This window comes from Winogradskyella litoriviva (genome assembly GCF_013249065.1).
GTDB lineage: Bacteria > Bacteroidota > Bacteroidia > Flavobacteriales > Flavobacteriaceae > Winogradskyella > Winogradskyella litoriviva.
The window spans coordinates 288,357-519,042 of record NZ_JABRWQ010000001.1; the positions used below are offsets into that span (position 1 = coordinate 288,357).

Below are 230,686 nucleotides of genomic sequence, written 5' to 3' on the forward strand. Positions count from 1 at the left end.
TAATGTAGAAAAATTTCAATTAAAAAGCAGTAAAATAGGTGTTCTAGGGTTTTCTGCTGGCGGACATTTAGCAGCAACATTGTCAACTCAATATGACAAAAAAGTTTATAACGCTGATGATAATATTAGTGTAAAGCCAGATTTTTCAATATTGATATATCCAGTAATTTCAATGAAAGATTCTTTAACGCATAAAGGTTCAAGAAAAAACTTATTGGGAGAAACACCTTCAAAACAAAAGGTAGAAATCTTTTCCAACGAAACACAAGTAACAGCATTAACTCCAAAAACATTTTTGGTGCATGCTACAGATGATAAATCAGTTTCTGTAGAAAATAGTATTCAGTATTATTTAGCTTTAAAAAAACACAACGTTTCTGCAGAAATGCATATTTACGAAAAAGGAGGTCATGGTTTTGGATTGGGTAGAAAGCAAAGAAATCACGCTTGGACTGAAGCGTGTGAGCAATGGTTAATAGCGAATAATTAGACGTATCAGTTTTTGTTTATAAAACACCATAGCCGCCAGTTATAATTATAACTTTTCCTTTTTTATTAAAAATAATCAGTTGTGGTTTATAAGAAAATTCATAAAACAATAATTTTCTTAAAACGTTATTATTTTTGTTTAGAATATTCATCAATAATATAATTAAAACTAATAAGGCTTGGAATGTAAAAACATTCAAATATTGTTTCAATATATTAAAACAAAAAAGCTAACTCGTTAAAGTTAGCTTTTTTCTTTTGTACAGGCGGAGAGACTCGAACTCTCACACCTCGCGGCACTAGATCCTAAGTCTAGCGTGTCTACCAATTCCACCACGCCTGCAACTTTCCAATAATTATTGGGATGCAAATATAAACAATAGTTTCAATATACAAATAAGATTTTTTTAAGAATTACTAATCATTTCTTAAAGTTGTGTTCAGACTAATTTATTCCTCTATAAATTCATATTTTTGATTAAAATCAAACATAATTATGCAATCCATAAAATCTTATATCCAAGATAACAAAGACCGCTTTTTAAATGAGTTAATCGACTTATTAAAAATCCCCTCCATTAGTGCAGATTCTGCATACAAAGGTGATGTGTTAAAAACAGCAGATGCTATTAAAATTAGTCTAGAAAAAGCAGGATGTGACCATGTAGAAATTTGTGAAACCGAAGGTTATCCAATTGTATATGGCGAAAAAATAATTGACAAAAATTTACCTACGGTTTTAGTTTATGGTCATTATGATGTGCAACCACCAGATCCATTAGATTTATGGAACTCTCCTCCTTTTGAGCCTGTTATTCAAAAAACAGACTTACATCCAGAAGGTGCCATTTTTGCAAGAGGTGCTTGTGATGACAAAGGCCAAATGTATATGCATGTTAAGGCTTTAGAATACATGACGTCTAATAACGAATTGCCTTGTAACGTAAAATTTATGATTGAAGGTGAAGAGGAAGTTGGTAGTGTAAACCTAGCTAAATTTGTTGCTGCCAATAGAGAAAAACTAACTAATGATGTGATTCTTATTTCAGATACTGGCATGATTGCTAAAGATGTACCTTCAATTACTACAGGCTTAAGAGGTTTAAGTTATGTTGAGGTAGAAGTCACTGGTCCAAACAGAGATTTACATTCAGGTTTATATGGAGGCGCTGTGGCAAACCCAATAAACGTTTTAACTAAAATGATTGCTTCGCTTCATGATGAAAACAATCATATTACCATTCCTGGATTTTATGATAAGGTTGAAAACCTATCTGATGCAGAACGTGCAGAAATGGCGAAAGCACCATTTTCACTTGATGCGTATAAAAAATCATTAGACATTAATGCTGTCTATGGCGAAGAAGGTTATTCTACTAACGAGCGTAACTCTATTAGACCAACATTAGATGTTAACGGAATTTGGGGAGGTTATACTGGCGAAGGTGCAAAAACAGTAATAGCGAGTAAGGCCTATGCTAAAATTTCTATGCGCTTGGTTCCTAACCAAGATTGGGAAGAGATTACGGATTTATTTAAAAATCATTTTGAAAGCATCGCTCCAAATGGTGTAACCGTAAAAGTAATACCTCATCATGGAGGACAAGGTTATGTAACACCAATTGATAGTGTTGGGTATAGAGCAGCTTCTAAAGCATATGAGGCAACCTTTGGAAAAACGCCTATTCCGCAACGCAGTGGTGGAAGTATTCCTATTGTAGCACTTTTTGAAAAAGAATTAAAAAGCAAAACTATATTAATGGGCTTTGGTTTAGATAGTGATGCTATTCACTCACCAAACGAGCATTTTGGCGTATGGAATTACCTAAAAGGTATTGAAACTATCCCTTGGTTTTATAAGTACTTTACAGATTCTTTCAAATAGATTAACATGAGGTTAAACTGACATTAAATCTAACAGAATCAATACATAATAAGCCAATCCGTTCCTAGTGAACGGATTTTTTTTATCCTTTTTTCAACTCTACACTTGTAGAATTGAAATTTATATTCTACATTTGTAGAGTTAATTCTAAAAACGTAGAGCATGGAACTGTCAAAAACCGAAGAACAATTAATGCAACATCTTTGGAAGCTTGAAAAAGCTTTTATGAAAGATTTGCTAGAGCGTTACCCTGAACCAAAACCTGCTACAACAACAATTGCTACATTATTAAAACGAATGATTGGTAAAGGGTTTATAGATTATAAAACCTACGGAAAATCTAGAGAATACTTCCCTTTAGTGAGAAAAGAAGATTATTTCTCTAAACATGTTAACGGCCTAATTAAAACATTTTTTAACGATAGCGCTTCACAGTTTGCTTCATTTTTTACGCGTAAAACAGACTTAACTAAAGAAGAGTTAGAGGCTTTAAAGAAAATTATTGATACAGAAATTCAAAACAAATAATTATGGAAACGTATCTTTTAAAATTTTCTGCATGCTTAGCCGTATTTTGGTTAGTATATGTTCTTTTTTTAGAACGCCAAACCATGCATCAATTTAAGCGTTTTTATTTGTTAGCAGCATTAATTCTCGCATTAGCCATTCCTAACTTCACCATAACAGAATATGTAGAACCTGTAATTACAAATGATAACATCACTCCTGGTATTATTCCTACAGCGTTTCAAGAAATTATTGCCACTGAAGAACCTTCTTTCTTTACTCTAGAAAACACATTATGGCTCATTTATGGATTTGTGACTTTGCTACTTACACTGCGTTTTGTTATAAACCTTATAAAAATGCAACAACGAATTTCTAAGAATAAAACTATAAATAAGCGCTCTTTTATTTATGTTTTGTTGCACCAAAATATAATTCCACATTCCTACTTCAAATATATCTTTTTTAATAAAGCAAAGTATAAATCTAATAGTATTCCAAAGGCAGTAATGCTTCATGAAGAAACACACGCAAAACAATTACACACTTTAGATATTATATTAATAGAGCTACTTCAAATTGTATTTTGGTTTCATCCGTTAATCTACATTTTAAAACATCACATAAAACTTAATCACGAATTTTTAGCAGACCAAGCCGTTTTACAACAAGGTTCAGATGCTAAAACGTATCAGCATATTTTATTGCAATTTTCATCAAACACTCAAAATCATCAATTATCGAGTGCCATCAATTATTCATCCATCAAAAAACGATTTACAGTTATGAAAACACAAACATCAAAAACCAGAATTTGGTTAAGTACAATTTTAGTGCTGCCATTAATTGCTATTCTATTTTTTAGTTTTGCCGAACATGTTGAAATTGAAAAAGAAATTGAAAACCCAAACGTTTCTAATTCAAGGCCTTCAGCCCAAAACAATAATTATTTATCGCAAGACGTACCAATTATGGTAATTCTTATCAATAGAAATGGAGAACTATTAGTCAATGATGAAGCAGGTACTCTTAAAACTCTTGAAACAAAACTAAAAGTACTCTCGCAATCTAATTATAATTCTAATGGAATTCTGCTAAGATACGACCCAACCGATGCTTCGGAGAAAGCTTTAAAGAAAGTGAAAAATTTAATTAAAAAGTATGACTTTAATATCATACAAGAAGATGCTTCTCCTGAATTACCGGTAATCACAATCCTAATTAATAGAAAAGGAAAATTATTGATAGATGATGAAGTACATACTATAAAAACATTAGAAACAAAACTAAAAGCGCTTACTAAGTCTTATGACAACTCTAATGCAGTTTTTGTAAAATATGACCCAACTGATGCTTCAAAGAAAGCTTTAAAAGAAGTAAAAACTTTAATTAGAACATATAATTTTAAAGTGATACAAGTAGACGCTTCTACTGAATCTATAATACCACCTGCTCCTCCTGCTCCTCCAAAACCAATTAAATCGTCTGATAAAGGATGGCCAATAAAAATTAATGGTGCTACTTATTATTACACCCACGATAATGGTAAAACCATCTATTATGATAATTACGGAAGCCTTGTAGATATTAATAAAATCCCACCTCCTCCTCCAGTATCAGCTAATGCAACTGCAGAACAAAAGGCAGAAATGCTAAAAGCACAAGAAGCTTATAATAAGGCTTTAAAAGAAAAAGGAGAAACAAACAAAGACCAAATAACAGGTTTTACAGAAATCAATGGTGAAAAACTATATTACGTTTCTAAGAATGGAGAAACTACATATTTTAACCGTTATGGCAAAGTAGTAAAAATGGATAATTTACCACCTCCTCCACCAGCGCCAGAATCAACTTTAGATTTTGTTATTAGAATGGCAAAAAACAATGCCAAATTCTTTAATGAAGGCAAAGCAATTTCTTCTGACAAGGCCATTGATTTAATAAAAAAGAACCCTAAACTGAATATTAACGCCAAAAAGACCGAATCAAAACAGCAATTAATTTACATCACAAAAATGCCAATTACTATAAATGGAAAAGTTGGTGAGCATACATCAAAAGGAAAAGACATTAAAGCTTCACCAATTTTGATAACAATAACTGATTAAAATGTGGTAATTATAAAAGTCTCGAAAATATTTCGAGACTTTTTCTTACTAATCTGTAACAAAACCAAACATTTAGCGTTCTTATAAGTAATCAATCAGCCTGAATTTTCAGGTCAATCAAAAAACCGAACGCTTTATGTTAAAAAAATTCTTTATCCTCTGCTCTGGTGCAGATACGGATATTTTAAACGACTGTTCCATTGGTGAACAAAACAAATATGCTGGTATTGGCGCCACTGTTTTCTTTACTGCGGTAATGGCAACCATTGCTGCTAGCTATGCACTTTACACTGTTTTTGACAATTTATATTCTTCAATATTTTTTGGGTTAATTTGGGGTTTACTTATCTTTAATCTCGACCGTTACCTTGTATCAACAATAAAGAAAAGAGACAATATTATAGACGAAATCCTTCAAGCTACACCAAGGATTTTCTTAGCTGTGATAATTGCAATTGTCATTTCAAAACCATTAGAATTAAAGATTTTTGAAAAAGAAATTAATCAAGTTTTATTAGAGCAAAAAAACGATTTAACCTTAGCGAATCAAAATCAAATTGCGGAACAATTCAACCCTAAAATTGATGAATTAAATAAGCAAATCTTAGACTTACAGTCTCAAATAAATACAAAGGAAACCGAAGTCAATGCCTTATACGATACTTACATTTCTGAAGCTGAAGGCACAGCTGGCACTAAACTCCTAGGAAAAGGACCAGTTTATAAAGAAAAACGAGAAAAACATGATGCTGGTTTAATAGAATTACAACAATTAAAAACAGACAATAAAACTAAAATTATTGCTTTAGAAAGTGAAATTAAAAGTTTACAAAAAGATTATAATACCAACGTTGCAACAACACAACCTATTATTAATAATTTTGACGGTTTAATGGCGCGTATTACAGCTTTAGGTAAATTACCTTGGCTTCCTTCATTCTTTATATTTCTATTGTTTTTAGCCATTGAAACGTCTCCTATTATTGCCAAACTGTTATCTCCAAAAGGGGAATTTGATTTTAAGCTACAAGACCAAGAAACCACTATAAAAACTTGGACCTTGCAAAAAGTTGCAGAACGAAATCTGCTTTTAAAAACAGATAATGAAATCAATAATAAAGTGTATAATGAAATTGCAGATGAACAAGACGTCATAAACTACAAACGAAAAAAAGCGAGAGAATTAATGCAACACCAAGCCGATGCATTTTTAAAGAACCAAAAAAGTGTGCTTTAGATAATAGTTATTATTTTTAGATAGAATTAAAACTTCAATCTTATGAAATATTATATAATAATGCTATGTGCTTTAATCTGCATAAGCTGTGTTAGTATTAAAACTGATGTTACCACAACCACAGATCGAATAGAAAAGAGTGACAGCAAAGCATTAGCAGAAGCTGGTATTCGTTTGGTTATGGAAGCTCAAGAAATAGCATGGAATAACCATGACTTAGAAGGTTTTATGGAAGGGTATTGGAAAAGTGATTCTCTTAAATTTTATGGCAGCAACGGATTAACAAAAGGCTGGCAACAGACTTTAGAAAATTACAAAAAAAGCTATCCAACAAAAGCAGAAAGTGGTACACTAGAATTTGTTATTAATGATATTTCTAAAATTGAAGGTGATAATTATTGGGTAATGGGTGAGTATCATTTAAAACGCCAAATTGGAGATGCAGATGGTGTTTTTATAATTCTCTTTAAAAAAATAAATGGTAGCTGGAAAATAATAGCAGATATGTCTTGTTAATTCAACTCAAAACTGAAATTAACACAAAAAATAAAGTGTATCCGAAACATCTATCTATCACCACAAATGCCTGGGAAACACTTTAAAATATATTTACGGTAAACCTAACCTTAAGCTACTGCAATATTGCCATTTGCAATATTTTTTTCTTTTGCAACTTTTTGTTTTGGTTTTTCTGACTTAAAATGCTGATATAATTCCTTACATCCTAAACCAGTAATAGATAATACTTTAGATTTGTTTATAGATTCATTATGCAATCTAGCTAACGCCATTACACCTGCTCTATCTATACTCTTTACACCTTGTATATCAAGCGATACCTCATCTAATTTATCAAAGATATTAGCAAAATACCGATTAAAAGTCTTTAAGTTTATTTTGTTTAAAGTCCCTTTTACTAGGTAACGATTATTAAGTTTTGTTATTTCTAAATCCATAATAAATAATGTTTAAGCGTTCATACTAATTCAGGGCTATTAATCAGTAAAAAGTGTATTATAATTTAGAGGGATAATCTAAAGATCGTTCTATTATTTATGTCCTTTAGATTTAATCGATAAACCGTAATTTAGATTAGATAATTTGAATTGTATTGTATTTTTTTTCGACAAACTGCGTCCAAAAAACAACTACATTACAAAAAAAATAAGCGTAAACTATTACAAATTAAGCTTTAGAAGATGTGCTTTTAAGTCTACAGGTTTATGAACAATTTTTTTTGAAATAGGATATTTTTGAAGTAGATGCGAAGGTCTAATTGGTCGTTTTTCAAATCCACCTCCACAATTAGGACAAACCTCTTGTAATACTGAGACACAATCTGCACAAAATGTACATTCAAAAGAACAAATCATTGCTTCACTAGAATCATGAGGCAATGATTTGTTACAATTTTCGCATGTTGGTCTTATTTCTAACACTTAGTTTAAAATTTGAAGAACTAAAAATAAGTGATTAATTTTATAGCATGAAGTATAAATACAAAATAATCATCATGGTAATGCTGGCAGCACTTACCATATATGGCTTAGTAACAGAAAAATACCTTTTTATGTTTTTTCTAATACCTTTAAGCTTTGACTACTTTAACAAGAAAAAAACTGATTAAGTTTTCTTTACGTACTCTGTAATAATCACTATTTGCTGACCATCTACTCTACCCTCTATATAAGTCTCATTTTCGTGATCTAGTCTTATATTTCTAACCGCTGTTCCTTGCTTGGCTACCATACTAGAACCTTTCACTTTTAAATCTTTTATTAGTACAACGGAATCACCATGTTCTAAAATAACACCATTAACATCTCTATGAATTAACTTGCTTTCATCATCTTCTCCATCTCCAGATGCTTTTGCTAGTTCTAAGATATCATCTTCTAGATACATCATTGCCAACAAATCTTGGGTCCAATCTGCTTTAATTCTATTTAGCATTCGCCAAGCCATAATCTTAACAGCATCGTGCTCACTCCACATACTATCATTAAGACATCTCCAATGGTTAGGATCTATGAGGTCTGCATCATTCATCTGCTCAATACACGTTTTAGATGCGTATAAGGCTGTTTTTAATCCGTTTTCTTTGATATCTGGAACAATATAAACGGATAGGTTTTCTTCACTTCCGCTAAGTTCGCATTTAGAACCACTGCGCTGTTTTAATTCTCTTTCTAATGACATAATAAAAAATAATATTATGCAAATGTAGAATTAATTAAGACTTTTTATCCATTTTTAAGAAAGGCTTTTACAACTTTATCAAACTAATTTAGATGTATATTTCTAATAGTTTTGCTCCTGCAGAATTAAACTCAACTGAATCTGTATTTGCAGGCACTAAAATGGTTTCTCCCATTGCCACAGTCTCTGTTAAATTATTAACCGTTACTTCTGCAGTGCCTTCAACACACATAAAAATAACAAATGAATCTAAATGGTTATATTCTCTTTTTTGATTTGCTTGTATCTCAAAAATATTTGTTGTAAAAAAATCGCAATCAACTAAATTGCTAGTTTTATTTGCTTCTAATTGATAATTACTTTTTCCGTTTGAGACAAAAGATTTAGTGGCTTTTATTGCTGCATCGGTATGTAATTCTCTTTGCTTTCCGGCATCATCAATTCTGTCCCAATCATAAACACGATAAGTAATATCACTTGTTTGCTGAATTTCTGCAGCTAAAACACCTGCTCCAATAGCATGAATTTTTCCTGCTGGTATAAAATAACTGTCACCTTGTTTTACTTTTTCTGTATTAAAAATGTCATTAACATTTGTAGCATTTATAGCACTCAATACATTTTTATCTAAGTCATTATCTTTTAATCCTAAAACAATCTCTGCATCATCATCACTATTCATTATGTACCACATTTCGGTTTTACCAAAAGAATTGTGTTGTGTTTTTGCCATCTTATCATCTGGATGTACTTGTACTGATAAATTGGTTTTAGCATCTAAAAACTTAATTAACAATGGAAAATTTTCTCCAAAAACATCAATATTCTGTTGTCCTAAAAACTTGCTTTTATGAGTTTTTATTAAATCATTTAACGATGTTCCTTTATAAAGTCCGTTTGCAACCGTTGAAATATTATCTTGAACTCCAGAAATTTCCCAGCTTTCGCCAACATTTTTCAAATCTGTTTTTTTATTTAAGATTTGAGAGAGTTTTTCTCCTCCCCAAATTTTTTCTTTTAGTATAGGTGCGAATTTTATTGGATATGCTTGCATGCTTTTTGTTTTTAAAGATTTGTTTGGAATTGAAGTTTGATAAAATGATTGTTTTTCTTTAATTTTTTTAAATAATCTAATAATGAGAATAAGCTCTGAAATAACGTTTGTTTCTTTTTTAACGTCTCCATATCATATTTTAAAATAACATCCTGATTATCGGTAATAACCTTAATTAATTCATTTAATCCATGGTGTTTAATATTTAGCATATTGGTAGAAACATAACCTAAATGCTTTAAATTAAACTCGTTAAACATAAATCTCGCACCTGCTTTAACAGCTGACATATCTGATTTAAACTTTCTAACATTAACAACAGATACATTATTACACTCTTCTTTTACTTCTCGTAACAAATCAAAGGTGTTATCTTTACTATTATTATTTACCAGACATAATTCTAAATTTGAAGTCTGCTTAATTTGTTCAATAAAAAATGTAGTGTCCATTTCTTTTTCATTATCATGAAAGACTATAATGATACCTATTTTCATAATTTGGGGATTTGGTAAAATTTATGATTAGGCTACTTTTAAGTGACTTGAAGCTTCTACTTTTTTATTTTGTTTTTTTCCACCATATACCCAAGCAATTTGTCCTAATTGAAACACAATTTTCACCGAATCCTTCATAGATAATTTAGAACCATCTGCATGTATCCATCTTTTTAATGGTTGCTCACATAACATGGCTTTTGCTTTTTTTAACCCAAAGTGAATACTCATTCTTTTAAAGATTTCTACATCAAAAATCCACTGTGTCACAAATTTTTCGCCAAATGCAATGTTAATAACGTCTTTGTGAAAGATTTTAGCACCACACTGTGTGTCTTTAAAATCCATTTTTAAAATCTTTCTTATAATAAAGTTTATTGTTAAACTAATAATCTTTCTTGCAGATTCCTTTGTAATGTTTGCTCCCATTCTAGAGATACGTGATCCACTTACAATTTTAAAATCTGAAGTTTCAATCGTTTTTACCAAGTCATCAAAATCTGCCAAGTCTGTAGATAAATCAGCATCTAAGAAACCTATATAATCTAAGTCTTCTTTTGCTGCCATGTGTAACATTCCTAAACGTACAGCTTCTGCTTTACCTCCATTTTTTTCACAATTGTAAACTGTGATAAAATCTTCTCTTCCTTTTTGTAAGTCTTTTAAAACTTCTAAGGTTTTATCTTTACTACCATCATTAACAAAACAGAGATGGTAACCAGAATTTTTATCGATATAGCTTATAAACTCATCACTTAATAATCGCTCTTCTTCGTTATAACAAGGAATTACAACACCAACACAACGTTCTTGTATCATTACATTGCTCTTTGTAACTACATTCTTTGTTTCTGGTGTACCAATTAAGCGTTTTACACGAGCACTAATTTCGTTTAAGCTTAAAGGCTTTTTCATGTAATCATCAATCCCAAGTTCAAAAGCTTGCATAATAGTATCATCTTTAGTGTTACCAGATAAAATCATTATTGGTGTATCCGCATTTTTAGTATTTCTGATATACTTTACAACTTCTAATCCTGAAACTCCAGGCATGTTAATATCAACAATTACTAAATCTGGATTAAAAGACTCATATAAATCTAATCCCTTTGAAGCATCTGTTTCTATCTTTACTTCATATCCTAGTTCTAATAATCTTTTCTCTAAAGGAAGTAAAACTAATTGTTGATCGTCTATGGCTAATATTTTCATAATAAATGTATTTGTTCGTTATTTACATGACAAAATTACTTGATAAGACGCTTGTAAAATTTAAATTTAGCTGAAGCTAATACTTAGTGTAGACGAATGGTAGATTACTGCAGTTAATTAAAAAATGAACCACTGTTTAAATTATATATCTTTGACATATCGTTATAGCTTGGGCTTTAAATGAATTATTCTTATCAATTATTATAACTTATATAATGATAGCTAAGAATATTACAGCTCACCTATATATGACAAATGGAAATTAACAATTGAAAGAAACCTCAAACAAATATTTAATCTCTGCGCTACTTTTAGGCTTAGCGTTTCATGGTAGTTCTATATTCTTTACTTTAGAAACTACTTATGATGCCTTAATCCATTTGTTCTTTGCAGACCATTATGCCAATAGTTGGTTTGAACCATGGAATTATGAATGGTACACTGGTTTTACTGTTCAGAGTTATCCACCATTAGTACATCAATCCATTGGGTTACTCTCTATGATTGGTGGTTTAAAGTTTGGGATGTTTAGTGTAGCGCTTATTGCTATTGTCTTATTTATAACAGGAACCTATCGTTTTTCCTTATTAATGACAGGTAATAAAACAGTTGCTGGTTACGCTTGTCTGTTGGCCGTATTTTCATCTTCTTTTGTAGAAACGCTTCATATTTTTGGACAACTACCTAGTATTGTTGGAGTTTCCGTGTTAATGCATGCCTTACCAGAAATTTATTTATGGTTAAAAACAGGTAAAAAATGGTACTTGGCAACCAGTTTATCTTTAATAGCAGTAACCGTTACTTCGCACCATGTGACTCCCATTTTTGGAATGGTATTTTTTATCTTCCCATTAATAGGCATGGTAATTATGGATGTTTCGCGTGAGCAAGTAAACACCATGAAAGAAGTCACCTTCAAACTCTTTTTGAATACTTTTTTCAAGCTTTTTAAACGTATTGTAAGCTTCGGAATGCTGTCTTTGGTATTAATTATAGGCTGTATTTTTCCGTATTGGTTAAACTCTAAAGCCAACCCAATTACGCAAGTTCCAATTCCTCATGGATCGCGTGATAATTTTCTTGAAATTACATCCTCAGGCTTGGTATTCTTTTTAATTCCTTGGGGAATTTTACTAGTATTATTACCTTATATATTTTACAGATATTACAGCAAACGTTACTTGTTTTTTGGTTTATCGGTTACAATTTGTACCATTTTAGGAACTGGAGGCACTACACCAATTCCTTTAAAAATGTTAGGCGAAACAGCTTTTAACATTTTAACCTTAGATAGATTTACACTTTGGGCTTCCATACTATCTATTCCGTTAATGGGAGAATTTGCCTATCGTTTTGTTGAAGGTGATTTAAAAGAACTCATCCAGTCTAAATTTGGTGCTGTTTACCACAGAATCATAGGTGGAATACTTGCTGGATTAATGGTGTTTATGGTAGTGTTTACCATGAGTCTTAACTATTTTAGACCATCGCAACCCCAAAAAATAAAGATGCTGCCAATTGTTAATTTCTTAAATCAAGACGATCACGATAAATGGCGATTTTTAACACTTGGTTTTGGCGACCAAATGGCTTGGTTAAGTGCACAAACTAATGCCATGACAGTTGATGGAAACTACCATTCTGCAAGACGATTACCAGAATTAACCACAAGACCAATTGAGCGTTTAGAAAACTCAAAATTTAAAGGTGTTGCAGGTATTGGATCGCTACAGCAATTTTTAACCACTCCAGAAAAATACAACCTTAAATATATATTTTCTAACGATAAATTTTACGACCCAATTCTCTATTTCTGTGGTTGGCAACGACTACGACAATTAGAAAACGGAATTATGGTTTGGGAACGATTAAACATTCCGCCTGTATCCTCTATTTTACCTAAAGAAGACGTTGCTAAATGGTTGAAAATACATTGGGGAATTATGCCGTTTTTAACTGTTTTAATTGCTTTTATATTAAACATACAAATGCTTTGGGTAAACATGTTAAAAACCCGATTTAAACCTATTCCAGATTTTTTAAAGTTTCCAACTACGTATAAAAAGTTTAATAGAAACGTATTGAGAATTACACATATTTGGTCCATAATTTTGGCTGTTGTTGTTTTTTATGGCATCTATCTATTTTACCTAAAAAACGACTCGCAACGTAGTCCAGAAAACGCCATTATTGCCTATTATGATGCTTTAGATTTTAAAGAATTTGAAAAAGCACATAGTTTAATTGACCCAGAAAGCAAGCTACCCATTGCGCAATATATGTTAGAAATATCAGTAACGGATGGACTACTGAGTAGTTATGCAAAAATGGATGCAATTGAAACTGAAATTACAAAACATAACGACAGTACGGTTTCTGCAAAAGTGGTAACCCAATGGATAACTCCTTTAGAGAAAATTGAAAAAGTAGATTACAAAACATTATCTAAACACAAAGGAAAATGGTATTTACAACCAGACGATTTAAATAACGATTTGCCTCCAGATCAATTATATTCAGACAATGCAACTAAGTATTTTAACCAAGGACGACGACGCATTACAACCGAAGCAACTCATCATGAAGACATTTTAAAACAGCCTGTTTTAGAAGTGGTTTCGGCTAAATTGGTACAGTATGATGGTAGCTATGCCATAATTGGTGAAGTGCAAAATATAGATAATGTACCAGCAGATGTTATTTTAAAAGGAACACTTTATAACGACAATAATAAACAACTAGCAACCTACAATGCAAAGTATCATGTGAAGCATAAATTAATGCCAAAAGAATCGAGTAGTTTTAGGATTAATTTTGAAGGTATTGCTTGGTCTAGAACTCAAGATTCTATTCCAGACACGTTTAATCCAGATGAATTTACACCCATTGAATTTGAAGAACAACCAACCAAATTTAACTTACAAGTAGCAGGCAATGTTTCTGGTTCTGATTTGTACAAAAACGTGGTTTTAAGTGATATCAACATAAAGAAAGGAACCATGAATGGAAACCTATTTAACAGTGGCATCCAAGAAATAACCATACCTCAACTGCTCATCACTTATTACGATGCCAACAAAAACATGGTTTGGGTAGACCATTTATTTGTAAAAGAAGGTGTAAGACAACAACGAAAGCAAGATTTTGAATACGCTATATTAAAAGATGGTAAAGTGAAAATCATTAACGATAGCATGAAAAATATTTTTGTTAACGGATTACCAAATGAAGATATTGCTAACAAAATAGTACCTAACAGAATAGTAAATCATACCAATGCGCAATTACAAGCTATTGAGCATCCTGATTTTAGTTATATTAAAATAGAAATTAACACGTATATAGGAAGTCCTAATTAATGCAACTGAAACGCACATATTTGTTTATTTTAGGTTTGATGTTATTATCATCATTTGCTGTTATACAACAAAATGAAACAGGTAATAAAATTGAATTACTAACCGCACAAACTGAGTTTGAAGTTGGCACTAACATCATATTAAAATTTTCAATTTCTGAAGTAGAACAACCCTTACTGTATTGCTCTAATAGTTATGGCTCAACAGTAATTTCCTCAACTTTAAAAAATAATACATTAGAGTTTTATATTCCTGAAAACATTACTAAAAAAATAGGTGTCGTAAATTGGAAATTGTTGAATGAAACCAATCCGCTTTCAGGTCAATTTAACATCAATCCAAAAGCAGAAGTAGCGACGTTAGAAACCTATATTGGTCCACCAAGTATTGAAGCTGGAGGAACAGATTACACGATGTTAGTGGTAATACCCACAGACTCATTAGACAATCCTGTACCCACCAATACATTGGTAAAAGCAAAACATCAATTTTTAGATTCAGAAGAAACAAATGATATCTACACGAAGAATTTAATTTCGTGGAGAAATATGTATTCTAAAAAAGAAAGTGGACGCATGCTAGTCTCTTCAGAAAGTATTGGTATCAATTCTAAAGAATTTACCATTAACGTCATGCCAGCAATCCCAACAAATTTTAAAATAGCTGCAACTAGACCACATAACTATGCAGATGGAAATCAGATAACCACATTTACTACCACAATTATAAAAGACAAACAAAATAATGTCATTAGCGATGGTACTTTTGTCACATTTTTTATAACCAATTCTGAAGGCAATATTTTAAAAACCACAGGTACAACGATTGATGGTATTGCCACATCAAAAATAATTCATCCAGATTACGAAGATAGCTGGAGCATTAAAGCGTACATAGATGGAATGTCTGAAAGCAATAATATTTCGCTTAATTACAAACAAGTAATTAAAGATTTTGATGTTGAATTTTTAGACCAAAACAGAACCATAACCGTTGGACCATTACATAGTTTTATGCAACAAATGATTCCTGATGGACTGCATGTAAAATTACATATTTTTAAAAACGAAAAACACATTAACACCATAACTAAAACATCATTTAATGGTTATGTGAATTTTAAATTAAAACCAGCTATTTATAACAATGACACCTACAATTTTAGCATTGAAACAGCAGGTTTATTAAAAGAATTTAAATCAAAAGAACTATGGTAGGTCTTAATAAAAACATATTACGTACCATATTAATTGCCTCATACATTATGATTGTAGCCCTAATCATTTCTGGTGTAAGCGCATTATTTAGTTATCTAAATACAGGTGCAGACCGAAGCACCATGTTGCACACAGAAATACAGAAAGTAGAACAATATTTACCAAAAGTTAATTGGAAACCTTTAAAAAACGAAGGTCGACCAATGGACAACCAAACCTTAAACGCTTTACAAAGCAATTATTTAGATGCTTGGTACGTAAAACAAATAGCCTATAAAACTAATAAACCAGCTGGTATTAAAGATTACTACACAGATAGCGCTAGAGAAAATTTATACCATTTTATTGAATTAAACAAAGCCGAAGACATTACTATTGAAGCGACCACACTAAGACACAATCCTACTTTAGAATTTTTTAGCGAAGATGGGCAAATGGCTGTGATTACAGACCGAAATGTTATAGAATACAAACGTGTTTTTAAAGCTGAAAAATTAGTTTTAGAAACTACGGAAACCTCTAACTACAAAATGGTATTTTTATTAGAAGATGGGTTTTGGCGCATTAGGCATATGGTTAAAGAAAGTGGAGATAATTACGAAAACAATTCTAAACCTATTTCGGTTGATAGCCTTAATATTAAAGGGATTAACTATTACCCACAAACTAACCCTTGGAATATGTTTGGCGACGAATTTTCTGTAGATACCATTTCTAAAGACTTTAAAATCATAAAAGATGCTGGTTTAAACTCCGTACGCTTATTTGTCCAATATGAAGACTTTGGTAAAGAACATGTCAACCCTAAAAAACTAGAAAAACTTAAACAGACTTTAGATATCGCAGATACTTATAATTTAAAAGTAGTTTTAACTTTATTTGATTTTTATGGCGATTATTCAGTAATGAGTTGGACGTTAAACCAACGTCACGCAGAAACCATAGTTAGAACCGTAAAAGACCACAACGCATTGTTAGCTTGGGATATTAAAAACGAACCGAATTTAGATTTTGAATCTAGACAAAAAGCCGTTGTGATTGCTTGGTTAGATAATATGATAGATTTGGTAAAATCGGTAGACAATGTGCATCCTGTTACCATAGGTTGGTCTAACACACAAAGTGCTTCGATTTTAAAAGATAAAGTAGATTTTGTATCGTTTCATTATTATGAAGATTTAGACGATTTAGACAAAGCCATAAAAACCATGAAAATTGAAATACCAAATAAACCTTTAGTTCTTCAGGAGTTTGGATTGTCTTCTTACTCTGGTTTTTGGAAACCTTTTGGCTCATCTGATGAAGACCAAGCTAATTACCACAAAAAAATCCAAGAACAAATTGCAGCTAATAATTTACAATTTATGTCTTGGACCTTATATGATTTTACTGATGTACCAACTGATGTTGTAGGCAGTCGTCCTTGGCGTCGTAATACTCAAAAACATTTTGGATTTATTGATAAAAATGGAGTAAAAAAGGCGTCGTTTAAGTACATTTCTAATTAATGTATTTATAGCGTTAACATTTAATTAGCTATATAGAACGCAGTGAAGAATCTTTCTTATTTCTGCCTAACCTTATTTCCGAAAGATTCTCCAGGTCTGCACTCTTATTAATTAAAATTTCAGGTATTTTATTTCGTTGTAACTAATATCATTCTTTAGATTAGAATGGGTAATTTCTATGTTGTTTTTAAATCAATTTGTTATTTAGAACACAGCGAAGAATCTTTCTTATTTCTGCCTAACCTTATTTCCAAAAGATTCTCCTACTCTGCATTCTTATTAATTAAAATTTCAGGTATTTAATTTCGTTGTAACTAGTATCATTCTTTAGTATTAGAATGGGTAATTTTAGCTTTATATTATTTTGTTATTAAATCAATTTGTTAATTAGAACGCAGTGAAGAACCTTTCTTTAATAACCTAATCAAATCTCAAAAGATTCTTCTGTTCTGCATTCATTAAAAATTAGAAGTTAGGGGATTCTAATTTATAGTAGGTGTTGTAATTAATTTGGGGCAAAAAGGGTAATTTCGATTATATAGCTAAACAGTAGTGTAGGTTCAATCTGAGTAGGCAGATTACTACCGTTTAGCTAAGTTTTTTTTTAACTATTATGCTGTAATTACAGCAGAATGATTTGTTTTTTTCTCTAATATATTTTGAAATTCTTCTAAGTACATATCTGCAATCTGAGACATTGGGTGTGCCGTTGCAGCTTTGTAATTAGTTCTTGCAAGCTCTAATCTGTACTTCTCATTGGTAACAATCGCCTCTATGGCATTAGCTAAACTTTCTACACTAGTTGGCTCAAAAAATTCGCCTCTATAGCCTTCGTCTTGTACTAATAAAGCTAAATCTCCTAGGTCTGGCATCACTACAGCTTTACCATAACTTCCTGCTTGGTGTAAAACTCCCGAACTACCTGTTGTAGAGGTATATGGAAATACAACTGCAGCACTTTCATTAAATAAAGTTGGTACCTCATGCTCTTCAACATAACCAGTAAATCTTACGTTTGGCACATGTTTATAATCTTCTTGTACCTTAGCCAAATATCCTGGTACATTTGGGTTATCTGTACCTGCAATTACAACTTCTAATTCTAAGTTTGTTCTTTCTCTAACAAGTTCTACTGCCTCAATCATTCCTTCTACTTTTTTGTAAGTTCCAAACTTTCCGAAAGTCATAATTTGCAATGGTCCTGCTGGTAATGTATAATCTGGTTCTTCAGGGATTTCAAATGTGCCATGAGGAATTAATTTTACATTAGGTTTTAGATACTTGAATTCTAAAATGTCAACATATTTTTGCATGGTTACAGCAACAACATCTGCTTTTAAAATTAACTTTGTTAAGGATGTACCTATAAATCCGTAGATTTTCTGCATTAACTTGTTTGATGTAAAACCTGCGCTTCCTAAATCAACTTCTTCAAGAATATTATGTAATAAAACGATATTAGGAATCTTCTTTAATTTACAAACCAATGGCAACATTAATCCTAAAGCAGCTGCAATTTTCTTGTCGCCAAACTTCATAAATTGTAAGTTGAATAATACGGCATCTGGTTGCGTGTTATTGATGGCTTTAGTTACAGAAAAAATGTTTTTATAACTATTAAAAGACCAACACTCTTTTACAGTAATCTTACATCCTGCTTCTGTGAAAGAAATGTCTTTTGCACCTTCCGTTTTGTCAGTTAATAATATAAGTTCTGTTACTTCTTCTTTTTGTCTAAATTGTTTTACCAAATGATAAGCATACTCATTTAAAGTGACTTTACTTGGTGGATATGCTGTTACTATTGCAAGTTTCATAATCTTAATTTTTTTTATGTTCTAATTAATTACACTGCAAATTTGGGCTTTTATTTCGCTGATTTTTGAGACTTTCGATGGGACGACTTTTAGTGTAGACGAATGGAATTAATCCTTAGATTAAGCTTTTTGAAGTTTGGTTAATACAGCTTTATAAATGACTAACATTCTGAAATGCAGATGATTTATTAGTACAAAATGATTTGCATATTTTGATACTTCAGATTGTTTATTGGATATTACATTCAATAAAATAATACTCAATACCATTCAAACTGTTTTTAAACAAAAAATCTCAGCAATTAACAGTATTAATTGCTGAGATTTTTTGCTTGTTTCTAGTAAAACAAGATTATAATGAATTAATTTTTACTTCTTTTTAGAATCCATTACAAAGAATGCTAATTGAATAACTAACAATAAAAGCATTGCTATAATTTGCATGTGTACAACTTGCTCTAAACTATCATGAAAAAAGATAACCAACACCATTTGAAGCATACCAAAGACACCAGAAATAATAACTGGCACGTATTTATCTAAAGACAAATAGTAATAGGCGAAGATGTTAGAAATAGCAAACATCGATGTGGCAATAGCGTACTTCCATAATAGAGGTGCCATTGCAATATATTGTTCTCCGAAAAGGATATTAATAATCAATTCTGGGAAAAGTAAACATGTAATTACAATCAGTGCAGAAATAGCTCCAATATAACCAACATACTTAAAAAGTACAGAAGCGGTTTCTTTACCTTCTTTTTTTAATTCTACTACAGCTGGTAGTAGTAGCATTACAAACATCCAAGCAATGAAATATACTATTCTACCAATTAGTGCTAAAGAGGCATACAAACCTGCTTCATAAGATTCAAAATAGTGTTTTACTAATAATATATCACTGTTGTTTATAATGATTTGAGTAAGCTCATAAAACGCTGTAAGTAAAAAGAAATTTTTAATCTGTTTGCTATACTTAGCATCTAAAGCTACTGGTTTTTTAAAACTGATTTGTTTCATCTTAAAAGGAAACAAGCCAAATACAAACGATAGTAAAATCCCAATGGCAATAACTGCCGAAGACTGAATATTAAATAAAAGTATTAAACCAAGAGTAATTACCAAACGACTTAACATTTCTGCCTGATAAGTAATTGATAAAGATTTAAAAGCTTTTTTACCTTGAAAAGCTCCTCTATTTACACTCATTAAAAAGTAAAGTGGCACTCCACAACCAAAAATGATAAACATGGTTGAAGTGGATGTATTAAATATGGTCTGTAATTGCGAAGCAAATACAATAATTAAAATCCCTAAACCTATACCAACCACAACTGCCTGTTGATAAACTTTGGCTATGAAATTCTTAAACAATTCATTTTCAAATAAAACTGAAAATTTTGCGGTTACCAACTGAAACGTCATAGCAACAAAAGAGAGTACTAATAGAAACGTAATTAATACTGCTGCATCAGCAAAAGCCGTTGGCCCTAAAAGGCGACCTAAGATTAGGTTGTACAAATAGTTGCCTCCGTTTACAGCCAACACGCTGACCATAAATAATTGTTCTGGCGTTAACTTTCTAGATTTAATTGCTGTTAATAATTGCATGATGTGTTGATTTTAATTTAATGATTCCGTTTTATGCGGCAATTTTGATACTTCTAATGCTTTCTAAAATATGTTGAGACACACGTCCTATGACTAAAAAACCTCTTTCAAAATTTCTGGCATTATTATATAAGACTCTAATGGCATTGATTCCAGCTTCATCGATGTCGATTAGGTTTTCGATATCAATTGTAAGGTCGTCTGATTCTTCTAAAATGTTTTCAAAAAATGTTTGAAAGTATTGTGCTGATTCAGAATTTAGTGTTCCTGATACAGAATATAAACCGTGATTTTTTTTAATTGTAAGTGTCATAATTTTGTTATTTTTCAATGGATAAATGTTTTAATCTGACACAAATATCTCGAGTATTTCCATGTAATTGCGTTCTATTTCGATGGTTGGTAGATTGGTGTAGATGAATGAACCACAAATAGTGCTTAACTTGCAATTAGAAAATCAAACGAAGATTATGACTTTAAAATCACTTATTAATATTGCATTATTCTTTATTGTTTTTAGCGCAACCGCTCAAGACATGAAAGAAGGGTTTACTTATTTAGAAACCGGAAAGTATGCACAAGCAGAAACATTTTTTAATACAATATTAAAAGACTATCCTACTAATAAAACAGCACGCCTATGTTATGGACGTGCTATTGGACTTAACGGAAAAGCTAAAAAGGCTAATGAATTATTTACAAATCTACTAGCTGATTACCCAAATGATTTTGAAGTAAAATTAAACTACGGAGAATCTCTTTTATGGAATAACAATTTCGCAGATGCAAAAGTTTACTATAATGGTTTAGTAACAGAAGACCCAAAGAGTTTTGCCGCACTATTGGGCTATGCCAATACGCTGTCTAACTTAAAAGAATACGAAGATGCTTTAGTAATGGTAAACAAAGCATTAGATGTTTCTCCAGGAAACCCAAATGCCATGGTTTCTAAAAAGTATATCTATTTAGGTTATGCCTACCAAAATCAACAAGCGCAAAATTATGATAAAGCCGAAGCACTCTTAACCAAAAACCTAGAGTTGTTTGGAGATGACAAAGACACTTTATTAAACTTAGCTAATCTATATTTAATATGGAATAAACTAGACAGTGCAAAAATAATGTACAATAGATTAGCAGAACAACCAGAGCATAAAATCATTGCTCTTAATGGTTTGGCTTTAGTAGAACATCTTAATGGTAAAGAAAAGAAAGCCTTAAGTATAAGTACTGAAGCTTATAATAGTCTTAATGAAAATATAGACCAAAACATTACTAAACAAACCATAGAACGTTATGCACAAGCATTAATCTGGAATAAAAAATTTAAAAGCGCAAAAGCCTTAATTGATGCTTTAATTACTAAAGACCCAAACAAAAACTGGGTCTTAGCTTTACGTGCGACCTTAAATATTTATAAGAGTAATTTTAAAAAGAGTTTAACGGACTACAACCAAATATTAGTAAACGACAGTACATCTTTTGATGGTAACCTCGGAAAAGCAAATGTTCTAAAAGCTTTAGGTTATACAGATGAAGCCTATACCTCAGCAGAAAACACGTTAAAGTTTTACGATAAACAAAAAGATGCTACTAACTTTATTAACCAGTTAAATAATAGCTTTGCTCCTACACTAGAATCTAAAGCATCTCATACTTTTGATAATGGAGACAATAAAGCCTTCGCTTTTAATAACAATGTAATATTTCCCTTATCCACAAAGTTTGCTTTATTAGGAAACTACAATTACCGTACAACCAATAATACCATTACCGATAATAGTGCAACGTCTAACAACCTTTCTTTAGGTTTATCTTACAAGTTTATACCTAGTATTACCTTTAAAGGAACTGCAGGCATGACGTCTGCAAAAGCTGAAACTGAAGACTACACACAACTTTTAACCGACCTGTCTTTTAATATTAAATCTTTTAAATTACAAACTTTAGATATTGGTTATAAAAGACAAATTGAAAGTTTTAATGCTGATTTGTTAGACCGAGAATTAGTACAGAATAATTACTACGCAAATTATAATTTAGGTACCAATTTTAACTTAGGCTGGTTTACCCAATTAATGCATACATCTCAAAACGATGGTAATAAAAGGAACTTATTATTTACATCATTATATTATAATATATTACCAAAACCATCAGTTAAAGTTGGTTTTAATTACCAACATATTACGTTTAAAGATCAGTTACCAACAATTTACTTTAGTCCTGAGAAATTTAATGCTTACGAAGTATTTATAAACTTAATTAAAGACGAAGCTGTAGCAAAACCAAACGAATGGTTTTACAATGCCACTGCAGCTTTTGGTTATCAGTATATTGAAGACGACCCAAAAATAACAGCTTATAGAATACAAGGTGCTTTTGGTTATAAATTCTCTGAGCGCAGTTTATTAAATATTTATGGCACAAGAAGTAATATAGCCTCTGCAACAGCTGCTGGGTTTACCTTCACTGAAATTGGCTTACGTTTTAAATGGCAGTTTATGAAAAAGGTAGTTCTTAAAAATTAAAAAGCTCATTTATAAAAATTACAGATGCACACCAAAACTTAAACTCTTAAAGAGTTTAAATAATATGAAAAGGTAGAACAAAGTCTTTAAGAGATTATTCTACCTTCTTCTAATAATTCTTATTTACCTCTATTAAAATTATAAGCTATTTAGATATCTCTATACCTAATTCTTTCAATACTTTAATTGCATTTTCATTATCAGGATTTAATTCAAGTGATTTTTTGTAGAATTTAATTGCACGTTCTTTATCTCCTATATGCAATAAGCCCTCGCCATAACTATCATAAGGATTCCACGATTCTGGATACAATTCTATATTAAGTTTAAAAATTTTTAAAGCATCTTCTTGCTGTTTCAACGTATTTAAGTAATAATAGCCTACAGAGTTAATATAGCGTTCTGAAATGTTATATTCTGGATCTTCTCTATCTTGAGCTTTTATTACCGCAATAATTTCATCAGATGTTTTTCCTGTATTTAACAGTTTATCCAAAGTTTTGTATTTACGTGTAACTCTTTCAATATCCTTGTAAGGGTTACCTAACTCTTCATTGATCAATAGAAAAAGACTATTTGCATCTTCTTGTATGGATTTTAAACTCCTAAAAGTGTCAAGTTCTCCTAAATTTTTCGCAAAATAGGAAGACACTATAATAAGAGCAATTTCTGAATAATTATCTTCTATTTCTAAATCCCTATAAAGTTGCTCATTTACTGTATTTGTTCCATTTAATGATATAAAATTAGGGTTGTACCCTAAGGCTGTCGCTCTACCTATTTCTTTTAAAAAATAATCATAATTTTCCTTACTTGCTTTGTAAGTCCTGTCTTGATCATTTTTTAGTTCAATGAGTTTGTTTCTAATGTCTGTAGGCATCAATTTTATGTCACCTGTGGCTTGTAAGGTTGCTATAGTATTGGTGTTAAAGTTAGTATAGACAGGAGTAGTATATTCAAGTTTTTCAGAACTTATTATTATTGCTTTAGGACTTTTTTGAGTTGGTAGTTTTTTTACAAATTCGTTGTAAGTGACTAAGTAATTTGCTTCTAAATTATTTAAATCATAGTGAATACGATTATAGTCTTTAGCCAATTCTGTTACTATTTGATGGTAATAATTTTCTAAAATATTATCGCTCTTTCGTTTTTCATTCCAGTTGTTTATTTGAAGCGCAATAACAATCCCTATTACCACAAGTACAATTTCTCCAATTGCATATTTAAAATATTTTCCTGTTTTTCCTTCTGAAAGCAGGTTTTTCCTAATTTTTCTAAAGAATTTTATCATTGGTTGGTGGTTGAATGATTAAATACAACTCTTAGATATAATTGTTGGTCAAAATCTTTTCTATACTAGTTCATTTTAATCCTTATTCTTTTTTACAGAAAACATATAAATAGTTCATTTTAAAATGTTTCAGTTATAAATATACCAAATTAACTGAATCCTGAGCAAAAAAGAATAGGCAAAAGCTTTCGCTTTTGCCTATTACCATAAGGAATTAACTAAGGGTTATTAATTAATAATCAATTTTAAGGGATTAAAATTATTTTGATTATTAACGATTTTACAGAAATATAAGCCTGAGCTTAAATTCTCTCTGTTTATGGTAATGCTGTTTGTTCCTGGTACAGCATCAAATGATTTTTTATAAATTTCTTTTCCTAGCTGATCGTACATTACTAATTGTAAGGTTTCAGTTTGGTTATATTCAAACTCAATAGTTGCGTGTGTGCTCATTGGATTAGGATATACTGATAATGTTGCCTCTTTAGAATTGTAGTTATTAAGAGATAATGCAGCTGTTTGCGAGAATCTTAAATTATTTAAATTCATAACTTTAGTAGTTGATACTCCATTTTCTGCAACCATTGTAAATACTATGGTAACCACATCGTTTAACTCAGCTATATCAAGCGTATTGTTTTCTAGATCTTCTATATCTATTGTGTAGTCTTGTACTGTGTTGGTTAAAACTACTGTTGTTTTAAATTGAGCTTCCCAATTGGTAACACTTTCTTTTACAAATGTTATTTCTAGATTACCAGTACCGCTTGCGCTGAATTGAAAACTGTTATATTCAGTAACATCTACAGCTTTAAATCTTGGTGTTAATGCTCTATAGGCTGCAACATAACTGCTAGTTGTTGCCTCTAATTCTACATTACGCTCTATTGGGTAATCTGTAGATTCAAATTCTGTTGTATTAGTTGTAACGTTATAATTTATTACCTGTGTCCCGTCTTGCGAATCATCTATTCCCCAAGGACCATCTGACATAAATAAATCGTCTGGTGTGGCAACACCATCGCCAATTCTAAATCCTATATCAAAAAGATTTCCGGTTTCTACTCTAAGATTAGTTATATAATTACCGTTTAAATTAATTGTAGAATTAAGGTTTTCAAAAGCTTCTGTTTCTGTGCTTCTATAACCAGCATCTAGCACAACACTTTGTGTTGCATTTGTATTAATAATCTGCAAATCTAATCCGCCATTAGTATAACCTCCTTTTCTAACAAAAACTGTTGGTGGTGTAGAATTGTTATAACTTACTATTGATTTTTCAATATTTAATAAGTTTAAAACTTCTTGTCCTAATAAGTATAAATCGTCAATAGTATTAGACCAAATTTGGAAGTTATAAAAAGTAACATTCTCTTCGTATTGATCTAAATTCCAATGGCTCTCTATCGCAAAATTAGCTTCGTTATTAATCACTTTTGCAGAAAGACTTAATACAAATTCAAAAGTCCCATCTTCGTTTTTAATAATAGATTTTATAAACTGTTGCCCATTAATATCTATGGTAGATACTGATATTAACTCTGCTCCTAATAGACGATCACAAATATATTTTGTGTGCTCGTAAACTCCGTTTTCCGTTTTTAATGCTAATACTGAAGCGACTGGATTATTGTTTTTTAGGTAATCTAAAGCATAGATTTCCGTTGCATTGGTAATACCTATTAAATCTGAAGGCGATGCTTCAATAGCTTCATCTTCATTAATAGTTGTTAGTGGCACAAAATCTTGTAATGTAAAGGTAGAATTAGCGCTTTTACTAGCATAACTTAAGCCTTTTACTGCTCTTGGTGCTTTGTTTACATCAAATTTATAACCTGTTTTTGCTCTTTTAAAATTACGTGCATTAATTTGTTCTGACAACCTGTTATTACTTTCTAATCCGCCAGCATTAGAGCTCGATGTTGGAGGTGCAATAACATCACACATTCCAAAACCTGAACATGAAGGGTCTTCACAATCTATAAGTCCGTCGCCATCATCATCAATACCATTATCACAAATTTCTTGTAAAACTGGTGCTGTTGGGCAACGTGCGCCATCGTTACTACTACTTGAAGGTCCAAAAGCAAAAAGATTAGACTCAATATCGTCGGTTGATTGTACCGTTTGTACCGCCTGAATAACGTAAATAGTTCCTGTCTCGTTAGCAGAGACATAAAAACGACCTTCATTATCAAAATAAACGGCACCAAAAGTATAATTTAATCCAGATAAAATAGGCACTTCTCCTAAAGCTAACACTTGACCATTATCAGGATTTATTCGATATAATATATTCGAGTTTTTTGCCACGGCATAAATCTGACCATCTACAGCATTAAAAGCCCAATCATGTATACTAATATTTTGAGATAAAGTTTCTGTAGATTGATGCTGTGTATAATTAGTAGATTCTGGGTTCAAGTCTATTTTATAAAAAGTAGTACCGCCTCCTTTTAAATAATAAATACCATCTGCACTAACATCACCTACATAACGACCATTTGTTGGTAACTCATCTATATAAAATGTAGTTGTATTAAAGTCTTTACCAATTCTTACAATAGATTTTGCTGGTGTACTCAATGAACCCCAAATAAACCCATCTGCAGGATTATATGCTGCGGCATTAATACTACCTGGTGTTACGTCGGCTGCAACTTGGTAAGAATTACCAGAAGCTAAATCAATAGCATAAACATCATTATACTGAAATAAGTACGCATTGTAATCACAATTAAAAGGGACATCTTGCGCTTGTATATTAGTGCTTAATAGTGCTAAGACGATTAGTAATAATTGATTTTTTAAAGTGTAAAGTGTATTCATAACCTGTTTTCTATTAGATTCTGGAACAAATTTACTGGGTAATAAGGCGTTTAATTTGTTTTTTCGATTGACCAAACTCTAATAACGTTAGTTAACCAATTACTATAGACGAATGGTTTTTACCTTAGATTTTAGATTTATTTTATAAAAAAAGAGGCAAAAGATTTCTCCTTTGCCTCACACTATAGATATTAATTTAGGGTTATGTAATAATCAATTTTAAGGGGATAAAATCAAATTGATTACAAACGATACTTAATAACACTCTATAGTTTTACAAAAATATTTGTATAGTAGTATTTACCGTTTTCATCTTGTGCAGATGAAATGCCAATATCGGTAACGTTTGGGTTTTCTATATTTTCTCTATGACCTTCACTATTTAACCAAGCTGAGACCACTGATTCTGCATTATAAAAACCATAACCTACATTTTCTAAAACTTTTTTTGCCTCTACATTGTCTATTAAATTCTGTGATCTGATATAAAAATAATCGTGACTAATTATACCTTGATTAATCATATAATTATTATGAGCAATAGCTTCTTTTGAAGCTTCATTTAACATAGTAAGAGGATTTAAATTTAATGACGCTCTATAAATATTAATTAACTCAACAATTTGATGGTCTATTAGATTATATTCCACAATAATATTTTGTGTATTATAGACTTCGGGAATTGACATATCATCTTCAACAGAACAAGAAAAAAATGATGTACTAAATAGTAAAATGATAAATAAGAGGGATAATTTTTTCATGATAATTATTTTAATTTCATGACAAAATTATTCTGATTGTCTCCTCAAATTTTAGTTTTTCGATAAGCGAAACAAGAAGCTTCGACGAACAGTAACTACATAAAGACAAGACGTTTACACTAAAACAAAGAACTTAAAAAAGGCAAAAAGATATCTTTTTGCCTTAAGTAAAACCATTAATCTTCAACCGTTAATCCTACGATCTCAGTTCAAAGGTATAGGTAATAAGTCTTTGTTTTATTTTTTTTAGATGGATGGAATTATTGTGAAGTTAAAATACCATTAAGTTTAGACGAGTGGTATTAAAGTAAATTAAGACGCTTCATTAATTCTGGTCGATTAGAACGACTTACAGGAATTACATCCTTTTTAATTAAAACACTATTATCTTCAATATCAATAATCTTATCGACATTAATAATATAAGAACGATGTATTTTTAGAAATAAATCGTTTGGAAGTTTTTCTTCTATTTTCTTTAATGTAGAATGAACTGTGTAATTTTTATCATCCGTTTTTACTTGGATATAATCACCCTTAGCCTCTACTAAATAAATACTTGGAATATCTATTTTTATTAATCGTCTATCAATATTAACATAAAGGTCGTTGCCAGAACTGGTTTCTACTTGACCAGATGTTTTACTCTTTGGTTCAGATGCCTTAGGCTTTATAGCTGCGGCTTTATCGATGGCTTTTTGGAAGCGTTCTGGAGTTATAGGCTTTACTAAGTAATCTACAATACAATCGTAACCAAATGCCTGAATAGCAAAGTTTGGGTCTGAAGTTGTAAGGATAATATTAGGTGGATTTTTTATTGTATCTATAAAATCGAAACCTGTAAAGTCTGGCATATGTATATCTAAAAATATTAAATCAACTTCATTCTGATTTAAATATTTTATGGCCTGAAGCGCATTAGGAAAGTCTTCTAGTACTTTTAAACTAGGAACATTAGTGCACAATTGGCCAATAATAGCTCTTGCCGTAGCTTCATCATCTATAATAATACAATTCATAAAATAATCTTATAAGGTCTCTAAAAAATCTGTCATGATTTGGAGAATAGATTCAAATTCAATTCTTCCATCTGTATTGCCATCTATGAGGTTATTCTCATAATTAACAGCTACATCATAACTTTTTTCGAGGCCTAAAATACTAATTTTATGTTTAAGTTTATGAACGTTCTCTGCGGTAAGTTGATAGTTCTTTGCTTCAAAGTTTTGGAAATACACTTTTTTCTCTTCAGGAAACTCCCCTTTTATAATGTCTATTAACTTTTTCTCAAAAGCCTTGTCTCCTCCAGACATACTATTAATATATGATAAATTAGGCTGCTCCATTGGGTTGTTTTTTTAGAGTAAAATAAAACGTTGTGCCTTTGTTTAGCTGAGATGTTAACCAAATTTTTCCGCCATATAAATCTACAATTTTCTTAACTATAGATAAACCAATACCTGTTGACACTCCATTATTGTCTAGTTTCTCAAAGGTTTTAAATATTTTTTCGAAATAAGCTTCTTCAATACCTTTCCCGTTATCTTTAATAGAAAACTGCCAAAACTTCCCTTTATCTTCAGCACTTACCTCAACGGTTCCTTTTTGCTTGTCGTTATAGGCAATTGCATTTCCTATTAAATTTTGAAATAATTGTTGTAATCTATATTTATCACCTTTTATAATCGGCAAATCTGATTTAGTAATTATAATATGTTTAGGAACTTGAATAATAGTTAAAATATTATCTACTAACTTATTAATATCGACATCATAGACTTCTATTTGATTTTTTCCTATGGTTGAATACTCTAAAATACCGTTTATTAAGGTATCCATTTTTTCTACATTAGTTCTAATAAGGTCTAATGTTTTTTCACCATTAGCGTCAAAAGCATCTTTATAGTCTTCTTTTAACCAAGCCGTTAAAGTATCTATACTTCTTAGAGGTGATTTAAGATCATGAGAAACCATGTGTGCATAATCACTAAGCTCTTGATTTTGATAGGCAAGTTCGTTTAAAAGCGATTCTTTTTGTTTGTTCATTTCGATAATCTCTTTGGTTTGATTATCTATAAAATCAACTAAATCTGAACTTTTTAATGCTACAGCATTAGCCTTTTCATCTTCTTTAAGGTTATAAAACTTAAGTGTATTGATAACTTCCTTTAGTTTATCAATTAATTCTTTTTGTTCTTTTGCTTCCTCTTGTAATTTTCTGTTAGCGCTATATAATTCATCTGAACTAATGGACATGGCTCTTTGAATCATTGCTGATTGTTCATCAAAATTATTGTAAGAGCTATCTACAGCGGCAAGAAATGATTTTAATTCTTCACTAGATTTTAATTCTTCACTTAAATACTTACGCAATTGACGTTTAAGTAATGAATTCATTATTCACTGATTAATGTTATGGTCATTGTTTGGTTGTGTAACTGGCACGCCATTTCTCCGTGAAATGGTGCAATTTCACCATATGAATAAAAACCACTTACAGCAGTGCCTTCTCCTAGAATTTCTATGACTTCATCTATCTCCTCTTCTACCCTTTGATCTAGGACTAACTTTCTTCCTATGCAACTCACTAACAAAGCAACTTCTGGTTTGTTTTGTCTAAATTCTAAAGCCTGTCTTGCAGCACGCTCAGATGCGTTTGCAATGTTATCAACGTTGGTCATCATCAATTGTACTTTAGAATTTTGCTTAATATCACCAGCTAAAATAACAGCGTTTTCTTCTTCGTTAATATTAAGAATAGACCTTACTATTGATTGCTCTTCATCTTCAGATTTTACATTTAATGGGTATAATAATGCTGCGCCTGGTAAATCTTTGGCTTTTTCTCCTAAATAGGTTTTATACAAATCTAAAGCAGGTAAACCATCTAATTCATATAGTGTATTTCCTTCGGATTTTGTTACGGTTCGTTCTGGTCCAAAAGGCGTCCAACCACCATGGATAGAAAATGAGATTTCTAGTGTGTCACCATAAAAGCCAATTGCAACTAATTCGCCTTCTTTAGGATTTTCATTATAGGATGCTAATGTTTTTTCAAAACGTGTATCATCACCACATAAACCACCTGTAATTAATAGATTTCCGTTGTTGGTTGTACTCATTCCTTGTGTCAGCTGGCTGCCATTTATAAAACTACCTTCTGAGATTACAAATACATATTTTAGTCCCTTTTCTGGAAATTGTTTTATAAGATCACTACCTGTTTTATAACTATCTAAATCTGTGTTTAAAACATTACTGGTTTTTATGATGAACTTACTTTTTTCAAATTCCATAGCGGTTATCGTAATGCTATTTTCGTTTACTGTCCTCGATGAAATTTCGGCACAAGCAGATCCAAATACAATTTGACCATCTGGAAACAAACCTTTCACTTCGTCGTAAATAGAAGCATCTTCTAAAAGAAGACGATTTCCGAATACAATAACTAATGGTTCTATTAATTTTTGATTTTCACCCACGTAGGTCCAATCTTTATTATTTTGTTTTACTAATTGTACTATTTTCATGTTTATTTTTTAAGTGTAAAATAAAAGGTAGTTCCGACCGTGAGTTGACTTTCTAACCATATTTGGCCTTCGTGTAAATCGACAATTTTTTTAACTATGGACAATCCTATTCCTGTAGAATCTTTACTTTTATTTAAAGCGTGGAATATTTTAAATATTTTATCGTGAAATTGCTTCTCTATACCAATTCCGTTATCTTGTATTGAAAATTTGTAATGACTTTTTAAATCCTCTACATCTATTGTTATTAAGCCTTTTTCTTTATCTATAAATTTAACTGCATTACTAATTAAATTTTGAAAAAGCTGCTGTAACTTTATGGCGTCTCCTTTAATTATTGGTAAAGGATGTAATGTATTTATATTAATATGTTCTGGAATATATAGAATTGTAGTTAAATCTTTTAGCAATTTATCTAAATCTACATCTTCTGTTTCGGTCCTTTCTGTACCAACACTAGAATAATCTAACACATCTGTGATTAGTTGTTCCATCTTTTCTAGAGTTGCTTCTATGAGTTCAAAATTCTTTAAACTCATGTCATCTAATTTTCCTTTATTATCTTCTTTTAGCCAACTGACTAATGCATCAATACTTCGTAAAGGCGATTTTAAATCGTGAGAGACAATGTGTGCGTATTCTTGTAATTCATCATTACTCTTTTCTAATTTACCAAGTAATTTTTCTTTCTGAAGTTCTAACTCCTTTAATTCGGTAATATCTAAATGTACACCAATAGAACCAACTACGTCTCCATTTAAATTAAAATTTGGAGCTCCACTAATTAGCCAATACCTTATATCACCTTGCTTGGTTTTTACTTTAAGTTCATAAGAGTTAGACTCCCCCTTTTGTCTTTTTTTATTTTCAATTTCAATAAGTTCAGAACCGCCTTCTACCGGAAAGATTTCTCCACCACGCTTACCTAATAATTCTTCTTCTTGGTAACCAGACATTTCTGAGAAACTCTGATTAATCATTAATATTTCATCATCGTTATTAACCTCTACCAATCCTAAATGCATATTGGCAATGATGCTATAATATTTTTGCTTTTGTGCTTCTAATCTTTTGCGATATGTACGTTTTAATGTTACGTCTGTAAAAGTCCATAAAAAGCCTTTTGATTTTTCTCCAATATTAATTGGCATATAATTACGCTCTAATATTGTACCGTCTACCATTTCTAACTCATCGCCTATAACAATTTCTTTAGCTTTATCAATGGCGTGCATACGTTGTATAAACGCTTCTGGATTTTTAAATAAAACTTTGTTTTTTTCTGAAGCAGAAGCACAATCCATACCGTACAAGTCTGACGGTTGTGCATTTATTTTAAAAAGCTCACAAAATTTTGTATTGGTAAGTACTATATTTCTATTTTCATCTTCTAATATAATACCACTCTCTAAATTTAAAACTAATGTAGCTAATCTGCTTTCTGATTCTATTAGTTTTTCTTCAGAAGCTCTTTCTTCTGTAATATCTCTAACAATACCTTGAGCTGCCACTGGTTTATTGTTCTTATCAAAAACAATACTTCCATTAATGTGTACCCATTTAACTTCTTTAGATTTTGTGTAAACTCTAGTTTCAAAATCCTTAAAAAAGCCTTTAGATAATAAATTTTTAAAACACTCTTCAGCGTATTGAAAATCGTCTTTATATATAAGCTTAGCTACTCTTACATCATCTCTATCAATATCATAGCCAAAAAGTTTAGTAGCAGCTTCGTTAAATTTTAAAATCTTTCCATTAAGGTCCATTACTACATAAGCGTCTACTATGTTTTCAAAGACACCTTGTAATTCTGATGATTTTTCGTCTAATAAGTTTTCAAGTTTTTGAGATGTAAAGTAGAGTTCCCTTGATTTTTCTTCAAGGATTTTTTCTGCTGCTTTTCGAGCATTCTTTTCTCTTTTAAGAGCCCGTTTTAATATCTCAACTTGGTCTTGGTCCATTAATTTTTATTAATCACAAACCGTACCTTGGTGCCATCTTCTTTAATTTTTTCTAACTCTATAGTAGCGGTAGAATTAAAATGTTCAAATGTTTTATTCATTAATCCCAGCCCAAAGTGATGCATTGCTCTACTAGAAGTATAGTCCATAACAAGATGATCATCTGTTTTCTCTATAACTTCAAAAGTCGGTAATTCTGCATCTGGATAGATTTTTCTAACTTCTACATGAATATGATTTTCAATAGACGAAATCATTTCTATAGGGTCTTTATAAGTTGCCAAAAGTCCTGGATAACTTTTTTCTATAACGCTAAAAAAATGTTCTGCGTATACTAAAAGTAAATTATCGATAGAAATTCCTGTATTTTCACTTAAATGTTGAAGCAACTGTAACATTTCAGAAAAACTGTAGGTACCTACAGCCGTATAAACTCCATCAGATGCTAATTCTGAACTAGAAATGATTCTATCTACCATTTCTAAGCCAAATTTATCTTCTACAAGTTCTAAAAACTCTGTAAATACAATTCCTTTCATAATTTATACGGTTATTAATTCATTGATGCTCCAATATGATAATAATTTTTCAATTTTGGAAACATATTCTTCATATTTTAATGGTTTAAGTATATAACCTGCTACACCAACTTTATAACATTCTAATAAATCGCGTTGATTGTTTGAAGTTGTTAAGATAATTGTTGGGATATACTTAAGTCTATCATCGGATTTTAAAATTTTTAAAAACTCTATTCCGTTAATTTTTGGCATATTTAAATCTAACAAAATAATATCTGGAAGATTATCTTTTTGTTCTAAAATCTTTAGGGCATCTTCACCATTATTTGCCTCTGTTACTTTATGATTTAATTGAAGTGAACTTGCCGCTCTATTGAGCTTCATTACTTCTATCATGTCGTCTTCAATTAATAATATGTTAAGGGATTTCATTTAATTATGCTTTTATATATTAAGCTAAATTAGTTGAATATTGAAAGCACATCTTTCAAATTCGGTTAGGTGTAACTATGTATCGTCGGGTGGTAGATAAGTGTCGACGAATGGTAAATGATGCATAATTTCTATTAAGCTGCAATTTTTACTTGATTAGTAATCATATCAGCAGTTTTGAGGGTAGACAGTTGTGCTTCAATTTTAATTTTATTGAATTCTTGAAGAAATTCTAATGAGAAATTTTTGAGTGTTTTTTCTTCTAAATACATTTCAAATTCTGAAATAAACTCTAATTGTCTAAGACTTTTGTTAAGCAAAACAAGCTTATTATCCACAGCATTATTTTTTAAGTTTTTAGAATTAAGATTGTCTTTTGTTTCTATATGCGAGTGTTTCTTAGCTTTTCTTTGAGAAAGAATTAAACAACTTTTAAAGTTATTTCTAAAGTAAAAATAAACGCTTAAATGCCCTATTAAAAGTGTTCCATAAATTAGTAAAGTAGTCATTGTATTGAGGTTATAAGAATTAATTATACCGCAAATCTAAATGATATATTAAGTGAAAAATTCGTTTTTCGGTGAGTCAACTTTTTGAGGCGACGAATGGAGAGAAACATTCTTTAAATAAAATAGAACTATGTTGAATGTTTTGCTAAAGACTCGCTCTCAGCTTTTTAGGCAGCCCTTTTACCACCATACTATATGAGTGGTCAATTAATTTTAATATGAGTTTAGGCGAGAGTTCACCTGTGTGAATATAAACACTGTTCCATTGCTGTTTGTGCATATGGTATCCTGGTTTTATACTTTGGTAAGTTGATCTAAGCTCTTGTGCATATTCTGGGTCGCATTTTAGATTAATAAAACCTTCTCCATTTTCCCATTTCTTTAAAGATGCTAAAGCAAACATTTTATTACAGACTTTAAAAACAAGCGTATCATTATCAAAAGGAAAATGTTCTGTGACCTCCTTTTTATTTATACAATAGTTTCTATAGTCTTCTATGTTCATTCTAATAGCTTCTTATTATCTCCTTCAATTTTTAAAGCTGTGTAATCTAATTTCCAACCAATAGTTTCTACTAAGTTTTCAATAAGATTTATGGCTTCTAGAGCTTCTTGCTTAGCTACATTGTACAATCCACTTTCTGGAATTTTCTCCATAATATGGGCTTTTGCTTTTGTATGTAAATCGGTTAAATCTGATGCATCAAACTTATTAAACATACCGTCGCTTTTATCATAGTAATTAATATTACTTTCTATAGACAACACTTCTGGCTGAGGAAAATGAGTTAAAATAACCGTTTTTGACTTAAGATTTGATGACATTTGTACTTTGCTTAAATCAAAACCAACGTGTGCTTTTGCATTAATAACTACCAAGGCTTTTTTTCGACTAGAAATAAGTTTTAAGAATTTCTCCTTAACGTCTTCGTAATGATAAATTTCTGCAAAATCACCTTCAACTGTAACAAATTTACAGACACGTTTTATTTTATCTAATATTAAAATAGACTGATCATTAGTGACTTTCTTAGTCCTCCATTGCTTATAAATGGTTACTAGGCCTAAGGTGACTAATATACTGATGATTATTATAAAAAAAGTTTCCATTAATTGTTTTTATATACCTACATACTTATTGAATTCTTGTAGGAGATTCTATATTATTTTGACACTTTAACAATAAGTTTTGTCACATTTTATTATCTAAGTGTAATAGCAAATTAAGCTATTACTTTATACAAAATTGGTTTACTCGGACTTGCATCATTTTCAATCGGTGCTATTTGAAGATTAAGCAGGTAAGTACCATCTTCTATTTTATTAGACACATAGATAAACTCAGTAATAGTAGCATCTAATCTTAGCTTTCCGCTGGTATTCCAAAATGCATTGTGAGACAGTAACTCACCTCCATCTTGTTCTTTATCTACACTTGGTAAATCTATGAGTAAATGCTTTACGCCTTTAGTTTTTAAATATTCTGCAGCATCTTCTAATAAATACGTAGGGTTGGTATTAGAATATTGTCGAGACATTTTTTCTCGCGTATTTGGCATAGTTCTAATAACAACCGCTTCACGCTTTTTATTACCTAAAGCAAATTGTAACTGCTTTTTAGAAATTACGTAATCCTTACCTAATTTTTCTGGTGCAACCGTAACCACTTCTGCTATAAAGAAAAACTGAGTTAAATACTTATTTATAGAATAGACTTTTTCTGTAATATGACCAACGGTTTCTGTATGTGTACCGTGAGCATGTGGATTAAAATTTATGGTATTAAAATTTACCACTGCACCTTTTGCTACACTAATTGAATTACCATCTATAACTTCTGGTTCAATTTTAGGGTGTCCAATATACCATGCATTTACATTAGATGCTTCTCCTGTAATAGGAATTGAAATATCTAACGGTTGTGATAAATCTATTTTTAGTTTTCTTGAATTGTATTGTATGGTTGTTAACACGTTAAGTTTATTTTAAATAATTCTGAAGCAATCCCATCACTTAAAAACTGCCCTTTTTTTGTAACACGAATGTGCTTATCTTCAATATACAATAATTGTTGATTTATAAAAATTTCTGCTTGCTCAATTAAGTAATCCTTAAAAACTATGCCAAAGTCGTTTTCTACTTTTTGTATAGAAACACCCCAAATAGTTCGCAAACCTGTCATTATATACTCATTATATTGATCTGTTTGGGTTAAGGTTTCTATTTCAATAGGAAGTTTATTAGCTTCTAATGCTTTAATATATTTTGTATTATTTCTTACATTCCAACCACGTTGTTTTCCGTTGAAAGAATGTGCCGAAGGACCAATACCTAAGTAAGATTTTCCTTGCCAATATGCCGAATTGTTTTTACTAAAAAACCCTTCTTTACCAAAATTAGATAATTCATAATGTATAAACCCTGAAGCTTCTAATTTTTCTTTTAACAAATGAAATTGCTCATGTGCTTGCTCGTCATCAACATCTTCTATAACCCCTTTTTTTATAAACGAATCTAAAGCTGTTTTTGGCTCAACCGTTAAGGCGTAACTTGAAATATGTGGCACACCAAAACCCAAAGCCATATCTATATTTTGCAACCATTGCTCGTTTGAAGCTCCTGGAATACCATAAATTAAGTCTAAAGAAATATTATTAAAGTACTTTGTAGCTTCCTCTAAACAAGCTTTTGCTTCGGTTGCATTGTGTGCGCGATTCATCAGTTTTAAATCGGCTTCAAAAAAAGACTGAATACCAATGGACAAACGATTGATTTTACTTTTTGATAGTTCAATAATTCTATCTTTAGATAAATCATCTGGATTTGCTTCTAGAGTTATTTCTGGATTCTTTGAAACCTTATAGTTATTATAAACCGAATCGATTAAAAACTGCAACTCCTCATTGGTTAATAAACTTGGTGTTCCGCCTCCAAAATAAATGGTTTCAACGGTTGTGCTTTTAAATTCTGACTTTCTAAGTTCTATTTCTTTTACTAAAGCATTAACCAGTTCATCTTTTTTCTTCAATGATGTTGAAAAATGAAAATCGCAATAATGACATGCTTGTTTGCAAAATGGTATGTGAATGTAGATGCCTCCAGCCCCTTCTAACTTCCCCAAAGGGGAAGAACTATCAATCAAACCCTTTCTTGACTGTTTCTCCATTATATTTATTTTCCCCTTTGGGGATTAAGGGGCTTTTCTATTCGACTCTCATTCTGCTTTACAAAAGCTCCCCAACCACTATAACTTTTACCAACTTCTACTCTTCCTTCATTATAAAAATGACAAACGGCTGCTGCTAAACCATCCATAGAATCTAAATTTTTTGGAATCGTTTTAAGGCCTAACATACTTTGCAACATTTTAGCCACTTGCTCCTTACTCGCATTTCCGTTTCCGGTAATTGCCATTTTAATTTTTTTAGGTGCATACTCTGTAATTGGCACTTCGCGAGACAAACCTGCAGCCATAGCAACACCTTGTGCTCGACCTAACTTAAGCATACTTTGTACATTTTTCCCAAAGAAAGGTGCTTCAATTGCTATTTCATCTGGATGATATGTGTCAATGAGTTCTACAGTACGCTCAAAAATGAGTTTCAATTTTAAATAATGATTATCGTACTTTTTAAGCAATAGCTCATTGAGTTGCATAAATTCCATTTTTTTACCTACCACTTTTATGAGACCAAAACCCATAATGGTTGTTCCTGGATCAATGCCTAAAATAATTTTTTCCTTACTCATTTACACAATTAGTTATTGCAATAATGACATCCACTCAATGAAACTGCCACTCCAAAGGTAAGGTTAAAAACACTACCATTAAAAGCTCCTAAACCATCTAAGACAGGATTATAGGTATCTAAAGATGTTACGCCATATATGTAAGCAATATCTGTAAAAACAGATACTTTTTCGTTTATAGCATAGTGGAGTTCTAATCCTCCTAGAAGATTAAAAAAGGTCTGTTTATTATCTCCTAAAGTTCCTAAAGGCTTTACAAAAGAAATTCCTGGACCTGCATGTAACACTGTTCGCATGCGGCTAGGTATAAATCCGATATAATTAGAAGGATCAAATACAAACTGTCCATTAATTCTTGTATAATTAATTTTAAATTCTGGTGTATCATTATGGTTTTTAAAACGATTAAATCCAAAATCTAGTTTTACACCATACTGTGACTTAAACATATGTTGAACACCTAAATTTACGGTAGGAAAATTTATAGATTGCGCATAAGAACCAGTTACAAAACCATCTGTTGTTGGGTAATTAACACCTAAGGCAAAAAGTGCTTTCCACTTGGCTGTGTCTCTTAATTGCGCCTCACTATTATACGTTACAAAAACGATAATAAAAAAGAAAAGGTATTGCTTAAAATTATGTTGCATCTCTAAGTTTTTGGTTTTATTTGCACTATGAATGTTAACTTGCATTACAAAACTAAACAATTCTTCTTTGTACTTATTAAGTTGAGCATTGTAGTTGGTGCATTTTATTTTATTTACTCTAAAATAACAGAAAACGGAAATTTAAAATTTACCGAATTTTTGTCGTTTTTGAAGACAAACCATTCATTTTCGATTAAAACTGTTCTTTTTTTAATCTTTTTAAGTGGTTTTAACTGGTTTTTTGAAATTTTAAAATGGCAACATTTGGTTAGAACCATTAAGTCCATTTCTTTTAAATCTGCCGTTATACAAAGTTTATCTGCTCTCACAACTTCTTTAATTACACCAAACCGAATTGGTGATTATGGCGCTAAAGCAATGTATTATTTAAAACCATTGCGCACCAAAATTGTAATGCTTAATCTCCTAGGTAATTTGGCTCAAATGACTATTACCACTTTTCTGGGTTGTATTGGTTTTATAATATTTTCCATTCGCTACGCTTTAGACATCAATTATTATAAAATATCACGAATTGCAATTGTCGTCTTAATCATTACCATATTTGCATTATTCGGTATGAAGCAAAAACGTTATAAAATTAAAGGCTTTTCAATTACTACTATTCTTAATTTCATAACATCAATCTATTTAAAAACGCATATTACAATCTTATTATTGTCTTTAATTAGGTTTGCTATTTTTTCATTTCAGTTTTATTATTTATTAACCGTTTTTGGTATTAATATCAATTACATCAATGCTATGATTGTTATTACAAGTATGTATTTATTGGCTTCAATAGTGCCAACAATTTCAATTTTTGATGTGATTATAAAAGGAAGTATTGCTGTTTTTTTATTTAGTTATCTTGGTATAGATGAGCTAACCATATTAGTAATCTCTACCCTTATGTGGTGTCTTAATTTTGTAATTCCGAGTGTTATTGGTAGCTATTTTGTACTTAACTTTAGACTTCCAAAACCAATTACGCAATGCTAACTTCTATAATTATTTTCTTCATTGTAATCTATTTATTAGTTATTGGTTTACTAGTTTATGGAATTGATAACGTTGAAGATTTTAAACTTCAAGATATACCAGCAAAGACTGAGTTTTCTGTTATTATTCCCTTTAGAAATGAAGCTAAAAATCTTCCTAAACTATTAGAGTCTATTGAGAAACTAAATTATCCTAAAAACAGGTTTCAAGTTATTTTGGTAGACGATAATTCAGATGATGATTCTGTTGGTATTATAAAAAACATAATTGCTACAAATAAGAAATTCTCTCAAATTAGCGATATTAAAATCTTACAAAATAATAGAGTTTCAAATTCACCAAAAAAAGATGCAATAAGTTCAGCAATAAAACTTGCCAAATTTAATTGGATAATTACAACTGATGCAGATTGTATTCTTCCTAAATATTGGCTAGATATTTTTGACGAGTTTATACAACTCAACAATCCCAATTGTATTGTTGCTCCTGTTACTTATCACGGTAAAGCGTCATTTTTTAATCGGTTTCAAACTTTAGATTTTTTAAGCTTACAAGGTGCAACACTTGGTAGTTTTGGAATAAAAAACCCAACCCTATGTAATGGTGCAAATTTTGCTTATTTAAAATCTGAATTTATGGCTGTTAATGGTTTTGTTGGCAATGACAACATTAGTAGTGGAGATGATGTTTTTCTACTTGAAAAATTTATAAAAACCAATGCCAAAAAAGTCAGATATTTAAAATCTAAACAAGCTATTGTTAGTACAAATCCTGCGGAAAACTTAGAATTATTGATTAATCAGCGCTTACGTTGGGCTTCAAAAACGAGTAAATTAAACAATTGGCTAACAAAATTAATAGGGTTAATTGTGGTATTGGCTAATTTGGTGTGTATTGCTTTTATTCCTTTAGTACTATTAAATTTTGTTACCCTCAAAATTGCTATTTCTTTATTTATTATTAAATTTTCTATTGATTTTTTACTGCTTTTTAAATCATCTCGATTCTTTAAACAGGAATCATTTCTATTTTCATTTATCATATCTAGTGCACTTTATCCCATCTTTAATATTGGCATATTTTTCCTATCTTTCTTTAAATCATACCGTTGGAAAGGTAGAACATCGAAGAAATAATGGACAATTGAATAATTATAATAGATTTACATCAACCAAATCCTAACGTTGTATGAAAAATTTATTCTTATTAGCCCTACTGTTTTTTGCTTTTCAGATTAATTATAGTCAAGAAAATTATACCATTAATGGTGAAACACTAGAATTAAAAAAAGAAATTGATGGCGAACTAGATTTACTATGGACCATTAATGAAGGAAAATACAGATATTTTGTAAAATCTGATGGAAACCCTATTGTAGAGTTAAAGAACTCAAGAGACGAAAACAAAATTTTTAAAGAAGAGTACAAAACAACATTAAGCGAACTCACAGATGGTAATTCAACAGAATCTTTAAAATTTAGGCTGTACGACCTTATTGCTTATGTAGATGCGTTTAATGTTTTAAAAGATTCCACGTATACAACTTCCGTTAAAAAATCTAAAATTGGTTTTCGCTTAGGGCTTTTTTCAGGCCTAACAAACAATCCTTTTGTAGAAAATTCTAAAAACTCAAAAGTTCTTTTGATTGGTGGTGAAATTGAAATTTTTGAAGCAGACTCATTACCGAGACATTCAGGTTTTTTACAAGGAAGACATACCTTTGATGCTGAAGATTTTAAATACTCTACTAATGAAGCCGCTTTAGGATATCGCTATAGATTTATTAATAAATCTCGCTATTCTATATATGGACAAGTAAAACTAGCTACAGTTAATATTTCTTCTTCAAATTATGCAGATTCTGAGGGAGAAAAATATTATAAAAAAGGCACATCGTTTGATGCTCCATTTATTTTTGGAATTGGTTCTGATATAAAAATTGGAGAAAATGGCTATATTACTTTAGCTTATGGTGAATTATTTGCTTTGTTTATAGATAATCAAGGTAATTTTTCAACAGATTTTTCTGTTGGTTACAAGTTTAATTTATAGCACGTTCCTTATATTGTTGCAACACAACTTTTAAATACATTTAATGTCCTTACGAAATTTCAAAACTTCTAATCCCGTTTTTAATGGTTATTTCTGGGACGACAGAAAATCGAGTTCCAAAAAAATGTCCGTAACTGGTATTTTTTTTAAATCTCTTATTGGAATTATAATCATTGCAATCATCACTTCTTATTTATGGAAACTTAATGAAACTGGCATATCTATGCAATGGTTTACTTTAGGTGGTATGTTAGGTGCCGCAATTGTTAGTGTCTTAATTTCTATTAGGCAACATTGGTCTCCTTTTCTGGTACCACTTTATATAATTGCAAAAGGCTTCTTTTTAGGTGGCTTTTCGGCCTATGCACATCGTCATTATCCGGAGTTACCATATCAAGCTATTGGTGTAACCATCATTACTTTTTTTGTAATGTTGCTCTTATACCAATTACGCATTATTATAGTAACAAAAAAACTAAGAAGTGTTATTATAACTGCTACTGTAAGTATTATGGTAGTTTACCTCATATCTTGGATTTTAAGTTTTTTCGGTATTAAAAATTACATTTGGGGAAACTCCTGGTTTGCTATTGCTTTTAATATTTTAGCTGCAGTTGTGGCTTCTTTTGCCTTGTTACTCGACTTTGATTATATAGAACGTTATAAAAATAGAGCTCCAAAATATAAAGAATGGATTGCAACTTGGGGACTTTTAGCAACGCTTATTTGGTTATATATTGAAGTACTGCGATTAATGCAAAAATTCGCTTTTAGGTTTTAAAATTAACAGCTCTATTTACAAAGGTTACCTAATCAAATTAATTGATTTGCACAATTATAGGAAACTCAAAAGCCGTAGTAACTTGTTGTCCTCTTTTTATGGCAGGAAATATTTTTGGAACACTTTTTAAACTCTCGCGCAATAAGTTCTCAATTTGAGGGATTTCTTGAACAGTTTCTGGTTGAATTTTCATAGATTCTATTTCCAATAACCCACTTTTATCTATAATTATGTTGAGTTTAATAGTATCAAAAACATCATTTACCACAACAATATTTTGTTCGGCTAAAAACTGATTAACATTAGTTACCAATGTATTTTGAAAACAAATCTTACTCTCCTCTTTTGCTGTTAAAGAATCACAGCTAGAAAAAGTAGGATACGTATCTACATCATTCCAATTAAAAGTTTGCAGTTCTTCCTCAAGTAAATCTTCAGGAGTAACTTTCTTCTTTTCAAAATAATTGCAAGATGTTGCAAAAAGCAAGATTAAAAGACAAACAATTCGGTTCATTTATAGAATTCTGAAAGCGAAAAGTACGAATATTTATTGAAAAATAAGATAGAACGCTTCGCTTTTAGAATCAATAACTTAGATAGTAATGTTAACTATAATTAACCAATGACATATTATTTTTTTTCTAGGAATTTTTATCCGTTTAATTCTTTTAATCTCTTTTTAGCCAATTTTATAATTTAGCTATCTTTTATGTAGTATAAAAGTTTTCTATCCTTTATACATTGAGTAATTAAAATTCAATAATTATAAAGTCTTAAATTCTATTTAAATCAAAAGTTACTAGTCTTTTTTGGTTTTATTAACTTCAAAAACAATAGGAATTGAAAATGGCACTACAACCGTCTCTCCTTTTTGTTTCCCAGGAATAAATTGTGGTAAAGTTGCAACAACATGTTTTGCTTCCACCTCTAATGCCTCACTTGGACCTCTAGCAAGTATATTGGTAACATTACCCTCTTTATCAATTTTAAATTGCACAAAAATTCGCTTTTTCCCTGGAGGTAAGCTATCAGCAATACTTGTATTAAAATTTTTAGCAATGTGCTTATTGACAAATGCATTCATGCAATTTTTTCGAGCTTGGTTATCTTCTAAATCTTTACACTCAAAAGTGGTTGGTGTTTCATCTACTATTGAAAATGGAACTTCAACAGATTCTATTTCTTCTTTTATAATGTCGACGCCATCATTAGACACGTATGATTCTAAAGTTAAAGTCACTTTTCCATCAGTAACTACAAGTTTATTAAAAAAATCATCGTTTTCTAATTGTTTTAATAACCCATTATAACGTTTAGTTTCCGCTTCTGTTTTATTTCCGGCATCCTCTACAAATAATTTTAAAACGCCATCTTGCGTATTATTTTGCCAACGTTCTATTTCTTCTTTGGTGTTTTTAAATGCTTTATAATCTGAATAAGTATTAAACTTACTCGTCTTGATTCGATTATTAGACTCATAATCTTTTTCTGTTAAAGCTCTTTCTTTAGATTTTTTTTCAAGAATTCTATCTGCTAAATATTCTAAATATGCTTTCCCTTTAAGAAACTCTGTTTTAGAGAGCACATATTTTAACTTGTTCCTTTCTGTGAATCCTGAATAATCCATTATTTCCATTATTGAAGAGCCATTCTTTTCCATTACAACATACTCATCATAATATTTTTTTATTAACTCTGTTTCACTCAATTCTTGTGATAACACTTCTTGTTCTTGATTTTTTACCTGCGCTCTAACTTCAGTAGACGTATAAATTAACATTCCAAATACCAGTGGAATTAATAAAGCATATTTAATAAGGTTTAACTGTTTTGATTTTGATTTTTGTAACATGACGATTCGTTTTTTGATTAATGATTTATTGAAAAAAGTATTTGTAAATGAGACTTGATTAACATCTAATACTTGGTTGAGTAAGCTGGCGTAATATTCAGATTTTCCGGTTTGTTTTACGGCTTTAGCATCTGCGATATACTCGTGTAATTCTTTTATTCTATTTTGGTAGATATAGACTAATGGATTGAACCAAAAAATGATTCTTAACACTTCAAAAAATAATAAATCTAAGGTGTGAAACTCTTTAATATGAACCAACTCATGTTTATAAATGGTAGGTTTTTCAGTTTCAGAAATATGTTCACCTAAAAAAATAGTATTAAAAAATGAAAATGCTGCACTGCTTTTTATGAGTTTAACAATGAGAATATTGCCATTCCAGCGTTTGGGGTTTTTGTGCTTTAACCAATAAAGTTTTGCGATTTTTACTAAGAAAATTAGAGATGCAACTACAATACCTACAATGCCTATTATTTGCCAAATTGGTGTTTGCGGTTGTTCTATAATTATACCTGCTTGCTCAGCAATTTGTATATCGTAAACTGTTGGTGTTTTTGCACCAATAAAAACTTCTGGCAATCTTATAACCATATCTTTAGTTGCCATAGTTTTCAATGCTGGAAATTTAATAAATGGTAAAACTAAAGACAATATTGAGGTTATTATTAAATACGCTCTGTTGTAGTTAAAGAAGGTTTCTCGCTTAAGAAATAAATCGTAAACCAATAAAAACAAGGCTTGGAATGCTATAATTTGAAGAATTGAATACAACATACTTATTTGTTTTTATTAATTTCATCTATTAAGGTTTCTATATCTTTTAGATCAACATCATTCTTCTGTACAAAAAAGGATACCATACTTTTAAAAGAGCCTTGAAAATAATTATCTACCAATTTATTAATAGACTGATTGCTGTAAGACTCTTTAGCCACTAAAGGAAAATATACATGGCCCTTGCCTTGCTTTTCATAATCTACAAAGCCTTTACTTTCTAAAATCCGCACTATGGTAGAAACCGTGTTATAAGCTGGCTTTGGCTCTGGTAAAATATCAATTATGGTTTTTACATTCGCCATCTGCAATTTCCATAAGGCTTGCATTATTTCTTCTTCTGCTTTTGTTAGCTGTTTCATAGAACTAAGTTTTTAGTTGAATAATACAAATATAACTAAATTTTTAGTTTAAACTAATTTATTAGTTTTAAAATGTAACTTTGGTCTGCTTATTGCGTCTTATTGGTAAATAACAACGTATTAATATGGAAATTTTTTTGGTGCTCGTAGCTCTACTCTTAATGGTTTTAGGCATTGTTGGTAGCTTTCTACCTGTTTTACCAGGACCTCTTACCAGTTGGACTGGTCTTTTAGTGCTTCATTTTACCGATGGTGTAGAAATGAGTCAGACGTTTTTAATTGTCACTCTTATTTTTGCTATTTTTATTTATGTCTTAGATTATATCATTCCTGCTATTGGCACCAAACGTTTTGGAGGAAGTAAAGCTGGTATGATTGGTACTACCTTAGGCTTGCTTGTTGGACTCTTTTCTCCTATTCCATTCGGAATAATTATTGGTCCTTTTATTGGAGCACTAATTGGTGAAATGATTCATAGAAACGATATAGATAAAGCATTAAAGGCTGCATTTGGGTCGTTTTTAGGATTTATAGCTTCAACTTTTATGAAGTTTATTGTTGCTATAGTTTACTTTGGGTTTTTTATTGTAAAACTATCTGAACACAATACAAACTGGTATTAGTATTATCTTATAAATTATAGAAAAATAAAAAAACCTAGTTACAATATTGTAACTAGGTTTAATCTTCTTGCTATTAATTCAACAAATACTTAATGAGGGATTAATTAATTCTTGTTGATGGTGTAAATATATGTAAGTCAACTATTCTTTTGCTGTGGTAAAACCGTAATACTAGTGTGGTAAAACCGTACTTCCCTTATTTTACAGCACATACAAGACCAAAAACAGACGTAAAAAACAGCTTATTTCTTTAAATTATTTATAAATATCCTTTTTCACGGGCTTCTTTTAGCAAAGATTCGTCTTTTCCGTCATCTATTAAAAACAATAATTTGAGGTGTTTTTTTCGTTTTTCGATGGCACTTTTAGAAATCCCTATATACTCACTTAAGTTTTTAGTTTTAATACCTTGAGATAGTAAATGCAAAATTTTTCGGTTAATATCATCAATATAAATATCACTTGATATTGTTTTTTTGAGATAATTACTTACCGTAGAGCTATAATAAGGTGGTGATTTTAATATTTGTTGAAATCCATCTGCTAATTCCATAGAGGTTAAATCACTTTTAATTAAAAAACCATCTGGATCAATTTCTTTAATAATATTATGTATTCGAAATGTCTCATTAAACATAGTAAGAATTACAATTTTGGCTCTTGGCATCAATTCTTTTGCTAATAGTGCTAAATCTTCACCAGAGGCATACTTACCATCATCAGAACCTGGTAAGCTGATATCAAAAAAACAAACATGATAAGGATATTTCTTTGATGCACGCTCTATCATTGCAACAGCTTCATCACAATTATTTGCTGTATCAATATGAAGCGTTTGGTCGTCTCGTTTTGTAGCCATTAATACATTTTGGTAGCCCTCAATAATTATTGGGTGATCATCTACCATTAAAATGTTGATGTGGTTCATTCGATTTTATTTATATAAGGAATCTTAACATTAACTTTTGTGCCATCACCAGATTGGGATCTCCATGTTATTTCTCCGTCAAAATCTTCAACTCTAGATCTCATATTTTTTAGTCCAATGCCTTTTTTACTTTTAGTAATATCAAAACCAATTCCGTCATCAATGATGTCCAAGCAAATTAAGTCTTTTTCTAATGAAATACTAATTTTTATTTTGTTTGCATTGGCATGTTTATAGATATTTTGAAGAGACTCTTGGATAATTCTATAAATATTAATTTTTGTTTTATTTGATACAAAATCCCAATTTATATCATCTGTATAATCAAAATTATATTCTAAATTATAGGCGACTGTTTGTGTTTCAATCAGTTCTGAAACAATATCCATATATCCAGATCCTGCAACAAAATCGGTATTTAACTCATGAGAAATTTTACGGATATCTTGCTCAATTGTTTGAAGCTGGCTAATATATTTAGCACGTGTCATCATAGCTTCCTTGCCTTCATTAAAATTAATGCTATCTAAACTTAATCGCACACCAAAAAGACCTCCTAAAACGCCATCATGCAGCTCTTTTGAAACTCTTATTTTTTCTTTAGCTCTGGCTTCTTCTACTTTATCTTGTTGACCCAACATTAAGTTATAAATGTCTTCATTTGCTTTTTGCTGTACTTGTATAAGTTTCAATTTCCTATTTTTTGCTCGCTGAGAAATAAATAGGTAAGTTAAAATTGCCGTAACTAAAAGACCTATAGATAATATAAGGAGATATAAATTTTCTTTTGAAATTTGTTTGTTTTCTGCTTCTAGCTGATCTGTTTCGAGTTCTAATCTAGCGAATTTGTTTCTAACGTTGCGTTCTACACCAAGCAAACTATCACTTAAATTAATATGTTTAATAAGATAATTTTTTCCCTCGTCACCATCCCTTAATTTAGATAATATTAATAATGATTCTAGTAATAATTCATTATTAGAAGTCTCTTCAGAAAGTTTACGACTTCTATCTGCATAATAATAAGCAGAATCTTTTCTGTCTAAATCAGTATAAAATTTAGCTATATCTAATGAAATACCAGTTTTAGCCAATTGATCATCCAGAGTGTCACTAATATTCTTGGCTTCATAAAACATTTTTTCAATATCTGAAATATTTTGGTCTTTCTTTAAAGACCTTGCATAGGCTTGATTAGCCAAGGCAATTGTATAAAACGAAGGATCATCATTAAAATAAGCATCTTTTTGATCTATTACCTTTTGATATAAGCTAATCGATTTGTCTAAATCCCCTTTTCTTTTATATACTTCTGCCAAATTATTTGTAGTATATAATTTATTAAAGAAGCCTTTTTCTCCTTGTTTTACACTTATTTCTAACGCTTTATTATGATACTCTATAGCTTTATCATAAGACTTTAACTTTAATGAAATTATACCGATTAGATTATTTAAGTTCCAAAGTTTATCTAAATGAAGCTCATTTTCTGGTAATGAATTGATAATTTTTATGGCTTTAATAGCGCTCTCCTCACTTCCTACATAATCCTTTTCTGTTTCTTGAATATCAGCAATATACTGCAATACACTATATTCATCTTTATACATTTTTAATTTATTGAAAAGTTTTAAAGCTTTCGAATAATAAAAAAAAGCGCTATCGGTTTTAAAATCTTGATGATGATAAAACCCTAAATTATTAAATGTATATGCTAAAGCAACAGTATCTTTTAACTTAGATGCCAATTCTAAATTAATAAAATTTATATCTCTGTAATCGGCATAATTGTCCATAAGAAGATATAAAAAAGATAATTTTCTTTGACTTAAAAGTATAGTTGAATCCAATTTTGTTTTCAGAGATAAATCCACACTACGTTTAGCAAATTTTAAACGTTGATTTATAGGAATACTATTATCCTCAGAAAGTTGACGATACTTTCCAATACTATCAAAATACCATAAAGGCTTATTATTTTGAGTAAAACCAAATATCGGAACTATCAATAAAAAAGCTAATATAAATCGGTGCAATAGATGGTAGATTTAGTTCTAATTAATTATCGACTAAATCTAACAATTAAAATTTAAATAAACCTTAAACTATTTAAAATAAGTAAAGCCCTTATTTTGAAAAATAAGGGCTTTACTTACTAATTTATAAATATACTAACTGTTTGTCGGCTTATCAAGTTTCTTTTTACTAGTAGCTAAAAGGTCAAAATTGCTTTTAGATTGAATAGTAGACTCATCACTGTTATTTACAACAGTTTCAGGTTGAACTCCAGAAATAGTTAATAATAAAACAGCTACAATCGCTAAGGTAAATTTAAGGGTTTTCATAAAATATTTAATTTAGGGTTAAAGTTTAATCATCATCAAAACATGCAACGCAAAGCGATACATTGAGGGAAGGGAATGGACTATTAACTATTTTAGGCTAAACCTAAAACAATACTAAATTAAAAACGAGGGATGTTTTCTAGATAAGTTAATATCTAACTAGTAAAATGGACTAAAATTTTCCTATTTAAGCGATTTGAGGTCTTAAGAAGGAATGACAAATATACATGAATTTTTAAAAATTCCTAATTTTCATCGATAAAACGTATTAATTATACGATAAAACACATATGCAAATTAACACAAACCTCTGAAAATCAAATGGTTTATCATTAGCAATTCAATTATAAAAATTGAATACCTCATAAAAAAAAAAGGCCACGATTTCTCGTAACCTTAATTTTATTGATTAATAGCTCTTATAAGACACTTTTGGCTTTGATAAGTCACCCTTTTTGTTTCTAATTTTTGAATCTTAAAATTAAATTAATGATTCCTAGCGTATTACTAAAAAAATATTTTTGTTCACAATTAATTACATTATGAACAACCATAGTTCAGAAAGATAAACTTGAAAAACTCAAAGCGTTGATAAACTGTGAAATCATGAAAAATATTTAGTATTCATTTTTTCTTAAATAGTTTTTAGAATATCTGAATCATTTATATAGATTTGTGATTAATGAATGAAGTGATTAATAAATACATTCATCTATTTGAAACCTTAAATAGAGGATATAATAAGAGATTAGGTAAAGCTCCTCATAAGCCTATTTTACTATTATCCATAATTCAACTTATCCAAAGAAAAGAGATTGTTTCAAACAGAATCTTTATAACACCAGAACTTTTATTAGAATTTAAAAATGTTTGGAATGCAATGGTTGACACTCCTCATACTCCAAATTTTGCACTTCCATTTTTCCACATGAGAAGTGAATCTTTTTGGCATCTTGTTACTAAAACAGGAATGGAACTAATTGTAACAAAATCAAAAAGTATTAAAAGTTTCAAAAACTTAAAAGAATCTATTGCTTTTGCTGAAATTGATAAGCGCCTATTTGAGCTGTTATCTGATAGTGCAACAAGAACAATTTTAGAACAGGTTATTGTTCAAAAATATTTTAAAAATACAGCGTCAAATTATTCAATTATCCTCTCAAATGTAAATAATGTCGTATTGAAGATTGAGAGTCAAATGTTGAATGAACCTAAAGCTGATTATCAAAATCACTTAAAAGAGTTAAGGGCATCTTTAGATGATGATGAATATGAAGAAGAAATATTTATAAGAGGTGGGTTATTTAAAAAGACTATCCCAAAAATCTATAATCACTCTTGTTGTATATCAGGAATGAGGATTGAATCATCACAAAATGCTCAAATGATAGATGCTTGTCACATTATACCCTTTAGTATTTCAAATGATGATACAATCCCTAATGGAATATCATTATCTCCAAATTTACATAGAGCTTTTGACAGAGGATTAATTACCATTAATCAAGATTACATAGTTAGAATATCACCTACAGTTACTGAAAATGAAACTGTGTTTTCTTTATCTCAATTTAATGGTAATCAAATAATCCTACCTAAAAAAGCTTCTTGGTATCCATCTCCAGAATCACTCCAATGGCATAACAAAGAAGTTTTTGCTCTCTAATGATTTTCATTTTTTCTTTGTGGTTTTAATTTTGGGACACCTAAAAGGACACTTTATTTTGAAGAATTGAAGGTTTTTAAAGATTATAACCATCCCTAAAACAAAAAAGCATCCCAATCTTCTTATTCAGAAAAAAGGAAAGCTTCTCATTGGATTACCAAATTACTTTGGTAACAACTTCCAAGATTTCTCTTGGACAACACAACATCTTAATATTCCATTTCAGTGGAATTAATGCTAAAAAAAGCCTCAATCTCTTGAAGCTTTTTGCAATTTTAGCGGTCTGGACGGGACTCGAACCCGCGACCTTCGCCGTGACAGGGCGACATTCTAACCAACTGAACTACCAGACCGTTGCTTAATTGCGAGGGCAAATATACATTGCATTTTTAATTTGACAAACAAAAAACTAAAAAAATAAAAAATAATCTAAATAAATTTTTGTCGTTCTATTATATAGGTCGTCAAAATATTATTAAATCCGGCTTTTATATCAGCCTCTACATACTTAATTCTATATTGTCCACATTTAATTTTTAAATCTGTAAAGTAGTCTTTTACAGCTTTTTCGTAATTATACTTTACATTATCTGCATATAAATTTATGTGTTCTCCTGTTTCAACATCTATAAAACGCTTTGGTCTATTATCGAAATTAAAATTGAGTTCTCTTTCCTTATCAAACACATGAAATAAAACTACTTCGTGCTTGTTATACTTTAAATGCCTTAGGGCTTCAAACAATTTCTCGTCATCCTCTGAGGTTTGAAACATATCTGTAAATACAAAAATCAATGACCTACGGTGAATCTTTTCAGCTATCTGGTGTAAATACCTATATGTTTCTGTTGTTTTAGTTTCTGGTTTAGAGACAACAGCTTCATTTAATTTATGCAATAACATTTGGTGATGACGTTCACTACCCTTTTCTGGTGAATAAAAATCATAACTATCACTATAAATACTTAATCCAACAGCATCGCGTTGTTTTTTAAGAATATGCATTAAAGACGCGCCTGCCAAAGCAGAAAATGCAATTTTATTAAGATTATCTATGGATGTACCACCCGTTTCTGGATAGTGCATAGAACTACTATTATCTAATATTATGTGACAACGTAAATTGGTTTCATCATCATAGCGTTTTGTATATAAACGGTCTGTTTTGGCAAAGAGTTTCCAATCTATATGTTTTGTACTTTCGCCTTGATTGTAAATTTTATGCTCGGCAAATTCTGCCGAAAACCCATGAAATGGACTTTTATGCATACCTGCAATAAAACCCTCAACTACTTGTTTGGCTAGCAATTCTAGGTTTTTAAAACCTCCTGTTTTATTGAGTTCTTGTTGTAAATCCATAAGTTACCGAAACTAAAAAAGGTTCACCAAATTGGCAAACCTTTTATCATTTCTTTTAGAGTATTGACTATAAAAGAGCGTCAATAGCGTCTGAATATGCATTTTTAGGTGCAACACCTACTTGGCGACCAACAACTTCTCCGTTCTGAAAAATCAAAACAGTTGGTATGTTTCTTACACCATATTTTGCAGCAAATTCTTGGTTTGCATCAACATCGACCTTACCAACTACAGCTTTACCATCGTATTCTGTACTGATTTCGTCAATGATTGGCCCAACCATACGACATGGTCCGCACCAAGCAGCCCAAAAATCAACCATTACTGGTTTGTCACTTTTTAATACTGTTTCTTCAAAGTTTGCATCTGTTATTTCTAATGCCATAATATTTATTTTTAATATATTGTACTTCAGTTTTATTCTTCCTAATTAGTAGGAGAACTGCAAAATTAGTCAAAATATTTGGCAAACCTTACAATGGCTGTATTGGATTTGACTATAGATGTATTTTCTAGACTTATTATTAACATATTACGATACAAAAACCCCTTTAACATTCTATAAAACATATTATAAGCTTTAAAATTATCTATATATTTGTTAACTAATTCACACCCTAAAACCCTACTTATGAAAAACATAATTACACTTATACTCTTACTCTTTGCCTATGCTTTGTCTTTTTCTCAAAGTGCTAACTTAGATAGAGAATACTTTAATGTATCTTATGTAAAATTGCCTACTCATCCTATATTAGATAACTCCAAAAGAACCTTTTCTACAAACAAAAGAGCAATTTCGTTATCTGGTTTTTCTAGAGTTAAGTCTAATGGTACTTTAGATATTAATTATAGATTTAATGGAACAAATGTAGGAGAGGTTGAAATAAAAAAGACTAAACACGAAAAAAAGGACGATGATGGCAACGTAGTTTCAACAAGTTACACCTATAAAGTTCATGTTACTTACACGTCTTCAGCTAGTATAGCGGTTAGCAACTCAGAAAACATTGAAAATGATTATCAAAATGACTTTTCTGAAAAAGACAATTATGAGAGTAAGAATTTCTCAACATACTCAGCTGCACAAAATTATTATAACAACAACCGTAATAACTTAAGGAACACGCATTCTTCTGATCACCAAAAAGGAATATTATATTCTATAAATGCAAACCTAAACAACATTTACGGCTATCAAATTACCAACTCTAGAAGTGAGCATTTTTGGATTTTAGGAAAGAAAAAGCATCCAGAATATAAAAAACATATGGAAGCTTTTGAAACTATGAAAGCCGTATTTTCTAAAATGAAATCTGACGAATCTGTTGCTAACTTAAAAAACGAATTAACACCTGTAATAGATTATTTTAATAGTCTAGTACCTAAATATGCTGGCCAAAAAAAGAAAGAAACAAAAATGAGATATGCTAGTTTTTATAACATTGCCAAAATGTACTATTATCTAGACATGCCAGAGAAATCGAAAATATATGCACAAAAATTAATTGATAATGGTTACGACAAATCTGATGGAAAGTACTTTATTAGAAAAGCAGATGAATTAATAACAAAATTTAAAGCCAACAACACAAATACCAGACACTTTGAAGTACTCACAGAAGATTTAAGCAATATTGTAGAAGAACCAATAATAGTTGAAACAGAAGAATCATCATCTTTAGACTTAGAATTAATTAAGGCATATTTAGTATCTAAAGCAGGCGATACCACTTTAGTAGATGTGGACACCAAAGACATTAAAAACATTGCCTATAAAATGAATATTGTAAGGTATGCAGATAATGGTACACCAATTGGTACAGAAGTTAAAAGTGCTAAAGCGCTAAACGAAGTCCTTTTTATTGATGGCACACATTATAAAAATGTAAATTTTAAAGAAACTACTACAAACCAAGAGACACTTAATGGTTCGCAAGAAAAACTATGCAAAGTATTAGTTGAATCTAATAACATTAACCTTTATCTATTTAATGAAGAAGAACCTGTAATTGTAACGTCAAATAACGAAACAGGAATATCTACACTATCAAAATCTTATGTTTTTGGATTTAATAAAAATCTTGCTAAACTAGCTGAAGGACACCCAGTACTCATTGAAAAAGTGAATAATAATCAGTTTAAAAATACTATTGAGGACTTAGTTAAATTCTGTAATGAATTGGCTAGCTTAAATTAGACGCAATAGCTTTCTATACTTAAACACTTTTACAAAAGGAGTTTTAATTTGATGCTTGGTATGAATTCTCTAATAAAAGCTTAAAAAGCAATGTTTATATATTATTTTTAATTCAACTTATACATCACATCATGCTCCTTCAAACTATTTAAAAGTTCTTGTGAAATTTTAATCTTATTTTTTCGACTTGGCATTTGTACTTTTATTTTTTCAGCATTATCATAAACCAAAAAGTTTAAAGTTTGATTTCCTTCATGAAACTTAATTAAATCGTACAATATTGAGATTTTCTCTTTTTCTAAATCTCTAATATTAAGTTGTATAGATAGTTTTTTTGCATAAGTATCCATGACATCGTGCAACAACTGAAAACTATTAAACTGAATTCTAGGGTCACCTTTTTTACCTGTATCTCTATTTACCCAACCTTCGCGAACAAAAGCGCGTACATACACAAATGAGTTAATGACAAAAAAGTGTCTAAACTTTAAATAGTCTTCACCAAAGATTCTAAACTCAAAACTATCTCTATAATCTTCAATCGTAAATATAGCCCAGCCTTTACCTTGTTTGCTCACACGATGTTGCACATCTGTAACCACACCACCAAAAGTGACTTCTTTATTTACAATTGCTTCTAAATCATTAAATAAACCTACAGTTCCGTTGCAAAAAGTTTTCATTTCGGTTTTAAAATCATCTAAAGGATGACCAGATATGTATATACCAACCACTTCACGTTCTCTCGATAGTTTTTCCATAGTTCCCCAATCTTCACATGGTGGAACAGTTGGCTCAGCTATTTGTACATCACTAGCTTCTCCAAATAAACTTACTTGTGCAGAATTTTCATTTTCTTGGTGTTTTGCACCATATTTTACCGCTTTTTCTAAAAAGGTAATGCCATCACCATCATTTGCAAAATATTGTGCTCTATGTGTATCTGGCCAACAATCAAATCCACCAGCATTAGCTAAACCTTCAAAAGCTTTTTTATTAGCAGCCCGTAAATCAATACGTTTTGCTAAATCAAAAATAGATTTATAATTACCATCCTTCTTTCTGTTTTCTACAATGGTTTTTACAGCGCCATGGCCTACACCTTTTATGGCTCCCATTCCAAACCGAACAGCGTTGTCTTTATTTACAGAGAATTTGTAAAAACTTTCATTAACACTTGGACCTAAAACTGGTAATCGCATCCGCTTACATTCTTCCATAAAGAAGGTTACGGATTTAATATCATTCATGTTATTAGATAAAACGGCAGCCATATATTCTGCAGGATAATGTGCTTTTAAGTAGGCTGTTTGGTATGCAATCCATGCATAACAGGTGGAGTGCGATTTGTTAAAGGCGTAGCTTGCAAAGGCTTCCCAATCCTTCCATATTTTTTCTAATTTGGTTTTATCTAATCCTTTGGCTCCTGCTTGTTCAATAAATTTTGGTTTCATTTTATCCAAAACCGCAATTTGCTTTTTACCCATGGCTTTTCTCAAAACATCGGCTTCACCTTTGGTAAAATCCGCCAACTTTTGAGACAACAACATTACCTGCTCTTGGTAAACGGTAATTCCATAGGTTTCCTTGAGATATTCTTCCATTTCTGGTAAATCGTATACAATCTCCTCATCACCATGTTTACGCGCAATAAAACTTGGAATATATTCCATTGGACCAGGACGATACAAGGCATTCATGGCAATTAAATCATCAAAAACCGTAGGTTTAAGATTCTTCATGTGTTTTTGCATGCCTGGAGATTCATACTGAAACACACCAACCGTTTCTCCACGTTGAAATAACTCATATGTTTTTACATCATCTAACGGAAAATTTTCTGGATCGAGCAAAATATCGTGTTTTGCTTTTACTATCTTAACCGTATCTTTAATTAAGGTTAAGGTTTTTAGTCCCAAGAAATCCATTTTTAATAAACCTGCATCTTCAACGACAGAGTTATCAAATTGCGTAACATATAAATCGGAATCTTTTGCTAAAGACACCGGAACATAATTGGTAATATCTCCTGGTGTAATAATTACACCACAAGCATGAATACCTGTATTTCTTACCGAGCCCTCTAATATTCTGGCTTGGTTGATGGTTTCGGCTTGTAAATCGTCACCATCTGAAATATTTAATAATTCATTAATTTTTTCTAAATCCTCAGCTCTAAATTTTTTCGCTAATTCCTTTTCATCTAAACCAAAAATCTTTCCGAGTTTAGACATTAACGGAATTAATTTAGCAATATGATCCGCTTCATTTAATGGTAAGTCTAAAACTCTGGCTGTATCTCTAATGGATGATTTAGCAGCCATAGTTCCGTAAGTAATAATCTGCGCTACTTGGTTGGCTCCATATTTTTCAATAACATAATCCATAACACGACCTCGACCTTCATCATCAAAATCGATATCGATATCTGGCATACTTACACGATCCGGATTTAGGAAACGCTCAAAAAGTAAATCGTATTTAATTGGGTCTATATTGGTAATCCATAAACAATAAGCAACTACAGAACCTGCTGCAGAACCACGACCAGGACCAACCGAAACGTCCATGTTTCTGGCTTCGCGAATAAAATCTTCTACAATTAAGAAATAACCTGGATATCCTGTTTTTTCAATAACGCTTAACTCAAAATCGAGACGTTCTTCAATTTCTGGTGTAATGTCGCCATAACGGATTTTTGCACCTTTATAAGTTAAATGTCTTAAAAAGGCATTTTCTCCACGTTTACCTCCATCTTCTTCATCTTCTTTAAATTTAAACTCATCCGGAATATCAAAAGCAGGTAACAATACATCTCTTGCTAACTCGTAAGGTTCAATTTTATCAACAACCTCTTGAATATTTACAATCGCTTCAGGCACATCTCTAAACAACGCCTTCATTTCTTCTGAAGACTTAAAATAATATTCTTGATTAGGTAAACCGTAACGGTAACCACGTCCACGACCAATTGGTGTGGCTTGCTTTTCTCCATCTTTTACACACAATAAAATATCGTGCGCATTGGCATTTTCTTGGTCAACATAGTAAGTATTGTTTGTGGCTACCAACTTAACATCGTGCTTTTTTGAAAACTGAATTAACACAGGATTCACACGATTTTCATCTTCCTGATTGTGACGCATGATTTCTAAATACAAATCATCTTTAAAGGTCTCTTTCCACCACAATAAAGCTTCTTCTGCTTGGTTTTCACCAACATTAAGTACCTTGCTTGGCACTTCACCATAAAGATTTCCAGTTAAACAGATTAAATCTTCTTTGTACTGCTCAATCAGTTTTTTATCTACTCTAGGCACATAATAAAAACCATCTGTAAATGCTGCAGACGATAATTTTGCCAAATTATGATAGCCATTTTTATTCTTGGCCATTAATACAATTTGGTACCCATTGTCTTTTCTGGTTTTATCTGCATGGTTTTCGCAGACAAAAAACTCACAACCAATAATTGGTTTTATAATTTTACCTTTCTTTTCTAAACCAGCCTCTTCTGCTTCTTTATGTTGTGCTTTTACTTTTTTATTATGGCCTGAAACCGCACTCACAAAGTGAAATGCACCCATCATATTTCCATGATCCGTCATTGCAACGGCTGGCATATTTTCTCTAGCTGCAGCAGCTACTAAATCCTTAACACTAATAGTGGATTGAAGAATGGAATACTGCGAATGGTTATGCAAATGTGCAAAATCAACATCTTTGATTTGAGATGCAGCCTCTTTATCTACAACAACTGGTGTGACTTCTGATTGCTCTTTTTGAAGGCGTGCATTAATTTTTGCACTTGCCTTCTTTAAATTTATATGTTTTAAGTTGATGAGCTGAATCTCAGCAGGATTCTCTTGCGTGTATTTTTCAAAATAATCTGGCTCAACATCTAACTGTTCCTTGGTGTACTGCTTACGTCTTATTAACTCTAAAAAACAACGTGTGGTAGCCTCAACATCGGCAGTTGCATTGTGTGCTTCTGCAAATGGCTGATTAAATAAATACTCATGTAATTCCGTTAATGTTGGTAATTTAAACTTTCCGTATCGTCCACCTGGCAACTGACATAATTCTGCTGTATGTTCTGTACAGGTATCTAAAACTGGCAATTCTTGAAGCGGATTTGTAACGTCTTCACGTACAAATTCGGCTCCCATAATATTTAAATCGAACTTTACATTCTGCCCAACAACAAATTTGGTTTTTGATAAAGCGATGTTGAATTTCTCTAAAACTTCTGCCAATGGCACACCTTGTTCTTGAGCTAATTCTGTAGAAATACCATGAATTTTCTCAGCATCATACGGAATATTAAAACCTTCTGGCTGTACCAAATAATCTTGATGCTCTATGCAATTTCCCATACCATCATGCAATTGCCAAGCAATCTGTATGCATCTAGGCCAATTATCTGTATCTGTAATTGGTGCATCCCAACGTTTTGGTAATCCTGTGGTTTCGGTATCGAATATTAAGTACATAGAAAAAGCCTTTAAACCTATCTTTTATTCCCTTTCAATAGAGAAAGGAACCTAAAAAAGTTAGCATATAAAATTACATAGAATTTGAACTTTTTTGAAATGAAGTTATAAACAATTGTAAACAAAAAAGTGTTACTCGCTGAGTAACACTTTTTATTTAAAATTATGTAATTTCTTTATGCTTGCAAATAATCTGGCACACCATTTCCGTCCGTATCTACAGCATCAGAAGGATTTCCATCACCATTTGGATCAGCATTTTCATTAATAGTTAAAATAGTATCACCATCATCATCGTCATCTAAATAATCTACATCACCATCACCATCGGTATCTATAGGATTACCATCTGCATCAACAGCTTCATATTGTGTTAATACACCATCACCATCGTCATCATTATCTAGATAGTTAGGTACACCATCTCCATCTGTATCATCATCTTCAAAATCATCATTTCCATTAAAGTCTTCAAATACATTTGGCACGCCATCACCATCATCATCACTACAGTCTAAAGCATCAATTTTTGCTTGTATACTACCATCTTCATCACCGCAAACGTCAATTTCTTGTTGAAGATAAAATCCATATTGCGCGCACTTATCATTATAATTACCAATAGTAGCCGTTACATATTGAGAATTAGCTTCCATTACATTAGCTGAGGCATACTCACAAGGCATTGTACAGTCACCTAACTCGTCTATTTTTGTTTGAATAGACCCATCTAAATCACCACAATAGTTACGTTGATTGTTTAATGCTTCAACGTAATTGGAACATGCTAACGAATAAGCTTCACTACTAACAAATTCTAAACTTGTTGCAAAAGTCGCTTCGTATGCTAAAAGCGCATCATCTGCAGCAATCTCCACATCAGCACAAGTAATTGGACTTGTTGGGATTTCCCCATAAACCAAAGGCACCTTATAAAAAATTCCATTTGTAAATCCGATAGAATTCAGGCCTTCTTCATCAAAAGCTAAAAATCGGTACGTACCTGTAAATGTTTTATTTACTACATCTATTTCACTGATAATTATCTCTCCTAATTCTGGATAAATAGAAACAGTTTCATCAGGTCTATTATTAGTGGAATACGTTGTTCCGAACCCATCTAAATATTGAGCTTCAATAGCATCTACATCACCAACAACAAACGTGTTTTCAGTTACGGAAGGTACTTTAAGATTTACGGTTTCATAATTGTTTGATCCTGTAATTGTCAAAAAACCATTAGTTTCAATACTAGCAGTAAAAGAACTAGCTCTCCAAAGTGCATTTTCACGATCACCTTGAAAAGCAGGCGAATTAAATTCTACTTCATCACCACAGCTAAATACGGTTAAAAAAACAAGAGATAAGAGGATTAGTTTCTTCATGTGTAAATTGGTCTTTTATCTTTGCCTCAAATATAACGAAACAAGAAACCCAAAAGTATAATAATTTTTTATATAGAGCATAACTTGGTTTTTTCTTTTAGTTAAAAAGAGGTTCTTTTAGTTAAAATGTATATAAAACATTGTGTTTCCTAAAATTATACTATCTTTGCGCCCTCATTAATAACAGAGGTCGAGAACCTCACTAATTAATTATTATGCCTGTAAAAATTAGATTACAAAGACACGGTAAAAAAGGAAAACCTTATTACTGGATCGTAGCAGCGGATTCTCGCGCTAAAAGAGATGGTAAATACCTTGAAAAATTAGGTGCTTACAATCCTAACACAAATCCTGCAACTATTGAATTAGACGTTGATGGTGCCGTAACTTGGTTACAAAATGGTGCGCAACCAACTGACACAGCAAAAGCAATTTTATCTTATAAAGGTGCTATGCTAAAAAATCATTTAGCTGGTGGTGTTAGAAAAGGTGCTTTAACTGAAGAGCAAGCAGAAGAAAAATTCAATGCTTGGTTAGAAGAAAAAGCGGCTAAAATTGCAGCTAAAACTGATGGTTTATCTAAGGCTGATGCAGATGCAAAAGCTAAAGCATTAGAAGCTGAAAAAGCAGTAAACGAAGCTCGTATAGCTGCGGCAGCTCCTGTTGTTGAAGAAACAGCTGAAGAAACTGCAACGGAAGAAGCAACAGCTTCTAACGAAGAAGAATAAAAAAATATTTTTTTATACTTTTAAACCCAGGCTATTTCAGTCTGGGTTTTTTATTTCAATTTTATGAAAAAAGAAGAATGCTTTTATTTAGGTAAAATAGTTAAGAAATATAGCTTTAAAGGAGAACTATTAGCTAAATTAGATACAGACGAACCTGATTTGTACGATAATCTAGATGCCATTTTTATTGATTTGAGAGGAAATTTAGTACCATTCTTTATAGAATCTTCACAGTTACACAAATCAGATTTATTGAGATTAAAATTTGAAGATGTAAATGATGAAGCTGATGCAGATGCATTACTAAAAACAGAATTATATTTACCCTTAGAATTATTACCTAAGCTTGAAGGCGATAAGTTTTATTTTCATGAAGTAATTGGCTTTAACATTAAAGACCAAAACTTTGGTAATGTTGGCATTATAACAGGAATTAATGACTCTACAGCTCAATCCTTATTTGAAATTGATAGAGATGGTATTGAAATCTTAATTCCTATGAATGATGAATTTATTGTTAAAGTAGATCGAGAAAACAAAACCATTGTAGTAAATACACCAGAAGGATTGATAGATTTATATCTTGAAGAATAATGAGTTCGCTCCCTTTTAAATTTAAAGAATTCTCAGTCAACCAAGACCGTTGTGCTATGAAAATTGGCACTGATGGTGTTTTACTTGGCGCATGGACCTCTATTTTACACAATCCTCATAATGTTTTAGACGTTGGTGCTGGCACTGGTGTTTTATCTCTAATGATGGCTCAAAGAAGTTTCGCAGAAAATATTGAAGCTATAGAAATTGATGCTGATGCCTATGAACAATGTGCTGAGAATTTTGAAAATTCAAATTGGGCAGATCGTTTATTCTGTTACCATGCTTCTCTTTTAGAATTTGTTGAAGAAGTAGATGATAAATTTGACCTTATTATTTGTAACCCTCCATTTTATTCGGAAGATTATAAAACTGAAAACGAATCGAGAGACTTAGCTCGTTTCAATGATGCTATGCCTTTTGAACACTTAGTTTTTGCTGTTGCAAATTTATTATCGAGCAATGGTATTTTTTCTATAATAATACCAAATAAAGAAGAAGAAAAATTTATTGATTTAGCTTCAAAATATAAATTATTCTCTAACCGCATACTTCGTGTAAAAGGAAATCCTAAATCTGAAATTAAGCGTAGCTTAATAGAATTTTCATTTACAAAAAATGAAACCCATACTTCTGAGTTAATAATAGAAACTGCTCGCCATCAATACACAGATGATTACATTCAATTAACTAAAGATTTTTATCTGAAAATGTAATTCTATTGTTGGGCAATGCTAACGTTTTCGTTACTTTTGTTAAACTTATAAAATAACACCTTCTATTTTGATAAATTCTCAAAATAAGAAGCTATAAATATCTAAATGAGAATGAAACCAGATTTATTCGAAGCACCAGATTATTACAACTTAGACGAATTACTTACCGAGGAGCACAAATTAGTACGCGATGCTGCTAGAGATTGGGTAAAACGAGATGTGTCACCAATAATTGAAGAATACGCTCAAAAGGCTGAATTTCCAAAACAAATTGTAAAAGGCTTAGCAGAAATAGGAGCTTTTGGACCTTACATACCTGAAGAGTATGGAGGAGCAGGTTTGGATCAAATTTCTTATGGATTAATAATGCAAGAAATTGAGAGAGGTGATTCTGGTGTTCGTAGTACAGCGTCTGTTCAGTCGTCTTTAGTAATGTATCCAATTTGGAAATACGGAAACGAAGAACAACGTAAAAAATACCTACCTAAATTAGCGTCTGGTGAATGGGTTGGTTCATTTGGACTAACAGAACCAGATCATGGTTCAAATCCTGGAGGGATGACCACTAATTTTAAAGATATGGGAGATCACTATCTTTTAAATGGTGCAAAAATGTGGATTTCTAATGCACCCTTTTGCGAAATTGCAGTTGTTTGGGCAAAAGATGAAAGTGGAAGAATCCATGGACTTATTGTAGAACGTGGCATGGAAGGCTTCTCTACACCAGAAACGCATAATAAATGGTCACTTAGAGCATCTGCCACAGGAGAGTTAATTTTTGATAATGTAAAAGTGCCAAAAGAAAATTTATTGCCAAACAAATCTGGATTAGGCGCACCTCTTGGCTGCTTAGATTCAGCACGTTTTGGTATTGCTTGGGGAGCCATTGGTGCTGCTATGGATTGTTATGACACTGCTTTGCGTTATAGTAAAGAACGTATGCAATTTGGGAAACCAATTGGGCAATTTCAATTACAACAAAAGAAATTAGCCGAAATGATTACAGAAATCACTAAAGCTCAATTATTAGCTTGGCGATTAGGTGTAATGCGTGAGGCAGGTACTGCAACATCAGCACAAATTTCAATGGCTAAACGAAATAATGTAGATATGGCCATCAATATAGCACGTGAAGCAAGACAAATGTTAGGCGGAATGGGTATTACAGGTGAATACAGCATTATGCGTCATTCTATGAATTTAGAAAGCGTAATTACTTATGAAGGTACTCATGATATTCATTTATTAATAACTGGTCTTGATATTACAGGTTTAAATGCTTTTAAATAATGGTTAAATAACATTTTAAATATTACATTATAATTGATGTAAAATTAAAAAAATGCTTCCTAATAATTGGGAAGCATTTTTTTGTTTAAAAGTGTTATTTGCGAGTGAATGAAGCTCTTTTAAGCTAAATCAACTACAAATAATATTAAATAACTACATCTAATATCCTTAATTGACAATTTATATACCTCTAAATAACTATATTTTACTAAATCGTTTTCTTAAATAATTATTGAAAGACTGACATTTGACAGGTTTTTTATATCTTGATGCTCTTATTTTTGCATAGAAAACAAATTTGTGCACAAAATCAATAGTTTAAAGTATTATGGCAGAATCTAGACAAGAACTTATTCAATTTATTAATTTACAATTAGCATCAATAGGACAACCTATATATAAAGATGCAAAGGACAGTAAAACAAAATTTAACGACCCAAAAGTTGAAGCACTCACAAATGGCTTAATTAGAAGTTTGCGTGAAAAATCGAGACTTTTAGCAAGTCATCATTGTCCTGCAGATTCCAGAATTCAAAATTTTATAGACGACTATTTAAAAGATGTTAGCGTAGATAAATCGTATATAATCCCAAATAACACCCTAATACTTTCAAGAAAAGGACAAGCAAGAGAAGCTAGTTTACCACCTAATGGCACCTCTTTTGAAAGTGATTTGGTTACATCAAAACGACTTAAACAAGGGATTTTAAACAATCCTTTACACGATAAAAGAACAACAAAAGGCACATTTCATATTGTAGAAGGTCCACTTCCAGTGCCATTAGATAAAAAAGAAGTTCCTAGAGTAGTTTTAGCTCACTTTTTACACGCAGCTTTTAGCCCTTCTAACGACTTAACAACCTTACCATTTACATCTAATCAAAAAGAGAAAGCTCAAACCATTGTGTCTATGCTCTTAAGACCAGTTGTATGTCCAGAGGTAAAAGGTGTTCTTAAAGAAAAATCATTAGAGGTTCGCTTTTTTGCACCTGGTACTTTAGTTAGTAATCTAGATTTTGTTGAATCTATTTTTGGTAATGCAGGCGATCCAAATTTAGCACATAATGATGCTGCGTTAGATCCAGAACACTGGACAGGCCATACAGGATGTATCATTCTTGCGCCTCAGTTGTTAAAACTAAAAAAGAAAGATGTAGGTCTTCCTCATTATAACGATGCAACAGAACGTCAGAGAAAAGACGGTATGTGCTGGCAAAATGAACATGAACTTTATAATGATGGTAGTGCATTTAAAATTACATGTAGAGATGAAAGAGGTGTAGTGGTAACACTAATTGCTGATAATTACTATGGTTATTCTAAAAAAGAAATAAAAACTCAAATCAGTTATTCTGCAAATTTATTTGGTCTAGCAGAAGAAGAACATGCTGGTGGTGCTATAGCTTATGCTAGACGTGTAATGGGTGAAACCGTAAATTGCGAGGACTACTCTATTTATTATGGATTAGATCACACCTTTGAAGAAGTAAAATCCTTAATAGGTGATAGAATTGATGTAAAACCTGAAAATTACGCAATAGATAAAAATTATCCTAATATTGTTTACATTCCAGAATCGTCTTATTTTAACACTGCTACAAATAGTATTTCTTGGAAATATAAAGGTGAAGAGCAGAAAATTACCATTTCTCCGTTTAAAACTTATATTCATCCTTCTGGAAATAAATTAAGATTAGAAAAACACAGATCTATTGATTTATGGCGATTTATAGAAACATATCCTGAAGGTGTTTTTTGCCACAAACCATGTACAGTATCTGGTGGTGGCAAGTCCGAGATTTCTAAATCTATGCAAAATGCCATTACCTATAGCGCATTTAACATTCATAATATTGATGAAGATTTTAAGAAAGCGGATGAAATTATTGAATTTGATTATTCTACAAGATGGAAAGTTAAAAATCCTAATAGACCGAAATCTAGATCATTCTTAAGTGAAAAAAGAACCTTGGGATCTGTTGTAAAATTGCTAACTCCAAACGAAGAAAATTCAGATGAGTTTAATGAATTTCTAAAAAATATCCCAGTTCATATTCGCTCTTTAGTATTATTTGTAAAACGTTTATTTAGACAAGCACATGGTGCCAATCTTAACTGGAAAGACTTGATGTCTGTAGAATTTATAAATGGTGTAAAAGGAACTTCGTTAATTTACAATAATACGCCTGTTGTTGGTAGTTATGTTCGTATTGGCTTCAATCAAGAAGGCAATTGGATGCTTAATAAATTACGTTCAGATTTTGCTGCTTGTGAAAAGATTCAGACAGAAGACGATATTACAGCATCAATAACACTTCCTAAAAATCGTTTCAAAAATTTAAATCCAGAATACGCAAACCAAAGTGTAAAAGTTCTAACCAATTGTGAAGCTCATTTATTCCAAAGACCAGATGAAGCTATTGTAAGAGGTTACGATAAATTAGCAGAGCTAGATATTGTTACTGACGGTAGATTTTTAACAAATTACGAAATGTTAAATAAAGCTGACGCAATTGCAATTTATGAAGACACAATAAATTACGATAAATACACGCAACCCGTTAAAGATTTTATTAAAGAAATCATAGATTCTGAAGATGAAGAAGTTCAATTTGTTTTGCCTTCTCACCCAAGAATTGTAGATGGCGAACCAACTAAAAATCCACGTTATTTAGAGCCAAATAAAGTTTATAATGAAACTGAAGCTACTTATATTTCTGATATAGGCGTACGTTTATGTAGAAGAATTAAACCAGAAGACCCAGTAATCCACGTTGTAAATGCCGTTTTACCAGGTCGAAGAAATAACCCAGCAGATCGAGAAGCAGGTATTAGACCATTAGCGGTTTACAACCCAATACATTACCAAGAAACTCCAGAATTGTTTATGGACTTTATTTGTAGTTTAACAGGTAAATCGCCTTCTACTACAGGAGCTGGATCTGAAGGTGCATTAACCAAAGCTCCTTTTAATATGTTGACACCAACAACAGATTTAAACAACGCTTTACTATCACACATATTAACAGAGTCTAACGGATTTAGTACAGCTGCTGGTTATGTTGGTGCGGAAAATAAAATAGACCACGATGTGAGTTTATTAATTCCTGAAATTTGGGCTAGAATGGCTCCAGAAGATAGAGATCCAAATAACTTAATTGCTAATGGCTCTTTAGAAAAGCTTGAAGATTTTGAGCATAACGGTGAAAAAATATTAGCAAGCCGATTAGGCTACAGAATTACAAAAACATTCTCTTTATTATGTTTAAATAGATTGTTTGATGAGCCTACTGCAGTGTTTAACGAACGTATGTTAAAACCAGAATTACAAAATTTAGAGGATTTTGTTGATGGTATTAAAAATATTACAGAAGCTCAGCAAAAGGTAGCCTTAAATTATTTTGAAGACGGTAGTATAGAAGCTGCTATTCCTCCTTTAAAGATTCTATTGAATATAATGGCTTACGGACATTATGAAGGTAAAGATATCAACGATTCAGAATTAAGAACGTATTTCAATAGAGATTATGTTATTAACTCAGACTGGTACAAAGAAAGATTAGTACTTAAACAACAAAAGGATATCGAATACTACGGTTCTCAAATAGAGTATTTAGAATTATTTATTAAGAGTCCTCAAAATGACATTTTGGTTGAAGAACTTCAATTAAATACACGTTTAGAGAATACCAAAAAATTATATAATGATGCAAAATCTCCAGATTATTTAAACCGTTTAGTTGGTACAATTGGTAGAGACCCTTTATATAAGAAATAATATAATTTCACTTTAAGGAAATATTATAATTTTAAAATGCTTCTCAAATTGAGAAGCATTTTTTTATTTATTCCAATCTCAATTAGGCTCAAATAAAAACCAATATAAATATGTTGTTGTATATTTAGTACATGAAAAGTTTAGCTCATCCTCTATTATTCATGCTAATTTTGCTATATACTTGTTCAACAAACAATGAGATTGTTTTTTCTGAAGACGACGAAGAAATTATAGAAGAAATCATTGACGAAGAAGACAATCAAAACCAAGTTACAATTCCGCATACCTTTAATATTCTTTCACTTGGAGACAGTTATACCATTGGGCAAAGCGTATGCGAAACTTGTAGTTTTCCAGAACAATTAAAATTTAGTTTAATCTCTGAATTTGCAGAACAAGACACTTTTAATCTCAATATTATAGCACAAACTGGGTGGACAACTAATAACCTCATCAATGCCATAACGATTAATAACCCAGAAAACAACAAGGATCTAGTAACACTTTTAATTGGTGTTAATAATCAATATCAAAACAAACCTTTTTCACTATATGAAGAAGAGTTTCCGATATTAATCTCTAAAGCAATTCAGTTAGCAAAAAACGATAAAACCAATGTTGTAGTCGTTTCTATTCCAGATTATGCATACACTCCTTTTGGCCAGAATAGTAGTAACTCAGAAAATATTTCTGCAGAAATAAATCAATACAACGCGTTTGCACAAAACTACTGTAATCAACAAAATATAACATTTGTAAATATTACTGATATTACAAGACAAGGATTAAACAATACAAATCTGGTGGCAACTGACGGCTTACATCCATCAGCTTTAGCATATTCTTTATTTGTACAACGCTTACTCCCTATTGCTATCGAAAAAATTCAATAAGATATCTTAACTGTAATAATTTTCTGCTTATTTTAGTTGAAAGTAAATCCATGTCTTCAAAAAATAGATTAGATAGAGCATACAAAAATGCCCAACGCATTACAATTAATGATGCTTCAAAATTTATACTTTTTAGTGACTGCCATCGTGGAGACAATAGTTTCGCTGACGATTTTGCTAACAACAGAAACATTTATTTCCATGCCTTAACTCATTATTATAACGAAGGATTTCAGTATTGTGAACTTGGTGATGGAGATGAACTATGGGAAAATCTATCGTTTGAATCTATTTTCTATGCACATAAAAATGTCTATATGCTCATGAAGCAATTTCATGATGAAGAACGACTGCACATGATTTGGGGTAACCACGATATGGTGTATCGCGATCCCAAATATGTCGAAAAGCATTTATCTACATTTTTTGATCCTAAAACAGCAACCAATGAAGACCTATTTTGCGATATAAAATACCATGAAGGTATCATTTTAAAACATTCTGAAACTGAGCAAGAATTATTTTTAACTCATGGTCACCAAGCCGACTGGTGGAATTACCTCTTTTGGAAATGGAGCCGATTTATGGTTAGAATATTATGGAAACCTTTAAATGTTATGGGTATAGCAGATCCTACAAGTCCTGCAAAAAACTATACAGAACTTATTAAAATAGAGCGTCGCACAAAGCGATGGATTTCAGAAAACAACAATCTAATAACTATTGTAGGACATACGCATAGACCACGTTTTCCAGAACCTGGAGACATTGCTTATTTTAATGATGGCAGCTGTGTACACCCAAGAAGTATAACTGGTCTCGAAATTGAAAATGGAGCAATTTCATTAATTAAATGGCAAATTGTAACTACAGAAGACGGCACCTTAAAAATTGATCGATTTTTGTTAGAAGGACCTACGCGTTTGGCAGATTATAAAACCACGTAAATGAGTTTATTAGAGCGAAGTAATCTGTTTTATCTGAACAAAAAGCCAAATATATTATTTAGCACTGCCTTAAATAAACTTCACTTCTTATGACTCAGGAGCTAACTCAACCTCCAAACCGTCCATTTCTGGTGTTATTTGAATTTGGCAACCTAAACGACTATTATCTTTAACGTAAAAAGCTTCAGATAGCATTGCTTCTTCATCATCTAATATTTCTGGTAAATCGGTATTACTTAAAATATAACATTGGCATGATGCGCACATTGCCATTCCGCCACATACACCAATTGTACCTTCTGGAGCTAGTTCATAGGACCTCACTACTTCCATTAAGTTCATTGCCATATCTGTAGGTGCTAATACCGCGTGCGAGACACCTTCTCTATCCGTAATTTTTATTTTAATATCCACCTTTCCAAAAAAACTTAGCCGCAAAAATAAGTGAATAAGATTAAAAAAAGACAATCTATGCTTATTTAACAAACCTTAAACAGATTGTTGCTACTTAGTACGGAACTGAGTCATATTTTAAAACCTGATATTAATCATATAATTCCGAATCCTAATTAATTAAATTCGTTATTCACTTATGTGTAAATGCGTACTTACTATGGGTTCACCGCAAAAAAATAACGATACTTTTGTTCATGCAGGTTTCATTTCTGAAATAAACAAAGACTCTGTTGTGGTTACTTTAGAACCAAATATTCATTGTGAAGCTTGCCATGTTAAAGGAACTTGTGGCGTTTCAGATTCGAGTACAAAAAAAATAGAAGTACCTAACTCCTCTAATGTATTTAAAATTAATGAACGCGTAGATGTAATTTTAAAAAAAGCATTAGGCCTAAAAGCTGTTTTTTGGGCATATGTATTTCCTTTTGCTTTAATGTTTACCACACTAATACTAGCCTCAAGTTTTTTAGAAGAGTGGTTATCTGGATTAATATCACTAGCTATCTTAGTGCCATATTACTTCATTCTCTATTTATTAAAAAATACGCTAAAAAGTACCTTTAAAACCTACATATTAAAAATATAATAGTATGTCAGATTCGGTCTTATACAGTGCTTTATTATTAGTCTCCTTAGGAGTGATTGCAGCCATTGTTTTATACATAGTTTCTAAAAAGTTTTACGTTTATGAAAACCCTTTAATAGGCGAAGTTGATGAAATACTGCCAGCAGCCAATTGTGGTGGTTGCGGTTCTCCAGGATGTAAAGCTTTTGCAGAAAAGTTAGTTAACTCAGATGATATCTCCGAGCTATTTTGTCCGGTAGGAGGCAATGATGTTATGAAGCAAGTTTCTGCAATTTTAGGTAAAGAAGTTGCAGAAAAAGACCCAACAGTTGCAGTATTGCTTTGCCAAGGTAGTTGTGAAGTTAGGCCAAAGACCACCTTATATCAAGGACCAAGAACATGTGCCATTTCCTCTATGGTTTACGGAGGAGAAACCGACTGCCAATATGGTTGCTTAGGCGATGGTGATTGTGTTGCTGTATGTGATTTTGATGCTATGTATATGGACGAAAACACAGGTTTACCAGTAATTATTACAGATAAATGTACGTCTTGTGGAGCTTGTGTAAAAGCATGTCCAAGGGACATCATAGAAATGCGTCCACGTAATAAAAGAGATTTAAAAATATTTGTTGGATGCCTAAACCAAGATAAAGGCGGAATTGCAAAGAAAGCTTGCGATGTTGCTTGTATTGGCTGTTCTAAATGTGAAGATGTTTGTCCAAAAGATGCCATTACAATGGATAATAATTTAGCCTATATTGATCCAGTTACATGCACACTGTGCAGAAAATGCGTAGAAGTCTGCCCAACACATTCTATCATAGAAACAAATTTCCCACCAAAAAAGATAAGAAAACCTAAAGAAGAAAAACCAAAAGTAGCAAAAGTAGCCAGTGTTAAAGCGAATGTAGAATCAGAAAAAAAACCAGCAGATGCTTAAAACATTTCCAAAAGGTGGTATTCATCCTGAAGAGAACAAAATAACGTCTTCAAAAGCGATTAAAAAAATGCCAATACCTAAGGTTGTCTATGTTCCTATTGCCCAACATATTGGAATTCCTTCTGAAATAATTGTAGACAAAAAAGATAAAGTTGAAATCGGACAGGTAATAGCCAAGTCTGGCGGATTTGTATCCTCTAACATTCATTCTCCTATTGCTGGTACCGTTACAAAACTAGACATGATCGTTGATACAAGTGGCTATAAAAAACAATGCATTGTTATTAGAACCGATCAAAAAAACGAAACTAATTTTGAAGAACCAGTTTTCCCTCTTAAGAAGGAAATCACTATGGATCAAAAAGATATTTTGCAACACATAACCAATTCTGGCATTGTAGGTCTTGGTGGAGCAACTTTCCCTTCGCATGTAAAACTAGACCTTAAAAACGATAACAAAGTTGATTGTTTGATTATTAATGGTGTTGAATGCGAGCCTTATTTAACCGCTGACCATAGATTAATGCTTGAAAAAGCAGATGAGATTATTGTTGGAATCCAAATTTTAATGCACGCTTTACATATTAATGAAGCTGTTATTGGTATTGAGAACAATAAAAAAGATGCTATAAAAGTATTAAAACAAGCAGCGCAATCTGATAAAAGAATTAAAGTTGCCGCATTACAAGTAAAGTATCCTCAAGGCAGTGAAAAACAATTGATTAAAGCCATTTTAAAACGTGAAGTTCCAAAAGGCGGATTACCGATGGATGTTGGTGTAATTGTGCACAACGTAGGAACCATTTTTGCTATTTACCAAGCCGTACAATACAATCGACCATTAATTGAACGCGTTGTAACAGTTACAGGAAAAAACATAGAAAATGCTTCTAATTTTTGGGTGAAAATAGGGACACCAATTAAAGATTTAGTTGAAGAAGTTGGTGGCATGCCAGAAGGCACCAGAAAAATAGTAAATGGTGGACCAATGATGGGAAAAGCCATAAAAAATACTGATGTACCTGTTACTAAAGGTACATCTGGAATTTTACTTATTTCTGAAAATGAAGCCAGCAGACAAGAGGCTAAAAACTGTATTCGATGTGGTCAATGCGTATTTGTCTGTCCAATGGGATTAGAACCACATTTGCTAATGAATTTATCGGAGAAAGGCTTGTATGAAAGATTAGCATCTGAAGATGCCATGACGTGCATTGAATGTGGCTCTTGCAGTTATGTTTGCCCTTCACACAGACCTTTGCTAGATTATATAAGGTTTGGAAAAAGTATTATTAAAAAATTAAACACTGCAAAAAATTAATATGGCAGATCCAATAATTATTTCAGCCTCACCACATGTACATTCTGCTAGAACTTCAAAAAAAGTTATGTATGATGTGCTTTATGCATTAATTCCTGCGTTTTTAGTATCCATTTATGTTTTCGGTATAAGTGCTTTAATCCTTACTTCGGTTGCAGTTATTTCATGTTTAGTATTCGAATATATCATTCAAAAATATCTACTAAAAACAAAGGTTACAATAACAGATGGCTCTGCATTAATAACCGGTATTTTATTGGCATTTAACTTACCATCAAACTTACCCATTTGGATGATTATAATTGGTGCTTTAATAGCTATAGGTGTTGCAAAATTATCCTTTGGTGGTTTAGGTTATAACATTTTTAATCCAGCACTTATTGGTCGTGTATTCTTATTGGTTTGTTTCCCTGTACAAATGACCTCATGGCCTACTGCTGTTGAAAACAACCTCACTTTGGTTGATGCTGTAACTGGCGAAACTACTTTAGGTATCATTAAAGAAGGTTTAATGTATGGAGAAACTATGTCTACTATTAGTGAACAACTCCCTTCTACCATGGAATTATTTATTGGTATCACCAGTGGTTCAGCTGGAGAAATGTCTGCATTAGCATTGCTTTTAGGAGGCATCTTTTTAATAGTACGAAAAGTGATTACTTGGCACATTCCAATTACTATGTTAGTAACAATGGGAGTTATGACTGGTATTTTTTGGTTAGTTAATCCAGAGCAATATGCAAATCCATTAATTCATCTTTTATCGGGTGGAGCTATTTTGGGAGCCTTTTACATGGCAACCGATTTAGTCACCAGCCCAATGACAAAAAAAGGAATGGTAATCTTTGCCATAGGGATTGCAGTTATTACCGTAGTTATAAGATTGTTTGGAGCTTACCCAGAAGGTGTGTCATTTGCTATTTTAATTATGAATGCCTTTGTACCGCTAATAGATAAGTATTTTAAACCAAGACGATTTGGCAATAAAATCAAATCAAAAATCATGTAATTATGAGTAAAAAAGAATCTACTTTTTTAAATATGACCATTGCTCTTTTTGTAATTACAATTGTTGCAGGTATATCCCTTGGTTTTATAAATGATATCACCAAAGCTCCAAAAGCAAAAGCAAAACTAGAAAGAAAGGTAAACGCCTTAAAACAAGTACTACCAGAATTTAATAACAATCCTGTTGAAGACGTCTTAATGTTTAAATCTGATAAATTTAAAGACAGTATTGAAGTCTATGCAGCAACCTTTAACGACCAACCTATTGGAACAGCAATCATTGGCTCCTCTGAAAAAGGCTATAGTGGCTTGGTAAAAATAATGGTAGGCTTTAATCCTGATGAAAGTATTAAAAACATTGTGGTACTTGAGCAAAAGGAAACTCCTGGTTTAGGAACCAAAATGAAAGATGAAAAGTTTATAAGACAATTTAGAGGTAAAAAGCCATCAGAATTTAATGTAAAACCAACAAAAGATGGTGGTGACGTAGATGCAATAGCTGGAGCAACTATTTCTACTCGTGCGTTTGGAGAAGCTACTCAAATGGCCTACGATGTATTTGTAGAAACAAACTCATCAAAAAATTAGTTATCATGGCAGAGAATTTAACTCATAAGGAAAACTTTTTTAAAGGTATAATAAAGGATAATCCTGTTTTTGTGATGCTATTGGGTATGTGTCCAACTTTGGGCGTCACCTCTTCAGCGTTTAATGGCCTAGGAATGGGAGTTGCAACTTTATTTGTATTATTAATGTCTAACATAGTTGTTTCGTTAATTAAATCTCAGATACCAAGCAAGGTTAGAATTCCTGCGTTTATTATCATAATTGCTTCTTTTGTTACTATTGTAGAGATGGTTTTAGAGGCTTATATTCCTTTCTTATTTGAACAACTAGGTATCTTCATTCCATTAATAGTGGTAAACTGTTTAATTTTAGGTCGAGCAGAAGCTTTTGCTTCAAAAAACAACTTATTGTCATCTATTGTTGATGCTTTAGGCATGGGAATTGGTTTTACAATTGCTTTAACAGCTTTAGGGGCGGTTAGAGAAATACTAGGAAGTGGAAGTTTATTTGATTTCCGTTTCGTTTCAGAAGATGCCAATACATTACTACTTTTTATTTTACCACCAGGTGCTTTTATTGCATTAGCATATCTATCTGTTTTATTCAATAAAATATCTAAAACAAATTAAGACATGGAATATATTTTAATACTAATAGCGGCTGTTTTTGTAAACAATATTGTATTGTCACAATTTTTAGGAATCTGCCCATTTTTAGGTGTCTCAAGCAAAGTATCTACATCTGTTGGTATGTCTGGAGCAGTACTCTTTGTGATGACTATAGCTACAACAGTAACTTATTTATTACATGAATATGTTTTAGTTCCTGCTGGATTAAATTATTTAAGAACAATCACTTTTATTTTAGTCATTGCAGCTTTAGTACAAATGGTAGAAATTATACTTAAAAAAGTGAGTCCACCTTTATATCAAGCATTAGGTGTGTTTCTTCCTTTAATTACTACAAATTGTGCCGTTCTAGGTGTTGCTATTTTAGCTTTAGGCTTAGAAAATAGTAGCTTAATAAAAGCTGTATTTTTTGCAATTTCAAACTCACTTGGGTTTGCATTAGCTTTAATTGTTTTTGCTAGTATTAGAGAACAATTAGAACTCGCTAATATTCCAGAAGGAATGAAAGGCGTACCTATTAATTTATTAGTTGCAGGACTTTTATCACTAGCTTTTTTAGGATTTACGGCTTTAGTTTAAAACAGAAATAGAATAATAGATATTCTAGTCCAAAATAGGTCTGCAACCGAAAAAAATAACCGTTACAACAATGAGAAAATATGGATTAATAATATTCATTTTTTTATTATTTACTTTCAGTTGTAATAATAAACCTCAAATAACTAATGCTGAGCCATGGATTAATAAACCAGTATCTCAATGGCCAGATTTTGCTTTAACAAATACTATTAGTTTTACAGATACTACTTATACTGATTTTGCAAATTCATTTTTAATAAATACAGGTATTGATACAGTTGCAGTATCATGCAAACACTTGTTTATGGTATTTGAAAAACAACTTGGAATGAGTAATATTGATTTGGGTCCCGAGTTTAAATATTGGAATTTATATCCTAAAAACAAAAAAGAAAAGACCGTTTCTATAAAGCGATTAATAAATAAAAACCAAAGTGAAAATATTGGTGAGTTTAACACCCTTAAAATACGAGATTGGATTATTTTTGAGATTGAAGACGCGAATTCTGAACTATACCCACTTAAGATTAGATTTACTCCCGTTAAAAAGAATGAAGTTGTCTATGCGGTTGGTTGGGGAATTAAACAAAAAGATAATAGTAAACCTGCATTAATAAAACTTCAATGCTTTGACAATCTCGGTGACTATTTTTATACAAAACATTTAAAAACAGACACCCAACCTCATGGACGAAGCGGTTCTCCTGTAATTGACAAAAATGGCTATTTAGTTGGAATAGTTTCTGGCCAAGAAGGAAACTTAGGCGTTATTGGAAGTGTAAACTATTTAAAGAAAATACTTAAAAAGTATAATATTGAATATGTAAAACCAAGCCACTAACGCACTATGGGTATAATTACTTAGAAAGGGTACTTCTCTAAATTAATTCACCTCATAGATTTCTCCTGAAAAGAAGAGGTCATCTGTTTTCTTAAATTTTGAATTTGCTTGTACTTCTTTAGTTAAAACATCCTCTCTTTCCTCTAGAGTAATATCATCAAATCTTCTTATGATGCCTGTTACCAAAGGATATTCTAATCTTACCAACATTTGATGCAATGTTGGGTCTTTCTCATTAGCCTTATGTACTAAAATATCTTGTTCTGTAATTCCATTTTCTCCAATTGTAACAACCTCTAACTTTAATCCATTTAGTACTAAACCTTTATCCTTGTCTTTTCCAAAAATCATGGGTTTGCCGTCTTCAACAAATAACTGTTTATCTTCCCTAACCTTTTTATCGGTATATTTTGTAAAGCAACCATCATTAAAAATTACACAATTCTGTAATATTTCAATTAAAGATGTTCCATTAAATTTTTCGGCATCAATAAACATTTGAGTCATTTCTTTAGGTGTATTACCACCTATTCTTGCAAAAAATCGTGCTTGAGCTCCTAAAGCTAATTCTCCTGGAGAAAAAGGCGGTTGTGTATTTCCATAAGGAGATGACTTAGTTTTTTGTCCGACTAATGATGTTGGCGAGAACTGGCCTTTTGTTAAACCATATATTTCATTATTAAACATTATAATGTTTAAATCTATATTTCTTCGAAGTACATGAATAAAATGATTTCCTCCAATTGCCATAGAATCACCATCACCAGTAACCACCCAAACACTTAAATCTGGGTTAGCTAACTTCACACCTGAAGCTATTGCAGGAGCTCTACCGTGAATTCCGTGCATACCATAAGTATCCATATAATATGGAAAACGAGATGAGCAACCAATCCCAGAAATAAAGACAACATCTTCTTTTTTTACACCTATTTCTGGCAATGCTTTTTGCATGGCTCTTAAAATAACATAGTCATCACAACCTGGACACCATCTTACTTCTTGATTGCTAGCAAAATCTTTAAACGTATATTTTTTTTCTAAAGTTGCTTCCATAATTAGCTTAATAATTGTTTAAATTTCTCAGTAAGTTCAGTATTTCCAAATGGCAAGCCTTGGATTTTGTTATATTGTAACAAACCACATATATTAAAATTCATTTTTAGAATATTTACAAACTGACCATTATTTAGTTCACACACTACAATTTTTTTAAACTTATTTAAAATAGCCTCAGTGTTTTTTGGTAAAGGATTTATATAATTAAAATGCGCATAACCAATGTTGTCATAGCCTTCACTATTTAATTGTTTTACTGCCGAGTGTAAACTACCATAAGTTCCGCCCCAACCAACAACCAATAAATCACCAGATTCTGCAAATTCTGTTTCTAATTCAGGTATGTAATTCTCTACGCGTTTTATTTTTTCTGCTCTAATTTTGGTCATGTATTCATGATTCTCCGGAACATGAGACACATCTCCAGTAATTTTATCTTTTTCTAAACCACCAATTCTATGTTCTAAGCCAAAAGTTCCTGGTACTGCCCAATCACGAGCTAGTGTATTAGCATCTCTATCATAGGGATGCCAATTTTCTTTGACTTCTATTATTCTATTATTTTTAATTGCTGGCATATCGGCAACCGATTTTATTAACCATGGCTCAGAACCATTAGCAATATATCCATCGGTTAACAATATTACAGGAGTCATATGTTCTAGAGCGAGTTTAGCCGCTTCATAAGCAAATTTAAAACAATCTGAAGGTGTACCTGCAGCAATTACAATCACAGGACTTTCACCATTTCTGCCATACATTGCTTGCATTAAATCGGACTGTTCTGTTTTTGTTGGCAAGCCAGTTGAAGGTCCTCCTCTTTGAACATTTACAACCACCAAAGGCAATTCTACCATCATGGCTAAACCTAAGGCTTCACCTTTTAAAGCCAAACCTGGGCCAGATGTTGTGGTAATTGCTAAATCTCCAGCAAAGGATGCTCCAATAGCCGAAGTTATACCTGCAATTTCATCTTCTGCCTGAAAAGCTTTTACTCCAAAATGTTTATGCTTAACCAATTCATGTAATATATCCGTAGCAGGTGTTATTGGGTAAGACCCTAAAAATAATTCGATACCAGATTTTTCAGCAGCAGCTAAAAATCCCCAAGCCGTTGCCGTGTTACCACTTATAATTCTGTAGGTTCCAGATGGCATTTTTGCTGGCGAAATAGTATAGGCATTAGGTATTAATTCTAAAGTTTCTGCGAAATAAAAACCTGCGTTTAACACTTTAGTATTTGCTTCAATTAATTGTGGTTTAGAGGCAAATTTCTTATTAAAAAAATCTATGGAATGTTCCGTAGAACGATGATACATCCAATATACCATTCCTAAAGCGAACATATTTTTGCTTCTCGTTATACTCTTATTATCTAAGCCTTCAACATCTTTTAAAGCTTCTTTTGTTAATGATGAAATGGCAACTTCAATAACCCTATAATTATCAAGACTTCCATCCTCTAACGGATTTGTTTCATATTTTGCTTTTTCTAAATTCTTTTTTGTAAACGCATCTGTATCTATTATTATAGTATGACCAGGTTTTACAGCATAAAGATTTGTTTTTAAACCTGCAGGATTCATAGCCACCAATAAATCTACATCATCACCTGGTGTACTAATTTCTACACTTCCAATATGAACTTGAAAGCCTGAGACACCATACAAACTCCCTTGAGGTGCTCTTATCTCTGAAGGGTAATTAGGAAATGTTGAAACGTCATTTCCAATCATCGCAGATGTATCAGAAAATTGAGTTCCTGTTAATTGCATTCCATCACCAGAATCACCAACAAATCTAATAACAACAGCTTCTAGTGCTTTAGGTTGTATTTCTTTTTTTTCAGCAATCATAATTTTAAGCGTAAAAATTTTAGTATCAAAAATTGAAGTAATCCATATCAAATATAGTTTCTGTTTTTAATACGATACATGATTTTTATCATATAAAAAGCTATTAAGATAATTTAAATTTATCCATTATTATCTAAAAAATATATAATTATGGCTATCATAATAACGGATGAATGCATTAATTGTGATGCATGCATAGTAGAATGTCCTAACAATGCAATTTACGAACCAGACCAAGATTGGGCTTATTCTGATGAAACAGAACTAAGCGGTATGGTAACATCTTTAGATGGAGAAGAAATTGATGCCGATGAGCAACATGATCCTATTTCAGATGAGTTTTACTATATCGTTCCTGAGAAGTGTACTGAATGTAAAGGCTTTCATGACGAACCTCAATGTGCCGCAGTATGTCCTGTGGATTGTTGTATTCCTGATGAATCTCATGTAGAATCAGAAGAAGAGTTATTAAAGAAAAAAGCTTGGTTGCACGCTGAGTAATTACATCTATCTCAAAAAACATCTAATTTATATCCACTCTTAATTATATTATTAAGAGTGGATTTTTTGTTATATAGATTGGCTTTTTATGTGTCTATAAATAACAAACAATACTAATAATAAAGGTCTTAGGATTCATTTACTGATATTTATCATATTATTCTAGCAACATTCCACTTAATTTTAGAACACTTTATAAATCTTTTCAGGAGCATTGGAAATAAAATGGTTAAACGATTAAGCAATTCTTTTTTTCAGTGCCATAATTTTAATATTTCATTATGAAAAAAGAGTTTCCAAAACTAATTTGTGATGCCAATGAGGCAGTTGCAAGGGTTGCACATAAAACCAATGAGGTTTGTGCAATCTATCCAATTACTCCAGCATCACCAATGGGCGAACACGTAGATGTTTATAGCTCAAAAGGACAAAAAAACATTTGGGAGAACATCCCAAGAATTGTAGAAATGCAAAGCGAAGGAGGTGCTTCTGGAGCAGTCCATGGGTCATTACAAGCAGGTGCCTTAACAACTACATTTACAGCATCACAAGGCTTGTTATTAATGATTCCTAACATGTATAAAATGGCAGGAGAGTTATTACCATCAGTAATTCATGTAGCTGCAAGAACAATTGCAACACATGCATTGTCAATTTTTGGTGATCATTCAGATGTTATGGCGGCAAGACAAACTGGGTTTTCAATGTTGTTTGGAGGATCTGTTCAAGAAGCTCAAGATATGGCTTTAATTGCACAGGTAGCGACTTTAAAGTCTAGAATACCTTTTATGAATATTTTTGATGGATTTAGAACCTCTCACGAGATTTCTAAAATAGATAGTATTCCAGATGATATAATAAAAGAAATGATGCCTGAAGAAGATATAATGGCTCATAAAAAAAGATCATTAGATCCAGACAATCCTGTAATAAGAGGTACTTCGCAAAACCCTGATGTATTTTTCCAAGCTAGAGAAGCAGCAAATTTATATTATGATAAAGTACCTGGTATTGTTGAAAATACTATGGACGAATTTTATAAGCATACAGGACGTAAATACAGTTTATTCTATTATGTAGGTCATCCCGAAGCAGAAAAAGTAATAGTAATTATGGGTTCTGGTCAAGGTCCTGTAATGGAAGCAGTTGATACCATGGTTAAAAATGGTGAAAAAGTTGGCGCAATTATAGTACGATTATTCAGACCATTCTCTATTAGTCATTTTGTAGATGCTTTACCAGAGACTGTTAAAAAAGTAGCTGTTTTAGATCGTACAAAAGAACCTGGTAGTTTAGGAGAACCTCTTTATCAAGATGTTGTTACTGCTTTTATAGAAAGTGATAGAGCTATGCCAAAAGTTATTGGTGGACGTTATGGTCTTTCTTCAAAAGAATTTGACCCAGCAATGGTTAAAGCGGTTTTTGATGAATTGGATAGAAAAGATTCTTTAAACCACTTTACAGTAGGTATAAATGATGATGTCTCCTTTAGAAGTTTAGATTTAGGTAGCAGACTAAAAACAGTTAAGAATACATTTAACTGCATGTTCTACGGTTTAGGTTCTGATGGTACTGTTGGTGCTAACAAAAACTCTATAAAAATAATTGGAGAAACAACAGATAACTATGTACAAGGTTATTTTGTTTACGATTCTAAAAAAGCAGGAGCGCAAACCGTTTCGCATTTACGTTTTGGTCCAGACCCAATATATTCAACCTATTTAATTCATAAAGCAAACTTTATTGCTTGTCATCAATTTAATTTTATTGAAAAATATGACATTCTTAAAAACATAAAAAAAGGTGGAACTTTCTTATTAAATTCTCCATTTGATAAAGATACCGTTTGGGATGTTCTTCCTAAAAAAATGCAAGAAGAAATTATTGAAAACGAATTAGATTTTTATGTTATTGATGCCACTAAGGTTGCTCAAGAAGCCAAATTAGGTAAACGTACCAATACAGTTCTACAAACCTGTTTCTTTGCAATTTCTGGTGTGTTACCAAAAGAAGAAGCGATACAAAAAATTAAAGAAGCTATCGTAAAATCGTATTCTAAAAAAGGAGAAGCCGTTGTTAAAATGAATTTTAATGCCGTTGATAAATCTTTAGAAAACCTTCAAAAGGTAGAATACCCAAAACAAGTAACAAGTACTACTAAATTGAAACCTATGATGTCTGGTGATGCAGACCCATTTGTAAAAGAAGTATTAGGTAAAATATTGGCCGGAACAGGAGATGAATTGCCTGTTAGCGCCTTTACGGTTGACGGAACCTTCCCTACAGGAACTACGCAATTTGAAAAACGTGGTATTGCTGATAAAGTGCCTGTTTGGGATGGTGAAGATATTTGTACCCAATGTAACAAATGTGTGGTTATTTGTCCTCACGCAGCCATTAGAGCAAAAGTGGTTTCTAATGAAGAATTAGTAAATGCACCTTCTACATTAAAATCTGTTCCAGCAATTGGAAGACCGTTTAATAAAGATGAAGAATCCTATGTTTTACAAGTATCTGCGCAAGATTGCACAGGTTGCGACCTTTGTGTAGAAGTTTGTCCTGCCGTAAGTAAGGCTGATCCAGACTTTAAAGCAATTAATATGCACAGTAAACTTAAAGTTGAAGATGCACAAGATCCAAATTGGGACTTTTTTATTGATCTTCCTGATTATGATAGAACAGAATTAAATATTACCAATGTAAAAGGATCTCAATTCCTTGAACCTTTATTTGAATTCTCTGGAGCATGTTCTGGTTGTGGTGAAACACCTTATATTAAGTTACTGACTCAATTGTATGGCGATAGTATTTTAATAGCTAATGCAACGGGTTGTTCATCTATTTATGGTGGTAACCTACCAACTACGCCATATAAAACTAATAAATTTGGTAGAGGACCAGCTTGGGCAAACTCTTTATTTGAAGATAATGCAGAATATGGTTTGGGGATGAAATTGGGATTAACTAAAAAACAAGAAATTGCTGAAAACCTATTAAAAGGTTTAGAAGCAGAAGTTGGAACTGAATTAGTTGATGCTATTTTAAACAATCCTGAGAAAACCGAGGCTGAGAAAGAAGAAAACTTTGCAAACCTTGATAAGCTTAAAGCTAAATTAGCAACAATAGATTTACCTGAAGCTAAAAAACTATCACAACTAACAGAATACTTACGTAAAAAATCTGTTTGGATTCTTGGTGGTGACGGTTGGGCTTATGATATTGGTTATGGAGGCGTTGACCACGTATTAGCATCTGGAGAAAATATCAATATTATGGTGTTAGACACAGAAATCTACTCTAATACTGGAGGACAAATGTCTAAAGCAACTCCATTAGGTGCTAGTGCAAAATTTGCCGTGTCTGGTAAGCGTACCAGCAAGAAAAACTTAGCCTTACAAGCTGTTTCTTATGATAATGTTTATGTTGCCCAAGTAGCAATTGGAGCCAAAGATTTACAAACGCTCAAAGCAATTGAAGAAGCTGAAGCTTACGATGGACCATCATTAATCATTGCCTACTCACATTGTGGTGACCATGGTTATAATTTAAAAGATGGAGCCATTCACCAAGATATAGCAGTAAAAACAGGTTACTGGCCATTATTTAGATTTGATCCTTCTAAACCAAAAGGTAAGAAGTTTAAACTAGATTCTAAGGCACCATCTGCACCACTTGAGGAATTTATGTATACGGAAACTCGTTTCTCGAGAGTTGCTAAAGAAAATGCTGATTTAGGAGCAGAACTTCTTAAACAAGCTCAAGAAGAAGTAGATTCTCGATGGGAACGATTAGAGCTGCATAGAAATCTGTAATTAACAGCTCAAACGTTTAAAAGCATCTATCTCGTAAAGAAATAGATGCTTTTTTGCTTATTGTAGAACCTTATTTATAAGTGATTATGCTAAAAAAATAATTAATTTATCTTTTTTACTACTTGTTTAGGAGCTTCTTTTCTGGTACCGTCAAAACCATCAATCCCAGATACTGTTGTGTATTTTAATACATTACGCTTTCCTGGATTAATAATTTGAAAAGCGGCTTGACACATTATAGTTGCCTCATGAAATCCACAAAGAATCAACTTCAACTTCCCTGGATAAGTATTAACATCTCCAATGGCAAAAATTCCAGGTATATTAGTTTGATAATCTAAAGCATTATTAACTTTAATTGCATTTTTTTCAATTTCTAGTCCCCAATTTGCAATTGGTCCTAGTTTTGGCGATAATCCAAACAAGGGAATAAAATGATCACATTCAATCTCATATTCTTTTTCTAAATGAATATTATCCGATTCTTTTACTACGACAGCCTTTAACTCATAATCGCCAACAAGACCAATTACTTCTGCAGGTGTAACCAAATTTATTTTTCCTTTATTCTTTAATTCCTGAACTTTTTCTACAGAATCTAAATGTCCTCTAAACTCATTTCTCCTATGTATTAAAGTAACCTCTGAAGCTATTTCACTAAGATAGATACTCCAATCTAAAGCAGAATCTCCTCCTCCTGCAATTACTACGTTTTTATTTCTATAAAATTCAGGATCTTTAATGATGTACTCTACTCCCTTATCTTCAAAATCAATAATGTTATGAATCAATGGTTTTCGTGGTTCAAAACTGCCTAGTCCTCCTGCAATAGCAATTACAGGTGCTTTATGTTTTGTCCCTTTATTAGTGGTAACGATAAATGTATCATCTTCTTGTTTTTCAATTGTTTCTGCACGTTCCCCAAGTGTAAACCCAGGCTCAAACTGTTTGCACTGTTCCATTAACTTATTAGTTAAATCACCAGCTAAAATCTCTGGATAAGCCGGAATATCGTAAATAGGCTTTTTAGGATAAATCTCAGAACATTGACCTCCAGGTTGTGGTAAGGCATCAATTAAATGGCATTTTAGTTTTAAAAGTCCAGCTTCAAAAACTGTAAATAGCCCTGTTGGACCTGCACCAATAATAAGTATATCTGTTGTAATCATTTCAATCTTGCGAAAGTAGAAATCTAACCATCACTACTTCCATTTTTATTTATTAAAAACCTACAAGGTTATAGAAACCCTGTAGGTGTATTTATTTTCTTCTCATCAAAAACTAAGCTACCAATGTAAATTAAAAGTGAAAAACGTGGCAACTATTATTCTACATTAATAACTTTTTCTATTTGGGGAGCGTATTTTTTAATAGTCATTTCTACTCCAGATTTTAAAGTCATTTGGTTAACGCTACAAGACGTGCACGCACCTACTAACTGAACTTTTACAAACTTACCATCTTCAATAGATAACAAGTTAATATCACCACCATCACTTTGCAGAAATGGACGGATTTCATCCAATGCTTTTTCTACATTAATTTTTAATTCTTCTGAGCTCATCTCCTATTTCTTTACAGCAGAACAACCTGCCATTGTTGTAATTTTTATTGCTTCGGTAGCAGGCAAAGCTTCATTTCTATTAACTACTTCTTGTACTACTTCTTTTGTTAAATTTTCAAAAGCTTTTTCAATAGGAGTTGCATCTTGTAATGCTGCTGGTCTACCAACATCACCCGCTTCCCTTATACTTTGTACAATTGGTATTTCGCCTAAAAAAGGAACTTTTAAATCTTCTGCTAAATTCTTAGCTCCCTCTTTTCCAAATATATAATATTTATTTTCAGGAAGTTCTGCAGGTGTAAAGTAGGCCATATTCTCAATAATCCCTAAAACAGGGACATTAATAGTATCTTGCTGAAACATTGCTACTCCTTTTTTTGCATCTGCTAATGCTACATTTTGTGGTGTACTTACAATTACAGCTCCTGTAATTGGCATAGCTTGCATAAGACTTAGGTGAATATCACCAGTACCTGGAGGTAAATCGAGTAATAAAAAATCTAATTCTCCCCAAGCTGCATCAAAAATCATTTGGTTTAATGCTTTCGCTGCCATTGGACCTCTCCATATTACTGCTTGATCTGGTTTTGTAAAAAAGCCTATAGATAAAATTTTTATTCCATAGTTTTCTACCGGTTTCATTTTAGATTTTCCATCAATCGTTACAGATAACGGTCGTTCATTAGCTACATCGAACATTATTGGTATAGATGGTCCGTAAATATCAGCATCTAAAACACCAACTTTAAATCCCATTTTAGATAAGGTTACTGCTAAGTTTGCGGTAACTGTAGATTTACCAACACCACCTTTACCAGAAGCTACTGCAACTATATTTTGAATTCCCGGAATGGCTTTTCCTTTAATTTCATTTGTTGCTGCTGCAGGTGCATCAACTTTTACATTAACAGTTATTTTTGCCTTTTCATAAACTTCTTTATGAATGGTTTGTAAAATATCTACTTCTGTTTTTTTCTTGGCTTGAAGTGCCGGATTTTTTATGGTTATATCTACAATAACTTCGTCTGCAAAAGTAACCACATTAGTCACCGCACCACTATCTACCATATTCTCACCTTCACCAGGTACTGTTATGGTTTTAAGAGCGTTGAGTATGTCTTGCTTGTTTAATTTCATATTATTATAAGACTTGAGAATATAGAGGCTATAGCATAATCTCACATTCTCTTATTAAGATTAATTCTAAACGTAAAGATACTGCTAAAAGTTTATATTTTGAAGTACTTAAATTGAATTGTTTAATGGTTAGATTTCTATTTTAAATAATAATTCTGTCTCTATATTTTTTAACAAAAATGAGCGAAGTCTACTTATTAAGTAATACTCAAAAATGACACTTACAATTCTTTAACTGGATCCCAAAAAATAGATTCTAAATTTTGAATTTGATTTTCTACAACCTCAACACCTTCATTCTCTAATAGTTGTTGCATTAAGTTAGTGCCTTCAAAATGATGTTTTCCTGTTAAGAGGCCTTTTCTATTAACTACTCTGTGTGCTGGTATATCCTTTCCGTGAGAACCGTTCATAGCATAACCAACAATTCTGGCACTTTTACCAGCACCTAGATATTTAGCTATGGCTCCATAACTTGTTACTCTACCATACGGAATTTGTTTGGCAACCTCATAAACTTTTTCAAAAAAACCTAGTGTTTCTGGCTTCATTTAAAGTTCTTTAAGAATATTTATAAATGTAATAAGAGCTACAACACCTGTTATAATTCCTATACTTAAATTCATACTTTTTTGAGAGGTGATTTTTTTGTCTTTAATCTTATCAAAAAAGAATATGTAAAAATATAACGTTGCAAATGTACCAGTTGCGGCACCTGTGACGTAAGTAACGATGCTTAATTTTTCAAAATTCATCCAGCCAAAGGACACCAAAGTTATAGTCATGTACGCTTGGTAAGGAATAGGAAAAACATTTAATGCAGATAATAGCATGCCATGTAATAAGCGTCCGTGTTTACTTTTAATTTCTTTCTCTTTTTTTGTTTCTTTTTCCTTAGATGCTAAGACTAAAAAATAAATTGTAATAAGAACAAATATAACAAATGCTACACGTTGAAGAATTTCAACAACATCTTGATTTCTAGACAAATACCTAGCAAAAATAGCTGCTAAATATGTTTGTATATATACAACTATACAAACACCTGTAGAAAACATAATACCACGACCTGCACCTTCCTTAAGACTAATTCTTGCAGCTGTCATATTAAGCAATCCTGGAGGAATTACGCCAAGTAAAGCCACAATAAAACCTAGAAAGAAAATAACAGTAATACTCAAATTTTAGTTGATTTTGAATCTAATATACGTAATTGCTTTGTCTTTGTCTAAATACTGGTTTTCGTAAAAGGTTTGAATTTCAGTCACATCCTCTGGGCTTCCTTCTAACTTATACACATTATGATTTGCATACAATACCTCATAACCTGCACCATGTAATAATCCTAAAGTATAGCCATGCATAAATTCACTATCTGTTTTTAAATGCATTAAACCATTTGGTTTTAATACTTTTTTATAACGCTCTAAAAACTGCAGATTAGTCATTCTATGTTTAGTCCGTTGATATTTTATCTGAGGATCCGGAAATGTTATCCAAATTTCATCAACTTCATTTTCTTCAAAAACTGACTCTATAAGTTCTATTTGAGTTCTTATAAATGCAGCATTAGGAATATCCTCTTCAATTGCAGTTTTTGCACCTCTCCAAAACCTAGCTCCTTTAATATCAATACCTATAAAATTTTTGTTAGGATAGCGCTTTGCCAAGCCAACTGTATATTCACCTTTGCCACAACCTAACTCTAAAATTAGAGGATTGTTATTTTTAAAAACTTCATTCCTCCAATTACCTTTTAGCTTATAAGTTGCATCTACTAATTCTTCTCTTGATGGCTGATATACATTATGAAACGTTTCGTTTTCTTTAAAGCGTTTTAGTTTATTTTTACTTCCCACTTAATTTATAATTTAATAATAATGCGGTAAAATTAAGCAAACAAATTAGGTTTACCTTTGTTTTAGCTATTGATATATTAATATACTTTAAAAAACTGAAAACAACGAACAAAAATTTAGGTAGCAACCAAAAACGAATACTCGTAGCTCCATTAAATTGGGGTTTAGGTCATGCTACACGATGTATACCAATTATAAATGAACTAATACATCATGGTTTTCAGCCAATAATAGCTAGTGATGGTATTGCACTTCAATTATTACAAAAAGAATTTCCTTACCTTGAAACTTTTGAATTACCTTCCTACAACATCACCTATTCTAAAAAACCAAAACATCTTAGGCTTAAATTATTAAAAGATACTCCTCACCTTTTAAAAACAGCAAAGAAAGAGCAAAAAGCTATAGCACAATACATTGCAACTAATTCAATTTGCGGCATTATTTCAGACAATAGATTTGGTGTTAGAAATAAAAATATTCCTTCTGTTTTTATTTCTCATCAATTAAGGGTATTAAGCGGAAACACAACTTGGTTAAGCACTAAAATTCATCAAAATATCATATCTAAATTTGACGAATGTTGGATTCCTGATTTTGGAGATAAAAAAAATCTAAGTGGTATTTTGGGACATGTTGAAGATTTTGGTGTTCCATTGAAATATTTAGGGTCTTTATCTCGATTTAAAAAACAGTACTTAAAAACTAAATACGAACTGTTGGTATTACTTTCTGGTCCAGAACCTCAACGCACTTATTTAGAAGAAAAATTACTAACAGAATTGGCTTCTTTTAATGGTAATATTTGTTTTGTAAAAGGTAAAATAGAAACTCAACAAACTATTACTGAGCAGAATAATATGCTTATCTATAACTACATGACTAGCGCTGAACTTGAGAACACCATAAACGTCAGTAAAATGGTATTGTGTAGATCTGGTTACACTACTATTATGGATTTAGCAAAGCTAGAAAAAAAGGTTTTTTTTATACCTACTTCGGGACAATATGAACAAGAATATTTGGCTGAAAAATTAGAATCTGAAGGTATTGCTCCATATTGTCATCAAGATAATTTTACTGTAGACTTATTATCTCAAATAGACCATTATAGTGGAATGACCTTTAAAACAAATGAATTAAATTTTGAGGAATTATTTAGACTTTTCCAAAGTGAAAGAAAACTCACTACCAACACCTAATTGACTTTCTACATATATTTTTTCTTCATGTGCTTCAATAATATGCTTTACAATAGATAAACCTAAACCTGAACCACCTTCTTTTCTCGACCCACTTTTATCTACGCGATAAAATCTTTCAAATAAACGCTGAAGATTTTCTTCTGCGATGCCTTCTCCATTATCAGTAACCCTAACTATAGCCTTGTTTTTGATAAGGTTTTCTATACTAACCTCTGTGGTTCCTTTTTCTCTACCATATTTTATAGAGTTTACAATAAGATTAGTTAAAACTTGCTGAATTCTTTCCTTATCTGCAAAAACCATAATTGGCTCATAATAATCAATATCAAACGTTAATGTAATATCTTTCTTAGCCGCTTTCATTTCAAATAACTCAAACACATTATGGACTAATTGAACGATATCAAAGTTTTCTTTATTTAGACTTAAATCACCAACCTCTAATTTAGTAATCATATCTAAATCTTTTATAATATAGGTTAGCCTCTCAACTCCTTTGCTTGCTCTCGTTAAATACTTGTTTTTAATTTTTTCATCAGTTATACCGCCTTCTAACAAGGTTAGCAAATAACTTTGCACTGTAAATAAAGGTGTTTTTAACTCGTGCGAAACATTACCAATAAATTCTTTTCTGTATTCTTCCCTAACCTTTAAGGTCTCAATTTCAATTTTTTTATTTTTAGCATATTTATCAATTTCTTTAGTTAAAGTTCCCATATCTGTTGTTATGGGTTGCTGCCTAAGAGTAGTAGATTCTAAAAGTGTTAATTCATCATATATTTTTTTTACACGTCTATAGATAAAACGCTCTACTCTATATTGTATAACAATAAAACAAATGATATATATTAAAAGGGCAAATATTAATAGGGCAAGCGGATGTACCCTACTAAAAAATAAGATACCACAACAAACAGTTACTAATAGGGTTATATAGAGGGATGTTCTAAAAGCAAACTTGTACGATTTTTTTAATTTATTTTGCATTAATCTACAAACTTGTAACCAACACCTTTAACGGTTTTAAAGGATTTATCACCAATTTTTTCACGGAGTTTTCTAATGTGCACATCAATGGTTCTTCCGCCAACAACAACTTCATTTCCCCAGACTTTATCTAAAATTTCATCACGCTTAAAAACCTTACCTGGTTTGGTTGCTAATAAAGATAATAATTCAAACTCTTTTCTAGGTAAAGTAATTTCTTTACCCTTTAATGTAATTTTATACTCTTCTTTAAAAATAATTAAATCTCCTATTTTTACAATCGTATCAGCTTTGTTTTCTACTTGTTTAAAACGCCTTAAAAGTGATTTTACTTTACTTATTAAAACCTTAGGTGTTATTGGTTTAGCAATATAATCGTCCGCTCCAGCATCAAAACCAGCAACTTGAGAATAATCTTCTCCTCTAGCAGTTAAAAATGTAATAACGGTTTCACTAAGTTCTGGCAAATCTCTCATCCGTTCACAAGCTTCAATACCATCCATTTTTGGCATCATAACGTCTAATATAATTAAATGTGGTCTATGCTTTTTTGCCAATTCAATAGCTTCTAAACCATTCTCACCTTTAATTACTTGATAACCCTCTTTAGATAAATTATAGCCAACAATTTCTAAAATATCTGGCTCATCATCAACCAATAGTATTTTAATGTCTTTCTTTTTCAATGGTATTTCTTTGTTTAAGGATTGTAAATATAAAATATATCTATCTTAACTGCTTAAATATAGTAAATTGATAACAATAACCTAACATTAAAAGTATAATTCATTGTAAGTCAGAAGGACCTGATATTAACCATATTATGTTATTGTAAATATATAAAGTATTAACTATTAAGATTCTGATAACTACAGATTTGTTATTATATTTGTTATCTAACTTTTATAAAATTCAATTATGAAGAAAATTTACTTTTTATTTATTGCTTTATTAATTTCTTCCTTAACATTTGGACAGAATTTATTAGTAAACGGAGATTTTGAAACTTGGACGGATACAACTACTCCAGACAGTTGGACAAAAGCCGAAAACATTACTCAAGAAACTACTGAGATACATGGCGGCAGTAATTCTGCAAAACATACTGCGGATGGCACAAAAGATTTAGGACAAACAATTACAGGTATTACTCCTGGAAACATGTATACAATTTCTTTATGGTATAAAGTTGAATCTGGTGACGATACAGATGCTAGAATCTGGAGTTACTGGAAAGATGCCTCTGACTCTAACATCTCTGATAATGCTGATGAATTAAGAGGTCCAAGTAATGGTTATTTTGATACTAATGGTAATGCGTGGACAGAATATACAGTAACAATAGCAGCACCTGCTACTGCTACAAGTCTTTATTTTGAAGTAAGATCTTATGGAAGCGCAGTAGTATATTGGGATGATTTTTCTGTTACGGAACAAGTTGTAACAACACCTTCTGTTGTAATCACTTCACCTAGTGATGGTCAAATTTTACCTCCAGGTACAACTACAACAGATATAGCTTATAGTTTAACTAACGTACCTGCAACTGCTACAGTAGAAGTTACGGTAAATTCTGATGCACCTGTAGCTACTACAGACAACCCTGTAACTATTGTTACTGATAATAATATTCCATATACTGTAATTATTAATGTAATTGATGGTGGTACTACAATAGCTACTGACCAAGTAACATTTACTATAGCTTCTAATAATCAAGTAGCAGATATTACTGCATTACGTGCTGGAACCGTTGGCGAATTTTATGAATTAACTGGCGAAGCAATCATTTCTTACATTGTTACAGAAGGTAATAGAAATCAAAAATACATTCAAGATGGTGGAGCAGGTATATTAATTGATGATACTGCAGGAACATTAAGTACTGCTTTTAGTATTGGTGATGGAATTACAGGTTTAGTAGGAGAATTATCTGAATATGCAGGAACACTTCAGTTTGTGCCTAGTGAAAATATTGCAATGGCATCTTCTACAGGTAACACGCTAACACCAATTGTTGTTAGTGCTTCAGAACTTATAACTAACGGTGAAACTTACGAAAGTAGACTTATTACATTAAACAATGTAACTTTTGAAGATACTGGTGTATTTGCAGATAACACAAATTATAATGTAGCTGATGGCGCAGATGTAACTGTAGCTAGAGTTGCTTTTGGTGACGAAGACATTATTGGTACAGCTATCCCAACTGCTGTTTCAAGCATTACTGGTTTAGGTGGTGAATTTAACGGTACTTACCAAATATTTCCTAGATATGCTAGCGATATTGCAGCACCATTAAGTGTAAACAATTTTAATGCTAATTCATTTAGCTTATATCCTAACCCAACCAATACAGGTTTGGTCTCAATTTCTTCTACAAACAGCGATGCTATTTCTGTACAAGTATTTGATATCTTAGGTAAGCAAGTAAAAAACGAAACTTTAACAGCTAGCACATTAAATGTGTCTAATTTAAAGTCTGGCGTTTATATCGTAAAAATTACTCAGAACAATGCTTCTGTTACTAAAAAATTAGTAATTAAGTAAGTATATTTCTTAATACATTTTAAAAGCGTAGCTCAATATTTAGAGCTACGCTTTTTTATTTTCCATACTTTTGCAATATGAAATTTAAAGACACTATTTTTAATATAAAATCTAATGCTGAATTTGAAGCAATAGCCTTAGAAGTATTTAAATTTCAGTTTAAAAATAATAGAGTCTATAGGTCGTTTTGCGACTTACTTTACAAGCATCCTTCTGATGTAAAGTACATTGCTGACATTCCTTTTTTACCAATTCAGTTTTTTAAATCGCGTGAAGTCTTAAGCTCTACTGCACCAATTCAAAAAACATTTTCAAGTTCTGGTACAACAGGAAGCATTACCAGTAAACATTTAATTACCGATTTAAAACTATATGAAGAAAGTTACTTAAAAGCTTTTAAGCACTTTTATGGCAATATTGAAGACTACGTAGTTTTAGCTTTATTACCCTCTTATTTAGAACGAGACGGGTCTTCACTAATTTATATGGTTAATGATTTAATTGAAAAATCTAACAGAACTGAAAGTGGCTTTTACCTTAATAATCTTGAAGAATTAGCAAGCACGTTAAAAATGCTTGAAGCTAAACAACAAAAAACATTACTTATAGGTGTTTCCTTTGCCTTATTAGATTTGGTTGAAGCTTATCAACTTAATTTGGAGCATACCACAATCATGGAAACAGGAGGAATGAAAGGCAGACGAAAAGAAATTATAAGACAAGAGCTTCACCAAATTCTTAAAACTGGCTTTAATGTTAACCAAATTCATAGTGAATATGGAATGACAGAACTTCTAAGCCAAGCCTATTCTAAAGGCAATGGCATTTTTGAGTGTCCACCTTGGATGAAAATACTAACAAGGGATACAGAGGATGCGCTTACCATACAGCAACCAAACAAAACTGGTGGTATAAATGTTATTGATTTGGCGAACCTAAATTCATGCTCGTTTATTGCCACCCAAGACTTGGGTAAAGTCAATGAAAACGGTGAGTTTGAAATTATTGGCAGGTTTGATAATTCTGATATTAGAGGCTGCAATTTAATGGCCCTTTAATTTTTTTTTCAAAAAAGTGTAAGGATACGGATTTACAAACGACTTAATAATTGCTATGAAAAAGAAAGATTTTTCAATAGTTGATTGATTGGTTAGTGAGTGCCCAAAAGAAATTTTGGGCACTTTTTTATACAAACAATAAAAGACCAATCAGTTTAAAACTTAATTGGTCTTACTTTTTTAAAAATTATAGAGAGATTTACACAATCTTTAGTAAAAAGTTAGTCTTCTTTCCTCTACTTATAATAATGTATTTATTATGTATTAAATCTTCAGAAGACAATATATAATCTTCCTTTACCTTTTCTTTATTAACGGCAACTGCATTTTCTTTCAATGCTCGTCTTGCATCTCCATTAGAACTTAAAAAACTGGTTTTAGCTGCTAAAGCACCAATCATATCTATACCTTCACTAAACTCTGCCTCTGATACTTCTGCTTGTTTTACACCTTCAAAAACATCTAGAAATAATGCTTCAGGTAATTGCTTAATTTCATTCTTAAAATCTTTGCTAAACAATATTTGAGAAGCCTTAACAGCATTATCATAATCCTCCTGGCTATGTACAAAAACAGTAACCTCTTCTGCTAATCGCTTTTGTAATAAACGTAAATGAGGCGTTTCCTTATGCTCAACGATTAAAGCATCAATAGTTTCTTTATCTAAAAAGGTAAAGATTTTAATATACTTTTCAGCATCCTCATCGGTTGTATTTAACCAAAACTGGTAAAATTTAAACACTGAAGTTTTATCTGCATCTAACCAAACATTACCACCTTCAGACTTTCCAAATTTAGAACCGTCTGCTTTAGTAATTAAAGGACAAGTCATGGCAAATGCTTTTGCTTGGTCTTCGCCATTGTGCATACGTCTTACTAATTCTGTACCTGTGGTAATATTTCCCCATTGATCACTTCCTCCCATTTGTAATTTACAACCCATGGTTTTATACAAATGATGAAAATCGTAACCTTGTATTAATTGGTATGTAAATTCTGTAAAAGACATACCAACATTTCCTTCGTCTCCACTTAAACGTTTTTTTACAGAATCTTTAGCCATCATATAATTTACCGTGATACGTTTACCAACGTCACGAGCAAAATCAATAAAACTAAAATTCTTCATCCAGTCATAATTATTTACTAAAACTGGTGCGTTTATTTCAGTAGAATCGAAATCTAAAAAACGAGATAATATTCTTTTAATACCAGCAACATTATGAGCTAAAGTTGCTTCATCAAGTAAATTACGCTCATCACTTTTCCCTGATGGATCACCAATCATCCCAGTTGCTCCACCAACCAGAGCAATTGGTTTATGACCTGCTTTCTCTAAATGAACCAATAAAATAATTGGCACTAAACTACCAATGTGCAACGAGTCTGATGTAGGATCAAAACCAATATAGGCTGTTGTCATCTCTTTATCTAATTGCTCTTCAGTTCCTGGCATGATATCGTGCACCATTCCTCGCCAACGTAATTCTTCTACAAACTTATTTGCCATTGTTTATTTAGTTTCAAAATTATTTTGCGCAAAGATATGTTTCCACTGTTAAAGACAAAAGACAATTTTAATTGAATTTATAATCTATAGTTTAAAACGTCTTTGTTCTTATTAACAAAGTTCTAACAACAGAATAACTGTAAGATTTGTAAATTCGCCCAATGATTTTAGTTACAGGTGGTACTGGTTTAGTTGGCTCGCATTTACTTTTTCAATTACTGAAAAATAATGCTAGTATACGTGCAATTTATAGAAACGAAAACACACTAAATCAAGTTAAACATGTATTTTCTTATTATTCTGAAAATGCAGAAGCTTTATTTAATAAAATTGAATGGGTAAAAGCTGACCTTAATAATATTCCGCAACTTGAAATAGCTTTTAAGGGTATTACACATGTCTATCATTGTGCTGCATTTGTGTCTTTTGAACCTAGTAAATATAAATTACTTAGAAAAATAAATATAGAAGGCACAGCTAACATTGTAAATTTAAGTATTAACTATAATATTAAAAAGCTATGCTATGTAAGTTCTACTGCAACATTAGGACACCATAACAACCCTGAAAAACTAATAAATGAAAAAACTGAATGGAATGCTGAGCATAATAACAGTAGTTATGCAATTACAAAATATGGTGCAGAACTGGAAGTTTGGCGTGGTACGCAAGAAGGTTTAAATGCTGTAATTGTAAATCCTGGTATTATTTTAGGTGCTGGCTATTGGAATGGAGGAAGTAGCGGAAGTTTATTTAAAAGAATTAAAAACGGGCTTCCTTACTACACCTCTGGAATAACAGGGTTTGTTAGTGTTTGGGATGTTGTTATTACTATGGAGCAATTAATGAATTGTACAATTAAAAATGAGCAGTTTATCTTAGTTTCAGACAACCTTAGTTATAAAAGTTTTTTTAAAGCAGCCGCAAAAGTCTTAAATGTAAAACCTCCAATAAAAGAGGCTAAACCTTGGCTATTAAATAGTGTTTGGCGCTTAGATTGGATAAAAAGCAAACTATCTGGTAAACCTAGAAGGTTAACTAAACAAACCTCAAATTCTTTATTAAGTGTAAAAAAATATGATGCAACAAAAATAAAAAATATCTTAAAATTCGAATTTAGCTCAATAAGTAAAACCATTGAAGAAGTTGGGTTATTATATCTTAAAGACCTTAAAAATTAACCACCAACAAACCCTTTTTTATTAATCAGTCTTTTTATAGAATCCTTCTGTTTTTTCGCCTTCTCTCTTAAAGAATCATTTTGTTTTTGCTTATTTTCTGATTCTTCAATTCTTATAGCTTCATATTCCTCCTTTTCTTTTTCTAAACGAGCCTTCACTTTATCTACAATACTCTTGTAAACATCTGTCTCAAAACTGTAATACGTATTGCTTTCTGCAAATTGTAAACTATCTATATTATGCTTTGATAAAATATAATCTTGAGGAATAATACCATGTAGTTCTAACGTTTTTCTATTAACACCCTTTGCCGCGTTAACCATATAAACATCATACAAAAGCTCGGTCATTTGTGCTTTAGGAATTAAATTATCTGGTTTTTTAGGCTTATCCAAATTATCGCAGGCGATAAGCAAAATTCCTAAAACTAATATTATACCTAAATGCTTTAACATTCTATCTATTAAAAGTTAATCGTTGTCCGGCTTTAACATCTAAAACCTTAAAATTATTATACGCCAATTGTCCATTAACAAAGGTGTGCGTAATTCTACTTTTAAAAGTACTACCCTCAAATGGCGACCAACCACATTTATATAAGATATTACTTTTATTAACTGTCCAAGGGCTTTGTGGGTCTACAATAACCAAATCTGCATAATAACCTTCCTTTATATAGCCTCTTTTTTCTACATTAAATAGTATGGCAGGATTATGACATGCCTTCTCTACAATTTTTTCTACGGAGATTTTACCTTGATGATGCGCTTCTAATAAAGCGACCAATGCATGTTGCACTAAAGGTCCACCAGAAGGTGCTTTAGTATATGGATTATTTTTCTCTTCAAGCGTGTGAGGTGCATGATCTGTAGCAATAACATCTATTCTATCATCTAACAAAGCTTTCCAGAGTTGGTCTCTATCTTTAGATGTTTTCACTGCTGGATTCCATTTTATATGACTTCCTTTTTTAGCATAATCTTGATCTGAAAACCATAAATGATGTACACATACCTCGGCCGTTATTTTTTTATCTTTTAAAGGAATTTTATTTGTAAACAAGCTTGTTTCTTTCCCAGTTGATAAATGAAATACATGTAGCCTTGCTCCTGTTTTTTTAGCTAATTCTATGGCTTTTGAAGATGATAAATAGCAAGCCTCTTCACTACGTATAATGGGATGCATTTCCATAGGAATATCATCACCGTATTCTTCTTTATACTTTGCTAAATTTTCTTTAATAGTTGCCTCATCTTCACAATGCACAGAAATCACCATATCTGTACTGGAAAATATTTTTTCAATCACCTTTGGGTCATCAACTAACATATTTCCTGTAGAAGACCCTAAAAAAAGTTTTAAGCCTGCAACGGTTTTGGGATTAACTTTTAAAATTTCCTCTAAATTATCGTTAGTTCCACCAAACATAAAAGAATAGTTTGCATAAGATGAATCTGCTGCAATAGCAAATTTTTCTTCTAACTTTTCTACAGTTGTAGTTTGAGGATTAGTATTTGGCATTTCAATAAACGAAGTAATTCCTCCTGCTAATGCTGCTCTCGATTCAGATTCAATATTAGCCTTATGTGTTAAGCCTGGCTCTCTAAAATGTACTTGGTCGTCAATCATTCCTGGTAATACATAATTACCTTCGGCATCAATTACAGTCATATCAGCTGACTTAACACTAATAGAAATATCTATTTTCTTAATAATGTTATCTTCTATAAGAATATCGCCTTCTACAATCTTTCCTTCGTTAACAATTTTTGCGTTTTTAATAAGCGTCTGTCGATTCATATTGTTTTACTTAGCAAATAAACTTTTTAATTTTAAATTAATAACACCAAAGATAGCCTCAGAAATAATACTACCACTCATTTTAGAGTTTCCTTTAGTTCTATCTTTAAAAATAACTGGTATTTCTTTTATTATAAAGCCTTTTTTATGCGCCTTAAACTTCATTTCTATTTGAAACGCATAACCTATAAATTTTATCTTTTTTAGATTAATTGTTTCTAATACTTTTCTTTTATAACAGACAAATCCAGCTGTAGAGTCCTTTACTTTCATGCGCGTTATTAGTCTAACGTAACGAGATGCTCCATACGATAAAAGTATGCGAGACAAAGGCCAATTAACTACGGTAATACCTTTTACATATCTAGAGCCTACTGCTATATCTGCATTATCATTTGCACAGGCATCATATAATCTAACTAAGTCATCTGGATTATGTGAAAAATCAGCATCCATTTCAAAAATAAATTGATATGTTTTTTCTAAAGCCCACTCAAAACCTGCAATATAAGCTGTTCCTAATCCACTTTTTGCTTTACGTTCTAATAAAAATAACTGATCTTTAAATTCTTTTTGTAAGATTTTCACTTTTTCTCCAGTTTTATCCGGAGAATTATCATCAACCACTAGAACATGAAAATCCTTTTCTTGAGAAAAAACAGCTCTTATGATGGCTTCAATGTTTTCAATCTCATTATATGTAGGTATTATAACAACTGCGTCAGACATTAACTCTATTTTAAATACGCTCTTATTTTGCGTTTAGAATTTCAACAAAAATAAAGTTTTTAATGAATTATGAGTTCAAATTAACGTTTTCTATAGATACGTTTTATACATATCTTTATTATTTAAATAAATAATAAGTTTTAATGAATTTAGAATTCTTTTTATTGATAATTTAAAAACGGACAAATGAGAATATTTCGTCATTTTTATATTTATTTGGTATAAGCTTAATATTCTTTATAATTTAGCCACATGCGAAACTATTTTACATACGATTGGTTTACTATTTTTACTATCATAGGATTATGTAGCATTGTTATTGCTAAATATTTAAACACACTTAGATTTAATGATTTTATCTATGTTTTAGGAAATTCTAAATATTTAAACATTTATAGTAAGGATCAAAAATTTATTGATCATTTTGATAGTTTTTTATTTATCAACCTCAGCCTATCGCTAAGCATATTTATACATTTTGCTTATTCTACTTTTGTAGCGCCTTTAGATTTTGAACTTATTTCTTTTTTAAAAATACTATTTACTGTTTCTACTCTTATTGTTATAAAAACACTTATAGAGCGCCTTATTGGTAGTCTTTTTGAAATAGACAGCCTAATGGATCATTACTTATTTCAAAAAACAACATTCAAAAACTTATCTGGCATTGTCTTTTTAATTACCAACTTATTTCTGTTGTACACTAAAACATACAATGACATTGCCATTACCGTAGCGTTTTCATTAGTTTGCCTTATAAATCTTATAGGGTTTTTAAACTCATATAAAACGTATCAAAAACTAATTAATCCTAATTTTTTCTATTTTTTGTTGTATCTTTGCGCTCTCGAAATTGGGCCTTATGTACTTTTATATAAGGTTTTTAGAGAATATAACGGTTAAAACAAAAGGTTTACGTATGAAAGTGAAAACGATTTTAGTATCACAACCAGAGCCTAAAATAGAGAACTCGCCTTACTTTGATTTGCAAGAGAAACAAAAAGTTAAGGTGGACTTTAGACCCTTTATTCATGTTGAAGGCGTATCCTCTAAGGATATAAGACAACAAAAAGTTGATCTTAGCAAAATTACAGCCATTATACTTACAAGTAGAAATTCAGTAGATCACTTTTTTAGAGTAGCAGATGAAATGCGTTTTAAAGTGCCTGATTCTATGAAGTATTTTTGTCAATCTGAAGCTGTTGCTTATTATTTACAGAAATATGTAGTCTACAGAAAACGTAAAATTTATGTAGGTAAACGTACATTTGAAGACTTAATTCCACTTATTAAAAAATACAAAGACGAGTCATTCTTATTACCTACAACAGATAAAGTAAAACCAATTATACCTCAAATTTTAGACGATTTAGGTGTAAAATGGAAACAAGCTACGTTTTACAGAACAGTAATTAGTGATTTATCTGATTTATCTAATGTTACTTATGATATTTTGGTGTTTTTTAGTCCTTCTGGTATAGAATCACTATTTCATAATTTCCCAGATTTTAAGCAAAATGAAACTCGTATTGCTGTATTTGGTAACACAACAGTAAAAGCGGTTAAGGAAAAAGGGTTACGTGTAGATATTTCTGCACCAACGCCTGAAACACCTTCTATGACCATGGCATTACAAAAGTATATTGATGCTGTTAATAAAGGGAAATAGTTATTAAACAAGTCGATTAAAACATAAAAAAAGCGATTCTATGATTAGAATCGCTTTTTTCTTTTTATATCTAATATTAAAAAGCATAACGTTGTGGTCCTCCACGTCTTACTTCTTCTGAAGCATAAGACTCAAACTTTTTAAAGTTTTCTCTAAACGCGTTAGATAATTTAAACGCCATTTTATAATAAGCATCATCATCATTCCATGTTGCTCTCGGACTCAATACTTCAGTTGGTACACCTGGGCAAGTTCTTGGTTGTGCTACACCAAATACAGAGTGAATATGGTAATCATCATAATTATACAATCCTAAATCTCCATTTAAAGCCGCATTAATCATTGCACGTGTATATTTTAATTTCATACGTGTACCAATGCCATAAGGACCTCCTGTCCAACCCGTATTTACTAACCATACATTTACACCAGCTTCTTGCATTTTTTTGCTCAACATTTTGGCGTATTCTGTAGGATGTAGTGGCATAAAAGGAGCTCCAAAACAAGCAGAAAAACTTGGAACGGGCTCTACTACGCCTGCTTCAGTACCTGCTACTTTTGCAGTATAACCAGAAATAAAATGATATGCTGCTTGGCTTGGTGTTAACTTAGAAATTGGAGGTAAAACACCAAATGCATCTGCAGTTAAGAAAAATATATTCTTTGGGTTTTTACCTATAGATGGCTTTCTAATATTATCAATATGGTAAATTGGGTAACTTACTCGTGTATTTTGTGTAATAGACGTATCAGCAAAATCTACATTGCCTTTATCATCCATTATTACATTTTCTAAAATTGCACCTTTTTTAATCGCAGCAAAGATTTCTGGTTCTTGATCTTGAGAAAGATTAATCACTTTAGCGTAACAACCTCCTTCAAAATTAAAAACAGTGTTTTCTTTGGTCCATCCGTGTTCGTCATCACCAATTAAACTTCTGTTAGGATCCGTAGAAAGTGTAGTTTTTCCAGTGCCTGATAATCCGAAGAAAATTGCTGTATCATCATTTTTACCAACATTTGCACTGCAATGCATTGGTAAAGTGTTTTTAAATACCGGAAGTATAAAGTTTAAAGCCGAAAAAATACCTTTTTTAATTTCACCTGTATAACCAGTACCACCAATTAAAGCAATTTTTCTAGTAAAATCTAAAATTGCAAAATTGTGTTGACGCGTACCATCTATTTCTGGATCTGCTGTAAAGCCAGGTGCATTTACCACAGTCCATTCTGGTGAAAAACCTTCTAATTCAGTTTCCGTAGGACGCAAAAACATGTTGTATGCAAACATATTACTCCAAGGATACTCATTAATAACTCTAAGATTCATTTTATAATTCTCATCTGCACAAGCGTAACAATCGCGAACATAAACCTCTTTTTCAGACAAGTAACTTACAACTTTGTCGTACAGCTTTTGAAATTTATCGCTCTCAAATGGAATATTTATATTTCCCCACCAAATCTTCTCTTCGGTAACAGCATCTTTTACAATAAATCTATCCATTGGAGAACGACCGGTAAATTCGCCTGTGTTAACAGCTATTGCTCCAGAAGAAGATTCTACACCTTGACCTTTAGCAATTGTTTCAGCATGAAGTTCATCCGAAGATAATTGATAATTGACTTTTGCATTTTTTATTCCATATTGATCTAACGAAATCGTTTTCGTAAATTGGGTATGGTTTGCCATAATTTTTTTGTTGTTTAGTTCTACAAAACTATAATTTTATTTTGAAACAGCCCATTTCAAAAACTTTAATCGACTTTATTTCTTATAATATCGACTAACATCACTATCCAAGACAGAATTAATAATAATCCACCAACAGGTGTAATTAAAGCAATTGTTTTAAAATTGAATGTTGTGAGCATATTTGTGGCCAATCCATATATAGAGCCAGAAAAGAAAATAACACCACAAATCACTAAATAAAATAGGATCTTCTTTGTTTTTAAACTTACAAAAGTTGTTCCGCCTAAAATTAATAGAAAAAATGCATGATACATTTGATAACGCACACCAGTTTCAAAAGTCTTAATAGCATCAGCATCAATTAGTTTTGTTAATCCATGGGCTGCAAATGCACCCAAAACAATCCCAATTATTCCTAGTATTGTACCTGTAATTAAAAGTTTTTTATTCATAATTAGTGCGCTTTTGCCCAAAAATACCTTTAGTATTTCTTACATTCGTGTATTACAAAATTAGTTATAATGCGAAAGATTTTAATCATTGGTGCAGGTAAATCCTCTTCTTATCTCATAAAATATTTACTTGATAAATCTCAATCAGAAAATCTACATATTACTATTGGAGATTTAAATGTTGAGAACGCTAAAAAATTAGTAGGCACACACCCAAATACCACCATAATCCATTTAGATGTATTTAATGCAGAATCTAGAACTAAGGCTGTAAAACAAGCTGATATTGTGGTTTCTATGTTACCAGCTCGTTTTCATATAGAAGTTGCTAAAGACTGTATTTCTTATAAAAAACATATGGTAACCGCTTCTTATATAAGTAAAGAAATGCAAGCCTTAGATAATGATGCCAAAGCCAATAATCTCATTTTTATGAATGAAATTGGTGTGGATCCAGGTATTGACCACATGAGTGCTATGCAAGTAATTGACAGTATTAGAGATAAAGGCGGAAAAATGATTTTGTTTGAATCCTTTACAGGCGGATTAGTAGCACCTGAAAGCGATAACAATCTTTGGAATTATAAATTTACATGGAACCCAAGAAATGTAGTCGTCGCAGGACAAGGAGGTGCAGCCAAATTTTTACAAGAAAACCAATTTAAATACATTCCGTATGATCGTTTATTTAGACGAACAGAATTTTTAGATGTTGATGACTATGGTCGTTTTGAGGCTTATGCAAATAGAGACTCTTTAAAATATCAGCATGTTTATGGTTTAGATCATGCTAAAACACTTTATCGTGGTACCATGCGACGTGTTGGTTTTAGTAGAGCATGGCATGTTTTTGTGCAATTAGGAATGACGGACGATAGCTACACAATAGATGATAGTATAAACATGAGTTATAGAGATTTTGTTAATGCTTTCTTGCCATACAGCCCAACTGATTCTGTAGAACTTAAATTTAGACACGCGCTAAAAATTGATCAAGATGATATAGTTTGGGACAAGTTTTTAGAACTCGACATTTTTAATTCTGAAAAAATGGTAGAATTAGACAAGGCAACACCTGCTCAAATTCTACAAAAAATATTAATGGATAGCTGGACGCTTAGTCCAGAAGATAAAGATATGATTGTTATGTATCATAAATTTGGATATGAATTAAATGGAAAAAAATATCAGATTGATTCCACTATGGTAACACTTGGTAACGACCAAACCTATACAGCAATGTCAAAAACAGTAGGTCTACCAGTTGCCATAGCAACTTTGGCTATACTTAATGGTAAGATAAAAACACCAGGAGTACAAATACCAATTACAAAAGAGGTTTACACTCCTATTTTAAAAGAATTAGAATCTTATGATATTGTTTTTAAAGAACATAAGGTACCATATTTGGGTTATAATCCTTTAAATCTTTAATTAATAATTAGAGAGATAATTAGCACAAAGCGTTTCAATTTGAAACGCTTTTTTTATCTTTAACTTTCAAATTTACAGAAGTAACACTAATGAAAGTTAACGATAAAGGCATTTACATTGATGGTATTGATAAAAAGATATTGCGTGCATTAATGGAAGATGCGAGAACACCTATTCTTGAAATTGCCAGAAATGTCGGTATTTCTGGTGCAGCCATTCATCAACGGTTAAAAAAACTTGAAAAATCTGGTCTCTTGTCAGGTTCTAAATTTATTATTAATCCAAAGGCATTAGGATATACAACGATGGCTTTTGTTGGTGTTTATTTAGATAAAGCCGTTAGTAATCCGGAAGCGGTAAAACAATTACAAAAGATTCCAGAGGTTATAGAATGTCATTATACTACAGGTCATTGGAGTATTTTTATTAAAATATTAGCCAAAGACAATGAACATTTAATGTACGTACTAAATTCTCAAATACAAAGTATTAAAGGTGTTTCTAGAACAGAAACATTTATCTCTTTACAAGAACAAATTAACCGACAAATTAAGATTTAAAAAATAAAAAACTCCTTTTATGGCGCAGGATTTGGAATCTCTGCATGCACTGTATCTATAGCTTTCATTACCTCATCAGACAAAGAAATATTAATACTTTCAATATTTTCTTTTAGCTGGTTAATACTTGTTGCTCCAATAATATTACTTGTTAAAAATGGTCTTTTGTTTACAAAAGCTAAAGACATTTGCGCAAGAGACATATTATTATCTTCAGCAATTTTTAAGTAGCGTTTGGTAGCTTCTGTAGATTGCTTACTACTGTATCTAGAAAATCTTGGGAATAAATTTAACCTAGAATTTTCCGTAGCCAAACCTTTTACATATTTACCAGATAATACGCCAAATGCCATTGGTGAATATGCAAGTAACCCAATATTTTCTCTATAGGACACTTCTGCTAAATCACCTTCAAAAACTCTATTAATTAGAGAATAGGCGTTTTGTATGGTAATCATTCTAGGTAGACTATGTTTTTTAGACTCTTCTAAATAACGCATAGTTCCCCAAGCCTTCTCATTAGAAATACCAACTTGTCTTATTTTTCCAGCCTTAATAATTTCATCTAGATTGTAGAGAATTTCGTTAAAATTATCTGCCCATTCATCATCTGTATTATGCTTATAATCTCTTACTCCAAAATAATTGGTGTCGCGCTCAGGCCAATGTAATTGGTACAAATCAATATAATCTGTTTGCAAACGTTTTAGGCTATTATTTACAGCTTCATGCAGTGCCTCTTTACTAAAACCATTAGTTCTAATATGTGCAGTATAATCTCCCGTACCTGCAATTTTTGATGCCAAAACAACTTTATCTCTTTGCCCTGTTTTTGCAAACCAATTTCCAATAATTCGTTCAGTTTCACCATAAGTTTCCTTTGTTGCTGGCACAGGATATAACTCTGCTACATCAAAGAAATTAACACCATTGTTTAGTGCATAATCCATTTGAGCAAAACCTTCGTCTTGGGTGTTTTGGTTTCCCCAAGTCATAGTACCAAGGCATATTTTACTAACTTTTATATCTGTATTTGGTAGAGTTGTGTATTTCATCTTCACTTCCCATGAGAGTGGGACTCTTTTTTAATTAAACTTTTCTAATAATGTAATAATAATAAGAAGACCTTTCTGTTTTAAAAAAAGCTAATCCTCTTCATCAAGTATATTTGCTATAGCTTTTAATCTTAGTTTAGTTAATTCAACCATTGAACTCATATATATAATGGCTTCGACGTGGCCTTTAAATCCATCTGATTTTAATAAACTTATACTTTTTCTTTCAGCTTCCCAATTCTTTTGGTAATCTAGAAAGATAGATTTTAAGCTATCATTATTAACTGTATTAACAAATTTATCAAACTTAGAAAGCATTATAGAATCTACCCTTCTCAATTTTATATTTAAGCAAATTCTAGTTTCAAAATTAGAGCCAGATGTGTTATTACAATCCACCTTTTCTGAATATTTCAAATATGTTTGCTCTTTAATAAAACCAACATCTTTTGTGTTTTGAGAAAAGCCAAAAAGCATTGAACCAAAAAGCAATTTGTAAAAGATTCTAAATCTCATTCAACAACTTTGAAATCTCATCTAATTTAGGTGTTAAAATCACTTCAATACGTCTGTTCTTTGCTTTACCATCTGATGTTTCATTAGAGGCTATAGGAGCATATTCACCACGACCAGCTGCGGTTAAATTTTCAGGATTTATGGCGTCATTTTCTCTTAAGATATTAACGATTGCTGTTGCACGCTTAGCAGACAAATCCCAATTACCACTTAATTGCGCATTGCCTTTATAGGGCACATTATCTGTATGACCTTCTATTAATACAGAGATTTCAGGGTTTTCCGCTAAAACACTACCTAATTGTTGTACGGCTTGTTTACCTTGGGCACCAACATACCAGCTTCCAGATTCAAACAACAATTTATTTTCCATAGAAATATAAACTTTTCCATTACGTTGTTCAACTGTTAATCCTTTACCTTCAAAATTGGTTAATGCTTTAGAAATTGCATCTTTTAATTGTCGCATAGCAGCATCTTTGGAAGCAATAACATTTTCTAATTCAGCCACACGTTGCGAACGGCTTTCTAATTCCTTTTTTAAGGTATTTAAACGCTCATTCTCAGTTGCTAATGCTAGTTCTTTAGCTTCTAGTTGAGCTAAAAGCTCTCTGTTTTTCTGCGAATTTTTCGCAATAGAAGCAGAACTATTTTCTTCTAGAGCTTTATATGATGCTTTTAGAGTTTCGAGATTTGCTTTGGCTGCTGCATAATCTGCTTGAAGCTTATCGCGTTCTGAAACGGCAGATTGATAAGCCGATTCTAATTCATTTAAATCATTGTAAATTTTAGTTTTCTCCTTCTCTAATTCTGCCATTTCATCGGTAAGTGTTCGATTTTCTTTCTTAAGATTGGCATATTTATCTTCAAGATCCGTATAAATCTGTTTTGACACACATGAAGTAAATAATGTAACGATTAATGCAAGTATTGAAAACTTTTTAAACATGATATATTACTGATATTAAGTTAATTGTATATTAATTTAGTTCATTTTAAAAATCTAATTCTAATAAAATAGGACAATGATCACTATGTACCGCTTCTGTTAAAATAACGCTACGTTTTATTTTTTCTTGTAAAGGTGTACTTACCATGGCATAATCTAAACGCCATCCTTTATTATTTGCTCTAGAATTTGCTCTATAACTCCACCAAGAATACTCTTGTCGTTCTGGATGTAAATACCTAAAACTGTCTATAAATCCACTATCTATAAAATCACCTAACCACTCTCGTTCTTCTGGCAAAAACCCTGAAACACCTTTCATTTTTGGATTGTGGATATCAATTTCTTCATGACAAATATTATAATCACCGCAAATCACCAAATTTGGTATTTCCTTTTGTAAATCATTTAAATAATTATGAATTAAATCCATATACTCAAACTTGTGTGATAATCTTGCGTCATTAGTGCCAGATGGTAAATACATACTCATTACAGAAACCTCATTGTAATCTACACGGATATTTCTGCCTTCAAAATCCATTGATTCAATTCCTGTTCCGAATTCTATATGATTAGGTTTAGTTTTACATAAAATTGCAACACCACTGTAGCCTTTTTTCTGTGCGCTAAACCAATAATTGTAACTGTAACCAGCATCTGAAAACAAATTGAGATCCAATTGTTCTTCCATGGCTTTTATTTCTTGTAAGCAAACCACATCTGGATCTGTTGCTTTTAACCACTCTATAAAACCTTTATTTAAAGCCGCTCGGATACCATTTACATTATAAGAAACTATTTTCATGTTGTTATATTCAGATTGACTGCTAAATTAAATAATACGCTACTTTTACACCATTATTTTAAGCATGTTTTAACGATAAAATATTTTTTACTTTAAGCAGTTATAACTTTACATGAAAATTGCTACTTCCTTTCTATTAATTCTATTTAGTTTTTTGGGCTTTTCCCAAGAACAGAATAGTGTTTTTAGACAAAAGAAAATAGCCGTAAAAGATTCTATTATCATTGACTCAATGAGTATTAATCCTTCAAGATTCATTGTTAAAACTAAAGAGAATATAATTATAGATTCTACTTTGTATACTGTAGATTTTGCAAAAGCTATTTTACGCTTTAAACAACCTACGGAAATTGACACTATAAAAATAGAGTATTTGCGCTATCCTCAATTTCTAACTAAAGTATATAAACAATTAGATAAAGATGTCATTGTACAACGTTCTTCAGAATTTAGAAAACTATATCAACTTCAAAATACATCTAAAAAAAACACCTATACACCTTTTGATGGTTTAACAACATCAGGCAGTATCTCTAGAGGAATTACCATTGGCAACAATCAAAATTCAGTGTTAAATAGTGAACTCGATTTACAGATTTCAGGTAAACTAAGCGATAAAGTATCACTAAGGGCATCCATACAAGATGCTAATATTCCGTTGCAAGAAAGTGGCTATTCCCAACGTTTAGATGAGTTTGACCAAGTTTTTATTGAGTTATTTAGTGATGATTGGAATATAAGAGCTGGTGATATAGACCTCATTGACACTAAAAGCTATTTTGCCAATTTTTCAAAACGCGTTCAAGGTTTATTGGTTAATGCTAATTTAAGCGATAAAACTTCTGTTTTTGCTTCTGGTGTATTAGTTAGAGGTCAATTTACTACAACGCAATTTACAGCACAAGAAGGTAACCAAGGTCCATATAAGTTAAGCGGCTCAAATAATGAATTATACGTTCTTATTGTTTCTGGTAGCGAAACTGTTTACGTTAATGGTGTGCCTCTAGAACGTGGCGAAAACAATGATTATATTATAGATTATAATGCTGGTGAAATTATTTTTAACTCTACATTTCCTATTACTTCCGAAATGCGAATTACAGTAGATTACCAATTTAGTGAACGTAACTATTCTAGATTTACAGTTTTTGGCGGTGCAAATTATAATACGGATAAACTAAAACTAAAAGTATCTGTCTATTCTGAAAGCGATGCCAAAAATCAACCTTTACAACAAAATTTATCTACAGAACAAACACAAATTTTAGCAAATGCTGGTGATAACCAAGATTTAATGATTGCGCCTTCTGCATCATTAACTTCTTATTCTGATAATAGGATTTTGTATAAAAAAGAACAATTAGGTACTGAAGAGATTTTTGTATTTTCAAATAACCCAGAAGACGAATTGTATAGTGTTAGTTTTACATTAGTTGGTGATAACCAAGGTAATTATGTGTTAAGCAACACCAATGCTATTAATAATATTTACCAATATATTGCTCCAATAGCAGGAGTTCCACAAGGAAATTACGATCCCATTACCCAACTTGTTGCACCAGAACGTTTACAAATTGCAGTACTTAACGGACAATTTAAACCTTCTGAAAAAACAGATGTCTTTTTTGAATTTGCAGGAAGTAAAAAAGACGATAATTTATTTTCAAATTTAGACGATGGAAATAATGATGGTTATGCCGGGAAATTAACCTTGAAACAAAAGTTAATACATTCTGATAGCCTTTGGAATTTATCTGCTTCTGTTGATGCAGATTTTATACAGAAGAATTTTAATTCTATTCAACGTTTATATAGAGCAGAATTTAACAGAGATTGGAATTTAGACACCTCTGAATCTACAGGCGAGCTTATTGATTATGGCAATCAATTATTATTTTCTTCAGGTTTACGATTATCTCACTCCAAAAAAGGAATTGTTAGTTATAATTTTGAACATTTAAATTTTTCTGAAAACTTCAATGGAAACAGACATAGTGTTACTACCAATTTGCGTTTAGGCGATTTTACTATATATTCAAATTCAAGCTTTTTAAACAACGAAAGTTCCATCCATAGTTCTAAGTTTTTAAGGTCTTTTAATCGTCTGGTATATGGCAAAAATAATAAATGGTCTGGTGTAGAATTTAAAACCGAAGACAATGAACAGCGCTCTAAAACAATTAATGAATTAACTGAATTAAGTCAAAAATTCAATTCTTATGAGGCCTTTGTTGGTATTGGAGACAGCACCAAAGTTTATGCAGAAGTTGGTTATATAAAACGCTTTAATGATAGTTTAAGAAATAATAAAGTAGAACGCGTTAATAGCTCTAATACCTATTACTTAAAATCGAGATTAATTCAAAATAAAAACACAACGCTTCAGTTATTTGCAAATTATAGAGATTTAAAATCCGAAGATAATACTGTAGAAGACGAGCAAAGTCTGAATAGCAGATTGAATTTTAATCAAAAATTATTCAAAAACCTCATCATTTTAAACACTAGTTTCGAGACCAATTCCGGAACCTTAGCACAGCAAGATTTTACGTATGTAGAAGTTGAAGCAGGCCAAGGTGCTTACACATGGATAGATTATAACGAGAACAGCATACAAGAACTAGATGAGTTTGAAATTGCTCAATTTGCAGACCAAGGCAGTTATATTAGAGTGCTTTTGCCTAACCAAGTTTATTTACAAACGCACCAAAATCGATTTGGGCAAACCATGACAATAAATCCACAACCATGGCGTGTTTCTAAAAATAAATTCAAACAATTTTGGTCCCATTTTTATAACCAGGCGTCATTTATTGTAGATAGTAAAAAGTTTAAGAATGGTAGTTCTTTTAATTTAAATCCCTTTGAAGCCTTAAAAAAAGATTTAGACACTGAAGATTTTGCGTCCTTAAATTATAGTGTAAGAAATGTGTTGTTTTTTAACAGAGGGAAACAGCGTTATACAACGTCTTATACTTACTTAACTAATAAAAGCAGAAATCTACTATCTATAGGATTTCAACAAAATGAAACCAACAGTCATCAGCTTAATTTCAATCATAAATTCAACACAAATTGGCTATTTAACACTTTAGCAAGTATAGGAACAGAAGAAAGTAGAAGTGAAAATTATACCACCAGAAATTATACGTTAGACAATTATCAAATTAAACCCAAATTAAGTTATCTCTTTAATGAAAACGCACAGTTTGATATCTTTTATCAATTCTCTTCTAAAGAAAATACAATGGAAAGTTTTGAAACCTTAGCACAGAATAATTACGGATTTTCATTTACGTATAACAATGCACAAAAGATAGCATTGACAGGCGAATTTAATCTATTTCAAAATGAATTTGAAGGAGATACCAACACTCCTGTTGGTTACCAAATGTTAGAAGGTTTACAAGCGGGAAAAAATTACACTTGGAATGTATTAGCTCAAAAAAAACTGACTAAATACTTAGATTTAAACCTTAATTACTTCGGAAGAAAATCTGAAACTTCTAAAACCATACATACAGGTACAGTTCAGCTAAAAGCGTATTTTTAAGCGATTTGTAACCAATATCACATTTCATAAATTCGAAAATTTGTATCTTCGTTAATGTTATGGGCAAATTAGTGGCTTTTTCATATTCATTTTTAATTCTTATTCAGAGTTTCAATTTTAATTTAGAGGATTTCTCTAAAATTAATACATTGATTGAGCATGCTCAGTATCATAAGGAAAAGTATGGTGATACATTTTTTGAGTTTTTAGCAGAACACTATGGCGACAATAAGGATGACCATGAAAATGAACACGAAGAGCATAAAGATTTACCATTTAAAGACGCTCAGCACATGCTATCTCACACAAATACATCGTTTATAAGCGTTGATAATCACTTCGATTTTCAGTATTCCATATTTGTAGAAATACCATTTAATTTTCATTACGAAGAAACGTTTACAAGCTTCGAGAATTCTTCCTTTTTTCATCCACCCAAACACACATAATTCACTTTAGATTTAATCCTGTTTTTTTTTTAAATCAGGTATTCATTATTTCTTAATTTTTGAATTATGTTAGAATACATCATAAAATTTAGCTTAAAAAATAAGCTAATTATTTTTCTGTTTACCGCCTTTATTATTGGTTTTGGTATTTTTTCCTTAACCCAAATTCCTATTGGTGCAGTTCCAGATATCACCAATAATCAGGTACAAGTTATAACAACATCTCGTAATTTATCTACACAAGATGTGGAGCAATTTATTACCTATCCTGTAGAATTGGAAATGGCAAATTTACCTGGTGTTGAAGAAATTAGGTCTGTGTCTAAATTTGGGCTATCAGTAGTTACCATTGTTTTTGCAGATGATATGGGAACTTTTCTTCCAAGACAACTCATTGCCGAAAAAATAAAGTCAGCTTCAGAGAAAATCCCTGAAGGTTTTGGTAGCCCTGAAATGGGACCAATTACCACAGGTTTAGGCGAAATTTACCAGTATATTTTAGACGTAAAACCTGGTTACGAAAACCGTTACTCACCAACTGAACTTAGAACTATTCAAGACTGGATTGTAAAGCGTCAACTATCAGGTATTCCAGGTGTGGTAGAAGTAAATACTTGGGGCGGATTTTTAAAACAATATGAAGTTGCCATCAACCCAAACAAACTCAATGCCATGAGTATATCGGTTTCGGAAATTTATGAAGCCTTAGAAAGAAACAACAGTGTTGCAGGTGGTGGCTATATAGAAAAAACAGATGAAGCCTTCTTTATTAGAGGTGAAGGTTTGGTAAAATCGCTTGAAGATGTAGGCAACATTGTAGTTAAAAATGAGGGAACACCAATTTACATAAAAGATATTGCTAAAGTCGGATTTGGCAGTGCAACACGTTTTGGTGCCATTACCGGAAATGGTGAAGGCGAAAAAGTACTGGGACAGATTATGATGCTAAAAGATGGTAATTCTAAGGCTATTATTGATGCTGTAAAAGAACGTGTCGCTTCTATACAAAATAGTTTGCCAGAAGGTGTTTTTATCAATGGCTTTTTAGAACGAAGTGAACTTATAAACAAAACCACATTTACAGTCTCTGAGAACTTAATTCTAGGCTCGCTAATTGTCATCTTTGTAGTGGTTTTATTATTAGGGAATTTACGTTCTGGATTGGTAGTTGCTTCTGTGATTCCGCTTAGTTTATTATTTGCTATTTCCTTAATGAATATCTTTGGCGTTGATGCCAATTTAATGAGCCTTGGTGCTATTGATTTCGGGATTATTATAGATGGAGCCGTCATCATTGTAGAGTTTATTGCGTTCAGAATTATTACACAAAGCGCAAACCTAAAAGCACTCACAAAAGAGGCAAAACAAGACGAAATTGATACAATTACACTAAAAAGTGCCTCAAAAATGATGAATTCTGCCATTTTTGGGCAATTAATCATTTTAATAGTTTTTATTCCAATCTTATCCTTAAGTGGTGTAGAAGGCAAAATGTTTAGACCAATGGCACTCACTTTCAGCTTTGCTTTAATTGGCGCTATGCTTTTGTGTTTAACTTATGTACCTGTTGTGGCTTCGTTATTTTTAAAACCAAATAAACCAAGTGATAAAAATGTATCTGTACGCTTAATGAAAGCTTTAAATTCATGGTATAAACCGTCTATTAATTGGGCTTTGCATCACAAAAAAACAGTGATAGGTTTAGCTACCATTTTATTAGTCTCTAGCTTTTGGATATTTAGCAGAATGGGTGGCGAATTTGTGCCAACATTAGATGAAGGTGATTTTGTAATTCAACCTGTTTTAAAAACAGGAACATCACTAAGCAAAACCATTGAAATTACCACTAAAATTGAGCAAATACTATTAGATAATTTTCCTGAGGTTGACCAAGTGGTAAGTAGAATTGGTGCTGCAGAAGTTCCAACAGACCCAATGTCTATGGAAGAAAGTGATGTAATTATAAAACTAAAACCAAAAAAAGAATGGGTTTCCGCTAAAAGCAAAGATGAGTTAGCGGATAAATTTAAAGAAGCGTTGGCTATAATTCCAGGTATGGAAGTAGAATTCACCCAACCTATCGAAATGCGTTTTAATGAACTTATTACTGGTGTAAGAGCAGATGTTGCAATTAAAATTTTTGGTGAAGACTTATCTGTATTAGCAAATAAGGCAGATGAAATAAAATACTTAATTCAAAATGTAGAAGGTGCCTCAGACATTATCATTGAAAAGGTTGAAGGTTTACCACAAATGAGCGTGACTTTCAACCGAAGTAAAATAGCACGTTACGGATTAAATATAGCTGATGTCAACCAACTCATTACAATGGGTTTTGCTGGTAAAACTCTTGGTAATGTATTTGAAGGCGAAAAACGCTTCGATTTAGTGATTCGTTTAGATGAAAAGAATCGTCAAAATTTGGAAAGCTTGCAGAATTTATATGTCGATACGCCAAGTGGCAATAAAATTCCACTGAGTGAATTAGCAGACATAAAATATACGACTGGACCGGCAAAAATATCTAGAGATGATACCAAACGCCGTATAGTGGTTGGTATCAACGTAAGAAACCGAGATTTGCAATCGGTTGTGGATGATGTAAGGGCTATAATTGACAGTAAACTAAAATTACCAGTAGGTTACACCATTACTTATGGTGGACAATTTGAAAATTTACAAAGCGCAAAAGCGCGTTTAACCGTAGCAGTACCCATTGCATTGGCCTTAATTTTTCTTCTACTCTACTTTGCTTTTGGTTCCATAAAAGAAGCTTTATTAGTGTATTCTGCAATTCCTCTTTCGGCAGTCGGAGGTGTTCTATTATTATGGTTGCGAGATTTACCTTTTAGTATCTCAGCAGGTGTTGGTTTTATTGCACTGTTTGGGATTGCAGTACTTAACGGTATTGTTCTCATTGAGCATTTTAAAGAACTTAAAGAAGAAGGTATAGATGATATTGAAGAACGCATAAAACGCGGTACTGCAGAACGACTTAGGCCTGTTTTATTAACAGCCGCAGCTGCCGCTTTAGGTTTTTTACCAATGGCAATATCTACTAACGCAGGTGCAGAAGTACAACGTCCTTTAGCAACTGTGGTTATTGGAGGTTTAGTCACTGCAACCGTCTTAACACTTATAGTTTTACCAGTATTATATGCTTGGTTTGAAGAAAAAAAAGAAATTAAAATGAATAAAACAGCCAGCATTACAGTTATTGGATTCTTTTTTATACTGAATATAAACGCTCAATCTCAACTAACTGTAGAACAAACCCTAGAATTAGCCATTGAAAACAATGCGAGTTTAAAAGCGTCTAATTTACAAATTGAAAAAAATGATGCTTTTATTGGTAGTGCTTTTAGTTTTGATAAAACATCTGTGTATTATAATTACGATGAAAATAATATTGCCATAAATAATGAACCCTTAAAAGTGTTTGGAATTGCTCAAGATTTTAAATTCCCAACGGTCTATTTTGCCGAAAAAAAGGTAAATAAAGCCATGATGAATTTAGAGGAAGCCAAATACAATATGCAATTTCAACACGTTAAAAAGATAGTTTACTCTAGTTATTATCAATTAAGTTATGCCAAACAAAAAGCAGAGACGTATCGGTTTTTAGATAGTCTTTATCAAGATTTTGCCAAAAAAGCAACACGACGATTTGAACTTGGTGAAACTAATTATCTCGAAAAAATTTCAGCAGAATCTAAACAAAAGCAACTCGAAACACTTTACAAACAAGCTTTACAAAATGTAGAATTTTCAAAAGAACAATTAAAAGCAATTGTACAAGTTGACAGCTTAGAAATTGTTGACAAAGATTTGGGGAAATTAGAATTGCACAATCATTCTCTTCAAAATAATTCTGGGTTACAATATTTTGAAAATGCCAAAAACTATCAAAATGCTGTTTACCAATCTGAAAAACAGAATTTACTACCAGACCTTAATTTTGAATATTTTCAAGGTACCAACGACCAATTAAATTCTAATATAAAAGGTTATCAAGTCGGACTAAAAATTCCTTTGTTATTCTTTGGGAATTCTTCTAAAATAAAAGCGTCTAAAATTGCAAAAGAAATCATATCAGAACAACAAAAAGACTATGAAGTACAGTTAAATTCTGAATACAAATCACTTTTAACCACCTTAAAAAAGTATGATGAATCTATTAAATATTACTATACACAAGGCAAACGCTTAAAAGATGAGATTATAAAAACAGCAAACAGAACTTTTAAAGAAGGTGAAATTGACTTTTTTCAATATATACAAAGCATAGAAACTGCTACAGATATTGAACTCACCTATTTAGATAATTTAAACGCTTATAACCAAACGGTCATCAACATTAACAACCTTATTTTAAAAATATATTAATCATGAAAAACCTATATATACTGCTTTTTACATTAGTTATTACGGCTTGTGGAAACAATAAAACTAACGATACAGAGGTTGTAGCGACAGAAACAGATTCTAATGAAATTATTGTTACTAAAGCACAATTTGAAAGTGAAAATATGGCTTTTGGAACCATACCAGAATTCAATTTTAACGAGAGTATTAAAGTCAACGGAATGATTGATGTTCCACCTCAAAACAAATCTAGCATTTCTACTTTTATTGGAGGTTACATAACCCAAACGCCTTTACTTGTAGGAGACGAAGTAAAAAAAGGGCAGCTTTTAGTATCGCTTCAAAATCCTGAATATGTTGAAATTCAACAAAATTATTTAGAAGTTGCAGAGCAGTTAAACTACCTTAAATCTGAATTCAATAGACAAAAAACCTTGTATGATGAAAAAATAACTTCAGAGAAAAATTACCTCAAAGCCGAAAGTACTTATAAAAGTAATTTGGCTCATTATAATGGGTTACGTAAAAAATTACAAATGATGAATATTAACCCTAAACAAGTAGAGCAAGGTAAAATCACATCGAGTATAAATATTTATGCACCTATTGAGGGCTTTGTTACCAAAGTAAATATCAGTAACGGAACGTATGTATCACCAAGTGATGTGATATTAGAAATTGTTGATACAGACCATATTCATTTAGAATTATCGGTTTTTGAAAAAGATATAATGAAGGTTAAAAAAGGGCAAAAAATACAATTTAAAATCCCTGAGGCTTCAGATGAAACTTTTGGTGCAGAAGTTCATTTAGTTGGCACTACAATTAACGATAAGAATAGACAAGTACAGGTTCATGGCCACGTAAATAATGATGAAAATAATTTTATAGTTGGCATGTTTGTAGAAGCTGAAATTATTTTTGAAAGTGCCAGAAAAATGGGATTACCAAAAGAAGCTTTAGCAATTTTAGAAGATGGCACTTATGTTTTAGCATTGGTTGAAGAAAAAGACAATTCATTTCAACTAGAAAAAATAAAACTAAGCATTGGTAAAACTTCTGAAGATGCAGTAGAGGTTTTAAATTCAAGTGAATTAAAGAATAAGAAAATATTGACAAAAGGGTTAGGCATGCTTATAACTGGTAATTAATTATTCAGCTTTTTATAAAACTAATAGCACAAAAAAAAACGCCTAAACTTAATTGTTTGGGCGTTTTTATAATGAGATTCCTGCTTTCGCAGGAATTAGTGTTACATCTTCTGCAGCCAATGTTTCACATCAACCTCAGCCTTTATAATAGCTTTTAAGTCTTCAATTTTAACACGTTTTTGTTCCATAGTGTCTCTATGACGAATAGTAACTGTGTTGTCCTCTAATGTATCATGATCTACTGTAATACAAAATGGTGTTCCGTTGGCATCTTGTCTTCTGTAGCGTCTTCCAACAGCATCTTTTTCATCGTAATCTACATTAAAATCCCATTTTAAATCATCAACAATTTTCTTAGCAACATCTGGCAAGCCATCTTTTTTAACTAAAGGCAAAATAGCTGCTTTTGTTGGTGCTAAAACTGCTGGTAATTTTAATACCGTTCTGGTTGTATTATTCTCTAATTCTTCTTCAACTAAAGCCTTAGAAAATACAGCTAAAAACATTCTATCTAAACCAATAGACGTTTCAAGCACATAAGGCGTATAGCTCGCTTTCTCTTCATGGTCAAAATATTGTAATTTTTTACCTGAAAATTCTTCATGTTGTTTTAAATCGAAATCAGTACGAGAGTGTATGCCTTCTAATTCTTTAAAACCAAATGGGAAGTTAAACTCAATATCGGTGGCTGCATCTGCATAATGTGCAAGTTTTTCGTGGTCATGAAAACGGTAATTATCTTCTCCCATACCTAAAGATAAGTGCCACTTTAAGCGTGTTTCTTTCCAATAATCAAACCATTTTTTTTGTGTACCTGGTTTAATAAAAAATTGCATTTCCATTTGCTCAAACTCACGCATTCTAAAGATAAATTGTCTTGCAACAATTTCATTTCTAAAGGCTTTTCCTGTTTGTGCAATTCCAAAAGGAATTTTCATACGTCCTGTTTTCTGAACGTTTAAGAAATTTACAAAAATACCTTGCGCTGTTTCTGGTCTTAAATACAAATCCATTGCAGAATCTGCAGAAGCACCAAGTTTAGTACCAAACATTAAATTAAACTGCTTAACGTCTGTCCAGTTTCGACTTCCGCTTAACGGACAAGCTATTTCTAACTCTTCAATTAACGCTTTTACATCTGCCAAATCTTCTTTTTCTAAAGATTGCCCTAAACGTTTTAATATGGTATCTATTTTTTCTTGGTAACCCAGAACTCGTCCATTAGTAGACAAAAATTCTTCTTTATTAAAGGCATCTCCAAAACGTTTTTCAGCTTTTTTGACTTCTTTATTAATTTTTGCCTCAATTTTAGCACAATAATCTTCTACTAAAACATCTGCTCTATAACGTTTTTTAGAATCCTTATTATCAATTAAAGGATCGTTAAACGCATCTACGTGACCAGAAGCTTTCCAAGTGGTTGGATGCATAAATATTGCAGCATCAATACCTACAATATTATCGTGCATTTGTACCATGGCTTTCCACCAATAGTCTCTTATATTTTTCTTTAATTCTGCTCCATTTTGAGCATAATCGTATACTGCGCTTAGTCCATCGTAGATTTCACTACTCTGAAACACGTAACCATACTCCTTTGCGTGAGAGATTACTTTTTTAAATTGATCGTCGTTTGCCATAATACTGCAAAAATAGAAAACCGCTCTGATTAACAGAGCGGTTTTTTAAAAATTATGTAGTTAATTGTTTTCTTACTTTAATTTAACTCAATACTTGTACCTCCTAATTTATCATTTCTATGAAAAACATTAATAAAATAGTAGCCTTTTTGAAAAGGTTTGTCATCTGAATCTGCCAAAATTTCCGTACAAATTTCTAAATTTTGGTTTTTATAATCAATTATTTCCTTTTTACTATAAATTAAAGAAGAACTACCAAATTGAACTTCTCCTTGATCTGAAACTACATTACCATCTGGCCCAACAATTTGTATGTAAATATCTTTTTTACCTTTTGATGTTAACGGGTTTTCATTTAAAGTTATACAAACATCTATTGCATTAGCTCGTTTTGCGCGTTCTGTTAATCGTTTTTTACCCGATTTTAATTTATAAGATTGCGCAATGAGATGACTCGCTTTTAAAACGGCAGCTTTATCTATTGATATATGTAAAGAATCATTAGCGGCTACTAAATTAAGGTTAGACTTTTCTAGGCCGTAAATTTCATGTTTATTCTTCTCTATAGTATTTAAAGCATTTTGATTCTCTGACTGCAATTTAATATTTGCAGAATTCAAAGAATCTATAGTACGTAGTAGCACTTTACTCTTAGACTTTAAAACTATAAGTTGATCTCTAAACTTAGTGATAATTGATAAATCACTATTTAATAATCTTAAAGAATCTAAGGCATTCCTAGTTTCTAGTTTAGCTTCTTGGAGCTGTGAAGCCATAAGATTATAGTCTTTGCTTAAATCATCGTAACTTGATAATAATTCTGATAGTTCTGTTTCTATCAAAGCTTTTTCTTGTTTTAAGAACGCCTCGTAGGATTCATTAGACCTATAATTACTATAACTATATATGCCTAAAACAGTTAAAACGATTACTAAAGAACTTATAATTAATCTGTAGTTAAATAATTGAGGGTTAACTATCATTAATATTTTTCTTAATTTAATGCGAAATTAGAATTATTTATATAGCACTATTACTTTAATCGATTAAGTGATGAAAAACTTGTTAAACTTGATATTTCCTAAGGTTTGTGAAGCTTGTAACCATGCTTTATCAGACAATGAAATAACTTTATGTACGTCTTGTAGGCATCACTTACCTGTTACTAATTATCATTTTAGTAATGAAGAAGCTGTAAAAAAAGTACTTTATGGACGCGTTAAATTAGAAAACGCTACAGCACTATTACACTTTTCAAAAAAAGGAATTGTACAGCAAATTCTACATAATTTAAAGTATAGAGGTCATGAAGACATCGGTGCTTTTTTTGGAAAATGGTTTGGGACAGAATTGGCAACGCTAACCAATTATAAATCTATTGATGTTATTGTACCTGTGCCTTTGTACAGAACAAAATTGAGGAAACGTGGTTATAATCAGGTAACAAAATTTGGTAAAGAAATAGCAAAAGCATTAAATGCAGAATTTAATGACTCTATTTTAATAAAAACTAAATCAACTAAAACACAAGTTTTTAAAGGACGTTTAAAGCGTTGGAATGACGATGGAGCTTTGTTTGACATTTCAGACAAACAACAATTAACAGGCAAACACATATTACTAGTTGATGATATTATCACAACAGGAGCAACCATTGAAGCTTGTGCTACCGTTTTGTTAAAAATTGATAATATTAAGTTAAGTGTTGCAACAATGGCAATTGCAGATTGATTTTTTCGTTTCTCATTAAATTATATTGTTTCTTTGTGCTAAATATTTTTGAATAGATGCGTTTACATTTAATGCCAATTTTAAGTTTTATTTTTATTGCAATAACTCTTTCGAGTTGCGCTAATCGTGGCACTCCAACTGGAGGAGAAAAAGACATTGCACCTCCAGAAATCACTCAATCGCTACCAGAAAACTTCTCTACCAATTTTAAAGGCGATGAAATTGTTATCCGTTTTAATGAGTATGTTAAAATTAAAGATTTACGTAAACAACTTATTATTTCGCCACCAATGGATACAGCTCCAGTTGTATCACCTGCAAGTGGTGCAAGTAAAGCTATCACCATTAAAATTTTAGACACTTTAAAAGCCAACACAACTTACGCTTTTAATTTTGGAGAAAGTATTGTAGATAATAATGAAGGTAATCCTTATCCTTATTATCGTTATGTTTTTTCCACAGGTAGCACCATCGATTCACTATCAGTAAAAGGTTATGTAGAAGATGCTTTATTAAATGAGCCTGATACTTTTATTTCTGTTATGCTATATGAAAAAGACTCTACCTATTCAGACTCTATTGTCTACAAAGAAAAACCTAGATATATTACAAATACGTTAGATAGTGTTACTACGTTTAGTATTGATAATATTAAAGCCGGAACGTACAAATTAATTGCATTAAAAGATAAAAATTCTAATTTTTTATTCAATCAGAAAAATGATAAAATCGGGTTTCATAAAGGATTTATAACTGTACCAACAGATTCTACTTATAAATTAAAACTATTTAATGAAAAGGTCAATTTTAAAGCTATAAAGCCAATACAAGATGGTGAAACAAGAATCATTTTTCCATATGAAGGTGATTATAAAAATATGCGAATTAACGTAATAGACAAAAAACCAGAAGGCTTTAAAACACGAATTTTAAAAGACCGAGAAACGGACAGCTTGTATTATTGGTATAAGCCAAAATTTGAAGTTGACACCACATTTTTCACGGTTACAAATGGAAAAAAAATTGATACTTTTAAACATCGATTTAGAACCATAAAAGGTGATTCATTAAAGTTAAAATCTTTAATTAATGGTGTAATTAGATATGAAGAAGACTTTGCGATAGAAGGCAATATTCCATTTTCAAAAATTGACACTACTAAGATTTCTATAATAGACAAAGACTCACTTAGAATTCCCGTAAAAGTCAAATACGATTCTATTTATAATACCTACAAATTCCCTATTGAAAAAAAAGAAGATCAAAAATATAACTTTACTATTCTGCCAGGTGCATTTACTGATTTTTATGACGGTATTAATAAAGATACTATGTCTTATTCTATTAGAACTAAAATGAAATCGGAATATGGTAATATTAGAGTTAATCTTAGAAATGCAAAATTGCCTCTAATTGTTCAGTTAGTAAACGCTAATGGCGAAGTTTTACATGAGCTTTACGCAAAAGATTCACCTATAGTAGATTTCACCAATTTAGTGCCTAAAAAATATGACCTACGGGTTATTTTAGACACTAATGGAAATCGGGAATATGATACCGGAAATTTCTTGCTAGGTATTCAGCCAGAAAGAGTTATTTACTCCGAACCTATAGAAGAAGTTAGAGCCAGTTTTGATTGGATAATTGATTTTAAATTTTCAGATTAAAATCATCTCTATCATTCAAAAAATTTAATTTTTCTCGATATTTTTTTATGGCACTTTTATCTAAAGTTACAATTTGAATAGCTTCTTCGTTTTCAGGTAAAGTATCTATTCTATTACCTAAAACATCATAAGCTGCTGAGTGACCAGAATACTCAAAATTGTTTCCGTCTAGTCCTACTCTATTGACACCAATACAATAAGTCATGTTTTCAATAGCTCTGGCTTTTAGTAAAGCATTCCAAGCATCAATTCTTAATTTTGGCCAATTAGCCACGTAGATTAACAAGTCATAATCTTCAATATTTCTAGCCCAAACTGGGAAACGCAAATCGTAACAAACCAATGGGCAAATTTTCCAACCTTTATAACTAAAAAGTACTTTTTCAGAGCCAGCTGTATAAACTTTATGTTCGCCTGCTAAAGTAAATGTGTGTCGTTTATCATAAGTGGTTATAGTACCCAAGGGTTCAACACAAACCATACGATTATAAAAGTTGTTGTTTTCAGAAACAACAAAGCTTCCCAAAATAGCCACCTGCTTTGCTTTAGCTAAATCTTTAAGCCAAGCTATGGTTTTGCCTTCCATAGTTTCTGCTACAGCTTTGGGATTCATAGTAAAACCAGAGGTAAACATTTCGGGTAAAACAATAAGGTCAACGTCAGCAGACATGGCATTGATTTTAGCCTCTAACAAACGTCTATTTTCTTCTGGGTTTTCCCAAACTAAATTAGTTTGAATGATGGCAACTCTTAAATCTGAATTCATATTATAAAATTACAAATTTGATTTTAAAATATGGCATAAAAAAAGCAAGCCAAAAAGTAATCACATTTATGAATTTACTTTTTAGCTTGCTACAATAATTTAAAGCTGGCTTATACTTACAGCTTTCTTTTTGCTTTAGTTACTTTCTCTGTAAGTTTATCAATTTTATCAAGCCATTTACTTTCGTCTTGAGGTGATAATTTCCCTTTTCTTTTTAACTTCGCGTACTTATTTTGTGCTTTTTCAAGATTGCTTTCTGCTTTCTCAAAATTACTTTGAAGTTTTTCTTTTTTCTTTATTTCCTTTTCGGCTTTTTTCTGTGCTTTTTCAGATTTTTTCTGTGCTTTCTCCGCTTTTTTAGTCTCTTTTTCTAATTTATCAGCTAACTCTTCCTTCTCTTTAATAGACTTTTCTTCAGCCTTTTTTGCTTTCTCAGCTTCTTTTAAGACTTTCTCTTCTGCTTTTTTAACCTTATCAGCTTCCAACTTAGCTTTCTCTTCAGCATCCTTAACTTTTTGTGCTTCTAACTTTGCTTTATCTGCTTGTTCAGCTTTAAGTTTTGTAGCTTCTGCTATCTTCATTTTTTCAGAAATTAAAGCAGCTTCCTTAAAAATAAAAGTTCTTTCTTCTAGCGTTAGTACTTGAGTAACATCAATGCCTTCAAAAAAGATTTTTTCATTTTTAACTTCATAGATTTTCCCATCTTTAGTTACCTCTTGCGCAAATGATGTAAGCGATAGACTTAAGAATAATAAGATGATATAATATTTCATTGTATTTATGTTTTTATTGTTCAATATTAAGACACATGAATTTACAAAAAGTAACTTCTAATTTGATTAATTTTTACATAATATTTCAGCGGCTTTAACTAATGTCTCATCAGTCTTAGCAAAACAAAATCTCAAGACCTTATCATCTTTGTTATTGTCGTTAAAAATAGACAATGGAATGGATGCGATTTTGAATTCTATGGTTAATCGTTTGGCAAAATCTACGTCGTATTCATCCGTAATATCAGAATAATCTAGAACCTGAAAATATGTGCCCTGTGATGGTTGAAACTTAAATCTAGAATCTGAAATTAAGTTTAAAAACAAATCGCGTTTCCGTTGAAAAAAAGTGTTTAAACCTAAATACGTTTCTGCATCTTGCATATAATCTGCAATACCTTTTTGTGCAGGATGATGCACCGAAAACACATTAAATTGATGCACTTTTCTAAATTCGGTCATTAATGCTTCTGGTGCACAGCAATAACCAATTTTCCAACCTGTGTTGTGAAAGGTTTTCCCAAAAGAAGCGGTTATAAAACTACGTTGCTTTAAATCTGAGAATAAACAAGCACTTTGGTGTTGCGCATCATCAAATACAATATGCTCATAAACCTCATCACTTAATACAATGATGTTTGTGTTCTCAGTGATTTTTTGAAGTTGAAGCATATCATCCTTAGACCAAATGGTTCCACTAGGATTATGAGGCGAGTTTATAATTATCATTTTTGTCGCAGAGGAAACTTTTGAAGCAACCTCATTCCAATTCACGCTATAATTTGGCGCAGATAATTGAACAGGAATCATTTTTCCACCATTTAGTTCTATAGCTGGTTGATAACAATCGTAAGCAGGTTTAAAAATAATGACTTCGTCATTTGGTCTTACAAATGCAGAAATTATGGTATAAATCGCTTGTGTTGCACCTGCTGTTACTGTGATTTCTTTTTCGGGATGATACGTACTTTTATACAACAACTCATATTTATGAGCAATCGCCAAACGTAAATCTAAATTGCCAGCCATTGGTGCATATTGGTTGTAACCAGTATTCATAGCATTGGTGACCAAATCATTCAATTTTTGAGAACTTGGATAATTAGGAAAGCCTTGCGATAAGTTGATGGCCTTGTGCTCGTTTGCTAAAGCACTCATTATTGTGAATATGGTCGTCCCAACATTGGGTAATTTTGAGTTGAAATTCATAAAAAAGTACGCTTTAAGTGCTAAAACACTAAAGATATAAAACAAGCTTTTCTATCTTTACAAAAACTAATAAAATATAGATTATGCGCTTTATAAAAATTCTTTTATTGTTCTTTGTTTTTCAAGTGTCTGCCCAACAAGGTGGCATGTGGATTCCTTCGCTTTTAGAAGGGATGAATGAAACTGAAATGCAAAGCTTGGGTAGTAAATTAACAGCTCAAGATATTTACGACGTTAACAACTCTAGCTTAAAGGATGCCATTGGTCATTTTAATGGTGGCTGTACAAGTGAAGTGATTTCAGACCAAGGTTTGGTATTAACCAATCATCACTGTGGTTTTGGACAAATTCAATCACACTCATCTTTAGAAAACGATTATTTAAAAGATGGGTTTTGGGCCATGTCTCTTGAAGACGAATTACCAAACGAAGGCTTATTTATTGAGTTTATCGTTAGCATTCACGATGTAACGGAAGTTGCTTTAAAAGGCATAGCTGATACAATGACTGAAACTGAGAAGCAATCTTTAATCTCAAAAAACACAAATGCAGTTTTAAAAACTTGGCCAAAAGAAGCTTGGCAAGATGTAAAAACAAAGGCGTTTTATGAAGGCAATCAGTACTTCCTTTTTGTAACCGAACGTTTTGAAGATATAAGATTAGTTGGTGCACCACCAAGCAGTATTGGTAAATTTGGAAGCGATACAGACAACTGGGTTTTCCCTAGACATACTGGCGATTTTTCAATGTTTCGTATTTATGCTGACGCTAATAATAGACCTGCAAAATACAGTAAAGACAATAAGCCATACAAACCGAAACATTACTTACCAGTATCTTTAGATGGTGTTGAAGAAGGCGATTTTACAATGGTTTTTGGTTTTCCAGGCACAACAAGCGAGTATCTACCTGCTGTTGCCATTGAGCATATTACAAAAGAATTTAATCCTACAAATATTGCTATCCGAGAAGCGGCTTTAAAAGTCATTGACCAAAAAATGAAGGAAAGTGATGCTGTAAGAATTAAATATGCCTCTAAACAAGCACGAATTGCAAATGCTTGGAAAAAATGGATTGGCGAAAATTTAGGGATTGAAAAAAGTAATGCTGTTGAAAAACGAAAAGCGTTTGAAGCTACATTTACTAAAGCCTTAAAAGAAAAAGGACTTGAAGATAAATATGGAAACATCCTTCCGGAATTTGATAGGCTTTATAAAGACTTCGCACCAATAAATATTAAACGTAGAAACTTTATTGAGGTCTTTTTAGTGACCAATGAATTAATGCAAATGACCTTTAGAGCTTACCAAGTTGAACAAGCTTTAGTTGCAAATCCTGATAATTTAGAAAGAGGAAAAGAAGTTTTAACTGGTCAACTACAAGGTATTCATAAAAATTATGATGCAGATTTAGATAAAGGCGTCTACCTCAATGTAATGCCTTTATATGGTAAAGACGTTGATGCTTCTATCTATGACAATACAGCTTTCACTAATTTAGATTCTGCTTTAAGTTTGCTAGAAGGCGATGCGGCAACCGTTATAAAAAACCTAAACAATGATGCTGCCTTTGCTTATGCAAAACCTATTATTGATGAGTTCTTTAACAGCCTAAATCCAGAATACCAACAAAAAAACGAACCAATTACAGCATTACAAACTAAATATATGACGGCATTAATGGAAGCCTTACCAAATGCACGTTATTTTCCTGATGCTAATAGTACACTTCGTGTCACTTACGGACAAGTGAGAGGCTATTCGCCAAGAGATGCGGTTTATTACAATCCTGTGAGTTATTTAGATGGTGTTATTGAAAAATACATTCCTGGCGATTATGAGTTTGATGTACCACAAAAATTAAGAGATTTATACGACGCTAAAGATTACGGACAGTATGCAGATAAGAACGGAAAAGTACCTGTTTGCTTTCTAGGAACCAACCACACTACTGGTGGAAACTCTGGAAGTCCTGCAATTGATGCCGAAGGAAATTTAGTCGGCTTAAACTTCGATCGTGTTTGGGAAGGCACTATGAGCGACATGAATTACGACCCAGAAATCTGCCGTAACATTATGGTAGATTTACGTTATGTTCTTTTTATTGTCGATAAATATGCTGGTGCAACGCATTTAATTGATGAAATGACATTGGTTCATCCTAAAAAAGATGGTGGTAAGAAGAAAAAGAAAAGAAGAAAGAGTAAAAAGAAATAGGCAGTAGCCAATATATAAAACTTTAAGCCCTCACAAGTTATTGGTACTCGTGAGGGCTTTATTTATTTTCAAATATGGAATACAATTACTTCAGTATACTCTTAACAATCTTGAGATGATGATTTGTATGTGCATCTAAAAATTGAATAACCCGTGTTGTATTTACATTTCCAAACAAAGGATGTTTAAAATAAGCGTTTTTATCTAAACTCGGTATTAACATAATGTTCTGTCTTGCCTTTACCAATTGAGTTTTTATATCATCTATAAAAATTGTTTCGGATGGCATTACATGTTTTGGTGCTTTCGCTTTTCCTCTTGGAAAAAACCTAAACGTTAACAGTAACTTACCTAAAAAGCTAAAATCATCTTTATATAATTCTGGATTAGAGTTTTTCATATTAATTATAACAGCGTTAAAAACTTTTAAACTATGATCTAAATGCCAAGCAACTTTAACTTTTGAAATCTTAGAGTTCATAACCTCACTATTCGGTAAATAACTCTCAATATCATTTAATGCATTTTGTAAAACTGCAATATCTAATTCCTTCATTATAATTTAGTTTGTTGGAAGATAATTAAAATAAAAAATCCCAAACACTAATGCTTGGGATTTTTCTATGATGAGATTCCTTTTTTCAAAGGAATTTAATATCTGTAATGCTCAGGCTTATAAGGTCCTTCAACCGTTACACCAATATATTCTGCTTGATAGTCTTTAAGCTCCGTTAACTCAACACCAATTTTAGCTAAGTGTAATTTTGCTACTTTTTCATCTAAATGTTTAGGTAACATGTAAACATCGTTTCCGTAGGCTTCTTTGTTGTTCCAAAGTTCAATTTGTGCTAGAGTTTGGTTTGTAAATGAATTACTCATTACAAAACTTGGATGACCAGTTGCACAACCTAAGTTTACTAAACGACCTTCTGCAAGAATAATAATTTCTTTTCCGTTAATCGTATACTTATCAACTTGTGGCTTAATAGTATCTTTAGTATCACCAAAGTTTTCATTTAACCAAGCCATTTGTATTTCGTTATCAAAGTGCCCAATGTTACAAACAATGGTTTTGTCTTTCATCGCTTCAAAATGCTCAGCTCTAACAATATCTTTGTTTCCTGTCGTCGTAATAACGATATCGCTATTACCAACTACAGTTTCTAATTTCTTCACTTCAAAACCATCCATTGCTGCTTGTAGTGCACAAATTGGGTCAATTTCAGTAACTGTAACAATAGAACCTGCACCTTTAAAAGAAGCTGCTGTTCCTTTACCAACATCACCATAACCACAAACAGTAACACGTTTACCAGCTAACATAATATCTGTTGCTCTACGGATAGCATCTACTGCAGATTCTTTACAACCATATTTATTATCGAATTTAGATTTTGTTACCGAATCATTAACGTTAATTGCTGGCATTGGTAATGTTCCATTTTTTACACGCTCGTAAAGTCTATGAACACCAGTTGTAGTTTCTTCAGATAAGCCATTGATTCCTTCAGCTAATTCTGGATATTTATCTAAAACCATGTTAGTTAAATCGCCACCATCATCTAAAATCATGTTTAATGGTTTTCTGTCTTCACCAAAGAAAAGTGTTTGCTCAATACACCAATCAAACTCTTCTTCTGTCATATCTTTCCAAGCATATACAGCAGTACCAGCGGCAGCAATCGCAGCAGCAGCCTGGTCTTGGGTTGAGAAAATATTACAAGAACTCCAAGTTACTTCTGCGCCTAAAGCCTGTAATGTTTCAATTAAAACAGCAGTTTGAATCGTCATATGCAAACAACCTGCAATACGCGCACCTTTTAATGGTTGCTCATTTTTATATTCTTCACGTAAACTCATTAAACCTGGCATTTCTGCTTCGGCTAAATTAATTTCTTTTCTTCCCCAAGCCGCAAGCGACATATCTTTTACCTTGTTAGGTACGTAAGCAACAGTTTTTGTACTCATGTTCTTTTTCTTTGTTTTTTTTATATTTTGAATCACCTTTGGGTTTAACACTTAAATAGTTAAATTCGCCTATCATTAAATGTCATTATTGCCTAAGGCGCTGCAAAGATAATCAATAACATTCATAATTCTAAATGCCACTATACAAATCCATTAGTGTAAACTCACAAACTACTGTTAAAATCTGGAAGATTGACGAATCTTACGACACGCTATTTCAACCGTTAGATCTAAAACCACAAAGTTTAAATCGGGTTTTAGGTATGAAAAGCGAACTGCACCAACGTGGATTTTTAAGTGTTAGACATTTACTTAGAGAATTTGGTTATACAGACCAAGATTTGTTTTATGATGAACATGGAAAACCTCATCTTAAAGATGGCAAACATATTTCTATTACACATTCGTTTACATTCTCTGGTGTTATTGTAAGTGATAAAGAAGTTGGCATTGATATTGAAAAACGACGTGATAAAATCACTAAAATTGCTCACAAATTTGTGGATTATGAGTTTAATTATTTAAAACCTACAGACAAAGATTACATTAACCGACTTACCATAATTTGGGGAATTAAAGAATCTTTATATAAACTTTTTGCAACACCAGGAATGCTATTTAATAAACATTTCTTAGTCATTCCTTTTATGATGAAAGATGGTGAAACCGTAGCTTGGATTGATTATAAAAACAAGAAATACAGATATAACACTGCCTTTTTTGAATTTGATGAATTTATGTGTGCTTACGTCATTCCTTAATGAAAAACATCTTTCAAAATATAAACACATCTGTTGCAAAAAACGAAAAACTGCTTGCAGTATTAATTGATCCAGATAAAATGAAACTCACCAATGTTAAGAGTTTTATATCAAAGGTAAATCAATCTATTGCAACGCATATTTTTGTTGGAGGAAGTGATGTAGACACAGGTTTAACTGAAACCTTAGTCTTAGAAATAAAAAAACATACCACATTACCTGTGGTTTTATTTCCTGGAGATGTTATACAAATCACAAACAAAGCCGATGCTATTTTGTTTTTGTCGTTAATTTCAGGGAGAAATCCGGACTATTTAATTGGGAAACATGTTGAAGCGGTTTCAAAATTAAGAGATTCAAATCTAGAGGTAATTTCAACAGGCTATTTACTTATTGAGAACGGAAAGCAAACTTCTGTAGAACGTGTAAGTCAAACAAAACCTATTGAACGAGATCAGATTCAACACATTGTAGACACGGCAAAAGCAGGAGAACTATTAGGTATGAAACTTATTTATCTTGAAGCTGGTAGTGGAGCAACACATGCCATTGAACCTTATATTATTTCAAAAGTAAAACAAGAATTGCGTATACCACTCATTGTAGGTGGTGGTATACGAACTAAAACCGAAATAGAATTGGCTTACAAAGCTGGAGCCGATTTAATAGTTATTGGAACAGCTTTTGAAAAAGATGAAACATTTTTTGACCATTTACGGAAGTAAATTGTGACTATTAACCCGATTTAGAATCTTATAAATAGAAAATTAATTAAAAATCCAAATTCTCGGAAATCAACCATGGAAATATCAGTAGACTTAACACTTTCACCTTTACAAAATGATTACGAAAAACATGTTATTAATTTTATAAAAGCATTACGTAATTCTAAATTTAAGGTACTAGAAAACCCATTAAGCACCCAAATATTTGGTGACTATGAAGAACTGATGCCTTTCTTAAACCAGGAAATAAAACGGTCTTTTGAAGCTGTTGACATTTCTGTACTAACTATGAAAGTGGTTAAAACCAATAGAAGTCATTATGAACCACATTTTTGATTTCTTTTTCGGTCAGTATGCCGAGTACCAAACCTCTGATATTGTATTAGAAATTGTGGCCGTAATATTCGGTTTTCTTTCGGTGTGGTTTTCTAAAAAGAATAACATTTTAGTGTTTCCCACAGGTATGATAAGCACCTGTATTTTTGTATATCTCTTATTAAAATGGCAACTTTTAGGAGACATGATGATTAATGCCTATTATTTTATAATGAGTGTGTTTGGTTGGTATGTTTGGACCAGAAAAATAGATACAGAACATGAAACACCTATCTCTAGAACAACTAAAAAAGAAAAACAAATAAGTGTCGCTATATTTATAGCAACGCTAATTTTTGTTTTTATCGTTTATAAAACCTTTGATAAATGGACTAGTTGGGTTGCTTATATTGATACTATTACTACAGCTACCTTTTTTGTTGGAATGTGGTTAATGGCAAAACGTAAAATAGAAAATTGGATTTATTGGATAATTGGCGACCTAATATCAATTCCTTTGTATTTTTATAAAGGGTTTACATTTACAAGTTTCCAATATTTAGGATTCACTGTAATAGCCATATTTGGATATTTAGCATGGAAGAAAAACTTAAACAACAGCCTAGCAACTGCATAAAAGTAGTTTTATTTGGCCCAGAATCAACAGGAAAAACAACTTTGTCTCGTCAATTAGCAAGGCATTATCATTCGGTTTGGGTGCCAGAATATGCCCGAGATTATCTTCAAGATAAATGGAATAATGAACGTAAAACTTGCGAACCTAAAGATTTACTTCCTATAGCCATCGGACAAATGAAACTTGAAAATGATTTATCTCAAAAAACAGATTCCGTTTTAATTTGCGACACGGATTTACTTGAAACTAAAGTATATAGCGAAGCCTATTACCAAGGTACATGTGACCCGATTTTAGAGACATATGCTCTAAAAAATTATTACGACCTATACTTTTTAACCTATATTGACACGCCTTGGGAAGCAGATGATCTTAGAGACAAACCAAATGAAAGAGAACGTATGTTCAAGGCTTTTGAAAATGCTCTAAAAACCTACAAAAAGCCTTATGTGCTTTTAAAAGGAAATAAAAAAGAACGTTTAGAACTGGCTATAAACCATATAGACAAACTAATAACAAACAAAAAATAAATATATTTATCATTAATTTAATAATAAATACTCTACTATAAACACCCCAAAAACAACAAAACTTAACAGATGAAATTTTCAACAAAAGACATAAAACAAATAGAATTAAAAGGTCTAAAACAAGAATCTGTAACTAAACAAATAGAACTTTTTAAAACAGGTATTCCCTTTACTAATATTTCTGAAGCAGCAACAATTAATAATGGTATTACTGCATTAAGCGATGAGCGTATAAAAGCATTTGTTAAAGTTTTTGAAACTGAAAAAGACAACAAATCTTTATTAAAATTTGTACCTGCTTCTGGTGCGGCAACGAGAATGTTTAAATTTTTATTTCAATTTGTAAATGAATATAATGCAGATGAACAGTCTCTTAATTCTTACATAAATAAAAACAAAATAAAAGAATTGTCTTTATTTATGGTTGGTATGGAAAAATTTCCGTTTTACAATCAGGTTTTAGAATTACTAAAATCTAGAGGTATCGATTTTGAAGCTCTACCAAATCAAGAAAAAGTTTGGCTTTTTGCAAAAACCATGTTAGATGAAAGTGAATTAAATTTTGGAAATCAACCCAAAGGATTATTACCGTTTCATAAGTATAAAAAAAACCATGTTTCTACTGCTTTTGAAGAGCATTTATATGAAGCTGCATTATACGCATCAAGCAAAGGTTTAGCCAAATTACATTTTACTATTTCAGAAGCTCATAAGGATAAATTTACTGAAGAATTTAAAAAAATTCAGAAAGACGTTGAGGAGAACACAGGTGTTACATTCGATATTTCATTTTCTTACCAACAACAATCTACCGATACTATTGCCGTAACTTTAAAAAACAAACCATTTAAAGAAGCCGATGGCTCAATATTATTTAGACCTTCTGGTCATGGTGCTTTATTAAAAAATCTAAATGCCTTAGACTCAGATATAATTTTTGTTAAAAATATTGATAATGTTGTTGTTTATAAATACAAAGAAGAAATTTCAAAATACAAAAAAGTCTTAGCAGGTATTCTTTTACAATTACAATCTCAAATATTTAATTATTTACATACTTTAAATACAAAAGACATTACCGACGCAACGTTTAAAACCATTGAAAATTTCTTAAGTTCAGATTTAAGTATCAAAATTTCTGATGAATATAAAAAGTACACTAATCATTATAAAATTGAATATTTACAAGAAAAACTAAATCGTCCTATTCGTATTTGCGGAATGGTAAAAAATGAAGGCGAACCAGGAGGAGGTCCATTTTGGGTTAAAGATGAAAAATCTAATCAGTCACTTCAAATTGTGGAGTCTGCACAAATTAATCTAGATGACCATAAGCAAGCCAATCTTCTTAAAAATGCAACACATTTTAATCCGGTAGATTTAGTTTGTGGTGTAAAAAACTATAAAGGAGAAAAGTTTGATTTAGAAAACTACGTGGATCATAACGCAGCTTTTATAACTCAAAAAACAAAAAACGGAAAAGATTTAAAGGCTTTAGAATTACCAGGACTTTGGAATGGAAGTATGGCAGATTGGATTACCATATTTGTTGAAGTGCCAATCATAACATTTAACCCTGTAAAAACAGTAAATGATTTACTAAAAGCACCACATCAAATTAAAGAATAGTGGACACAAGCGTACTAAAATCTGAATTAACCTATAAATACGTCCGAAGCTCAGGAAGTGGAGGACAACACGTTAATAAAGTATCCTCTAAAGCAGAATTATATTTTAATATTAACAGCTCCAATGTTTTTAATGAGGAAGAAAAACAAAAGCTCACAGATTTCTTTGGTAACCGTTTAAATAAAGACGGCATTTTAATATTAACATGTTCAGAAAGTAGAAGTCAGTTTAGAAATAAAGCTTTAGTAACACAACGTTTTTTAGAATTGATTGAAGAAGGGTTAAAAGAAGAAAAACTACGTATTCCTACAAGAATTCCGAGAGTTATTAAAAAGAAACGCTTAAAGAATAAACGCATAAATGCTGAAAAAAAAGCTAATAGAAAGCGACCAGAATTAGAATAACCACTTTAGTCACTTCGAGTAATTCCGAAGACTATGGAATTGTATGGAGTAGCATATTTAAATCAATTTCCAAAAGGTTCTCGATACAAAATTCCAAAAAAAAGAATTTCACTTGACCTGACGTTTATTTTTCATTTCAAAAAAATCAACATTCTTAATTCGTAATTCTAAAATCTATCATATCTTTGCAACGTTCTCAAAAAAGGGGTGCCTATTATCGGCTGAGATCATACCCATTGAACCTAGAACAGGTAATGCTGTTTAGGAAACGAGCGTAAAGAAAATATCTATTTTGGATATTTTTGCAAATACGATAACGGTTTTCAATGTTGTTTTGACTTCTAAATTTAAAACTGTTTTAAGACTACAGCTATAGATTTAGTATAAAACCAACTAACTATCGTCGTATAAGCCTAAAGCTCAAAATTTTAATTATTAACAATAAAGAATAATGACCTCTTTTTATTCGATTTTAAACAATCGTAATGAAAAATTTATTTCTTTTTTTAACACTATTAGTGTTATCAGTCAGCGCTACAGCGCAACAAAACAAACCAGCACAAGATTCTACCAAAGTAGAAAAACTAGATGAAGTCTTAGTTAAGGCAGTACGAGTAGATGCTAAATCACCAATTACACATAGTAACGTGAGTAAAGAAGATTTAGCAAAACGTAATTTGGGGCAAGATATCCCAATGTTACTTAATTTTTTACCATCAGTAGTTACTACAACAGATGCAGGTGCAGGTGTAGGTTACACAGGTATCAGAGTTAGAGGAATTAGCTCGCAATCTACCAATGTAACTATTAACGGAATTCCATACAATGATGCGGAATCTTTAGGGACTTTTTGGGTTAATTTAGGTGATTTTGCTTCATCAACAGAAAGTTTACAATTGCAACGTGGTGTTGGTACATCTACTAATGGGTCGGGAGCATTTGGAGCTAGTATTAACCTATTAACAGATGCTGTTTCAAAAGAAGCCTCTGCCGAGATTTCTAATTCTTTTGGTAGTTATAATACCAGAAAACACACTGTTAAGTTTAGTACAGGTTTAATGAATAATCACTTTGAAATTGCAGGTCGTTTATCTAACATTGCTTCAGATGGCTATATAGATCGCGCTTCTTCAGATTTAAAATCTTACTTTTTACAAGGGTCTTACATCGATGACAACACGTTAATAAAAGCAATCACTTTTGGCGGAGAAGAAGTAACTTACCAAGCATGGTACGGAACACCTTTAGCAAGAATCAATGGAGACGAAGCAGGCATTGAAGCATTTATAGCCGAAAACTATTTAAGTGAAGCTGAAGCTGAAAATCTTAGAAATTCAGACAGAAGATATAACTATTATACTTATGATAATGAAGTAGACAATTACGGTCAAGACCATTATCAATTACATTGGAATCAACGTTACACTAACCAATGGTCTACAACACTTGGATTAAACTACACAAAAGGTAGTGGTTATTTTGAACAATATAAAGAAGGTGAAGATTTTGCTGATTACGGTTTTGAACCTTTAGATATTAATGGCGAAATAATTGACGAAACCGATTTAATAAGAAGACGATGGTTAGATAATAATTTTTACGTTTTAAATGCTAATGCCAACTATAAAAACGATAATATCAATCTAATTTTTGGCGGATCTTACAGTCATTACGATGGTGACCATTTTGGTGAGGTAATTTGGGCAGAATATGCAAGTCAATCTGAAATTAGAGATCGTTATTACGATGGCAATAGTAAAAAGAACGACCTTTCAGTTTTTACAAAAGCAAACTATAAGCTTAACGAAAAAATTAGTTTGTATGGAGATTTACAGGTGAGAAATGTAACCTATAAAACTACAGGGACAACCTCAGATTTAGTAGAATTTGCCGTAGATAAAGACTTTACATTCTTTAACCCAAAAGCCGGAATTACTTACCAATTAAATAACGAAAACAATCTATATTTCTCTTATGCTAGAGCCAATAGAGAACCAAATAGAACCGATTTTGAAAGCAATGAATCTATAGAACCAGAACAATTAAATGATTTTGAATTAGGCTGGAGACATAATAAAGGCAACTTTACTTTTAATGCCAATGCGTACTACATGAGTTATAATGAGCAATTGGTTTTGTCTGGACAACTAGACGATGTAGGTAACCCAATAAGAACAAACAGTGGTAAAAGTTACCGTTTAGGTTTAGAGTTAGAAGCTATAATTCCTGTTACCTCTAAAGTAACAATACAGCCTAATTTAACCTTGAGTACCAACAAAAATGATGAGACCATCATTCCGTTTGATGGCGAATTACAAAATTTAGGCAAAACAGACATTTCGTTCTCACCAGATGTAGTTGCTGCCAATGCTATAGTATTTCAACCCATAAAAAACCTTCAGATGTCTTTATTAAGCAAATTTGTTGGCGAACAATTTATGAGCAATACCGAAGCTAAATCATCTAAATTAGATGATTATTTTATCAATGACTTTAACATTAATTACGCATTAAAAACAAATTCTGTTTTTAAAGAAATTGTATTTTCTGGTTTAGTAAATAATATATTTAACGAAGAATATATTTCTAATGGATACTACTATACTTATGATGACAGCTGGTCTAATCCAGGAAGCATTACTACTATAGAAGGTGCTGGTTTTTATCCACAAGCCACTAGAAACTTTTTGGTTGGTATTACTTTGAAGTTTTAGAGTGATTTAATAATACTCAACATTAACCTGTATAATTTTCGTATTTTGGAAATTTTAAACTGTTAAAATTTACCTCAAAAAAAGTTTTAATTACGGTTTTCCCGTAAAACTCTTAAAAAGGTTGTTTTTATTAACGTAAATCGATCTAAAAACTCATTAACAATAATTTTAAAAAAAAAAAAAATGTAAGAATATTTATTCTAACCAGTTCATTTTAAGCTACTTTTGACAATGAGATTCTTACGCTTAGTCAATAAGCCTATTTCAAAACAGTGTATAACTAATAGTAATGCCTATGTAAATATTATATGCCAAAAATGAGAAAGCTCCTACTAGGTAGAAGCTTCTCCAGTCCGTCAAAACTGGTTAAACGTTGCGTTTAACTTCGCGAAAGTAATATTTTCTTTTGTGACTCTTTATAATTTGCAACGTTTAATCTTAATTTTTAATTTAATTTTTTAAAAAACATGAAAAATGTATTAAGATTAACATTGCTCTCAATGTTAATGGTTTTTGCATCCTGCCAAAAAGAGGATGTCAATATAGAAGATACTAATCTATCTACAACAGATGCAATAAGGTTTGTAAAACCATCAGAAGCCAAAGCAGGCACTGCGCTTGTAAATGGAATGTTAGAATTTCCTGACCAAGCCACATTTTTAAGTACTATAGATAACTTAGAAACACAAGCAGAAGCCTATGATGATGCTTTTGTAGCTAAATGGGATCATCTTAACGATGATGATTTAGAAGCTAAAGAAATCGCAATAGGTCATGATGTGCATCAGCCTTACATTGATTTTGAAAATCAATTTCCTGGCTTTATATCACTTCGTAAAGACATTAGAGACACACAAGCAGATTTAATTAAAAACCAAACTTTAAATGACTCTAATGAGCCAGATAACCATTATGTTTTTGATGATGGTGTAAGAACCGTCCTTAACGAAAACGCACAGGTTAAAATCGGAGCATCACTATTTCAAATGACACGTTTTGGATATGTAGAGATTACAGATGGTAATTATAGCACATTAGCTACAGTAGCTAATACTGATGCGTCACAGCTTAATTTACAGAATGTTATTATTGAAGGAGGATATTATGGCAGTAGCTCGGCTAATAATCCAAACACGAGTTCTACAACCTGTAGAACAGATTATGACGAGAAAAATTACGCTACAGTATCTAACAACAGACGTATTAAAGCGACGCAAAAATTAAAAGGCTATAGCTCACTTTGGGGAACAAAAATTAAAGCCAAAACACAGTATCAAAAGAAACGTTGGTGGGGCGGATGGACGTCTAAGCGTACAAAAATGACGTCAACTATAACTGGTGAGTCTGTAGATAATGATTGTACGAATGCAAATAATGAAAATAGATCGAAAACAAAAAGAAGTAGAAAAGTCAAAACTATAATTTCTGGTCCATCTGTTTATGTTTATAAAACCGAAAAACAAGAGTTAAAAACCATTCACAAAAGATATAGTACAACCTATGTTGACGATTATTTTTATGAATAAATAGTAAAAACTAATAAGCCGAAGTCTTATAGATTTCGGCTTATTTTATAAATTATCTTATGAGATTTAAACGAATAATTCTTGCTTTACTCCTCTGCTCACTACAACAAGTATCAGGTCAAACTACGGATTTCTTTAATGACTACCACAAATTATCTTTTCAGTTTGGAGTCTCTCGTTATGTTGGTGCAGAGTCAACACCATTACCAAATACATTAATATATAAGTTTAGAGATTATACTTCACCTCATTTTGGTTTTTATTATGACATTTTACAAACTAGAAAATTCAATTTTAAAATTGGATTATCTGCCCTATTGGTAAGGGATTATATTGAATACAAAATAGATAAAAATGAAATCCCTAATGTTGACAGAGATTTACATTTATATGTAGAAGACAATACTGGAAGCTGGCGATTTAATATCCCTATAATTGGGGAATATTTAGTTTCAACAAAATTAGGAAAATTAAGTTTTAATGGTGGCTTGATATTAGGATATTCGGAAGAATTTGGGGAAACTTTAGATGAACATGGTATAAGAGCTCACATTTCACCAGAACCAACAACTACCTCTTCAATATATAGCAGAAGAACTGCTCCATGGTATATTAATTCTCAATTTGGTATTGGTATGTATTTTCCTTTCAAAAAATGGATGTTGCGTACTAATCTATATTACAACTTTGCACTCCAAGATTTATATGATGGAGAATTTACCTTTAGTAATTTGTCACAATCGCCAGACACCTCTGGTAATTTTAGTTTTAGAGGAGACTCTTTTGGTTTGGAGTTCTCTATCTATTTAAAGAAGACAAAGAGAGATTAATTACTCACCAAATAAGTATTATTTCCAAGACTCTCAACTCTGTATGGCTGCAACGTACAGGATTGAGAGTTTTCACTTAAACCCAAACCAGTTGCTAAACTGTATTGGTTACCATCATCACAACCACAAACTACAATATCGCCAATACCAGAATCTGTTAAAGTAGAACAAGACGATGGTGCATGGCTAGGGTCTGATGCATCCCAAGCATACAAAATATTAGAACTTGCTCTATATAGCCAAATACCTTTATTACCATAACCAGATACATAAACAGCGTTACCATTAAATTGTAATTGACTAAACTGCGGAAAATTAGTATTTACCGTTAAGTTGACGTTTGCATCAAATAAGAAATTACAGTTGTTAACATCATCAGTATTGCTACAAGCAAAAATTACCATGCAACTAAGCGCTAAGAGTATTTTTTTCATCTTCAATTAAAAAAGGCAATTTACAATTATTTGAACATTGCCGTAAATATTTTATATATTTGTATAGTAATCTCGTCAGCGCGAGATTTTTTTTATGCTGATTGTATTTCAGCATCTTAGACTATAAACGAAGGAATTATGAGTAAAGTATCTTATTACACAGCTGAAGGTTTAAAAAAATTAAGAGAAGAGTTAAACCAACTTAAGGATGTAGAGCGTCCTAAGGCTTCTCAAGCTATTGCAGAAGCAAGAGATAAAGGTGATTTAAGTGAAAATGCAGAATATGATGCTGCCAAAGAAGCACAAGGTATGTTAGAAATGAAAATTTCTAAAATGGAAGAAATTCTATCTGGAGCAAGAGTTATTGACGAGTCGCAATTAGACACCTCTAAAGTATTGGCATTATCTATTGTAAAAATTAAAAACCAAATGAATGGTATGGAAATGACTTATACTTTGGTTGCAGAAAGTGAAGCGGATTTAGCTTCTGGTAAAATATCTATCAACTCTCCAATCGGCAAAGGTTTATTAGGAAAATCTGTTGGAGACACGGCAGAAATACAAGTACCAAACGGAACAATGAAATTTGATATTTTAGAAATTTCGAGATAAATAAAAATAATCTTTACAGTTATATTATAAAAAGATTCCTTTTTGCAGGAATCTTTTTATATTTATAGAAGTCACAACATCAATTACCATGGCAACATTATTTACAAAAATAATTTCAGGCGAAATACCATCTTACAAAGTTGCAGAAACTGACGATTTTTTTGCGTTTTTAGATATTAACCCTAATTCTAAAGGTCATACACTTTGCATCCCTAAAAAAGAGGTTGATAAAATTTTTGATTTAGATGAAGACACCTATTTAGGACTAATGCAATTTTCTAGAAAAGTGGCTATTGCTCTAGAAAAAGCTGTGCCTTGTGAACGTATTGGCATGTCTGTAATTGGTCTAGAAGTACCACATACGCATGTGCACCTCATTCCATTACACACCATGGATGATGCTCGTTTTTCTAATAAGCAAAAATTAGAGCCAGAAGAATTTAAGGCCATTGCAAAAAAAATAGCTTCTTATCTATAGATTTCATCTTAATTAAATTGCAATTATTCCTGTAGAAATTAAAATAACCGCTGTAATAATTACAATAAGAAATGTAATTATTCCCCAAGACATAGGTTTTAACTTCAAAGACATTGGCTTTTTATTAAGTCCTCTTTTGTGGTAGTTTACTACTTGCTCAATATCATCTGTCCATCGAATCGGAAAAATCTGAACATCACAGTTAAGACAACAAATTTCACTTACAATTTCATTAGTAATAGATTTATAAAATTGGGTTTCTATTAACTTTTGCTTAATTGTAAGTTCTAAGCTATCATTAGAATAACATTCCGGACAGTTATTACTTATCCTAGCCTGTTTTAATGTAAAAAATTGTGACAAACTCATGCTCAAATTTAATATAAAATTTTGATAATTAAATTGTTAGGCTTAAAAGCTTTTTCAACATTTAATATCTTAATTCTTATCTAAACTTGTTTCAGCATTATTTGAATCGTTGTTCCCTTTCCAATTTCTGAAGTTAAAACTTTTATTTTTCCATTGTGGTAATCGTTAACAATACGTTTTGCTAAAGATAAACCAAGTCCCCAACCACGTTTTTTAGTAGTGTAACCTGGCTCAAAAATTTTTGTAAATGACGATTTCGGAATTCCTTTTCCGGTATCAGATATATTAATAAACACTTGTCTTTCTAGCTGAGTTAACTCTAGTTTTAATTTGCCTTTACCTTTCATGGCATCAATAGCATTTTTTACTAGGTTTTCAATTGTCCAACTTAAAAGTTGCTCATTTAAACTCACTAAAATTTCTCTATCAGGTATTACAATTTCAAAATTTATAAGCTTAGAGGAACGTGATTTTAAATACTCATAAGATGATTGTGTTACTTTAACAATATCCATTGTTTTAAGTGTAGGTATAGAACCTATTTTACTAAAACGCTCCGTAATGGTTTGAAGCCTATCAATATCTTTTTGAATTTCTAAAATATAATCAGGATTTACGTTTTCGGTCTTCAATATTTCTGCCCAACCCACTAAAGAGGATAATGGCGTACCAATCTGGTGAGCAGTCTCCTTTGCCATACCTGTCCAAAGTTTATTCTGCTCTGCTATTTTAGAACTTCTATAAAAGAAATACACAACAGCTCCAAAAAGAAAAATAATTAGTAATAACGCTAAAGGGTAGTATTTTAATTTGTTTAATAGTGGTGAATTACCATAATAAATAGTTTGTATGACTTTTTTATTAACGACAATAGGGATTGGTTGATTTTCACTTTCATATTTACTAATAAGTGCTTTTAACTTTTTAGGGTTTGCCAAAGTAACGCTATCAATATTACTAGAAAAATTAACTTCTCCAATTTCGTCGGTAACAATAACTGGTGTACTTATAATAGTTTCGGTAAGTACTTGTGATGTTACAGGGTTTACATCAAAGTCTAAATCACCCATACTATTTAAATCAATCTGGGCAACAGACCACGTTTTCATCTTGGATCGTTCTTCAGCTTTAAAATTTTGAAAAAACGTATAAGTATTCCAAAGAATTAGAGAAATAATTATAAATGAAGATACAATAATAACCCAACGGATTATATTTCGGTTTAAGCTAAAAGTCATTAGTTATTTTATTCAATTCTAAATATAATGCAAAACTGTTAATAATATTGCACACTAATGTTTATAAAATACTTTCATTGGCAAGTCAATATAATTATATTTGTTGAAAATCAGATAAATACATGGTATCATTAGACCCTCAGGACCTTACTACAGGTGTTTTACATAGCTATTTATTGAGTGCAGTAGCACCAAGACCAATCGCTTTTGCAAGTACCATTGATGCAGAAGGCAACTCAAATTTATCGCCTTTTAGTTTTTTTAATGTATTTAGTGCCAATCCACCAATATTAATATTTTCTCCTGCGAGACGAGTTAGAGATAATACTACAAAGCATACATTAGATAATGTTGAAGCCGTAAAGGAAGTGGTAATTAATGTTGTAAACTATGATTTAGTGCAGCAAATGTCTTTAACAAGTACAGAGTATCCTGAAGGAACAAATGAGTTTGAAAAAGCCGGATTAACCATGTTACCTTCAGATAAAATTAAGCCTTTTAGAGTAGCAGAATCACCTATACAATTTGAATGTAAAGTAAACGACATTGTAAAATTAGGCACAGAAGGTGGTGCTGGTAATTTAGTAATTTGCGAAGTTTTAAAACTTCATATTTCTGAAGATGTCTTAAACGAAGACCAAACGATAAACCAGGAAGCTTTAGATTTAGTAGCAAGAGCTGGTGGCAGCTATTATAGTAGGGCAAATAAAGGTTTTTTTGAAATACCTAAACCACTACAAACCTTAGGAATTGGAGTAGATAATATGCCAGAACATATTAGAAATAGTATGATTTTAACAGGAAATAATCTCGGAATGTTAGCTAATGTTGAAGCATTGCCAAGTAAAGATGAAGTTAATAAATTTGTTGAAGACATATCAGAACGTTATCCAGATATTAAAACAGCATCGCATAGAGAAAAACATAAACTAGCTCGAAATTATTTGAGCTATGGAGACGTAAAAAGTGCTTGGAAGTTATTACTTTCGTAGTCTCAAAATTAAATAAGAATTAAATTAAATTATAGATTAAGCAAAAAATGGAAGTACAAGGACGTATTAAAATGGTAGGAGAGACTCAAACTTTTGGAAGTAATGGGTTTAGAAAAAGAGAAATTGTAGTCACTACAGAAGAGCAGTATCCACAGCATATTATGGTGGAATTTGTTCAAGATAAAACAGATTTATTAAACAGCTACAAAGTAGGTCAGCAGGTTAAAATAAACATCAACTTAAGAGGAAGAGAATGGGTAAACCCACAAGGTGAAACTAAATATTTTAACTCTATACAAGGTTGGAGAATAGAAGCTTTACAACCAGCTGCAAGTGGAGATATGCCTCCTGTACCACCAACAGAAGCTTTTGAGCCTGTTAGTGATTTAAATGAAGGTGATAATGACGACCTTCCTTTCTAAAAAGAAAATTTAACATTAAAAAAAAGACTTGCTTTATATTTAAAGCAGGTCTTTTTTAGTTTACATAAATATATAAACTAAAAAAGTCCTGATGGTTAGTCAGGACTTAGTATTGTGGTTTTAGGTTTGACCTCTATAAATAAATTAAAAAAAAGCAATGATGAACAAAAATTTAATTTATAAAAGTCAATTCAAATATCACTAAAAATCTTTTAGTATCAAAGCTAAAGACTTAATTTAACAGCTTAGTAAGTTATTACAATTTTAAAAAATGCACTTTCTAACCGAAAAAATTGAATTTCCAGAGGTCTCAGAGGCTTCTTCCGAAGGACTCTTAGCCATTGGAGGCGATTTATCTCCTCAACGATTACTCCATGCCTACTCTAACGGAATTTTTCCATGGTTTCAAGATGAAGAACCTATATTATGGTGGTCGCCAGACCCTCGTTTTGTATTATTCCCGGAAGATTTAAAAGTCTCAAAAAGCATGAAACAAGTATTAAGAAAAGGAAACTTTAAAGTCACAGAGAATAAAGCATTTAAAGCTGTAATAGAAAATTGTGCCTTAGCAAAACGTACAGACCAAGATGGTACTTGGATTACGGATGGCATGATTGAGGCTTATCTTAAACTACACAATCTTGGATATGCAAAATCTATAGAAGTTTGGCAAAATAAAGCATTAGTTGGTGGTTTATATGGCATTGCCATTAATGATAATGTTTTTTGTGGAGAAAGTATGTTTGCTAAAGTGAGTAATGCTAGTAAAGTTGGCTTTATTACTTTTATTAAAAACTCTAATTTTAAATTGATAGATTGCCAATTGCACACTAAACATTTGGAGAGTTTAGGCGCTAAAAATCTGAGCAGAATAGAATTTATAAAATATCTATAACTCAATTAAACCTCATTATATCTAAAGCAACTCATCTCATGATCATTAACCATTCCTATTGCTTGCATATAGGCATAAATTACTGTTGAGCCTACAAACTTAAAGCCGCGTTTTTTTAAATCTTTACTTATCACATCACTTAAAGCCGTATTTCCTGGTGCATTTTTATAATTCTTCACCTTATTTTTAATAGGTTTTCCATCCACAAAACCCCAAATGTATTTAGAAAAGGAACTAAATTCATCTTGTATTTTCATAAAAGCTTCTGCATTGGTTATGGCAGCATTCACTTTTAATTTATTTCTAACAATACCAGCATCTTGTAATAAAGTTTCAACTTTATGCAATTTATAATTTGCTATTTTCTTATAGTCAAAATTATCGAAGGCTTTTCTAAAATTTTCTCGCTTATTTAAAATGGTAATCCAGCTTAAACCTGCCTGAAACGTTTCAAGAATTAAAAATTCAAACAATGTAGCATCCTCATAAACAGGTACTGCCCATTCTTCGTCATGATAAGCCTCATATAACTCATTTCCGGCACACCAACCACATCTATTTTTATTCATTTGTAAGGAATTTTAATTAGCGCTACTAATGTAACAACAGTTGCATAAAAAATGGCAATAGTATTATATTTTTGTTCTATGGAAACAGACACACTTACAATAAAAGATATCATTTCAGAAAGTCTTAAAAATAGTATGACTTATGCTGAATATAGAGACTTAGTTATAAAATTAGTTGAAGAAAAATCTACAACAGGAAACGACAAATCAGAAGCCTTAGTTGAATACACACAACTTAACGACCGTCGTATGAGACGTTGGGACAAAACAGGAAAAGTTGCAGAAGACCTAAAAACCAAGATTGAAAACTTTGACAGAAAAGTCACTTGGCTAGTAATTTCTGAAAGTTGGTGTGGTGATGCTGCACATATTATGCCTATTATTAATAAAGCGGCTGAGGTTAATGATAATATTGATTATAAAATTGTAATTAGAGATGAAAACGAAGCTTTAATGAATCAGTTTTTAACCAATGGCGGAAAAGCAGTACCAAAATTAATAATGTTAGATTCTGAAACCAATGAAGTCTTAAACACTTTTGGACCAAGACCAACTGTAGCTACTAATATGGTTAAGGCTTACAAAGAAGAACACGGTGTAATTACTCCAGAATTTAAAGAAGATTTACAACGTTGGTACAATAAAGATAAAGGACAATCTATTATAGAAGATTTGGTACTTTTATTAGGTTAATTAGTATCTAGTAGAAATATTAGTAATTGCTGTAAATAATATTATTTCCCTTTAAACATAAAGGTAATAGTGCCTATTTGGTCTTTTATACTAGAAGCATCAAACTCTACTGACTTTGCATAAGCAATGGCATGATCCGTTAAGCATTTGTTATTAGAATTGGATGAGCCATTTACATACGCATCATAGACATCTCCAGATGCATTGACTTTTATATTAACCACAATTTTTCCTCCAATTTCACAGAGGTAACGTGGTATTTTATAATACGTTAAGGTTCTTCCTTTTAAAGAATACGTCAGTGTGCCTTTATTTTTGGCATGCTCATCTGCTTGTTTCTTATTCTTTAAGCGTTGCCGCAATTCTTCTTGGAGTTTTTTATAAGATTCTGTTTCGTTAGTATTTAAAGCATACTCTCCATTATTCGTAAAAGATTTATTGACTTGGGATTCCTCTTGAGAATCTGTAACCGTATTTGCTTTAGCCTCTTCAATTGCTTTTGTAGTCCGTTCAAAGTCATTGGCGCTAATTGATTTAAAATTGCGCATCATTTCCTTATACTCTTGATCTTCATTAAACGCCTTGTTTGTAGATTCTGAGTTTAATTCTTCAAGTTTCTGAAGTTCTTCTTCTATTTTATTAAGTTCTGGCTCTGGTTCAAGTAAATAATAACTCTCTGTAAGAAGCTTGCCTTTTAGTTTTATTTGAGCACTAAACAAAACAAGAATCACAATACCTGAGATAAGAATTGTGATTATTAATGCCTTATGTTGTTCAATAAAATTCAATAGAAATAAATCAAAGTTTACAAGATATACGAATATAACAACGAAATAGTTGAAATACTAACCAATAAAACTAAAGTAAAAATTAATCTTTTGATGGCAAACTAGCCATAAATTCTTCTGGAGTAAGTGCATCATCAACTTTAAAATCACCAATTCTTGTACGACGTAATGAGGATAAATGAGCGCCAGAATTTAGAGCTTTACCAAAGTCATTGGCTAATGATCTAATATAAGTTCCTTTACTACAAACTACTCTAAAGTGTAATTTTAATTGATTAATATGAGTAATTTCAAACTCAGTGATTTCAACTTGTCTTGGTTTTATTTCAACAGTTTCTCCTGCTCTAGCGTATTCGTATAAACGTTTACCATCTTTTTTTATTGCAGAAAACATAGGTGGAAATTGTTCTATTTTACCTATAAACTGTTTTGTTGTGGCATGTATTAAGTCTTCTGTAATATGCTCTGTAGCAAAAGTTTCGTTAACCTCTGATTCTAAATCGAAAGAAGGTGTAGTTTCTCCTAAGGTAAAAGTCCCAGTGTATTCTTTTTCTTGTCCTTGAAAAATGTTAATCTGTTTGGTCATTTTACCAGTACAAATTACCAACAAACCTGTTGCTAATGGATCTAAAGTACCTGCATGACCGACTTTAATTTTTTTAATATTGAACGCTTGACGAATCTCCCAACGCAATTTATTTACTGCTTGAAACGATGTCCATGTTAAGGGTTTATCAATTAATAAAACTTGTCCCGCTAAAAAGTCTTCTTCGGTTTGCATTAAATTAAAGACCATATGATGGCAACAACACCAACAATTAAACAATAAATAGCGAAGTAAGATAATTTACTTTTTTTTACTAAAGCAATCATCCAAGTACAAGCAAATAAACCTGCTACAAATGCAGCAATAAACCCAACGCTTAAGGCTGTAAAATTAGAACTATCATAGGTTAATTCGCCTCCTAAAAGGTCTTTCGCTATTTTACCAAATATTAAAGGTACAACCATTAGAAAAGAGAAACGAGCTGCTTTGGTTTTATCATTGCCTAATAAAACAGATGTAGAAATTGTGGCACCAGAACGCGAAATTCCTGGTAACATAGCAATGGCTTGCGATACACCAATAACAAACGCATTAGAAAACGATACTTTCTTCTGTGTATCTTTTGCTTTATCTGCCAAGTACAGTAACACAGCTGTTACAATTAGCATACAACCTACTAAAAGAATATTACCATTAAAAAGTTGCTCTAATTGTTTTTCGAAAAAGACACCTACAACAACAGCAGGTAACATTGATAAGGCAATTTTTGAAACAAATTGTAAGTCTTCATTCCATTCAAATTTTAAAACACCTTTAATTATTTCTAAAATATCTTTTCTAAAAATCACCATTGTACTTAAGGCCGTTGCAAAATGAAGTACTACCGTAAATAATAAACTTTCTTTTGGAACAGAATTATCTCCAAGAATTGCTTTCCCTAATTCTAAGTGACCACTTGACGAGACAGGCAAGAATTCTGTAAGTCCCTGAATAATTCCTAAAATAATAGCATCAATAATTTCCATGAGACAAAAGTATCAATAATCAGAAAGTGACATAGTAAAAGTGAAAAAAAAGCGTTTATTTCTTAGTTTCCTTATTAGGATTTAAAAGAATGGCATAAACCTGAATACCAAAACCAATAAGCACTAAAGTTGGTGCTAAACGAATTCGTCTCCAACTGTAAATAGACTCATCAAAAACATTAGGATCATCGCTTCCTCCACCAGACATTAGGATAAACCCAACAACAATAAATGCTAAACCGATAAATAAGAATTTATAGTTTTTCTTCCCGAATATAAATTCGGACTTAGATTCTTCTTTTCTTTTTTGCTCTCCCATAATCTTTTCAGCTAGGCTTTTGTTGTTTGCAAAGTAACAGATTTATTTATAATTGAGACGTTAAGAGTTTGTGAATTTAAAAACTAACGTCTTTTTAGTTCAATTTTACTTTACAATTTCAATCTTACCGTTATACAAAAATGGCCTATTAAATACTCCAATACCCATTTTAATTTTTATCGTATCATTATCTTCAATCAATAATAAATCCTCATAAGAAAATTTATTATATGTCATAAACCAATAATCATCATTCATAGACCTTAATCCAACAATACTATCTTTATCAAAAATTCCTCTATTAAATATTTCAAAATCTTCTTCGACTATACTTTTTGTATAAATTCTATTTAAATAAAATCCCGTTTGATTTTTGACTAAAGTTACATATATCACAGAAATAAATCCAAAGAATATACCATATGCAAAACTCTTCGCTATCTTTATAAACTTATCTGTCTCTTGAGAATTTTTCAAAACAAAAAGCATTACTGCACATACAGCTACAGTAAAAATAATGAGATAATTACCTGTAGAAAGATTATAATTATTTCTGTCATCATAATCCTTTAAAAAAAAATCGAGTAAGCTTAAAAGACCTATGTAGATAAAAGGTAAAGAAATTATTTTATTTATATCGACTTTCATTCTTAATAATACAACTGATCCGTCTTTAAATTTAAGAAACGTTGTGTGGCAATGAAGGTACTAACCCACGTAATGAGGATTCCTAAAAGGAAAATCCCAACAAATAATGCTATAATTAAAACAGTGTTTTTAAGTAATTCTAATTCAGGAAACGTTACATCTAGGTAGTATAATACAACTGCCATACCTGCTAAAGCCAATAAAGCACCAATGATTCCTAATTGAACACTTTTCCAAACAAATGGTCTACGTATAAAACGCTTTGTTGCGCCAACCATTTGCATGGTTTTAATAATAAATCGTTTAGAATATACAGCCAAACGGATAGAACTATTAATTAATAAAACAGCAATTAACGTAAATAATCCACTAATAAGTAGAACCCAAAAAGTGATTTTTTTCACATTATCATTCATCAACTCAACCAAATCATTATCATATCTAATTTCTTCAATAAAAGCTTTATTAGACAAGCTGTCTGTAATTTCTGTTAATTGTTCTGTGGTTACAAAATCGGCTTTTAAATGTACATCTATTGAATTTTTAAGCGGATTATATCCTACAAAATCCATAAAGTCTTCACCTGTTTCAGCTTTCATAAACTCAGCTGCTTCTTCTTTAGATACATATATTGCATCTTTAGTATAGTCTGCCATTGCTAAACTCTTTTTTAGCTGATTGACTTCTACTTCTTTTGCTGTGTCATTTAAATAAATAGTCATTACCACCTGTTCTTTAAAGTGGTCAGCTACTTTTTTAGAGTTAATTACTAAAAGCCCTAAACAGCCTAAAAGAAATAATACCAATGCAATACTTATCACCACAGATACGTAAGAAGATATTAGTTTACGTTTTTGGTATTTGTCAAAAGATGATGCCATATATTAATTCTGTAAAATATTATTTGTTTAATTCACAAACCTTACTATCATTCTAATTATAAATAATACAACAAGAATAACGGTTACTACTAGGTATTTATTAGAAGATGACTTAGATTTACTAAGACAAGCCTGGTAACGTGCAGATTGTACATCGTTTAATTTAATACTTTTTAATCGGTCTAAAATACCATTAAACATTGTAAATTCTACTTCGCTAGAGGCTTTATATTGTTTTAGCTCTTCGCAAACCGCCAAGCTATTATCTAAAATTTCATTCTTTTTCTCTATAATCGCAGGATGATTTTTTTCAAAAATGGCCTTATTAATGTAATTTAAAACATTGTTTACCATTGCTGCACTGACATTAATAATGTCTTCAAGGTTTTTATTTCCTTTAATTTTTTTATTCAATTGTTTAGATAATTCTACCGTAGCATCTAAACGCTCAGATAAAAATTCTACAATTCGATTTGTTGTTTCTGCATTGCAAAACCAAGTAGAATTAATTAGCCTAACAACCTTTGCTTCTTTCTTTGTACCTAAATGCGTATTGTATATTTCAACAAAAACTTCGTAATATTTTGGACTTAACCAATCAATAAATTCGGTACTAAACGTATCAAAAGATGGAAATTTAACAAACGTATTAAGGTCTTTTTCTGTGATAAGCTTGTTTAAAGTCTCATGTTCTAAAAGAATAGTTTCAAATTTTTCACTCATTTTTACCCACTTAAATAATGTATCACGAAATTAATAAATATTATAACGATGCAAGTAATAATCTCTATAATTTTGAAAGGTATAGAAACTATAATTTTTGCGCTTCGCCCTTTAATTATCAGTCAATAAGTTTAAATTTGCGACATCAATACAAGGCGAAAAAAATAATGATGTACGATTTCAATACCATTGAAAAAAAATGGCAAGACTACTGGGCAAAAAACCAAACGTTTAAAGCTTCAAATACCAGCAACAAACCAAAATACTACGTATTAGATATGTTTCCTTATCCTTCTGGTGCAGGTTTACATGTTGGTCATCCATTAGGCTATATTGCTAGTGATATTTATGCACGTTATAAACGTCATAAGGGTTTTAACGTTTTACATCCTCAAGGTTACGATAGTTTTGGGTTACCAGCAGAACAATATGCTATACAAACAGGTCAGCATCCTGCAATTACAACCGAAACCAATATTGCAACCTACAGAAGACAATTAGATCAAATTGGTTTTTCTTTTGATTGGAGTCGAGAAGTAAGAACTAGTAATCCTGAATATTACAAATGGACACAGTGGATTTTTATTCAATTATTTGAATCTTGGTATAATAATGATTCTAATAAAGCTGAAGATATAAAAACTTTAGTTTCAAAATTTGAAGCTGAAGGAAATACAACCGTAAATGCAGCTTGTGATGAAAACATTGAACCCTTTACTGCAGCAGAATGGAACGCTTTTTCTGAAGTTGAAAAACAAGAAGTATTATTAAAATACAGATTAACCTATTTAGCGGAAACCGAAGTTAACTGGTGCCCAGCTTTAGGAACCGTTTTAGCTAACGACGAAATTGTAAATGGCGTTTCAGAACGAGGAGGACATCCTGTGGTACGTAAAAAAATGACCCAATGGAGCATGCGAATTTCGGCTTATGCAGAACGTTTGTTACAAGGTTTAGATACGGTTGATTGGACAGATGCTTTAAAAGACATTCAGAAAAACTGGATAGGAAAATCAGTTGGAGCCTCTGTTACTTTTAATGTCATTCCGACAGAGCAAAGCGACGAGGAATCTCATACTATTTCGGTTTTCACAACAAGACCAGATACCATTTTCGGTGTGTCATTTATGACCCTTGCACCAGAACATGAGTTAGTATCACAAATAACTACAGCAGAACAAAAAGCAGACGTTGAAGCGTACATAGAAAAAACAGCAAAACGAAGCGAACGCGATAGAATGGCAGATGTAAAAACCATTTCTGGTGTGTTTACTGGTGCTTATGCAGAACATCCGTTTTCTAAAGAACCGATTCCTATCTGGATTGGCGATTACGTACTAGCAAGCTACGGAACAGGAGCAGTTATGGCTGTACCTTGTGGCGACCAACGTGATTTTGATTTTGCAAAGCACTTCGGAATTCCAATTCCTAACATTTTTGATTTATCAAGTATTAAAGGTTCTAGTGAGAATTCTCCTCCTTCGGAGGAGTTAGAGGAGGCATTTACTTCTAAAGACAATGTAAAAATTGCTAATAGTGATTTCCTTAACGGCATGAACTACAAAAAAGCAAGTAAACGTGCTATTTACGAGCTTGAACAATTGCAACAAGGCGAAGGTAAAACCAATTACAGATTACGAGATGCTGTATTTTCTCGTCAACGTTATTGGGGTGAACCGTTCCCAGTGTATTATGTAAATGGCATGCCACAAATGATAGATGCTGAACATTTACCAATTAAATTACCAGAAGTAGAAAAATATTTACCAACCGAAGAAGGCGAACCACCTTTAGGACGTGCAGACGTTTGGGCTTGGGATACCACTCAGTCTTTAGTTGTTAACAATGAGTTGATAGACCACAAAACTGTATTTCCTTTAGAACTCAACACCATGCCAGGTTGGGCAGGAAGTTCTTGGTATTTCTTCCGCTATATGGAAGATGCAGCCAATAGAGATGGTGTTTTTGCAACTGAAGATGCATTGAATTATTGGGAAAATGTTGATTTATACATTGGTGGAAGCGAACACGCAACTGGTCATTTATTGTACTCTCGTTTTTGGGTAAAACTTTTAAAAGATAGAGGTTTTGTTAATGTTGAAGAGCCTTTTAAAAAGTTGATTAACCAAGGCATGATTTTGGGAACTAGTGCTTTCGTTTATAGAGTTAATGAAAGACGAGACGTTTTTATTTCCAAAAATTTAGTTGATGCTTTTTTAAATTCTGAAACAAATGAAGAGGCTTCGAAAAGAATATTAGCTGTTACAGGAACAGAAACTCCTACATTTAGTAAAGTACATGTAGATGTTAATTTTGTAAATGCATCTGATGAATTAGATATTTCTAAGTTTAGAAATTGGAGAGCAGAATTCAAACATGCAAAATTCATAGAAGATAAAATTATTGTTCTTCGAGAAGTCGAAAAAATGTCCAAATCCAAATACAATGTTGTTAATCCTGATGATATTGTAGCAGATTATGGTGCAGACAGTTTACGTTTATACGAGATGTTTCTTGGACCATTAGAGCAATACAAACCTTGGAATACAGCTGGTATAACTGGTGTTCATGGTTTTCTTAAAAAACTTTGGAAACTGTTTGTCAATGAAAACGGTTTAAAAGTAAATGCTGCGGAACCAACTAAAGACAACCTAAAAACATTACACAAAACCATAAAGAAAGTAGAAGAAGATATTGAGAATTTCTCTTTTAACACCTCTGTTTCTACCTTTATGATTGCTGTAAACGAGTTAACTGCTCAAAAGTGTACAAGTAAAGAAATTCTTGAACCTTTATTGGTTTTAATTTCGCCTTACGCACCACATATTGCAGAAGAATTATGGAGTCAACTAGGACATGATGGTTCTATATCAACGGTTGATTTTCCAAAATTTGAAGCCAGTCATTTAGTAGAAAGCAGTAAAAAATATCCAATTTCGTTTAACGGTAAAATGCGTTTTACCTTAGAGTTACCAATGGATATGTCTAAAGACGAGATTGAAAAAACCGTAATGGCTCACGAGAAAACCATAGCGCAATTAGATGGTAGAACACCTAAAAAGATAATTGTAGTTCCTGGCAAAATTGTAAATATTGTTGGATAAACTTTTAAAACATATCATCATAACTTTGCTGCCGATTATTGGTTGGTCTCAAAGTTATGTTGGTACTGTTGGCAATTATCCTATTCATTTAGAAGTTACAGTTTATCCAAACGCAAACGACACAACTTCAGGAGAATTAGAAGGTTTCTATTTTTACGATTCTAAATTAATTAGCATTCCTATTTCTGGGAGTTATAACAACGAAAGCGTCACGTTAATTGATGATTACTATTTTACGCCAGAAAAAGTTTTTGATGCGGATGAAGTATTCGAATTAAAGAAAAAGAAAAACCAACTCATTGGAACCCTACAATTAAAAGACAAAACTTTTAAAGTCGCTTTAACCGAAACCAGCCAAGAATCATTAGAAGACTTTAGAAACCCTAAACTAACCTTTGTAAAAGATAGTGTTGTTAACTACAACGATAAGCAGTTGGTTTGGTTTACAGAATACTATTCTAAATTGCCTTTATTTAGATTAGGCAACGGTTTTACAAAAGCACAACGAGATACGTTCAATCCTATTTTAGATGCTATTCATCTTTCAGATGCTAAGGACAAATTAGATTGCAATTCTTGGTTTGAGATTAGTTATGACGTTAACTTGGTTAATAATAATTTTATAAGCTATTTAAAACATTACAGCGTGTATTGTGGTGGCGCACATCCATCTCATGGCAATGTTGGTTATACATTTAATCTTGAAACATTAGAGGTAGTTGAAGATATTGAATTGATATACCCAAAAGTGGATTTTTTTCAGAAATTAAAAGACAAATACCAACATTCAGAAAATGACGTACAAGATGAAGAATGCGAAACTTTTGTTGACAACAGTTATTGGCAATACAAAACATGGAATCTAACTTCAGAAGGTGTGATTCTTATTCCTAATTATCCGCATGCTATGACGCCTTGCGTAGAAGAATATTTTCTTAGTTACTCTGAACTTCTAAAAGAGTAATATTATGTATTTAGATAAGCCATCAACTGAAAAACCAGCAACAAAAAAGAAGCGCAAAGGCTTAAAGGATTATTTTGACTATCGTAATAATCAAATTAACCAAATTGGTTTAATATTTTTTTCTTCATTTGTTTTAGCAACCACTTTAATTTACTTCTTTGATAAACGTTTTACTGAAGAACGTTGGAAAAAAAGTCCCACCGAGCGCTACCAAATATTAGATGATATCATAGATAGGAATCTGTTTATTAATAACACAAAAAGAGAAGTACTGCAACAATTAGGTTATCCAAAAGAGTCTAATTATCAGGAGGTCGATAAATTTAACTATTATGTTGGTATACGTGCAGTATTTGATAATGGTGACGTTAAACAGCTTACTATAATCTTTAAAGATGGTCGAGTCGTTAAAACCTTAATAACACCAAGCAAAGATTAATAGCTTTAGCTTCTCGAAATAACGTAACTCAATAAATACAAAATCAATCTCGTCCGTAAGAGTAAAACTGTTTTTTACAATTTAGTATTAATAACCTCATTATACCAAATCCCTTTTTTAACCTTTTATTCAGGTTATAGACTATTTCAGGTTATCGAAACTATTAAACTTTCAACGAATATCATATTGCCCTGAAAATCAATACTTAATTTAGAAATATTCAAAATATTAACTCAAAAATATTAATTCCGTAAAAATCATTTCAAATTAACATTCAAATTTGGAAGAACAGATTTATTAATAGTAATTTTCGATTGCTATTAATCACAAAATCTACAAAAAAATGAAAATCGGAGTCCCAAAGGAAATTAAAAACAATGAAAACAGGGTTGGTATGACACCAGCTGGCGTTTTTGAATTAACTAAAAACAAACATGTCGTTTACGTACAAAAAGATGCTGGTTATGGCAGTGGTTTTTCAGACTTAGACTATATAGATGTTGGAGCTATTGTGTTAGATACAATTGAAGAAGTTTATGCTTCTAGCGATATGATTGTAAAAGTAAAAGAACCAATTGAAGAAGAGTACCCTTTAATACAATCGCATCATGTAGTATTTACATATTTTCATTTTGCTTCTAGTGAACCTTTAACTAAAGCGATGTTAAAAAGTAAAGCGGTTTGTATTGCTTATGAAACAGTAGAAGATAAAGATGGTTCTTTACCATTATTAACACCAATGTCTGAAGTTGCCGGAAGAATGGCCATACAGCAAGGTGCAAAATATTTAGAAAAGCCTATTAAAGGACGTGGAGTATTGTTAGGTGGTGTGCCTGGTGTGCCTCCAGGACGAGTACTTGTATTAGGTGCAGGTGTTGTTGGTATACAAGCTGCAAAAATGGCTGCTGGTTTAGGTGCACATGTTACCGTTATGGATATTAATATGAAACAATTACGTTATGTTAATGATGTAATGCCTAGCCATGTAGTTACCGAATTTTCTAGTGAATACAATATTAGAAAACGTATAAAAGATCACGATTTAATTGTTGGAGGTGTTTTACTTAAAGGAGCTAAAGCGCCTAAATTAATAAAAAGAGATATGCTTAAGGATATGCGTCCAGGTACTGTTTTAGTAGACGTCGCTGTAGATCAAGGTGGTTGTATGGAAACTACAAAAGCTACTACGCATGAAGACCCAACGTATATCATTGATGATGTAGTACATTACTGTGTTGCAAATATGCCAGGAGCTGTGCCATATACATCAACTTTAGCTTTAACTAATGTAACGTTACCTTACGTAATTCGTTTAGCAAACCAAGGATGGGAAAAAGCCTGTGAAAAAGACCCAATGTTAGCTAAAGGCTTAAATGTAGTAAATGGCAAAATAGTATATGAAGAAATTGCTGAAGCATTTAATTGGTCTGTAGACGCTATGTAAACTGCATACTTGACATATTAATATATGACAAAAGCCAAATTTTAGTTCTTAACTTTAATTTGGCTTATTATTTGCTATTCATTTATTAAATTTACATAAATTAAAATTACATATTATGAACGGAATGATGGGATATTACATACTAATTGGCGCTATTGCTTTAGTAAGCTGGCTAGTGAGTAATCAACTTAAACGTAAATTCACTAAGTATTCTAAAGTGCAGTTGCGCAATGGTTTATCTGGTAGAGAAATTGCAGAAAAAATGTTAGCTGATAATGGTATTTATGATGTAGAAGTGATTTCTACACCAGGACAATTAACAGATCATTATAACCCTAGAAATAAAACGGTAAACTTAAGTGAATCCGTTTACAACCAGCGCAATGCCGCTTCAGCTGCAGTAGCAGCTCACGAGTGTGGACACGCAGTACAACATGCACAAGCGTATAGTGCATTAGGTATGCGATCTGCTCTAGTACCAATTGTAAGTGTTACGTCTGGTATGTCGCAATGGCTAGTCATTGGTGGCTTAGTATTAGGTGCTGCTGCAGGAGTAGGCTTAGGCTATTGGGTTGCGGTAGCAGGATTATTATTTATGGGATTTGCTACACTATTTAGCTTTATAACATTACCTGTAGAATATGATGCCAGTAACAGAGCTTTAGCATGGTTAAAAGCTAAAAATATGGTAACGCCTGAAGAATATAAAGGATCTGAAGACGCACTAAAATGGGCTGCAAGAACTTATTTAGTTGCTGCCATTGGTGCATTAGCGTCTTTATTGTATTGGGCTCTTCAAGTATTTGGAGGTAGAGATTAATTTTTTATAAAAATTAACCTTATTTACTAAAAATGGTATAAGCTAAGTTGATTTTAGAGCTCAATAATATTGACTGTATAATATATTAAACAAAAGAAGTTCTGTGAAATCAGAACTTTTTTTGTTTTCACCTAGAGTAAATAACCTTAATAATTATGAATAAGAACAAGTAATACTAAACCTAATGGTATAAGTTCTCTATCCTATATTATTTGTTCTAAATGTTTATATTTCCTTTTCATAAAATAAAACGTTTAACTGATTCTTTTAGTTAAGCTTTTAGATAAGTATTTTATTTTTACTTTATTTGTGTTAAAAAAAACCAAACAAGGTTAAAATAGTGTATAAGTATATTAAATACGTTGTTTTCTATACCTCATAAGCTGTGTAAATTTGCATCCGTTTTAAAAACCCCATTAAAATTAAAAATTATGAAAACGAATAACAGAATAGCAGCAGAAAGTAAAGTCGGAACAAGAACAATAAAATTTGGTAAGACAAATTCAATGGTTTGGAATACAAAAAGACGCTATAAATAATAAAAGAATTATTTTAAAAACAAAAAGCCCAATTGATTTCTCAATTGGGCTTTTCTAATAGATATTATTTAATTTTGTCACCATTTTTGTCAAAAAAATGATATTCAAGATAAGTGTAAGCATCTCTAGGTAAAACTTTTACCCATTTTTTGTGTTCAATAAACCACTTTGAACGTACTGATGGAAACCCTTTGGTTAAAAAGGCTGCTATAAAAGGGTGTGTATTAAGAGTTACCTTTTTATAGTCTTTTTTGAAAACACGCTCTAGGTCTTGATTAATGCGTTCAATCACTTTAATTGGTGCTTCAATTTCATCACCTCCTATGAGATTAGGGTTTTCTTCTTTCGTTTTAATATTGCGTTCTGGCCTAACGCGTTGTCTGGTTATTTGCACTAAACCAAACTTACTCGGCGGCAATATTTTGTGCTTTGCTTTATCATCTTTCATCTCATCTCTAAGATAATTATAAAGCTTTTTTCTGTTCTCTGCTTTGCCCATATCTATAAAATCGATAACTATAATTCCTCCCATATCACGTAAACGTAATTGGCGAGCAATTTCTTGGGCAGAAATCATATTAACTTCTAAGGCAGTATCTTCTTGGTTCTTCTCTTTATTAGAGCGATTACCACTGTTTACATCTACAACATGAAGGGCTTCGGTATGTTCTATTACCAAATAGGCGCCTTTTGCCATAGATACGGTTCGTCCGAATGATGTTTTTATTTGGCGTTCAATGCCAAATTTTTCAAAAATAGGAACACCATTCTTATAGTATTTTACTATAGACTCTTTGTTCGGTGCAATTTGCTGCACGTAATCTTTTACTTGTATGTACAATTCTTCATCATCTACAACAATACCAGAGAATGAATCATTAAAAATATCCCTTAAAATTGAGGATGCTTTATTCATTTCTCCCAATACTTTAGTTGGGTGATGTACTTTGTACAACTTTTTACACATTGCTGTCCATCGATTCAGCAAATTTTGTAAATCATTATCGAGCTCGGCAACTTTCTTGCCTTCTGCTACAGTACGTATAATAACTCCAAATCCCTTAGGTGTAATACTTTTTACGAGTCTTTTTAAGCGGTCTTTTTCTTCTTGTGATTCAATTTTTTGAGAGATTGAAATACGATTAGAAAAAGGCACTAAGACAATGTATCTTCCTGCAATAGACAATTCTGAACTAATGCGAGGTCCCTTTGTAGAGATTGGTTCTTTTACTACTTGTACTAATAAAGATTGATTAGATTTTATAGCATTTGCAATGCTACCATTTTTATCTAAATCTTTCTCCATCGGAAAGTCTTTAAGGGTATAATCCTTAAGTTTCCCTGTGCTTACACGTTTAATGAATTTTAAAAGAGAAGGCAATTGCGGTCCAAGATCATGATAGTGTAAAAAACCATCTTTTTCATAGCCAACGTTTACAAACGCAGCGTTTAAACCAGGAATAACTTTACGTATTTTGGCAATAAAAATATCACCAACTGCAAAGTTGTTATCCTCTTCGTCTTTATGTAATTCAATAAGTTTTCCATCTTTTAATAAGGCAAAATCAACAATATCTGAACTCGATCTTACGATTAATTCTTTGTTCATAATGTTAATTTATATCTAACTCTTTATTGAGATAGATGGATTTTACTAAATTATTTGACACAGGTCCCGATTAATATCGGGAATCCAACAAATCTAACAACACTCTATTAAATGCTGTCAATTCTATATCAAAGAACGTTTCTTTAAAACTGAAAAAAGTAGCTTATAAAACTACTTTTAACAATTTATTTTTTCTTGTGACGATTAGCACGTCTACGTTTTTTACGCTTGTGCGTCGCTACCTTGTGTCTTTTTCTTTTTTTACCACTTGGCATAATAAATAATGCTTTTAATTAATATTTTGTTTTAAATGCTTTCTTAGTTAACCTCTACATTAGATTTAACACCTTCTAAAAATACTTTAGCAGGTTTAAATGCTGGTATGTTATGAGCTGGAATTTTTATTGTAGTATTCTTTGAAATATTACGACCTGTTTTTTCAGCTCTTGTTTTAATGATGAAACTTCCGAAACCTCTTAAATAAACGTTGTCTCCGCTTTCTAAAGATGTTTTTACTTCTTCCATAAAGGTCTCAACCGTTGCTTGAACGTCACCTTTTTCAATACCTAACTTGTCAGATATTTTTGCTACCAAATCGGCTTTTGTCATTATTATTAGTTTTAGGGTTACTATATAAAATTCTAAGGGATTGCAAATATAGGTAATTTAATTTCAATATTTCAAACGTAATTAATTAAAATTTAAGGTTATAAACAATTAATTTTGCTTTCACACTTAAAAATGAAAATGGATTTCAAATCTAAACTAATTAACTGGTACTCAATTAACAAGAGAGAATTGCCTTGGCGGAAAACAAAAAATCCGTATAATATCTGGCTTTCAGAAATCATTTTACAGCAAACTCAAGTAAAGCAAGGTCTACCATATTACGTTGCTTTTACCGCAAAATACCCAACAATTTTTGATCTTGCTGCAGCATCAGAAACTGAGGTCTTAAAATTATGGCAAGGTCTAGGTTATTATTCTAGAGCTAGAAATCTTCATGCTACAGCTAAATATATTGCAAATGAGTTAAATGGAGAATTTCCTAATAATTATAAGGACTTACTTAAATTAAAAGGTGTTGGTGATTATACAGCTAGTGCCATTTCTTCTATTGCTTTTAATGAAATCGCTGCTGTTGTAGATGGTAATGTTTACCGTGTTCTTGCTCGGTACTTCGGAATTGATACTCCTATAAACTCAACTACAGGAATTAAAGAATTTAAAAAATTAGCGACTCAATTAATAGATACTAAAAAACCAGATGTTTACAACCAAGCTATAATGGAGTTTGGTGCGTTACATTGTAAACCTAAAAATCCCAATTGTACTAATTGTCCTTTTGAGACAAGCTGTGTGGCTCTTCAAAAAAATTCAGTTGAAACACTGCCAGTAAAATTGAACAAAACTAAAGTAACTACTAAATATTTTAATTTTTTAGTTTGTATAGATTCTGAGAATAGAATTCTATTTGAAAAAAGAACCCATAAAGGCATATGGCAAAACTTATATCAATTTCCATTAATAGAGTCTGAAAAAAGCCTCTCTTCCGAAGAATTTCAGCTTTTGAATATTGACAACTCCCTTTTAAAGACTTTAAAATTTGATTATTCCTTATATAATGAAAGCGATATTGTGCATAAATTATCGCATCAACATCTTTATACCAAATTTTGGATTATAGAAGTTAATAAACTACCTCAAACTGCTATTCCTTTAGATTCTATAACTAATTATCCTACTCCAGTACTTATCAGTGATTTTATTAATCATTTTAGTTTTAAATGATATCTTATTACTTTTTTGAATCTTAAAGAAATCACATTTTTTTATTACTTTTAAACTAGTGATAGCAAAAACAGTAACTTTGCAACTTAAAATGAATTAATTATGGCTGGAACGTTAAATAAAGTAATGCTAATAGGTAACTTAGGTGATGACGTAAAAATGCATTATTTTGATGATAAGAATTGTATTGGTCGTTTCCCTATTGCAACCAGTGAATCTTATGTTAATAAGCAAACCAATGAGCGCGTTACAAACACGGAATGGCACAATATTGTAGTTAGAAATAAAGCTGCTGAAATTTGCGAAAAATACTTATCTAAAGGCGATAAGATATATATAGAAGGACGAATAAAAACTAGAAAGTGGACAGACGACAAAGGTATGGAACGCTACTCTACTGAAATTCAATGTGATGAATTTACATTTTTAACTCCTAAAAACGACCAACAACAATCACATAAGCCAAGTGCAGCAAACGCTAAGCCTCAATCACAACCAACTGCACCTACTGATACAATGCCAGAAGGCGATGATGATTTACCATTTTAATTTCTAATCTAAAAGTATCTTGGACCCAGAACCCACGGTTTTAATTATAAATTCTTTAATTATTAGCACCTCGTTTTTTACGAGTATCGTTTTGCTTGTTGTTTTACTAATTTGCTCGGCTCTAATCTCTGGAGCAGAAGTTGCTTTGTTTTCGCTTACAAAGTCTGACTTAAATGAAGGTTTAGAAAATGAAGTCCCAGCAATGAAAATTATTGCTTCACTTTTAGAACGACCTAAAAAGTTATTAGCAACTATATTAGTGGCCAATAATTTTATAAACATTGCGGTTGTACTCCTATTTGCTTTTATAGGAGAAACGATTTTTGATAGCATTACAAATTCTTTAATTAGGTTTTTACTTGAAGTTGTTTCTGCAACTTTTTTAATTCTATTATTTGGAGAAATTATTCCAAAAATTTACGCTAGTAGAAATAGTGCAACATTCTCATCCTTTATGGCCAGACCATTAAAAGTCTTAGATGTTGTCTTCTCACCATTAAGTCTTCCCATGCGATATGTAACTATTCTAATTCAAAATAGATTTGGAAAACAACGCTCTAATCTTAGTGTTGATCAATTATCACAAGCATTAGAATTAACCAATGACGAAGACACCACACAAGAAGAACAAAAAATCTTACAAAGTATTGTTTCATTTGGAAATACAGATACTAAGCAAGTAATGCGTCCTAGAATGGATTTATTTGCCTTAAGTATAGAAACACCTTTTGAAACTATTATTAAACAAATAATTGAAAATGGATATTCAAGAATTCCTGTTTATGAAGAAAGTATTGATACCATAAAAGGCGTACTCTATGTAAAGGACCTTCTGCCACACCTCAACAAAAAAACCTTTGATTGGACAACCATCTTGCGCGAACCCTTCTTTGTACCAGAAAACAAGAAGTTAGATGATTTAATGGTAGAGTTTCAAACCAAAAAAGTTCACCTCGCTGTGGTCGTTGATGAATATGGCGGAACTTCTGGTTTAGTTTCTCTCGAAGACATTATTGAAGAAATAGTAGGTGATATTAGTGATGAATACGATGATGAAGACCTCATTTACACTAAACTAGACAATTATAATTATAGTTTTGAAGGCAAAACACCACTCAAAGATGTTTACAAAATAGTAGGTATTAATGACGATGTAGAATTTTTTGAAGCCAAAAAGGGAGATGCTGAAACCCTAGCAGGATTTGTATTAGAGATTTCAGGAGGTTTTCCTAGAATAGGAAGTAAAATAAATTTTGAAAATTACGTTTTTACTATAGAATCTTTAGAACGAAAACGCATTAAACAAATTAAACTCTCTTTATCAAATCAACCAGAATAAGGCATTTGTATTAAAACTGTGCTAAAAACAAATACATTTGACTGATAAAATAATTAAACCTAAACAAATGAAACGATTAGTTATTCCTATTTTAAGTCTCTTTATGCTCAGTAGTTGTGGTAATGATACATTACCAAAACCTAAAGGATATTTAAGACTCGAATACCCTAATGCAGACTATGTAAAGGCAATAGTTCCGTTGCCATTCTCATTTGAAAAGAATACACTTGCTAATTCTATTAGTGAAGTAAAATCAACAGCAACTTCTAACGGTGTAGATATTAAGTATCCTGCTTTAAAAGCTACTATTTACCTAACTTATAAAGAAGTAAAGAATGGAAATTTAGATAGTTTATTAAGGGATGCACAGAACCTTACCCAAAAACATACTATAAAAGCAGATGAAATTTCTAGTAATCTTTTTGAAAATAAAGAAAATAAGGTTTTTGGTATGCTATATGAAATTGGAGGCGATGCTGCATCACAATCTCAATTCTACGTAACAGATAGTATTAAGCACTTTTTAAGTGGCTCATTATACTTCTATGCTAAACCTAATTACGATTCTATATATCCAGCAGCAGAGTATTTAAAAAAGGATATTAAGCATATTATGGAAAGTGTAAAATGGAAAGAATAAAATGGAAAGAATAAAATACGTTTAAAACAATAAAAAAATGCCACTGAAATTCAGTGGCATTTTTTTATTTATAGAAACAATTCTGTATTTACCTTAGTCTTGGTAAACCCATGCTCCATCCATTTTGATAACAGCAAAGTCTTCTGTGGTATTACTACCGTTGTATATTTCTATAGTAACAATATACTTTTGCTCTTCAGCTGCGGATGGGTCAACTTCATCTAGTACAATAGCTACAGCTTCTAAAACCATTGGGTTTGTCCACTCTGCTGCATTACCAGCTCTTCTATCCATATTCCCGTAGTTACTCATACTTGCGGTAGCATTAGGATAAGTGTCAGCTAATTCAGTAGCAATTAATGCATAATCATCTGCAGTTAATGTGTATCTAATAGTATTATCTGGAACCCAAACACCGTCTTCATAACCAAACTGTAATGTTGTAGAAATAGTAGATTCGTGTCCAACAAATTCTCCATCAGTTACAGTATATAAGTTACCTCTTATTTGTGCTCCTGAAGAACTAGAGTAATAATCGTAAATTACAAATAACTCTTCATCCTCTTGCGCATAAGGAAAGTTTAAACTTAAGAAAGTTGGTAAATAATTATCTGGTGGTACAGAACTACCAAAGTTATCATATTGACCTGGTTGATTATAACCTTCTCCCATAGAATCAAAATCTTTAGAACTTAAGTAATAAACACCGTCAACAGCTTCCCAAGAACCACCTGTATACATAAAGTATTCTCCTTTAGAATTAGTATCACCAGTTGCTCCTAAAGTTTTAATAGCCATACTTTCTATTCTCCATCGTCCTGCGTCTGAATCTGTAGACTCATATTTAAAAGCTACATTAATAGTTTCACCATCGTAAGCAGAAAAATCGTAATCTTCTGAAGAAGCCATATCTCCTGTAGCAGGATTTGCTAATATAATTTCATCCCAAGTTGTTGTTAAAACATCACCTGTATAATCAGTAGAAACCATTATTTTAAGTAAAGATGCATCACCAGCATAATCAAGCTCATGAGTAATCTGAAATTTAAGATCACTTTCTGCAGATAAATCAATTGAAGGAGATACTAACCATTCTGTGTTTGCCACTTGGCCACCAAAATAACTATTTCCTTGTACGTATCCGGTTTGTGAAGTCCAAACTTCATCATCTCCAAATTCTTCACCAACAGTAAATCCTTCCATACTTCCTGCAAAGTTGTAAGAAACAAGATTTGCTAATCCTACTACTGGATCTTCTGTATACTGATCGTATTTAGCTAATATCATTTGTCCTTCTGTTGGGTCAGCAACTTGAGCATCTAATATTGCAGGAATTGCATCTGTTGCATCTACATCTGGATAAAACCCAAAAGCATCACTACCTGCTGTTGCATAATCCGAGTTTGTGAATTCATAAATGTCTGAATATGTAAAATCACTTACACCTTCTGCATTACCAATATACAATTCATAACCAACTACAACTGAAGATCCTTCTCCCCAAAATGGGTATTTATCAGCTAAAAAACCTGGAAGCATAGTTTTTGCATCTTCAATAGAACTAAAGCTACCATAACTTAATTCTAGTTCGTCATAATCATCGCTTACAAGAGTGTAAGTATCAGACCCTACGATAGGCTCAGCTGATGAATCTAATCCATCATAAATATCTTCCATAGGATTACAACCTACTAAGGTTATTCCTAAAACTGCTAAACAATAAATTATTCTTTTCATTTTCAATTTTTTTTAAAATTTAACTTTTAATCCAACACTATATGTTCTTCCAGGACCAAAATAAACTTGAGCTGTTGAAGCTGTTCCGTCTAAATCATTAGCATCAGAAACATATTCTGTATTGAAAGCATTATTTACTTTACCTATTAATGTAGCATTAAATGTACCCAATTCAAAACTGTGTCTTAAACCTACATCAAATAATCCAAAATCAGGAAGTTTCCAAACATCTGGTAAATCTAAACTACCTCTGTTAGTAACGTCGTAAGAAGAATAGTTATCACCAGCAAAGTTGTAATCTACGTAGATATTAGATTTGGCAGCTAATTTATAATCTACACCTAAAGCAAATGTTGTTTGTGCAACGTCACCTACTTTTAAATCCTCAGCATAAACTTCAACTACATCAACAACATCACCTGCTTGATCTCTAATATCTGCAGAGACATTGCTCTTCCATTGCCAATCTCCTAAAGAAGCCATACCTGTAACTGTTAATTTATCCGTTGCTCTATATCTAAAATCTATTTCAATACCTTGGTGCAATGCATCAATTCCTTGTAAGTTATAGAAAAACAAATCTTCACCTGTTCCAATTGAACCTCCTAATGATTTATCTAACCAATTAGTATAATAAATATTCACGTTAGCACTTAATTTTTCACCACGGAAACCGTATCCTAATTCTGCACTAAATACTTTTTCGTTTACAGCATCTTCATTAGGTATAATGCCATCTTCATCTAAAAATACATCATCTAAAAATGGTGCTTTAGAAAAATAACCAACATTAACAAAAACATTATTATTTCCATCAAGGTTATAGTTACCACCACCTTTAATACCGTAACCTGTAAAGTTTACAGCTTCAGATAATCTATCACCTGTGATAGTGTTATTCATAAATTCCTCTTGCTTGTAGTTACTGTTAGAAACGTCTGCAGCTACAAATAAGTTAACCGCTTCGTTTACTTGGTATTCTGCTTGACCAAAAAGACCATATCTTAAAACAATACCATCATAATCCTTATTATATCTATCACCAACTTTAAGAGGCTGACCAAAAGCAAAAGTATCAGTTTCATTATCTAAGAAAAATTGTCCTCCTAATAAATCATCTACTTGGTACCAGTGAGACCCAACATAATAACGACCATCTAAACCACCAGAAATGGTTAAGGCATCATTTACTTTATTCTTATAAGTAGATAATACACCATACCACTCATGAGAGTTTCTAGAAGAAGAAATAATATCTGTAGAACCATTTACTCCATTTGCTCTATTTTCTTCAATTACTTTGTCAAAATCTATTGGAGTTAACCCAGAAGACCCTATTCTATAATCATCTGATCCAATTTTAGAACCTTCATCTCTACGTCCACCACCAGAACCAAAAGAAGCGTATACTGCTGTTGATAATGCTGATTTTTCATTAATATTCCACAAATGATTTATAGACATTTGAGGCTTGTGATAAAAGTTATATGATTGATGATATACTTCACCATTTTTATAACCCCAATCTCTATTTGCTTTTAAAGGACCAGAATCTGTATCTTTTAATTCTGCAATAGTAGAACGGTTATAACGTTGACCGTGTTCTTGTTGTGCACCAAAAGCTGTAAATGACAATCTGTGCGCATCGTTTATTTGTTGAGATAAACTTAAAAAGTAATTGTATCCTGAAAATTCAGTACCATCAACATAACCATCACCATCAATTTTAGAGGCGCTTACTGTTGCTGCAAAACCTTTATCAGTTAAACCAGTAGAGTAAGTCATTCCGTATTTTAAATAACCATCATTAGCAATACTTGTAAGAATGTTTCCTCCTTGTTCTGCATCTGTAGTTTTTGTTATAATATTAATTGTACCACCAACAGATGCTACAGCTATTTTAGATGCTCCAAGACCTCTTTGTACTTGCATCGTAGAGGTTACATCTCCTAAACCAGCCCAGTTACTCCAATAAACAGCACCATTTTCCATGTCGTTAACAGGAACACCGTTAATCATTACAGCTACATTTTCTGAACTAAATCCTCTAAGATTAATTCTACTGTCACCATATCCACCACCTTGTCTTGTTGCATAAACACCAGGAGTTGATTTTAAAATTTCAGGAAATTCTTGTGTACCTAACTTAATAGCAATTTCTTCTGCTTTTATAGTTGAAACGGCAACAGGCGTTTTTCTATCTACAGCAACAGAAGCCACAATCATAATTTCGTCTAAACCTACATTGCTAGACATTAATTTAATTGTTCCTAAGTCTGTATCTCCATTAAAAGCAATAGTTTGAGATACAAAACCTACGTAAGAGATTATAACTTCTCCTGATTTTAAATCAGTTTTTAAAGTAAAATCACCATCAAAATTTGTAGTTGCACCATTGGTAGTTCCTTTTACTATAATATTAGCACCAGGAAGAGGCGAACTCATGTCACTATCAATAATTTTACCCGTAATAGTGGATTGGGCATACGCAAATGTTGTTAAACAGGTTAAAACAACAAAACATAAAACATGACTAAATTTTTTCATATAAAACTTCAGTTAATTGGTTTTTATTAGGTGCAAAATTAAACAATCTCATAGTTGTAATATTATGAAAATGTTAACAATTAAGCGAAGCGAAGTTAATTATAGAATTCCTAATTTTTATGCTTGCATAGTACTATTTATTAAAACTTTTTAACAATTTTTAACAATTGTCCTTGTAAAATGTTAATAAACTTTGAGTTGATGAATCATGATTAGATGAAGACACGTCTTCATTTAGCTCTTTTAATATAGATTTGGCTAATTGCTTTCCTAACTCTACACCAAATTGGTCATAACTGTAAATATTCCAAATAATACCTTGTACAAAAATCTTATGTTCATACATAGCTATTAGTTTTCCTAAACTTTCTGGAGACAACTTTTGAATTAATAAAGACGTAGTAGGTTTATTACCATCAAATACTTTGAAGGCTAAAAGTTGCTTTATTTCTTCTTCTGATGCTGACTGCCCTTGTAATTCTGATAAAACTTCAGATTCAGTTTTACCATTCATTAAAGCTTCAGTTTGTGCAAAATAATTAGACATCAATTTATTATGATGGTCTTTATTACCATATAAAGACTCCACATAACCAATAAAGTCAGTTGGAATTAGTTTTGTGCCTTGGTGAATTAATTGAAAAAAAGCATGTTGTGAGTTAGTACCAGGTTCTCCCCAAATTATAGTTCCTGTTTGGTAGTTTACCTTGTTTCCATCTCTATCAACGCTCTTACCATTACTTTCCATTATACCTTGTTGTAAATAAGTAGCAAACTGATTTAAGTATTGCGTATATGGAATAATGGCTTCACTTTCGGATTTAAAGAAGTTATTATACCAAACCGTTAATAATGCTGAAATAACCGGAATGTTTTCCTCAAAACCAGCAGTTTTAAAATGCATATCCATTTTATGCGCACCTTCCAAAAGACTATCAAAATGCTTATACCCAACAGCTAAACTAATAGAAAGGCCTACAGCACTCCAAAGTGAAAAACGACCACCAACCCAATCCTTCATTGGAAAAATATTAGCTTCATCTATTCCGAAGTTTTTAACGCTTTCAATATTTGTAGAAACTGCAACAAAATGATTAGCAACCGCTTCTTTTGGTTGTGATTTTAAAAACCAAGATCTAATAGAATTGGCATTAGACAGGGTTTCTTGTGTTGTAAATGTTTTTGAAACAATTACAAACAATGTAGTCTCTGGGTTTAATTTTTTTACAACTTCTTGATAATGATCACCATCTACATTGCTTACAAAATGTGTATTTAAATGATTCTTATAATATTGGAGAGAATCTACAACCATAGCTGGCCCTAAATCTGATCCACCAATACCTATATTAACCACATCTGTAATGGCCTTACCAGAATATCCTTTATGAGTACCACTAACAACAGAATCTGTAAAATCTTCTATCTTCTTCTTTACCTCATGCACCTCAGGAATAACATTTTCACCATCTACAAAAACTTCCGCAGTTTTTGGCGCTCTTAAAGCTGTATGTAAAACAGCTCTTCCCTCAGTAGCATTAATTACATCACCTTCAAAATATTTTGAAATTGCATTTTTCAAATCTAATTCATTTGCTAATTCAATTAACAAATCAATAGTTTCTTTAGTAATTCTGTTCTTAGAAAAATCAACATAAAAATCTTCCCACCTTAAGGTTAATTCATTTGCTCTATTAGCATCAGAATTAAACATATCTTTTAAATGTTGAGGTTTAATAGTTTCAAAATGCGCTTGTAATTTTTTCCAAGCTTCTGTTGTCGTTGGGTTAGCTGATTTTAATGCCATTATTGTATATCTGTAGTTATTGTATTTTCTTTTATTATCGGTTCTGCTTCTAAGAAAAAGATGTCATCTAATCTTTGTTTTACAGGTTTAATATATTCTAAGTATTTTACTTTTAAACTATCTGAAATTGGTTTGGCCTCTGGGAGTTTTTGCTTAAAAGGGTCAACTTGTCTTCCGTTTTTCCAAAACCTATAACAAACGTGAGGACCTCCTGTATTTCCTGTCATACCAATATAACCAATAACATCACCTTGTTTAACAAACTGTCCTTTTTTTACAGCCTGTCTACTCATATGAAGATACTGTGTAGAATAGGTGTCATTGTGTCTGATTTTTACGTATTTTCCATTTCCACCACGTCTTGTAGATTCCACAACCGTTCCGCTTGCTGTTGCCATTATTGGTGTGCCAATTGGTGCGGCAAAATCTGTTCCCTTATGTGGTCTTACTCTATTTCCGTAATATGCAATCCGTCTTTTTAAATTATATCTTGAAGAAATTCTACTAAACTGAACAGGTGCTTTTAAAAATGCACGTCTTAAATTTTTTGCGTCCTCATTAAAATAATCTATAATTCCTTTTTCTGGATCTGTTTCAAACTCAAAAGCATATAAAGAATCTCCGTTATGTTCAAAATATGCGGCTTTTACATTTTTAATACCTGCATAAATTGTATCATCTATGTATTTATCTGTATAAATAACTTTAAATCTGTCACCTTTTTGAAGTCGTCTAAAATCAATGGTCCAAGCATAGATCTCATCTGCCATTTTATACGCTAACTTTTGACTCAATCCCTTTTCTTCTAGAGTTGAAGATATACTACTCTCTATGATACCTGTCGCTGTTTTTTCAACATAAGTAACGGGTTTTTTACTCTTATACGCCTGAATGGAATCTCTAAAGTCAATAACAACATAATCCTCTAAGTTATTTTGATAAATAAATGTTGTTGGTTTCTGAATGCTATCCTTTAGATTTTTTTTAGCATAAAGTAAAGTATATGGTTTACCTACTTGAAGTTTTCTGATATCAAACGTATCTTTTGCTTTTTCAGCAATTTGAAAAATATCAGGATATCCAATATTATTACGTTCTAAAATAACGCCAAACGTATCACCACTCTTAATGGTGTCTCGTTTAAATTCATAGTTTTTACGATCAAACCCAAATTCTAAGATTTTTTCTTCTTCAACTATTTCAGCAAGTTCTTTATTGTATTCTATTTCTGCTGAATTATCTTCCTTACAAGCAAAAAGACTTATAGCAATTACTACTATTACGGTTAATGGTTTTAACTGCATTAATTAAGCTAATTATAAATTATTTCCCCAATTTTCAATTTCGTCTGCACTCCACAATTCCGGAAAGAAAATACGTTTCTGGTATTTTGGATGCATGTATTTTTTCCAATCACTTCCACCAGTAGCTTCTCCATCACCAATACCACTATCAATATAATGTTTAGCAGCATTGTAATGAGCCATTACCCAAGAAACATTTACTGTATAATCGTAATGCTTCATAGCATTTATAAGCTCTTCGTTTTTTTGGTCTTTTGCCGGAAGTTCTTTAAAACGCGTCCAAAGATTCTTAGTATTATAGGTTTTCATAAACCTTAAAAACTCATCTTTATAACGTTTTTCAAAGTTAACTAAAAGCGTTGATTTTTTTCCTGTTTTATGATCTTTTCCTGCGGCTTGCCAATATAAATGTTCAAACGCATGTGTAAAAGGTGTATCTCGATCTATATCTTTTCTAAATCTATAGTCTATAAGATTAATCAATTCAGTAGACGCAAATTCTATTAGCCTGTATTGTGCACTTTGAAAACCACTTGCAGGTGTTAGTGTATATCTAAATTTCATATACTGCTCAACTTCCATGCCTTCCCTCATAATATTAAATGATGTGGATAACATATCGAAATAGCGACTAATACGCATAAGTTTACTTTCAAAAAAACCAACATCTAGATTTTCTTTTTCTGCTACTTGAGAAATTTCCCATAATATCATTTTAAAAATCAACTCGTTAATTTGATGATAGGCAATAAACACCATCTCGTCTGGCAAAGTAGTACGTTGAATCTGTAGATTTAATAACGCATCTGTTTGTATATAATCCCAATAAGTAATCGGCTTGCTATAAAGCAAGCCGTATAAATGATCGTCTGTATCTTGATCTATTTTTGTGTACTTCTTTTGAAGTTCTTTTATTATATCATCGTAATTAGCCTGTTCTGCCATATACTAAAAATCTTAATATTTTATTTGAAAGGAGTGTTTTAAGCCTTTAAATGCAACAAGTTCTGCGCGTAAAGAACCAACGGCTAAATCTGCTTGAATTTTTAAAGGAATTTTATTTTTATCAGCACTTACCCATAATGTTAAACTTTCTTCTTCTTTAAAAACACGTCCAGCCATTACATAAGGTCTAAATTTCATGGTCTTTACCTTACCAAAATCGGTTTTTATAGTTTCTTCACCCAAATATTTAAGTTTAAAACCGTAGTTTTCTTCATCAAAAAACATGTTTGTTTTAATCTCATCACCTTTTTTTAAGGATGCAACATCTATTCTGTTTCTTAGATGATAATACATAGAAACCATATCCTGTACATCTCGTTCGGTGGTTACAGTAGTGACTTTTTTCTTCTTTTTATTAAAGACCTCAGCCTTTCTTCTCTCATGATCAAATTTAATTTCGATGTCTTTGGTATGACCACCTTCATCTATTTTTCTAATAAATCTGTATGGCTTACCCGTTTTTTTATCAAAATAACTTTCGTAGCGATCTTTTACTTTAAAAAACCATTTAATGGCGCCTGTTGTCCAACCCTTACCTACAACATGGAATACTTCTTTTCCATCTAATTTAGACTCTTTAAGCGTTAATGTTGCATTTCCGGCTTTTAAAAACCCACTATAACTCATTTCAAATTTAAACCACTCGCCATCCTGAAAAGCATGCTCTTTTTCAACACTAGTGGTTTGAATTCCTGTAAAAAATAATATGAAAGTAAATAAATGTTTCATGTGTTTATGTCTAAGGATTTTTGATACTTACATGTTATTTGTTTTATAAAGTTCTAAGTTATAAAACTTTTAACACACTTATTTCAAATTTCCAGTTTGTAAATATAATTAATGTAACGCATTTTTATTGTTACATTTATCTTAAATACAATTACTATTCCAAACCCCAAAAAACATCAAAATTCACTTAAAGTGTCCCTCTTTTGGCTTGCTCACGCTCAATGGATTCAAATAAGGCTTTAAAATTACCTGCACCAAATCCGCGTGCTCCCATTCTTTGTATTATTTCAAAAAACAAGGTTGGTCTGTCTTCTACTGGTTTTGTAAATATTTGAAGTAAGTAGCCTTCTTCATCTGCATCAATCATAATTCCCAATCCTTTTAAAGTTTCTATATCTTCCCTTAAAGCATGACTATGCTCTTCTAAACGACCTGGTACAGCTCTGTAATATTCTTCTGGTGGTGTAGATAAAAACTCAACACCTCTAGATTTTAACTGTGAAACCGTTGAGATAATATCATCTGTTGCAACGGCAATATGTTGCACACCAGAACCTTCATAGAAATCTAGATACTCTTCAATTTGAGAACGCTTTTTACCTTCTGCTGGCTCGTTAATTGGAAATTTAATTCGGCCATTTCCATTACTCATCACCTTACTCATTAATGCTGAATACTCTGTATGAATCTGCTTGTCATCAAAAGACAAGAAATTCACAAAGCCCATAACATCTTCATACCATTTTACCCAAGTGTTCATTTCTCCCCAACCTACATTACCTACCATATGGTCTATATATTTTAGACCTGCTGGTTCTGGATTGTAATCACTCTTCCACTCTACAAAACCTGGCATAAAGGTTCCTGTATAGTTTTTGCGCTCTACAAACATATGTACAGTTTCTCCATAAGTGTAAATTCCTGCTCTTACCACTTCACCAAACTCATCTTTTTCAACCGTTGGCTCCATGTATGATTTTGCTCCTCTTTTTGTAGTTTCTTCGTAAGATTTACGTGCATCTTCTACCCAAAGGGCAACAACTTTAACGCCATCTCCATGTTTTACGATATGATTGTTGATTTCAGATTTACTATTTAATGGTGTTGTTAGCACTAAACGTATTTTATCTTGCTTTAAAACATAGCTTACTGAATCCGTAGAACCTGTCTCTAAGCCTTTATAGGCATACGACTGAAAACCAAATGCCGTTTTATAAAAGTGAGCAGATTGCTTGGCATTACCAACATAAAATTCTACATAATCCGTACCTAAAAGCGGTAAAAAATCTTGTGCACCTTCAAATATTTTTTCTAAACCGTAGTTTACTGATTTTATTTCTTTCATAATTAAAAGCCCCTTCTAACTTCCCAAAAAGGGGAAGAACTCTCACTGTTGGGCAACTGAGTCTGTATTAATAATTAAATAAATTTTCTTTATGTACTTCCTGTCTCTAAAATACATTATCGCATCACTCATTCCTTCCTTCTGGGAAAGCTAGGATAGGCTTAACCAAGATTTATAATAATCCTCATCTGCAATTTTCATAGCTTCTTCTGTGACTTGTAATGGCTTAAACGTATCTACCATTACAGCCAATTCATCTGTTTTTACCTTACCAATACTGCGCTCCATTGCTCCAGGATGTGGACCATGAGGAATACCTGCTGGATGCAACGAAATATGACCTGCAGCTATATCGTTTCTGCTCATAAAATCGCCATCTACGTAATACAATACCTCATCACTATCTATATTACTATGGTTGTATGGTGCTGGCACAGCTAATGGATGATAATCATATAACCTTGGCACAAAACTACACACTACAAAAGCATCAGTCTCAAAGGTTTGATGCACAGGTGGTGGTTGATGTACTCGACCTGTTATAGGTTCAAAATCGTGAATTGAAAAGGCATATGGATAATTATAACCGTCGTAACCTACAACATCAAAAGGATGTGAGGCATAGACCATATCAAAAATATCACCTTGTTTTTTTATTTTAATTAAAAATTCGCCAGATTCATTATACGTTTCTAGCTCTTGTGGCTGACGTAAATCGCGCTCACAAAATGGCGAATGTTCTAACAACTGACCAAACCAGTTTCGGTAGCGTTTTGGTGTATAAATAGGTCTGCGAGATTCTACAATAAAAAGTCGGTTGTCTTCTGTGTCAAAATCGAGTTTATAAATGACACCTCTTGGTATTAAAAGATAATCGCCATATTTAAAATCTAAGTTTCCTAAGTGTGTTCTTAATTTCCCAGTGCCTTTATGAATAAAAATTAGCTCGTCTGCATCTGTGTTTTTATAAAAATAATCTTTTGTGGATTCTTTTGGTGCAGCCAATATAATATGACAATCACTGTTAGTGAGTACAATTTTTCTACTCTCTAAATAATCGTTCTCTGGCTTTGTTTTAAAACCATGTAAACGATACGATTGCATATTGTTTACCTTCGCAATTTTAGGTGCAACACTATATTGTTTAATTATGTCTTTTACTTGTGTTGGTCGTTGCTCGTGGTAACTGTTGGTAGACATACCGTCAAAACCAATGGTGCCAAATAATTGCTCGTAATAAAAATCGCCATTTGGTTTTTTAAACTGCGTGTGGCGTTTTGGTGGAATTTTCCCTAATTTATGATAGAATGGCATTTGCTTTTTGTTTAAAGTTCAAAATTCAAAATATTGTTAACTAAAGTAATTTGCAGTTCACTATAGTCTACATCTAAAGATACAAAATTTGTAGAGATTCCTGTCTTAACAGGAATTAAGTGCGCTATTCTGGATTCCTCTTAATAAGGAAGTGTAAGTGAAGTTTTATGTTTTGCCAGAATGGTTTCATGTTCTACAAATATCGAAAAATTATTTGAGATACTGAAACACCTTTAGAATTGCAGAAACTTGCTTTTTCTAAAACCAAAATCCAAGATTAAAATACCAATAACTATTTCCTGTATCTGGCGAATAAGAAAATTTACCTTCTAAAGGTCCAATAAATGTCTCTAAAGAATAGCCAAGCGCATAACCTGTATAATCTGGTGATGAGAAAAATTGACCAGATTCAAAAAGACCATCATCAATATTAGCAAAATTAGCAGCACCAAGGAAATGATGTCCTTTATGAAACTCATAATCTAAAGTAAATGTAGACTTTACAAAACTATTACCAATAATTGAGATAAAATCATAGCCATAAAATGAATAAAAATTATTTATAAAATTTGCACCATAACCACCAAATGCAAAATCTAAGGTAGTTGTAGATTTACTTCCTATTTTAAATCCTCCGTTAACTTCTGTTTTTAATGCTAATTTATCATTAAAACTAAATGCATACCCTAAGTCTGCTTTAGCAATAGAAAAGCTTTTAAAATTAGTGTTAAAACCTGAAGCATTTAAATATAAATGAAAATCGCCATTGACATAAAATCCACTTTTAGGGAAATGAGCATTATCATAATCATCGTAAATTAAATTTCCATAGACGCTAAAGTAATCTGTATTCTCAAAAGTTATTTCATCGGCTTGTTCGTCTTCTATAATAGTTTCAGACGTAATTTTAAAGCGTCTATATTCGCCACCTAATCGTAATGCAAAATCCTTCTGAAAAATGGTTTGCAGATACACCTGGTTAGTAAAATCTGCTACTTCTGCATCTAATTTATTTAATCCTACTAATAAAGGAGATGTTTCTTCTAGCGCTAAAAACGGACTTATACTTTTATTAAAATGATTATAGCGAGATTTTAGACCTAAACTTATATAATATCCTTTATCAATAAAATAATCGAAATTATATCTAGAATTATCGCCTAAAATGATATCTAACGAAGCAATATCGTTATTTAACAGCAGCTTCTTTTTTGTTAAGTTAGCGAGGATAGCACTTTTATATAGTTCATCAAAATGAATTCCTAATCTTAAAAATGTAGATGTCTCAGATTCGGTTACTTTGCCAGAAAGATTATACTCCGTATTATTCTCTGTTGGTGTTAATTGGTATCTAAAGGTATCAAAATTATTTGTTGCTATTAAACTATTTATACCTTGTTTAAAATCTGAATAACTTATTTTTTCCGCTCCTTTTAATTTTAATTTACCTAACAAATAAGATCTGGTATAACGATCGTTTCCTTTAATGCTTATTTTATTAATCTTAAGACTATCTAATACCGCAATCTTATTATGTTTTGTGGTATTTAATTGTTTATTTTTTACCGCTAACAATTCCGAAAGTTTTACTCTTGCTGCGGCTTCTCCATTAGATATAATATTGTTTCCTTCATCAAATGAAATTACTGAATAATTAGTAATATCTGGCTTAACATAGATATCTGTTAATTCCGTCTTACTTTTCATAGCATTAATAGTCCTGAAATTACTAATCTGAAAAAGAATATCTGGAGCAGACTTAAGTGTCTCTCTATCTTTTAAAGCATCTTGTACGTCTACACCTATTATAATATCCATACCTTTTGCTCGCAATTCTTCAACAGGAAAATTATTAGTAACACCACCATCAACAAGAATTCTATTTCCTATTACCACAGGCTGAAACAAAGAAGGCAAAGCAGCACTTGCAGTGACTGCCTCTGCTAATTTACCTTTTTCTAGAATTAAGGATTCTCCACTTTCTATATCTGTAGCAATACAAAAAAATGGGATTGGTAATTTACCAAAATCACTTATATGATTAATAGGAAGCATCAAATGATAAAGTAAGTTATATACATTTTGCCCTCTAGAAAGTGCCGACGGCAAACTGACTCTAAAATTATCAAACGGTAACGTTACAGCATACTTGTCTGCATTTTCTCTCTCATAAAAAGATTTTGAACCTCTAGGGAATGCATCATTTATTAACTCATCGAAATTTTGAGCTTCAAACATTGTTTCTAACTGCTTGCCTGAGTATCCAGAAGCATATAAAGATCCAATAATTGCTCCCATACTTGTACCAGCAATATAATCTACCTTTAAACCCAAACTATCTATAACCTTTAACACACCAATATGCGCAAAACCTTTAGCTCCGCCTCCACTAAGTACTAAGCCTACTTTTGGTTGCTTTTTTGCAATAGAATCTTGAGCCTGTATTGGAAAAACAGCTAGTAGTAACAGTAAAATTATGAAGTATTTTATTTTCATGTGGTTTAGCTATACTTACTAAGTTCTTTATACTTAGTAAAAAATCCATCTTTTTAGATTATTCTTTGTGATAATAATTATAGACTTTATTGGCTCTTGAAACACCAACAACAGCTTCAAGTTCATCTAACTTCGCATTAGCAATTCGTTTTACGGTTTTAAATTGCTTCATTAAATCTACAATGGTCTGCTCTCCAACACCAGATATATTTTCTAACTCTGTAGTTAGTGCACTTTTGCTCCTTCTATTTCTATGATGCTCAATTCCAAATCGATGTGCCTCATTTCTTAATTGTTGTATTATTTTAAGTGTTTCACTCTTCTTATCTAAATATAATGGAATTGGATCATCTGGATAGAATAATTCTTCTAATCGTTTTGCTATACCAATAATAGCGATTTTTTGGCGTAATCCTAAGATATCTAAGCTTTTTAACGCTGATGATAATTGCCCTTTTCCTCCATCAATAATTATAAGTTGCGGCAATGCCTCATCTTCCTCTAATAATCGTTTGTAACGTCTGTAAACCACTTCTTCCATTGAAGCAAAATCATCAGGCCCTTCAACTGTTTTAATATTAAAATGGCGATAGTCTTTTTTACTCGGTTTTCCGTTTTTAAAAACCACACATGCTGCCACAGGATTTGTGCCCTGAATATTAGAATTATCAAAACACTCTATATGCCTTGGCTCTTTAGACAAACGTAAATCGGCTTTCATCTGTGCCATAATTCTATTAGCATGTCTGTCTGGATCTACAATTTTTATCTGTTTCAGCTTATCCATTCTAAAATACTTAGCATTTCTAATAGATAAGTCTAAGATACTTTTTTTATCGCCAAGTTTAGGAACTGTTACCTTTAGGTCACTTCCCAAATTTACCTGAAAAGGCACATAAATTTCTTTTGAACGCGAATTAAATCGTTGCCTAATTTCTGTAATGGCCAACTCTAATAGATCTGAATCTGATTCTTGTAATTTTTTCTTTAATTCTAACGTATGTGACCTTATTATTGAACCATAACTAAGTTGTAAAAAATTAACATATGCATAAGTTTCATCGCTTACAATAGAAAACACATCGACATTGCTAATCTTAGGATTTACTATGGTAGATTTAGCTTGGTAGTTTTCTAAAACCTCTAATTTTTCTTTTATTTTTTGAGCATCTTCAAACTGCATAGCTTCTGCATAATGCTTCATTTGAATTTTAAATTGTTGTAAAGAATCTTTAAAGTTTCCTTTCAAAATTTCTCTTATAGTAATAATATTTGCATCATATTCTTCTTCCGTTTCATAACCTTCACAAGCACCTTTGCAGTTTCCTAAATGATATTCTAAGCAAACTTTATACTTGCCTGCTTCAATTTTAGACTCAGACAAATCGTAATTACACGTCCTTAATTGATATAAACCTTTTATTAAACCCAAAAGTGTTTTTACGGTTTTCATGCTTGTATATGGCCCAAAATATTCTGATCCATCTTTTATAACTCGTCTTGTTGGAAATACTCTCGGAAACCGTTCTCTTTTAATACAAATCCAAGGGTAAGATTTATCATCTTTTAATAAAACATTGTACTTTGGTCTATACTTTTTTATTAGATTATTTTCAAGTAACAGCGCGTCACTTTCTGTTTCAACTACAATATGCTTTACCGAAGCTATATTTTTTACTAAAACGCGAGTTTTTCCATAATCGTGATGTTTGTTAAAATAACTGCTTACACGCTTTTTTAGGTCTTTGGCTTTACCTACATATATTATTCGCTCATCTGCATCAAAATATTGATATACACCTGGTTGATGAGGCAATGTTTTTATCTGTATTTCTAAGGGAGATTCTGGCATATAACCAAAGGTAAATAAAAGTTATAAATTTAAAGTTACAAGTATTTAAAGTTATCATATCTTGCGCCTCTTTTTAAATATTTAACTTATGACAAAAAAAGTATTGGGACGTGTAGACAAGGTCGATTTTCCGGAATTACAGCTTAGTAATATTGACGTTAAAATAGATACTGGTGCATTCACTTCTGCTATACATTGCTCTAAAATTAGAGAAACAGATGGCAAACTGTATTGTATTTTTGAAAGTAAAGGTCATCCTAACTTTAAAAGCGACGAGGTCGTTTTTAACACCTATACTTATACTGATGTAAAAAGTAGTAATGGCCATAGAGAAAACCGTTACAAAATTAAAACAACTGCGGTATTCTTTGGAAAAACATATAAGATTAACTTAACTTTAAGCACTAGAGAAGACATGAGGTTCCCTGTATTAATAGGTCGCCAATTTTTAAAAAACAAATTTATTGTTGATGTTGATCTAGAAAACCAATCCTTTAAACAAACTAAATGAACATAGTAATTCTCTCTAGAAATCCTGAACTATATTCAACAAGGCGACTTGTAGAAGAGGCAGAAAAAAGAGGTCATTCGGTAGAAATAATTGACCCTTTAAAATGTGACATCATTATAGAAAAGGAAAAACCAACTATATATTACAGAGATCGTTATTTAGATTATGTTGATGCTGTAATCCCCAGAATTGGCGCTTCTGTTACATTTTACGGCTGTGCTGTTGTACGGCAATTTGAAGAAATGGGTGTGTTTACCATCGCCTCATCGGATGCAATTTTAAGGTCTAGAGATAAACTAAAAAGTCTTCAACGCCTTAGTAAGGCAGGAATTGGAATGCCAAAAACAGTTTTCACTAATTACTCTAGAGATGTAGAAGAAGTTATTGAGCATGTTGGAGGAACACCTGTTATTATAAAACTATTAGAAGGCACACAAGGATTAGGTGTAGTATTGGCAGAAAGTAAAAATGCTGCGGAATCTGTTTTAGAAGCCTTTAATGGATTACAAGCTAGAGTAATTGTACAAGAATTTATTAAAGAAGCCAAAGGAGCCGATTTAAGAGCTTTAGTGGTAGATGGCCAAGTGGTTGGAGCCATGAAACGTCAGGGAAAAGAAGGAGAATTTCGTTCTAATCTACATCGAGGTGGTTCGGCTAATATTATTAAATTAGATGTAGACGAACTAAAATTAGCCATGAATGCCGCTAAGGTTTTAAAGCTACCCGTTTGTGGTGTCGATATGTTACAGTCTGAACGAGGTCCTTTACTTTTAGAAGTTAATTCTACACCAGGTCTAGAGGGCATTGAAGGAGCAACACAAAAAAATATAGCTAGAGCGATAATAACTTTTATTGAGCGTAGTAAAAAATAATAGCCATTTTACAGCAGTACTTTTCTATGAGTGAAAAAGATATTCTACATATATTAGGTAAAGAAGTAGCATTGGGAGAGAGTGCTCAGGTTAGTTTTAACGTAGCAAAACTACATACACAGAATACTATTGATGTTCCTGTGATTATTGAACGCTCTAAAAAACCTGGCCCAACCGTTTTAATGACAGCTGGTATACATGGCGATGAGGTTAATGGCGTAGAAATTGTACGACAAATTATTGCAAAAGGCATTAACAAACCTAAACGAGGTACTATTATTTGTGTTCCTGTTATTAATGTATTTGGATTTTTAAATATGAATCGCGAATTTCCAGATGGACGTGATCTAAATAGAGTCTTTCCAGGTATTAAAGGTGGATCATTAGCGAGCAGAGTTGCATTTAAATTAGTTACCGAAATTTTACCACATGCAGATTTGGTTTTAGATTTTCATACAGGTGGTGCGGATCGATTTAACGCCTCTCAAATTAGAATCATTAAAAAAGAAAAAACATTAGACGAATTAGCTCGAGTTTTTGGAGCTCCTTTTGTTTACTACTCTAAAAACCTTAATAAATCCTTTAGAAATACGTGCCATAAATTAGGGATTCCTATTCTTTTATTTGAAGGCGGAAAATCATTTCACATAGACAATACAGTAACAAATACAGCTGTAAATGGAACCAAACGTGTGCTACATCACCTCCAAATGTTAAACAGAAAATTCAAAGTTTCAGAACCTAAAAAATCTTGTGTTTATATCGAAGATAGTAAATGGATTAGAGCTAAATACTCAGGTATGTTTAAAGCTACTGTTCATATAAATGCCGAAGTAAAAAAAGGCGATGATTTAGGTAATATTACAGATCCTTATGGTAGTTTTAATCATTTTGTAAAAGCACCAAATGATGGTTATGTTTTTAACATAAATGAATCACCAATTATTTACCAAGGCGATGCTATTTTTCATATTTCTACAAAAGTAAAATCGTGACTAAGAAAGAATTAAGAAAGACATACAAAACATTGAGGCAATCCCTTAGTAAAACTCAAATCGATGACTATAGTATTGCAATAGCCAATCAATTACTATCACTTAATATTTGGGATAAAAATTTCTACCACGTTTTCTTAACTATTGAAGAACAAAACGAAATCAATACAGATTATATCTTAAATATTTTAGCAGGAAAAGATAAAAATATCGTCATTTCTAAAAGTAATTTTAAAGACTACTCTATGACGCATTTTTTACTAACTGACAATACACCAATTAAAAAAAACTGCTATAACATTCCTGAACCAATTGATGGAATAGAAATTAAATCCTCTCAATTAGAAGTTATATTTATTCCGCTTTTAGCTTTTGATACATCCGGAAATAGAATAGGTTATGGCAAAGGCTTTTACGACCGTTTTTTAGCAGAATGCAAACCTGAATCATTAAAAATTGGATTATCTTTTTTTGAACCCGAGGATACCGTTATTGAGGCTTCAGAAGATGATATTAAACTAGATTATTGTGTGACTCCCAATTGTATATTTCAGTTTTAATAACTTAGAATTACTTCAAAAAGCATCATGATTTTTTAAGAAGTTGGGTATTAAACCATAAAATGAAGAATAAACTTTAGTATTTCATCGATTAAGGGCATAAAAAACAGATAAAACGTATTATTTTTATATATTGCATGCGCAAGTATTCTAATATCACCCAAAATCTAAGTTGTAACTAACAATAGTATGACGGAAACCAACCTTAAAAGGCAATTTAAACCTAATAAAGAATTAGACAAACATATTTTTCATTATCAAGAGTCAGCCTCAATGACCTCTACAGGTAGTTGGTTTATAGATCTAGAAAATAAAAAAAGTTATTGGGATGATATTGCTAAAAAAATACTAGAATACCCTTCAGATTTTGTTCCTTCATTAAAAATGGCAATGACATTATATGCAGAAGAACATCATGAGTATATTGCTAATATTTTTTCTGAATGCGCTGTATCTGGAATTGCTTTTGATACAGAAGTATTAATGTTAACCTCTAAAAACAGAAAATTTTGGGCCAGAGCGATAGGCAAACCTGTTTATAACACCAATAAAGAAATTATTGGCGTACGTGGTATTTTTCAAGATATAGATGATATTATACAGAAGGAAATTAATTTAGAAAAAGCATCAGAAATTGTAGCCTCGCAAAATTCTAGATTATTCAATTTTGCACATATTGTCTCTCACAACTTAAGATCTCATTCTAGCAATTTAACTTTAATTGTTCAACTTATAAACGATTTAGAAAGTGTAGAAGAAAAATTAGAATTATTAGATAATATTAAAGACGTATCAGAAAGCCTAAATACTACTATAGAGCATTTAAATGAAGTGGTTAGTATACAAACCAATTCTAATCAGCTTAAAGTAAAAGTAGATTTTACTGATACGCTAGATCAAGTTACTACGTCTATAAACCAAATTCTTCAAAATAAAAATGTTACCATAAATTCAGATTTTAGTAAAGCAAAATTTATTAAATATATTCCTGCGTATTTAGATAGTATTTTTTTAAATTTAATCACTAATGCTATTAAATACAAACACAAAGACCGAGACCCAATAATTAATATCAGTACCTCTAAAGACTATAAAAACCATAATCGCGTAGTTTTAAAAATCTCTGATAACGGCTCTGGTATAGACATGGAAAAATTTGGAGATAAAGTTTTTGGTATGTATAAAACATTTCATTATAATGCAGATGCAAGAGGTATTGGTTTGTTTATAACAAAAAACCAAATAGAATCTTTAAATGGAGAAATACACGTAGAAAGCGAACCTGATATTGGCACTACGTTCATAATAAAATTCTAATTAATATAATATGAAGAAAAAAATAAAACTAGCCTGTATTATAGATGATGATAAAATCTATGTTAATTTGGTGAGAAAAATAATAGAGACTAAAAAACTCTGTGACCACCTTCTCATTTTTAAAGACGGTAAAGAAGGTATAGATTATTTTGAAACATTATTACAAAATTTTGAAAGAGAACATCTTCCTGAGGTTATTTTACTAGACCTTAATATGCCAGTAATGGATGGTTGGGAATTTTTAGAACGATTTACAAAAATTAAGAATAAATTTAATAGCCCAATAACACTCTACGTGGTTAGTTCTTCTATAAATTCTATTGATATTGAAAAGGCAAAATCTTTATCTTCTGTACAAAACTACCTTATAAAACCTGTAAAGATTGATGAATTAGAAGCTGTGTTTAATCAAACAGCTTAACAGTTAATTAAATGCCTTCTTATTAAAGACTATTAAAATTCCAATACCAGTACTAATAGCAACATCTGCTACGTTAAAAACAGGGTCAAAAAACGAAAACATTTTACCACCTATTAATGGTAACCATTCAGGCAATGCACCTCTCCACAGCGGAAAATGCAACATGTCTACTACATTACCATGAAAAACCTTTTCATAACCACCACCTTCTGGTAAAAATGTAGCTACTTGCATTACACTATCACTAAACAACACTCCATAAACTACAGAATCTATAATATTACCTAAAGCACCTGCAAATATTATAGAAATAGCAAATATTAAAGTTTTAGATTTTTGCTTTTTTATAACATCTAGCAACCAAAAGGCAATGCCAGTTACAGCTACAATTCTAAATAAGGTTAAAATCAATTTTGCAGAACGATCAGAAATTAAGGTTGTAAAATCACTCAGTTTTGTTCCCCAAGCCATGCCGTCATTTTCTATAAATGCAATATGAAACCAAGAAAAAACAGTAACATCTTCACCTAACTGAAAATGGGTTTTAATGTAAATTTTACTGATTTGATCAATCAATAGAATTAAAACGATGAGAATTGAGGCTTTTTTTAAGGACATCTAAAAAATTTGAAAAACAAAAATAGGATTATATTTAGAACTAGTGTAACGTGCCACCAAAATAACCAGCTTCTTGCTCAAGGAAATTATTATAATACGTTTCTATAGGTTCTGATTCTATAATATAAAGTGGTCTTAATAATAAGTAATGATATTCTGTATAGAGGTGTTCATTTATCCAATTAACTGTCTTATTTTTTATAGACCATTGTGCCAAAGGTTTATTAATGTAAGTATTAAAAACAGAAAAATCATTAGATTGATATAAGTGAATTACTTCGTGAGTTATTAATTTAAAATCATTTATATAAGGAGAGTAAACAACAATATTTCCAGGAAAAGCTACACCTCTAGAATTGGTTTCTGTGAATCTATCTGTATTACTTGAAAATATAAATTCACCCGTTTTTAATGTTTTTTCCAATTCAAATTTTGTTTGTAACGCTATGCCAATTGTATAAGTAAATGCTACAGGCATCAATTTATATTTTACAGAGAACTCATCCTTTGTATTAAATTCTAATCTACTAAATCCAATATTTAAATGCCATCTGTCGTAAAAATCTTTATTTAATGCAGCATTTTCTTTAATAGAAGTACCTGCAGCATTAACCAATTTTGCCATCCAAAAATATTCCCACTGTTCTTGTCTTCTTGCTTCTCTCAACAATCGTTTACTCTCAAAAGTAATATAACCTCCTAAAGCACCTTGCCATAGCGATTTTTTAATCACTTTACCTAAAGGCTCATCTGGAGATTTATTAATTATTGCTCGTACAGTACCAAATACAGCGCCAAAACCTACATTGTACAAAGCGGCTTCGGTATCGTTGGCTTGAGCATTTGTTGAGAAACTTATTAGTATTAATAAAAGAGTTAATATTAAGTTTCTCATATATAATTAGCTATTTATTACTCTAATATCACCATGAATTGATGTCAATGTCCAAACAGAAGTTGTATTAGAAAATTCATCTAGTTCTATTTCTCCATGATTAGAATTTGCTTCAATTGTAGCGCTATTAGTAATAACGTAAATGTTTCCATCTAACGTATTTACGGTTGCTGTTTTAACTTTTCCTTTTATATTGAATTGACCTCTCAATAACTCAATGTCTAGCGCATTAAAAGTTCCTATTAAATTAACTGAACCAATATCGCTAGAAACATTTAAATTTAGTTGCTCTGGGATTTCAATATGCAAGGTTGCAGCTATGACTTTATGAACATTTCGTTTATCATCTGGTATGTCTTCTAAAGATACCTGCTCTAAACTTAAATTTAATGTAGAATCTTCTTCTTGTACCACGATTTGAAAATCATTTTGATACGCTCCATCTAAAGTTGAAGTCAACTTAATTTTATCTGTTTTTGAAGTAGACACAGAAATATTGAAAATCTCATTTCCATTAATTGAAATGGACTTAATACCATCTGCTTGTATATTCTTTTCTAAAATATTCTGAGCATCAATAGTTAGCGGACTCAAAATAACAAGCACAAAAAAAGCCATGAAATTAAAATTCCATGGCTTTATAGTTTCTTTATTATTCAAAATAAGTCCTCAATTATAGAGATTCCTGCTTTACTGAAACAAGTTCAGCACAAGTCGCAGGAATTGGTTATTGCATATTCTTAGCTTCAATGCTTAAGGTAGCATGAGGTACTAATTTTAAACGTTCTTTTTTAATTAATTTACCCGTTACACGGCAAACACCATACGTTTTGTTTTCAATACGGATTAGTGCATTCTTTAAGTCTCTAATAAACTTCTCTTGGCGAATAGCCAAAGCCGAGTTTGCTTCTTTACTCATTGTTGCACTTCCTTCTTCAAAAGCTTTAAAAGTTGGCGAAGTATCGTCGGTTCCATTATCAAAATCATTCATGTAAGCACTTTTAATTAATTCTAAATCGTGCTCAGCCTTTTTAATTTTTTCTTGAACTATTGCCCTAAATTCTTCTAAATCTTTATCCGAATATCTGTTTGTTGTATCTGTTGCCATATTTTTTAATGTTTTTTAATAAACAATTTGGTATTTACCTCATCAAAAGCAATTTCTATACCATTGTTTAAATTATCCATAATTTTTAAATCTTCCGTCAATGTTTCTGACTTAATATACACTTCATTTGAAACAATTGCTGCTGCTACTTGCGGATCATTCTGAAGTTGTACGTCAATTCTGTCTGTAACTTCAAATCCTGAATCTTTACGTAAATTTTGAATACGGTTTACGAGCTCACGAGCAATCCCTTCTTTACGTAATTCTTCATTGATTGTAACATCTAAAGCCACAGTTAATGCACCTTCGTTAGCAACAAGCCATCCTTCAATATCTTGAGATGTAATCTCCACATCATCAAGGCCTAAAGTAATATTTTTTCCGTTAATTTCAACGTCAATATTACCATTTTGCTCGATATTTTTAATATCATCTGCAGAAAAAGCACTTATTGCACTAGCAATCAACTTCATATCCTTTCCAAACTTAGGGCCTAAGGCTTTAAAATTTGGTTTTATTTGTTTCACTAATATATCTGAAGCATCTTCTAAAAGTTCAACTTCTTTAATATTTACTTCGTGTTTAATTAAATCAGAAACCGCTTCAATTTCTTCCTTTTGTTGTTGATTATCAACAGGAATCATAATTTTTTGTAACGGCTGACGTACTTTAATCTTCTCCTTAGCTCTCAACGATAATACTAGTGAACAGATGGTTTGCGCACTTTCCATTTTTCGTTCTAATACCTTGTCTATAATAGTGGTATCTGCAACAGGGAAATCTGCTAAATGCACACTTTCAAAAGTTTCCTTTTTAGTGACTGCATTTAAGTCTAAATACAAACGATCCATAAAGAAAGGTGCAATTGGTGCGCCTAACTTTGCAATGGTTTCCATACATGTATAAAGCGTTTGATATGCCGAAATCTTATCGGTTTGGTAATCACCTTTCCAGAAACGTCTTCTGCTTAATCGTACGTACCAGTTACTTAAATAATCTTGTGTAAAGTCTGAAATAGCTCTTGCAGCTTTTGTTGGTTCGTATTCAGCGTAATAGTCGTCTACTTTTTGTATTAGAGTGTTCAACTCAGACAAAATCCAACGGTCTATTTCCGGTCTTTCGTTTAAAGCAATATCGGCTTCACTATAATTAAAACCATCAATATTGGTATACAGCGTGAAGAATGAGTAAGTGTTATATAACGTTCCAAAAAACTTACGACTCACCTCAGCAATGCCTTCGCTATCAAATTTTAAGTTATCCCAAGGGTTAGCATTACTAATCATGTACCAACGTGTGGCATCTGCGCCATATTTAGATAAAGTTTCAAAAGGATCAACTGCATTGCCTAAACGCTTAGACATTTTTTGACCGTTTTTATCTAAAACCAATCCGTTTGAAACCACATTTTTGTAAGCCACTGAATCGAAAACCATAGTTCCGATGGCATGAAGCGTATAAAACCAACCACGTGTTTGGTCAACTCCTTCTGCTATAAAATCTGCAGGATAAGCTTCTTTATTATCAATTAGATTCTTATTCTCAAAAGGATAATGCCATTGTGCATAAGGCATAGAACCAGAATCGAACCAAACATCTATTAAATCACTTTCGCGATTCATCGGTTGACCTGATTTTGAAACCAAAACGATTTTATCGACTACATTTTTATGTAAATCGATAGTATCATAGTTTGCTTCAGACATATTATCCACTTCAAAAGCTGCAAAGATATCTTCTGTCATAAAGCCAGCTTTAACCGACTTTGCCATTTCTTCTTTTAATTCCTTTACAGAACCAATACAGATGACTTCTTTACCATCTTCGGTTCTCCAAATTGGTAATGGAATTCCCCAAAAACGAGAACGTGATAAATTCCAGTCGTTTGCATTTGCTAACCAATTTCCAAAACGTCCTTCACCAGTTGATTTTGGTTTCCAATTGATGGTAGTGTTTAGCTCGTGCATTCTCCCTTTTACATCAGTGATTTTAATAAACCACGAATCTAAGGGATAGTATAAAATTGGCTTATCAGTTCTCCAGCAATTTGGGTAACTGTGTTTATATTTTTCAACCTTAAAGGCTTTATTTTCTGTTTTTAACTGAATAGCAAGTTCCACATCTACAGAACGCTCAGGTGCTTCACCATCTTCATAATATTCGTTCTTAACATATTTACCTGCGTATTCTCCCATTTCTGGTCTAAACTTCCCTTGTAAATCTACCAATGGTACTAAATTACCATTGTCGTCTTTTACTAAAAGAGGTGGAATTTCTGGTGAGGCTTGCTTCGCAACCAAAGCATCATCAGCTCCAAATGTAGGTGCTGTATGCACAATACCTGTTCCATCTTCAATCGTTACAAAATCTCCAGAGATGATTCTAAAGGCATTTTCAGGATTATCGTTTGGTAAAGCGTATGGCAATAATTGCTCATAAGTAATACCAACTAAATCTTTTCCTACAAATTCTTTAACCACATAAAAAGGAATCTTCTTATCACCTTCTTTGTACTCAATTAATTCTGGTTTTGTTTCAACACGTTTATATTTTCCATCGAATTGTTTGTTGACTAAATTTTTAGCCAAAACCACATTCATAGGTTTAAAAGTGTATTGATTGTAAGTTTCAACTAAAACATATTCAATCTTTGGTCCAACCGTCAATGCTGTATTACTAGGAAGCGTCCAAGGTGTTGTTGTCCAAGCTAAAAAGAAAATATCACCTTCATTTTGTAAAAAATCTGGTAACGAATCCGCATTAGCTTTAAACTGAGCTACAACCGTTGTATCTGTAACATCTTGATACGTTCCTGGTTGATTTAACTCATGAGAACTTAAACCTGTACCTGCTTTTGGTGAATAGGGCTGAATGGTATAGCCTTTGTATATTAAATCTTTTTCGTAAATCTGCTTTAGCAACCACCAAACAGATTCCATATATTTAGATTTGTAGGTAATGTATGGGTCGTCCATATCTACCCAATAACCCATTTTTTGTGTAAGGTCATTCCAGATATCCGTGTAACGCATCACAGCTTTTTTACAAGCTTCGTTATATTCTTCTACAGTAATTTTTTTACCAATATCTTCTTTGGTAATACCTAATTCTTTTTCTACTCCAAGTTCAACTGGTAAACCATGTGTATCCCAACCTGCTTTACGTTTTACTTGAAAACCTTTCATGGTTTTGTAACGCGGAAAAATATCTTTAATAGCACGCGCTAAAACGTGGTGTACACCAGGCAAACCATTTGCAGAAGGTGGTCCTTCAAAAAACACAAAAGGTGGTTTTCCTTCTCTTGTAGTTACACTTTTATCGAAGATGTTGTTAGCTTCCCAATAGTTACCGATTTCATCTGCAACGTTTGGCAAGTTAAGTCCTTTGTATTCAGGGAACTTTGTACTCATTATTCTGTTTTCTTTTCGAGGTGCGAAATTACAGAATTTTGTGGAAATAGTTAAAGGTTTTATATGCTATATATAGATTACTAAATTTTTAGTTTTTTAGTTTGAAATATTTGTAGAATAATTGATGATTTTTTGAAGGATAATAAGGATTTACATATATAATCTTCTCTTTATCATTATGGAAATATGTAATTTTTCCATCTTCTATATTTTGAATTCGGGATAATTCAACTTTAGAATGGTCTTTAAAGTAGAAATAGTTTTCATCAAAGGTTATGGATTGTGTTCTGAATAATTTTCTTCCAAAGATGATATAATTGAATGTTCCAAATAAAATTCCGGCAATTATTCCTGGCCAATCTACAACAACTATTGAATATATTATAATGCCAATAGAAGCTAACAATAAAGCATAACAAATAAATGCGAAGAGTTGTCCTAATGTAGATGATAGCGGCTTTTTCATCAATGTTTGTTATAAATAATTCTGAGATTCCTTTTGTTATAGGAATTTTTAAACCAGAAATCCAACCAAATCTTCAATCTTAGAAATCAATTGAATTTTAATTACGGTATTCTTTAAGGCTATTTTATTGTACTTAGAAACAAAAATGGTTGAAAACCCTAATTTTTCAGCTTCTAAAATACGTTGCTCTACACGTTGCACTGGTCTTATCTCACCAGAAAGTCCTACTTCTGCGGCAAAACAATAGGTACTTGGTAAAGCTACATCTTCGTTAGAAGAAAGTATTGCTGCAACTACAGCTAAATCTATTGCAGGATCATCTACAGTAATACCACCTGTAATGTTTAAAAAGACGTCTTTAGCACCCAAACGGAAACCAGCACGCTTTTCTAAAACAGCTAATAACATATTAAGTCGCTTGGCATTAAAACCTGTTGCAGAACGTTGTGGTGTTCCGTAAACTGCTGTACTTACCAAAGCCTGTACTTCAATCATTAATGGCCTTAATCCTTCTATAGTAGCAGCAATTGCGTTACCTGATAATTCACCATCTTTTTCAGAAATTAAGATTTCTGACGGATTAGAAACTTCTCGTAATCCTGAACCTTGCATTTCGTAAATACCCAACTCATTAGTAGAACCGAATCGGTTTTTATTAGCTCGTAGAATTCTAAATACGTGATTGCGGTCGCCTTCAAATTGAAGAACCGTATCTACCATATGCTCTAAAATTTTTGGACCTGCAATATTTCCATCTTTAGTAATATGCCCTATTAATAAAACTGGTGTAGAGGTTTCTTTAGCAAATTTTATCAGTTCAGTTGTACATTCTTTTATTTGAGAAATGCTACCAGCAGAAGACTCTATATAATCGCTATGCAAGGTTTGTATAGAATCGATAACCACAATATCTGGTTCTAAAGCTTCAATTTGCTTAAAAATATTTTGGGTTTTGGTTTCGGTAAGAATATAGCAATTACTGCTGTTAGGATTAATACGCTCTGCACGCATTTTTATTTGTTTCTGGCTTTCTTCACCTGAAACATAAAGGGTTTTGTATTGTAATTTTAAGGCTATTTGAAGTAAAAGTGTACTTTTTCCTATGCCTGGTTCTCCGCCTAATAACGTTAAAGAGCCATGAACCATTCCGCCTCCAAGAACACGATTAAATTCGCCATCTTGCATGTTTAAACGTGCCTCTTGCGAAGAATCAATTTCATTTATAAGTAATGGTTTTGATACTCGTTTAGTGGCTGATGTTGGTGTTTTCCAATCGCTCTTTTCTGGTTTTTGAATAACTTCTTCTGCAATGGTATTCCATTCTTTACAAGATGTACATTGCCCTTGCCATTTGGCATATTGACTCCCACAATTCTGACAAAAAAAGGTTGTTTTTACTTTAGCCATGTTCTTTTGCTGAGCTAGCAGCAATCTGTTTTTAAGTTAAGAACAGCTAAATTAATATAATTTTAGTTGATGTCTTTAAACCAAGTTACAATAGCTAAAAGTTTTATTGCAAATATTTTTGAAGGCAAATTAGAAAATATAAACTGTTTTGATTTTCTAAATATGGATTCGAAAAAATAATCTGTAGATATTTTATGCTTTTTACTTTTCTTCATCATCAGCCTCCTCGTCTTCTAATTCTTCATCATCATTATCTACTAATGATAAATTAAGTTCATCTATTTTAGAAAAGATAAAATCTCTATCTATATGACTAACATCGTTTAATGTTAATGCTTCTTCATAAAGTTTTTTAGCTTTCTTTGTTTTTCCTAATTTTTCTGCAGATTGTGCTAAATAGAAAGTTCCTAATAATGTTTCAGGATGTAATTTATTGGCTAAAAGTCCTAATTTAAATAAGGATTTAAAATCTTCTCTCTGTTCTGCTACCTTAGCGACTTTTTCTAATTCTTCTTCACTAATGTCTTTTGTTATACCAAATAACTTTTCAATCCTTTTGTATCTATCCACAAGGTATACATCTAAAGTGCCTTCATAGGTTAAGACTTTTTCCTCTAGTTCTTTTTCTCTTAATGGATTGTAAATAGAAAAGATTTTATCAAATGATCTTGAGATTGCACCAGTTACAAGTGTGTAATGCGTTTCGCCATTAAAATCATCGAAATAATACGTTAAATTTTTATTATCAACAGTTTTTATTAATTCATTTGTTGCTAATATATTTTCTCGAATTTGCGGAATGTCTTTTTCTGCTGTTGCCATGTAGTAAAACACATCTGTTTTATAAAGTGCTAAACGTTTTGAGACAAAATTTCTTAACGAACCAACAAAATCTGGACTTATACATACATAGGCCTGAAATTCGAGATCTGCTTTAAATAAGTAAGAGTTTATAAAATTACCCATAATGTCATGACCAACAGCAACTCTAAATTTACTTGTTTTGTATTTGTCGTCTAAATAGGGTAATAACTCTTCTGACACAAATTCGTGAAATCTTATACCAGACTCAGTAGGTAATCCCGTTTGAGGTTCGTAATAACTATCGTAAACACGCTCTTCCCCTTGCATAACACCAACTACAATTGAACTAGGCATATCATCAAAATAGGTCTGAAAGTCTACTTGACCAGTAACTGGCTCAAATAAATAATCGCCATCAAAAACAATAATTAACGGGTATTTTTTATCTGCATCAGAATCATAATCTGTTGGTAGCTTAATTTTTAGTTTACGCTTAGAATTTAATCTTGAAGACGAAATTTCTTCATACGTTATTTGCGCATAAGAAGACACACAAATAAAACAAGTAAGAACTATTAAAATAGTTTTTCTCATAATTGAGTAGGTTTAGTTTTGGGACCCCAAACATAATCAATTATCGTTAAATAGTCAATTTTTTTCGATGAAATGCAATTAATCGTTTAAAGCTTCTTGCGTATCATACATTTTTTCGAGCATAATTTCTTTGTCAATAAACTGAGAGGGCTGTAATAATAAACCCGACTTATACTGTATTAATGCCTTTCTTAAATTTCCTTCTTTTTCATATAGCATACCTGAATAATAGGCACTTAACATTGAATCTGGGAAATTTTTCTTTACCAATTTTGTTAATTTTTCTAAAGATTCTAAATCATCTTTTTTATTACTTGCAGCTGCTATAGCTCTAATATCATTTTCTATAAGTTTTTTTTCAAAACCATAAAAATATTCTATGTCTTCGTATTTTTTTACTAAATAATCATAAGGAGAACCTTCATATGTTAAAACTTTCTCTTTGTATTCTTTAGCGTTAATAGGTTTAAAAAGTCCAAATATTTGATTTAAAGCTTTAGGAACTCCTCTACCAACTAAACCATAATGATTGGCATCTTCAAAATCATCAAATTTATAAAGTAGTTTATCATTTTTAATAGATGATATAAGAGAATCGCTTTCTATTATAGAAGACCTTAACGACTTTATATCTGCATCACCAGTTGCTAGATAATAAAACGTTTCTTGTTGTAATATTTTTATCCGTTCACCTAACCTGTAGTTCATCTCTGGAGCAAGGTCTGGACTTAATGCCACAAAAGCTCTAAAAATCGGTTGATCTTTAAATAAATAGTAATTAATAAAATTTGCACTTAAATCGTGCCCAACAATAATTCTAAAATTTGATGCTTTATAGTTGTCTTCAATATAGGGTAGCAATTCAGCTCCGATGAATTCATAGAATGCTGCACCTTCGTGCGCAGGAAAAAAAGATTCATCATCATAAAAGAAGTCATCACTTCTTGTATTTGCTTGTTTTATGCCTACAACTATACAATCTGGTATATCTTCCCAATAAGATTGATAATCTATATTGCCAGCAATTGGTTCAAATAAATAATCACCATCTAAAACAATAATTAGTGGGTAAGTTCGCTTTTCTTCAGGATTATAATTTCTTGGTAACTGAATTTTTAATTCGCGATCACCTTCTAATTTATAAGAATTTATAGTTTTATAAATAGCCTGTGATTGAATGTTTAATACAAAAAACAGACTTATAAGTAGTGAGTAAAAATTCTTCATAATTAATAAAAGTAAATTTAAAGCAAGTTAAAAAATATTTCTATACTGCAGTTTTCTTTCTATTGTAAACAGGCAAATATAATAACGATAAACCACCTGCAACTATGATAACTATAGTTTGAGTAGACCACATTATCCACCCAAAAGCTCTACTTGGATCTTCTGCCATGTTAAATAATGAAAAAGCGATTACTATCGCTTCGGGAAACGACCCTATTCCTCCATTTGTGGCTGCTATACTAAAACTTGCCAATATAAAACCAATAAGAATTGCTGCTAAAGATATATTTTGTAATTCTGGCAATGCCAATGTTGTTACATAAAACATAAGCACATACATAAGCCATATAAAAATAGTATGCCCTATAAATGCCCATTTCTTTTTCATTTTAAAAATACTAAGTGCACCTTCAATTAAACCAGATAAAAATGTTTTTACTTTTAACGCTAATTTTGAATTACTTTTTTGTACAACAAAAAACAACGCTAATACAACTATAACTAACGTTATACCACCTACGATTAAAGTTAAAGGATTAAACTTTGATGAGAAAAAATTATAAATAAATTCAAACTCTAAAAAGAAAGCTATTGCTATTATAAATAGTAGCATTATTGTATCTGCCACACGTTCTGCTACAATAGTTCCAAATCCTTTTTCAAAAGGAATTTCTTCGTAATTTGACAATATGGAGGCTCTTGCTAATTCACCAGCTCTAGGAATAGTGAAATTGATGAGATATGCAGAATAAACAGCCATAAAACTGTTCATAAATTTTGGCTTATAACCTAATGGTTCTGCCATAAAAAGCCATCTATACGCTCTTGAGGCATGGCTCAATAGACCTAAAACAATGCCAAGAACTATCCAGCTATATTTTGCATCAACAAAATACTGAATTAATAAAGAGATTGAAATTTTAGACAATGAATACCATACCAAACCAATACCTAAGAGAAGAGGTAAAACAACTTTTAGGATAGACTTAGGCTTACTCAACTTCTTAATTTAGAAGATTTGTAGCTTCATCTGGAAATACCAATGAAGGCTTAAATACTTTAGCGTCTTCAATATCCATAAACGCATAAGTAATAAGGATTAATGTGTCACCAATAGAAACTTTTCTTGCCGCAGCTCCGTTTAGTGTAATTTCTCCACTTTTTCTAGGACCTGGAATACAATAGGTTTCTAAACGTTCACCATTGTCATTATTTACAATCTGAACTTTTTCACCTTGAATAATGTTTGCTGCATCCATTAAATCTTCATCAATAGTAATACTACCAATATAGTTTAATGCTGCTCCTGTAACCTTTACACGATGAATTTTTGATTTTACAACTTGTATTTGCATAACACAAAGATAATTAATTTAAAGCGATATTGTCAATAAGTCTTATATCGCCTGCATATACTGCTATAAATGCTCTATATGACTTTTTTGTTGATTTTCTTTTTACTGGCTTTAAGGTTTCTATATCTGCAATAATAAAATACTCTACTTTTAAAAGTGGTTGTTTTTTAAATTGCTTTTCTACCCATGCCGTAACTTTTTGTGCACTTTTTGTGCCAAACATTACTTTGGCAGTATTTAATGTTTTATAAATGAAAGGAGCAACTTCCCTATGTGCTTCAGTTAGTCTTGTATTTCTAGAACTTAATGCTAAACCATCCTCAGCTCTATGAATAGGACAACCAATTACCTTTACTGGTAGGTGATATAACTCCACGAGCTTTTTAATTATTTGCAATTGCTGAAAATCCTTTTCGCCAAAATAGGCAGTATCTGGTTTTACAATTTCAAACAAGCGTTTTACTATTGTACCTACTCCATCAAAATGACCATCTCTAAATGCTCCTTCCATTTGATGCTCTAATCCGTTAAAAGAAAAAGATTTAGAAACCACTTTATTTTCATAAATATCCTCAACTGTTGGCGCATAGACTGCAATTCTGTTTTCGCTAAGGGTTTTTAATAACCTAATGTCCTTTTCTAATGTTCTTGGGTATTTAACTAAATCGTCTTTATTATCAAATTGGGTTGGATTTACAAAAACACTAACCACTACAAAATCATTTTCACTAAGTGCTTTACTTACGAGAGACAAATGCCCAATATGTAGGGCTCCCATGGTAGGAACAAACCCAATGGAACTTACTTTGGTTCTTTGTTCACTTAAATATTGTGATAATTTGGATCTATTCTGAAATTTTCTCAAAGCTCTAACAAAAAATTAATGCGTGCAAACATAATATAATACTGGCAATCTGCCCAAAATTTTGTAATTTTGCATGATTTTTACTCTTAATTTTCAAAAGCAGCAGATTTATGAAAGATAAACGAATATTATATGTGTCCTCGGAAGTAGTTCCATATTTACCAGAAACAGAGATTTCTTCAATGTCTTTTGAAGCGCCTAGAATGGTAAACAAACAAGGAGGTCAGATAAGAATATTTATGCCACGCTTTGGTAATATTAACGAAAGAAGACATCAACTTCATGAAGTTATCAGACTTTCTGGTATAAACTTAGTAATCAATGATTTAGACATGCCTCTGATTATTAAAGTTGCTTCTATACCTAAAGAACGTATTCAAGTATACTTCATTGATAATGAAGATTATTTTAAAAGAAAAGCAACGCTAACGGATGAAGACGGTAAACTCTTCTCTGATAATGACGAACGCGCAATTTTCTTTGCCAAAGGTGTTATAGAAACGGTAAAAAAACTAAATTGGGCTCCAGACATTATTCATGTTAACGGTTGGTTAGCTTCTTTACTCCCTTTATATTTAAAAGAATTTTATAAAACAGAGCCTTTATTTACGGAAAGTAAAATTGTTACCTCTGTATACAATCAAAGCTTTGATGGCGCGTTAGATAATGGTATGCTTGCAAAAGTTAATTTTGATGAGATTGATGTTGAAGCTACAAAGCTTTTAGAACAACCTAACTATAACAATTTAATGAAAATTGCAATTGATAATTCCGACGCTATAATTAGAGGGTCTAAAGAATTACCAGAAGAATTAGATACTTACTTAAACGATTTAACAAAACCTGTATTAGATTACTTTTCAATTGAAGAATTTGCCGATCCATATACTGAGTTTTACACCAATACTGTACTTAACAGTTAATAAATTCTATGAAAAAAAATAAATTTACCCTTCAAATCTTAGTATTTGGATTGCTTGTTACGAGTTTTATGGCCTGTGACAATGACTTTTCTGCTCTAGAATCTGATGTTATTAATTCAAATAATGCAAATAGCTTTATCATTGATAGTGAAACAAGTAACATTATTACTTACACTAAACCATTAGGACCCGTACAATCAAATGAGTTTGGTGCTAACCTAAGCACATTAGGTGTTTATGATGATATATACGGAAGAACAACCGCTAGTTTTGTAACACAATTATCTCCCACTACATTTGATCCAGTTTTTGAAGACATTACTGTAATAGACTCCGTTGTTGTTACTATTCCATTTTTTAGTACCATATCTGATTATGATGAAGATGGCAATATCATTTATGATGTTGATTCTATTTTACCAAACATAGAAGATTATAAAGACATCAAATTAAGAATTTTCCAAAACAATTATTTTATAAGGGATTTTGATCCTAATGGTGATTTTAATGAAAGTCAGGCTTACTTCTCTAATAAAACAGCCTCTACTTCTGAACCAATTACAAATTTAGAAGGTGAGGAACTCTCTTTTGTTGATTATGATGATGAGACAGGATTAATTATGTCTCCAGCAAGCAATATTATTAGTATAAATAGCAATGGTTATCAATTAAAAGATGTCAATAACCTGGATGATGATGGAAACAAAACACTAATAGAAACAAAAACTCCAGGTATAAGAGTTATGTTAGACCCAACTTTTTGGCAAAATAAAATTATTGACAAAGAAGGAGATCCCGTTTTAAGTAGTCAAAATAATTTTGCCGAATACTTTAGAGGTCTATATTTTAAAGCAGAACCTAATGATAATGATGAAGGTAGTTTTTTAATATTAAACACAGGTAGCACTAATGCAAATATTACTATCTATTACAAAGAAACTGATGAGGCTGGTGTTGAAGACACATCTACTTATGTACTTAATTTTGGGTCTAATAAAATTAACTTTTTAGATAACGACTTTACATTTCCAATCCCTCAAAGCAATTCAGAAACAGGAGATGAAAAAATATACCTAAAAGGAGGAGAAGGATTTGTAGCTGGTATAAAATTGTTTGATGGCATAGACGAAGAATCTGGGATGACCAAATTTGAAAAATTTAGAAATGATTATGTTAATCTATTAAATGGTGAATTTGAAAGCTCCAAACGTTTAGTAAATGAAGCTAATCTTGTATTTCATGTTGACCAAGTTACCAACCCGATTAACGAACCTAATCGTCTCTATTTGTATGATATAGACAATAATCAACCGTTGGTAGATTATTATTTGGATGGTGTCAATAATGTTTTACCTTCGTTTTCAATATTAAATCATCTTGGACCATTAGAACGTGTAGATGAAGATGACCCGACAAGTGCTGGTGTCAAATACAAATTTAGAATTACGGAACATATTAATAATTTATTATTAAGAGATTCTACTAACGTAGAACTTGGTTTGGCTGTTTCTTTAAATGTTAACTTAGAAGAAACAGTTGCACAACGTAAAGTACAAACCAATCCAGATATTAATTTTAAAACACCTACAAGTTCAACTATTTCTCCAAGAGGTATTATTTTATATGGTAATAATACCAATGATAATAGTAAAAAAGTATATTTAGAAATATATTATACAGAACCAAATTAATTAAAAAATTAACCTATGTGTGGAATTGTTGGATATATTGGCCATCGAGAGGCTTATCCTATTGTTATTAAAGGACTTCAAAGATTAGAATACCGTGGCTACGACAGCGCAGGTATAGCTTTATACGATGGTAAGTCTATAAAACTTTCAAAAACTAAAGGAAAAGTTGCTGATTTAAAAGAAAGATTAGAAAGTGAAATCTCTATAGATGGCACTTTAGGCATTGGTCATACACGATGGGCAACACATGGTATCCCTAATGACGTAAACTCGCACCCACATTACTCTAATTCTGGTGATTTAGTAATTATCCATAACGGAATTATTGAAAATTACGATTCATTAAAAAAAGAATTAATTAATCGTGGCTACACCTTCCAATCAGATACAGATACAGAAGTATTAATAAATCTAATTGAAGATGTTAAAAAGAATGAAAACATAAAACTAGGTAAAGCAGTACAGATTGCTTTAAATCAAGTTGTAGGTGCATATGCAATTGCTGTTTTTGATAAAAATAAACCTAATGAAATTGTTGTCGCTAAACTTGGTAGCCCTTTAGCTATTGGTATTGGTGATGATGAATTTTTTATTGCAAGTGATGCTTCACCTTTTATTGAATATACCAAAAACGCTATTTACCTCGAAGATGAACAAATGGCAATCCTTAGAAGAGGAAAAGATATAAAAATAAGAAAAATTAAGAATGATGCATTAGTTGACCCTTATGTACAAGAGCTTCAACTTAATTTAGAGCAGATTGAGAAAGGTGGCTACCCACACTTCATGCTAAAAGAAATCTATGAACAACCAAGTGCTATCTTAGATACATTTAGAGGTCGTTTACTAAGCAACGAAGCTATTATTAAAATGGCTGGTGTTGAAGATAATATGAAAAAATTCTTAGCAGCAGATAGAATCATCATTGTCGCTTGCGGTACATCATGGCATGCTGGTTTAGTAGCGGAATATATTTTTGAAGATCTTGCCAGAATTCCAGTAGAAGTAGAATATGCTTCAGAATTTAGATATAGAAATCCGGTTATTACAGAAAAAGATATAGTAATTGCAATTTCGCAATCTGGTGAAACGGCAGATACTTTAGCCGCTATAAAATTAGCAAAATCTAAAGGCGCATTTGTTTTTGGTGTTTGTAATGTGGTAGGTTCTTCTATCGCAAGAGAGTCTAATGCAGGTGCATATACCCATGCTGGACCAGAAATTGGAGTAGCTTCAACAAAAGCATTTACAACACAAATTACACTTCTAACATTAATGGCATTGCGTTTAGCAAGAGCTAAAGGAACAATGTCTAGTTCAGAATTTAGACATCACCTTATAGAATTAGAAACAATACCTGGTAAAGTTGAGGAAGCTTTAAGCTCTGATGCATATGTAAAAACTGTTGCTGAAATATATAAAGATTCTAAAAACTGTTTATATCTAGGTCGTGGATTTAATTTCCCTGTTGCTTTAGAAGGTGCTTTAAAATTAAAAGAGATTTCTTACATACATGCAGAAGGATATCCTGCTGCAGAAATGAAACATGGTCCTATTGCTTTAATTGATGAGCAAATGCCTATTATAGTTATTGCTACTAAAAAAGGGCATTACGAAAAAGTAGTAAGTAATATTCAAGAAATTAAATCTAGAAAAGGTAAAATCATTGGTATTGTTACTAAAGGTGACGTTAGTGTTAAAGAATTAGCAGACCACGTTATTGAAGTGCCAGAAACCATAGAATGTCTTACACCTTTATTAACCACTATTCCTCTGCAGTTATTATCATATCACATTGCAGTAATGTTAGATAAAAATGTAGATCAACCTAGAAACTTAGCTAAATCTGTAACTGTAGAATAGTTAAAAACTAGAAATTAAATTTTATTGAAACGCCTTAAAATTGAGAATATCTCAATTTTAAGGCGTTTATTTTTACATATTTTGTTATGCGCGCATAATTTTTTGCATATTTCTTACCAATTTATCATATATTTAATTAAATTGCCCGTCTAATAAATTAACTAATACTCTAAAATGAAGACAATCTTAAAGCTTTGCGCAATGCTTTTTTGCGTGGTATCTTTTGCACAAACCACTGTAAAAGGTAAAATTATTGAAAATTCTGGGTTACCCTTACCTGGAGCTAATGTTGTAGCCGTAGGTACCAGTTCTGGTACAATTACCGATTTTGACGGAAACTTTACATTAATAGTAAAACAAGAACCTCCGTTTTCAATTCAAATAAGTTATGCCGGATTTGAAACTCAAACAATTGAAATAACTTCAAAAAATCAAGTTGTAGAAATAACTTTATCTGAAGGAAATGAACTTGATGAAGTTATTATTTCTGCATCCCGTACACCAGAAAGAATTTTCGAATCTCCTGTAACAGTAGAACGTTTTGGGCTAAAAGAAATTAAAAATACAGCATCTGCTGATTTTTATGGCGGTTTAGAAAATCTTAAAGGCGTTGATGTAAACACTAGTAGTTTAACCTTCAAATCCGTAAATACTAGAGGATTTGCAACAACTGCCAATACACGTTTTATGCAATTAGTTGATGGAATGGATAATTCTACTCCCGCATTAAACTTCCCTATTGGTAACCTTGTAGGTATGATCGAGACAGATGTACAGAGTGTAGAACTGCTGCCAGGTGCATCTTCTGCATTATACGGTGCCAATGCATTTAATGGTATTTTATTTATGCAAAGTAAAAACCCTTTTGATCACCATGGTATTAGTGCTTTTGTAAAAAGAGGTATTACGTCTCAAAAAGCTGCAGGAGATAATAACTATACAGATGTAGGAATAAGAATGGCTCATAAATTTAGTGATAAATTTGCAGCAAAAGTAAACTTTGGCTATTTGCACGGAAAAGATTGGGCTGCAACTAGCGAAGTAGACAGCGACATGGTTGGTGGAACAAGAGCTACTAACTTAAACTACAATGGTATTAACGTATATGGAGACGAAGTATCGGCTAACTTAAATGATTTAGCCGGAGGAACAGGTATCGTACCAGATGTGTTTGTTAGTAGAACAGGATATAATGAACGTGACCTAACTGAACATAAAGCAGAAAGCGTTAAAGCGGATTGGGGATTATATTATCGTCCAATAACTGATAGTAATTTTGAAATTCAATATGTTGGTAAAGTAGGTACAGGTACAACCATCTATCAAGGTACAAACCGTTATAATATTGATGGCTTTTTTCAGCAACAACATAAATTAGAATTAAAAAACGATAATTACTTTTTAAGAGGTTATGTCGTAGCAGATAGAGCTGGTGATTCTTACGATATGGTATTTACCGGAATCAATATCAACAGATCTTGGAAAAGTGATGAAGAATGGTTTGGTGATTATATAAATACCTATGTTGCAGCAACTCTAGGTGCAGGTGCTACAGATGAACAAGCACATGCCGCAGCACGAGCAGCAGCAGAAAATGGTAGATTTGAACCAGGTTCTGAAGAATTTAATAATGCATTTGACAGAATTATTAAAGATCCAGATTTAGCGACTGGTTCTAAATTTCAAGATCAATCAAAATATTATCATGCAGACGGTAATTACAATTTTAGTCACTTAATAGATTTTGCAGATATTCAAATTGGTGGTTCTTTCAGACAATATGACCTAAATTCTTTAGGATCAATTTACACGGACTATGATGGACCAATTAAATACAGTGAATACGGTATTTATACTCAAATTCAGAAAAATTTAGAATTAAGCGACATGATGGCTTTAAAAGTTACAGCCTCTGCGCGTTATGATAAATCAGAATTCTTTGACGGTTTTGTATCGCCAAGACTTTCATTAGGTCTAACCTTAAACGAAAATCATAATATTAGAGCTTCTGCTCAAACAGGTTTTAGAAATCCTACAACACAAGATTTGTTTATAGGACTAGATGCTGGTAGAGCGATACTAGTAGGTTCTGCTCCAGATAACTTAGACAGATACTCTAGAGACTACACCGCAAACAATGGAAACGTGTATACTCAAACTGGTGCTGCAGCTTATAACAATTCATATACAGCATCTTCAGTTCAACAATTAGCAGCAACAGGCGATTCTTCGGTATTAAACATTGCCAATCCAGATTTAGTTTCTCCAGAAAAAGTAACGTCCTTTGAGATTGGTTATAGAGGAAAATTTAATAAATTCACTGTAGACTTCAGTACATATTATAACAGATATCAAGATTTTATTTCTTCCGAAGTTGTAATAGCGCCATTATATGGGTCTGTTACTGATGGATCAGCTATTGCTGCCATTGCAAATAGTGACTTTACGACTTACAGTACATATACCAATTCTGATGTAGATGTTAATTCTTATGGAGCTTCAATTGGTTTATCTACAAAAATATTTGATGATTTTGACTTAGGAGGTAGTTATACGTTTACTAAACAAGATTTTGACCAAGCTGCAAACCCTGATTTTGAAACATATTTCAATACACCAGAACATAAATTTAAAGCACATTTTGGTAACACAGAGTTATTTAAAAACTTTGGATTTAATGTAGCCTATAAATTTAGCGATGATTATTTCTGGGAAGCAACTTTTGGAGATGGTATAGTACCAGAGTTCCATACGTTTGATGCACAGATTAATTATAAAATACCAAGTTTAAAATCTGTAATTAAAATAGGTGGTACAAACATTGGTGGAAAAGAATACTTTACAATCTTTGGTTCAGGTTATATAGGCTCAATGTATTACGCTTCTTGGACAATTAATAACTTATAAAAAATAGCAAAATGAAAAATATAAAATATGTATTACTATCAGCTATCCTAATTGGATTTACGGCATGTAATGATGAAGCAGATTTTGAAGACCAATTAGATAACCCAACCGTTGAGGTTGTATTACCAGATTTAACTGCAGGTGAAGCTGATTTTTCAAACTATATAGCAGTAGGAGCTTCTTTTTCAGGGGGTTTTACCGATAATGCATTGTTTATTGCTGGGCAACAAAATTCATTTCCAAATTTGTTATCTCAAAAATTTGCTCTAGTTGGTGGTGGTGACTTTACACAACCATTAATGAATGATAATATTGGTGGTTTTGTATTAGGAACACAAGTAGTTTCAAATCCTAGATTATTCTTCAATGGCAGTGGACCAGCAGTTTTACCTGCAACGCCTACAACACAAATAACAGATGTTTTAACAGGCAACTTTAATAATTATGGTATTCCAGGAGCTAAAAGTTATCATCTTGGTGTAGCAGGTTACGGTACATTAAATCCGTATTTCGGAAGAATGGCTTCTTCTGCAGGTGCAACCGTTTTAGGAGATGCTGTAGCCCAAAACCCAACATTTTTCACCTTATCTGAAATTGGAGGAAATGATGTTTTAGGTTATGCAACATCAGGCGGTGTTGGTGTGGATCAAACCGGAAATATAGATCCTTCAACGTATGGGTCAAATGATATCACAGATCCAAATGTATTTGCGGCATCATTTAGTGCAAGTGTAGATGCCTTAACAGCAAATGGTGCAAAAGGTGTTGTTGCTAATCTTCCTTACATAACATCATTAGCACATTTTACAACCGTACCTTACAACCCAGTGCCTTTAGATGCTGCAACAGCAGCTGCATTAAACCAAGGTTATGCAGCTTATAATGGAGGATTGCAACAGGCTTTCGCCGCTCTAGATGGTACCGGTTTATTTACAGCAGAAGAACTAGCACAAAGAACTATCAGTTTTTCTGAAAGTGCAAACAACGCTTTAGTAATTATAGATGAAACTTTAACTGATTTAGGAGCTATAAATCCAGCTTTTGCTGGGATTCCTCAATACAGACAAGCAACTGCCGATGATTTATTTGTGCTTCCCTTAAGCTCATTAATACCTCAAGGATATGGAACTCAAATCCCTTTAGAAGATAAATGGGCATTAATTCCTAGTGAACAATTAGCATTACAAACGGCTACTGATGCTTACAACGCAACTATTGAAGCAATAGCTGCAAGTAAAGGATTAGCTTTAGTAGATTTTAAAGGTATTTTACAAGAAGCGTCAACAACTGGTATTCAATCAGGAAACTTTATTCTTACTACAGATTTAGTGACTGGAGGATTAATTAGTTTAGATGGTGTTCATTTAACATCAAGAGGGTATGCTTTAATGGCAAACGAAATGATGAAGGCTATTGATACTACATATGGTACTAATTTTGAAGCTTCAGGTAATTTAATTGATGCAGGAGAATATCCAACAAATTACCCAGCAACTTTACAATAATTTCAAATTAATTATAATTATAAAAACGCTCTCAAAATGGGAGCGTTTTCTATGCTTAAAAAAGCCAAAAATTTGATATGGTATTTAAATTAAAACTCCTATCTTTGCAGCGCGAAAAACGAACTGTTTTTTCTCATTTAAACTATTGCAAAACAAAAACATATAAGTAATGTCAAAAGTTACAGGTAAAGTTGCACAAATCGTAGGTCCAGTTATTGATGTAGAATTTGCTGCTGGTTCAGAGCTTCCAAAGATTTATGATTCGTTAGAAATTAAAAACCAAGATGGTTCAATATTAGTTTTAGAAGTACAATCTCACATCGGTGAAAATACTGTTCGTACTATTGCTATGGATTCTTCTGATGGTCTAAGTAGAGGTACAGAAGTTGTGGCAACTGGTGCTCCAATACAAATGCCAATTGGTGAGGATGTTTACGGACGTCTTTTCAATGTTATTGGTGATGCTATTGATGGATTAGGTGACTTACCTAAAGCTGGTGATGCTGGTTTACCTATTCACAGACAAGCACCTAAATTTGAAGATTTATCAACGTCTACAGAAGTTTTATATACTGGTATTAAAGTAATCGATTTAATTGAGCCTTATGCAAAAGGTGGTAAAATTGGTTTATTTGGTGGTGCTGGTGTTGGTAAAACAGTATTAATTCAGGAGTTGATTAACAATATTGCAAAAGGTCACGGTGGACTTTCTGTTTTTGCAGGTGTTGGTGAAAGAACACGTGAAGGAAACGATTTACTTCGTGAAATGTTAGAGTCTGGTATTATTAAATATGGTGATGACTTTATGCATTCTATGGAAGAAGGCGGATGGGATTTAGCAAAGGTTGATAAATCAGGAATGAAAGAATCTAAAGCGACTTTCGTATTCGGACAAATGAATGAGCCTCCTGGAGCTCGTGCTCGTGTGGCACTTTCAGGATTAACTATAGCAGAATATTTCCGTGATGGAGCTGGTGAAGGACAAGGAAAAGATGTATTATTTTTCGTAGATAATATCTTCCGTTTTACACAAGCTGGTTCTGAGGTATCTGCATTATTAGGTCGTATGCCTTCTGCAGTAGGTTACCAACCTACATTAGCAACTGAAATGGGTGCTATGCAAGAGCGTATTACATCAACAAAAAGAGGGTCTATTACATCTGTACAAGCGGTTTACGTACCTGCAGATGATTTAACGGATCCTGCACCAGCAACAACGTTTGCGCACTTAGATGCAACAACAGTATTATCTCGTAAAATTGCAGAGCTAGGTATTTATCCTGCTGTAGACCCACTAGATTCTACTTCAAGAATCTTAACTGCTGATATTTTAGGTGAAGAACATTATGCTTGTGCACAACGTGTAAAGGAGTTATTACAACGTTATAAAGAATTACAAGATATTATTGCCATCTTAGGTATGGAAGAATTATCTGAAGAAGATAAAATGGCTGTTGGTAGAGCAAGACGTGTACAACGTTTCTTATCTCAACCGTTCCACGTAGCTGAGCAATTTACAGGTATTCCTGGTGTATTAGTAGACATTAAAGAAACGATTAAAGGTTTTAACCAAATTATGGATGGTGAATTAGATCACTTACCAGAAGCGGCATTTAACCTTAAAGGTTCTATTGAAGAAGCTATTGAAGCAGGAGAGAAAATGTTAGCTGAGGCATAATTGGTTAATAGTTTATAGTTGTTGGTTATCAGTTATCCCAACAACCATCTACTAACAACAAACAACTAAAAGATATGTATTTAGAAATTGTATCACCAGAAGCCACATTATTTAGCGGAGAAGTTACTTCAGTAACGGTTCCTGGAGTAAATGGTGAGTTTGAAATGTTAACCAACCACGCACCTATTGTATCTATCCTTAAGGAAGGACATGTAAAAGTTGCTGGTGATGTTCAGTTAGAAGAAGAAGTTGAAGCAAAATTCACGAAATCTGACAAAGGCGTTTGGTTAGCTATCAATTCTGGAACACTAGAAATGAAAGATAATAAGCTAATTATTTTAGCAGATTAATTCAATCATTATATAAATTAAAAAAGCGCGAAATACATATTTTGCGCTTTTTTTTATGTTTAATTTTTTGGTGTTCAATTCGGTTATTTCTTCAAGTCTTGAGTTTTTGTTCTAACAGCAAAGCGGTCTTGTTTCTAATAAACTAGCTACATTTGTTTCACAGCCTCCAACTCTACTTTCAATTCTTGAAATAACATCATTATACTACTTAGTTTCAATTCCTTTTCATCATATTCTTGAGTATTAATACAGCAGGTAAATTCCCAAATTTCTAAGATATTTTCACGCTTAACTAAATATGGTTGATACGTCTTATTATCAGAACTCAATAACAAATTTGTAGTATCGCCTTCAGGTATATAAACACGTTTATAAACCAAACCATCATCCTTAGTTAAGATAATATAAGTACGTCCATTTTTAATATCACCAATATCTTCCGTAAACTTTGCGACTATAAAAGCACCATCTTTTACAGGCAACATAGAATCCCCTTTAATAGGAAATGCTCTGTGTGTACCTGTTGGTAAAAAGGGCAATTTTATTTTTTGAAGTTGCTCTATATATTCTGGGTCATCATAACCAGATAAATAACCTGCAGAGGCCTTTGCTGGTATAATTTCAATTAAATCTTCATTGTTTTCGCTAACCGTTACCGGAAACAAGACACGCTTATTCCCTACCTCTATAAACGAGGTGTCTTTTGCTTTGCGCAAATCGTTTTTTACCAAAATATCAATAGGAATATCAAAGAAATTAGACAAGTCTATTAAACGGTCTATTGGTGGCTCAGAACGACCTTCTTCATAAGAACCCACAACGGAGCGTGTCCAGTTAAGTTCGTCTGCAAAACGCTCTTGAGACAGCTTTCTAAGCGAGCGTAAATGTTTTATGTTGGCTTGAATGGGCTTCATTAAATTATAGTTTTAACATTAATTACTACAAATGTAAGCAATAAAAACTACACATAGTAGCTAATTTTACAATCTAGCTTTTTTATTATGTATTTAAATTGTCACACTTATTTTAGTCTTCGTTATGGTACCATAAAACCAGAACAATTGCTCGCTATTGCTTCAGAAAATGGCGTACAAACCCTTGCATTAACAGATATTAACAGCACATCGGCTTGCTTAGACGTGATGCGTTTATCTAAAAAATATAAAATAAAATCGGTCCTTGGTGTCGATTTTAGAAACCGCGCCAAACAACAATTTATTCTTATTGCTAAAAACAATAATGGTTTTCACAGTATCAATAACTACCTCTCAAAATTTCTTCATAATTCAGATCTGCAAATACCTGAACGACCAGATGAAGATATACAAGATAGCTTCGTGATTTATCCGTATCAATCTGGAAAAGATTTCGAATTAAAACAAAATGAATTTTTAGGCATCACACCACAAAATCTTAATCGCCTTAAATTTTCAAAATGGAATCAATTCAAACATAAACTCGTGGTTTTAAAAACGGTATCCTTTCAAAATAAAAAAGGATTTAACACGCATCGCTTACTACGTGCTATTGATAATAACACACTGTTGAGTAAACTTCCAAAGTCTGAAGAAGGCAGCATAAACGACATGATGTTACCGTATAATGAACTCTGCGAAACCTATGCCGAATTCCCAAAACTCATTAGTAATACCGAGCAACTTTTACAAAGCTGTAAGACGGATTTTAATTTTGAAAACGTAGTACCTAAAAATCAAAAATGCCTGACTGACAATGAAACATCAGATTATCAACTGTTAAAACAATTGACTTACGATGGTATTCCCTATCGTTATGGCACTGATGTAGAAAAAAAAGTGTACGACCGCATTGAAAAAGAACTTAGCGTTATTAAACAACAAAACTTTGTGTCCTATTTTCTCATCAATTGGAAAATTTTAGAATACGCGCGCAGCAAAGATTATTACTACGTTGGTCGTGGTAGTGGTGCCAATAGTATTATTGCGTATTTATTGCGGATTACAGATGTAGACCCAATTGAGCTGGACTTATATTTTGAGCGTTTCATTAATCTATTCAGGCAAAACCCACCCGATTTCGACCTCGATTTTTCCTGGCGCGATAGAGATGATATTACCAATTATATTTTCAAAACCTTTAAACACACAGCGCTTATTGCAGTTTATAATACCTTTAAATTTAAGGCTTCTATACGCGAATTAGGAAAAGTTTTTGGCTTACCAAAAGTCGAAATGGACAAATTAACGCGAAAAAAATACAACCTTAACCAACTCGATAAACTCTCGCAACTGGTCATAAAATATGCAACCTACATTCAAGGATTCCCTAATTATTTAGGGATTCATGCTGGTGGCATTTTAATTTCAGAACAACCTATTCATTATTACTGTGCCACATTTATGCCACCAAAAGGGTTTGCAACTACGCAATTTGATATGGTGGTTGCAGAAGATATTGGTTTGTATAAATTCGATATTTTAAGTCAGCGTGGCTTAGGAAAAATAAAGGAAGCTGTAGAAATTATTGACCATAATTACACGGAACAACCACCTATTGACATCCATGATATTAAACGCTTTAAAAAAGACAAGCGTATAAAAGATTTACTCAGAAACGCCAAAGCCATTGGTTGTTTTTATGTAGAATCGCCAGCCATGCGTATGCTCTTAAAAAAGTTGCAAGTGGACAACTATTTGGGCTTGGTTGCGGCAAGTTCCATCATTAGACCTGGTGTTGCCAAAAGTGGTATGATGCGCCAATACATTTTACGCTATCGTTATCCCGAAAAACGAAAAGACGCACATCCTGTGTTGCAAAAAATTATGCCAGAAACTTATGGCATCATGGTATACCAAGAAGATGTGATAAAAGTAGCACACCTTTTTGGTGGTTTAGATTTAGGCGAATCTGATATGTTGCGTCGTGGTATGTCTGGAAAATTCCGCTCACGAAATGAGTTTTTTAAAGTGAAACAAAAATTCTTTGACAATTGTATAAACGATGGTAAACCCGAAGCTTTAGTTGCCGATGTTTGGCGACAAATTGAAAGTTTCGCAGGCTATGCATTTGCTAAAGGGCATTCCGCATCTTACGCTGTAGAAAGCTACCAAAGCCTGTTTTTAAAAGCCTATTATCCCTTGGAATACATGACAGCCACCATTAATAATTTTGGCGGATTTTACAGTACAGAACTCTACGTCCACGAAGCAAGAATGCACAATGCAACCATTGAAGCACCATGTATTAATCGTTCGTTTAACCAAGCCATTATAAGAGGAACAACTATTTATTTAGGTTTTATGTTTTTACAATCTCTAGAATCTAAAACCATCAATCGCATACTCAATGAACGCGAAAAAAATGGCACGTTTCAGTCCTTAGATGATTTTATTGAGCGTGTACCCATTTCTATTGAGCAGATGTCTATTTTAATAAAAATCAACGCCTTTAGATTTACAAATATCAATAAACGTGAGTTGCTTTGGGAAGCCCATTTAAAAATTAGTAAAACCGTAATTCAAGACGAGGTAATTACGCTATTTAAAACCCAACGCATTAACTATAACACACCAGAATTGCCAAGTACCGACTTAGAAAACGCTTTCGATTCTATTGAATTACTCGGTTTTTCACTTTGTAATCCTTTCTTTTTACTAGAAACACCTTCGATTAGTAACTTAAGAGCCAAACACCTTATAAAGCTTGAAAATAAGTTGATTATTATTGAAGGCTATTTAATAACCACAAAAAACACTAAAACAGCCAATGGAAAAATAATGCATTTTGGAACCTTTTTGGATCGCGATGGCGATTTTTTAGACACGGTTCACTTTCCGCCTGTGGCAGCCAAATATCCTTTTAGAGGTAAAGGGATTTACAGCATTATAGGTAAAGTAATGGTTGAGTTTGATTGTGTAACGATTGAAGTTTCAAAAATGGAACGCTTAGCCATTATTGAAGACCCTCGTTATGCAGTAAAATCTTTGAATCCTACGTTTCAGAATAAACGAAGTTTTACCGATTTGAAAAGAGCCATCAGTTAAAAATTTTAAAAATATTATTTCGAAATCCTGCAAGGTTTCTAAAACCTTGTAGGTATAACTAAAAACATTAAAAAGAATAACATGGCGTCACTTCGAGTGAATTTGTAAGGCACGAGTAAATTTGTATCGAGAAGCTTTAATAAATCATAAGGTTCTCGATAAAGCAATTTTTTCGGCTTTAGCTACAAAAATTACCACTCGAACTGACGGAAACTATGAATTGTTCGTTGGATTTTACACCCCTAAAGTCCCCTCAAGGGGACAGTCTCACTGTTGCGAATAAAAAAATCTAACAGATTTTTTTATTAATTGTCCCCTTGAGGATTATAGAAATAAAAAGCGAAAGCTTTTGTTGAAGATACCGAGCGAAGCTCATTAGGGGTGTTTTTTTACAAACACCAAATCCTGCAAGGTCTTTTTTGACCTTGTAGGTATAAAATCATCTCTTAATACCTACAGGGTTTTAGAAACCTTGCAGGAAAAGAAAACCCAAATTAAAAAATGAAGAACAACCGCAGCATCGTACATATGGATTTAGACACGTTTTTTGTGTCCTGCGAAAGGCATATGGACAGTAGTCTTAACGGCAAACCTATACTTATTGGTGGCACAAGCGACAGAGGTGTGGTGGCTTCTTGTAGCTATGAAGCCCGAAAATTCGGCATTCATTCTGCCATGCCCATGCGTATGGCAAAACAGTTGTGTCCAGAAGCTATTGTACTTAGAGGAAACTCTGGTATTTACACCAAATTTTCCAATATGGTTACAGATGTCATTAAAGAAAGTGTGCCGCTTTACGAAAAAACATCCATCGATGAATTTTACATAGACCTTACCGGAATGGATAAGTTTTTTGGTTGTCATAAATTGGCTTCAGAACTGCGTCAAAAAATTATTAAAGAAACAGGTTTGCCGATTTCCTTTGGCTTATCGCTTAATAAAACGGTATCTAAAATTGCCACAGGCGAAGCCAAACCTAATAATGAGATACGTATTCTCTCTGGTACCGAAAAACCCTTTTTAGCACCACTTTCGGTTAAAAAAATTCCGATGGTTGGTAATGTCACTTATAAAGCCTTGTGCGATTTGGGTGTAAAACGCATTCAGACTATACAAGATATGCCCATGGAACTCATGCATAAAGTATTGGGCAAAAACGGCCTTGTGATTTGGAAAAAAGCCAATGGCATAGATGATTCGCCAGTGGTACAGTATCATGAGCGCAAATCTATTTCTACAGAACGCACGTTTAATCAAGATACTACTGATGTTGCTAAACTGAAAGGGATGGTAATTGCTATGGCCGAAAATTTAGCCTATCAATTACGACGAGGGAATAAATTAACAGCTTGTGTGATGTTTAAGATTCGATATTCCGATTTTCAGACGTACACGCAACAACAACGGATTCCTTATAGTGCCATGGACCACACTATAATTCCTGTAGTGTTAGATTTATTCAAAAAACTATACCATCGTAGGCTTTTAGTACGACTGATTGGTGTAAAATTTAGCCATTTGGTAGAAGGTGGACACCAAGTTAATTTATTTGAAGACAACGAAATGCGCCTTAACCTCAGCAATGCCATGGACAAAATGCGCGAACGTTATGGCGACAGAGCTGTAATGAGTGCTGCTGGTATGGAAGCCAGAACGATTAGTCGTTTTAATCCTTTTAATGGCGAGCCACCACCTTTATTGGCGAATCGTAGGCGTTGATTATAACGTAAGACCTATCAGGTTTTTGGATAAGTGTTCGAAAGCACTATATTATTTACACCCCTAAAGTCCCCTCAATAGTACAGAAAGCCAATCTATCTTAACACTCATAACAAATAGTGACACCTTTTGTCATTTCTGCGAAAGCAGAAATCCACAACAGCACCATATCCTATAATTCTTGGTAACTCTATATCAAACCAACATAAATAACACCAAGTGGATTCCTGCTTTCGCAGGAATGACAAACCAAACCGTATAAGCGTCAGTTCGAGTGATTTTCGAAGGATGAGAAAATCGTATCGAGAACCCTACTTTAAGTTGAGTTTTAACCTAAGTCTTCAACGTATTCTAAAATATCACTAGGCTGACAATCCAAAGCTTTACAAATCGCTTCTAAAGTTGAAAACCGAATCGCCTTTGCTTTACCAGATTTTAATATGGATAGATTTGCTGTAGTAATACCAATAATTTCAGCGAGTTCTTTGCTTTTCATGCCTCGTTTAACGAGCATCATATCTAGGTTGACAATTATTGGCATGATTATATGGTTAGGTCATTTTCTTCTTTTATAGTCTTAGTATCTCTAAGCACTGTACTAATTAACATTAAAAACAATCCCATTGCAATTACTGATAAATAAACCAACGTTTTTTCACTTAACCCAAGTACAACTTGCCGTTTATAAAATATATTACCAATCTCATCAACCAACCACAAAGCTACTGAAGAAAGCACCATAAGTTTTCCCGAAGAGAACATTTCCATTATAAGTTCGGTGTTATGAAAATCATTATTCAATAACAATTTTGTTGCCTTTCTTAATTTCCAAAGCGCAACAACAAAAACAGCATAAATTACAAGCTTAAAAAAGATATAACGATAAAGCATGCCTTCAGTTTTATATGTTAATACATCTTCACTGAAAAGCACAAAATTTTGTTCAATACCTAAAAGCGTCGTTGATAAAACAAAAATCCCTAAACCTATACTAGCTAGAATAAGAATAATAATGACATTTAGTATTACATAAAGTATTTTCGTGGAACTCATAATTATCGTTTTACAATAACAAATATAAAAAAATTATCGAAAAACAATAATTTTAATCAGGAAAATACTTTTAAGATCTGTAAGGTTAGATACTTAAACAAGTTCAGCACTAAGGAAAACTACTAGGTATTTCATTATCTTTACCAAATGCAAGACACCTTTGTAACCATAGCAAAATTCCCCTATTCTACAGAAGCCCAAATTGCCAAAGGACGCTTAGAAGCAGATGGTATAAACGTTTTTCTTAGAGATAATTTAACCATAGACACAGACCCTTTGGTCAGTCAAGCTATTGGTGGTGTAAAACTAAAAGTACTGGCTAAAGACGAAGAAAAAGCAAGGGCAATTCTACAATCCATTAAAGCCTATTCTCTAGATGATAACGGTAATCCAATTATTTGCCCAAATTGCAAAAGTCAGCATATTGAAATGTACACAACTATTAAAAATTTAAAATCCTTATTTTCCTTTCTTATAGGATTCATTACAGGAACGCTACCCTTCAGCACACGTTACCAATACAAATGCGAAGATTGTAACACGGAGTTTCCTCTTAAAAATTAAGCACTGCATCGTAAGCGCTTTTTAGTTTTTTTATAACTATCTCAAGTTCATCTTCATTTAAATGTCCAAAACCAAAACGAATAGCACAGGTATTTTTATCCTGATACAAGATAGTTTTTGGTAAAAACAAATCTATTTTTTCGGCTTCTTCGGCCAGCTTTACTAAGGATATGGTTTTATTAAATTGCAACCAGAAGGCCAAACCGCCAGAGGGTATTTGCCAAGTAATAATACCATTAAAATAAGTGTCTAAATAATAACATAAACTATCACGACGCTTTTTGTAAGTCACAATGTTTTTTTTCTTAAGCCGGTCTATTTCCCCTTCTGCAATTAGTTCCGACAGCATTTGCTCTTGTATTAAATCACCTTGCTTATCTAATAAATGTAAATAATTATAAGCTTCAGAAATTAAATTTTCTGGCGCCACTACAAAACCGGTATGAAAACTTGGAAATAAAGACTGCCCTAACTTGCCCAAATAAATAACCATACCACTAACATCTGCACTCGCCATTGGCAACATCGCTGAACCTGTAAACTGAAAATCATAGTCATAATCATCCTCAATTATAGCAAACCCATTGGTTTTAGCAAGTTGCAACAATTGTAAACGACGTTTTGCACTCAAAGTCACTGTGGTCGGATAATCTCTATTAGCACAGACATACACACATCGTATACTTCCTTTTACAAAATGCTTTTTTATATAATCTACATTTAGACCCTCATCATCTACAGGTATCGTTCTAATGGTCGCACCTGCTTGCTGAAAAATCATATTAGCCTCATAGTTACTTAACTGACCTACCAATACCAAATCATTAGGTTTTATAAGCAACCGAGACACTATATAAAGACTCATTTCTGTGCTACGCGTACTTAATAAATTATCTGGTTGTATATGAAATCCTCGTGTAGCATTTAAATAATTACTAAGCTGTATTTTAAAAACTGTGGGTGCTAAAGCCTTTGTTCTGTTCCATTTAGTGATTAAAGGTTTCCGCTTCATTGCTGCACTATACCATCTCGAAAAATGATATACTGGATGTAAACGCAAATCTGGCTTACCATCATTAATAATAAAATTTGCAACTGTATCTGCTGCCGTAGAGGCTAAATGAAACGATTGTTCAAAAGGAAAACCAGCTACTTTAGGATAAACATAAGCCTCATTTATGTGTTGAGCAGTGGCTATAATTTTTGCATTTAACCCTTCTGGCACTAAAACAAAAGTACCTTTGTTAGCTATAATATCTACCCAACCTTGTGATGCCAACTCGTCATAAATAGCTACAGCAGTATTACGATGCACATTTAATAACTCACTTAATACTCGCGTTCCTGGTAACTTACTACCTTTCTCTAAATAACCACGCTGAATCGCATTTATAACCTTCTGTGCTACTTGCAAATAAACAGGTTGCGCAATGGTTTTGTCATAAGTTACAAGTTGTGATATTATATCGCTAGCCGGACTATTCATTGTTTTAAAACTGGACTACTTTAATCGTCCGGAAAGTTACGACTTTTGTAGTATAAAAATTCAATGATGCAATATCAATTGCAAAACTAATACAGATGAAAAATACAGCCTTACGTTTTACGTTTTTATTAATTACCATTTTTAAACTTAACGCTCAAGAAGAACTGCCTATTATAAAAACAGACTCATTAAGAGAAGTGGTTATTACCTCTACCAGAATTGATTTACCATTCAAAGAAAATTCTAGAACAATAGATATCATTACAGCAGCAGATATTAAAAATAGTGCCGCAGTTACCGTTGCAGATTTATTGCAACAAGTGGCTGGTGTGGATATTAGAAGACGTGGAACTGGTGGTAGCCAAGCCGATTTATACATTAGAGGTGGTGGTTTTGACCAAACACTTTTATTAATAGATGGTATAAAAATGGACGATGCACAAACGGGTCATCATACCCTAAATGCTGCATTACCTATAGAAGTCATTGAACGAATTGAAGTTATAAAAGGTCCTGCAGCACGTGTTTTTGGACAAAATGCCTTTACTGGTGCCATTAATATTGTAACTAAATCCACTTTAAAAAATTCGGTATCTGTTAAAACAGAAACAGGGTCTTTTGGTCAACTCAATGGCGCAGTCACTGTTGGATCTGAATTAGAAAATTCAACACACATTCTCCATGCTGGTAAAATGACCTCTAATGGATACCGTTTTAATTCAGATTATAAAAATTCTAATTACGTCTTAAAAAGTGTATTCAATAAAAATGCGCAACCTATTGAAATGATAGCTACTTTTTTCGAAAAGAATTTCGGTGCCGCAAATTTTTATACACCAACAAGTTGGGGATTTAATGAATATGAAGAAACTCAAAATAGCTTAATGGCGTTTACCACTAAATTTCAATCTGAAAAATTTAAAATCCAACCTCGTGTCTACTGGAAACGTAATCAAGATATGTTTTTACTACAAAGGGAGGATCCAAATTTTTTTAGAAACTTTCATATCTCTAATAAAATCGGAGCTGAAGCAAATGCTTCTTACAGATCCGAATTAGGAATTACAGGATTTGGTGTCGACATCTCTAAAGTCTACTTACGAAGTAATAATTTAGGTAATCGAAACCGTTTTATGACCACCTTATTTTTAGAACACCGTTTTCACCTAATAGATAACCGATTAGACATTACACCTGGTGTTGCCATGACCTATTTTTCAGATTTTAAATTTAATGCCTTTCCTGGTTTAGATGTAGGATTTGATATTACAGATAACTTAAAGGCCTACGGAAACGTTGGGTTTACATACAGAATACCAACCTACACAGATTTGTATTATTATGGAGGTGGAAGTGCAGGAAATCCAGATTTAGAACCAGAAGAGGCCTTTGCACAAGAACTTGGTTTTAAATTTTTTACACCAAAATTGTCCGCTACCATTGCCGTTTTTAACAGAGATGCTAATAACCTTATTGATTACATTAGACAAGATACTTCTGAAGAAGTCTTTACAGCAACAAACATTACCGAAGTGAATACTAAAGGGTTTGAAGCAGATGTGGCTTATCATTTTAAATTGAATAACTTCAACCAAACAATCGCTATTGGTTACTCTTTTTTAGATGATAATATCTCTGAACAAAATGAAGAATTATCACGTTATTCTTTAAACACACTAAAACACCATTTCACAACGCGTTTAAGTACAAAATTGTTTAAAAATGTGAGTCAAAATATCATCTATAAACATGCAGAACGCACCACAGGACAATCGTATAATGTTTGGGATGCTTCTATAGTTATGAAATTAAAACAAGTTGAATTATCCTTTACTGCAAGCAATATTTTTGATGCAGATTATATTGAATCTGGTTTTACGCCAATGCCACCAAGCAATGTGTTGTTTGGTATGAGTTATAAATTTAAATAATCATTGTAGATTCCTGCCTTCGCAGGAATGACAAACAGATGATTTCTGTAACTATAGACTAGTGTCTTCCCAACAACCATAAATCAACCAAATAAAATATTCTTCAAAAAAACTGTAACAAAATACATTGTTCTGCTACTTATATCTTGAAAGTGGATAAAATTTTAATCCTTTATGAAGCTTCAAAAGTATTAAAGCAACCACACTACAAACACCCACCACATACTGTTTACATTCAGAATTAGGATAATGTATTATCCAATTCAAGATTTAAAAATAAACCAGGACGTTCTACGTCTTATTTGGTGGCAATGTTGTGTCTAATTTACTTTCAAAATAATAAGCCTAAAACCTTATTAGGTTGTATATTTATTAACTCAAACAAATCCCTACAATTATGGCAGACTGGTTTTCAAATTTAGAATTACTTTCTAAAATATATTGGTTAACGGCTATCATTGGTTCACTTGTGTTTTCCATAGTGATGATTATGGCTTTTATAGGTAGCGATGCAGATGATATTGATGCAGATATAGAAGCTGGCTTTCAGTTTATTTCCTTTAAAAATCTCGTTGGCTTTTTTACCATTTTTGGCTGGAGTGGCATTGCTTGTATAGATGCTGGTCTTTCTACACCTGCAACTTTAATTATTTCCGTGATTTGCGGCTTACTAATGATGGTCATTATGGCAACACTATTCTACTTTATTAGTAAACTAACGGATAGTGGCACTTTAAATTATAAAAATGCTATTGATGCAGTTGGCGAAGTCTATTTAACTATTGGCGAAGATCGCTCTAAAATGGGTAAAGTAAGCGTAAATGTACAAGGCACTATGAGAGAATTAGACGCCTTAACAGATGCCTTAACACCTTTAAAAACAGGTACAATTATAAAAGTAGTCGATGTTACTTCTAACGGTATTTTAATTGTTGACAGAACCCGTAAACCTATTGAGCCTTCAAAAGCACAACCCGACCCTTTATTAAGTAACAACCCTCAAAAGAAAATAACAAACTAAAAACAAACCTTCAAATTTAAATACTATGACATTACTAACCATTCAAGAAAATTTTAATGTAGACAGCCTAGGCGTACCTATGCTCGCCATTTTTGTGGTCTTATTTATTGTACTCACATTAATTATATTAATAAAACGCTACAAGCGCTGTCCTTCGGATAGAATTTTAGTAGTCTACGGTAAAGTAGGTGGTGGTCAATCGGCCAAATGTATTCATGGTGGAGCTGCCTTTATTATTCCTGTAATTCAAGATTATGAATTCTTAGATTTAACACCTATTTCTATTGAGGTAAACTTGGTCAATGCATTATCTAAACAAAACATTCGTGTTAATGTGCCATCGCGTTTTACCATTGGTGTCTCTACAGAACCTGGTGTTATGCAAAATGCGGCTGAACGTTTATTAGGTTTAGGCGCACAAGATGTTCAAGAATTAGCGAAAGAAATTATTTTCGGACAATTACGTTTGGTCGTAGCGTCTATGGATATTGAAGAAATTAATAACGATAGAGATAAGTTTTTAACTAACATTTCGCAGTCGGTTGAAACGGAATTAAAGAAAGTAGGTTTAAAGCTAATCAACGTAAACATTACTGATATTGTTGACGAGTCTGGTTATATTGAAGCTCTTGGTAAAGAAGCGGCTGCGCACGCTATTAACGCAGCACGTAAATCCGTTGCAGAGAAAACTAGAGATGGTTCTATTGGTGAAGCTAACGCTGTACAAGATGAAAGAACTCAGGTAGCTGCAGCCAACGCACAAGCTGTTGAGGGTGAAAACACTGCGAAAATTGCCGTGGCAAATTCAGATTCCTTACGTCGTCAAAGAGAAGCAGAAGCAGAACGTGTGGCTATTGCTTCAGAGAAAGTACAAGCTGCAAAAGCCTTAGAAGAGTCTTATGCTGCAGAACAAGATGCTGAAACCGCAAGAGCTGAACGTGAGCGTTCTTCTCAAATGGCAGATATTATTGTACCTGCTGAAATTGATAAGCAAAAAGCCGAAATTGATGCAGAAGCAGAAGCTGAACGCATTAGACGTAAAGCAAAAGGTGAAGCTGATGCCATATTATTTAAAGCACAAGCCGAAGCACAAGGTCAGTTTGAAATCTTAACTAAGCAAGCTGCTGGTATGGAGCAAATTGTTAAAGCGGCTGGCAACAACAGTAGAGATGCTGTATTATTATTAATTGCAGATAAATTACCAGAACTTGTTAAAGCACAAGCAGACGCTATTAAGAATATTAAAATTGATAAAGTTACCGTTTGGGATGGTGGCTCTGGCAGTGAAGATGGCAAATCATCTACAGCTAATTTCTTATCTGGCATGTACAAATCTGTACCGCCTTTACAAGATATGTTTAATATGGCTGGTATGGATTTACCAGAGTATCTTAAAGGTAAAGACAAAAAACAAATTGAAGCAGAAGATGCTAAAATTGAAACATCTGAAGAGTAATTAATTAAAGCCCTATTAAACTTCAAATGGCAGATATGAAAATAATATACAAAAGCCCAATTGCCACAATGCAATTGATTTATGGTATTGGGCTTATTGTTATTGGTATCGTTGGACTTTTAAACAATGTTATAGGAGTCATCTTTTTGGCTAGCGGTTTATATTTTTTTAAAACTGAAGGCATTGAGATTAACCTAGACAAAAAAACCTACCGTAAAACCACTAATATTTTTAATTTCAGTTTTGGAAAATGGGAAGACTTACCAGATATAGAATATGTTTCCGTTTTTAAAACAACAACCTCTTCTAGAGTTTGGGTATCATCGGCAAGTACAAAAGTTTCTAATGAGGTTATAAAAGTCAATCTCTTTTACGATACCAACCAAAAGATTGAAGCATTTGTTACAGATGATGCTAATGATGTTAATGATGCTTTTAAAGTAGCCCAACAAATTGCTACAGCTCTAAATGTTGATGTGTTAGACGCAACAACCAGAGAAACCAAATGGTTATAATTTAAATCACATATTATGATATTTACTATAATCCTCTTTATTGTGTTAGGAGCACTAATTAAGTACGGTAAAATGTACTTTTTAATTGCTGGCTATAATACCATGTCTAGCGAAAAAAAAGCCAATTACAATATAGAAGGTATTGCCACTGTATTTAGAAATGCCATGTTTGGTATGGCATTTATTATGCTTGTAGGTATAGGCATAAGTTATGGGCTAGAAAACCCTAAACTAAAAGAGTATTTCTTTTTTGGGGCTTTAATTATTGGTATTCCTTACCTACTCTTGGTGTCTAACTCTAACAAATTCAAACTAAAAAAATAGAACAAAAAGTGGGTTATAAAACCTAGAAATTAGCAATTTTAACATATCAATGAAAGTCATTCTTTTTCGTTTTTTTAATTTTGAACCCTAAATTCTATTAATTTTTGAAACTTAATCTAACAGCTGTTCCTCGTGTAAAAACAATCTCAAAGGAAGACTTTTTAACACACTATTTTAAACCTCAAAAACCTGTGGTGTTAGAAAATGCTATCACAGATTGGCCAGCCTATTCTAAATGGAATTTAAACTACATTAAAGAAATTGCTGGTAACAAAACGGTTCCGCTTTACGATGACAGACCTGTAGACTATAAAGATGGCTTTAACCAAGCTCACGCCAAAATGAAAATGAGCGAGTATATCGATCTACTGCAAAGCAAACCCACTAAATACCGTATTTTTCTTTGGAACATCTTAAAAGAAGTACCTCAACTTCAACAAGATTTTAAATATCCAGATTTCGGACTTCGGCTAATGAAAAAACTGCCCATGTTATTCTTTGGTGGTAAAGATTCGCACACCTTTATGCATTACGATATTGATTTAGCTAATATTTTTCACTTCCATTTTCATGGTCAAAAACAATGCATACTTTTTAACCAAAAACAAACCAAATACCTGTACAAAGTACCTTTTTCCCTAATTTCTAGAGAAGATATCGACTTTAATAATCCCGATTTAAAAAAATGGCCTGCCCTTAAACACGCCAAAGGTTGGGTGGCTAACCTAAACCATGGCGACGTACTCTACATGCCAGAAGGATACTGGCACTACATGCAATACATTACGCCAGGCTTCTCAATGAGTTTACGCGCAATGACCAAAAACCCTAAAAACTTATCCAAAGCAATTTACAATGTATTTATTATGCGCAATATTGATAATCTTATGCGACGTCTTAAAGGCCAAAAATGGATCGATTATAAAAACAATAAAGCCATTACAAACACCAAGCCTTTAGCCCAATAATCTCGCGTGTATTAGAATTCTATTTGTATATTTGCAAGGATTTTCAAAAAATATAAACATGAAAAAATTACTAGTAATAGCAGCTTTAATTGCATTTAGCTTTGGACACTCACAAGCCTATAGTGGTAAAGGTGATGGCAAATTTCAAGTTGGTGCTAACTTTCAAGATAACGGAACAGGGCTTAACGTCTCTTACGATTATGGTATTGGCGAAAATATCTCTGTTGGTGTGTCTTCTACCTACGTATTAGGTCTAAGCGACAAATTAACGGACGAAGCTAATTTTGGCGATCGCTACGATCTTAGAGTACGTTTTAACGCTAACATCGGTAATGTTTTAGCTATAGACGATAACTTTGATCTATATCCTGGGCTTAGCCTTGGTTTAAAGAATTTTGGTGGTCACTTAGGTGCTCGTTATTTCTTTACAAGTGGATTTGGCTTATACACAGAATTTAATGTGCCTTTTGCTAAATACGATACTAGCCTTACTGCTGAGCAAAAATTACACAACCAATTTACACTAAACTTTGGTGCTGTTTTTAACTTATAGAAAGCTATAAAACCTTAATACAATAGGCCTTTTCATTACTTTGAAAAGGCTTTTTTATTTCATATAAGCATTCAGTTTCTCGTAGATTAAATGAGACTCCCAACCTCTATACAATAAATAATCCACTACTTTTTTCTTCTTTTTATAGTGGTCCTTTTCCTTTACCATATTAATCCGTTTTACAATCAATGCATCTAAAGTTTCATAATAATCATCTAAGTCTATTTCCTTTAAAGCTTCATCAATACTGTATTTAGAAATCTCTCTAAATTTTAACTCCCTTACCAAACGGTTTTTTCCCCAATTCTTAATCCTAAATTTACCGCGTACAAAAGCCTTAGCAAAACGTTCTTCGTTTAAAAAATTATGCTGTATTAAATGCACCAAAACAACATCTATAGCTTCAGGTATCATACGCATATCCTTAAGCTTATTCCGTACTTCTTTATGGCAACGCTCTTGGTAAGCACAATAACGTTCTAACTTTCTTTTAGCTTCCTCAACTGTATATGTTTTGTGTACATCCATGGTCTTCAAAAATACAATAGATTATTCATTAAGACCTATTTAATTCTGCCCTTCCAAACCCTAAATATAACAACAAGGAGCACCCAATTTATCATCAACAACTACAGTATGTCGAAAATTTATGTTTTTTGTGGATAAATAAACCCTAAAACAGGCCTAATTGTTAATAAATACATAACTTACAAGATACTGACTAACAACGTTTTTAAAGTAACTTTGTCAGTAATTAATCCATTTTAATTATCCCTTATGATTAAAAACTACTATTTAACTCTTTTACTACTTTGCCTTGCTTTTAGCTTTGGGTATGGGCAGGTTAATGAAAATTTTGATGGTTGGACATCAGACACAAGTTATATTGGTTTAGCTACTTATAACAGTGCATCAGGCAGGTGGCAAACAAACAATGCTTTATGTGACGGAACAAATTCAAGATCCGGACGAGCAATACGTTTTAATGATGATAGCGGCGAAAACGAATATCTATTGTACTCTGGATTAGATGGAAACGGAAAAGACAATGGTATTGGTGATATTTCTTTTTGGTACAGACATTGGAATGGAGGCTCTAGTAATGTTGAATTTCAAACTCAATATAGCACAAACAATGGAACAACATGGGTAAATGTAGGAGGGGTTATAAGTGCAACTTCTACAACTTACAATCAGTTCTCGAGTACTCTAAATCTATCAGGAGATAACATTTTGATAAGAGTCATATCTATTGATGATGCTGAACGATTAATGATAGACGACTTTGAAATCACAGATTCAACAACAGACCCAAACCTAGCTATTACAGGTACAACAAATCACGGTACTGAATGTACAAGTACTGCTGCAACAACCATACAATACACAATTACTAATAGTGGTATTTTACCAGCTGCAGGTGTTACCGTTACATCTAACGATGCTCAGTTTGTAGTTACTGGTTTATCTTCTACAACAATCGCAGCTTCTGGCACGGCTACCTTTGATGTTACGTTTACACCTAGTGCTGCTGGCGCTCAGGCAGCTACCATTACTGTAGCAAGTACTACAGCAACAAGTAATGCGCCAACTATAAATTTAACAGGTACAGGTGATTCTGCACCAATTTTAACACAGCCAACTGACCAAAACGAAGTTATACCAGCAACAGCTACTTTTGATGTGACATCTGCAAATGCCACTTCTTACCAATGGCAAGTATCTACAAATGGAGGTTCTACTTGGGCTAATGTCACTGGTGGTTCTGGTGCAACAACAGATTCTTATACAACAGTTGCCACTACATCTTCTATGGACAGTAATCAATACAGATGTATTTTGACTAATGCTTGTGGTATAACCACATCTGATCCTGCAACTTTAACCTTGTCTAATAGCTCTCCTTCTAACGCACAAAGTTTGTCAGGTTGTTTTGAAGATACAACGGCTTTTTTATCTTGGAATAATCCTGCAACGCCACCAACAGGAGGTTATATAATATTTGCTATTGCAGGAACTACAAATCCTACTGCTCCAACTAATGACGCCAATACATTTACAGCCAATCCTAACTTTAATGCAGCTCCATTTGAAACTCCTGCTTCATTAGGTAAAGTAGTTTATAAGGGAACTGGCACAACAGCAACAATAACAGGTTTAACAGAAGGAACAACATATTCATTTAGAATATTTGCGTACAATGGTGAATCACTTACGGGTTGGTCTACAGGAACCTCTGGTGGAAGTAATTTAGAGGATATTGCCCAAGGTGATATTAGAAATTTTGCAGCAACACCATTAACAAATCAAGTTACTTTAAATTGGTTAAACCCAACACCAATTTCTTGTTGGGATGATGTTTTAATTGTTGCTAATCAAGGTACAGTTTCATTTACACCTACAGGAAATGGTTCTGCTTACACAGCAAACCCTGTTTATTCTGGCGCAAATCAAGTAGTCTATAAAGGATCAGGAAATTCTGTAGCAATTACAGGTCTTACAAATGGAACCAACTATTGTTTTAGAGCTTATATTAGAAGAGGTACAACTTGGACGGCTGGTGTAGAGGTTTGCGCAACACCCGTTTTAACATATTGCGATGCTTATGGAAATACTAGTTTTGATACAGGAATAACTGGTGTGATTTTTAATACCATTAACAATACTGGTACAACAGCAAATAACGCATATACGGATTACACAGCGATGTCTACAACACTAGCATTGGGCGACAATCACAATTTAGAAGTTATTGTAAATATTGATGGTTCAGTTGATGTGTACACAAGAGTTTGGATAGATTGGAATCAAGATGGTGATTTTAATGGCTCTGGTGAACAATATGATTTAGGTATGGATAGCAATCCAAGTGGAACTATTCCTTTAAATACAGCAACGTCTAACTCACCAATTACAATAGCAGTTCCTAATTCTGCTGCAATAGGAGCAACACGTATGCGAGTTGCCACAAAATATAATGCTTACCCTACATCTTGTGAAAATAGTTACAGTGGTGAAGTTGAAGATTACACTATAGTAATACAACAGCCAACAACTGCTGAAATAAATATTGAAGGAAATAATATCTCTATACCTAATGGCTTTAATACGCCTTATGGTTTAAATAATACGCTTTTTGCAACAACTGATGTGGGTTCTGCAGGACCTCTAAAGAACTTTTTCATTGAGAATTTTGGAGCTGTAAGTTTAAGTTTAACAGGAACACCGAGAGTTGATATTATCGGAGCACATGCCAGTGACTTTGTTGTAACGCTTCAACCAAGTGCAACAGTTGCTTCTTCCTCTAGTTCAGAATTTATTATTCAATTTAATCCAACATCAGATGGTGTGCGTACAGCAACAGTGCGTATTGAAAATTCTGATAGTGATGAAGCCCCTTATTTATTTGATATTGAAGGTACGGCTATCTGTACAACGGTTTTAACAAGTTCTATTTGGCCAACAGAAGGTCCAGAAAACACAGAAGTTACTATTACTTCTGCAAATGATTTAACTGGTGCAACTGCTACAATTAATGGCATAACAATGACTCCAATAACCTCAACCGCAACAGAATTAATAGTATTAGTGCCTGCATCAGCCATTTCTGGAGACATTAATGTTTTATTTCCAACGGGTTGTTCTTCAATAAATTCTTTTACAGTAATAGATAATGATATAACGAGTTGTGAAACAGCTTTCGCATCAACACCTCCAACAGATTTATTTATAAGTGAAATCTCTGATGCTACAACAGGAAGTTCTTCATTAATTGAAATATTTAATGGTACGGCTTCACCTATAGACTTAAGTGATTATAGTATTAGAGTGTTTAATAATGGAAGTGGTTCTCCAGCTTCTACTGCTAATTTAGTAGGTACATTGGCCTCAGGTGATACTCACGTAATTAGTCTTGGTACTACAACTTGTAATTTAACTACTAGCGGATTAAGTGGTGGATTACCTCATCAAACCTTTAACACAGCAAATGGTATTAACTTTAATATTGATAGTTCAGATTTAATAGAACTTTATAATAGTTCCACATCAACATCTATTGATGTTTTTGGAGTTTTTGGAAGTGATAATTGGGCAAATGGATTAGGCGTAGGAACTAATGGAATCAATTTTAACAGACAAAACACAGCAAGTGCCTTACCTTCAACTACTTTTAATATTGCTGAATGGGATGTTACTGATTGGACAACTTGTGGAGACTCTGACTACAGTGATTTTGGAAACTATGATTTTTCTCTTGCAACACCTCCAACCGTATCTGCTTTAGTTTCTCCAACTTTTAACTGTACAAATACCGCTCAATTATCTATTACAGGTACAGAAGGGGTAACTGCTGGTTTAGGATTAACATATCAATGGTATTACTTAGCACCAAATACTACAACCTATGTTGTAGTACCTAATAATGCTGATTTTAATAATGTAAACTCTGCAACTTTAGACATTGTAAATACATTTCCATATAATGATTACCAATTTTATTGTCAAGTCAGAGAAAATACTGCCACATGTTTTACAGCCTCTAATGCCGTAAAATTAGAAGCATTATCTTCTACTTGGGATGGAACGAGTTGGTCTACACCACCAAGCATAGATCGCGCAGTAATTATTGATGGTGATTATGATACTGCAACTGAAGCCAGTTTTAGTGGTTGTAGCCTAGTTGTTAATGCTGGTTATTTTTTACAAGTATCTAACGGTACTTACATAGAAATTGAAAATGATATCATTGCAGATGGCGACATTACTGTATTTACCGAAGGTTCTGTAGTACAAAATAACGATTTAGCAACTGTAACAGCCAACGGAACAATTACAGTACAAAAAATAACGAGCCTAATTAGTACACCTTATCAATACACGTATTGGAGTTCTCCTGTGGTTGGTGAAACCATAGAGAACGTATTTTCTAATGTACCAGTATCACGTCGTTTTGTTTTTAATGCAGCTAACTTTATTGATAACCAAATAGAAATTGGAAACACCAATACATTCACACCAGGTCAAGATGATATTGATGATAATGGTGATGATTGGCAACTTGCCTCAGGCA

Annotated in this window: 202 protein-coding genes and 2 tRNA genes (2 of these 204 only partly in view); 98 read left to right on the forward strand and 106 right to left on the reverse strand. The window is 32.0% G+C overall.

Translation table 11 applies throughout. From position 1 onward, the window contains the following. On the forward strand, window positions 1-490 hold the 3' portion of the coding sequence (locus HNV10_RS01135) for an alpha/beta hydrolase (RefSeq protein ID WP_173299494.1). Its footprint begins 425 nt before the window's first position; 490 of the gene's 915 nt are visible here — the last part of the coding sequence; the start codon falls outside the window, past its left edge; it ends in the stop codon at window positions 488-490. Between the two features lie 260 nt (window positions 491-750). On the opposite strand, the gene HNV10_RS01140 is transcribed toward HNV10_RS01135, so the two are convergent. Beyond that, window positions 751-832: transfer RNA gene (locus HNV10_RS01140), tRNA-Leu, on the reverse strand. A gap of 153 nt (window positions 833-985) precedes the next feature. Between HNV10_RS01140 and HNV10_RS01145 the strand changes: the two genes are divergently transcribed. The 5 genes from HNV10_RS01145 to HNV10_RS01165 all read left to right on the forward strand — a co-directional run bounded on the left by HNV10_RS01145 (window position 986) and on the right by HNV10_RS01165 (window position 6,742). Further along, a complete protein-coding gene (locus HNV10_RS01145) occupies window positions 986-2,374 on the forward strand; it encodes a dipeptidase (RefSeq protein WP_173299495.1) in 1,389 nt (462 codons plus the stop codon). 162 nt (window positions 2,375-2,536) lie between these two features. Then, window positions 2,537-2,902, forward strand: a complete 366-nt coding sequence (locus HNV10_RS01150) for a BlaI/MecI/CopY family transcriptional regulator (protein WP_173299496.1) — start codon at window positions 2,537-2,539, stop codon at window positions 2,900-2,902. 2 nt (window positions 2,903-2,904) lie between these two features. Further along, entirely contained in the window at window positions 2,905-4,989 is a 2,085-nt protein-coding gene (locus tag HNV10_RS01155; protein WP_173299497.1) for a M56 family metallopeptidase, read from the forward strand. Between the two features lie 136 nt (window positions 4,990-5,125). After that, window positions 5,126-6,226 (forward strand): DUF4407 domain-containing protein, encoded by a 1,101-nt coding sequence (locus HNV10_RS01160; protein WP_173299498.1) that lies wholly within the window; start codon window positions 5,126-5,128, stop codon window positions 6,224-6,226. 42 nt (window positions 6,227-6,268) lie between these two features. Continuing rightward, entirely contained in the window at window positions 6,269-6,742 is a 474-nt protein-coding gene (locus HNV10_RS01165) for a YybH family protein (protein ID WP_173299499.1), read from the forward strand. A 110-nt stretch (window positions 6,743-6,852) separates the two neighbouring features. Here the strand turns inward: HNV10_RS01165 and HNV10_RS01170 are convergent, their stop codons facing one another. From HNV10_RS01170 to HNV10_RS01195, 6 genes are all read right to left on the reverse strand, one after another. After that, window positions 6,853-7,182 (reverse strand): hypothetical protein, encoded by a 330-nt coding sequence (locus HNV10_RS01170; protein ID WP_194240999.1) that lies wholly within the window; start codon window positions 7,180-7,182, stop codon window positions 6,853-6,855. Window positions 7,183-7,404: 222 nt separating this feature from the next. Next, entirely contained in the window at window positions 7,405-7,665 is a 261-nt protein-coding gene (locus HNV10_RS01175) for a DUF1272 domain-containing protein (RefSeq protein WP_173299500.1), read from the reverse strand. Between the two features lie 184 nt (window positions 7,666-7,849). After that, window positions 7,850-8,425 (reverse strand): PhnA domain-containing protein, encoded by a 576-nt coding sequence (locus HNV10_RS01180; RefSeq protein WP_173299501.1) that lies wholly within the window; start codon window positions 8,423-8,425, stop codon window positions 7,850-7,852. Window positions 8,426-8,513: 88 nt separating this feature from the next. Continuing rightward, window positions 8,514-9,479, reverse strand: coding sequence for a type I phosphomannose isomerase catalytic subunit (locus HNV10_RS01185; RefSeq protein WP_173299502.1), 966 nt, complete (start codon window positions 9,477-9,479; stop codon window positions 8,514-8,516). A gap of 11 nt (window positions 9,480-9,490) precedes the next feature. Continuing rightward, a complete protein-coding gene (locus HNV10_RS01190) occupies window positions 9,491-9,976 on the reverse strand; it encodes a family 2 glycosyl transferase (protein WP_173299503.1) in 486 nt (161 codons plus the stop codon). A gap of 27 nt (window positions 9,977-10,003) precedes the next feature. After that, window positions 10,004-11,188, reverse strand: coding sequence for a response regulator (locus HNV10_RS01195; protein ID WP_173299504.1), 1,185 nt, complete (start codon window positions 11,186-11,188; stop codon window positions 10,004-10,006). A gap of 269 nt (window positions 11,189-11,457) precedes the next feature. On the opposite strand from HNV10_RS01195, the gene HNV10_RS01200 reads away from it, so the two are divergent. From HNV10_RS01200 to HNV10_RS01210, 3 genes are read left to right on the forward strand one after another with little or no spacing between them, the layout of a single operon-like run. Beyond that, window positions 11,458-14,547: a hypothetical protein gene (locus HNV10_RS01200; protein ID WP_173299505.1), complete on the forward strand. Its 3,090-nt coding sequence runs from the start codon at window positions 11,458-11,460 to the stop codon at window positions 14,545-14,547. Next, window positions 14,547-15,764, forward strand: coding sequence for a hypothetical protein (locus tag HNV10_RS01205; protein WP_173299506.1), 1,218 nt, complete (start codon window positions 14,547-14,549; stop codon window positions 15,762-15,764). The genes HNV10_RS01200 and HNV10_RS01205 overlap by 1 nt, the downstream gene beginning before the upstream one ends. Further along, a complete protein-coding gene (locus HNV10_RS01210; protein WP_173299507.1) occupies window positions 15,758-17,272 on the forward strand; it encodes a glycoside hydrolase family 2 TIM barrel-domain containing protein in 1,515 nt (504 codons plus the stop codon). The genes HNV10_RS01205 and HNV10_RS01210 overlap by 7 nt, the downstream gene beginning before the upstream one ends. A gap of 611 nt (window positions 17,273-17,883) precedes the next feature. On the opposite strand, the gene HNV10_RS01215 is transcribed toward HNV10_RS01210, so the two are convergent. The 3 genes from HNV10_RS01215 to HNV10_RS01225 form a co-directional block, all read right to left on the reverse strand. Continuing rightward, window positions 17,884-19,089 (reverse strand): glycosyltransferase, encoded by a 1,206-nt coding sequence (locus HNV10_RS01215; RefSeq protein ID WP_173299508.1) that lies wholly within the window; start codon window positions 19,087-19,089, stop codon window positions 17,884-17,886. Between the two features lie 369 nt (window positions 19,090-19,458). Then, complete coding sequence (locus HNV10_RS01220; protein ID WP_173299509.1) at window positions 19,459-20,700, reverse strand: oligosaccharide flippase family protein; 1,242 nt, start codon at window positions 20,698-20,700, stop codon at window positions 19,459-19,461. A 31-nt stretch (window positions 20,701-20,731) separates the two neighbouring features. Continuing rightward, complete coding sequence (locus HNV10_RS01225; protein ID WP_173299510.1) at window positions 20,732-21,031, reverse strand: STAS domain-containing protein; 300 nt, start codon at window positions 21,029-21,031, stop codon at window positions 20,732-20,734. Window positions 21,032-21,170: 139 nt separating this feature from the next. Between HNV10_RS01225 and HNV10_RS01230 the strand changes: the two genes are divergently transcribed. After that, the gene (locus tag HNV10_RS01230) at window positions 21,171-23,231 is read left to right on the forward strand and encodes a tetratricopeptide repeat protein (RefSeq protein ID WP_173300036.1); all 2,061 of its coding nucleotides are present in this window, start codon (window positions 21,171-21,173) and stop codon (window positions 23,229-23,231) included. Between the two features lie 145 nt (window positions 23,232-23,376). Here HNV10_RS01230 and HNV10_RS01235 read toward each other — a convergent pair whose 3' ends face one another. The 17 genes from HNV10_RS01235 to HNV10_RS01315 form a co-directional block, all read right to left on the reverse strand. Further along, a complete protein-coding gene (locus tag HNV10_RS01235) occupies window positions 23,377-24,522 on the reverse strand; it encodes a DUF6090 family protein (protein ID WP_173299285.1) in 1,146 nt (381 codons plus the stop codon). Window positions 24,523-24,750: 228 nt separating this feature from the next. Next, entirely contained in the window at window positions 24,751-27,351 is a 2,601-nt protein-coding gene (locus tag HNV10_RS01240) for a T9SS type A sorting domain-containing protein (protein WP_173299511.1), read from the reverse strand. 266 nt (window positions 27,352-27,617) lie between these two features. Beyond that, entirely contained in the window at window positions 27,618-28,115 is a 498-nt protein-coding gene (locus HNV10_RS01245; RefSeq protein ID WP_194241000.1) for a CAP domain-containing protein, read from the reverse strand. Between the two features lie 302 nt (window positions 28,116-28,417). Then, on the reverse strand, window positions 28,418-29,134 hold the full coding sequence (locus HNV10_RS01250; RefSeq protein WP_173299512.1) for a LytR/AlgR family response regulator transcription factor: 717 nt from the start codon (window positions 29,132-29,134) through the stop codon (window positions 28,418-28,420). A 9-nt stretch (window positions 29,135-29,143) separates the two neighbouring features. After that, complete coding sequence (locus HNV10_RS01255) at window positions 29,144-29,461, reverse strand: Hpt domain-containing protein (protein WP_173299513.1); 318 nt, start codon at window positions 29,459-29,461, stop codon at window positions 29,144-29,146. Beyond that, window positions 29,448-30,512 (reverse strand): sensor histidine kinase, encoded by a 1,065-nt coding sequence (locus HNV10_RS01260; protein WP_173299514.1) that lies wholly within the window; start codon window positions 30,510-30,512, stop codon window positions 29,448-29,450. Before HNV10_RS01260 ends, HNV10_RS01255 begins: the two co-directional genes overlap by 14 nt. Next, window positions 30,512-31,645: an FIST signal transduction protein gene (locus HNV10_RS01265; RefSeq protein ID WP_173299515.1), complete on the reverse strand. Its 1,134-nt coding sequence runs from the start codon at window positions 31,643-31,645 to the stop codon at window positions 30,512-30,514. Before HNV10_RS01265 ends, HNV10_RS01260 begins: the two co-directional genes overlap by 1 nt. Before the next feature lie 2 nt (window positions 31,646-31,647). Beyond that, the gene (locus HNV10_RS01270; protein ID WP_173299516.1) at window positions 31,648-33,606 is read right to left on the reverse strand and encodes a PAS domain-containing sensor histidine kinase; all 1,959 of its coding nucleotides are present in this window, start codon (window positions 33,604-33,606) and stop codon (window positions 31,648-31,650) included. Beyond that, the gene (locus HNV10_RS01275; RefSeq protein WP_173299517.1) at window positions 33,606-34,145 is read right to left on the reverse strand and encodes a heme NO-binding domain-containing protein; all 540 of its coding nucleotides are present in this window, start codon (window positions 34,143-34,145) and stop codon (window positions 33,606-33,608) included. Before HNV10_RS01275 ends, HNV10_RS01270 begins: the two co-directional genes overlap by 1 nt. A gap of 3 nt (window positions 34,146-34,148) precedes the next feature. Next, window positions 34,149-34,559: a response regulator gene (locus tag HNV10_RS01280; protein WP_173299518.1), complete on the reverse strand. Its 411-nt coding sequence runs from the start codon at window positions 34,557-34,559 to the stop codon at window positions 34,149-34,151. A 134-nt stretch (window positions 34,560-34,693) separates the two neighbouring features. Further along, the gene (locus HNV10_RS01285) at window positions 34,694-35,068 is read right to left on the reverse strand and encodes a hypothetical protein (RefSeq protein WP_173299519.1); all 375 of its coding nucleotides are present in this window, start codon (window positions 35,066-35,068) and stop codon (window positions 34,694-34,696) included. A 145-nt stretch (window positions 35,069-35,213) separates the two neighbouring features. Further along, window positions 35,214-35,573 carry an MmcQ/YjbR family DNA-binding protein gene (locus HNV10_RS01290; protein ID WP_173299520.1) on the reverse strand — a complete coding sequence of 120 codons (360 nt, stop codon included), beginning with the start codon at window positions 35,571-35,573 and terminating at the stop codon, window positions 35,214-35,216. After that, a complete protein-coding gene (locus HNV10_RS01295) occupies window positions 35,570-36,178 on the reverse strand; it encodes a DUF4230 domain-containing protein (RefSeq protein WP_173299521.1) in 609 nt (202 codons plus the stop codon). Before HNV10_RS01295 ends, HNV10_RS01290 begins: the two co-directional genes overlap by 4 nt. 113 nt (window positions 36,179-36,291) lie before the next feature. Then, window positions 36,292-37,041 carry a cyclase family protein gene (locus HNV10_RS01300; protein WP_173299522.1) on the reverse strand — a complete coding sequence of 250 codons (750 nt, stop codon included), beginning with the start codon at window positions 37,039-37,041 and terminating at the stop codon, window positions 36,292-36,294. Next, entirely contained in the window at window positions 37,035-38,234 is a 1,200-nt protein-coding gene (hemW, locus tag HNV10_RS01305; RefSeq protein ID WP_173299523.1) for a radical SAM family heme chaperone HemW, read from the reverse strand. Before hemW ends, HNV10_RS01300 begins: the two co-directional genes overlap by 7 nt. Window positions 38,235-38,239: 5 nt before the next feature. Then, a complete protein-coding gene (ruvC, locus tag HNV10_RS01310; protein WP_173299524.1) occupies window positions 38,240-38,818 on the reverse strand; it encodes a crossover junction endodeoxyribonuclease RuvC in 579 nt (192 codons plus the stop codon). A gap of 8 nt (window positions 38,819-38,826) precedes the next feature. After that, on the reverse strand, window positions 38,827-39,468 hold the full coding sequence (locus HNV10_RS01315) for a cell envelope biogenesis protein OmpA (protein WP_173299525.1): 642 nt from the start codon (window positions 39,466-39,468) through the stop codon (window positions 38,827-38,829). A gap of 27 nt (window positions 39,469-39,495) precedes the next feature. On the opposite strand from HNV10_RS01315, the gene HNV10_RS01320 reads away from it, so the two are divergent. From HNV10_RS01320 to HNV10_RS01335, 4 genes are read left to right on the forward strand one after another with little or no spacing between them, the layout of a single operon-like run. Then, window positions 39,496-40,470, forward strand: a complete 975-nt coding sequence (locus HNV10_RS01320; protein ID WP_173299526.1) for a lysylphosphatidylglycerol synthase domain-containing protein — start codon at window positions 39,496-39,498, stop codon at window positions 40,468-40,470. After that, the gene (locus tag HNV10_RS01325; RefSeq protein ID WP_173299527.1) at window positions 40,464-41,606 is read left to right on the forward strand and encodes a glycosyltransferase; all 1,143 of its coding nucleotides are present in this window, start codon (window positions 40,464-40,466) and stop codon (window positions 41,604-41,606) included. The genes HNV10_RS01320 and HNV10_RS01325 overlap by 7 nt, the downstream gene beginning before the upstream one ends. Window positions 41,607-41,658: 52 nt before the next feature. Next, on the forward strand, window positions 41,659-42,522 hold the full coding sequence (locus tag HNV10_RS01330) for a hypothetical protein (RefSeq protein ID WP_173299528.1): 864 nt from the start codon (window positions 41,659-41,661) through the stop codon (window positions 42,520-42,522). 43 nt (window positions 42,523-42,565) lie between these two features. After that, window positions 42,566-43,303: a Bax inhibitor-1/YccA family protein gene (locus HNV10_RS01335; RefSeq protein ID WP_173299529.1), complete on the forward strand. Its 738-nt coding sequence runs from the start codon at window positions 42,566-42,568 to the stop codon at window positions 43,301-43,303. A gap of 37 nt (window positions 43,304-43,340) precedes the next feature. On the opposite strand, the gene HNV10_RS01340 is transcribed toward HNV10_RS01335, so the two are convergent. From HNV10_RS01340 to HNV10_RS01350, 3 genes are all read right to left on the reverse strand, one after another. Continuing rightward, on the reverse strand, window positions 43,341-43,817 hold the full coding sequence (locus HNV10_RS01340; protein WP_173299530.1) for a hypothetical protein: 477 nt from the start codon (window positions 43,815-43,817) through the stop codon (window positions 43,341-43,343). Between the two features lie 285 nt (window positions 43,818-44,102). After that, window positions 44,103-45,932 (reverse strand): M56 family metallopeptidase, encoded by a 1,830-nt coding sequence (locus tag HNV10_RS01345; RefSeq protein ID WP_173299531.1) that lies wholly within the window; start codon window positions 45,930-45,932, stop codon window positions 44,103-44,105. Between the two features lie 2 nt (window positions 45,933-45,934). Then, window positions 45,935-46,294, reverse strand: a complete 360-nt coding sequence (locus tag HNV10_RS01350; RefSeq protein WP_173299532.1) for a BlaI/MecI/CopY family transcriptional regulator — start codon at window positions 46,292-46,294, stop codon at window positions 45,935-45,937. A gap of 125 nt (window positions 46,295-46,419) precedes the next feature. Between HNV10_RS01350 and HNV10_RS01355 the strand changes: the two genes are divergently transcribed. Continuing rightward, window positions 46,420-46,917, forward strand: a complete 498-nt coding sequence (locus HNV10_RS01355) for a DUF456 domain-containing protein (RefSeq protein WP_173299533.1) — start codon at window positions 46,420-46,422, stop codon at window positions 46,915-46,917. A gap of 259 nt (window positions 46,918-47,176) precedes the next feature. On the opposite strand, the gene HNV10_RS01360 is transcribed toward HNV10_RS01355, so the two are convergent. The 3 genes from HNV10_RS01360 to HNV10_RS01370 all read right to left on the reverse strand — a co-directional run bounded on the left by HNV10_RS01360 (window position 47,177) and on the right by HNV10_RS01370 (window position 50,190). Further along, entirely contained in the window at window positions 47,177-47,845 is a 669-nt protein-coding gene (locus HNV10_RS01360; RefSeq protein WP_173299534.1) for a response regulator, read from the reverse strand. Further along, window positions 47,842-49,854: a tetratricopeptide repeat-containing sensor histidine kinase gene (locus HNV10_RS01365; RefSeq protein ID WP_173299535.1), complete on the reverse strand. Its 2,013-nt coding sequence runs from the start codon at window positions 49,852-49,854 to the stop codon at window positions 47,842-47,844. The genes HNV10_RS01360 and HNV10_RS01365 overlap by 4 nt, the downstream gene beginning before the upstream one ends. 162 nt (window positions 49,855-50,016) lie before the next feature. Continuing rightward, on the reverse strand, window positions 50,017-50,190 hold the full coding sequence (locus tag HNV10_RS01370) for a hypothetical protein (RefSeq protein WP_173299536.1): 174 nt from the start codon (window positions 50,188-50,190) through the stop codon (window positions 50,017-50,019). Window positions 50,191-50,872: 682 nt separating this feature from the next. Here HNV10_RS01370 and HNV10_RS01375 point away from each other — a divergent pair. Then, window positions 50,873-51,856: an HNH endonuclease gene (locus HNV10_RS01375; protein WP_173299537.1), complete on the forward strand. Its 984-nt coding sequence runs from the start codon at window positions 50,873-50,875 to the stop codon at window positions 51,854-51,856. Between the two features lie 279 nt (window positions 51,857-52,135). Here the strand turns inward: HNV10_RS01375 and HNV10_RS01380 are convergent. From HNV10_RS01380 to trxA, 3 genes are all read right to left on the reverse strand, one after another. After that, a tRNA-Asp gene (locus HNV10_RS01380) sits at window positions 52,136-52,209 on the reverse strand. A gap of 76 nt (window positions 52,210-52,285) precedes the next feature. Continuing rightward, the gene (locus tag HNV10_RS01385) at window positions 52,286-53,215 is read right to left on the reverse strand and encodes a DUF58 domain-containing protein (RefSeq protein ID WP_173299538.1); all 930 of its coding nucleotides are present in this window, start codon (window positions 53,213-53,215) and stop codon (window positions 52,286-52,288) included. 67 nt (window positions 53,216-53,282) lie between these two features. After that, window positions 53,283-53,600, reverse strand: a complete 318-nt coding sequence (gene trxA, locus HNV10_RS01390; RefSeq protein WP_157363520.1) for a thioredoxin — start codon at window positions 53,598-53,600, stop codon at window positions 53,283-53,285. Between the two features lie 246 nt (window positions 53,601-53,846). Between trxA and HNV10_RS01395 the strand changes: the two genes are divergently transcribed. Beyond that, the gene (locus HNV10_RS01395; RefSeq protein WP_173299539.1) at window positions 53,847-55,415 is read left to right on the forward strand and encodes a hypothetical protein; all 1,569 of its coding nucleotides are present in this window, start codon (window positions 53,847-53,849) and stop codon (window positions 55,413-55,415) included. 107 nt (window positions 55,416-55,522) lie between these two features. Here the strand turns inward: HNV10_RS01395 and dnaE are convergent, their stop codons facing one another. Both dnaE and HNV10_RS01405 read right to left on the reverse strand, forming a co-directional pair. Further along, on the reverse strand, window positions 55,523-59,908 hold the full coding sequence (gene dnaE / locus HNV10_RS01400) for a DNA polymerase III subunit alpha (protein WP_173299540.1): 4,386 nt from the start codon (window positions 59,906-59,908) through the stop codon (window positions 55,523-55,525). A gap of 176 nt (window positions 59,909-60,084) precedes the next feature. Continuing rightward, the gene (locus HNV10_RS01405; protein WP_173299541.1) at window positions 60,085-61,293 is read right to left on the reverse strand and encodes a DUF6252 family protein; all 1,209 of its coding nucleotides are present in this window, start codon (window positions 61,291-61,293) and stop codon (window positions 60,085-60,087) included. 215 nt (window positions 61,294-61,508) lie between these two features. On the opposite strand from HNV10_RS01405, the gene HNV10_RS01410 reads away from it, so the two are divergent. The 7 genes from HNV10_RS01410 to HNV10_RS01440 all read left to right on the forward strand — a co-directional run bounded on the left by HNV10_RS01410 (window position 61,509) and on the right by HNV10_RS01440 (window position 70,239). Continuing rightward, window positions 61,509-62,021 carry a 30S ribosomal protein S16 gene (locus HNV10_RS01410; protein WP_173299542.1) on the forward strand — a complete coding sequence of 171 codons (513 nt, stop codon included), beginning with the start codon at window positions 61,509-61,511 and terminating at the stop codon, window positions 62,019-62,021. 63 nt (window positions 62,022-62,084) lie between these two features. Further along, a complete protein-coding gene (gene rimM / locus HNV10_RS01415; RefSeq protein WP_173299543.1) occupies window positions 62,085-62,615 on the forward strand; it encodes a ribosome maturation factor RimM in 531 nt (176 codons plus the stop codon). After that, a complete protein-coding gene (locus HNV10_RS01420; protein ID WP_173299544.1) occupies window positions 62,615-63,331 on the forward strand; it encodes a tRNA1(Val) (adenine(37)-N6)-methyltransferase in 717 nt (238 codons plus the stop codon). The genes rimM and HNV10_RS01420 overlap by 1 nt, the downstream gene beginning before the upstream one ends. A gap of 111 nt (window positions 63,332-63,442) precedes the next feature. Continuing rightward, the gene (locus HNV10_RS01425; RefSeq protein ID WP_173299545.1) at window positions 63,443-64,621 is read left to right on the forward strand and encodes an acyl-CoA dehydrogenase family protein; all 1,179 of its coding nucleotides are present in this window, start codon (window positions 63,443-63,445) and stop codon (window positions 64,619-64,621) included. A 328-nt stretch (window positions 64,622-64,949) separates the two neighbouring features. Further along, window positions 64,950-68,399, forward strand: coding sequence for a hypothetical protein (locus HNV10_RS01430; protein ID WP_173299546.1), 3,450 nt, complete (start codon window positions 64,950-64,952; stop codon window positions 68,397-68,399). Window positions 68,400-68,530: 131 nt separating this feature from the next. After that, window positions 68,531-69,292, forward strand: a complete 762-nt coding sequence (locus HNV10_RS01435) for an SGNH/GDSL hydrolase family protein (protein WP_173299547.1) — start codon at window positions 68,531-68,533, stop codon at window positions 69,290-69,292. A gap of 50 nt (window positions 69,293-69,342) precedes the next feature. Beyond that, entirely contained in the window at window positions 69,343-70,239 is an 897-nt protein-coding gene (locus HNV10_RS01440) for a metallophosphoesterase family protein (protein WP_173299548.1), read from the forward strand. Between the two features lie 87 nt (window positions 70,240-70,326). Here the strand turns inward: HNV10_RS01440 and HNV10_RS01445 are convergent, their stop codons facing one another. Next, window positions 70,327-70,653, reverse strand: a complete 327-nt coding sequence (locus HNV10_RS01445) for a 2Fe-2S iron-sulfur cluster-binding family protein (RefSeq protein ID WP_173299549.1) — start codon at window positions 70,651-70,653, stop codon at window positions 70,327-70,329. A 199-nt stretch (window positions 70,654-70,852) separates the two neighbouring features. Here HNV10_RS01445 and HNV10_RS01450 point away from each other — a divergent pair, with 199 nt between their 5' ends. The 8 genes from HNV10_RS01450 (at window position 70,853) to HNV10_RS01485 (ending at window position 77,148) form a co-directional block, all read left to right on the forward strand. Then, window positions 70,853-71,281 carry a SoxR reducing system RseC family protein gene (locus tag HNV10_RS01450; RefSeq protein ID WP_173299550.1) on the forward strand — a complete coding sequence of 143 codons (429 nt, stop codon included), beginning with the start codon at window positions 70,853-70,855 and terminating at the stop codon, window positions 71,279-71,281. A 4-nt stretch (window positions 71,282-71,285) separates the two neighbouring features. After that, window positions 71,286-72,203 (forward strand): Fe-S cluster domain-containing protein, encoded by a 918-nt coding sequence (locus HNV10_RS01455; protein WP_173299551.1) that lies wholly within the window; start codon window positions 71,286-71,288, stop codon window positions 72,201-72,203. Next, on the forward strand, window positions 72,196-73,524 hold the full coding sequence (rsxC, locus tag HNV10_RS01460) for an electron transport complex subunit RsxC (RefSeq protein WP_173299552.1): 1,329 nt from the start codon (window positions 72,196-72,198) through the stop codon (window positions 73,522-73,524). The genes HNV10_RS01455 and rsxC overlap by 8 nt, the downstream gene beginning before the upstream one ends. Window position 73,525: 1 nt before the next feature. Continuing rightward, window positions 73,526-74,533, forward strand: a complete 1,008-nt coding sequence (locus tag HNV10_RS01465; RefSeq protein ID WP_173299553.1) for an RnfABCDGE type electron transport complex subunit D — start codon at window positions 73,526-73,528, stop codon at window positions 74,531-74,533. Window positions 74,534-74,535: 2 nt separating this feature from the next. After that, complete coding sequence (locus HNV10_RS01470) at window positions 74,536-75,120, forward strand: RnfABCDGE type electron transport complex subunit G (RefSeq protein WP_173299554.1); 585 nt, start codon at window positions 74,536-74,538, stop codon at window positions 75,118-75,120. 5 nt (window positions 75,121-75,125) lie between these two features. Beyond that, the gene (locus HNV10_RS01475; RefSeq protein WP_173299555.1) at window positions 75,126-75,728 is read left to right on the forward strand and encodes an RnfABCDGE type electron transport complex subunit E; all 603 of its coding nucleotides are present in this window, start codon (window positions 75,126-75,128) and stop codon (window positions 75,726-75,728) included. A gap of 3 nt (window positions 75,729-75,731) precedes the next feature. Further along, a complete protein-coding gene (locus tag HNV10_RS01480; RefSeq protein WP_173299556.1) occupies window positions 75,732-76,307 on the forward strand; it encodes an electron transport complex protein RnfA in 576 nt (191 codons plus the stop codon). 70 nt (window positions 76,308-76,377) lie between these two features. Further along, window positions 76,378-77,148 (forward strand): trypsin-like peptidase domain-containing protein, encoded by a 771-nt coding sequence (locus HNV10_RS01485; RefSeq protein WP_173299557.1) that lies wholly within the window; start codon window positions 76,378-76,380, stop codon window positions 77,146-77,148. Window positions 77,149-77,190: 42 nt separating this feature from the next. On the opposite strand, the gene HNV10_RS01490 is transcribed toward HNV10_RS01485, so the two are convergent. Further along, window positions 77,191-78,204 carry a 2-oxoacid:ferredoxin oxidoreductase subunit beta gene (locus tag HNV10_RS01490; protein WP_173299558.1) on the reverse strand — a complete coding sequence of 338 codons (1,014 nt, stop codon included), beginning with the start codon at window positions 78,202-78,204 and terminating at the stop codon, window positions 77,191-77,193. A 2-nt stretch (window positions 78,205-78,206) separates the two neighbouring features. Further along, a complete protein-coding gene (locus HNV10_RS01495; protein ID WP_173299559.1) occupies window positions 78,207-80,063 on the reverse strand; it encodes a 2-oxoacid:acceptor oxidoreductase subunit alpha in 1,857 nt (618 codons plus the stop codon). Between the two features lie 150 nt (window positions 80,064-80,213). Between HNV10_RS01495 and HNV10_RS01500 the strand changes: the two genes are divergently transcribed. Together HNV10_RS01500 and nifJ are read left to right on the forward strand one after the other, a co-directional pair. Continuing rightward, window positions 80,214-80,564 carry a 4Fe-4S dicluster domain-containing protein gene (locus tag HNV10_RS01500; RefSeq protein WP_173299560.1) on the forward strand — a complete coding sequence of 117 codons (351 nt, stop codon included), beginning with the start codon at window positions 80,214-80,216 and terminating at the stop codon, window positions 80,562-80,564. 281 nt (window positions 80,565-80,845) lie between these two features. Then, complete coding sequence (gene nifJ / locus HNV10_RS01505) at window positions 80,846-84,376, forward strand: pyruvate:ferredoxin (flavodoxin) oxidoreductase (protein WP_173299561.1); 3,531 nt, start codon at window positions 80,846-80,848, stop codon at window positions 84,374-84,376. Window positions 84,377-84,477: 101 nt separating this feature from the next. Here nifJ and HNV10_RS01510 read toward each other — a convergent pair whose 3' ends face one another. The 6 genes from HNV10_RS01510 to trmB form a co-directional block, all read right to left on the reverse strand. Beyond that, a complete protein-coding gene (locus HNV10_RS01510; RefSeq protein ID WP_173299562.1) occupies window positions 84,478-85,545 on the reverse strand; it encodes an NAD(P)/FAD-dependent oxidoreductase in 1,068 nt (355 codons plus the stop codon). A 155-nt stretch (window positions 85,546-85,700) separates the two neighbouring features. After that, window positions 85,701-85,940, reverse strand: a complete 240-nt coding sequence (locus HNV10_RS01515; protein ID WP_173299563.1) for a NifU family protein — start codon at window positions 85,938-85,940, stop codon at window positions 85,701-85,703. Window positions 85,941-85,943: 3 nt separating this feature from the next. Further along, the gene (locus HNV10_RS01520) at window positions 85,944-87,077 is read right to left on the reverse strand and encodes an Mrp/NBP35 family ATP-binding protein (RefSeq protein ID WP_173299564.1); all 1,134 of its coding nucleotides are present in this window, start codon (window positions 87,075-87,077) and stop codon (window positions 85,944-85,946) included. A gap of 221 nt (window positions 87,078-87,298) precedes the next feature. Then, a complete protein-coding gene (locus HNV10_RS01525) occupies window positions 87,299-87,628 on the reverse strand; it encodes an MGMT family protein (protein WP_173299565.1) in 330 nt (109 codons plus the stop codon). After that, window positions 87,629-88,258: a LysE family transporter gene (locus tag HNV10_RS01530; RefSeq protein ID WP_173299566.1), complete on the reverse strand. Its 630-nt coding sequence runs from the start codon at window positions 88,256-88,258 to the stop codon at window positions 87,629-87,631. A gap of 3 nt (window positions 88,259-88,261) precedes the next feature. Further along, on the reverse strand, window positions 88,262-88,936 hold the full coding sequence (gene trmB / locus HNV10_RS01535; RefSeq protein ID WP_173299567.1) for a tRNA (guanosine(46)-N7)-methyltransferase TrmB: 675 nt from the start codon (window positions 88,934-88,936) through the stop codon (window positions 88,262-88,264). Between the two features lie 626 nt (window positions 88,937-89,562). Here trmB and HNV10_RS17320 point away from each other — a divergent pair. After that, entirely contained in the window at window positions 89,563-90,138 is a 576-nt protein-coding gene (locus HNV10_RS17320; RefSeq protein WP_317166871.1) for a glycosyltransferase, read from the forward strand. Here the strand turns inward: HNV10_RS17320 and HNV10_RS01545 are convergent. Next, window positions 90,091-91,128, reverse strand: a complete 1,038-nt coding sequence (locus HNV10_RS01545) for a sensor histidine kinase (protein ID WP_173299568.1) — start codon at window positions 91,126-91,128, stop codon at window positions 90,091-90,093. The genes HNV10_RS17320 and HNV10_RS01545 overlap by 48 nt on opposite strands. Continuing rightward, window positions 91,128-91,814 (reverse strand): response regulator transcription factor, encoded by a 687-nt coding sequence (locus HNV10_RS01550; protein WP_173299569.1) that lies wholly within the window; start codon window positions 91,812-91,814, stop codon window positions 91,128-91,130. Before HNV10_RS01550 ends, HNV10_RS01545 begins: the two co-directional genes overlap by 1 nt. Window positions 91,815-92,046: 232 nt before the next feature. Between HNV10_RS01550 and HNV10_RS01555 the strand changes: the two genes are divergently transcribed. Together HNV10_RS01555 and HNV10_RS01560 are read left to right on the forward strand one after the other, a co-directional pair. Continuing rightward, on the forward strand, window positions 92,047-93,678 hold the full coding sequence (locus tag HNV10_RS01555; protein ID WP_173299570.1) for a T9SS type A sorting domain-containing protein: 1,632 nt from the start codon (window positions 92,047-92,049) through the stop codon (window positions 93,676-93,678). Window positions 93,679-93,755: 77 nt separating this feature from the next. Further along, window positions 93,756-94,736 (forward strand): LuxE/PaaK family acyltransferase, encoded by a 981-nt coding sequence (locus HNV10_RS01560; protein WP_173299571.1) that lies wholly within the window; start codon window positions 93,756-93,758, stop codon window positions 94,734-94,736. A gap of 199 nt (window positions 94,737-94,935) precedes the next feature. Here the strand turns inward: HNV10_RS01560 and tyrS are convergent, their stop codons facing one another. Next, on the reverse strand, window positions 94,936-96,246 hold the full coding sequence (tyrS, locus tag HNV10_RS01565) for a tyrosine--tRNA ligase (protein WP_173299572.1): 1,311 nt from the start codon (window positions 96,244-96,246) through the stop codon (window positions 94,936-94,938). A 161-nt stretch (window positions 96,247-96,407) separates the two neighbouring features. Here tyrS and HNV10_RS01570 point away from each other — a divergent pair, with 161 nt between their 5' ends. Then, a complete protein-coding gene (locus HNV10_RS01570; protein WP_173299573.1) occupies window positions 96,408-97,427 on the forward strand; it encodes an NAD-dependent epimerase/dehydratase family protein in 1,020 nt (339 codons plus the stop codon). Here the strand turns inward: HNV10_RS01570 and HNV10_RS01575 are convergent. From HNV10_RS01575 to HNV10_RS01585, 3 genes are read right to left on the reverse strand one after another with little or no spacing between them, the layout of a single operon-like run. Then, window positions 97,424-97,882 carry a DUF4296 domain-containing protein gene (locus tag HNV10_RS01575; protein ID WP_173299574.1) on the reverse strand — a complete coding sequence of 153 codons (459 nt, stop codon included), beginning with the start codon at window positions 97,880-97,882 and terminating at the stop codon, window positions 97,424-97,426. The two genes, HNV10_RS01570 and HNV10_RS01575, sit on opposite strands and share 4 nt — an antisense overlap. A gap of 1 nt (window position 97,883) precedes the next feature. Then, window positions 97,884-99,227 carry a dihydroorotase gene (locus HNV10_RS01580; protein ID WP_173299575.1) on the reverse strand — a complete coding sequence of 448 codons (1,344 nt, stop codon included), beginning with the start codon at window positions 99,225-99,227 and terminating at the stop codon, window positions 97,884-97,886. Between the two features lie 6 nt (window positions 99,228-99,233). Continuing rightward, window positions 99,234-99,956 carry a polyprenol monophosphomannose synthase gene (locus HNV10_RS01585; protein ID WP_173299576.1) on the reverse strand — a complete coding sequence of 241 codons (723 nt, stop codon included), beginning with the start codon at window positions 99,954-99,956 and terminating at the stop codon, window positions 99,234-99,236. Between the two features lie 252 nt (window positions 99,957-100,208). Here HNV10_RS01585 and HNV10_RS01590 point away from each other — a divergent pair, with 252 nt between their 5' ends. Together HNV10_RS01590 and HNV10_RS01595 are read left to right on the forward strand one after the other, a co-directional pair. Then, complete coding sequence (locus HNV10_RS01590; RefSeq protein ID WP_173299577.1) at window positions 100,209-100,859, forward strand: DUF4271 domain-containing protein; 651 nt, start codon at window positions 100,209-100,211, stop codon at window positions 100,857-100,859. Window positions 100,860-100,875: 16 nt separating this feature from the next. After that, complete coding sequence (locus HNV10_RS01595) at window positions 100,876-101,625, forward strand: uroporphyrinogen-III synthase (RefSeq protein ID WP_173300039.1); 750 nt, start codon at window positions 100,876-100,878, stop codon at window positions 101,623-101,625. 76 nt (window positions 101,626-101,701) lie between these two features. Here the strand turns inward: HNV10_RS01595 and pckA are convergent, their stop codons facing one another. Beyond that, entirely contained in the window at window positions 101,702-103,318 is a 1,617-nt protein-coding gene (gene pckA / locus HNV10_RS01600; RefSeq protein ID WP_173299578.1) for a phosphoenolpyruvate carboxykinase (ATP), read from the reverse strand. Window positions 103,319-103,383: 65 nt separating this feature from the next. Beyond that, complete coding sequence (locus HNV10_RS01605) at window positions 103,384-103,773, reverse strand: DUF423 domain-containing protein (protein ID WP_173299579.1); 390 nt, start codon at window positions 103,771-103,773, stop codon at window positions 103,384-103,386. Between the two features lie 69 nt (window positions 103,774-103,842). On the opposite strand from HNV10_RS01605, the gene HNV10_RS01610 reads away from it, so the two are divergent. Then, window positions 103,843-105,207: a saccharopine dehydrogenase family protein gene (locus tag HNV10_RS01610; protein WP_173299580.1), complete on the forward strand. Its 1,365-nt coding sequence runs from the start codon at window positions 103,843-103,845 to the stop codon at window positions 105,205-105,207. Window positions 105,208-105,296: 89 nt separating this feature from the next. After that, on the forward strand, window positions 105,297-105,767 hold the full coding sequence (locus HNV10_RS01615) for an Lrp/AsnC ligand binding domain-containing protein (RefSeq protein ID WP_173299581.1): 471 nt from the start codon (window positions 105,297-105,299) through the stop codon (window positions 105,765-105,767). A 17-nt stretch (window positions 105,768-105,784) separates the two neighbouring features. Here the strand turns inward: HNV10_RS01615 and HNV10_RS01620 are convergent, their stop codons facing one another. The 4 genes from HNV10_RS01620 to HNV10_RS01635 form a co-directional block, all read right to left on the reverse strand. Beyond that, the gene (locus HNV10_RS01620) at window positions 105,785-106,822 is read right to left on the reverse strand and encodes an aldo/keto reductase (RefSeq protein WP_173299582.1); all 1,038 of its coding nucleotides are present in this window, start codon (window positions 106,820-106,822) and stop codon (window positions 105,785-105,787) included. Between the two features lie 90 nt (window positions 106,823-106,912). After that, window positions 106,913-107,338 carry a DUF1311 domain-containing protein gene (locus HNV10_RS01625; protein WP_173299583.1) on the reverse strand — a complete coding sequence of 142 codons (426 nt, stop codon included), beginning with the start codon at window positions 107,336-107,338 and terminating at the stop codon, window positions 106,913-106,915. Further along, window positions 107,328-108,287 carry an OmpA/MotB family protein gene (locus tag HNV10_RS01630; protein ID WP_173299584.1) on the reverse strand — a complete coding sequence of 320 codons (960 nt, stop codon included), beginning with the start codon at window positions 108,285-108,287 and terminating at the stop codon, window positions 107,328-107,330. The genes HNV10_RS01625 and HNV10_RS01630 overlap by 11 nt, the downstream gene beginning before the upstream one ends. A 46-nt stretch (window positions 108,288-108,333) precedes the next feature. After that, window positions 108,334-109,095, reverse strand: coding sequence for an exodeoxyribonuclease III (locus HNV10_RS01635; protein ID WP_173299585.1), 762 nt, complete (start codon window positions 109,093-109,095; stop codon window positions 108,334-108,336). Between the two features lie 112 nt (window positions 109,096-109,207). Here HNV10_RS01635 and HNV10_RS01640 point away from each other — a divergent pair, with 112 nt between their 5' ends. The 4 genes from HNV10_RS01640 (at window position 109,208) to HNV10_RS01655 (ending at window position 118,613) form a co-directional block, all read left to right on the forward strand. Continuing rightward, window positions 109,208-112,648, forward strand: a complete 3,441-nt coding sequence (locus HNV10_RS01640) for a hypothetical protein (RefSeq protein ID WP_173299586.1) — start codon at window positions 109,208-109,210, stop codon at window positions 112,646-112,648. Between the two features lie 59 nt (window positions 112,649-112,707). Next, window positions 112,708-113,097 (forward strand): hypothetical protein, encoded by a 390-nt coding sequence (locus tag HNV10_RS01645; protein ID WP_173299587.1) that lies wholly within the window; start codon window positions 112,708-112,710, stop codon window positions 113,095-113,097. Window positions 113,098-113,163: 66 nt separating this feature from the next. Next, window positions 113,164-117,483 (forward strand): CusA/CzcA family heavy metal efflux RND transporter, encoded by a 4,320-nt coding sequence (locus HNV10_RS01650; RefSeq protein ID WP_173299588.1) that lies wholly within the window; start codon window positions 113,164-113,166, stop codon window positions 117,481-117,483. 2 nt (window positions 117,484-117,485) lie between these two features. Further along, complete coding sequence (locus HNV10_RS01655; protein ID WP_173299589.1) at window positions 117,486-118,613, forward strand: efflux RND transporter periplasmic adaptor subunit; 1,128 nt, start codon at window positions 117,486-117,488, stop codon at window positions 118,611-118,613. A 101-nt stretch (window positions 118,614-118,714) separates the two neighbouring features. On the opposite strand, the gene HNV10_RS01660 is transcribed toward HNV10_RS01655, so the two are convergent. Next, window positions 118,715-120,253: a glycine--tRNA ligase gene (locus HNV10_RS01660; RefSeq protein WP_173299590.1), complete on the reverse strand. Its 1,539-nt coding sequence runs from the start codon at window positions 120,251-120,253 to the stop codon at window positions 118,715-118,717. Between the two features lie 77 nt (window positions 120,254-120,330). Continuing rightward, window positions 120,331-121,236, reverse strand: a complete 906-nt coding sequence (locus HNV10_RS01665; protein WP_173299591.1) for a hypothetical protein — start codon at window positions 121,234-121,236, stop codon at window positions 120,331-120,333. An 88-nt stretch (window positions 121,237-121,324) separates the two neighbouring features. On the opposite strand from HNV10_RS01665, the gene HNV10_RS01670 reads away from it, so the two are divergent. Both HNV10_RS01670 and HNV10_RS01675 read left to right on the forward strand, forming a co-directional pair. Continuing rightward, a complete protein-coding gene (locus tag HNV10_RS01670; protein WP_241695438.1) occupies window positions 121,325-121,984 on the forward strand; it encodes a ComF family protein in 660 nt (219 codons plus the stop codon). Window positions 121,985-122,040: 56 nt separating this feature from the next. Beyond that, on the forward strand, window positions 122,041-123,651 hold the full coding sequence (locus HNV10_RS01675; protein WP_173299593.1) for an Ig-like domain-containing protein: 1,611 nt from the start codon (window positions 122,041-122,043) through the stop codon (window positions 123,649-123,651). Here HNV10_RS01675 and HNV10_RS01680 read toward each other — a convergent pair. The 3 genes from HNV10_RS01680 to HNV10_RS01690 all read right to left on the reverse strand — a co-directional run bounded on the left by HNV10_RS01680 (window position 123,635) and on the right by HNV10_RS01690 (window position 126,399). After that, window positions 123,635-124,417, reverse strand: a complete 783-nt coding sequence (locus HNV10_RS01680; RefSeq protein ID WP_173299594.1) for an amidohydrolase — start codon at window positions 124,415-124,417, stop codon at window positions 123,635-123,637. The genes HNV10_RS01675 and HNV10_RS01680 overlap by 17 nt on opposite strands. Before the next feature lie 116 nt (window positions 124,418-124,533). Then, window positions 124,534-125,190 (reverse strand): hypothetical protein, encoded by a 657-nt coding sequence (locus HNV10_RS01685; RefSeq protein WP_173299595.1) that lies wholly within the window; start codon window positions 125,188-125,190, stop codon window positions 124,534-124,536. A 66-nt stretch (window positions 125,191-125,256) separates the two neighbouring features. After that, entirely contained in the window at window positions 125,257-126,399 is a 1,143-nt protein-coding gene (locus tag HNV10_RS01690) for a methionine aminotransferase (protein WP_173299596.1), read from the reverse strand. Window positions 126,400-126,482: 83 nt separating this feature from the next. On the opposite strand from HNV10_RS01690, the gene HNV10_RS01695 reads away from it, so the two are divergent. Next, window positions 126,483-128,615, forward strand: coding sequence for a S46 family peptidase (locus tag HNV10_RS01695; protein WP_173299597.1), 2,133 nt, complete (start codon window positions 126,483-126,485; stop codon window positions 128,613-128,615). Between the two features lie 85 nt (window positions 128,616-128,700). On the opposite strand, the gene HNV10_RS01700 is transcribed toward HNV10_RS01695, so the two are convergent. Next, window positions 128,701-129,171, reverse strand: coding sequence for a DUF1569 domain-containing protein (locus HNV10_RS01700; RefSeq protein WP_173299598.1), 471 nt, complete (start codon window positions 129,169-129,171; stop codon window positions 128,701-128,703). 95 nt (window positions 129,172-129,266) lie between these two features. Continuing rightward, entirely contained in the window at window positions 129,267-130,583 is a 1,317-nt protein-coding gene (gene ahcY / locus HNV10_RS01705) for an adenosylhomocysteinase (RefSeq protein ID WP_173299599.1), read from the reverse strand. Between the two features lie 134 nt (window positions 130,584-130,717). Between ahcY and HNV10_RS01710 the strand changes: the two genes are divergently transcribed. From HNV10_RS01710 to HNV10_RS01755, 10 genes are all read left to right on the forward strand, one after another. Then, window positions 130,718-131,344, forward strand: a complete 627-nt coding sequence (locus HNV10_RS01710; protein WP_173299600.1) for a 4'-phosphopantetheinyl transferase family protein — start codon at window positions 130,718-130,720, stop codon at window positions 131,342-131,344. Continuing rightward, window positions 131,344-132,069 (forward strand): geranylgeranylglyceryl/heptaprenylglyceryl phosphate synthase, encoded by a 726-nt coding sequence (locus tag HNV10_RS01715; RefSeq protein WP_173299601.1) that lies wholly within the window; start codon window positions 131,344-131,346, stop codon window positions 132,067-132,069. The genes HNV10_RS01710 and HNV10_RS01715 overlap by 1 nt, the downstream gene beginning before the upstream one ends. 75 nt (window positions 132,070-132,144) lie before the next feature. Further along, window positions 132,145-132,405 carry a hypothetical protein gene (locus HNV10_RS01720; protein ID WP_173299602.1) on the forward strand — a complete coding sequence of 87 codons (261 nt, stop codon included), beginning with the start codon at window positions 132,145-132,147 and terminating at the stop codon, window positions 132,403-132,405. Next, a complete protein-coding gene (gene pnuC / locus HNV10_RS01725) occupies window positions 132,389-133,021 on the forward strand; it encodes a nicotinamide riboside transporter PnuC (RefSeq protein ID WP_173299603.1) in 633 nt (210 codons plus the stop codon). Before HNV10_RS01720 ends, pnuC begins: the two co-directional genes overlap by 17 nt. Beyond that, on the forward strand, window positions 132,982-133,551 hold the full coding sequence (locus HNV10_RS01730; protein WP_173299604.1) for an AAA family ATPase: 570 nt from the start codon (window positions 132,982-132,984) through the stop codon (window positions 133,549-133,551). Before pnuC ends, HNV10_RS01730 begins: the two co-directional genes overlap by 40 nt. A 69-nt stretch (window positions 133,552-133,620) precedes the next feature. Continuing rightward, window positions 133,621-135,180: a DUF4301 family protein gene (locus tag HNV10_RS01735; protein ID WP_173299605.1), complete on the forward strand. Its 1,560-nt coding sequence runs from the start codon at window positions 133,621-133,623 to the stop codon at window positions 135,178-135,180. Then, window positions 135,180-135,584, forward strand: coding sequence for an alternative ribosome rescue aminoacyl-tRNA hydrolase ArfB (gene arfB / locus HNV10_RS01740; protein ID WP_173299606.1), 405 nt, complete (start codon window positions 135,180-135,182; stop codon window positions 135,582-135,584). Before HNV10_RS01735 ends, arfB begins: the two co-directional genes overlap by 1 nt. A 485-nt stretch (window positions 135,585-136,069) precedes the next feature. Continuing rightward, window positions 136,070-138,298 (forward strand): TonB-dependent receptor, encoded by a 2,229-nt coding sequence (locus HNV10_RS01745; RefSeq protein ID WP_173299607.1) that lies wholly within the window; start codon window positions 136,070-136,072, stop codon window positions 138,296-138,298. Between the two features lie 467 nt (window positions 138,299-138,765). Beyond that, on the forward strand, window positions 138,766-139,824 hold the full coding sequence (locus HNV10_RS01750; protein WP_173299608.1) for a hypothetical protein: 1,059 nt from the start codon (window positions 138,766-138,768) through the stop codon (window positions 139,822-139,824). Between the two features lie 59 nt (window positions 139,825-139,883). Continuing rightward, window positions 139,884-140,654, forward strand: a complete 771-nt coding sequence (locus tag HNV10_RS01755) for a hypothetical protein (protein WP_173299609.1) — start codon at window positions 139,884-139,886, stop codon at window positions 140,652-140,654. Here HNV10_RS01755 and HNV10_RS01760 read toward each other — a convergent pair. Beyond that, entirely contained in the window at window positions 140,651-141,088 is a 438-nt protein-coding gene (locus tag HNV10_RS01760) for a hypothetical protein (protein WP_173299610.1), read from the reverse strand. The genes HNV10_RS01755 and HNV10_RS01760 overlap by 4 nt on opposite strands. Window positions 141,089-141,226: 138 nt before the next feature. Between HNV10_RS01760 and greA the strand changes: the two genes are divergently transcribed. Together greA and HNV10_RS01770 are read left to right on the forward strand one after the other, a co-directional pair. Then, window positions 141,227-141,700, forward strand: coding sequence for a transcription elongation factor GreA (greA, locus tag HNV10_RS01765; protein ID WP_173299611.1), 474 nt, complete (start codon window positions 141,227-141,229; stop codon window positions 141,698-141,700). Between the two features lie 88 nt (window positions 141,701-141,788). Beyond that, entirely contained in the window at window positions 141,789-142,178 is a 390-nt protein-coding gene (locus HNV10_RS01770; protein WP_173299612.1) for an HIT family protein, read from the forward strand. Between the two features lie 12 nt (window positions 142,179-142,190). Here HNV10_RS01770 and HNV10_RS01775 read toward each other — a convergent pair whose 3' ends face one another. Together HNV10_RS01775 and HNV10_RS01780 are read right to left on the reverse strand one after the other, a co-directional pair. Then, on the reverse strand, window positions 142,191-142,547 hold the full coding sequence (locus HNV10_RS01775) for a hypothetical protein (RefSeq protein WP_173299613.1): 357 nt from the start codon (window positions 142,545-142,547) through the stop codon (window positions 142,191-142,193). Between the two features lie 80 nt (window positions 142,548-142,627). Then, window positions 142,628-143,785, reverse strand: coding sequence for a sensor histidine kinase (locus HNV10_RS01780; protein WP_173299614.1), 1,158 nt, complete (start codon window positions 143,783-143,785; stop codon window positions 142,628-142,630). 122 nt (window positions 143,786-143,907) lie between these two features. Here HNV10_RS01780 and HNV10_RS01785 point away from each other — a divergent pair, with 122 nt between their 5' ends. The 3 genes from HNV10_RS01785 to aat all read left to right on the forward strand — a co-directional run bounded on the left by HNV10_RS01785 (window position 143,908) and on the right by aat (window position 146,094). Continuing rightward, window positions 143,908-144,777 (forward strand): flavin reductase family protein, encoded by an 870-nt coding sequence (locus tag HNV10_RS01785; protein WP_173299615.1) that lies wholly within the window; start codon window positions 143,908-143,910, stop codon window positions 144,775-144,777. A gap of 47 nt (window positions 144,778-144,824) precedes the next feature. Then, window positions 144,825-145,199, forward strand: a complete 375-nt coding sequence (locus HNV10_RS01790) for a DUF3127 domain-containing protein (RefSeq protein WP_173299616.1) — start codon at window positions 144,825-144,827, stop codon at window positions 145,197-145,199. A 271-nt stretch (window positions 145,200-145,470) separates the two neighbouring features. Further along, the gene (gene aat, locus HNV10_RS01795; RefSeq protein WP_173299617.1) at window positions 145,471-146,094 is read left to right on the forward strand and encodes a leucyl/phenylalanyl-tRNA--protein transferase; all 624 of its coding nucleotides are present in this window, start codon (window positions 145,471-145,473) and stop codon (window positions 146,092-146,094) included. 5 nt (window positions 146,095-146,099) lie between these two features. On the opposite strand, the gene HNV10_RS01800 is transcribed toward aat, so the two are convergent. Beyond that, entirely contained in the window at window positions 146,100-146,663 is a 564-nt protein-coding gene (locus HNV10_RS01800; RefSeq protein ID WP_173299618.1) for a DNA-3-methyladenine glycosylase I, read from the reverse strand. A 51-nt stretch (window positions 146,664-146,714) separates the two neighbouring features. On the opposite strand from HNV10_RS01800, the gene HNV10_RS01805 reads away from it, so the two are divergent. After that, complete coding sequence (locus HNV10_RS01805) at window positions 146,715-147,356, forward strand: thioredoxin family protein (RefSeq protein ID WP_241695439.1); 642 nt, start codon at window positions 146,715-146,717, stop codon at window positions 147,354-147,356. A 41-nt stretch (window positions 147,357-147,397) separates the two neighbouring features. Here HNV10_RS01805 and HNV10_RS01810 read toward each other — a convergent pair whose 3' ends face one another. The 7 genes from HNV10_RS01810 to HNV10_RS01840 form a co-directional block, all read right to left on the reverse strand. Beyond that, window positions 147,398-148,144, reverse strand: coding sequence for a hypothetical protein (locus HNV10_RS01810; protein WP_173299619.1), 747 nt, complete (start codon window positions 148,142-148,144; stop codon window positions 147,398-147,400). An 82-nt stretch (window positions 148,145-148,226) separates the two neighbouring features. Then, on the reverse strand, window positions 148,227-148,925 hold the full coding sequence (truB, locus tag HNV10_RS01815; protein ID WP_173299620.1) for a tRNA pseudouridine(55) synthase TruB: 699 nt from the start codon (window positions 148,923-148,925) through the stop codon (window positions 148,227-148,229). Continuing rightward, complete coding sequence (gene uppP / locus HNV10_RS01820) at window positions 148,925-149,716, reverse strand: undecaprenyl-diphosphatase UppP (RefSeq protein WP_173299621.1); 792 nt, start codon at window positions 149,714-149,716, stop codon at window positions 148,925-148,927. The genes truB and uppP overlap by 1 nt, the downstream gene beginning before the upstream one ends. A 55-nt stretch (window positions 149,717-149,771) precedes the next feature. Then, the gene (locus tag HNV10_RS01825) at window positions 149,772-150,035 is read right to left on the reverse strand and encodes a DUF3098 domain-containing protein (protein WP_173299622.1); all 264 of its coding nucleotides are present in this window, start codon (window positions 150,033-150,035) and stop codon (window positions 149,772-149,774) included. 105 nt (window positions 150,036-150,140) lie between these two features. Continuing rightward, window positions 150,141-150,683: a hypothetical protein gene (locus HNV10_RS01830; RefSeq protein ID WP_173299623.1), complete on the reverse strand. Its 543-nt coding sequence runs from the start codon at window positions 150,681-150,683 to the stop codon at window positions 150,141-150,143. A gap of 2 nt (window positions 150,684-150,685) precedes the next feature. Then, entirely contained in the window at window positions 150,686-151,564 is an 879-nt protein-coding gene (locus HNV10_RS01835; protein ID WP_173299624.1) for a cell division protein FtsX, read from the reverse strand. Window positions 151,565-151,591: 27 nt separating this feature from the next. Next, window positions 151,592-152,287, reverse strand: coding sequence for a hypothetical protein (locus HNV10_RS01840; protein WP_173299625.1), 696 nt, complete (start codon window positions 152,285-152,287; stop codon window positions 151,592-151,594). Window positions 152,288-152,454: 167 nt separating this feature from the next. Here HNV10_RS01840 and leuS point away from each other — a divergent pair, with 167 nt between their 5' ends. The 5 genes from leuS to HNV10_RS01865 all read left to right on the forward strand — a co-directional run bounded on the left by leuS (window position 152,455) and on the right by HNV10_RS01865 (window position 159,058). Further along, a complete protein-coding gene (gene leuS / locus HNV10_RS01845; RefSeq protein WP_173299626.1) occupies window positions 152,455-155,391 on the forward strand; it encodes a leucine--tRNA ligase in 2,937 nt (978 codons plus the stop codon). Next, a complete protein-coding gene (locus tag HNV10_RS01850; RefSeq protein ID WP_173299627.1) occupies window positions 155,384-156,355 on the forward strand; it encodes a polysaccharide deacetylase family protein in 972 nt (323 codons plus the stop codon). The genes leuS and HNV10_RS01850 overlap by 8 nt, the downstream gene beginning before the upstream one ends. Window positions 156,356-156,359: 4 nt before the next feature. Continuing rightward, window positions 156,360-156,794: a hypothetical protein gene (locus HNV10_RS01855; RefSeq protein WP_173299628.1), complete on the forward strand. Its 435-nt coding sequence runs from the start codon at window positions 156,360-156,362 to the stop codon at window positions 156,792-156,794. Between the two features lie 343 nt (window positions 156,795-157,137). Further along, window positions 157,138-158,238, forward strand: a complete 1,101-nt coding sequence (ald, locus tag HNV10_RS01860) for an alanine dehydrogenase (RefSeq protein ID WP_173299629.1) — start codon at window positions 157,138-157,140, stop codon at window positions 158,236-158,238. A 124-nt stretch (window positions 158,239-158,362) separates the two neighbouring features. After that, the gene (locus HNV10_RS01865) at window positions 158,363-159,058 is read left to right on the forward strand and encodes a zinc metallopeptidase (RefSeq protein ID WP_173300041.1); all 696 of its coding nucleotides are present in this window, start codon (window positions 158,363-158,365) and stop codon (window positions 159,056-159,058) included. A gap of 603 nt (window positions 159,059-159,661) precedes the next feature. Here HNV10_RS01865 and HNV10_RS01870 read toward each other — a convergent pair. Together HNV10_RS01870 and HNV10_RS01875 are read right to left on the reverse strand one after the other, a co-directional pair. Next, window positions 159,662-161,206 carry an Rne/Rng family ribonuclease gene (locus tag HNV10_RS01870; protein ID WP_173299630.1) on the reverse strand — a complete coding sequence of 515 codons (1,545 nt, stop codon included), beginning with the start codon at window positions 161,204-161,206 and terminating at the stop codon, window positions 159,662-159,664. 318 nt (window positions 161,207-161,524) lie between these two features. Beyond that, entirely contained in the window at window positions 161,525-161,815 is a 291-nt protein-coding gene (locus tag HNV10_RS01875; RefSeq protein WP_008270198.1) for an HU family DNA-binding protein, read from the reverse strand. A gap of 138 nt (window positions 161,816-161,953) precedes the next feature. Here HNV10_RS01875 and mutY point away from each other — a divergent pair, with 138 nt between their 5' ends. The 4 genes from mutY to gldD all read left to right on the forward strand — a co-directional run bounded on the left by mutY (window position 161,954) and on the right by gldD (window position 165,525). Then, window positions 161,954-162,997, forward strand: a complete 1,044-nt coding sequence (gene mutY / locus HNV10_RS01880; protein WP_173300042.1) for an A/G-specific adenine glycosylase — start codon at window positions 161,954-161,956, stop codon at window positions 162,995-162,997. A gap of 102 nt (window positions 162,998-163,099) precedes the next feature. Continuing rightward, window positions 163,100-163,546 (forward strand): single-stranded DNA-binding protein, encoded by a 447-nt coding sequence (locus HNV10_RS01885; RefSeq protein WP_173299631.1) that lies wholly within the window; start codon window positions 163,100-163,102, stop codon window positions 163,544-163,546. Window positions 163,547-163,565: 19 nt separating this feature from the next. Further along, window positions 163,566-164,885: a gliding motility-associated protein GldE gene (locus HNV10_RS01890; protein WP_173299632.1), complete on the forward strand. Its 1,320-nt coding sequence runs from the start codon at window positions 163,566-163,568 to the stop codon at window positions 164,883-164,885. A gap of 67 nt (window positions 164,886-164,952) precedes the next feature. Then, entirely contained in the window at window positions 164,953-165,525 is a 573-nt protein-coding gene (gene gldD / locus HNV10_RS01895) for a gliding motility lipoprotein GldD (RefSeq protein WP_173299633.1), read from the forward strand. Window positions 165,526-165,618: 93 nt separating this feature from the next. Here the strand turns inward: gldD and HNV10_RS01900 are convergent, their stop codons facing one another. From HNV10_RS01900 to uvrC, 10 genes are all read right to left on the reverse strand, one after another. Next, window positions 165,619-167,262, reverse strand: a complete 1,644-nt coding sequence (locus HNV10_RS01900; protein ID WP_173299634.1) for a choice-of-anchor J domain-containing protein — start codon at window positions 167,260-167,262, stop codon at window positions 165,619-165,621. Between the two features lie 12 nt (window positions 167,263-167,274). Then, window positions 167,275-169,809 (reverse strand): TonB-dependent receptor, encoded by a 2,535-nt coding sequence (locus tag HNV10_RS01905; protein ID WP_173299635.1) that lies wholly within the window; start codon window positions 169,807-169,809, stop codon window positions 167,275-167,277. A 160-nt stretch (window positions 169,810-169,969) separates the two neighbouring features. Continuing rightward, window positions 169,970-171,616, reverse strand: a complete 1,647-nt coding sequence (gene pgi / locus HNV10_RS01910) for a glucose-6-phosphate isomerase (RefSeq protein WP_173299636.1) — start codon at window positions 171,614-171,616, stop codon at window positions 169,970-169,972. Further along, window positions 171,616-172,920: a M23 family metallopeptidase gene (locus HNV10_RS01915; protein WP_173299637.1), complete on the reverse strand. Its 1,305-nt coding sequence runs from the start codon at window positions 172,918-172,920 to the stop codon at window positions 171,616-171,618. The genes pgi and HNV10_RS01915 overlap by 1 nt, the downstream gene beginning before the upstream one ends. A 12-nt stretch (window positions 172,921-172,932) precedes the next feature. Beyond that, a complete protein-coding gene (locus tag HNV10_RS01920) occupies window positions 172,933-173,865 on the reverse strand; it encodes a tryptophan 2,3-dioxygenase family protein (protein ID WP_173299638.1) in 933 nt (310 codons plus the stop codon). A 12-nt stretch (window positions 173,866-173,877) separates the two neighbouring features. Beyond that, window positions 173,878-174,654 (reverse strand): DUF3108 domain-containing protein, encoded by a 777-nt coding sequence (locus HNV10_RS01925; protein ID WP_173299639.1) that lies wholly within the window; start codon window positions 174,652-174,654, stop codon window positions 173,878-173,880. 187 nt (window positions 174,655-174,841) lie between these two features. Beyond that, window positions 174,842-176,002: a 4-hydroxyphenylpyruvate dioxygenase gene (gene hppD / locus HNV10_RS01930; RefSeq protein WP_173300043.1), complete on the reverse strand. Its 1,161-nt coding sequence runs from the start codon at window positions 176,000-176,002 to the stop codon at window positions 174,842-174,844. Between the two features lie 147 nt (window positions 176,003-176,149). Next, window positions 176,150-177,313 carry a homogentisate 1,2-dioxygenase gene (locus tag HNV10_RS01935; protein WP_173299640.1) on the reverse strand — a complete coding sequence of 388 codons (1,164 nt, stop codon included), beginning with the start codon at window positions 177,311-177,313 and terminating at the stop codon, window positions 176,150-176,152. 258 nt (window positions 177,314-177,571) lie between these two features. Next, window positions 177,572-179,809 (reverse strand): patatin-like phospholipase family protein, encoded by a 2,238-nt coding sequence (locus HNV10_RS01940; protein WP_173299641.1) that lies wholly within the window; start codon window positions 179,807-179,809, stop codon window positions 177,572-177,574. Between the two features lie 58 nt (window positions 179,810-179,867). Then, complete coding sequence (gene uvrC / locus HNV10_RS01945; RefSeq protein WP_173299642.1) at window positions 179,868-181,661, reverse strand: excinuclease ABC subunit UvrC; 1,794 nt, start codon at window positions 181,659-181,661, stop codon at window positions 179,868-179,870. A gap of 88 nt (window positions 181,662-181,749) precedes the next feature. Here uvrC and HNV10_RS01950 point away from each other — a divergent pair, with 88 nt between their 5' ends. The 6 genes from HNV10_RS01950 (at window position 181,750) to HNV10_RS01975 (ending at window position 186,337) form a co-directional block, all read left to right on the forward strand. Next, window positions 181,750-182,172 (forward strand): ATP-dependent zinc protease family protein, encoded by a 423-nt coding sequence (locus HNV10_RS01950; protein ID WP_173299643.1) that lies wholly within the window; start codon window positions 181,750-181,752, stop codon window positions 182,170-182,172. Then, window positions 182,169-183,044 (forward strand): 30S ribosomal protein S6--L-glutamate ligase, encoded by an 876-nt coding sequence (gene rimK, locus HNV10_RS01955; protein WP_173299644.1) that lies wholly within the window; start codon window positions 182,169-182,171, stop codon window positions 183,042-183,044. Before HNV10_RS01950 ends, rimK begins: the two co-directional genes overlap by 4 nt. A 26-nt stretch (window positions 183,045-183,070) precedes the next feature. Then, window positions 183,071-184,039 (forward strand): succinylglutamate desuccinylase/aspartoacylase family protein, encoded by a 969-nt coding sequence (locus HNV10_RS01960; RefSeq protein ID WP_173299645.1) that lies wholly within the window; start codon window positions 183,071-183,073, stop codon window positions 184,037-184,039. After that, on the forward strand, window positions 184,036-184,599 hold the full coding sequence (locus HNV10_RS01965; protein ID WP_173299646.1) for a 5-formyltetrahydrofolate cyclo-ligase: 564 nt from the start codon (window positions 184,036-184,038) through the stop codon (window positions 184,597-184,599). Before HNV10_RS01960 ends, HNV10_RS01965 begins: the two co-directional genes overlap by 4 nt. A gap of 189 nt (window positions 184,600-184,788) precedes the next feature. After that, complete coding sequence (locus tag HNV10_RS01970; RefSeq protein ID WP_173299647.1) at window positions 184,789-185,916, forward strand: sensor histidine kinase; 1,128 nt, start codon at window positions 184,789-184,791, stop codon at window positions 185,914-185,916. Between the two features lie 10 nt (window positions 185,917-185,926). Further along, window positions 185,927-186,337, forward strand: coding sequence for a response regulator (locus HNV10_RS01975; protein WP_173299648.1), 411 nt, complete (start codon window positions 185,927-185,929; stop codon window positions 186,335-186,337). 3 nt (window positions 186,338-186,340) lie between these two features. Here the strand turns inward: HNV10_RS01975 and HNV10_RS01980 are convergent, their stop codons facing one another. From HNV10_RS01980 to panC, 12 genes are all read right to left on the reverse strand, one after another. After that, window positions 186,341-186,955 (reverse strand): lipoprotein signal peptidase, encoded by a 615-nt coding sequence (locus HNV10_RS01980; RefSeq protein WP_173299649.1) that lies wholly within the window; start codon window positions 186,953-186,955, stop codon window positions 186,341-186,343. A gap of 40 nt (window positions 186,956-186,995) precedes the next feature. Continuing rightward, complete coding sequence (locus HNV10_RS01985) at window positions 186,996-187,850, reverse strand: hypothetical protein (protein ID WP_173299650.1); 855 nt, start codon at window positions 187,848-187,850, stop codon at window positions 186,996-186,998. A 6-nt stretch (window positions 187,851-187,856) separates the two neighbouring features. Continuing rightward, window positions 187,857-188,510: a DUF4097 family beta strand repeat-containing protein gene (locus HNV10_RS01990; RefSeq protein WP_173299651.1), complete on the reverse strand. Its 654-nt coding sequence runs from the start codon at window positions 188,508-188,510 to the stop codon at window positions 187,857-187,859. A gap of 67 nt (window positions 188,511-188,577) precedes the next feature. Then, a complete protein-coding gene (locus tag HNV10_RS01995; RefSeq protein WP_173299652.1) occupies window positions 188,578-188,958 on the reverse strand; it encodes a TraR/DksA family transcriptional regulator in 381 nt (126 codons plus the stop codon). Window positions 188,959-188,963: 5 nt separating this feature from the next. Next, window positions 188,964-192,368 carry an isoleucine--tRNA ligase gene (ileS, locus tag HNV10_RS02000; RefSeq protein ID WP_173299653.1) on the reverse strand — a complete coding sequence of 1,135 codons (3,405 nt, stop codon included), beginning with the start codon at window positions 192,366-192,368 and terminating at the stop codon, window positions 188,964-188,966. An 88-nt stretch (window positions 192,369-192,456) separates the two neighbouring features. After that, a complete protein-coding gene (locus tag HNV10_RS02005) occupies window positions 192,457-192,834 on the reverse strand; it encodes a hypothetical protein (RefSeq protein WP_173299654.1) in 378 nt (125 codons plus the stop codon). 48 nt (window positions 192,835-192,882) lie between these two features. Next, window positions 192,883-194,241, reverse strand: a complete 1,359-nt coding sequence (gene radA, locus HNV10_RS02010; RefSeq protein ID WP_173299655.1) for a DNA repair protein RadA — start codon at window positions 194,239-194,241, stop codon at window positions 192,883-192,885. Window positions 194,242-194,442: 201 nt separating this feature from the next. After that, complete coding sequence (locus HNV10_RS02015; RefSeq protein WP_173299656.1) at window positions 194,443-195,639, reverse strand: alpha/beta hydrolase; 1,197 nt, start codon at window positions 195,637-195,639, stop codon at window positions 194,443-194,445. A 78-nt stretch (window positions 195,640-195,717) separates the two neighbouring features. Then, complete coding sequence (locus HNV10_RS02020) at window positions 195,718-196,866, reverse strand: alpha/beta hydrolase (protein WP_173299657.1); 1,149 nt, start codon at window positions 196,864-196,866, stop codon at window positions 195,718-195,720. A gap of 40 nt (window positions 196,867-196,906) precedes the next feature. After that, window positions 196,907-197,866 carry a lysylphosphatidylglycerol synthase transmembrane domain-containing protein gene (locus HNV10_RS02025; protein WP_173299658.1) on the reverse strand — a complete coding sequence of 320 codons (960 nt, stop codon included), beginning with the start codon at window positions 197,864-197,866 and terminating at the stop codon, window positions 196,907-196,909. A 4-nt stretch (window positions 197,867-197,870) separates the two neighbouring features. Further along, on the reverse strand, window positions 197,871-198,221 hold the full coding sequence (panD, locus tag HNV10_RS02030; RefSeq protein WP_173299659.1) for an aspartate 1-decarboxylase: 351 nt from the start codon (window positions 198,219-198,221) through the stop codon (window positions 197,871-197,873). 13 nt (window positions 198,222-198,234) lie between these two features. Continuing rightward, window positions 198,235-199,086, reverse strand: a complete 852-nt coding sequence (panC, locus tag HNV10_RS02035; protein ID WP_173299660.1) for a pantoate--beta-alanine ligase — start codon at window positions 199,084-199,086, stop codon at window positions 198,235-198,237. 110 nt (window positions 199,087-199,196) lie between these two features. Between panC and HNV10_RS02040 the strand changes: the two genes are divergently transcribed. From HNV10_RS02040 to HNV10_RS02070, 7 genes are all read left to right on the forward strand, one after another. Beyond that, entirely contained in the window at window positions 199,197-200,009 is an 813-nt protein-coding gene (locus tag HNV10_RS02040) for a glycogen/starch synthase (protein ID WP_173299661.1), read from the forward strand. 8 nt (window positions 200,010-200,017) lie between these two features. Further along, window positions 200,018-201,700 (forward strand): DUF4270 domain-containing protein, encoded by a 1,683-nt coding sequence (locus HNV10_RS02045; RefSeq protein WP_173299662.1) that lies wholly within the window; start codon window positions 200,018-200,020, stop codon window positions 201,698-201,700. A 15-nt stretch (window positions 201,701-201,715) separates the two neighbouring features. Next, the gene (gene glmS, locus HNV10_RS02050) at window positions 201,716-203,563 is read left to right on the forward strand and encodes a glutamine--fructose-6-phosphate transaminase (isomerizing) (RefSeq protein WP_173299663.1); all 1,848 of its coding nucleotides are present in this window, start codon (window positions 201,716-201,718) and stop codon (window positions 203,561-203,563) included. Between the two features lie 174 nt (window positions 203,564-203,737). Beyond that, window positions 203,738-206,470, forward strand: a complete 2,733-nt coding sequence (locus tag HNV10_RS02055) for a TonB-dependent receptor (protein WP_173299664.1) — start codon at window positions 203,738-203,740, stop codon at window positions 206,468-206,470. A gap of 11 nt (window positions 206,471-206,481) precedes the next feature. Further along, a complete protein-coding gene (locus HNV10_RS17415; RefSeq protein ID WP_173299665.1) occupies window positions 206,482-207,975 on the forward strand; it encodes an SGNH/GDSL hydrolase family protein in 1,494 nt (497 codons plus the stop codon). Window positions 207,976-208,144: 169 nt separating this feature from the next. Beyond that, window positions 208,145-209,653, forward strand: a complete 1,509-nt coding sequence (atpD, locus tag HNV10_RS02065; protein WP_173299666.1) for a F0F1 ATP synthase subunit beta — start codon at window positions 208,145-208,147, stop codon at window positions 209,651-209,653. Window positions 209,654-209,727: 74 nt separating this feature from the next. Next, complete coding sequence (locus HNV10_RS02070) at window positions 209,728-210,003, forward strand: F0F1 ATP synthase subunit epsilon (RefSeq protein ID WP_173299667.1); 276 nt, start codon at window positions 209,728-209,730, stop codon at window positions 210,001-210,003. A gap of 146 nt (window positions 210,004-210,149) precedes the next feature. Here HNV10_RS02070 and HNV10_RS02075 read toward each other — a convergent pair whose 3' ends face one another. Next, window positions 210,150-210,917 carry an XRE family transcriptional regulator gene (locus HNV10_RS02075; protein WP_173299668.1) on the reverse strand — a complete coding sequence of 256 codons (768 nt, stop codon included), beginning with the start codon at window positions 210,915-210,917 and terminating at the stop codon, window positions 210,150-210,152. An 87-nt stretch (window positions 210,918-211,004) separates the two neighbouring features. Between HNV10_RS02075 and HNV10_RS02080 the strand changes: the two genes are divergently transcribed. After that, the gene (locus HNV10_RS02080; RefSeq protein ID WP_173299669.1) at window positions 211,005-214,025 is read left to right on the forward strand and encodes a DNA polymerase III subunit alpha; all 3,021 of its coding nucleotides are present in this window, start codon (window positions 211,005-211,007) and stop codon (window positions 214,023-214,025) included. 501 nt (window positions 214,026-214,526) lie between these two features. Next, window positions 214,527-215,744, forward strand: coding sequence for a DNA polymerase IV (gene dinB / locus HNV10_RS02085; protein WP_173299670.1), 1,218 nt, complete (start codon window positions 214,527-214,529; stop codon window positions 215,742-215,744). A 328-nt stretch (window positions 215,745-216,072) separates the two neighbouring features. Here dinB and HNV10_RS02090 read toward each other — a convergent pair whose 3' ends face one another. Together HNV10_RS02090 and HNV10_RS02095 are read right to left on the reverse strand one after the other, a co-directional pair. Continuing rightward, the gene (locus HNV10_RS02090) at window positions 216,073-216,285 is read right to left on the reverse strand and encodes a helix-turn-helix domain-containing protein (RefSeq protein WP_173299671.1); all 213 of its coding nucleotides are present in this window, start codon (window positions 216,283-216,285) and stop codon (window positions 216,073-216,075) included. 2 nt (window positions 216,286-216,287) lie between these two features. Continuing rightward, the gene (locus HNV10_RS02095) at window positions 216,288-216,797 is read right to left on the reverse strand and encodes a hypothetical protein (protein ID WP_173299672.1); all 510 of its coding nucleotides are present in this window, start codon (window positions 216,795-216,797) and stop codon (window positions 216,288-216,290) included. Between the two features lie 147 nt (window positions 216,798-216,944). Here HNV10_RS02095 and HNV10_RS02100 point away from each other — a divergent pair, with 147 nt between their 5' ends. Further along, a complete protein-coding gene (locus HNV10_RS02100) occupies window positions 216,945-217,361 on the forward strand; it encodes a putative signal transducing protein (RefSeq protein WP_173299673.1) in 417 nt (138 codons plus the stop codon). On the opposite strand, the gene HNV10_RS02105 is transcribed toward HNV10_RS02100, so the two are convergent. After that, window positions 217,351-218,847 carry an aminotransferase-like domain-containing protein gene (locus tag HNV10_RS02105; protein WP_173299674.1) on the reverse strand — a complete coding sequence of 499 codons (1,497 nt, stop codon included), beginning with the start codon at window positions 218,845-218,847 and terminating at the stop codon, window positions 217,351-217,353. The genes HNV10_RS02100 and HNV10_RS02105 overlap by 11 nt on opposite strands. Before the next feature lie 95 nt (window positions 218,848-218,942). Between HNV10_RS02105 and HNV10_RS02110 the strand changes: the two genes are divergently transcribed. The 7 genes from HNV10_RS02110 (at window position 218,943) to HNV10_RS02140 (ending at window position 225,615) form a co-directional block, all read left to right on the forward strand. Further along, the gene (locus HNV10_RS02110) at window positions 218,943-220,778 is read left to right on the forward strand and encodes a TonB-dependent receptor plug domain-containing protein (protein ID WP_173299675.1); all 1,836 of its coding nucleotides are present in this window, start codon (window positions 218,943-218,945) and stop codon (window positions 220,776-220,778) included. 397 nt (window positions 220,779-221,175) lie between these two features. Next, window positions 221,176-221,799, forward strand: coding sequence for a hypothetical protein (locus tag HNV10_RS02115; RefSeq protein ID WP_241695440.1), 624 nt, complete (start codon window positions 221,176-221,178; stop codon window positions 221,797-221,799). 25 nt (window positions 221,800-221,824) lie between these two features. After that, window positions 221,825-223,255 carry a flotillin family protein gene (locus HNV10_RS02120; RefSeq protein WP_173299676.1) on the forward strand — a complete coding sequence of 477 codons (1,431 nt, stop codon included), beginning with the start codon at window positions 221,825-221,827 and terminating at the stop codon, window positions 223,253-223,255. 35 nt (window positions 223,256-223,290) lie between these two features. Then, a complete protein-coding gene (locus tag HNV10_RS02125; RefSeq protein ID WP_173299677.1) occupies window positions 223,291-223,770 on the forward strand; it encodes a hypothetical protein in 480 nt (159 codons plus the stop codon). Window positions 223,771-223,785: 15 nt separating this feature from the next. Continuing rightward, entirely contained in the window at window positions 223,786-224,094 is a 309-nt protein-coding gene (locus HNV10_RS02130) for a DUF3784 domain-containing protein (RefSeq protein WP_173299678.1), read from the forward strand. A 104-nt stretch (window positions 224,095-224,198) separates the two neighbouring features. Continuing rightward, the gene (locus HNV10_RS02135) at window positions 224,199-225,062 is read left to right on the forward strand and encodes a cupin-like domain-containing protein (protein WP_173299679.1); all 864 of its coding nucleotides are present in this window, start codon (window positions 224,199-224,201) and stop codon (window positions 225,060-225,062) included. A gap of 58 nt (window positions 225,063-225,120) precedes the next feature. Beyond that, complete coding sequence (locus HNV10_RS02140) at window positions 225,121-225,615, forward strand: DUF6646 family protein (RefSeq protein ID WP_173299680.1); 495 nt, start codon at window positions 225,121-225,123, stop codon at window positions 225,613-225,615. Window positions 225,616-225,669: 54 nt separating this feature from the next. Here HNV10_RS02140 and HNV10_RS02145 read toward each other — a convergent pair whose 3' ends face one another. Next, the gene (locus HNV10_RS02145) at window positions 225,670-226,143 is read right to left on the reverse strand and encodes a regulatory protein RecX (protein WP_173299681.1); all 474 of its coding nucleotides are present in this window, start codon (window positions 226,141-226,143) and stop codon (window positions 225,670-225,672) included. A 249-nt stretch (window positions 226,144-226,392) separates the two neighbouring features. Here HNV10_RS02145 and HNV10_RS02150 point away from each other — a divergent pair, with 249 nt between their 5' ends. Beyond that, window positions 226,393-230,686 carry the 5' portion of a GEVED domain-containing protein gene (locus HNV10_RS02150; RefSeq protein WP_173299682.1) on the forward strand. 1,202 nt of this gene lie beyond the right edge of the window, so 4,294 of the gene's 5,496 nt are visible here — the first part of the coding sequence; its start codon is at window positions 226,393-226,395; its stop codon lies off the right edge, out of view.

Excerpts from the sequence above, each read along its gene's own strand:
- HNV10_RS01145 (WP_173299495.1), top strand. The coding sequence starts at position 986 with ATGCAATCCATAAAATCTTATATCCAAGATAACAAAGACCGCTTTTTA.
- HNV10_RS01150 (WP_173299496.1), top strand. The coding sequence starts at position 2,537 with ATGGAACTGTCAAAAACCGAAGAACAATTAATGCAACATCTTTGGAAG.
- HNV10_RS01155 (WP_173299497.1), top strand. The coding sequence starts at position 2,905 with ATGGAAACGTATCTTTTAAAATTTTCTGCATGCTTAGCCGTATTTTGG.
- HNV10_RS01160 (WP_173299498.1), top strand. The coding sequence starts at position 5,126 with ATGTTAAAAAAATTCTTTATCCTCTGCTCTGGTGCAGATACGGATATT.
- HNV10_RS01165 (WP_173299499.1), top strand. The coding sequence starts at position 6,269 with ATGAAATATTATATAATAATGCTATGTGCTTTAATCTGCATAAGCTGT.
- HNV10_RS01170 (WP_194240999.1), bottom strand. The coding sequence starts at position 7,182 with ATGGATTTAGAAATAACAAAACTTAATAATCGTTACCTAGTAAAAGGG.
- HNV10_RS01180 (WP_173299501.1), bottom strand. The coding sequence starts at position 8,425 with ATGTCATTAGAAAGAGAATTAAAACAGCGCAGTGGTTCTAAATGCGAA.
- HNV10_RS01185 (WP_173299502.1), bottom strand. The coding sequence starts at position 9,479 with ATGCAAGCATATCCAATAAAATTCGCACCTATACTAAAAGAAAAAATT.
- HNV10_RS01190 (WP_173299503.1), bottom strand. The coding sequence starts at position 9,976 with ATGAAAATAGGTATCATTATAGTCTTTCATGATAATGAAAAAGAAATG.
- HNV10_RS01195 (WP_173299504.1), bottom strand. The coding sequence starts at position 11,188 with ATGAAAATATTAGCCATAGACGATCAACAATTAGTTTTACTTCCTTTA.
- HNV10_RS01205 (WP_173299506.1), top strand. The coding sequence starts at position 14,547 with ATGCAACTGAAACGCACATATTTGTTTATTTTAGGTTTGATGTTATTA.
- HNV10_RS01210 (WP_173299507.1), top strand. The coding sequence starts at position 15,758 with ATGGTAGGTCTTAATAAAAACATATTACGTACCATATTAATTGCCTCA.
- HNV10_RS01215 (WP_173299508.1), bottom strand. The coding sequence starts at position 19,089 with ATGAAACTTGCAATAGTAACAGCATATCCACCAAGTAAAGTCACTTTA.
- HNV10_RS01220 (WP_173299509.1), bottom strand. The coding sequence starts at position 20,700 with ATGCAATTATTAACAGCAATTAAATCTAGAAAGTTAACGCCAGAACAA.
- HNV10_RS01230 (WP_173300036.1), top strand. The coding sequence starts at position 21,171 with ATGACTTTAAAATCACTTATTAATATTGCATTATTCTTTATTGTTTTT.
- HNV10_RS01235 (WP_173299285.1), bottom strand. The coding sequence starts at position 24,522 with ATGATAAAATTCTTTAGAAAAATTAGGAAAAACCTGCTTTCAGAAGGA.
- HNV10_RS01240 (WP_173299511.1), bottom strand. The coding sequence starts at position 27,351 with ATGAATACACTTTACACTTTAAAAAATCAATTATTACTAATCGTCTTA.
- HNV10_RS01245 (WP_194241000.1), bottom strand. The coding sequence starts at position 28,115 with ATGAAAAAATTATCCCTCTTATTTATCATTTTACTATTTAGTACATCA.
- HNV10_RS01250 (WP_173299512.1), bottom strand. The coding sequence starts at position 29,134 with ATGAATTGTATTATTATAGATGATGAAGCTACGGCAAGAGCTATTATT.
- HNV10_RS01255 (WP_173299513.1), bottom strand. The coding sequence starts at position 29,461 with ATGGAGCAGCCTAATTTATCATATATTAATAGTATGTCTGGAGGAGAC.
- HNV10_RS01260 (WP_173299514.1), bottom strand. The coding sequence starts at position 30,512 with ATGAATTCATTACTTAAACGTCAATTGCGTAAGTATTTAAGTGAAGAA.
- HNV10_RS01265 (WP_173299515.1), bottom strand. The coding sequence starts at position 31,645 with ATGAAAATAGTACAATTAGTAAAACAAAATAATAAAGATTGGACCTAC.
- HNV10_RS01270 (WP_173299516.1), bottom strand. The coding sequence starts at position 33,606 with ATGGACCAAGACCAAGTTGAGATATTAAAACGGGCTCTTAAAAGAGAA.
- HNV10_RS01275 (WP_173299517.1), bottom strand. The coding sequence starts at position 34,145 with ATGAAAGGAATTGTATTTACAGAGTTTTTAGAACTTGTAGAAGATAAA.
- HNV10_RS01280 (WP_173299518.1), bottom strand. The coding sequence starts at position 34,559 with ATGAAATCCCTTAACATATTATTAATTGAAGACGACATGATAGAAGTA.
- HNV10_RS01285 (WP_173299519.1), bottom strand. The coding sequence starts at position 35,068 with ATGACTACTTTACTAATTTATGGAACACTTTTAATAGGGCATTTAAGC.
- HNV10_RS01290 (WP_173299520.1), bottom strand. The coding sequence starts at position 35,573 with ATGAACATAGAAGACTATAGAAACTATTGTATAAATAAAAAGGAGGTC.
- HNV10_RS01295 (WP_173299521.1), bottom strand. The coding sequence starts at position 36,178 with ATGGAAACTTTTTTTATAATAATCATCAGTATATTAGTCACCTTAGGC.
- hemW (WP_173299523.1), bottom strand. The coding sequence starts at position 38,234 with ATGGAGAAACAGTCAAGAAAGGGTTTGATTGATAGTTCTTCCCCTTTG.
- ruvC (WP_173299524.1), bottom strand. The coding sequence starts at position 38,818 with ATGAGTAAGGAAAAAATTATTTTAGGCATTGATCCAGGAACAACCATT.
- HNV10_RS01315 (WP_173299525.1), bottom strand. The coding sequence starts at position 39,468 with ATGCAACATAATTTTAAGCAATACCTTTTCTTTTTTATTATCGTTTTT.
- HNV10_RS01320 (WP_173299526.1), top strand. The coding sequence starts at position 39,496 with ATGAATGTTAACTTGCATTACAAAACTAAACAATTCTTCTTTGTACTT.
- HNV10_RS01325 (WP_173299527.1), top strand. The coding sequence starts at position 40,464 with ATGCTAACTTCTATAATTATTTTCTTCATTGTAATCTATTTATTAGTT.
- HNV10_RS01330 (WP_173299528.1), top strand. The coding sequence starts at position 41,659 with ATGAAAAATTTATTCTTATTAGCCCTACTGTTTTTTGCTTTTCAGATT.
- HNV10_RS01335 (WP_173299529.1), top strand. The coding sequence starts at position 42,566 with ATGTCCTTACGAAATTTCAAAACTTCTAATCCCGTTTTTAATGGTTAT.
- HNV10_RS01340 (WP_173299530.1), bottom strand. The coding sequence starts at position 43,817 with ATGAACCGAATTGTTTGTCTTTTAATCTTGCTTTTTGCAACATCTTGC.
- HNV10_RS01345 (WP_173299531.1), bottom strand. The coding sequence starts at position 45,932 with ATGTTGTATTCAATTCTTCAAATTATAGCATTCCAAGCCTTGTTTTTA.
- HNV10_RS01350 (WP_173299532.1), bottom strand. The coding sequence starts at position 46,294 with ATGAAACAGCTAACAAAAGCAGAAGAAGAAATAATGCAAGCCTTATGG.
- HNV10_RS01355 (WP_173299533.1), top strand. The coding sequence starts at position 46,420 with ATGGAAATTTTTTTGGTGCTCGTAGCTCTACTCTTAATGGTTTTAGGC.
- HNV10_RS01360 (WP_173299534.1), bottom strand. The coding sequence starts at position 47,845 with ATGAACCACATCAACATTTTAATGGTAGATGATCACCCAATAATTATT.
- HNV10_RS01370 (WP_173299536.1), bottom strand. The coding sequence starts at position 50,190 with ATGAAAACCCTTAAATTTACCTTAGCGATTGTAGCTGTTTTATTATTA.
- HNV10_RS01375 (WP_173299537.1), top strand. The coding sequence starts at position 50,873 with ATGAATGAAGTGATTAATAAATACATTCATCTATTTGAAACCTTAAAT.
- HNV10_RS01385 (WP_173299538.1), bottom strand. The coding sequence starts at position 53,215 with ATGGATTTACAACAAGAACTCAATAAAACAGGAGGTTTTAAAAACCTA.
- trxA (WP_157363520.1), bottom strand. The coding sequence starts at position 53,600 with ATGGCATTAGAAATAACAGATGCAAACTTTGAAGAAACAGTATTAAAA.
- HNV10_RS01395 (WP_173299539.1), top strand. The coding sequence starts at position 53,847 with ATGAAAAACATAATTACACTTATACTCTTACTCTTTGCCTATGCTTTG.
- dnaE (WP_173299540.1), bottom strand. The coding sequence starts at position 59,908 with ATGTACTTAATATTCGATACCGAAACCACAGGATTACCAAAACGTTGG.
- HNV10_RS01405 (WP_173299541.1), bottom strand. The coding sequence starts at position 61,293 with ATGAAGAAACTAATCCTCTTATCTCTTGTTTTTTTAACCGTATTTAGC.
- HNV10_RS01410 (WP_173299542.1), top strand. The coding sequence starts at position 61,509 with ATGCCTGTAAAAATTAGATTACAAAGACACGGTAAAAAAGGAAAACCT.
- rimM (WP_173299543.1), top strand. The coding sequence starts at position 62,085 with ATGAAAAAAGAAGAATGCTTTTATTTAGGTAAAATAGTTAAGAAATAT.
- HNV10_RS01420 (WP_173299544.1), top strand. The coding sequence starts at position 62,615 with ATGAGTTCGCTCCCTTTTAAATTTAAAGAATTCTCAGTCAACCAAGAC.
- HNV10_RS01425 (WP_173299545.1), top strand. The coding sequence starts at position 63,443 with ATGAAACCAGATTTATTCGAAGCACCAGATTATTACAACTTAGACGAA.
- HNV10_RS01430 (WP_173299546.1), top strand. The coding sequence starts at position 64,950 with ATGGCAGAATCTAGACAAGAACTTATTCAATTTATTAATTTACAATTA.
- HNV10_RS01435 (WP_173299547.1), top strand. The coding sequence starts at position 68,531 with ATGAAAAGTTTAGCTCATCCTCTATTATTCATGCTAATTTTGCTATAT.
- HNV10_RS01440 (WP_173299548.1), top strand. The coding sequence starts at position 69,343 with ATGTCTTCAAAAAATAGATTAGATAGAGCATACAAAAATGCCCAACGC.
- HNV10_RS01450 (WP_173299550.1), top strand. The coding sequence starts at position 70,853 with ATGGGTTCACCGCAAAAAAATAACGATACTTTTGTTCATGCAGGTTTC.
- HNV10_RS01455 (WP_173299551.1), top strand. The coding sequence starts at position 71,286 with ATGTCAGATTCGGTCTTATACAGTGCTTTATTATTAGTCTCCTTAGGA.
- rsxC (WP_173299552.1), top strand. The coding sequence starts at position 72,196 with ATGCTTAAAACATTTCCAAAAGGTGGTATTCATCCTGAAGAGAACAAA.
- HNV10_RS01465 (WP_173299553.1), top strand. The coding sequence starts at position 73,526 with ATGGCAGATCCAATAATTATTTCAGCCTCACCACATGTACATTCTGCT.
- HNV10_RS01470 (WP_173299554.1), top strand. The coding sequence starts at position 74,536 with ATGAGTAAAAAAGAATCTACTTTTTTAAATATGACCATTGCTCTTTTT.
- HNV10_RS01475 (WP_173299555.1), top strand. The coding sequence starts at position 75,126 with ATGGCAGAGAATTTAACTCATAAGGAAAACTTTTTTAAAGGTATAATA.
- HNV10_RS01480 (WP_173299556.1), top strand. The coding sequence starts at position 75,732 with ATGGAATATATTTTAATACTAATAGCGGCTGTTTTTGTAAACAATATT.
- HNV10_RS01485 (WP_173299557.1), top strand. The coding sequence starts at position 76,378 with ATGAGAAAATATGGATTAATAATATTCATTTTTTTATTATTTACTTTC.
- HNV10_RS01490 (WP_173299558.1), bottom strand. The coding sequence starts at position 78,204 with ATGGAAGCAACTTTAGAAAAAAAATATACGTTTAAAGATTTTGCTAGC.
- HNV10_RS01495 (WP_173299559.1), bottom strand. The coding sequence starts at position 80,063 with ATGATTGCTGAAAAAAAAGAAATACAACCTAAAGCACTAGAAGCTGTT.
- HNV10_RS01500 (WP_173299560.1), top strand. The coding sequence starts at position 80,214 with ATGGCTATCATAATAACGGATGAATGCATTAATTGTGATGCATGCATA.
- nifJ (WP_173299561.1), top strand. The coding sequence starts at position 80,846 with ATGAAAAAAGAGTTTCCAAAACTAATTTGTGATGCCAATGAGGCAGTT.
- HNV10_RS01510 (WP_173299562.1), bottom strand. The coding sequence starts at position 85,545 with ATGATTACAACAGATATACTTATTATTGGTGCAGGTCCAACAGGGCTA.
- HNV10_RS01515 (WP_173299563.1), bottom strand. The coding sequence starts at position 85,940 with ATGAGCTCAGAAGAATTAAAAATTAATGTAGAAAAAGCATTGGATGAA.
- HNV10_RS01520 (WP_173299564.1), bottom strand. The coding sequence starts at position 87,077 with ATGAAATTAAACAAGCAAGACATACTCAACGCTCTTAAAACCATAACA.
- HNV10_RS01525 (WP_173299565.1), bottom strand. The coding sequence starts at position 87,628 with ATGAAGCCAGAAACACTAGGTTTTTTTGAAAAAGTTTATGAGGTTGCC.
- HNV10_RS01545 (WP_173299568.1), bottom strand. The coding sequence starts at position 91,128 with ATGCAAAATAAATTAAAAAAATCGTACAAGTTTGCTTTTAGAACATCC.
- HNV10_RS01555 (WP_173299570.1), top strand. The coding sequence starts at position 92,047 with ATGAAGAAAATTTACTTTTTATTTATTGCTTTATTAATTTCTTCCTTA.
- HNV10_RS01560 (WP_173299571.1), top strand. The coding sequence starts at position 93,756 with ATGAAATTTAAAGACACTATTTTTAATATAAAATCTAATGCTGAATTT.
- tyrS (WP_173299572.1), bottom strand. The coding sequence starts at position 96,246 with ATGGCAAATAAGTTTGTAGAAGAATTACGTTGGCGAGGAATGGTGCAC.
- HNV10_RS01570 (WP_173299573.1), top strand. The coding sequence starts at position 96,408 with ATGATTTTAGTTACAGGTGGTACTGGTTTAGTTGGCTCGCATTTACTT.
- HNV10_RS01575 (WP_173299574.1), bottom strand. The coding sequence starts at position 97,882 with ATGTTAAAGCATTTAGGTATAATATTAGTTTTAGGAATTTTGCTTATC.
- HNV10_RS01580 (WP_173299575.1), bottom strand. The coding sequence starts at position 99,227 with ATGAATCGACAGACGCTTATTAAAAACGCAAAAATTGTTAACGAAGGA.
- HNV10_RS01585 (WP_173299576.1), bottom strand. The coding sequence starts at position 99,956 with ATGTCTGACGCAGTTGTTATAATACCTACATATAATGAGATTGAAAAC.
- HNV10_RS01590 (WP_173299577.1), top strand. The coding sequence starts at position 100,209 with ATGCGAAACTATTTTACATACGATTGGTTTACTATTTTTACTATCATA.
- HNV10_RS01595 (WP_173300039.1), top strand. The coding sequence starts at position 100,876 with ATGAAAGTGAAAACGATTTTAGTATCACAACCAGAGCCTAAAATAGAG.
- pckA (WP_173299578.1), bottom strand. The coding sequence starts at position 103,318 with ATGGCAAACCATACCCAATTTACGAAAACGATTTCGTTAGATCAATAT.
- HNV10_RS01605 (WP_173299579.1), bottom strand. The coding sequence starts at position 103,773 with ATGAATAAAAAACTTTTAATTACAGGTACAATACTAGGAATAATTGGG.
- HNV10_RS01610 (WP_173299580.1), top strand. The coding sequence starts at position 103,843 with ATGCGAAAGATTTTAATCATTGGTGCAGGTAAATCCTCTTCTTATCTC.
- HNV10_RS01615 (WP_173299581.1), top strand. The coding sequence starts at position 105,297 with ATGAAAGTTAACGATAAAGGCATTTACATTGATGGTATTGATAAAAAG.
- HNV10_RS01620 (WP_173299582.1), bottom strand. The coding sequence starts at position 106,822 with ATGAAATACACAACTCTACCAAATACAGATATAAAAGTTAGTAAAATA.
- HNV10_RS01625 (WP_173299583.1), bottom strand. The coding sequence starts at position 107,338 with ATGAGATTTAGAATCTTTTACAAATTGCTTTTTGGTTCAATGCTTTTT.
- HNV10_RS01630 (WP_173299584.1), bottom strand. The coding sequence starts at position 108,287 with ATGTTTAAAAAGTTTTCAATACTTGCATTAATCGTTACATTATTTACT.
- HNV10_RS01635 (WP_173299585.1), bottom strand. The coding sequence starts at position 109,095 with ATGAAAATAGTTTCTTATAATGTAAATGGTATCCGAGCGGCTTTAAAT.
- HNV10_RS01640 (WP_173299586.1), top strand. The coding sequence starts at position 109,208 with ATGAAAATTGCTACTTCCTTTCTATTAATTCTATTTAGTTTTTTGGGC.
- HNV10_RS01645 (WP_173299587.1), top strand. The coding sequence starts at position 112,708 with ATGGGCAAATTAGTGGCTTTTTCATATTCATTTTTAATTCTTATTCAG.
- HNV10_RS01650 (WP_173299588.1), top strand. The coding sequence starts at position 113,164 with ATGTTAGAATACATCATAAAATTTAGCTTAAAAAATAAGCTAATTATT.
- HNV10_RS01655 (WP_173299589.1), top strand. The coding sequence starts at position 117,486 with ATGAAAAACCTATATATACTGCTTTTTACATTAGTTATTACGGCTTGT.
- HNV10_RS01660 (WP_173299590.1), bottom strand. The coding sequence starts at position 120,253 with ATGGCAAACGACGATCAATTTAAAAAAGTAATCTCTCACGCAAAGGAG.
- HNV10_RS01665 (WP_173299591.1), bottom strand. The coding sequence starts at position 121,236 with ATGATAGTTAACCCTCAATTATTTAACTACAGATTAATTATAAGTTCT.
- HNV10_RS01675 (WP_173299593.1), top strand. The coding sequence starts at position 122,041 with ATGCGTTTACATTTAATGCCAATTTTAAGTTTTATTTTTATTGCAATA.
- HNV10_RS01680 (WP_173299594.1), bottom strand. The coding sequence starts at position 124,417 with ATGAATTCAGATTTAAGAGTTGCCATCATTCAAACTAATTTAGTTTGG.
- HNV10_RS01685 (WP_173299595.1), bottom strand. The coding sequence starts at position 125,190 with ATGAAATATTATATCATCTTATTATTCTTAAGTCTATCGCTTACATCA.
- HNV10_RS01690 (WP_173299596.1), bottom strand. The coding sequence starts at position 126,399 with ATGAATTTCAACTCAAAATTACCCAATGTTGGGACGACCATATTCACA.
- HNV10_RS01695 (WP_173299597.1), top strand. The coding sequence starts at position 126,483 with ATGCGCTTTATAAAAATTCTTTTATTGTTCTTTGTTTTTCAAGTGTCT.
- HNV10_RS01700 (WP_173299598.1), bottom strand. The coding sequence starts at position 129,171 with ATGAAGGAATTAGATATTGCAGTTTTACAAAATGCATTAAATGATATT.
- ahcY (WP_173299599.1), bottom strand. The coding sequence starts at position 130,583 with ATGAGTACAAAAACTGTTGCTTACGTACCTAACAAGGTAAAAGATATG.
- HNV10_RS01710 (WP_173299600.1), top strand. The coding sequence starts at position 130,718 with ATGCCACTATACAAATCCATTAGTGTAAACTCACAAACTACTGTTAAA.
- HNV10_RS01715 (WP_173299601.1), top strand. The coding sequence starts at position 131,344 with ATGAAAAACATCTTTCAAAATATAAACACATCTGTTGCAAAAAACGAA.
- HNV10_RS01720 (WP_173299602.1), top strand. The coding sequence starts at position 132,145 with ATGGAAATATCAGTAGACTTAACACTTTCACCTTTACAAAATGATTAC.
- pnuC (WP_173299603.1), top strand. The coding sequence starts at position 132,389 with ATGAACCACATTTTTGATTTCTTTTTCGGTCAGTATGCCGAGTACCAA.
- HNV10_RS01730 (WP_173299604.1), top strand. The coding sequence starts at position 132,982 with ATGGAAGAAAAACTTAAACAACAGCCTAGCAACTGCATAAAAGTAGTT.
- HNV10_RS01735 (WP_173299605.1), top strand. The coding sequence starts at position 133,621 with ATGAAATTTTCAACAAAAGACATAAAACAAATAGAATTAAAAGGTCTA.
- HNV10_RS01745 (WP_173299607.1), top strand. The coding sequence starts at position 136,070 with ATGAAAAATTTATTTCTTTTTTTAACACTATTAGTGTTATCAGTCAGC.
- HNV10_RS01750 (WP_173299608.1), top strand. The coding sequence starts at position 138,766 with ATGAAAAATGTATTAAGATTAACATTGCTCTCAATGTTAATGGTTTTT.
- HNV10_RS01755 (WP_173299609.1), top strand. The coding sequence starts at position 139,884 with ATGAGATTTAAACGAATAATTCTTGCTTTACTCCTCTGCTCACTACAA.
- HNV10_RS01760 (WP_173299610.1), bottom strand. The coding sequence starts at position 141,088 with ATGAAAAAAATACTCTTAGCGCTTAGTTGCATGGTAATTTTTGCTTGT.
- greA (WP_173299611.1), top strand. The coding sequence starts at position 141,227 with ATGAGTAAAGTATCTTATTACACAGCTGAAGGTTTAAAAAAATTAAGA.
- HNV10_RS01770 (WP_173299612.1), top strand. The coding sequence starts at position 141,789 with ATGGCAACATTATTTACAAAAATAATTTCAGGCGAAATACCATCTTAC.
- HNV10_RS01775 (WP_173299613.1), bottom strand. The coding sequence starts at position 142,547 with ATGAGTTTGTCACAATTTTTTACATTAAAACAGGCTAGGATAAGTAAT.
- HNV10_RS01780 (WP_173299614.1), bottom strand. The coding sequence starts at position 143,785 with ATGACTTTTAGCTTAAACCGAAATATAATCCGTTGGGTTATTATTGTA.
- HNV10_RS01785 (WP_173299615.1), top strand. The coding sequence starts at position 143,908 with ATGGTATCATTAGACCCTCAGGACCTTACTACAGGTGTTTTACATAGC.
- HNV10_RS01790 (WP_173299616.1), top strand. The coding sequence starts at position 144,825 with ATGGAAGTACAAGGACGTATTAAAATGGTAGGAGAGACTCAAACTTTT.
- aat (WP_173299617.1), top strand. The coding sequence starts at position 145,471 with ATGCACTTTCTAACCGAAAAAATTGAATTTCCAGAGGTCTCAGAGGCT.
- HNV10_RS01800 (WP_173299618.1), bottom strand. The coding sequence starts at position 146,663 with ATGAATAAAAATAGATGTGGTTGGTGTGCCGGAAATGAGTTATATGAG.
- HNV10_RS01805 (WP_241695439.1), top strand. The coding sequence starts at position 146,715 with ATGGCAATAGTATTATATTTTTGTTCTATGGAAACAGACACACTTACA.
- truB (WP_173299620.1), bottom strand. The coding sequence starts at position 148,925 with ATGCAAACCGAAGAAGACTTTTTAGCGGGACAAGTTTTATTAATTGAT.
- uppP (WP_173299621.1), bottom strand. The coding sequence starts at position 149,716 with ATGGAAATTATTGATGCTATTATTTTAGGAATTATTCAGGGACTTACA.
- HNV10_RS01825 (WP_173299622.1), bottom strand. The coding sequence starts at position 150,035 with ATGGGAGAGCAAAAAAGAAAAGAAGAATCTAAGTCCGAATTTATATTC.
- HNV10_RS01830 (WP_173299623.1), bottom strand. The coding sequence starts at position 150,683 with ATGAAAGTCGATATAAATAAAATAATTTCTTTACCTTTTATCTACATA.
- HNV10_RS01835 (WP_173299624.1), bottom strand. The coding sequence starts at position 151,564 with ATGGCATCATCTTTTGACAAATACCAAAAACGTAAACTAATATCTTCT.
- HNV10_RS01840 (WP_173299625.1), bottom strand. The coding sequence starts at position 152,287 with ATGAGTGAAAAATTTGAAACTATTCTTTTAGAACATGAGACTTTAAAC.
- leuS (WP_173299626.1), top strand. The coding sequence starts at position 152,455 with ATGATGTACGATTTCAATACCATTGAAAAAAAATGGCAAGACTACTGG.
- HNV10_RS01855 (WP_173299628.1), top strand. The coding sequence starts at position 156,360 with ATGTATTTAGATAAGCCATCAACTGAAAAACCAGCAACAAAAAAGAAG.
- ald (WP_173299629.1), top strand. The coding sequence starts at position 157,138 with ATGAAAATCGGAGTCCCAAAGGAAATTAAAAACAATGAAAACAGGGTT.
- HNV10_RS01865 (WP_173300041.1), top strand. The coding sequence starts at position 158,363 with ATGATGGGATATTACATACTAATTGGCGCTATTGCTTTAGTAAGCTGG.
- HNV10_RS01870 (WP_173299630.1), bottom strand. The coding sequence starts at position 161,206 with ATGAACAAAGAATTAATCGTAAGATCGAGTTCAGATATTGTTGATTTT.
- HNV10_RS01875 (WP_008270198.1), bottom strand. The coding sequence starts at position 161,815 with ATGACAAAAGCCGATTTGGTAGCAAAAATATCTGACAAGTTAGGTATT.
- mutY (WP_173300042.1), top strand. The coding sequence starts at position 161,954 with ATGGATTTCAAATCTAAACTAATTAACTGGTACTCAATTAACAAGAGA.
- HNV10_RS01885 (WP_173299631.1), top strand. The coding sequence starts at position 163,100 with ATGGCTGGAACGTTAAATAAAGTAATGCTAATAGGTAACTTAGGTGAT.
- gldD (WP_173299633.1), top strand. The coding sequence starts at position 164,953 with ATGAAACGATTAGTTATTCCTATTTTAAGTCTCTTTATGCTCAGTAGT.
- HNV10_RS01900 (WP_173299634.1), bottom strand. The coding sequence starts at position 167,262 with ATGAAAAGAATAATTTATTGTTTAGCAGTTTTAGGAATAACCTTAGTA.
- HNV10_RS01905 (WP_173299635.1), bottom strand. The coding sequence starts at position 169,809 with ATGAAAAAATTTAGTCATGTTTTATGTTTTGTTGTTTTAACCTGTTTA.
- pgi (WP_173299636.1), bottom strand. The coding sequence starts at position 171,616 with ATGGCATTAAAATCAGCTAACCCAACGACAACAGAAGCTTGGAAAAAA.
- HNV10_RS01915 (WP_173299637.1), bottom strand. The coding sequence starts at position 172,920 with ATGCAGTTAAAACCATTAACCGTAATAGTAGTAATTGCTATAAGTCTT.
- HNV10_RS01920 (WP_173299638.1), bottom strand. The coding sequence starts at position 173,865 with ATGGCAGAACAGGCTAATTACGATGATATAATAAAAGAACTTCAAAAG.
- HNV10_RS01925 (WP_173299639.1), bottom strand. The coding sequence starts at position 174,654 with ATGAAACATTTATTTACTTTCATATTATTTTTTACAGGAATTCAAACC.
- HNV10_RS01935 (WP_173299640.1), bottom strand. The coding sequence starts at position 177,313 with ATGCCATTCTATCATAAATTAGGGAAAATTCCACCAAAACGCCACACG.
- HNV10_RS01940 (WP_173299641.1), bottom strand. The coding sequence starts at position 179,809 with ATGAAAATAAAATACTTCATAATTTTACTGTTACTACTAGCTGTTTTT.
- uvrC (WP_173299642.1), bottom strand. The coding sequence starts at position 181,661 with ATGCCAGAATCTCCCTTAGAAATACAGATAAAAACATTGCCTCATCAA.
- HNV10_RS01950 (WP_173299643.1), top strand. The coding sequence starts at position 181,750 with ATGACAAAAAAAGTATTGGGACGTGTAGACAAGGTCGATTTTCCGGAA.
- rimK (WP_173299644.1), top strand. The coding sequence starts at position 182,169 with ATGAACATAGTAATTCTCTCTAGAAATCCTGAACTATATTCAACAAGG.
- HNV10_RS01960 (WP_173299645.1), top strand. The coding sequence starts at position 183,071 with ATGAGTGAAAAAGATATTCTACATATATTAGGTAAAGAAGTAGCATTG.
- HNV10_RS01970 (WP_173299647.1), top strand. The coding sequence starts at position 184,789 with ATGACGGAAACCAACCTTAAAAGGCAATTTAAACCTAATAAAGAATTA.
- HNV10_RS01975 (WP_173299648.1), top strand. The coding sequence starts at position 185,927 with ATGAAGAAAAAAATAAAACTAGCCTGTATTATAGATGATGATAAAATC.
- HNV10_RS01980 (WP_173299649.1), bottom strand. The coding sequence starts at position 186,955 with ATGTCCTTAAAAAAAGCCTCAATTCTCATCGTTTTAATTCTATTGATT.
- HNV10_RS01985 (WP_173299650.1), bottom strand. The coding sequence starts at position 187,850 with ATGAGAAACTTAATATTAACTCTTTTATTAATACTAATAAGTTTCTCA.
- HNV10_RS01995 (WP_173299652.1), bottom strand. The coding sequence starts at position 188,958 with ATGGCAACAGATACAACAAACAGATATTCGGATAAAGATTTAGAAGAA.
- ileS (WP_173299653.1), bottom strand. The coding sequence starts at position 192,368 with ATGAGTACAAAGTTCCCTGAATACAAAGGACTTAACTTGCCAAACGTT.
- HNV10_RS02005 (WP_173299654.1), bottom strand. The coding sequence starts at position 192,834 with ATGAAAAAGCCGCTATCATCTACATTAGGACAACTCTTCGCATTTATT.
- radA (WP_173299655.1), bottom strand. The coding sequence starts at position 194,241 with ATGGCTAAAGTAAAAACAACCTTTTTTTGTCAGAATTGTGGGAGTCAA.
- HNV10_RS02015 (WP_173299656.1), bottom strand. The coding sequence starts at position 195,639 with ATGAGAAAAACTATTTTAATAGTTCTTACTTGTTTTATTTGTGTGTCT.
- HNV10_RS02020 (WP_173299657.1), bottom strand. The coding sequence starts at position 196,866 with ATGAAGAATTTTTACTCACTACTTATAAGTCTGTTTTTTGTATTAAAC.
- panD (WP_173299659.1), bottom strand. The coding sequence starts at position 198,221 with ATGCAAATACAAGTTGTAAAATCAAAAATTCATCGTGTAAAGGTTACA.
- HNV10_RS02040 (WP_173299661.1), top strand. The coding sequence starts at position 199,197 with ATGAAAGATAAACGAATATTATATGTGTCCTCGGAAGTAGTTCCATAT.
- HNV10_RS02045 (WP_173299662.1), top strand. The coding sequence starts at position 200,018 with ATGAAAAAAAATAAATTTACCCTTCAAATCTTAGTATTTGGATTGCTT.
- glmS (WP_173299663.1), top strand. The coding sequence starts at position 201,716 with ATGTGTGGAATTGTTGGATATATTGGCCATCGAGAGGCTTATCCTATT.
- HNV10_RS02055 (WP_173299664.1), top strand. The coding sequence starts at position 203,738 with ATGAAGACAATCTTAAAGCTTTGCGCAATGCTTTTTTGCGTGGTATCT.
- HNV10_RS17415 (WP_173299665.1), top strand. The coding sequence starts at position 206,482 with ATGAAAAATATAAAATATGTATTACTATCAGCTATCCTAATTGGATTT.
- atpD (WP_173299666.1), top strand. The coding sequence starts at position 208,145 with ATGTCAAAAGTTACAGGTAAAGTTGCACAAATCGTAGGTCCAGTTATT.
- HNV10_RS02070 (WP_173299667.1), top strand. The coding sequence starts at position 209,728 with ATGTATTTAGAAATTGTATCACCAGAAGCCACATTATTTAGCGGAGAA.
- HNV10_RS02075 (WP_173299668.1), bottom strand. The coding sequence starts at position 210,917 with ATGAAGCCCATTCAAGCCAACATAAAACATTTACGCTCGCTTAGAAAG.
- HNV10_RS02080 (WP_173299669.1), top strand. The coding sequence starts at position 211,005 with ATGTATTTAAATTGTCACACTTATTTTAGTCTTCGTTATGGTACCATA.
- dinB (WP_173299670.1), top strand. The coding sequence starts at position 214,527 with ATGAAGAACAACCGCAGCATCGTACATATGGATTTAGACACGTTTTTT.
- HNV10_RS02090 (WP_173299671.1), bottom strand. The coding sequence starts at position 216,285 with ATGCCAATAATTGTCAACCTAGATATGATGCTCGTTAAACGAGGCATG.
- HNV10_RS02095 (WP_173299672.1), bottom strand. The coding sequence starts at position 216,797 with ATGAGTTCCACGAAAATACTTTATGTAATACTAAATGTCATTATTATT.
- HNV10_RS02100 (WP_173299673.1), top strand. The coding sequence starts at position 216,945 with ATGCAAGACACCTTTGTAACCATAGCAAAATTCCCCTATTCTACAGAA.
- HNV10_RS02105 (WP_173299674.1), bottom strand. The coding sequence starts at position 218,847 with ATGAATAGTCCGGCTAGCGATATAATATCACAACTTGTAACTTATGAC.
- HNV10_RS02110 (WP_173299675.1), top strand. The coding sequence starts at position 218,943 with ATGAAAAATACAGCCTTACGTTTTACGTTTTTATTAATTACCATTTTT.
- HNV10_RS02115 (WP_241695440.1), top strand. The coding sequence starts at position 221,176 with ATGGCAGACTGGTTTTCAAATTTAGAATTACTTTCTAAAATATATTGG.
- HNV10_RS02120 (WP_173299676.1), top strand. The coding sequence starts at position 221,825 with ATGACATTACTAACCATTCAAGAAAATTTTAATGTAGACAGCCTAGGC.
- HNV10_RS02125 (WP_173299677.1), top strand. The coding sequence starts at position 223,291 with ATGAAAATAATATACAAAAGCCCAATTGCCACAATGCAATTGATTTAT.
- HNV10_RS02130 (WP_173299678.1), top strand. The coding sequence starts at position 223,786 with ATGATATTTACTATAATCCTCTTTATTGTGTTAGGAGCACTAATTAAG.
- HNV10_RS02140 (WP_173299680.1), top strand. The coding sequence starts at position 225,121 with ATGAAAAAATTACTAGTAATAGCAGCTTTAATTGCATTTAGCTTTGGA.
- HNV10_RS02145 (WP_173299681.1), bottom strand. The coding sequence starts at position 226,143 with ATGGATGTACACAAAACATATACAGTTGAGGAAGCTAAAAGAAAGTTA.